The following is a 230,686-nucleotide window of genomic DNA, read 5'->3' as shown; positions in this document are numbered from 1 at the left end:
TCATTACGGGTTGACACGCCATCTGGTTTCCTTAGCCAAAGAGAATAATATCGATTATAAAGTGGATATTTATCCATACTATGGATCAGACGCATCAGCGGCGATCAGTGCGGGTTATGATGTAAAACACGCATTATTCGGTCCGGGAATAGAAGCATCACATTCCTATGAACGGACACATACAGATTCACTGAAAGCCTCGGCTGCATTGCTTTATGCTTATGTAATGTCACCGTTGGTTTCCTGATTAGGAGGATTTTCATGAATAGCAGGGAGTTACTCGAAAATATTCCTTATAAACTGCTTTCAGGCGAACTGCCTGAAAAAATTGAACACATTACGATGGATTCTAGGGACGCTGTGCCTGGATCTCTATTCGTATGTATTGAAGGTTATACTGTCGACGGCCACGATTTTGCCGAACAAGCGACTAAATGCGGAGCTACACTCATTCTTTCCGAAAAACCGGTTGAAGTTGAAGGTTCTGCGGTGCTGATAGTGGAAGACACAGTCCGCGCGCTGGGCCAACTGGCTTCAAAGTTTTATAAGTATCCTTCCAAAGACATCCAGATGATCGGAGTCACGGGAACGAACGGGAAAACGAGCGTTGCCGGCATGCTTCATTCGATGCTGATGAAGTTAGGTGAAAAATCGGCCTTGACCGGAACAATCGGCTTTAATCTTAATGGTGAGATGCATCCTTCCGCCAATACGACCAGTGATGCCTTAACGACACAAAAAATGATCGCGAAAGCAAAAGAGGCTGGCTGTTCACATATGACAATGGAAGTCTCCTCACACGGATTGGTGCTTGGCAGGCTCGCAGGCGTCGAATTTAACACTGCCATTTTCACCAATCTCACGCATGACCACCTTGATTTCCATGGAACAATGGAAGAATATGGACATGCCAAAGGACTGCTGTTCGCTCAACTGGGACAGGATCTGAGTGAAAGAAAACGGGCAGTATTGAATGCGGATGATCCTTGGTCTGAACAATTCAAAAAGATGACTTCCCATCCGATTTTCACTTACGGAGTGGAAAAACAGGCACAATTCCGGGCTGATGAAATCTCAATGGACCAATCCGGCACATCTTTCCGTCTGACGTGCCCTGAAGGAGAATTTCAGGTTTCCATGAAATTGCTCGGCCATTTTAATGTGTCGAATGCGTTGGCAGCCATAACCGCATTATATGCCGAAGGTTTCAGGCTGGATAATATATTGGAAGCACTGGCTGCAATCGATCCAGTCGAAGGCCGGATGCAGAAAGTGTCGATTGATGCTCCAGTAACAGTCTATGTGGATTATGCACATACACCTGATGCGATTGAAAAAGCACTGGCGGCTGTGTCAGGCTTCAAAAAGAATAAAATCATTTTCCTTGTAGGGACTGGCGGCAACCGGGATAAAACGAAAAGGCCGGATATGGCCAAAAAAGCGTCTGTTGCGGATTACGTCGTTTTGACAACAGATGACCCGAGAGATGAAGCATATGACAGTATCCTGAAAGATTTGGAAACTGGAATGGCACATTCGAATTATGCCTGCATAGGCGACCGTGAAGAAGCGGTAAAACATGCGATTCAGCAATCGGAACCCGGAGATATCATAATCCTTGCCGGAAAAGGCCATGAAGATTATCAAATTATCGGGACCACGAAATTTCCGCATAGCGACAAAGAAATTGCGAAACAGGAAGCGTTGATCAAATATAGCTGAAAAGAGGCCCTCAACGGCTTCTTTTTTTATGGTACGAATTATTAATTCTTGTTTTTTCACATTTCCTTCTCTAATATGAAGAGAGTAGATTAAAGGAGCGTAAAACATGTCAGCCCAAATTAAAAATGAAATTGAAAATAGAAGAACATTCGCCATCATTTCCCACCCGGATGCCGGGAAAACCACTTTAACCGAAAAACTTTTGCTGTTCGGCGGTGCCATCCGCGACGCGGGTACAGTCAAAGGGAAGAAAAGCGGTAAGTTTGCCACATCCGACTGGATGGAAATCGAGAAACAGCGGGGGATTTCCGTTACATCATCTGTTATGCAATTTGATTATGACGGCAACCGAGTCAACATTCTTGATACACCTGGACACCAGGATTTCAGTGAAGATACCTACCGTACTTTAATGGCGGTGGACAGCGCCGTTATGATCATTGATGTAGCAAAAGGGATCGAAGCACAGACAGTCAAGTTGTTCAAAGTTTGTAAAATGCGCGGAATACCGATTTTTACATTCATCAACAAAATGGATCGCCAGGGGAAAGAACCGCTGGAACTGATGGAAGAGCTTGAAGAAGTATTGGGAATCCAGTCATATGCGATGAACTGGCCGATCGGCATGGGGAAAGAATTTCTCGGAATTTACGACCGGTTCAACAAGCGTGTCGAGCCTTTCCGTTCGGAAGGCGACAGATTCCTGCCAATCGATGAAGACGGCGAGTTGGCTGTCGATCACGATATGAAAAATTCTTCTTACTACACCCAGGCAATGGAAGATATTCAACTGCTTGATGAAGCAGGAAATGAATTTTCATTCGACCGGGTTAAAAAAGGTGAATTGACTCCTGTCTTCTTCGGAAGTGCTTTAGCAAATTTCGGTGTTCAGACATTTTTGGAGACTTATCTTCAATTTGCACCGTCACCGCAGCCAAGAATGACGCAGGAAGAAGACATTGTAGATCCTGTAGACACACCGTTTTCCGGTTTTGTCTTCAAAATCCAGGCAAACATGAATCCGGCTCACCGGGACCGTATTGCATTTGTCCGTATTGTTTCCGGAAAGTTCGAAAAAGGGATGAATGTTACACTGGCTCGTACAGGAAAATCATTCCGCTTGTCCCAGACAACCCAGTTTTTGGCGGATGACCGTGAAATGGTGGCAGAAGCAGTTGCGGGAGATATTATCGGTTTGCATGATGTCGGAAATTATCAGATCGGTGATACCATCACCAGCGGCAAGAAATTTCAATTTGAAAACCTTCCACAATTCACACCGGAATTATTCGTTAAAGTAACTGCGAAAAACGTAATGAAACAAAAGCATTTCCATAAAGGGATTCTTCAGCTGGTTCAAGAAGGTGCCATCCAATACTACAAAACGCTGCACATGGAAGAAGTGATTCTTGGGGCAGTGGGCCAATTGCAATTTGAAGTTTTTGAACACCGGATGAAAAATGAATACAATGTGGAAGTTCGGATGGAGCCGATCGGTTCCAAGATCGCCCGCTGGATCGAAAACGAAGAAGATGTGAAAGAATCGATGTCCAGCAGCCGGTCGATGTTGGTGAAGGATCGGTTTGATAATTTTGTTTTCCTGTTTGAAAACGAATTTGCGACACGCTGGTTCCAGGACAAAAATCCGGGAATCAGGCTTTACAGCTTGTTATAAAAAATATATTTTCATCACAGGGAGCTGCCAATCTGCTTCCTATGAAGCACCAGAACCTGCCGGAAGGCAGGTTCTTTTATGATTCCAAATAAGTATGTTCTGTTCACAATTTTGATATATCCAAATTCATTCCAAAGGTTTAAGTTTGCGGTGGCCGGCAGTTTTTCTTATGATAAAAGAACGAAGTAACAGAGAGGGTTTGACACAATGAAACTAAGTGATTTTTCGATACGGAGACCGGTTTTGACCACTGTCACCATGCTTTTGGTCATTATTTTGGGGGCAGTGTCCTTTTTACGTATCCCGGTGACTTTAATACCAGAATTGAATCCACCTATAGGTGTAGTGGTGACTACTTATAATGGTGCCAGTCCGACAGAAGTCAATGAAAAAGTGACAAAGCCTCTCGAGGCGAACCTTTCAACTTTGCCGGGTATCGAATCGATCCAGTCGACTTCACAGGAAGGATCGAATTTCATCCTTCTCGAGTTTGACTGGTCCACTGAAATTGATGACGTACAAAGCGATATCCTTCAGCGCATCGACCAAACATTCCTGCCGGATGACGCTGGAACGCCTCAATTCCTGAAATTCGACCCCTCACAGTTTCCGATTTTGCAGCTCTCTTTGCGCGCAACCGAATCGGATGTAGATATAAGAGTTCTAGCAGAGGAACTGGAAACGGAATTGCTGCAGACTGAAGGCGTAGCAAACGTCAATATTTCAGGGACTCTTATAGAAGATATCCTTATTTCGCTCGATCAGGAATTATTGGAAGAAAACGGCTTGCAGCAATCCGATATTGTGCAAGTCATTCAGGGAAGCAACGTTTCCATGCCGGGAGAACCGATCGAGAGTGAAGATGGGCGGAATCTAACTACCCGGGTGATCAGCACCCTGACAAGTGCAGAAGAAATAGCAGACCTGGTTGTAACGGTGGATCCGCTTGATGGTGAGAACCTCACAATCGGCGATGTGGCTGATGTTTCACTGGCCGAACGCGACCGCAACAGTGAAACGCGCGCGAACCAGGAGCCGGCTGTTTTACTTGCGGCATTGCAGGAATCCGGCGCAAACACTGCGGATGTATCAACCGCTTTTCAAGAACGTCTGGATGAACTCCTGGAAGAGGAGCGATTCAGTGCTGTTGAAGCGGATATTCTTTTTGACCAAGGAGATTATGTTAAACTGGCCGTCGGAAATATCGGACAGACCTTAATCTTCGGAGGCATTTTTGCAATGCTGGTCCTGTTTTTCTTCCTGCGTGGAGTGAAAAGTCCGGTCATTATCGGTATTGCAATTCCATATTCTGTCATCGTTACTTTTGTGTTGATGTATTTCGCAGATTTTGCCTTGAATATCATGACACTCGGGGCATTGGCCCTGGGAATAGGGATGCTGGTCGATAATGCGATTGTCGTCATTGAAAATATCGAGCGGCATCTGGCGATGGGCAAACCCTCGAAGAAGGCGGCTTCAGATGGGGCGAAGGAAGTTTCTGGTGCCATTACCGCCTCCACATTAACTACGGTTGCAGTTTTTGTTCCTGTAATTTTCATTTCAGGGCTGATCGGTGAAATATTCTTCGAATTTGCGCTGACGATTTCCTTCAGTTTATTTGCTTCATTAGCAGTCGCACTGACGGTTGTTCCAATGCTTGCTTCAAGAATGCTTACGAAGCCGAAAGGCAATGTCGAAGCCAGGAAAAGAAGATCAAAAGGGCTTAAGAACTTTGAACGCTCAATCCGCTGGGCATTGCGCCACCGCATACTTGTCCTGTTGATTACTTTAGTATTTCTTATAATCGGGGCATTCGGCGTTTCGCAGGTAGGTACCGAATTCTTGCCGGCTACTGATGAAGGTTTTGTCAGCGTCTCAGTCGAGCTTGAAAACGGCTCTTCCCGATCAGCGACTGATGAAGTGGTGACGATGATCGAAGAAGAACTTGAAGCGGAAGAAGATGTGGATGTTTACGTCAGTCTCGTAGGAACCACCCAGCAAGGTCAGGCTCAAGGTTCATCAGAATCCAATGAAGCTGAAATCTATATCAAGCTGGTTCCGCTGGATGAACGTGAGCGGTCTGTATTCGAATTTGTGGATGATGTCCAGCCTCAAATTCTGGATAAAGTGGGAGAACGGGCTGAAGTCGGATTCAATCTGCAGACTGCAGCCGGATCCACCCCCAACACATTATCCTTTACTGTAACGGATACAGATCCTGTCAGACTTGATGAAGCTGTTGAAAGGATCAGTGAATCATTGAGCAGTTTGTCGACGGTTACTGAATTGACGAATGACCGCGATGAAACAATCGATGAAATTCAGATTACAATAGACCGTGAAACTGCAACTGAATATGGCATGGCACCTGCCCAGATCGCTCAGGCTGTGAATAATATCACCCGTGGTGTGCAGGCTACCCAAGTGATTAATGAGCAGGAAGAAGTTCTCGCCGTATTTGTTGAAATCGAGGAAGAAGACCGGGACAGTTACCAAAAACTGCAGGAGTTGAGTCTCCGGACGCCTTCCGGAACATTTGTTGAATTGCAGGAACTTGCTGAAATAGAAATTGCCCAGGGACCGGTCAGCATTCAGCGCGTTGACCAGGCAGGAAGCGTATCTTTCACTTTGCAGCATCAATCTGATGTCACAATGGGTGATATGTCGGATGAAGTGGACGCGGCGCTTGAAGATCTGAATCTGGACGATGGAACCATGATAACGTTTGGCGGAGACCGTGAACTGTTCGATAACGCCATCAATGATATGATAATGGCTGTCCTGTTGGCAGTTGTACTTGTTTATATGGTAATGGCGGCGCAATTTGAATCGTTCAAATATCCTTTTGTTATCATGTTCACTGTACCGCTCATGGTTATTGGTGTGGCAATCGCCTTGTTTGTGACGCAGACACCTATCAGTATAACCGCAGTCATCGGTATACTGGTTCTGGTAGGGATTGTCGTCAATAACGGGATTGTGTTAGTCGATTACATCAATAAACGCAAAGAAAGCGGATTGGAATCCTATGATGCCATCATCACATCCGTGCGTGACCGGATGCGGCCGATTCTCATGACGGCATTGACGACAATATTAGGGCTTGCCCCTCTTGCCGTAGGCATAGGGGAAGGAACAGAAATCAACCAGCCGATGGGAATCGCAGTAATCGGCGGTTTGATCAGTTCGACTTTCCTTACTTTGTATGTGGTGCCGATTGTCTACAGTCTTTTCGATAAAGAAACAAGATCGATGAATAAAAAGTGAGCCAATGGGCTTGCTTTTTATTTTTGTATTTTTTATTGGAATATTTAGTATAATTGGAAATGATGATGCAAACGGCTTTCATTGGATGGAAAAGAGGCTTAATGAAATAAAAGAGAATTAGAAAAGGGGGAATTGACATGACAGAAGCAGTTTTTACAGGATTTCCAGGTTTTATAGCAAGCCAACTCATCCGCACATCCATCAATCAGGATTCGGATTTGGGGGTTACAGCTATTATATTGGCGTCTGAAAGAGAAAAAGCCGAAAAAGAAGCGAAGCGTATTGAAGAAGAGACCGGCTGCAGACCAATCCGCATCATAGATGGGGACATCACTAAAGAAGGGCTCGGACTCAAACCGGAAGATCGGTCCTTCCTGGAACAGAAAAAAATCATTTTTTGGCATCTGGCTGCAATCTACGATTTAGCTGTGCAAAGGGATTTGGCATGGAAAGTGAATGTCGATGGAACAAAAAATGTAAATGAATTTGTGTCCGGACTTTCAGGTCTTGAACGGTATATGTATTTCAGTACGGCTTATGTGGCAGGAAATCGTGAAGGCGTGCTGATGGAAGATGAATTGGTGCGGCCGGAAAAATTCAAGAATTTTTATGAGGAAACTAAATTTGAAGCGGAAGTGCTTGTCGAGGACATGAAAGAAAATTATCCAGTCACGATTATTCGTCCCGGTATTGTGCGCGGCCATTCAAAAACAGGTGAAACCATCAAATTCGACGGCCCTTACTTTTTCTTGAATATGATCGATCGGATCCGTAAAATGCCGATCATCCCTTACGTTGGAAAATCTTCTTCTTATATAAATGTCGTTCCGGTGGATTACATACTTGAAGCTTCTGTATATTTGAGCAGATTGTCAGCTGCCGAAGGTGAAACGGTCCATTTGACGGATCCCGATCCGCATCCTGTCGAAGAAGTTTATCGTTCCATGGTAGTCCACCTGACCGGAAAAACACCGAAAGGGCGCCTGCCAAAAAAAATGGCTGCAGCAGGGCTTAAGAATAAAGGGGTCAGAAAATTGCTTGGAGTCGAAATGGAGACTCTGGATTATATGGATTGGCCAGCTTCTTTTGATACGTCAGGAGCAGAGCGATTGCTGAAAGGCAGCGGCATTCAATGTGCCGATTTTCTGGAAACCATGCCGGAAATGGTCGCTTTTTATGAATTGCATAAAAATGACAAAAGCTTTCAAATTCCAATCCAATAATATTTACATTATATAAAAAGATGATATACTCATAGTACAACTAAATTTACTTTGACAGATGTCAAAGGGGAGTAGCTGTAGGGAAACCTATTTCACAGTCGTCAGTACATGGTTAACAGCCATCGGTTGTGATAGCGATTTTAATTGCTTAGCGAGACCTTTGCCTTTTATTAGGCGAGGGTCTTTTTTGCTGGCAAAAAATAGGAGGAATAGGAAATGGATAGTGCAATATTATTGGAGTATGCCTGGGTCCTGCTGGTCTTGATCGGTCTGGAAGGCTTACTTGCTGCGGATAACGCAGTGGTAATGGCGGTAATGGTAAAACATCTGCCGAAAGCGCAACAAAAGAAAGCTTTATTCTATGGTCTGGCGGGAGCATTCGTTTTCCGTTTCGCCGCATTGTTTATGATCAGCGAAAAGGCGAAGATCATTCGATAGAACCGGAAGCGACAAAAGGCTCAGGTTTCTGGATGACAGTGCTGAAAATCGAATTGGCGGATATTGCGTTTGCCATCGACTCAATGCTGGCTGCTGTAGCACTGGCAGTGACGTTGCCGCATCTAAATCTGTTTGGTCTGGAAGACATCGGCGGCATCAACTCCGGCCAGTTTACAGTAATGCTTGCCGGTGGTTTGATCGGTGTCATCATCATGCGTTTTGCAGCGCATAAATTCGTGCAATTGCTGGAAAAATATCCGCAATTGGAAACAGCTGCGTTTGTTGTTGTCGGCTGGGTAGGTGTGAAATTGCTCGTCATGACTTTGTCTCATGACAAGCTTGGCGTTTTACCGCATGACTTCCCGCATTCCACTCCGTGGACAATCACATTCTGGATTGTACTTGTAGGAATCGTAGTAGTTGGCGCGCTTGTAGGTTTGAAAAAGAATAAAGAAATCGAAAATCATTAATTTCGCTTAAAAGGCATCTTCGACAGAAGGTGTCTTTTTTTCTTTCAAGTGAATAATTTCAGCAAAAATAAATTTTATTGTTTATACCCTCACAAAAAGGGGTACTGCACCGAATTATTATTATAGAAGGAAAAATTATTCATTCTGTTCATTCTTTTCATTTTTTCCAATTCTCGTTACAATCAATATTAATGAGAAGAATGAAAGAGGTGAACCGGATGCTGCTGTCAGTATTGGCTGGATATTTCGGCCGCGGTGAGAAGAACAATGCCGAAGTGTTGGCAGTACAAGCACAGAATGGAGACCCAGAGGCAATGGAAAGCTTGCTGTCGTCCTATTCACCCTTTATGAAAAAAACTGCAGGCCAGGTCTGCAAGCGGTTCATCAATGATCATGATGAAGAATACACGATAGCCCTTTCGGCTTTCCATGAAGCGGTCAATGGTTTTAATCAGGAAAAAAATGCTTCTTTTTTAACTTTTGCCCACATGGTCATCCGAAGAAGGGTTATCGATTACATCCGAAAAGAAGCCGGCAGAAAGGATTTTGCACATGACTTTCACGGTTTATCGGATGCGGATGAATTCAGGAGCGCTATTGATACTTCGGCTTCGATAAAAGATTATACGGAGCAGCAGCAAGCTGCTGCCCGCAAAGAGGAAATCGCTGAATACGAAAAACTGCTTTCCGGATACGGCATGACCTTCCAGGACTTGGTGAAAGCATCTCCTGCTCATGAAGATGCCAGGGTCACTGGAATTCAAATTGCTCAATTGGTTGCTGAAACGGAAGAGTATCAGAATTATCTGCAGCAAAAAAAGAGATTGCCGGTCAAAGAGATAGAAAAACTGGTGGAAGTTTCAAGAAAGACTATTGAGCGCAATCGGAAGTACATAATTGCGGTTGCTTTATTGTTGATGAGTGATTTGCATTATTTGAAGGATTATTTAAAGGAGCGGTTGCGGTGATGAGAATGCAAAAGGGACTGTGTATAGAATTGAATGGTGAGCTATCTGTATTCATCGGACACAGCGGTGAATTTGTGCATGGCAAGCCAGTAGGGAAAGCTGCTGTGGGGGAAGAGAGCTTTTATTATCCTGAACAGGTCTTGGCTGTGCAAAAACGCAGAGCCGTAAAACCGGTATGGGCCCCTATAGCAGCCGCAGCAGCCGTTGCCATATTATTCCTCTCTGTTCTCCTGCCGGAGCAGGAAGCATTTGCCTATGTTCAAGTCCAGGTGAATCCGGGAGTTGAGCTGGGAATCGATGATGGTTATGAAGTGGTATCCATCCGGGGATTGAATTCAGACGGCCAAGAATTAATAGGGGAACTTGATGAGTGGAAGCACCACCCACTTGAAGAAGTTCTTGATGAAGTAATTGTGCTGTCGATGAATTCGACTACTGATGAAATTGTCATTACGACAGTAGCTGACGACCAGGATCAAGTTGCGGATGAAGAAGTTGTGGAATCCGTGCTGGCTATATCAGCAAAAGCGATGGCAAAAAATGTTACCGTAAAATTGAAGGAAGCTTCCAAGACCCAATGGAGAACTTCAGTCGAAAAGAGTGTGCCAGTGGGGCAGTTGATCAATAGCTCACAAAATCTGAAGAATGACAGAGCTGATGGGAAACCAGTTGAAAAGAAAAATGATCAGCCATTGAAAGTGAAGGATAAGCCGGCAACTGCCGATAAGCAACAAGAGAAAGAACTGAAAGCAGCAGAAAAAGCTGAGAAGAAACAAGATAAAAATAAAGCGGAAACCAAGAATCATCCTTCTGAAAAAGAAAAAGATGTACCGCCTGGCCAGGAAAAGCGCAAAGAAACTCCTGCTGTGGAAAAAGGAAATCCTAATCCGCCAGGTCAGGAAAAACGCAACCAAGCACCCGGCCAGATCAAAAAAGATGATAACATCAAAACCGATGAGCCTGCCGTGAAAAAAGAACAAGCTCCCGTCCAGCAAAATAGTAAAGAAAATAAAGGACCGGAGCAAGAAAAAGGTAAATCGCCAAATGGAAATGAAAAATCTTCAAAAGCGAAAAATGCACCGGATAAATCCAAGCCGGCTGTATCAGGGCCTCAAAGTTCAACAGAAAAAAATAATCTGAATCAGCCACTTGAAAAGAGCGGCAAGTCCAATCCCAGCAGCACAAATGGCAAACGCAATACGAGTAAGAACAAGAATGAGTAGGACGGAAACAGCAGAAAGCATTTTTCTGCTGTTTTTTAGGTGGTAACGGGTGAATTTCCGATTTCCCTTTCTTTTTTTTAATACTTTACTTAGAATAGGGAGATAACCGAAGTCGAAAGGATTTCCAGCATATGAATAAATCGTTCCAAAGAATTCGCAATCTAACACCAGCACAGGCAATTGCGGCCTATTATTTTGCAGCCATCGCTATGTCCTTTCTGCTGCTCAGGCTGCCGGGGGTTCATCAGGAGGGCGTCAGCATCCCATTGATCGATACCCTTTTTACAGCTATAAGTGCTGTGAGTGTCACTGGCCTGACAGTTATCAATATCTCTGAAACTTACACGGTCTTCGGCATCGTGTTACTGATGGTGATCCTTCAACTAGGCGGCATCGGCATCATGTCTATCGGTACATTTTTCTGGCTGCTGGTAGGGAAGCGCATCGGCCTGCGTGAGCGGCAATTGATAATGGTCGACCATAACCAGTTAAGCATGGCAGGGGTAGTCAAATTGATCCGAAATATCATTTCGATTCTATTATTGATTGAATTGATTGGGGCAATCATCCTTACTTTATATTTTCTGCAGTATTACGATACCTTCAGCGAAGCGTTGCTGCAGGGTGTCTTCGCCTCGATAACAGCTGTAACAAATGGTGGCTTTGATATTACCGGTGCCTCATTGGTTCCTTATTTCAATGATTATTTTGTCCAAGTCATCAATATGATCCTGATTATACTGGGCGCAATCGGTTTCCCGGTGTTGATCGAACTGAAAGAATTCTTATCGAATAAAGACAAGAGTTTCCGCTTTTCCTTATTCACAAAAATAACAGTGAGCACATTCGGGATTCTGCTTGCAATCGGTACGTTGGGGATACTTGCGCTTGAGTCATTTAAAGCATTCAAAGATATGTCATGGCATGAGACATTATTCGCGGCTATCTTCCATTCCGTGTCTTCAAGGTCAGGCGGACTTGTTACATTTGATATCACCCAATTTGATGAAGCGACAAATGTATTCATGAGTGTTCTCATGTTTATCGGAGCTTCCCCCAGTTCCGCTGGCGGAGGCATCCGGACGACAACCCTGGCGATAGCTATCCTTTTCCTTATCAATTTCGCTCGGGGCAAAAACACGATACAGATATTCAAACGGGAAATCCAGTTGATCGACGTATTCCGTTCATATGCCGTTATTATCCTGGCGATGTTCATGGTCATTGTTTCTACAATGATCCTGTTCATTACGGAACCGGAAGCTTCAGCTATAGAAATCATTTTTGAGATCACAAGTGCATTTGGTACTTGTGGGATGTCCCTGGGAATAACGGATGATTTGTCTTCTTTCGGTAAGTTGACGATCATGGTCCTGATGTTCATCGGGCGTGTCGGACTTATTTCATTCCTGTTTACAATCGGCGGAAAAACCGATCCGACGAAATTCCACTATCCAAAGGAACGTGTGATTATCGGATAATATCTGATTAGACAACAAGGGATGCCATTTTCATGGAAAAAGGCTATAATCTTATTTATAGTGTTTAATAAGTGGAAAAGAGTGGATAGTATGAATGAAGAAATACGAAGATCTTTAAAATTATTTATTGTCATGTCGCGGGCACATAAAGCGATTTCTGAACAAGCCAATCAGTTTTTTCAGGCCAATGGCGTCAATCCGACGGAATTTGCCGTAATGGAATTGCTCTATCATAAAGGAAAACAGCCGCTTCAGAAAATAGGCGGAAAAATTCTTCTGGCTAGTGGCTCCATTACGTATGTAATCGATAAGTTGGAAAAACGCGGCTATATTACACGGGTTAATTGTCCAACTGACCGCCGTGTGACATATGCTGAAATTTCCGAAGAAGGAAAAGAGTTCATGGCGCGCATTTTCCCAGAACATGAAAAAAATCTTCATGAGCTGACGGATGCTCTGTCACCTGAAGAAAAAGACACTGCAATTGAATTGATGAAAAAGTTGGGACTTTCCATTAAGGATTTGTCCTATTGATGGAAATAAAGAGGCTATCCTGAATTTTCAGGATAGCCTCTTTTTTGATTAACATTGCAATGGAGCTGGAGAACCGCTCGCTTATTTGGATGTGATCGTCTTGCCCATGTTTAAAAATTCTTCAGTGACTCCAGCGTCTGTCAGATCGAATATTGTAAGTTTAACAATCAATCCTTCTTTCTCAAAGACTGCACCAGTCACTTTACCGTTATCCGTCGGAATTTCATAAACAGCGGAGTTTGTGAACTTAGAGTCTTCAAAAGCCGGCAGCTCTGTCAATTCAGCATCTTCGTTGGATGCTTTCAATGTTTGTTGGATGGAATCATCCGCAAAAGCAAAATCCGCTTCTTCCGGTTTGAAAGTCTCTACACGCATGAATAATTCATCATTTTCACTGGAATAGACAACATCTTTGTTTGGCTCTTCAGCAGTAAGCTCATATCCCGGAAGCAAGTGAATTTCGTAGGCTTGCGATTCGCTGACTGTAGGTGTACCTTCACTGGTTGCAGGGTTTTCTTCCTGAGCTTCAGTACTTTCTTCAGCTGGTTCTTCTTCAGCTGACTCATCCGTTTCTTCTGCAGTTTCTTCTGTTGTTTCTTCAGCATCTTCTTCTGTTGCGGTTTCCTCTGAAGTTGTTGTTTCATTTTGTTTGGTATTAGTTGTTGCAGTCCCGTTTGTCTCTTCGGTCGATTCGTCCGAACCACAAGCGGCCATTAAACCACTAAGTGCCAATACTGATGCTGCAAAGAATAATTTTTTACTCATATAATTTCACTCCTTTTGTAAAGTAGACGCATGAATCTGGAAATCGTTTCACTATTAATAAAAAAATAAGTAAATATTGCCTTTTGATTGTAACAAAGAATTTAAAGAAATGCTTTGTTAAATTGTTTCCCGATCTTCGTTTCCGCTTTTCTAATTGTCCAGACTCCAGCGCCCAGCCCCTCGAGTCGCTTCAGCCATGCCATTAATGGCAAAGAACGCCATTATCGTCAAGGCTTCCAGCGCTTGTCAGGGCTAAACGGGCTTTTCCGCTTTTCTTTCTAAAAAGGGAAAACAATAAAAATCAACACCATTAACAGAAGGTGAGCTATGATAAGCGCCGGCATGCTTTTTTTCTTTTCATAAAGATAGCCAAGGATTAAACCGACTGCGGTTCCTGCAAATATTCCCGGCCAAAAATCCGCCAGCCATAGGGTCAAGCCGAAAAGGACGGCAGCTATCGGCACAACAGCGTATGCCGGCACATATTGCTTAAGCTGCTGCTGAACAAATCCGCGCCAGAATAGTTCTTCGCCAGGAACAACTATAAACATCAATAAGAGCAGATGCCAAATTGATGCTGGCGTGAATATTGCGAGGAAGTCAGCAGTGGAAGCAACTGAACCGACACCCAGCAGCTGGAGCAGATGGTAACCCGCAAACAGGATCAGATACATTGCTGCTGCTGCTGAAATTCCATAAGCAAATGACTTCCATGTACGCATTTCTTCATGGATTTCACCGAATAAAATAGCAACGGACATTAAAATCAGTAAAGCGAAAGTATACATATACCAAAAAATGGAGATATCGTCGAAGGCCAGGTTGTATAAACCATAAGCGATGGGAAGTATGTACAATAATTTGTGTTTTGTTAAAAAGCGCAGCATAAAATATCCTCCTATAATCTAAAAGACAAGTTTTGCCGTTTTATGGTAAAACTAACACTGTCCGGAAACAGTCCTTGTTGTATAATAAATGGAAGAGCTGTTGCCGAACTCAGGCAAACTCTTTGTCCGCTATGTATTATAACAGACTTGAAGCACAGGAAATAATGATAAAGGAGAATTAAAAAATGACAGATTACAATGAATTATTAGACCGGCTGAAATCCGGTGAAATCGAATCCATTACAGTTGAAAAAGAAGACTTTCTCAATTTCCGCACCGTATTAATTGCCCGTCAGGACTTCAAGTATTTTCGAGGCGAAGCGTTTCATCACGGCAAGACAATTTATAAATACACACAGGAACCGAGTAAATAATAATTTACATAAAACAAAAGGGGTGCGTTGAATGGGGAATTTAAAACGAGTAAAAGAGCATTTGAATGATTTGGTTGTGGGTCGCGAAAAAGAGATCGATTTTATGCTGATTGCTCTGATCCAGCAAGGTCATGTATTGCTCGAAAGTGTACCGGGTTCGGGTAAGACATGGATGGCGAAAGCTTTTGCGGGATCTTTCAGCGGCTTGTTCCGCCGTCTTCAATTTACACCGGATGTGTTGCCTTCAGACGTGACGGGCATCCGTTTCTTCAATCCGAAAAATCAGGAGTTCGAGCTTCGTCCCGGCGCCGTAATGGCCAATATCTTATTGGCTGATGAAATAAACCGGGCAACTCCTCGCACACAGTCAAGTCTGCTGGAATCAATGGAAGAGAAACAAGCGACAATCGACGGGGAAACTTTGCAGCTGCCACAGCCATTCATGGTCATTGCTACACAGAATCCCGTAGAATCCCAGCAAGGCACTTTCCCATTGCCGGCCGCTCAATTGGACCGTTTCCTTTTCCGTCTGGAAATTGGATATCCCGATTACGATGAAGAAATGTCGATCATCCGAAACTTCCGCGACAATGTTTCCCATAAAAAAGAAATAATGAGCATTGCATCGGTGGATGATGTGGCAGCATGGTCTAATGGCGCAAGTGAAGTCAGTGTCCATGAGGATATTGAAAAATACATTTTGAATTTGGTGCGTGCAACCCGTGAACATCCTTCAATCGAACTGGGGCTAAGTTCCAGAGCGGCGCTTGCCCTGGTCCACGCTGCCCAAGGTAAAGCGTATTTGGATGGACGTGATTTCGTAACACCTGATGACGTCAAATACATACTTGAACCAGTTGCTGTCCATCGGCTTCTTTTGACTGTTGAAGGAATGCTTGTCCAGGATCCGGAGACTTTGCTGAAAGAAATTTCCTCATCAGTGGCATCGCCGGTCGAGGCTTATTGAAATGACTTGGATCCGCCATGATTACGGTATAAAAAACACTAAATGGGCTTTCGGCTTCATAATCGTCCTGTTCTTTATGTCTATGGTATTTCTTCAATTTACAGCTGCTGCCATTACGGCATTCATCGGATTTATTGTAGCACTGCAATTGGCTTATTTTTCAAAGCTGGGAGATAAGCTTATTTTCAATAATCCTAAAATCAGAAAAAGAGTATTGAATGGCGGAGACTCGAATTGGGAGTTGTCTTTTGAAAATAAAGGGCTGCCAATTTGGGGAGGGAACCTGAAAATCTGGTTCATCGATACAGTCGTTCCGGCAGGGCAGGAAGCCGGCAGCTATACAGAACTGGTTGAGCTCGATATCCCTTTTACGGCAGGTCATAAAGAATCGGTGGTTTTAAAAGTTCCGGTAACAGGCAAACGTCGGGGCTTGTCCCGCATTAAGAAAATGGAGCTATCGATTCCGCATCCATTCGGACAGGGCAGCCTGATGCTCGAATATGGGGGGATGATCCTGCAGGAACAGCTTGTTTACCCGAAACTCCGCAAATATCAATTTCGATACGCGCCGTCAAAACAGAAACCCGGGCAATTCAATTTGAAGCATTCGCTTTTCGAAGATTTATTCCAGCCGATCGGCACAAGGGATTATGTCCCGACAGACCAATTCAATCAAATCCATTGGAAAGCAAGTGCCCGGATGCAGACCTATCAAACGAAGGTCTATAATCACGTAGCGAATGAAGCGATGCTTTTTGTGTTGAATGTCGCCGACCGCTATGCGGCAATTTCCAATCTGGAAGAAAGAATAGAAGAGTTGGCTTCTTATATCGAAAATTGCTTCAGCGAAGGGGTGCCTTATGCCATTGCGATAAATGTACGGTCCGCAGGCAAGATCCCTTTTCTTTATTTAGCACCGGGGGAAGGCGGCAGGCAAAGGCAGCATGCCCTGGAGCTTCTGTCGGTTATTTCAAAAAACAATTCAACCATGCCATTCGCTTCGATGATTGCACATCTCGACCTTCATACGGAGCTGCCTTATACGACTTATCTTATGACAGACAATGTTGAGAGTATCCGTAAGTATATTCCGAAGTGGAGCAGGAAAACAGAATTGAAAATTCTGCGCACAAGCGAAGGGCGGGTGATTGCATGACTGCCAGGTTTTCATCAGTCACCGCATATATTCAGGACGCTTTCCTCATCTCGTTTGTATTTCTGTTTATCGATGCCGGTGCCAGGTTCCCTTTGGTATTAATCTGGCTGGGATTGGCTATGGCAACAGCCCTGACAGCAGCAGCCGTCAGCTGGCGAAAACCTTACAATCCGACACCTGTGCTGATTGCCGCAGGTTTGGTTATGGCATTAGCGCTGCTTGCCGGTGTGACTGCCGGAACTTTCATTGTCTTAACAATAATTTCCTTGTACCGGCTGCATGCAAGGTTTTCTGAGCTCGAAGATAAAAACAGCGGAGAAAGTTTCTTTTTAATCATGTTTTTGGTGATCTTCACCATCTCACTGGTTTTAAGTATATTTAATCCACTGGGCAGTTCACAGCTTCTGTTGTTTCCGACAGCGGCAGCTGCGATTATATTTTACACCGTGTCGCGATTATTTTACCGCTACCTGAATGCACGGAAGGAAGGCGCGAAACTATGGCAGGCAATTGCCGCTTCGACCGGCATCATCGCAATAGCCAGTTCGGCTGCATTCCTCTTCCATATACTTGCCGATGAAATACGGCATTTGGCTGGTTCCGTTCTGGGTGGAATCCTGACCATTGTCTTATGGCCGTTCGCCGGTGTGCTGAATTGGCTGGTAAATTTTATAAATGGACTTTCCACTGAGGAAGAGATGCTGGATAATCTGAGCAATATGGAAGAACAAGCAGAGCAGCCGGAAGACCTTCCTTATTCGGGAGGGCTGGAATTTGATTATACAATCCTTGCAGGTATTGGCATTGTCCTTGCGGTGATTATTGGAATTCTGCTGATTCGGAAGATCAAACCTGATGTTGCCAATCAAAAAGAGGAATCCGTGGCTGAAATCAGCCGTTTCTCTGAGATTGCCGAAAAATTAGAAGAACCTGAACCAGCCAGAGGGTATAATCTGGTCAATATCCACGAAATCCGAAAAGCCTTCAGGGAATTTGAACAAAAAGCGCTTATTGCCGAAAAGGGACGGTTGGAACATGAAACCGTCAGGGAATGGGCGAATCGTGAAGCATTGCCGTTTACTGAATCCTTTTTTAAAACGTACGATAAAGTACGATACAGCAACGGACTTATAGAAAACAGGGAAGCTTCTCCTTTTGTAGAAGAGCTGGAAAAAATAAATGAAAATTTTTTTAGGGAAAATGTTTAAAGCCATATTTATCTGGGCATACTAATAAAGAACACAGCAACATTCTCATTTCCCCCTTTTGTGGTCGGTCCTTAACTGGATCGGCTTCTTTTTTTTGCCCATTTTCCCCACTCGCTTTTCTATTGTCCAGACTCCAACGGCCAACTCCTCGGTCTTAAGCTGCCCTTCCTGTGCGGCAAAGAGCGCCGCTTCGGAAGTTCATCTTAATCCTGCCGGAGCTGAACGGCCGTTTCCGCTTTTCTACACTATTTAATGAATATACAGAAGATTTTTGCTAAACTGAAGATAGCTTGAAAAAGGAGGATACATATGAAGGTAGGATTTATCGGAACGGGAGTCATGGGAAACAGCCTGGTGAAGCACCTTCTCGATGAAGGGCACGAAGTTTCCGTCTATACACGAACGGCCTCTAAAGCTCAGAATTTAGTGGAAGCTGGGGCTGAATGGCAGGAATCTCCGAAAATGGTGGCAATGGATGCCGAAGTTATTTTTACGATGGTCGGCTACCCTTCAGATGTCGAAGAAATTTATTTCGGGGAAGAAGGCATCATCAACAATGCCAAAGAAGGAACTGTGCTGGTCGATATGACTACATCAAAACCGGAACTTGCCCGTGAAATTTTTAAAGCCGCACTCCAGAAGGGCCTTTCAGCTTTGGATGCACCTGTTTCGGGTGGAGACATCGGTGCGAGAAATGGTTTATTGTCGATTATGGTCGGTGGGGAAGAAAGCAGTTTTAAACAGGTGCAACCTTTGCTGGATCTCTTTGGCGGAAATATTGTTTATCAAGGGCCGGCTGGTTCAGGGCAGCATACAAAAATGTGCAATCAGATTATCATTGCTTCCAATATGATGGGAGTGAGCGAATCGTTGATCTATGCTCTGAAAGCGGGTCTTGATCCGGAAACTGTACTTCTGTCCATTTCTTCAGGTGCAGCGGGCTCCTGGTCTTTATCGAACCTAGCGCCAAAAATGATTTCACGTAATTTCGAACCCGGATTCTATATTAAACACTTCATCAAAGATATGAAAATTGCATTGGAAGAAGCGGATTTGATGGGACTTGATCTTCCTGCCCTCCGCCTGTCGCTCCGCCTCTTCGAGAATCTGGCTGAAAAAGGCTATCAGGATAAAGGGACTCAGGCATTGATTGTCCAATATGAAGATACTAATAATAAAGAGCCGAAGACAATTTAGTCCCGGCTCTCTCCATCAATCGAAATATGATTTTTTAGGTGAATAGAATCTGTTCATTTCCCTCGGCTGATAAGCTTTTCCGGGATTTGCTGCGGCTGTGTCCTTTTTCACCGGCTGGAGGCCGGTCAGCTCACTCAGGATTTCTTTGGCAGAACGCAAGTTCATCCTGCTTGCGGGATTCCGATAAGACTCATCGAGGTGGCCGAGGTGTTCAAGATTCTCAAAGTCTTCTTTTTTCGGCAGCATGTGAAAATAATAGTCTCCACATTTTACGAGGACAGAAGATTGCTGTTGGCTTTTACGGGGGTTTTTACTGAAGTGCAGCCCTATTTTCTGAGCGCGATCCTGGAGAATCATTTTATTTAGCGCCTCTTTTTTCAAGGCATATAAATAGTGATTATCTGAAGCGGTCTTTGCGTGCCTGTTGACTGTGAAAATAGCCTGGGCAATTTCAGAATCCATTCGGGAGTTAGACATAGGCTCATTCCTTTCTAAGAGGATTATATTCTAAAAACATCTTCATTATATCAAAATTTTCTTGCAATGTGTATAACAAGTATCAGGAGTATTGGTTCATTTGAGGAAATAGGCGTAATTTGTCATTTTTACATACAAAATCATATGAGGCCAAAAGGAGGAATTTGAAATGTTTCAAGATCAGACAATTATTATTACTGGTGGTTCAAGCGGTATGGGATACCATATGGCGGAAAGATTTGCTGCTGAGGGAGCAAACGTCGTCATTACAGGACGTGATATGGAAAAATTGAACGATGCCGTTAAAAATATGGCAGACGCTAAAGGCACCGTTGAAGTTTTTCAAATGGATGTCAGGGAGCCGGAACATGCAAAAGCGATGGTTAAATTTGCCCATGAAAAATTCGGCCGTATTGATGGCCTGGTAAATAATGCAGCCGGTAATTTCATTGTCCATGCGGAAAAACTATCTCCGAACGGATGGAAATCAGTTGTGGATATCGTATTGAATGGTACATTTTTCTGTTCCCATGCGGTCGGAAATTATTGGATTGAAAATGAAACAAAAGGAAATATCCTGAATATGCTCGCTACTTATGCGTGGAATGCCGGAGCAGGTGTGGCGCATTCAGCTGCAGCAAAAGCGGGAGTCATGTCGCTGACACGCACGCTTGCTGTAGAGTGGGGGACTCAGTTCGGAATCCGTGTAAATGGCATTGCACCGGGGCCTATTGAACGTACTGGCGGCGCTGATAAACTATGGGAATCAGAAAAAGCGGCGAAACGCACACTTGAATCGATTCCTCTCGGCCGATTGGGCAAACCGGAAGAAATTGCGGAATTGGCTGCTTTCATCATGTCGGATAAAGCTTCCTATATGAATGGGGAGATTGTGACGCTGGATGGCGGACAATGGCTGAATAAATTTCCTTTTTAAGTAAATAATACTCTCTTTTAAATAGTTTCATGTTTGGTGATGTGTTATGATGAAATCGGAGTGATTAGCATCAGTTTATGATGCAAAAGGAGTAGAGCGCATGATTTCATTACCAAGCAAAGACTTTCTTGAAACTCAAATAGAAGATTATATTATTTCATCTGAAAAAGTCGCCCACGTTCAACTGGGCAATAGCGCAGAACATGCATTGCTGGTTCTGACGAAAACGGGTTACTCGGCAATCCCTGTCCTGGATATGAAATACCGTTTCCAGGGGCTGATCAATACTCAGCGTATTACGGAATCCATACTCGGTCTGGACCATATTGAATATGAAAAATTACCGGAAATCAAAGTGCAGGAAATTATGCAGACGGATATTCCATTGATCAAAATAACTGAACGTTTTCAAAAGGCGCTGGACCTGCTGATTGATCAGAATTTCCTTTGTGTGGTTGATGACGACGGATTGTTCATGGGTATTTTGACAAGACGGGTCGTATTGAAACAATTGAAGAAACAGATTTATCAAATCCGAAATAATCAATGAATGGAGGGCCTCGAAGTAAGAGGCCTTTTTTGTTGTTCAATTTGAAATGAGGGCTCAGAGATATGAAGACGACAAATCGTCCACTTGTTTTGATCTCGGTGATGCTGGCGATGTTTGTTGGAGCGGTGGAGGCTACCATCGTTGCTACGGCAATGCCGAGCATTGCGGCTGACTTGGGTGGCTTTGCTAAATACAGCTGGGTGTTTTCCGCCTATCTTCTGATGAATACGGTAACAGTCCTGATTTACGGTAAATTATCGGATATTTTCGGACGTAAACCGATTTTCACTTTCGGCATTCTGTTGTTCCTGTTCGGTTCACTTATGTGCGGTCTTGCCGACTCAATGGATCAATTAATTCTCTACAGGCTGATTCAAGGAATGGGAGCAGGAGCGGTATTGCCGATTGCCACTACCATCGTCGGCGATATCTATTCCGCAGAAGAACGTGCGAAAATACAGGGTTACCTTTCGAGCGTCTGGGGCATTTCCGCGGTTTCAGGGCCTGCTATCGGAGGTATCCTGGTTGCAACTGTAGGTTGGGAGTATGTATTTTGGGTGAACATCCCATTAGGCATCCTGGCGCTTGCAGGTGTACTGATTTTCCTGCAGGAACCTAAAAGAACCGGCAAACCTTCCATCGACTATGCCGGAGCGATTTTATTGACCATCGGTTTAGTGAGTTTATTATATGTCCTGGTTGAAGGCGGTGTCGGTTTTGAGTGGTTTTCCGCTACTGCGGCATTACTCATTTCACTGTCAGCAACGGCGTTCATCTTATTCGTCCTGGTTGAACGGAAAGTGAAAGAACCCATCATGCCGTTTGAAATATGGAGAAATAAAACGATTTTATTTGCTAATCTGGTTTCTCTCACAACGGGCATCATTTTAATCTCTGTTTCAAGTTATTTGCCGACCTATGTGACGGGTGTCATGGAACAGCCCGCCGCCATCGCCGGATTTACCCTGACTGCCATGTCGATCGGCTGGCCGATTGCTTCGACTTTGTCCGGAAGGCTATTGATCAGAATCGGTTATTTCCGGACGTCGCTTGCAGGAGGATTATTTTTGGTGGCCGGTGCTTTGTTGTTTGTCCTTATGCGGCCAGAGGCAGGTCCGTGGTGGGCTGCATTATCGAGCTTTGTCATCGGCATCGGTATGGGGTTGACGAGCACTGCGTTTATCGTCTCGATCCAAAGTGCTGTCACTTACGAAAAGCGGGGAGTTGCGACAGCATCCAATATGTTCATGCGTAATCTCGGAAGTACGATCGGGGTGGCGCTGCTCGGTACTGTACTTAATACATCGCTGCTGAAATATTTTGAGTCCAGTAATAAAAATTATGGTCTGGATTCAATTAATTCATTGCTTACGGTGGACAGCAGGGCGGATATGCCGCTAGAAGAACTGCGTTTCCTGCAAGGGGGATTATCCCTGGCGCTTCAGAATGTCTATGCTTTCATGGCTGTTTTTGCCGTTGTCAGCCTGTTGCTGATCTTCGGTCTGCCGAGGGATAAAGGAGTGAAGAAAAATGTCGAATGAAGAAATGATCATCAAAATACTGGCTGAAGAAGGCAATATGAGAAAAGCGTCGGAACGCCTCTTCCTTTCTCAGCCAGCTTTATCTCAAAGACTGCAATCCATAGAAAAAGAATGGGGCCAGCAATTATTCATCCGTTCGCAGAAAGGGCTGACTCCAACGCCTGCAGGTGAACTAGTCATCAGCTACGCCAATGAAATGCTGCAGCGCAAAGAAGAAGTATTTGAAGTGCTGCATACGCTGACGTCAAAAGTGCATGGCACTTTGAAGATAGCCTGTGCATCCATCATCGGGCAGAATTGGCTGCCGAAAGTCCTGAAGGATTTTGTAACGCTTTATCCACAGGCGAAAATTCAGCTGATCACCGGATGGAGCTCTGAAATTACTCGTGCTTTGTATGAAGGCGAGGCGCATATCGGAATTGTACGCGGACACACTGATTGGAAGGGGAAGAAAATCCACTTATTCCGCGATACTTTGTATTTAGTCGATAAAGAAATCGATTCGCTTGAACAGGTGATGGAAACGGAACGGCCTTTTATCCAGTTTAAAAGCGATTCCAATTATTATGAAGAAATTCAGCAATGGTGGCAGAAACATTTTGCCTCCAATCCGAAAAGGCAGATTACAGTGGACCAAATCGAGACATGCAAGCAGATGGCGGTGAATGGGATCGGCTACGCCATCCTTCCTTCAATAACATTAAACGGAACGGAAGATGTGCACACGGTCGCATTGGCAAGCAACGCGGAAGAGCTCGAATTGACCCGGGATACATGGCTTATCGGCTATGATTCCGCTTTTGAATTGCGTCAGGTTTCAGCTTTTGTTGAAATTGTGCAAAAACATGCCGCTTTATTGGACTAGAGTGATGAATTATCTTGCATTTTCCGTTATAATTACACCATTAACTATAGAAAGAGGTTTTTATCGATGAAACAAATGGATGCCAATGAAATTATTTCGTACATACAGAATGCAAAAAAATCAACACCTGTGAAAGTTTATGTTAAGGGTGAAAACGTCGCTTCGCTGAATTATGGAGAGTCTGCGAAAGTTTTCGGTGAAGGCGGTCATGCGACTGTATTCGGTGAGTGGTCAGATATTGAAAAAGCTTTAGCAGAACACGAAGCTGCAATTGAAGACTACGTTGTAGAAAATGATCGCCGCAACTCGGCAATTCCGATGCTGGACTTGAAAAACATCAACAGCCGCATCGAACCAGGCGCATTTATCCGTGAAAATGTGGAAATCGGCAATAATTGCATCATCATGATGGGTGCAGTCATCAATATCGGATCTGTAATCGGCGATGGCACGATGATCGATATGGGCGTTATCATGGGCGGCCGTGCTACTGTCGGCAAGAATTGCCACATCGGCGCAGGCGCTGTGCTTGCAGGGGTGATCGAACCGGCTTCCGCCACTCCGGTAATTGTGGAAGACAATGTAATGATCGGCGCGAACGCAGTAGTTCTGGAAGGCGTTCGAATCGGACAAGGTGCGGTGGTTGCCGCTGGGGCAATTGTTATCGAAGACGTTCCGGAAAATTCAGTAGTTGGCGGCACGCCGGCCCGGGTATTGAAATTGATGGATGAGAAGACGCGCTCGAAAACGGAAATCAAACAAGAACTACGTCAATTATAAGGATCTGGATATGGATCTTATACAAATCAGAAGAGATTTGCATAAAATACCGGAAATCGGTTTCCGTGAATTTAAAACGCAGCAATACCTGCTCGAACAAATTCGTTCAATGCCACAAGATAGAATGGAAATTACCGAATGGCAAACAGGCATTGCAGTGAAAGTGAACGGACTGGATGCAGACAAGCTCATCGCGTGGCGAACTGATATCGATGGCTTGCCGATAGAAGAAAATACGGGGCTTGACTTCCGTTCCACACATGAAGGCTATATGCATGCCTGTGGCCATGATATCCATATGGCGAATGCAATCGGTTTGCTTAAGCGACTTATCGAAGACCCGATAAAGCAGGATGTGCTTGTGCTTTTCCAGCCAGCGGAGGAAGGGCCGGGCGGTGCTTTGCCTTTCAGGGAATGGCTGAAAAACGAGCGGCCGGATTTGTGGCCGGATGAAATCTACGCGATGCATATCGCACCTGACCTGCCTGTGGGGACGGTTTCAACAAAACCGGGAATGTTATTCGCCAATACATCTGAACTTTTTATAGATTTACATGGGAAAGGCGGCCATGCAGCATTTCCGCATTTGACGGAAGATATGGCAGTGGCGGGCGCATCACTGTTAATGCAGCTCCAGACGATTGTCAGCCGCAACATCAACCCGATGGATTCGGCGGTTTTGACGGTCGGCAAATTCACAGCCGGCACCGTCCAGAATATCATCGCTGAAAATGCCCGATTGGAAGGCACCATCAGAACGTTGAATAATACATCCATGCTGAAAATGAAAGAACGCATAGAAGCCATTTGTAAAGCGGTGGAAACGGGTTATAATTGCCATATTTCAATTGATTACGGAGCTTCTTATCGGGAAGTTGATAATAACGGGCAATTGGCTGAACATTTTCTGGAGTTTGCCTCATCGGCCGATGGCATCACAGCTGTCCGCGCAGATGCCGCGATGACCGGGGAAGATTTTGGCTATTTCACTGAGCAGATACCAGGTTTGATGTTTTGGGCGGGAGTGAATTCGGAATTCGGGCTTCATCATTCAAAAATTAATCCTGATGAAAAAATCCTTGATTTCATGCCTGGTTTCATTCGCCGTTATTTCAGTGAACAGTAGAAAGCGGACAGCATTATGCTGTCCGCTTTTTCTTTTTCCAGACTAAGGAACTATTTTACAGTTGATGCGTACTAATTAATAGAGAGAAAAGGGGGGACGGAATGAAAAAACCAATATCAATTTCATTCATGATTTTATCTGCATGGTTGCTGTTCAGCGCTTATCCGACGCTCGCATCGGCCGAAGCTGATATTACGATTGATGCGGAAGCAGGATTCGAAAATAAAGTTAAATACAACAGGGGCGTCCCGTTGCAGATAACAGCTTCCAATAACGGCACGGCGTTTTCAGGAGACCTTGTCATTGATTATTCCGAAAGCTATAACATTGGAGCAGGATTAACCGTGCCCCTGGATTTAGCGGCGGGGGAAACCAAAACATTCAGCCTGTCGCTGCCGGGTATGATGGACAACAGTTATTCCGGCGGAGTGACAAATCAAACTATCTATGTTTATGAAGGCGGCTGGGAAAAAGGAGACGCAATCGATTTTCAAGGAAGTAAGTCCTTGCGTCCCAATTATTTCATGCCGGAGATCCCATTTGTCGCAACATTGACTGAAAACGCTGACCGGTTGCGCGGTATAGGTGAATATTTACCGGTGAACGGTGCGGATGCCCAAGTATTCCATTTTAACTCGGATGGTGAAAATACTCTGCCTTCTGACCCGCTTGCCTGGGACACCTTGGATTATTTAATCATTGATGAATTTCCGTATAGTGATCTTTCCGCAGAAACGCAGCAAGCCGTTATGGTGTGGCTCGAGCAGGGAGGAGAAATCCTTGTAGGCGCTGACAGCAATTTAACGGCTGCTGCAGGCAACTTAACTGAACTGCTACCAATGCAGCTCAATTCGTCAGAAGAGGCGACCGTTTCAGGATTCGAGAATCCCATTCCGGTTTATCAGGCCGAAGTCGACGAGGATGCCCGTGTGTTGCTTGAGGATGATGGGCAGATCCTGGCAGTTAAAAAAGATGTAGGGGCAGGAGCAATTATTCAAACCGCATTTTCACTGGGTGATGAGCCAGTCGTCTCCCAGGATGGATATGAAGGGGTACTGGTGAATTTAGTTGACGCTGGCCAGAATTCAACTGCAATTCAGCAGGATCAGTCGATCAAAGAAAGAATGTCTTATGAAATCGGAATGGTTAATGAGTTATTTGAAAGTTTCGCTGTATCAAAAACGGCGATGTTCCTGATTATTCTTTTGTATATCATAATCGTTGTTCCAGTACTATATATCTTTCTTATTAAAAAAGACAAAAGGGAATATGCTTGGCTGGCAATCCCGGTGATCGCTGTTCTTGCGTCAATAGGAATTTTTGCAGCAGGCGCCAAAGACAGAATCGCAAATCCGCAAATCCAGCAAACCGGATTTTTTGAAGTGGATGGCGATGGCGGTCTGAATGGATATTACATGAGCACTTTATTATCGAACCGCAGCGGAGATTACCGATTCACCGCACCCGCCAATACGACAATGACTGCTACAACCGGTGACCAATTTTCATCGGCCAACACCCATCAAAATGCGATTTTGGAAAATGGGGCGGCCGACTCCACCTTGACGGTAAGAGATATGCGATATTGGTCGGTGGCATCAGTATTAGGGGAATCCTATATAAGCGGAAGCGGTCAGTTCGATATCCAATTGGCAATGGAAAACGGAAATCTGACTGGCACGATAAAAAATTCATTCCCTTTCTCTGTTAAAGATGCAGCGGTCTGGACAGGCACGAGACTGATCTCATTAGGTGATTTCAATCCTGATGAAGAAAAGCAGATTGCTGAAACCGTCCAGTCAGAATTACTGCAGCCCATTTCACCGATAGCCCAATATCAGATGCCGCAAAACATCTCCGGAAGCGGAGAAGAATTGATCGAAGCGAGGAAACAGAGTGCTTTGGCGATGTCATACGAGCATTTTGGCAAAGACGCTTCTACACCATATTTAATCGCTTATGCTGACACGGCAATTGCCCCCGTGAGCTTGGAAGATCAGGAGGCGAACATATCTGCGGTCCATCTGCTTGCGCAGAGTTTTGAACCGAAAATGAATTTTGATGGCGAAGTTGCAATCAGTTCTGATAATTTCCGAATTGACGTTCAGCCTCAAAACACAATGGGACATGTCGAAAAATATCCGGATAATCCTCATTTTTATGGCTTGGAACCCGGGGAATATCGGGTTTTATACAAGTTGCCGGATGCTTTAGCCGAACAGGATGCTGAATGGTCTCGTTTCGAAACGCAATCAAGTGCGACAGATGTGGAATTTTCGATTTTACGGACAGATACCGGAGAATATGAATCTTTAGCTGCAGGTGCCAATGATTTATCAGAAAACAGCGGTGATTATATTTCAGCTGATGGAAACATAGAAATACGGATCATCAAAAATGAGCTGACCGGTTACTCGGAAATCACTGTACCGAAAATTGAACTGGAAGGAGTGATCGGCCAATGATCGAAATAAAGGGATTGACTAAGAAATATGGCTCCTTCTATGCGCTGAAAGATTTGAATCTGTCAATCGAAGAAGGAACAGTGTTCGGTTTTGTAGGCGCCAATGGCGCAGGGAAATCCACAACTTTTTCAATCTTGGCGACCCTGCTGCAGCCTACTTCCGGAGAAGCTTGGATCAATGGCATCAATATTTCACTCCATCCTCATGAAGTACGGAAGCAAATCGGCTATATGCCGGATTTCTTTGGAGTTTATGATCAGCTTAAGACAGAAGAATACCTGGATTTTTATGGGGCGAGCTATGGCTTGGACGCTGCGCAAAGAGCCGTATTGATTCCGAAATTGCTTGAATTGGTCAATTTATCCAGTAAGCGCAATGATTATGTGGATTTGTTATCGAGGGGGATGAAACAGAGGCTTTGCCTTGCCAGGGCTTTGATTCATGATCCAAAGGTTTTGATACTTGATGAACCGGCATCGGGTTTGGATCCCAGAGCAAGAGTCGAAATGAGGGAGATTCTAAGAGAGTTGAAAGCGATGGGCAAAACGATCCTGATTTCTTCCCACATCCTGCCTGAACTGGCTGAGATGTGCGATACTTTGGGCGTCATCGATTCAGGTGAACTGATTGCTCACGGTTCCGTTCAAAGTATTCAGGAAAAACTGCAAAGTGAAAAAGTCATAAGCGTGAAATTGACAGGAGATTATATTGAAGCGATCCGATTTTTTGAAAATGACCCGTTGGTTTCGCAAATCACCGAAATTCAGGACAGGGGCATTCTGCAGTTCCTGTATAAAGGGACAGAACATGACCAATTGGACTTGCTGCGGAAAGCGATGTCTGCAGGTTTGCCCATACTCGCATTTTCAGAAGAAGAAACAGATCTGGAAGATGTATTCATGGAAATTACGAAGGGAGCTGAAACCCTATGAAGGAGCTCCTGGCCAATCCAGTCCTGGTAAAGGAAATTAAATTACGATTCCGGAATATAAAGAGTTTTACGGGTCTTTTCTTTTATCTACTGATTATGGGGATTTTTGTCTTTGGTTTTATAAACCTGACCAGTTCAATTTCAGGCAGCGGCTTTTTCCGTCCTGAAGAAAGTTTTATGCTGTTCAGCATGCTGAGTTATATCCAGTTGGGGCTGATACTTTTCATTACGCCGGGTCTTACCGCTGGAACAGTCAGCAGCGAACGTGAAAAACAAACTTTGAATATCCTGCTGACGACTGCACAAAGCAGCTTTCAAATCATATTCGGCAAGCTGCTGTCATCGATTGCATTTTTGCTGCTGCTTCTTGTGTCAGGGCTGCCTATCTATAGTATGGTGTTTTTATATGGAGGCGTGGCACCAAGCCAGATAGCAAGCATTTTTCTATTCTACTTTTTGACATTATTGGTCATCGGCGCTTTGGGTGTCATGTATTCAACATTGCTGCGCAGAACGATTGTCTCAATGATTTCGACTTATGGTACGATGATTTTCCTGACAGCGGTAACGGGATTTTTTCTGATTCTATCGGTTTCCCTTTCGTCAGCAACGATGGGGACTGGTGCTTCTCCGCTCAGTTATTTCTGGGCATGCATCAACCCGGGGGTGGTTCTGCTGACTTTGCTGGAACCTGGGTTCAGCGATGAAATTGCTCAAATGACGGGAATTCCGTTGCCTTTATGGGTCAGTTATTCGATTTTCTACACGCTGATTTTTGTAGGGGCGATATGGCTGTCAGTAACTAAATTGCGGGTGAATATGAATAAATACAGATAAGGAGGATGCATTATGGACAGCCAAAAAATCACTTTGTTCATCAAAAAGGCAAACCGACGACTGAAACTGCAATATCTGATAAGAATCCTGCAGATTGCTTTGTGCTTAGGTCTGGCTTCTGCGTTATTGATCATGGTCGTTTCACGGCTGTCCGTTTTTCCTTATTATGAATTTTATGCATATATTGCAGCGGCCCTCACAATGCTTACAGTGGTGCTGGCCACTATATCTAAAATTCCGCGTCGTCAGCAGGCGATCAGTGAATTGGATCAATTCACTCCGCATAACCAATTGCTGACTTTGAGCCAACTGCCTATTGGCAATCATTTGGCCGGAGACTTGGCGAAACGCACCGAAAAGGATATCCATCTAAGTTATCGGTTATTTAAAGAGAAGAAAGATGAATGGTTTTCACCTAAATGGCTTTTGGCCATTTTCAGTCTGTTGATTTTGATAGTGATTTCAGGATTATTCCCTGCTTCTGCACAACTCGAAGCAAAAGATCTTGAGCGCGAGCAGGAGTTGGTGGAAGTAATGATTGAAAAGGTCGAGAAGCAAAAAGAATTGGCTGATTCACCAGAGCTTAAGCAGGACCTTGAATCTCTGGAGAAAAAGTTAAACGAAAGTGAAACACCGGAACAAGCTTTGCGTGAATTAGTGAAAAAACAAAAAGAATTAGCTTTGAAACAGCGGGAGAAAGAGCGCGAAGGCACCAAGCAGGCCACAGAAGAAGCTGAAGAACTTGGAGATGCTTCTCAGCAATTGGCTCAGCAAGCTGGAAATACACAAACAGCTCTAAGCGAAATGGGAAAACCTGTAGCGTTTGATCTTCAGCAATCAATAGCCGCGAACAATCTTTCAGGAGAGCCGGAAGAAAGCTCCGGATCAGATGCGGATGGCGCAAATGGTGAAGCCGGAAGCGAAGATGCTGCATCAGGCGGCGAAACGGACGGGGAACAAGCTGAAGGGGCCGGAGGTGAAAATGCGGGAGATTCAAGCGAAGGAGACACTGCCGGACAACAAGGCGGTGGCAGTGAAGCAGAAGGCGAAGGTTCCAGTCAGGGCAGTGAAGGCAGTGAAAATTCTTCAGGAGATGGTGAAGAAGGATCTGGCGCAGGACAGGGTCAAGGCAGCGGTGCCGGCGAAGGATCGAATCCGGGTGCTGGAGCTGGAACTGGCCAGGGCAGCAGGGAAATGCTGAGCATCCCTTCAAGAATTGGCGGAAGTGGTGAAACAACCGTCGACAATGGGGAACTATCGGAAGGTGAAACAGGTTCCTTCGAAGAAGGAGCTGTGGATGCTGAGCGCGGAACTGTCCGTCCGTATAAGGAAGTGGTGGGATCTTACAGCTATTCCTATTTTTCAAGCGCTAATCGCATGAAACTTCCTCCGGATCTTCAAAATATAATTGAACAATATTTTTCATCGATTGACGGTGAATAATCGAAAGCAGGGATGATGATGACAGTGACAGCGGAACAATTTACGGAAATGAGCTTGAAACTTCAACAGGTCAGAAAAGAAATCGGCCGCTTTATCGTCGGCCAAGAAGAAGCGGTCGAGTTTTCGCTTTACGCGATTCTTTCCGATGGCCACGCATTGCTGGAGGGATTGCCGGGTCTGGGCAAGACGATGCTCATCCGCACAATAGCGGAAGTGCTGGACCTTTCCTTTTCAAGAATCCAGTTCACGCCGGATTTGATGCCATCTGATATTACCGGAACCAGCTTGATAGAAAGAGATGCGGCTGGCAAGCAGCAATTCACTTTCCGTGAAGGGCCGATATTCAGTCAGATGGTGCTTGCTGACGAAATTAACCGAACTACACCGAAAACACAAAGTGCGTTGCTGGAGGCGATGGGGGAAAAAACTGTCACTGTTCTTGGAGACACCAAAAGTATGGCGCGGCCGTTTTTTGTGCTGGCTACCCAGAACCCGATAGAGATGGAAGGCACATATCCGCTTCCGGAAGCACAGATGGACCGTTTCCTATGCAAAATTAAAATTCCGTCGCCGTCACGTGAAGAGCTGGCACAGATTGTGCGGCGAACCACGGGCACGGAACAAATCCTATTGAGGAAACAGATGGATGCCGAAGAGTTGATCGCCGCCCAGCAGCTTGCCAAAGAAGTTCTGATCGCTGATGACATTCTGATGGTTGCTGTGGATATTATTCAGAGTACAGATCCGCTGCAGACTGAAATCGAAGATATTATCCGTTTTGTGCAATATGGCAGCGGTCCCCGAGGGCTCCAAAGTTTAATCAGGACTGCAAAAGCACGCGCGCTGACAGAAGGACGCTACCACGTTTCGATCGGGGATTTGAAATATGTCGCAAAACCGGTTTTGAGGCACAGGCTATTGCTTAATTATGAAGGTGAAGTTGAAGGGGCGGACATTGATCTTTTGATCGAGCAGGTGCTGGACGCTGCAGGGCGAGGACGAAACCGATGAATTTCCTTCAATTGCCTGAGCACTGGGTGTCGCGTCTCGGCCGGCATTCGATTGCCACCAAATCAAAAATAAGAGGACATCATAAAGGTTCAAGCCGATCACGGCGATTCGGTTCATCAATGGATTTTTCCGATTTCAGGGAATACCATCCAGGCGATGACGTCCGCCATATTGACTGGAACGTCTATGCCAGGACAGAAAAGGTCTACATAAAGCGGTTCCTGGATGAACAGGAAATGCGGGTACATATCATGGTTGACGGTTCCAAATCGATGAAAAGCAAATGGCTGTTTGTTAAACAGCTCGCTTTTTCGCTGGGATCCATCGTGCTGTTGAACGATGACAAGCTCACTTTTTCAATTGGCCAGGGAGAGCACCCACCGCTTAGAAGGAAAGGGAAGTCCGCACAAAAATTATTCAATCACTTTATTGCCACCTTGCCTGAAGCGAATGAAAAAAGATTTGCAGAAATCGCGGATTTAAACCAATCGAAAGATTCCACAGTATTATTCATTTTATCGGATGCCCTCGAACCGCTGGAAGAGTGGCAGCGGTTTTTCAGCAGAGCCGCTAAATATTCAAAAGATATCCGTTTTCTTCATCTATCCGATGAACAGGAACGACAGCCTTTATTCCAAGGAGATTTGCGCTTGATCGATGATGAAAGTTCAGATGCTTTCAATGTGTCAATGTCAGCGCAAACGATAAATGATTACAACCGAAAAAGGGTGGAACACCTGGATGGCTTGCAGGCTTTATGCCGCAGATATGGAATTCAGTATATGCCGGTGCATATCGAAGATGGAATCCAGCACGTTTTTTCACACCAATTGCTTAAACAAAAATGGATCAGGTGAGGTGAAGGGGAATGGGAATATCAAACTGGGGAATGGTCTGGACGCTTGTAATGCCCATTGCTCTTATCGTCTACTATCTGTACCGAAAAAAATACAGAGACCAGCAAGTTTCTTCTATATTATATTGGCAGCAAGTGATGAAGGAGATGCAGGCATCGCCTTATCTGAAAAAATTGCAGCATCATGCCCTTTTTTATCTGCAGCTTGCAGCTCTTTTACTGCTTGTATTTGCTCTGCTTAATCCTTATTTCGAGTCGGACAGTCTCGAAGGAGGGGAATTCATCTTCGTCATCGATACATCTGCATCCATGCTGGCAGGTACACCCAGTCAGCTGGAATCACAAAAAGAGCTGATGAAAGAAATGGCTGAAAAGGCGGAAGGCAAACCGGTGACCATCATCAATGCGGGAACCACGCCGGAAATTCTTGCCAGTATGGAACAATCGGCAGTGCGGCTGAATAGGGTCATCAATGCAATAGAGCTCGGTTACGAGTCACCTGAACTGGAGAAAACGCTGTTATTTGCTGAAACACTTGCAAATGATGATTCAGCAGTAATCCATATCTTCACAGACTCTTTAGACAGGACCATCCTTTCCAATAAAACCGGAGCGGCTTATGTTGTTCATGCGAATAATGAAAAACCCTCCAATATCTCGATACTCCAATTCGGAGTGGCCGAAGGCGAAACAACTGACCGTGCCATTGTCCAGTTATTCAATGATAGTGCCGAAACGGTAACAGGCAGACTTGAGTTGGCCGGAGATGAGTTTAAAGAAATTGCAGATATTGAGCTGGCGCCGGGTGAAGAGCAATTAATCCCTTTTGAAAATTTACCGAAAATGGAAATTTGGCAGGCTGCACTGGATGTAAATGATGAATACATATTGGATAACGAAGCATTTGCTTATATCAATAGGCCAACAGGTACCGTTATCATCGATAATAGGCTGCACGGACTCGTCGCGAGAGGACTGGATTCGCTTGGTATTCAAGTAAATACTGCTGCAACAGATCAATTGACCAGTTTCACAGAAAGTCCTCTTGTGACAAATCAAAGCGATCTGGTTGAAGAGCCAGTACCTGTTTTATTGATTGGCAGGGATGATGAATCACCTGTGGAAGCCACGGGATCTGTCGAAACTGTCGATCATCCTTTATTTGCGTATGCGCCAATGGAAGATGTTTTCGTCTCCCAAATCTATCCGGGATTTGATGGCTTCGAAACAGTGGCGACGGTAGGCGGGGAACCGTTCATACAACTGTCGCCTGAAGGGGATATCATCGTTCTCGCGGATATACAAGCGACAGATTGGCCGTTGAGTCCGTCATTCCCTCTATTTCTTTGGAGTGCAGTCGATGAATTGTCTGGCAGTGAAAATTATATCGGCACGTTCTCGCCTAAAGAACAGCGGGCAATTGCCTTGGCTTCTCCATCGGGCGAATGGGAAATTTTTAAAGGGGACGAATATCAGTCTTCATACATCGAAGGGGAAGGCAGTTTTCAGGCACCTGGAGAACCTGGAATTTACCGTGCAGTCAGCGGTGATGAAACCAAAAATTTCATCGTACAATTAAATAATGAAGAAAAAAACCTGGCAGCTGGACAGAACTTTACAGCTGGAACACCGGTGGAATCGGAAAATATAACGCAGCTTTCACTGATTCCCGTGATTCTTTTGTTGATTTTGATGTTGATGCTGGTGGAATGGGAGGTGTACCGCCGTGGAACTTCGTTTGGATGAACCTTTCTGGCTGTTATTGCTCGCTCCTGCAGCGCTTTATTTATTATTGACAGGATGGAAGCATTATCGGAATGCCAATACACTTTTCCGAACATCGTTCATACTCAGATTGCTCAGTGTATTTTTATTGGTAACCGCTTTAGCATCACCGGTTATTCATCAGCCTATCGAAGATGAGCAGATCCTCTTTCTATGGGATCGCTCCTCATCAATGTCACAGGCTGAAAATGGAATAGAAGAACAGCTGAATCGGGCATTGGCTGGTAAAGGTATTGATCAATCTGCCGGCGTATTCACTTTCGCTGAAGATTTTCAATCATTGATGCCTTTATCATCTGATCCAGACGGGCTCCCTGCTGAAATGACGGCCAATAGAGCGGAGCATACCAATATTGCGCAGGCACTGGAACTGGCGGCAAACACCGGAGATATCGATAGGGCTACAAGACTTGTCCTGTTAAGTGATGGCAATGAAACCCGGTCATCCGCACTTGAAAGTATTGATCGCATCAATGGTGAACGGGTGACAGTCGATGTCCTTCCGATAGAACCGCCTGCAGGCAATGAAGCGGCGTTAACGGAATTCACCACACCTGCCCAGGCATTTCTTGGAGAAGAGCTGGATTTCAGCATGATAAGCGAAGCAGACCAACAGAGCGAAGGGGAACTGATCCTGTCCGCCAACGATGTGGAAATAGAACGGATACCAGTGACTTTAGAAGAAGGCAGAAATATCCTGTCACATAAATATGCGGTACAAAGTGAAGGGCTGCTGAAATTCGAAGCGGCAATTGAAATAGGTGGAGACGGATTTCTTCAGAACAATCGATTGACGAGTCTCACAGAAGTGGAAGGGCCGCCGGAAATATTGATTGTCAGCAATGAAGGCACAAGTCCGGTGACGGGTTTATTGGATGCTGAAAATTTGAATTTAGTGGAAACATCACCTGCCGGACTGCCGCAAAACTTGTCTTCGATTCTGGCTTATGACGCGATAATTTTTGACAATGTGTCCGGCACCGAGGTCGGGGAACAGACTATGGCCGTCATCGAGCAGGCAGTCAAAGAGTTCGGCATGGGCTTCATGATGGTCGGAGGCGACCGGAGTTTCGGGCTCGGCGGTTATTTCAAAACACCGATTGAAGAACTTCTGCCGGTTGAAATGGAAGTGAAAGGGAAGCATGAGCTGCCATCACTTGGCTTGGTGATCGTGATGGACCGCTCCGGCAGTATGGCCGGCCAAAAGATGGAATTAGCGAAGGAAGCCGCTGCCCGTTCAGTAGAGTTATTGAGGGAAGATGATGTGGTCGGAGTCATCGCCTTTGATGATAAACCATGGGAAATCGTTCCGACACAAAAACTGGATGACCGCCAGCAGGCGATAGATGACATTCTCACAGTAGCCCCTGGCGGCGGAACGGAAATTTATTCTTCGCTGGCTGAAGCATATGGTCAGTTGGAAGAATTGGATCTTCAGCGAAAGCATATTATTCTGTTGACGGACGGCCAATCAGCTACTCAAAATGATTATTACAGTCTGATTGATGAAGGCTCAGACAATAACATCACCCTTTCGACTGTCGCTGTCGGACAGGATGCGGACAGGGCTTTGCTTGAGTCATTGGCAGACAGCGGCAGTGGACGGTTCTACGATGTTACCGATGCGTCAACGATTCCGGCAATCCTGTCGCGTGAGACCATTATGATGTCTCGCACTTACATTGTGGATGAACCTTTTTATCCTTTGATTTATGACAGCGCATGGAGCCCTTTATTCGCTGAAGGAATTCCACAGATGAACAGCTATATAGCGACTACTGCCAAAGATACGGCCAGAGTTGCAGCGGAAAGTGAACAAGGGGATCCTATTCTGGCGGAATGGAATTATGGTCTTGGAAAAGCGCTGGCATTCACTTCCGGCAGTGGAGCATGGAGCGGCGAATTTCAAAAATGGGGCAATTGGCCGGCATTTTGGAACCGCAGCATATCCAGGATTCTGCCGTCGTTTGACGAAGCCCCATTTGCCATCACCCGTAAAGAGCAAGGAGTATACACCATAGAAGATCCGAGCCAATCCTCGGCTATTCTAAATGTTGCTGTCATCGACGAAACAGGTGAAGAAATTGAAGTTCAGACAGAGCCGGTGGCGCCAGGCGTAATCGATGTCCATATGGAAGAGGAACCAGGGCTCGTATTTTTCAGTGTTTCCAATGAAACCGGAGCGGCTTACCGGAGCGGCCTTACCATTCCTTATGGTGAGGAGTACCGCAGTGAACCGGCGGATGTGGAGCTATTATCCGCAATTGCGGAAAGAAGCGGCGGTCAGGTCCTGGAATCTTTGGATGATGCTTTCAGGGATATTCCTTATAGCAGCTCATCCATGCAATCCATTACACTGCCGCTGATTCTTTTAGCCATGCTGCTGTTTTTCGCGGATATCACAATTCGCCGGTTCGGATTGAGAATGCCGGCGCTGCCTAAAAAAGCGCCAATACAATCAGATTCCAATGCCAATGACGGCATTGAGCAGTTATTGAAAGCCAAGCAACGGAACAGCAAATAAATAATTGGCAGGAATTTATTCGGTGTGGATTGAATAATTTCCTGCAATAGCTCGAGTACTACTGTGAATGACAAATTTATTCATTAGGGTGATAAGACGATGATAGGGATATGTATTGCGACAAATTGGGAATTTGAAGCGACATTGGAATACTTTAACGTAAAAGAAAACGAACGTTTCGGCTATCCTTATGGTGAGTATTTTATGAGGACGATTAATGACGCTGAACTGGTTTTCTATAGCAGCGGGATAAGAAAAGTAAACGGTGTCGGTGGTACACAGTATATGATTTCTGAATTTAAATTAACTAAAGTGATTGTTGCCGGGACATGTGCCGGAATAGATGACCAGTTCAGCAATTTAGATATTTTCGTCCCCAATCGGGCAGTTCAATATGACTGTACAGTAAAAGAGATTGAGCCGCTTATCAAACCATCATTCATAGTCGATATCACTTTAACTGAATACGGTAATGATTTTCATACTGGAACAATTGCCACCGCCGATAAAGCAGTTGTGATGTGGAAGGATTATCTAGAGCTGAAAGAAAACGATATTACCATTGCTGATACAGAAGCGGGCGCCATTGCTTATATCTGCAGGAAAAATAATATTGAGTGCATCATCATCAAAGGGATATCCGATTTTCCGACAGATGAAAGAAACGGAGACAAAGTTGAATCGAACATGGAACAAATCAGTGTTTACCTGGAGAACACACCAAAAGTCATGCGCAAGATTTATGATGGATACCTAAAAAGATTTATCTGATGGAGTTCAAACTGATCTCGTGATGTAAAAGTTGGAAGAACAAAAGAGAATAATAAAAAGCAAAAAGACCGACTGATTGAAAGTCGGTCTTTTTATATGTTTCAGCATGTGAATAACTAAAGCAGTGTAATTGAACGGTTAACCTTTTTGAATTTCACCTTTACCTGCAGGTGCGACTGAGCGTGTTTCCTGAAGCAGCTGCTGCTTTTTGGAAGACCAGCTGGAAGCGATGAAGAAGCAGATCAGCAGGATGGCGGTTCCTACTATATAAGGATAGATCATATTGATATCGAACAGGATACCAGCTAAAGCGGGACCGATCATATTGCCGAGACTCATATAGGCATTGTTCATCCCCGCAGCGTACCCTTGCTGGTCACCGGCCAGTTTGGAGATCAGCGTATTGATCGCCGGACGGAGCAGCGAAGCAGCAGTGAAGAATACAGCTGAAACGAGCAGGATGGTCCAGAATGTATTGACGAATAGGATGCCGATCATGGCAGCTGCCGAAACGAGCAGGTTAACCAGAATTACATTCATTTCACCATAGCGTTTGAACAGGCGGTCAATTACAAATGTCTGGATGATGACGCCGACAAAACCGCCGACTGTAATGAGGATTGAAATTTCTTTTGGTGTAAAGCCGTGTTCCTTATCAACATATAATGCGATAGTCGACTGGAAATTCGATAAACCGAATGCAAAGATGAACATGACAAGCAGCATGACGAAATAAGGCATATAAACTGAACGCTTCATCTGCTGCCATAGGTTCTCCTTTTTATTCTCTGCCTGCTGGATGGTCGGTGCGACATCCGGCAATGCAATATAGGACATGATAGCCGCTAATGTAGCGACAAGTGCTGCAATATAGAATGGGAATTGCAGGCTGACTTCTGCCAGGAAACCACCGAAACCGGGCCCGATCATGAAGCCGAGTGACATGGATGCACCGAGCAGCCCCATCCCTTTGCCACGTTCTTCGTAAGTTGTTATGTCAGCGACAAAGGCCATCATCGGAGGAATCAGGAAAGCCGCTCCCAGACCGCTGAAGAATCTGGCCAGATACAGCACCCACAGTTCGGTGGCCAAACCGAAAACAAGCTGTGACATGCCAAAAACGACAAGGCCAAAAATGATTAATTTTTTTCTTCCATATTTATCGGACAATTGGCCGGAAAGGGGAGAGAATAAGAATTGCGCAAAGGCGAAAGTGGCGATTAATGTCCCTAGCACCTGGCCGGCGACTCCGAACGTATCCAGATAAGCCGGCATGATCGGAATGATCAGACCGATGCCGCTCATGGCGATGAACATATTGAACATGAGGATATATAATGCGAATTTATTTGATTTTACTGCCATAGGGCGTCCTTCTTTCATTTATTACTTCGTGTGGCTAAATGTCGTTTTATTAACTTTGTTACTATACCCCATTTCTATAGAAAATAACAGGGAATGACACCGGCAAAAAGCATTTTTGCCGGTGTCATTTGCGACGAAGCCAGCGCAGCGATGCAGGAGCAAGGGGTTGAGGATAAGTAAGAGTTAAAGAATTTTTATTCGCTTAGATAAAGTTAAAACAATCAGCAGGCAAAAAGCATTTTTGCCGGTGTCATTTGCGACGAAGCTAGCGCAGCGATGCAGGAGCAAGGGGTTGAGGATAAGTAAGAGTTAAAGAATTTTTATTCGCTTAGATAAAGTTAAAACAATCAGCAGGCAAAAAGCATTTTTGCCGGTGTCATTTGCGACGAAGCTAGCGCAGCGATGCAGGAGCAAGGGGTTGAGGATAAGTAAGAGTTAAAGAATTTTTATTCGCTTAGATAAAGTTAAAACAATCAGCAGGCAAAAAGCATTTTTGCCGGTGTCATTTGCGACGAAGCCAGCGCAGCGATGCAGTGCTGATCAAATTCAATAAAAAAATGAGCCGGGCAAAAAATCTTTTACCCGGCTCATTGTCAATCATTTTTCCATATCCATTTTAAACTCTAAAAACAATTCATTATATACACCGAGCATTTCAAGTCCAAGGTTTTCATATACTTCCAGCCGTTCACGCATCTCTTCTGTCGGATAGAAGCGTTCATCCCCTGTAACTTCAGGATCCATCAACTCCAAAGCTGCCTGATTCGGTGTGGAATAGCCGACATAATCTGCGTTTTGCGCAGCGACTTCTGCATCCAGCATGAAGTTGATGAATTCATGTGCACCGTCGACATTGTCGGCGGTTTTCGGGATGATCATGTTATCGAACCACAGATTTGATCCTTCTTCAGGAACCGAATAATCGATGTTTTCATTGATCCACATCATGTCAGCAGCCTGACCAGACCAAGTGAGCGCGACAGCGGCTTCTTCCCGACGCATCATCTCGACTATTTCATCGCCGATGATCGCTTTTACGTTCGGTCCCAAAGTTTTCAGCTTGTCAGTGGCTTCACGTAATTCGTCCATATCGGTCGAGTTCAGTGAATAGCCGAGACTGTTCAAGCCCATACCGATGACTTCACGGGCTGAATCCACCAGGATCACTTCCTGTTCAAGCGTTGGATCCCAAAGGTCGTCCCAGCTCTCGAATGTCTGTCCGTCGAGCAGGGATGGGTTGAAGGCGATGCCAACCGTTCCCCAGAAATAAGGGATGGAATATTCATTGCCTGGATCAAATGGCAGATCTAAGAAATAGGGGTCGATATTTTCGAGATTCGTTATCTTGTTCAAGTCGATCGGGTGGAGCAAATCCGATTCTTTCATCTTCTCGATTGCATATTCAGAAGGCATGGCCACGTCATAAGTGGTGCCGCCTTGTTCGATTTTGGTCATCATCGCTTCATTCGAGTCGAATGTTTCGTAAATGACGGTGATGCCGGTTTCTTCTTCAAATTGGCTTACGAGTTCAGGATCGATATATTCTCCCCAGTTATAGACGTTGATGGTACCGCCGCCTCCGGCGGAAGAAGTGTCTTCAAGCAATGAAACAATGTACATCAAAACACCGGAAATGACGATGATCGCCAGACTTGCGCGTATGAGATCTTTCATGGTCAGTTGCCTCCTCCTGGTGGTCGGATGGTCAGCCGGGTCCGATTATTAAAGAAGTAATAACCGAGGACAAGGCCAAGGGTCACAAGGAAAATCAAAGCGGAAAGCGCATTGATGGTCAGTGTGATGCCAGCCCGGGCCATCGAATAGATTTCAACGGATAATGTGGCAAATCCGTTTCCGGTTACAAAAAATGTGACGGCAAAATCATCCAGTGAATAGGTCAGCGCCAAAAAGAAACCTGCGAATATGCCGGGTTTGATATACGGCAGAATGACGCGTGTCAGAATATCCCGTTTCGAAGCACCGAGATCAGTCGCTGCATCAATCAGTGAATCACTCATTTCCATCAGCTTCGGCAGCACCATGATGACGACTATGGGAATACTGAATGCGATATGGGAAATCAGGACGGATGCAAAACCGAGCTTGATGCCGATCATCGTGAACAGAATCAGGAATGAAGCACCGATGATGACGTCAGGACTGACAATCAGAATAGTATTTAATGATAAAACGGCATTGCGCATTTTGCGGTTGCGGATAAAGACGATGCCGATAGCACCCAAAACGCCGATGGCGGTTGATATCAATGCAGAAAGCAATGCGACAATCACTGTGTTCAGCACGATGACAATAAGGCGTGTATCGTTGAATACGGCAGCGTAATGTTCCAGCGTAAAACCTTCGAAACTCGACATCGTGCCGCCGCTGTTGAATGAATAGAAAATCAGGTAAAAAATTGGCGCATAAAGGATGATAAAGACAATGGATAAATAGATTCGTGCTGTCTTACTTAATTTTTCCATTGAGCGTACCTCCTTTTTCACCAGTGACCATCATGATGATAATCATGAACAGTATCAGGAAAACAGCTATGGTCGAGCCCATGCCCCAGTTTTGGGTTACGAGGAATTGCTGTTCGATCGCTGTTCCGAGTGTAATGACTTTATTGCCTGCGATAAGCCTTGTGATGACAAACAGCGACAGCGCAGGGATGAATACAACCTGGATGCCCGCTTTAACGCCATTGATGGCCAGCGGAAAGATGACGCGCGTAAAAGTCGTCCAGGATGAGGCGCCGAGGTCCCGGGATGCATCGATCAACGCCGGATTGATGCGATCGAGTGAATTGAATATCGGCAGCACCATGAACGGTATGAAAATATAAACAGAGACAAAGATGAAACTGAAATCAGTAAACAGTATCTGCAGCCGTTCAGAGCCGATTGATGCCAATAGATTATTGGCAGGGCCATATAAGCCGAAGATCCCGATGAATGCGTAAGCCTTCAATAGCAGGTTGATCCATGAAGGGATGATGATCAACAGCAGCCATAATTGTTTATGTTTGGTCTTAGTCAGCCAATAAGCCGTCGGATATGCCACCAAAAGGGAAATCAGCGTAATCAGGAAAGCGTACCAGAATGAACTTAAAGTCAGTCGAAGATAGACGGAAGAAAAGAAGTTTTTATAATTATCGAGTGTCAGGTTGCCGGCAATATCGAAAAATGAGAAATACAGGACAAGCGCAATCGGCGCAATGACAAAAAGTACAATCCATAAATAATACGGAATCAGATAGAAAGGATTAGTCCGGTTATTTTTCATAGCCTGCTGCTCCATATGCTTCGAGTCGGGCATCGAAAGCCTCTTCAGATTCATTCAGGCGCATGACATGGATGGCTTCGGGTTCGAAGTCAAGACCGATTTTAGATCCGACTTCCACTTTCTTAGTGGAGTGTACCAGCCATTCATTGCCCACTTCATCAATAGTGGCGATTTCATAATGGACACCACGGAATAGCTGGCTGTCCACTGTCACTGTAATTTTTCCTCTATCAAGGCGGGTGATATGCAAGTCTTCTGGGCGTATGACAATCTCGACTTTCTCATTTTTATTCAAGCCTTTATCGACACATTCGAACTCCTGGTTGGCAAATCGGACACGGTAATCATCGATCATGATGGCATCGACGATATTCGATTCTCCGATGAAATCCGCCACAAAACGATTGATGGGCTCGTCGTAAATATCCATTGGGGTCCCGCTTTGCTGGATTTCTCCGGCATTCATGACAAAAATCTCGTCAGACATCGCAAGCGCTTCTTCCTGGTCATGGGTGACAAACACGAATGTCTTTCCGAGTCGCTGCTGCAATTCGCGGAGTTCGTACTGCATTTCTGTCCGCAGTTTCAAATCCAGGGCAGACAACGGCTCATCAAGAAGGATGACTTCCGGATCATTGACGATGGCGCGTGCAATTGCAACGCGCTGTCGCTGGCCGCCTGACATTTCATCGATATTGCGTTTTTCGTAACCGTGCAAATTAACGAACTCAAGAGCTTCAAGAACGCGCTGTTCGATTTCCGCTTTTTTCAATTTTTTAATGCGGAGCCCGAAAGCCACATTTTCAAAAACATTCAAATGGGGAAAGAGGGCATAATCCTGGAATACTGTATTCACTTGCCGTTCATTGGCGGGGAAGTCATTGACGATTTCACCTTCGATATAAATATCACCTTTAGACGGTTTGATGAATCCGGCGATCAGGCGCAGGATAGTCGTCTTGCCGCATCCTGACGGGCCAAGCAGCGTGTAGAATTTTCCTCGCTGCAGCTCAAAGCTGACATTACTCAGTACATTGCCTGCACCTTCATATGTTTGTGTAACATTTTCAAAGCGGATGATAGAATCTCCGGACATTTAATTACCTCCTGAATTATAGATAAGAGTGTGTAGCACTGATGATCATTTCACATTTGCCTGTTCCGGCATTGACTAATTGATGGTGCTGGGAAGCTTCGTAATAAATGGAATCGCCGGCGACTGCTATATATTCTTCTTCACCCAGCACAAGGCGCACTTTGCCTTCAAGTACATAAATGAAAGTTTCGGCTTGGGAAGGTTCGAATCTTTTATACTGGCCGCTTTCAAACAGTGTAAGATAGATGGGTTCCATTTCCTTCTTATAGGAAGTTGGGATGAGCCAATCCACTTCATAGCCAGCCTCTTCATCCTTATGCACACGGTGGTCTTTCGATGAGTAGATGACCTGCGGCGAATCGGCGTCATCAAAAAACTCTTTTGGCGTCGTCCCTAAAACTTCGAGCAAGGTAAAAAAAGTTTCAATGGAAGGCGAGTTCATATCACGTTCCAGCTGTGAGATGAAACCTTTGCTTAAGTCTGTGCGTTCACCTAATTCTTCCTGGGTCAATCCGTTTTTTAGACGGAGACTTTTAATTTTTGTACCGATCTCCATATGGCTCCTCCCTTAAATGAGGCAGATTGTTAAGTTTATTTTCAGCAAACTTTCGATTTTGAAAGTTTAGTAATAATATACTTACAGTTTACTATTAGCGCTTAGAAAAACGCAATAATTTTTAACGGAAATCAAGTGAAATTTATTTAAAATAATTGGTTCATTTCTATTGCAATGTGGAGGGTGTATTTACTATTATAGAGAAAGTGCAAAAAGATTATTTTATTATAATGTAAGATTTAGTTGTTAAAAGGACGATCAGTAATGCTGCAAACAGCCTGTCCACTAATTTAGGAGTGACCAAAATGAATGACAAAATGAATTTTTTCCTGGACCCGAAACATCGTGCAGTGCAAAAATCATCGATTATGAATTATAAACAAGATCAGCAAGGACTTTACCTTGTAGCCAACAAGAAAGTCATCAACTGGATGGAAGTGCATACATACTGCCACCACTGTTTGTCGCCTTTGACATTCGATGACGAATTCGACGCAAGCTATTGTGCCAGCTGCAATGAATGGCGTGAGGAAGCTTGCAGCGATATCGATTGTGAATACTGTGAGAACCGACCGAAACGACCACTTGACCCCCGCCGATAAGCGGGGTTTTTTTACTTATCCATGGAAAAAATATTATGGTAGACTATAGCTAGAGCAAGGATTTGGAGGATGGATATGAAAAAGGAATTTGTAGTGATAGGGCTGGGAAGATTCGGAGGCAGCATCGTCCGCGAACTGATTGAACAGGATGCGGATGTAATGGCGATCGATAAGGATACCGAGAGAGTGGATGAGTTCGCAAGCATCGCGACGCAGGCAGTTGTGGCCGATACAACTGATGAATCTGTTCTGAAATCACTTGGCATACGCAATTTTGAGCATGTCATTGTTGCGATCGGTGAAAATATTCAAGCCAGTATTTTAACAACGCTTATGCTGAAGGAAATCGGCGTCAAAAAAATAACCGTAAAAGCACAAAACGATTACCACGCGAAAGTGCTGGATAAGATAGGCGCCGATAAAGTGGTGCATCCGGAGCGGGATATGGGTATCCGTATTGCCCATAATATGCTTTCGAATAATGTGCTGGACTATCTGGAACTTTCAGATGAGCATTCGATCATGGAAGTGAAGGCCAATGAAAGATTGGCAGGCTTTACATTGATCGGACTGGATATCCGCGCAAATTACGGCATTAACATCGTGGCCATCAAACGGGGGAAAGATATCATCGTTTCTCCGCAGGCTGACATGGAGATCCAATTGCAGGATATTCTGATCATCATCGGATCGGATGCAGATATCAACCGTTTTGAGAAGAAGATGTTGAATTAGTATGTTCTTATAAATGAGAAAAAGGAGGTCCCATAACGGGACCTCCTTTTTAATGTCTTCTTAGACTTCCATAATAACAGGAAGAATCATCGGACGGCGTTTTGTTTTTTCGTACAGGTATGGTCCAAGAACATCTGAAATATCATTTTTCAGTTCTGGCCAATCCGTATCTTTGCCATGGATTTTCTTTTTCAGATGGCGGTTCAGCATTTGCTGGGCTTCGTAGATCATCGTTCCGGACTCGCGCATATACACGAAACCGCGGGAGATGATATCAGGGCCAGACACCATTTTATTGTTTTTCATATCCACGCTGACTACGACGATGACCAATCCTTCTTCAGAAAGGACACGGCGGTCGCGCAATACGATATTGCCGATGTCGCCAATTCCGCTGCCGTCGATGTAAACATCTCCGGAAGGGATGCGGCCAGCAACCGAAGCTTCGTCAGCGCCCAGCGCCAACACATCACCATTTTCCATGATGAACGTGTTTTCAGGTGGAACGTCGCAATCTATGGCAAGCTGCGCGTGCTGTTTCTGCATACGGTATTCACCATGGATCGGCATGAAGTATTTCGGTTTGATCAAACGGAGCATCAGCTTGTTCTCTTCCTGTGAACCGTGGCCGGATGTATGGATATTGTTCAGGGAACCATGGATGACATCGGCTCCTGCACGGAATAGCAAGTTGATGGTGCGGTTGACGCTGCTCGTATTCCCCGGAATTGGGGAAGAGGAGAAGACGACCGTATCATTCGGCTGAATCTGGATCTGGCGATGTGTACCATTGGCGATGCGTGACAACGCGGCCATTGGTTCACCTTGCGAGCCTGTGCAAAGAATCAAAGCTTCATTGGCGGGCAGGCGATTCAACGTTTGTGTATCGACAAAAGCATCTTCAGGAGCATTGATGTAGCCAAGCTCACGGCCGATTGTCATGGCATTTTCCATGCTTCGACCAAAAACAGCTATTTTACGGCCCTGCGCAACTGCTTCATCCGTTACTTGCTGAAGCCGATAGATATTGGATGCGAAAGTGGCGAAAATAAGACGTCCGTCAACTTTACGCATGATATCTTTGATCGTATCACCGACTTTGCGTTCGGACATGGTGAAGTTAGGGATTTCAGCATTTGTGCTGTCGGACAGCAGGCAAAGAACGCCTTCACTGCCGATTTGAGCCATTTTCAAAAGGTTAGCCGGTTCACCGACAGGAGTGAAATCGAATTTGAAATCTCCTGTATGGACGATATTGCCCGGCGGTGTTTTGACAACGATACCGAATGCATCCGGAATACTGTGAGTTACACTGAAGAAGCTCACGGAAGTTTTGCGGAATTTGATGACATCATCTTCGCCGACTTCGATAAGTTTTGTTTGGCGGAGCAGGCCATGCTCTTCCAATTTCTTGCGCAATAGACCAAGTGCCAGCTTGCCGGCATATACTGGGATATTGATTTTCTTTAATAGATAGGCAACACCGCCGATATGGTCTTCATGGCCGTGGGTGATGAAAAGGCCTTTGATCTTATCGGCATTTTTTACTAAATAAGTGTAATCCGGAATAACGTAATCGATTCCGAGCAAATCGTCTTCCGGGAATTTGATGCCGGCATCAATCAGGATGATTTCATCCTGGAATTGGACACCGTAAGTATTCTTTCCGATTTCGCCCAGTCCGCCGAGCGCGAAAACGGCTGTCTGATCATTTTTTACGAATTTCATGATCAGTCGATACTCTCAACTTCATAGTTTTGGCTGGCCTGTTCGTACTCAAGGTGGCTGCCTTCGAGCAATTGGACAAGCTCGATATTATAATTACGGTCTTTCAGATGAGTTCTCACTTCACGCTCGGATGAAGCTTCAACATAGAGGCTCTTAGTATTTTCGCGAACTGGCACCTCATGGCGGTTCTCTTGGTAATAAACTTTAAAAATCATAGTTTGCTCTCCTTTTTCCACGTTCAAAATAAATTCACTTTCTTTATATTATCATGTCATTGTTCTAAAATAAAGAATAGCCCTTCTTATTTTAGGAAGAAGGGCTATAATGGCTATGCAATTTTCTTTTTGTTCATGATACCGTTAAGCCTTCTGAGAAGTTTTCTTTTCAAACGTTTCAGCATGGCTGCTCACTCCTTATGTAAATAATACTGTATTTTCTGACAAAAGTAAAGAATTGAAATGGCCGGCGATCAACGCCAGGCAATGGATTGGAGACTGACATTATGGGAAAATTATTATTGTTGGATATTGATGGAACTTTGTTGAATTCTAAAAAGGAGCTGCCTGAATCTGCTTTTGAAGCATTGCAGAGCGCTCGGGCAAATGGCCATGATCTGGCAATCGCCACAGGCCGTGCACCATTCATGATCACCGATCTTTTGGAAAAGCTGAACATCCAAACGTTCATCACTTTTAATGGGCAATATATAGTCCACAATGACGAGGTTGTACATACGGAGGCGCTGGATCCCGCTTTGCTTGAAAAAGTGGTCCATTTTGCAGAAGAAAGAGATCACCCGCTTGTTTTCATGAACAGCAAAAAGATGATTTCTTCCATTGATTATCATCCGGATATTGATGAAAGCTTGAAAAGTTTGAAGTTTCCACACCCAGTGACTGAGCGGGATTTTCATCTTGACAATGAAATCTATCAATCGCTGGTATTTTGTACAAAAGAAGAAGAAGCGCAGTATCACGAAAATTTTAAGGATTTTCAATTCGTAAGATGGCATCGGGTCTCATGCGACATTCTGCCGAAGGGCGGATCGAAGGCAAGCGGCATCGAAAAACTGATTGCAGAGACCGGACATTCCATAGAAGATACAATCGCTTTCGGAGACGGCTTGAATGACCTTCAGATGATGAAGACGGCAGGCTTCAGTGTCGCGATGGACAACGGCCATCCTGAAACCAAGAAAGTTGCATCCTATATTACTGAACATGTGGATGACGATGGATTGGCAAAAGCTTTCGTGCATCTTGGCTTAATATAATTTAAATATAAAAAGGCTGACGGATGAATTCCGCCAGCCTTTTTATTCTATTCTTCTATATCACGCGATATTGGCGTGGCATTTTCAATTTCCGCGAATGGATTGTCAGGATTGATATGATCAAAGAACATGACGCCGTTCAAATGATCCAGTTCGTGCTGGAATGCTATGGCAGGCAGTCCTTTAAGGCGCAATTTAAATTCTTTGCCCTCAAGATCGAAAGCTTTGACGGTGATTCTCGCATACCGCGGAACATAGCCAGGTATCGAACGGTCAACCGATAAACAGCCTTCACCTGAAGCAAGATATGCTTTTTCGACGGAATGGCTGACGATTTTCGGATTGATTGCGATGATGCTCAAGTCTTCGCCTGAATCCTCATCAAAATGGATGGCAAAAATCCGTTTCGCCACATTGATCTGCGGCGCGGCGATGCCGACGCCGGGACGAAGATCATATTTTTCGATCATTTCTTCGTTTTGGCTGTTTACAACATATTCCATCAAATCTTCCGCCAGCTTTTTATCTTCAGCAGAAAGGGGAAGCTCAACGTCTTTCGCCCGTTCCCGAAGTGTCGGATGGCCTTCTCGTATGATGTCTTTCATTAAAATCACTCTACTCAATCCTTTCAATCAACTTTCATATGCCTTTCAGTATAACGCAAGGCCGGCAGTACGCGAAAGAAAAATTGCTTATATTGGCAGTTGTATTTTTTTGAGCATCATAATATAGTTAAATCATGTTATAAGGAGGGTTTCGATTGAAAAGATACATATTGGCAACAGGAATTTCAAGTGCGTTGCTTTTAAGCGCGTGTTCAGGTCCTTCGACAGAAGAGCAATTGGACTCGGTGCTGAAAGATACATTTGAAGCAGAGAGCGATTACCGCGATACTCAAAGTGAAATGGAAGAACTTGAAACTGCAGAACAGGAAAAGTTCGAATCCATCATGGCTTTGACGCAAGAGCAGCAAGAAGATGTTAAAGCGAATGCTGAAGAAGCCATTGCCTCAGTAGAGCAGCGCCTTGAACTGCTGGAAACTGAAAAAGCTTCAATGGATTCAGCTGAAGAAGCCTTCCAGGAAATCGATACTGTGATCGAAGAGACAGAAGACGAAGAATTGAAAAACGATTTGACTGCATTGAAAACAAAAATGCATGACCGTTTTGATGCTCATGAAAAATTTACAGCAGCATACGAAGAACTGGCGGCAGAACAAAAAGAACTTTATGAGATGCTTGTAAACGAAGAGACTGAATTACAGGTCCTTCAGGAAAAGACAGTGACAGTGAATGACAAGAACAAAGAAGTTCAAAATGCTGTTACAGAATTCAATGAACAAACTGAACAGTTCAATGAAATGAAAAATAGCCTGATTGAAAAAATGAATGCAGACAGCGAGTAAAGCGGCCATAGGGTCGCTTTTTTCTGTGCTATAAAAGATGCTGAAGATTCGTCTGTTATATAGTACAGGTTGCTCCTTGTCAATGATACAGATTTTCTGTTTACGAATATTCTGCGTATTTTAGATGCTTGCTGTATAAAGGTTCGTCATGATTGACCGTCTAAATCAAGTAACGTATACTGAATAGGAATATGCGCTTGTATTACTAAAAATTGTTAAGAATTTTAATACAGATTAAAAGGAGAGTTGCTTTTATGGCTGCGAAAAAATCACAGCAGTTCGATCCAGTGAAAACACTGAGTGAAATCGAAGAGAAGTTTGAAATGTTCCAGATTTTGAATGAAGAAGGCGAAATCGTAAATGAAGAGGCAAATCCGAATCTCTCGGATGAAGATTTGCAGGAATTGATGAGAAGAATGGTTTATACCCGTATTCTTGATCAGCGCTCAATTTCACTTAACCGCCAGGGGCGCCTTGGATTCTATGCACCGACTGCAGGACAGGAAGCGTCACAGATCGCTTCTCATTTTGCATTGAAAAAAGACGATTTCATCTTGCCTGGATATCGTGATGTCCCTCAATTGATCTGGCACGGATGGCCGCTTGAACAGGCATTCCTTTTCTCCCGCGGACATTTCATGGGCAATCAGATGCCGGAAGGTTTGAATGTGCTTCCGCCTCAAATCATCATCGGAGCTCAATATATTCAAGCAACTGGAGTTGCTCTTGGTATCCAGAAACGCAAAAAAGAAGCGGTTGCAATCACTTATACCGGAGAAGGCGGTTCTTCACAAGGGGATTTCTATGAAGGAATCAACTTTGCCGGATCTTTCCGCGCGCCTGCTATTTTTATTGTTCAAAATAACCAGTATGCAATCTCTACTCCGCGTGAAGTTCAGACTGCCGCTAAAACAGTAGCACAAAAAGCTGTAGCAGCAGGTATTCCTGGAATTTTCGTCGATGGAATGGATCCGCTTGCTGTTTATGCAGTGACTCGCGATGCCCGTGAGCGCGCTATTAAAGGGGATGGACCGACATTGATCGAAACATTCTGCTACCGTTATGGCCCTCATACAATGGCAGGGGATGACCCGACACGCTACCGCACTTCGGATATTGACAGCGAATGGGAAAAGAAAGATCCATTGGTTCGTTTCCGCAAATATCTTGAAGGCAAAGGCTTGTGGAGCGAAGAGAAAGAAAACGAAGTGATGGAGCAGGCAAAAGAAGAAATCAAAGCAGCGATTAAGAAAGCTGATGCAGCTCCGAAACAGAAAGTCACTGACTTGCTCGGTATCATGTATGAAGAAATGCCATTCAATGTTAAAGAGCAGATGGATATTTATAAAGCAAAGGAGTCGAAGTAAGCCATGGCACAGTTAACAATGATCCAAGCGATTACGGAAGCTCTGAAACTAGAGCTGAAAAATGATGAAAATGTTCTTGTTTTTGGTGAAGACGTCGGTAATAACGGCGGTGTATTCCGTGCGACTGAAGGTCTTCAGAAAGAATTTGGGGAAGACCGTGTTTTCGATACACCTTTAGCAGAATCAGGAATAGGTGGATTGGCGATCGGTTTGGCGTTGCAAGGGTATCGTCCTGTACCTGAAATCCAATTTTTCGGATTCGTTTTTGAAGTGATGGACTCAATCAGCGGCCAGATGGCGCGTATGCGCTACCGCAGCGGCGGCAGCCAGCATGCACCAATCACTATCCGTTCACCATTCGGCGGCGGCGTCCATACGCCTGAAATGCACGCTGATTCACTTGAAGGCCTGATGGCAGCGTCGCCAGGCTTGAAAGTGGTAATTCCATCCAATCCATATGATGCAAAAGGTTTGCTGTTATCTGCAATTCGCGATAACGATCCGGTTATTTTCCTTGAGCACATGAAATTGTATCGTTCATTCCGCATGGAAGTGCCTGAAGAAGAATATACGATTCCTTTAGGTAAAGCTGAAGTGAAGCGTGAAGGAAAAGACTTGACCATCATCGCTTATGGCGCAATGGTTCAGGAAAGCATGAAAGCTGCAGAAGAACTTGAAAAAGAAGAGTACTCTGTTGAAGTCATCGATTTGCGTACGGTACAGCCGCTTGATATCGAAACAATCATTGCATCTGTCGAGAAAACGGGCCGTGCAATGGTGGTTCAGGAAGCTCAAAAACAAGCTGGAATTGCTGCAAACGTTGTTGCGGAAATCACAGATCGTGCAATATTAAGCCTGGATGCACCAGTACTGCGTGTAACAGCTCCAGATACTGTATTTGCATTCTCGCAAGCAGAGGAAGTTTGGCTTCCTAATGCGAAGGATATAGTAGAAACAGCGAAAAAAGTGCTTACTTTTTAAATAGATAGAGAAGAAAGGGTGAAACTGATGGCTTATGAATTTCGTTTGCCGGATATCGGAGAAGGTATCCACGAAGGTGAAATCGTAAAATGGTTCGTCAAAGCCGGCGATAAGATCGAAGAAGATGATGTACTGGTAGAAGTCCAAAACGATAAAGCAGTTGTTGAAATTCCATCACCGGTTTCCGGGACAGTTGAAGAAGTACTGGTGGAAGAAGGCACAGTGGCAGTAGTCGGTGACGTGCTTGTCCGAATTGATTCTCCGGATGAAGATGGCGGAGCAGCTGAAACTGATGCTGAAACCGAAAAAGAGGAATCAGCTCCTGAAGCGGAAGAAGAAACTGAAGAGCAAGTTCAGGCTGGTACTGCTGAATCCGGCCAGGATGTCGAGAAGGAACCTGCAAAAGAGCAGAAACCTGAAGGCGACACTGGTGCCGGCAAACAGCCGCAGGCAGATGAATCGGCGGAAACAGATCCGAATGCACGAATTATCGCCATGCCGTCTGTCCGCAAATTTGCGCGTGATAAAGATGTTGATATCAAGAAAGTCAAAGGTTCAGGAAATAATGGCCGCATCATGAAAGAAGATGTGGAAGCATTCCTGAGCGGCGATCAAAAAGCTGATGAGCCTGCAAAAGAAGCAACGGCCGAAAAAGCGGCTGCATCACCTGAAGAATCAGCGCCTAAAGAAGAAACAGCTGCGGCAGCACCTGCAGTGCCTGAAGGCGAATTCCCGGAAACACGCGAGAAAATGTCTGGAATGCGCAAAGCGATTGCGAAAGCGATGGTTCATTCCAAACACACAGCTCCACATGTTGCTTTGATGGATGAAGTGGATGTGACAGAACTTGTTGCACACCGCAAAAAATTCAAGGACATCGCCGCTGAGAAAGAGATTAAATTGACTTACCTTCCATACGTAGTGAAAGCGCTGGTCAGCACATTGCGTGAATTCCCGGCACTTAATACGTCGTTTGATGATGAAACAAGCGAAGTGATCCAGAAGCATTATTATAATATCGGAATTGCGGCTGACACTGAAAAAGGTCTGCTGGTTCCAGTTATTAAAAATGCGGACCGTAAATCGGTATTCGCTATTTCCGATGAAATCAACACCCTTGCAACCAAAGCGCGCGAAGGTAAATTGACTTCAGCGGAAATGAAAGGCGCATCTTGCTCGATCACTAATATCGGTTCTGCAGGCGGGCAGTGGTTCACTCCGGTCATCAACCATCCGGAAGTGGCGATTCTTGGAATCGGCCGCATCGCTGAAAAGCCTGTAGTTAAAAATGGTGAAATTGTAGCCGCTCCTGTGTTAGCATTATCATTGAGCTTCGATCACCGTATGATCGACGGAGCGACAGCGCAGCATGCGTTGAATCACATCAAACGTTTGTTAAGTGAACCAGAATTACTATTAATGGAGGCGTAAAATTATGGTAGTAGGAGATTTTCCAATCGAAACAGATACGCTCGTCATCGGTTCAGGCCCTGGCGGATATGTAGCAGCAATCCGCGCAGCGCAGACTGGCCAAAAAGTTACAATCGTTGAAAAAGAATATATCGGAGGCGTTTGTCTGAACGTCGGATGTATCCCTTCGAAAGCGATGATTTCCGTAGGTCACCGTTTTGAAGAAGCTCAGCATTCCGAAGACATGGGTGTTGTAGCTAAAGAAGTAGAGCTGAACTTTGAAAAAGCCCAGGCTTTCAAAGACGGTGTTGTTAAAAAATTGACTGGCGGCGTCGAGTCTTTATTGAAAGGCAATAAAGTCGAGATTGTCCGTGGTGAAGCTTATTTCGTCGATGAGAACACTGTAAAAGTGATGGATGACAAATCATCGCAAACTTATAAATTCAAGAATGCGATCATTGCTACAGGATCTCGTCCGGTAGAAATCCCATCTTTCAAATTCACAAAACGCGTTATCAATTCAACTGGCGCTTTGGCGCTTCAGGAACTTCCAGGAAAACTTGTCGTGATCGGCGGCGGTTATATCGGAACGGAACTTGGAACTGCTTTTGCGAATATGGGATCTGAAGTGACGATTCTTGAAGGTGCACCAGATATCCTTGCTGGATTTGAAAAACAGATGACAGCCATCGTCAAAAAAGGATTGAAGAAAAAAGGTGTTGAAGTCATCACGAAGGCTTCCGCTAAAGGCGTAGAAGAAACGGACTCAGGAGTCAGCGTTACTTATGAAGCAGGCGGAGAAGAGAAAACCGTTGATGCCGATTACGTATTGGTGACTGTTGGACGCCGTCCGAATACTGATGAAATGGGTCTTGAAGAATTGAACATCAAGATGAGCGAGCGCGGTCTTGTCGAAGTCGACAAACAATGCCGTACAAGCATCCCTAACATCTATGCAATCGGTGACGTGGTAGCTGGACTTCAATTGGCGCATAAAGCGTCTTACGAAGGTAAAGTAGCTGCTGAAGCAATTGCAGGCGAGAAGTCTGAAGTTGATTATATGGCTATCCCGGCTGTCTGCTTTACAGATCCGGAACTTGCGAGCGTCGGTCTGTCTGAAGAACAGGCTAAAGAGGAAGGTTTCGAAGCTTCAGCTGCGAAATTCCCATTCGCTGCTAACGGCCGTGCTTTGTCGCTTAACGCAACTGACGGTTTCGTGAAATTGGTTTCACGTAAATCCGACGGTTTATTGCTTGGCGCTCAAATCGTTGGCGTTGGCGCTTCTGATATGATCGCTGAACTCGGATTGGCAATCGAAGCAGGAATGACTGTGGAAGATATCGCCATGACGATTCACGCTCACCCTACATTGGCTGAAATTTCAATGGAAGCAGCAGAAGTTGCCCTTGGAACGCCGATCCATATTATCAAATAAGAGTTCTTGCTATAATTTGGATACTCCTCAACCACAGTTTTGCTGCGGGATGAGGAGTATTTTTTTTGATTTGTTTTGATAAGAGTTGTAGAAATGTGGTAATATTATGTGCGAAAGGGCTAAGGTGATTCTACAGATGATACAGGCAAAATGGATATTGATGGCAGCAGGATTGGCTCTTTTGACCGCTTGTTCAAGCGGCGAAGATAACTCAGCTGCAACTGATGCAACTAATGAAACTGAAGAAACAACTTCTGAAACGAAGGAAGAATCGGTGGAGGATTCCGCTGATGCAGACGTAGCTGAGGAAGAATTGACTGAAGAAGAGGAAACTGAAGAGAACGCAGATGAAGAAGGGGAGACGGTGCAGGCTGAACCGCTTTATCGTGTAAATCCTGCCAACTCGTCAGTAGAGCCGATTTCGGATGCGAATCCGCAAGCGGTCTTGATTACGATTGATGATGCCCCGGACAAGCAAGGTGTAGCTATGGCTGAAACGTTAAAGGAATTGAATGTACCAGCAATCTTTTTTGTAAATGGCCACTTCATTGATACAGACGAAGAAGAAGAAAACTTGAAGAAAATTCATGATATGGGATTTGCTATTGGCAATCATACATATTCACATCCAAACTTGAAAACAATTCCTGAAGACCAGCAGCGTGAAGAAATAGTTTCGTTGAATGATCGTATTGAAGAGATTATCGGTGAACGTCCAGAATTCTTCCGTGCGCCTCATGGCGTCAACACCGATTTCAGCAGAGCTTTGGTGGAAGAAGAAGGAATGGTGCTGATGAACTGGACATTCGGCTATGACTGGGAGCAGCAGTACATGGAAGCTGGCGCTTTAGCTGATATCATGGTGAACACGGAATACCTGCGTGACGGAGCGAACCTTCTGATGCATGACCGCGCCTGGACTGCTGAAGCATTGCCGGCAATTGTCCAGGGGCTGGAAGAAAAAGGCTATGAATTTATTGATCCAGCTGCAATTGAAGGCGTCGAATAACAAAAACCGGAAGTGCAAATTCTGCACTTCCGGTTTTTTTAATGGACAAGAAAGTATAACTTTTTAAGTATGATGATTTTTAGAAAAAAGTGTTTTCGTGTCCAGACTCCAGCGCCCAGCCCCTCGAGTCGCTTTTCTTTACCTGATTGCGAGCTGTTCTTTAATGACGCGCAACATTTTTAAGGTATCGTCTTCGGGTCCCTGAACCGGCAATCCCGCTTCCACGTTCATGTGGATATATTCGATATTTTCCTGCGTGATGATTTCACCTGGAATGAAGATAGGGATGCCGGGTGGATACACCATGATGAACTCGGCTGAAATGCGTCCGACAGCATCGTCAATCTCTACAACTTCAGTAGTCGCATAAAAAGCGTCCCGCGGAGTCATCGCCAATCTCGGGATATCGGGAAGCAGAACTGTCGGCTCTATAATTGCAGCCTCATGATCAAAAGCTTCGCTCATCCGCTGCAGCGCGTTTACCAGCAAGTTCAATTCTTTTCGCGTATCTCCAATGGTAACCAGGCACAGTATATTGTAAAGGTCGGAAAGCTCAATTTCGATATTGGCGTTCTCCCGCAGCCATTCTTCAGCCTGATGGCCTGTGATGCCGAGATTTTTTACGCTGATCAGTAATTTCGTCGGATCCATGTCATAGGTGGCAGAAGTCTTGAGCAATTCTTTGCCTACACAATTCAAATGCGCGATTTTATTGATCCGTTTACGGGCATCGTTCGCCAGGCGGATGGCCTGATCGATCAGGTCCGCTCCGTGGATGGCCAATTGCCTTCTGGCTGTATCCAGAGACGCCAGGATAGGATAGGAAGTTGAGGTTGTCGTCAGCATCGACAAGGTCGACTGGACACGTTTCGCTGAAACGAGACCTTCCCGGACATTCAGCACAGAACTCTGGGTCATGGAACCACCCAATTTGTGGACGGAAGTGGCAGCCATATCAGCCCCTGCAGCCATTGCCGAAACAGGCAGGCCTTTATGGAAATGGATATGGACACCGTGCGCTTCATCGACCAGCACAGGAATATCCCGGCCATGTGCGATGTCGACAATGCGTTTCAAATCAGCCGCTATCCCAAAGTAGGTAGGGTTGATGACCAGTACGGCTTTGGCATCCGGGTACTCATTCAAAGCTTTTTCTACAGCTTCTGCAGAGATGCCGTGTGAAATCCCGAGTTCGGGATCCACTTCAGGATGAATGAAAATCGGAACAGCGCCTGCAAAAACGATGGCCGACATAATGGATTTATGGACGTTGCGGGGAACGAGAATTTTGTCATTCGGACCGACCACACTCAGGATCATCGTCATGATGGCGCCGCTCGTTCCTTGGACCGAGAAGAAAGTTTGGTCAGCGCCAAAAGCCTGAGCCGCCAATTCCTGTGCTTTTTTAATGGCTCCTTTTGGTGAGTGCAAGTCATCGAGCGGTGCAATATTGATCAAATCTATGGATAGAATATTATCGCCGACAAATTCGCGGAAAGCGGGATCGACGCCCTGGCCCTTTTTATGGCCGGGAATATGGAATTGTATCGGATGCCGATTGCGGTGCTTCAGTAAAGCATCGAATAATGGAGTTTCTAATTGTGACAATGGATTACCACCTCGCTTATAAAAATGAAAACAAAATGAATTATAGCATGTAGATGCAAGCTATTCTATAAAAATAAAAGGATTTTACATATCAATATCGAATACAGGATAAGCAGAAAGAAAGGAGTGGCACTATGCATTTTAAAACTCGCATAACTGAATTGCTGGGAATTCAAATACCCATTATACAAGGCGGCCTCGCTTATCTGGCCTATGCAGAGCTTGCTGCTGCAGTGTCCAATGCTGGGGGACTCGGACAAATTACAGCAATGAGCTTGTCTTCGCCCGATGAACTGAGAGATGAAATCCGCAAAGTGAGATCAATGACTGATAAACCTTTCGGAGTCAATTTCGCAATCGGCGATCACGGCCGCCAGTTTTCGCACATGCTGGAAGTGGCAATTGAAGAAAAAGTTCCCGTCGTTTCCATGACAGGAGGAAACCCGACTCCGATATTCGAACAGCTGGAAGGGACATCTATTCGAAAACTGGTTCTGGTGGCAGCGCGTAAACAGGCCATCAAGGCAGAAAAACTCGGGGCGGATGCTGTAATGGTTGTCGGTCACGAAGGCGGGGGCCATTTGGGCCGCGACGATATCGGCACTATGGTTTTGATTCCTCAGGTGGTTGATGCCGTATCGATTCCTGTCATTGCATCGGGTGGCATCGGTGATGGCCGTGGCTTGATGGCGGCGCTGGCATTAGGCGCCGAAGGAGTGGAAATGGGAACCCGGTTCATTGCGACGAAAGAATGTGTTCATGCGTCTGAAGCTTATAAGGATGCGTTGGTCAACAGTACCGAAAACGATACGGTTATCATTAAACGCAGCATCGGTGCGCCTGCACGAACTCTTAAAAACAGCTGGACCGATAGGATCCTTGAAATCGAACATCAAACCCCTACGTACGATTCGCTGAAGGATTACATCAGCGGTGAAGCGAATAAACGCTTTATATATGACGGACAAGTTGAGCGGGGGTTTGGCTGGGCAGGCCAAGTGACAGGGATGATCCAGGATGTGCCCACTGTACAGGAATTATTTGATAGAATGGTGGAAGAAGCGGCTGGCATCTCCAGGAAATGGGGAAGCTTTGAGTAAGGAGGGAATAAATGATGGACTATTCATATCCTTTTTCAATGGATTGGAATACAGAAGAGATTGTGGATGTGGTTTCATTTTTTGAAGGAATCGAGATGGCTTATGAAAAAGGGATCAGCCGGGACGATATGATGGCCAGATACCGTAAGTTCAAACAAGTGGTACCTGCAATTTCCGAAGAAAAAACTTATTTCAGGGAATTTGAAGAGGAAAGCGGCTATGCCAGTTTTCCTGTCGTCAAAGAATTGAAGGCATCGCCGACCGGTCCAAATATTAAAATGAAGAAATAAATGAAAACCGCAGCGGAAATTTTTCCGCTGCGGTTTTTTGCATCTACTGATTATTATTGCCGAGCATCGTGTTGTAAATCGGAAGCAATTCATCGAACGTCTTTTCAGCAAGCTGATCGAATTGCTCCTTGCTCAAATGATCGGCTTCTTCCCGTTCGAGGTGGCGGCCGATAACAAACTCACCTTTTTTGACATCCCGCAGGCGCTTCAATAATTTCTTAAGTCCTTCCTCGCCCAGTTCGTCGACTGAAGAAGCTTCAGGTTTCATATGGTCGCCGGACAGCACCATGTCTCCAGGGAGATTATGGATCAGCTCTGAATCCAAAAGCCGTTCAGCCATAGCGGCTTTCCCGTTCGCTTCGTAAATTACAGCAAGAATGATGAATACATGGCTCTCCCAAAGTCCGATTTGAAAATGCGGAACCGCCTTATATCCACGTTTATTCGGAGCGAAGGCCACCCAGCTGTCATTTGGCGGATTTACCGTACGGCGCATGTGTTTCGCTACGTGCGGATGGAATTCTTCACCGGTTTTACCCGAGAAATAAGCTGAATACTGTTCACCCAGTTCTTCGAATTTCGGCCGCACTTTTTCGGCCAAAGCCGCCATTCTGGCTTCCAGTCCGGGTGTTTCAAATACTTTGAAATGTTTCTCGTTCCAATAAGACATAAAAATGATTTCCTCCTTACAAGATGCACATGAAATACATATTACAGGACTTCAATAAAAAATTATAGAAAGACGTTTTTGATTTGATGCATTCGGGTAATTGATTGATAACAACCTTAATTTTTCGGAATTATTGGAATCAAAAAGGGGAAGGGGTGCTAAAGATGAAACAGATGATCCAAATAATCCGTAAAGCAGACGTCGAAAAAGAATATATCCACGTATTGAAGCTTGAATTAGATTATGAGCTTGCTTCCCTCTTTGATGCAATGCAGCAAGAAGATAATCGCGAAATAGAGAAAAGCAAAAAACGGCTTCAGGAAATACACGTGGAACTGGAGGCACTTCATGCGCTTTAATAACCTACATTTATAAAGGCACCTGCTGGAGTATGACAGCGGGTGCCTTTTGACGTTATACTAATGGAAACAGAGGAGGCTTTTTTATGGATTTGCACGCTATGGACAGATATATAAAATCGATGATCAAAGAAGCGGGACATAAAATCCGGAACTCTTTCCTGTCGGATATATCCATCGAATCGAAATCCGACGCGAATGACCTGGTTACAAATATCGATAAAGAAATAGAACAGTTTTTCATATCCAATATCAACCGGGATTTTCCTGAACACCGGATTTTTGGGGAGGAAGGTTTCGGGGATGACATTCGCGACCATCATGGAGTCATCTGGTTGCTCGATCCCATTGATGGAACGATGAATTTTGTGCATCAAAAACGCAACTTCGCAATTTCCCTGGGCATCTATGAAGAAGGCGTCGGCAAATTGGGGTACATATATGATGTTGTGAATGACGATCTTTATCACGGGGTGCAGGATGGCGGCGCTTATTATAATGATGAACGCCTGAAAAACCTGAACGACACCAGTATAGAAGAATCCATCCTGGCAATGAATGCTACCTGGGCAGTTCCGAATCGCTATTTCGACCATAACGCAACGTTGAAGCTTATTCAGGACGTGCGCGGCATCCGTTCCTATGGTTCAGCTGCACTGGAATTGGCTTATCTCGCCAGCGGCAGAATAGATGCCTATATTTCCATGAGGCTGTCTCCGTGGGATATAGCAGGTGGAATGGTGATTGCCAGGGAAGTGGGGGCGATTGCCACCAACTTTAAGGGCGAACCTGGCAACCTGTTGAAGCAGGACACATTTCTCGCGGCCAATCCTTCCATCCATTCACGGATACTGGAAAATTATATTCAAGCAAAATAAAAAGGATGCGTAAAAGCATCCTTTTTATTTTTGCCCGCAAACTGGAGTGTTGAAATTGCAGTTGTAAGATGGTATTTTTTTATCAAATAAGATAATTAAACGTTTATTACAGTAGCCCTGCTTCGATCATCGAGCGTTTTTTCTTGAAGCCCATAACCATGACGACACCCAATAAGATTATTGCCAAAAAAATCATTGGAAAGCTGCGGAATGCTACAGCGAGACCGATTCCGACCATGGCCAATAATGCCGCTAATGAGTATAGAACGAAAATCCATTTAATGTTTTTCATTTATTTTCCTCCTGCTGATGGAACCTGAAATAAAATCTTAGGGTTTTTTCCCTATATGTGCTATACTAGCACAGTTATAGACATGAAAAAAGAATATTGGAGTGAAATTATGACTAACTTACGAAATGATTTAAGAAACATTGCGATTATTGCCCACGTTGACCATGGTAAAACGACGCTTGTGGATCAGCTGCTGCAGCAATCAGGTATCTTCCGTTCTAACGAACATGTGGAAGAACGTGCAATGGACTCTAACGATATTGAAAGAGAACGCGGAATCACTATTCTGGCGAAAAATACTGCGATTCAATATAAAGAAGCTAAAATCAACATTTTGGATACACCTGGACACGCCGATTTCGGCGGAGAAGTGGAACGTATCATGAAAATGGTTGATGGAGTCCTTTTAGTTGTCGATGCTTATGAAGGCTGTATGCCACAAACACGCTTTGTATTGAAGAAAGCTTTGGAACAGAACTTGAAGCCTATCGTTGTAGTAAACAAAATTGACCGTGATTTCGCACGCCCTGAAGAAGTGGTTGACGAAGTCATCGAATTGTTCATCGAACTTGAAGCAAATGACGAACAACTGGAATTCCCGGTGGTTTTCGCATCAGGTATGAACGGTACTGCAAGTCTTTCATCAGATCCTGCAGATCAGGAAGAAAACATGCAGGTTATTTATGATGCAATCATGGAACATGTACCAGCGCCAGTCGATAACAGAGATGAGCCACTACAATTCCAGGTCGCTTTACTTGATTACAACGACTATGTCGGCCGTATCGGTATCGGCCGCGTATTCCGCGGAACAATTGAAGTCGGACAATCTGTTGCTTTGATGAAGCTCGACGGTTCAGTCAAGAATTTCAGAGTTACGAAAATCCATGGTTTCATGGGTCTTAAACGGATTGAAATTCAAAAAGCTGAAGCGGGCGACCTGATTGCCATTTCTGGTATGGAAGATATCAACGTCGGGGAAACTGTGTGTCCACAGGACCACCAGGAAGCTTTACCGATTCTGCGTATTGATGAACCTACCCTACAAATGACATTCCTGGTCAACAACAGTCCGTTTGCAGGTAAAGAAGGTAAATTCATTACTTCAAGAAAAATCCAGGAACGTTTGGATGCTCAATTGGAGACTGACGTTTCGTTGCGTGTAGAACCAACAGACTCTCCGGATGCATGGATTGTCTCTGGACGCGGAGAACTGCATTTGTCGATCCTTATCGAGAACATGCGCCGTGAAGGATTCGAACTTCAGGTTTCTAAACCCGAAGTAATTGTACGCATGGTTGATGGCGTACGCTGTGAGCCGGTTGAACGTGTACAAGTTGATGTACCGGAAGAATATACGGGTGCAATCATTGAATCACTTGGTGAACGTAAAGGCGAAATGCTGGATATGATCAACAATGGTAATGGACAAGTCCGTTTGGTATTTAACGTACCTGCTCGCGGGTTGATCGGTTATACAACAGAATTCCTTACGCAGACTCGCGGATACGGAATCATCAACCATACATTCGACAGCTATCAGCCAGTGGCTTCAGGCCGTGTAGGCGGACGCCGTCAGGGTGTATTGGTATCCATGGAGCGCGGTAAAGTTTCGACTTACGGCTTAATGGGAATCGAAGACCGCGGAACTGCATTTGTTGAAGTCGGTGCTGAGATCTACGAAGGCATGATCGTCGGCGAACATAACCGCGACAGCGATTTGACTGTAAACATCGTTAAGATCAAAGCTGCAACTAACATCCGTTCAGCGAATAAAGATCAGACAACGACTATGAAGAAAGCCCGCTTGTTGAGCCTTGAAGAAGCACTTGAGTACTTGAATGATGATGAGTACTGTGAAATCACGCCTCAAACAATCCGTTTGCGCAAGAAGATTCTTGATAAAAACGAACGTGAGCGTATGGCTAAGAAGAAAAAAGTTGCCATCGAAGAATAAAGTATGGAAGGATGTATAATCCGTGGATGAACGATCCTTTGTCTATGACAGTATGTATCCGGTAGCTCGAGTTCTTTATCAGAACCTGCCAATCGAAGTGGCAGGATATGCATTATTTGCAATTATCCTGTTGCTTTCAGCTTTGGTATATAAATTGGGTTTTGCTAAAAAGCTGCCGCTCGGAAAAAACATCGTAATAGGTCTTTTCCTTGCAGCTGGAGGTTTAGGGTTAACATTTCTTGCCTTTTTCCTGCCGGTTGTCGAGGGACTGGTCATTGCCGCGCTGATCCTGATTCTTTATAAAATCCGCTTATGGCGCGAAAAACGCGAAAACGCTGCATCTCATTGAGATGCAGCGTTTTTTCTTTCGAACGTTTTATACAGGATAGGAAGCAGCAGGGAATAGGCGAGGTGGCCGAAAATCCAATACGTGATCGCTTCCCAGTCGGTAAGGCCTGGCACCTTGTCGGTGATCGCCAACGATGATAATACGAAATAGAGTATATATGTCGGTGAGCAAAGGATCAGGCTGAGAACAGTCAATTGACCGAATGTGTAGGGACGGCGTTTCGCGAAGTAGACGTAAACGATGCCGATTACGACGGAAACCGCGGTATGAAATAAAAACTCTGTCATTTCAGACCATTCTATTTCACCGATAACAGGGATGAAATCCACATTCAATAGAAGCAAATACACATTTACGCCTGTTACAGCCTGTATCCATTTAAATAATAGACCCAGGATCAGCCCGCTCCAAAATCCGATCCAGACCCCTTTCAGGAACTTCATCAAAAGTCTTCCTCGATCTTGCGTGAGCTGCGGTAAAAGTGGAAATTACCGGTTGCCAGCCGTTCTTTGGTCCGCTGCTCGATCCGCTGGTGGCAATTATTGCACATATGGGTGTGGATGGGGCGGTTTCTGAGGCGCTTAGCCTCAAGCGTATCATCCACCAGTTCTTCGATGGTGTCACATATTACACATTTAACACGCATTTTGTTTCACTCCTATTCTACGCGGATGGCTGATACATTTGTGATCGGATTGCCAAGATTGCTTCCATCAGGCAACAGTACATGCACAGGGCCGTCCTCGCGGAGCGGCTTGCCTTCATGGCTGAATTTCAGCACCAGTTCTTTTGAAGCTTCGAGTGGGAAGCTGAAGTCGCCATCAGCCGTTTCAAAAACAACGGTTTCCGCAGTCTTATATGGTTCGGCATTTTCGATGAAAGGCTTGAAGAGGATGCCGAAAGTGCCGGTAAGCATCTCTTGCTTCTCTTGCTTTTTATACTTTTTCTCTGAATTCAAAGTAGGGGGCACTGTTGCGCCTTCCATAATTTCACGTGACCAATGTTCACCCATGCCACGTTTATATTCTTCCATTTCATCACGTTCGATGCGATCTTCAGTAAAATACTTTTCAAGGTCCAGTTTACGGTCGTCAAAAATCCACACTGTTGGATCCAGAGTCAGTTTAAATCCCACGTCGCCTTTGAATTGAATAATATATTCCATTAGTAAAACCCTCCATCTAGATAATCTCTCTTCTATCAGTATACCTGTCTTTGTCAAGTTCCTAAAGTGATTGCTTCCGGAGAAGAGGAGGCTTGCAATTTGGCTGTTTAAAAGATACACTTTAAACAGGTCGAATAGAAGAAATTTCAGTAAATGGGGGAGTCCTCATGGAACATACAGAAGAACAAACTTATCAGCATAAAGCGTTGGATCTCCTCAAAGCCGATGCGCTGAAAATAGAGCAATTGATAAAAGTCCAAATGGACAATCTGACTTTGCCGTCCTGCCCATTATATGAAGAAGTCCTTGATACGCAAATGTTCGGTCTGTCGCGTGAAATCGATTTTGCAGTGAAGCTTGGCCTGATTGAAAAGGAAGACGGTAAAAACTTAATGGATACGCTGGAAAAGAAATTATCCATCCTTCATGAAGCGTATACGAATAAATAAAGCAAACTCAAACGATTTTTGTTTGAGTTTTTTTACTAAGAAAAATTATAAATGAGGTTTGAATATATGAAACAGTACATAAAGCGCTATGCCGCTAATTTTGATTACCCCCTTCTTTTCGTTTATCTCGCATTAACCCTCTTTGGCCTGGTCATGATATACAGTGCAAGCATGGCCTGGTCCGTCTACAGATATGGCTGGGAGCCCAATCACTTCTTCAACCAGCAAATAGTGAACTTAGCCTTGGCGTTGCCGGCGTTTGTGCTGGGCGCTATTTTCCCTTATAAGCATTTCAGCAAGAAGTGGATGATGATGTCGATCCTTTTCGTCGTTTTCAGCGGCCTGATACTGGTGCACTTTATCGGATATGCCGGAGGCGGGGCGCAAAGCTGGATCTACATCGGTTTTGCCAGCATCCAGCCTTCTGAAATTGCGAAAGTGGGATTGATCTTCTATCTGTCTGGCGTTTTCTCGAATAAATACAAAAAAGGTACGATCAATCAACTGAACGAATCGATCATCCCTCCGGTGATCGTCTTGGCTTTCGCGTTGTTCCTGGTGTTCAGGGAACCTGACATCGGGTCAATGGGGATCATCGCATTAGTGGGCTTGAGTGTCATGGCAGCCAGCGGGATCCGTTTCAGCATGTTCCTGAAACTTGCCGGGATTGTGGCAGCGGCAGCCGCTATTTTCATCGTTCCTTTCCTTATTTTTGCGCAGGATATGATTCTGACAGAGAAACGGCTTGGACGTCTGGAAGCCTTCCTGAATCCTTTCGTGGATGAATTGGGCTTTGGCATGCAGATTGTAAACGGCTATCTCGCAATCGGTTCTGGCGGGATCAGCGGTTTAGGTCTGGGACAGTCCATACAGAAGCTGGGCTATCTGCCGGAACCGCACACGGATTTCATCATGTCCATTGTAGCTGAAGAACTTGGAGTCCTGGGTGTGGTATTCGTGATCGGAGGACTTGGATTTATTGTGCTGAAGGGCCTGTCGATCGCCATGACCACGAAAGATCCTTTGGCGCGAATGCTGTCAGCGGGTATCGCCAGCATGATCGGCATACAGACTTTCGTCAATCTGGGCGGATTATCCGGGCTGATTCCACTGACAGGTGTTACCCTGCCATTTATAAGTTATGGCGGAACTTCCGTAATTTTGTTATCGTTAGCTATGGGAGTCTTAATGAATGTCTCCATGTTCCACAAATATGAAAAAACAAAAAAATAAAGGGTGTGCTGCATTGTGAAAAAGATCAATAAGATTTTGGTGGCAAACCGCGGAGAAATCGCTATCAGGGTTTTCCGCGCCTGTACAGAACTGAAAATTCCAACAGTTGCAATTTATTCACAAGAAGACAGCGGTTCATATCATCGTTATAAAGCAGACGAATCGTATTTGGTAGGAAAGGGTAAAAAGCCGATTGATGCTTATCTGGATATAGAAGATATCATCCGTATCGCAAATGACACGGATACTGATGCAATCCATCCGGGTTACGGCTTTTTATCCGAGAATGTTCATTTTGCACGCAGATGTGAAGAAGAAGGAATCCTGTTCATCGGACCTACTTCAGCGCACCTGGACATGTTCGGCGATAAAGTGAAAGCGCGTTCACAGGCGATTGCTGCCGGAATTCCTGTAATACCTGGAACTGACGGACCGGTGGAATCACTCCAGGAAGTGGAAGAATTCGCTAAGACAGCCGGTTTTCCTTTGATGATCAAAGCTTCTTTAGGCGGCGGTGGCCGCGGCATGCGGATTGTCCGCAATGAGGAAGAACTGGCATCATCTTATGAAAGAGCGAAATCGGAAGCGAAAGCTGCTTTTGGTTCTGATGAAATGTATGTAGAGAAATTTGTTGAGAAACCGAAGCATATCGAAGTCCAGATTCTGGGTGACCAATATGGCAATATCGTCCACCTCTATGAACGCGATTGCTCGATTCAGCGCCGCCATCAGAAAGTCGTGGAAATAGCGCCTTCAAATTCAATCAGCAATGACCTGCGCAATGAAATCTGTGATGCTGCAGTAAAGCTGATGAAAAATATTGATTACATAAATGCAGGGACAGTCGAATTCCTTGTATCGAATGATGAATTCTACTTTATAGAAGTAAATCCCCGTATCCAGGTAGAGCACACGATAACGGAAATGATTACTGGAATAGACATAGTCCATTCCCAAATCCATATCGCCAGAGGCCATGAACTTCACGGTGATGTGATTTCCATTCCTTCACAGGATGAAATTCCGTTATTCGGTTTTGCGATTCAATCCCGTGTGACTACTGAAGATCCTGTTAATGACTTTATGCCGGATGCCGGTAAACTGATGGTCTATCGTTCCGGTGGCGGATTCGGTGTCCGTCTCGACACAGGCAACGCTTTCCAAGGCGCAGTAATTTCACCGTATTATGATTCACTGCTTGTGAAATTATCCACTTGGGCGCTTACATTCAAGGAAGCGGCAGGCAAAATGGACCGGAATTTACAGGAGTTCCGTATCCGTGGAATAAAGACAAATATTCCTTTTTTGGAAAATGTAGTTAAACACCCTAGTTTCATCAAAGGTGATTTTGATACAAGCTTCATCGATTCTACACCTGAATTATTCCTGTTCCCGGTAAGGCAGGACCGCGGGACCAAACTGTTAAGCTATATCGGCAATGTCACCGTCAACGGTTTCCCGGGAATCGAAAAGAAAAAGAAACCGATTCACGCGGCGCCAAGAAAACCGGAAATCGATCTGAGCACAACATTGCCGCCAGGTACGAAGCAGATTTTCGATGAAAGAGGAGCGGAAGGATTGGCTAAGTGGATCCATGAACAGGAAGATGTCCTCCTGACAGATACGACATTCCGTGATGCGCACCAATCTCTCCTAGCCACGAGACTCCGTTCATATGACATGTTTGCTGTTGCAAAAGAAACGGCGCATTTGCAGAAAGACCTGTTTTCAATGGAGATGTGGGGAGGGGCGACTTTTGATGTTTCTTACCGATTCCTCAAAGAAGATCCTTGGCAGCGTTTGATCAAATTGCGGGAGCAGATGCCGAATGTACTGTTCCAGATGCTATTCCGAGGAGCGAATGCAGTAGGCTATAAAAACTACCCGGATAATGTCATCCGTGATTTCGTGCGTAAATCAGGTGAAGCGGGAATCGATGTATTCCGTATCTTTGACAGTCTCAACTGGATCAAAGGGATGGAAGTGGCTATCGATGAAGTGAGGCAGAGCGGCAAAATTGCTGAAGCGGCAATATGCTACACCGGCGATATCCTGGATCCAAGCCGTGATAAATATACTGTACAGTACTACAAAGATATGGCGAAAGAGCTCGAAGCGTCCGGCGCGCACATTTTAGCCATCAAAGATATGGCGGGCCTTCTCAAGCCAGAAGCTGCTTACCGTTTAGTTTCCGAGTTGAAGGATACGGTATCCATGCCGATCCATCTCCATACACATGACACGAGCGGAAACGGAATTTATATGTATTCGAAAGCCATCCAGGCTGGGGTTGATATTGTCGATACAGCACTTGGTTCCATGGCAGGGCTTACTTCGCAGCCAAGCTCGAATTCATTGTATTACGCAATGAACGGCAGCGGCCGCGAAGTCCGTATGGATATTCAGGCACAAGAAAAACTTTCGCATTACTGGGAAGATGTCCGTAAATACTACAGTGATTTCGAAAGCGGCATGAACAGCCCGCATTCGGAAATCTACGTCCACGAAATGCCAGGCGGCCAATACAGCAACCTGCAGCAGCAGGCCAAAGCTGTCGGTCTGGGGATGCGCTGGGAAAATGTGAAGGAAATGTATTCCCGTGTCAATATGCTGTTCGGTGATGTGGTGAAAGTTACGCCTTCATCGAAAGTAGTGGGAGACATGGCGCTCTTTATGGTGCAGAATGATCTGGATGAAGAAACGGTCATCTCCAGAGGCGAAACGATCGATTTCCCGGAATCGGTCATCGAATTCTTCGAAGGATATATCGGTCAGCCACACGGCGGTTTCCCTGAAGAATTGCAGAAAGTGGTTCTGAAGGAGCGGAAGCCGATCACGGTTCGTCCAGGTGAACTTCTGGAACCTGCGGATTTTGATGACATCGGCAAAAAGCTTTTTGAGAAACTGGATCGTCCTGTAACCAGCCATGAAGTGCTTGCTTATGCTCTCTATCCGAAAGTTTTTGATGAATATTCGTTGACGAATAAAACATTCGGTGATGTTTCCGTACTGGATACGCTGACGTTCTTGTATGGCATGAGGCTCGGAGAAGAAATCGAAGTTGAAATCCAAAAAGGGAAAACGCTGATCGTTAAATTGGTATCTATCGGCGAACCGCAAAAAGACGGTACCCGTTCCATTTATTTTGAATTGAACGGCCAGCCGCGTGAAGTGAGCATCAAAGATATGACGGTAGAAACTGACAGTGCCGCCAAACCGAAAGCGGACCCAACTCAGGAAAGCCATATCGCAGCTACGATGCCTGGCACTGTTTTGAAAGTTGTTGCAGAGAAAGGCGCCAAAGTAAAACGCGGCGACCATCTGCTTGTGACGGAAGCCATGAAAATGGAAACGACGGTGCAGGCACCTTTCGACGGAACAATTACGGAAATCCATGTGAATGCCGCAGATGGTATTTCAACTGGAGACCTGCTGATAGAAATGGAAAGAAATTAAAAAAACGCGGGCGCATTTGCGTCCGCGTTTTTTATGATTTTGTATAACTCCGTGAAACCAGAAGTACCATATAACACAACAGCCCGAATAATAAACTGATGAAGAGGGAATGCAATAATGCAACAGCAAGATTTAACTTTGTCAGCACCACCAGCATGCCTGTCGTCGCCTGCATCATAACGATCGTGAAGGCGATGATCCAGCCCCAGTAAATTGCTCGCTGGTCTTTATAATGCTTGATGGCGTGCCACATGATGACACCTATCCAGATGATGATCAAACCGGCTGCAGCACGGTGTCCCATTTGAACCCATTCATACATATTGGAAGGGAGGGCAAATGAATCGTTGCGGCATAGCGGCCAGTCAGAACAGATCAGACTGGAGTTGGTATGTCTGACAAGCGCCCCTGTATAAATGACGATATAAGAATATAACGTAACACCGATCGTGTGGAATTTCAGTGTTCTGCCGATCTTCAGTTTCTCTGTATCGAATTTACGATCCACTTCAAAAACGAGAAGCGTCAGCAATAACACAGATGCAAAAGAGATAAGGGAGATTCCGAAATGGAGAGCGAGTATAAAATCACCCTGGCCCCATAATACTTGCGCTGCACCGATCAAAGCTTGCAGAACAAGGAAGAAAACGGAAGTGACAGCTAAAAATTTGGTCTCACGCACGTGGCCGAATTTTCGCCAAGCCCAGACAGCCAGAATCAGGATCAGAATACTGACAGCTCCTGTAACCAATCTGTGGGAAAACTCAATCAGCACTTCAGCTGTTATGACCTCAGGGATCAGTTGGCCATTACAGCCAGGCCAGTGCCGTCCGCAGCCCATTCCGCTTTCAGTCTTGGTGACAAGAGCGCCTCCCAGCAGAATAAAAAGCATGCCGATTGAAGCTGCTACTGCGAACCATTTTATATATTTGTTTTGCTGCAAGAATGCCACCTACTTTTTCTATATGAAAATACATTTATCCGTCCATAACCTGCATACTCGATAATAGCGAAACTCTGCTTAAAACACAACGGAAAATCAGCAATACCGGAAACTTTCGATATTTGGACATATTAAGGCGAGCCTTCACAAACTGTTCAAAAACTATTATTTTTCATTATTAAAAATGGAGGTGCAGTGATGTATGATAGGGTGAGTGCAATTTGAGGCTAACTCCCCATATTCATAGCTTTTATCGTTAAATTTCAGTTATATGTAGAAAAACGGCTGGATTTTAGATATAGTTATGGTTAGCGGACTATGCTTACAACTTTGAAAGGAGGAGGTTGAATGTCGAACGGCCGGTCTATGTCTGCGGAAGCACATGATGCGCCGGAAACTACCACCTTTGTCCAGGATTTTTTGGCACTTATAAAAATCGGGATTGTTAATTCGAACCTGATTACAGTATTCACTGGACTGTGGCTGGCGTTTCAGTTTTCTGACAGACATTTTCTACAGCATTTGGACATCCTCGTCTACACCCTGGTCGGATCAGCATTGATCATAGCAGGTTCTGCTGCCATGAATAATTATATTGATACAGATATCGATCCATTGATGGCGAGCAAGAAATCAAGGCCGACGGTAACAGGGAGATTCAAACCATCTGCTGTTCTGGCACTCGCTGTTTCTTTCATTGTTTTAGGCGAAATCTTTTTGTTTTCCGCATCTGTTTCAGCCGGGGTTCTCGGCATAGCAGGAACTCTGGCATACGTGGTCCTGTATTCGATGTGGTCGAAGAGAAGACATGTCGGCAATACTATTGTCGGCAGCATCTCGGGAGCAATCCCGCCGCTTATCGGATGGGCCGCAGTTGAACCAACTTTGGGTGCCGGTGCCTGGGCATTGTTCCTGATTATGTTCATTTGGCAGCCGCCGCATTTTTATGCGCTTGCCATGAAACGGACGGAAGAGTACCGGGCTGCAAATATCCCGATGCTGCCGGTGGTGAAAGGTTTCCACCGGACAAAAAAATCTATGCTGGCATGGGTTTTAATGCTGTTCCCTTTACCATTCCTTTTGCCGGAATTGGGAATTGGCTTCTTCATCTTAGCAACACTTTTGAATCTGGGTTGGCTGTTTCTGGCTATCCGGGGCTTTAAAGTGGAAGATGATCTGAAATGGGCGAAGAGTATGTTCATCTATTCGTTGAACTATATGACGATTCTATTCGTTGCGATGATCATATTTGCTGTATTCGTCTGATTTCCTATACTTAAAAACTTTTAAATGAGAGAGGGGTAAGAAAAGCTATGATGAAAGGACTTACTAATTGGCGTCTTTTCGCATTGTTGACAGCATTGCTCGTCTTTCTGTCGGGCTGTGGGCGTGAAGAGATTTCGACTCTGATCCCTGCTGGCAAGGTTGCGCAGGACCAATTCAATCTTCTGATCTTGTCTACAATCGTAATGACTTTTGTAATTATAGTTGTATCAGTCATCTTCGTATTGGCGATTGTTAAGTTCCGCCGCTCTAAGCTTGGGGATGATATGATCCCGGAACAAGTTGAAGGAAGCGCGAAACTTGAATTTATCTGGACAGCAGTTCCAATCGTACTGCTTTTGATCCTTGCAGTGCCGACAGTATATTCTACTTTTGATTTGGCGGATGTTACTGCTATGGATGCTGAAACTGAAGAAGGCGAAAAAGAGAATCTTACTGTCAACGTTACAGCTAAACTGTATTGGTGGGAATTTGAATATCCTGAACAAGGTGTTGTAACGGCTCAGGAATTGGTTGTTCCAACTGATGAACGCGTTTACTTCAATCTGATCTCTGCTGATATCAAACACTCCTTCTGGATTCCTTCAGTCGGCGGTAAACTCGATGTTAACCCGGAAAACGTCAACAAATTCTATCTTGAATTCGATCAGGAATCTTCTGAACTCGAAGACGGCGTCTTCTATGGTAAGTGTGCTGAGCTTTGCGGGCCATCACACGCATTGATGGACTTTAAAGTTAAATCAGTGGACCGTGAAGAATTCGATCAATGGATCGCGGCAATGCAGGAAGAACCTGAACCTGCAGCTGAAGCACTTGCACAAGAAGGTGAAGAAACATTCGCCAACAGCTGTATCGGCTGCCACGCTGTTTCAGGAACTGCTCCTGCAGGGATGCAAGGACCTAACCTTACAACCTTCGGCGATCGCAACCGTGTAGCTGGATTTTTGGAACATAATGAAGAGAATTTGAAAAACTGGATTGAAAATCCACAGGAATACAAACCAGGAAACTTGATGCCTGACGGCAAAACCAACAACGGCGGAGAACCATTCTCCGAACAGGAACTCGATGCGCTAGCTGCGTACCTGATGAGCCTGTCTGTTGAAGAGTAAAAGCGTCAGAGTGTAAAAAGGGAGGTATACAGTGTGAGTTCTTTAGCTCAAAAAAAGGGATTCGGCGCAGTCATATGGGATTATCTGACAACAGTAGACCATAAGAAAATCGCTATCCTCTATCTAATCTCAGGCGGCTTTTTCTTCCTTGTAGGTGGACTGGAAGCAATGATGATCCGGATCCAGTTGATGAAGGCAGGAAATGATTTCCTAAGTGCTGGATTATACAACGAAATTATAACAATGCACGGTACTACCATGATTTTCTTGGCGGCAATGCCATTGCTGCTGGCGTTCATGAACGCAGTTATGCCTCTTCAAATCGGGGCACGTGATGTAGCTTTCCCATTCTTGAACTCTTTGGGATTTTGGCTGTTCTTCTTCGGGGGAATCTTCCTGAACCTTTCGTGGTTCATGGGCGGCGCACCTGATGCCGGCTGGACAAACTATGCATCACTCGCTTTGGCTTCTGAAGGGCACGGAATTGATTTCTATTCACTTGGACTGACGATTTCAGGTTTCGGTACATTGATTGCAGGGATCAACTTCCTTGTAACGATCATCAATATGCGCGCACCTGGTATGACTTATATGAGGATGCCATTGTTCACATGGACGACTTTCGTCGCTTCAGCATTGATCTTGCTGGCATTCCCGCCACTTACAATCGGATTATTCTTTATGGTATTTGACCGTTTGTTCGGCGCGAATTTCTTCGTAGTCGAAATGGGCGGGAACACGATCATCTGGGAGCATTTATTCTGGATTTTCGGTCACCCTGAAGTTTACATTCTTGTATTGCCGGCATTCGGTATCTTCTCTGAAATCTTCGCGATTTTCTCGAGAAAACGCCTATTCGGTTATACAGCTCTAGTATTTGCAACAATCCTTATCGGTTTCTACGGATTCATGGTATGGGCTCACCACATGTTCACTGTCGGTCTTGGGCCAACTGCCAACGCGGTATTCGCATTAGCGACAATGATCATCGCGGTTCCAACGGGTATTAAAATCTTCAGCTGGCTCCTTACAATTTGGGGAGGAAGCATTTCATTCACCGTACCTATGGTTTATGCAGTTGCTTTCATTCCATCGTTCGTTGCCGGTGGGGTAACGGGTGTCATGCAAGCTATGGCGCCGCTTGATTACCAATTGCACGATTCTTACTTCATCGTCGCTCACTTCCATTACGTTATCGTAGGCGGGGTAGTGTTGGCGATCCTGGCAGGTACGCATTTGTACTGGCCAAAAATGTTCGGAACAATGTTGAGCGAAAAACTTGGAATGATCACATTCTGGTTCTTCTTCATCGGTTTCCACCTGACATTCTTCATCCAGCATTTCCTAGGGTTACTGGGTATGCCGCGCCGCGTTTACACATTCGGCGCTGACCAAGGCTGGGACCTGTTCAATATGATCAGTTCCGTCGGTGCTTTGTTCATGGCAATCGGTGTACTGGTAATGTTGGTTAACGTAGTATTGACTACTGTTAAAAATGTACGTGTCGGCAATGACCCATGGGGCGATGGCCGTACACTTGAATGGGCGATCCCTTCACCACCGCCATTCTATAACTTTGCACAAACTCCATTGGTCCGTGGTTTGGATACTTATTGGATCGAAAAAATGGAAGGCAATAAAGAAGGTATGGTCTATGCAGAGCCGCTTGGCGATGTCCACATGCCTAATGGTTCCATCATTCCATTGATCATGTCATTCGGAATGTTCGTTGCAGCATTCGGTGCACTTTACTTCCTCGATGATTCGAAACCTTGGGCACTTGCTGTATTGATCATCGGTCTTGGAATCACTTTCGGTTCGATGCTTGTCCGTTCATTGAAAGATGATCTGGGCTTCCATATCACGAAAGAAGAATTGATCGAAGATGCTAAGAGAGGAGGCAACACCGATGGACTTAAATAAGAGATATACCGCTCAATCCTGGCCGGATCATCCTGAAACGGCGACATTGGAAGGTAAAAACAAGTTCGTCGGATTCTGGTTGCTTCTGGCTGCTGAAACTGTAACCTTCGCCTCTCTGTTTGCCACTTATCTGGCTTTGAAAGACAGAGGGCCTGAGGGTTCTGAATTTACAGCTGCAGGATTATTCGAACTTCCACTGGTTTTTGCGATGACAATGATCCTATTGACTTCATCGTTGACAAGTGTGTATGCAATGCATCATATGAAAAACCATAATTTCAAAGCCATGCAGGCTTGGCTGGGCATAACTGTTTTGCTTGGACTTACTTTCCTTGGTTTGGAGATCTATGAGTTCAACCACTATGTGCACCTTGGCTTCGGCTATACGACCAGCGCGTTCAGTTCTGCATTCTTTACACTTGTCGGAACTCACGGTGCCCACGTACTATTCGGACTTAGCTGGTTCATCGCTTTGATGATCCGCAACTCAAAACGCGGATTGAATATGTATAACGCACCTAAATTCTACCTTGCAGCATTATACTGGCATTTCATCGACGTAGTATGGGTGTTCATCTTTACTGTAGTCTATCTGATGGGAGTGATCGGTTAATATGGCACACGATACAACTGAAAAAATCAGATCACACGCTGAGCACGAATTTTTAAAGAAGAAGAGATCAGCTGAAATGCGTCACCAGCTAACATCGTTTGCAATCATGATCTTCCTGACATTAATTGCATTCACGATGGTGGCGGCTGGATTCTCGACTTACCTGATCGTACCAATCATTCTTTTATTGGCTGCGGTTCAAGTAGTCCTTCAGCTATATCATTTCATGCACCTAAGCAATAAAGGCCACGGAACAGTAGCATTTTTCATGTTCAGTGGAATGTTTGTCGCCTTCATCACGATTTTGGCACTTGTAACTATCGTTTGGTGGTAAATAGCAATATAAAATCCCCCTTCACATAATTGTGAAAGGGGATTTTTTTTTGTAATTAAACAAATAGTGAAAGATGTTGGAGACAACTGAAATGTGTAGCATAAACTAAATATAGGGGGAGTACGGGAAATGTCATGATTCGTTCATTGATATGCTGGGGGTTCCGCTATATAATGGGGGTACTTGAGGAAAAGGAGGTATGTTAGGCATGCCAATCAGTATTTTCGGATTTCAGGCTTTATGGAGTCCGTATTACTTAGGAGCCCTTGTCTTGATCACTCTCTTCTATTTTTTAATCACAACCAAGTGGAGAGGTAAATTTAAGGACAGTGAACCTTTAAAGCAAAAAGAAGCGCTGCTGTTCGTTTCCGGAATGGCCTTGTTATATATTATTAAAGGGTCGCCTGTCGACCTATTGGGACATATTACATTTACGATGCATATGGTGCAGATGGCATTCCTCTTGTTGTTGGCGCCCCCTCTGATTATTATGGGGATTCCGTCATGGCTGTGGAGATGGTTCATCGATCTTCCTGTCATCAGACCGTTGTTCATGTTCTTCACTAAACCGATGCTTGCGCTGATTCTGTTCGGATTGTTCTTCTCAGTCTATCATTTGCCGCTTGTATTCGATTTCGTAAAACAGGATATGCTGCTTCATGCTGTTGTCAGCAGTCTGTTGTTCGTTTTCGCGATCTTCTACTGGTGGCCGGTAGTCAATAATCTGGAAGGGATGCATAAATTCCACGGTTTGAAAAAACTCGGATTCCTTTTCGGACTGAGTGTCCTGATGACGCCAGCATGTGCACTGATCATTTTTAGCAGTTCACCGTTCTATGCGACTTATACAGATGCGGATGCCTGGCTTCAGGCAATGGCACTTTGTGTGCCGGTCGGAACTTTATCACAATTGAATCTCTCCGGTCCCGAGTTGTTTACGTCCATGAGTTTGATTGAAGATCAGCGTACCGGTGGAATCACGATGAAAGTGCTTCAGGAATTAGTATTTACTGTATTCATTTGGCTGGTATTCTATGAATGGCTGCGCAATGAAAATGACAATGCAGATGAAATTACTGCGAAAGTGTTGCAGGATCGAAAAGAGATGGCTTATCACCGACATAATGGGTAAAGCATAAAAGGGGATTAAAAGAGATGGATTTACCGCTATTGCCAACTATCAGTACATTTTTTATCGTATTAAGCGCTATTTTTGTAGCGATTGGCTGGAATCTAATCCGGCAGCGCAGGATCGAAGCACATAAAAAGGTGATGCTTGCAGCAGGGGCTTCAGCTCTGACTTTCTTCATCATTTATGCGTCACGTACGATCTTCATTGGAAACACTGCATTCGGCGGACCGGAAGAGTATAAAATCTTCTATACGATTTTTCTTGTCTTCCATATCACCCTGGCGACAACAGGCGGGATCATGGGATTGATCACTATTTGGTGGGGCTTGAAGAACCGTTTGGATAAACACCGCAAAATCGGTCCTTATACCAGTGTCATCTGGTTCTTTACAGCAATTACGGGTGTGATGGTTTATCTGCTATTATATGTAATCTATAAAGGCGGACCGACAACTTCAGTGATCAAAGCGATTCTTGGCGGAGAATAAGAAAAGGAGAACCTCAAGGGGTTCTCCTTTTACAGTTTATTGAAAAAAGATAACTATAAGCAATTGATATTGCGCAAAACAGCTTCGCTTTCCTGGGGGCTTGTACTGAGCTAACTCGTGCTCGGTACCCTTCGCCCGAGTGGATCTCAGCATTTCGCGCGAAACGGAGTTGGAAAGCCAGCTCCGTTTCTAATCCCCTGGGAGTCTCGCTGGTTTGCTCCATATCTCAGTATGGCTTTCTATAGAAGTGGTCTAGAAAAGGAGAACCTCCAGGGGTTCTCCTTTTAGTGTGGAATGTTTTATTTGTTATATTTTAAAGTCGATTTTGATGATCCCGGCTTCACGTGCTGATGTGAAAAGGATGACGATCAGTGGGCCGATAAAGAATCCAAGGAAACCGATCAGCTGCAATCCGATGAACATCGCGATTAACGTCGCAAGCGGTGACAAGCCGATATGGGAACCCATGACTTTCGGTTCGACGGTTCTGCGGATGATCAGCAGGACAAGCGCCAGAACAGCCAATTGCGTGCCTTGTACGACGTCGCCAGTGATGAACTCATAGATGAACCAAGGTGTCAGGACGATGATTGAACCAAGGATCGGAATGAAATCGATGACCCAAATTATAAGGGACATGACAATGGCAACTTCAGGAGCAATGAACAGCAATGCCACCAGCGATACAAGGAAGATGATGACGCTGACGAGAAATTGGGCTTTCAGGAAGCCGAAGATGACATTGTTCAACCGGGCAGCCATGAAGCGGACTTTCTCTGCTGTAGTGTCTTTCAATCTGCTGAAAAGAATGCGTTTCAAATCGTCCAGGTCCAACATGAAAAGGAACAAAGCGATAAGGAAAACGATAAAGCTTACCAGGAAAGAAGGGATGCCTGTCAGGAGGTTAGTGACAGTATCATAATTGACGATGGTTAATAGCCAATCCCTGATGCCTTCCAGAAAAAGTGCCAGTTCTGTTTCGAATGAATTGACGACTTCAACTGGCAATTCTTCAGAAGAACGCAGGAAGAAATCCTGCATTTCCTCCCATATGGAGGAGAGGCTATTGATGTATACCGGCATATTTTGGGAAACCATGATCAGTCTGCCGATCAGGTACGTCACTGTCCAATAGAGAAAGGATGAGACGAGCAGCAGAAACACGATGAATGCAGTGATTACAGCTGATTTCCGCTGCCATTTTAAACGCTTCTGTAAAAAGACGACGAATGGCTCAAGAAAAATAGCCGTCAGCAGAGCCAATATTAACGGTATGGCAATTGGAATTATGTATATTGAAATTAATATTAATAACGAAATAATAAGTATTATTGTCAAAATCTTTTTATTCCACCACTTTGCCACGATAAACCTCCCAAAAACATTATATTATGATTATATCAATACCCATTTGTAAAGAAAACTTTTTAAAAAAATCCGCAGTTCAATGTTGAACTGCGGTTTTTTTCCAAGTGTCAACTCTGGCCATTAAATGGACCTGAACACTTTTCTACACTTGGATTTCAAATGCTTTTAATTCGGATTTAATTGTCGCCAGAATATCGGCGCAAGTTTTCAGCAGATGCTCTGGGAAGTGCTCATCTTCACCATATTCAACGCCGAATGGATAATAGTATTTACCGATTACCGGCTTCATAACTTTTACGGTTGCGTCGCCTGCATCAATATCGCCATCTACCGCATAAGCGAATACGCGCAGATAATAGCGGCCTTCACGGACATCGAATTTACGGTCGAACGTAACCCGCTCGTAATCCCATTGTCCTTCTTTAGTCATACCGTGTTTGCCCATAATATGCTGGAGCAAATTGAAGTCTACCAGAATGTCCTCAAGTCCTGTATTTTCAAAATACATAGGATCTCCTCCTCTATCTCAAAACTGACTCAATGCTCCTTTAATAATAGATGAAATTTGCGCTTGTTGCAATGGCTAGATTGTGTCAGTATAGAGGCGGCTGTTATAATTGATGAAAATAGCTTGGGAGGGTGGAAGACGATTGAAGAATTTATTGCGTATCATGATATTTCTGTCAATCATCCTCATTACATTTTTTTACTTTGATTCGTCGATAAATGAGAATGACATTCTGGAAGCTCCTCGAAAAGTGGACCCGCTGCCTGCGCAGGAGATCATAGAAAATCCTTTGGCGGTTGAACGACCTGATGAAGGGATATCCGTTTATATCGGGAAACCTTCGGAGGAGTGGATTGATGATTACGGTCAGCCTTCACGGATTGAACCTTCAGCATTCGGTTATGAATGGTGGATTTATAATCAGTCGTATTCCAATTATAAAATGGTAGGGGTCAAAGACCAGAAAGTCGTGCAGGTCTATACTGCCGGCACAGCAACCGATGCGGCTCCTTACAGCATCGGGCAGAGTATAGAAGATCTGTACCGGTTTACGATCATTGAAGACGAAGTGACGGTGAAATACGGAACGAATATCTATACATTCAGTTTGGGCGCTGAAGACCGCGAAACCAGATTACTGGTCAGTTTCGATGATATCTATGCACAGCTTTATATTGATCAAGAAGATGGAATGCTTGAAGCGGTCAGGTTCATGAACGCCGAAACACTTATCCGACATCAGCCATATGACATGATGTATGTAGGAAATCTGCTGGTTCCGATCAATCCTTCTTCAGCCTTGCAGGCGTCCATCGACAAAGCGAACGCTAAACAGGTAGTCGATCTGACGAATGTATACCGCCTGCATCATCAGCAAAAACCGTTGGCTGTCAACGCAGCGGTAAGTATGCTGGCTGAGCGGCATAGCCGCAATGTGGCCCGCCAGGATTTCTCGTCGGAGGATATTGAAGTGGAAGGCTTGGAAGACAGACTGAAAAATTCCCGTATCATATATGACGAAGCGGCTGAAAATACCGCTTCGCAATATTATGACGCCGCTGAAGCGGTCCATGGCTGGATAAATTCGGAAGACCACCGGGATACTTTATATTCGAGCCGGTTCAATCAAATCGGGGTCGGTGTATTCGGAAAATATTACACGCAGAGCTTCTTGCGACAGGAACCGACCAAAGCTGAAAAACAATAAAACCATTCAAGTTTTTGGAACGATGAAAAAGGAACCGGTGGAGGTGGCGATATGCTTTCCGCCGGTTTCGTATATATTGCCTTCGATGACCATCGTATGACGGCCTTGGCGTATGATATTAGCCTCTGCAGTGATGGTTTCTTCTGTCGCGACAGTCAGGTAATGGATGGCCAGATTCGTTGTCACGGCCCCGTAGCCTTCGGGGCATTTACTGTTGGCCAGAGTGCCCATTGCAGTGTCGAGAAGAACAGCCAGGATTCCGCCGTGGGGAATGTCGATATTATTATGGATGAATGGCGTATTGGGGATGCTGACAGTCCAGCTGTCATTCTGCCGTTCTCTTTCCATGCCGAGCGCAGCGCTTAAATAGGTAGTAAAGCCGCCGGCCTGCTTCTTTTCCAGATTATCGAGAAACTGCGAGAGGATTTGAATATCCTCCTGAGAGCCGTTGTCCACGGTTCTTTTAAATTGCGCCATTAAATCCTTCATGATGACAACCCTTTCTTTATGTATTAAAATATTTGTATGTTTGATATAATTGAACCGTAGAGGAGGTAATACTTGTGATCATGACCTACGAATGGGTTCAAATTGCTGACTCTGCTGAAGAGTTAAGTAGAATGATACTACAATCAGAGCAGGCTGAGCAATATCGACAAGCTTACCGTGCTGTTTACGATAATAAAGAGCTGGCGGCTGAAATAACCGCTTTTGCCCGTTTAAAAGATTTATATGAAGAGGTGCAGCGTTTCGGGAAATATCATCCTGATTATAAGGATGTCATGAAGCGCATCCGGGTCGATAAACGGAAATTGGACCTCAATGAGAAAGTCGCCGAATTGCGGCTGGCTGAAAATGAGTTGCAGGATCTGATTGATCAGGTGAGCTTCATTATCGGCCGTTCCGTTTCGGAGGCGGTCAAAATCCCTTCGAGCAACCCTTTCTTTTCATCAGATTCCTCATGTGGAGGAAGCTGTGGAACGGGCGGCGGATGTTCCTGTTCAGCTTAAGAAAAGCCGGTGGAGAAAAAAGCATTGCTTTTTTCTCCACCGGCTTTTTGTGTGCGCCAATATTATTCGGTTTCTTTCAATGCTTTCACTGCCACATCGGGACGGTCAGTGATGATGCCTTTTGCACCGGCATCAATCAGCGAACGGATGATTTCCGGATCGTCGATTGTCCAGTAGTGGACGGGCACATTCAGGTTTTCTAGAAACGCGATGAAGCGAGGCGACACCAGATTGAATCCGTTTGAACGGATTGGAATCTGGAACATATCCGCACGCGGCTTATAAAGATGGCCGAATTGGCTGTTGAATGCCGCGAAGGCTTTTCTCACTTCATTTTCTCCTGCTCCGATGGCCACCCGGTTTTGGGCATAGAGATTGAACCGGTCGATTTGTTCGTCGAAGAAGCTGGTGACGCCAACACGTTCTTCCACGCCCGCAGATTCGATCAGGCGCCAAAGTTTGGAAGGCAACAGACTGCCTTCGTATGTTTCCGGCGAATCCTTCATATCGATATTGATATACATATCAGGGAATTCATCCAATAATTCGCGCAAGGTGATGATTTTTTCATCTCCGCCACGGTAGGAATTATTGCCTTCAAGATCTTCGAAATGGTAGCCAAGATCAAGTGTGCGAAGTTTTTCAAGTGTCAGATCTGCTACTTTGCCGGCGCCGTCCGTAGTCCGGTCGACGAACTCATCATGAAATACGATCAGTTCCTCATCGCTGGTAAGGCGTATATCGATTTCGAAACCGTCTATACCGTACGACGCAGCTTTTTTAAATGCGGCCATTGAATTCTCAGGCGCAAGTGCGGAACCCCCGCGATGCGCGAGAATCATCGGACGGTCATATTCCAGTGCATTTTTTTTAGGGCGTGGCTGTGCAGTAACCAAAGCTTTTGAACCTGCCCAGGCCGCTGCTCCGACTGCAACCGCAGCTATGCCTATTTTCGTTTTTTTACCCATGGCTATGTAATACCCCCTCGTATAGTGACGCTAAATCCATTATATCCAATAATGAAAAGCAATGTCAGTTAATATGCTGTATCGGCCCAAACTTCCCTGAATGGCGGTTGCGGCTTTTTTCTTTCCTATGGTATTCTAGAAGCTAAGAAAAGAGGGATGGCTATGCATGATCGCCAGGGACTGATTGTCTATGTGCATCATTTGAAACAGGCAAAATCATTGCGCAAGTTTGGACATGTTCATTTCATTTCACGGAAATTGAAATATGTCGTTCTATATATGGATCAGGATGTCATTGAAACTACAAAAGCGAAACTGCTGAAGTTGCCGTATGTCAAGCAAGTGCTTGAATCCCAACGGCCATTCATCAAGACTGAATACGAAAATGCGAAACCCGATAAAGCTAAGGAATACGATTATAAAATCGGCCTTTGATCATTGCATCGGCGGGATATAATGGTTCAGGCGCAAGACGGATATCAGATGGCTGAAGTAAAACTTGCGGTCGGCATAGACGGTGGAATGCTTAACATCCATGAAAATCGGCAACCCGCCAAGTTCTTTGACAGCTTCCTCGAATAATTCAAGCCGTTTCGAGTTTTCAGGAATTCCTTCACGGCAAATGTAAATGGGCATGAAATTACCCTGTTCTGCTGGTTTGAATGCAGCTGCCACTGATAGAACGGTTTTTCCGTCCATGTCTTTTGAGACGAATGCAAAACCGTGCATAAAACGGCTGCGGTTGGTCATCATCAATTCACGGAGTTCGTAAATATCTCCGTAACCTTCTCCAAGCTCGATAAAACGCTGGATCATTTTAACACGTCCTTTCCAGTACCCATTCTACCATCTATAAGGTGGATTGCATCAATAATTTCATCAAAACTGGGAGGCAGAAACATGCGCGTAGTTGCAGGCAAGGCAAAAGGGCTGCCTTTAAAGGCGGTACCGGGAAATTCCACCAGGCCGACGACGGATAAAGTAAAAGAGTCGGTTTTCAATATGATCGGCCCATTCTTCGATGGCGGCAATGCACTTGATCTTTTTGCAGGAAGCGGTGGGCTTGGCATTGAAGCCTTAAGCCGCGGGATAGATAAAACCGTTTTTATTGATAAGGACAGCAAAGCCATCGAAACAGTCCGGGCAAATCTGGAAAAAACCCGTCTTAACGGACAAGCGGAAGTTTACCGCAACGACGCGAAGCGGGCGATCAAAATCCTGAAGAAAAATGATTTCAAGGCCAGGCTGCTGTTCCTGGATCCACCGTACCATATCACGGAGGCGTATGACTTGATGGATTATGCAGCTGAAAATGGGATCCTCACAACGGACACGATAGTAGTCTGCGAGCACGAAAAAGGGGTCCAGCTGGCTGATCGCACCAAATATTTCGAACGGTTTAAAAATGAAAATTACGGCGGTATCGCCATTTCAATTTATCGCTATACAGGGGAAGAGGGAGAAATTATTGAGTAAGGTTGCCGTAGTACCGGGTAGTTTTGATCCAATTACGATGGGGCATTTGGATATCATCAAGAGAGCTTCAAAGATTTTTGATGAAGTGAAAGTGGTTGTCATGAATAATTCTTCAAAAAATCCACTGTTCAATGTGGAAGAGCGCATTGCGCTAATTGCGGAAGTGACCAGTGCGATTCCAAATGCAACAGTGGATTCGTTTGGCGGATTGCTGATTGATTACGCGGTGGAAGTCAAAGCGAATGCGATCATCAGGGGACTGCGGGCAGTATCGGATTTCGAATACGAAATGCAGATCACTTCGATGAACCGTTTCCTGAATGAAGACATAGAAACATTATTTATGGTTTCAAATAATCAATATTCGTTCCTCAGTTCGAGCATCGTTAAAGAAGTGGCGAAATATAACGGCAATATTTCCGGTCTGGTTCCGGAAGCTGTTGAAAAAGCCTTGAAGAAAAAATTCGATTAAGTCACGATTCCGTGGCTTTTTTGTTATTCTTTTTTGAATAGAGAGGGTAATCTCATGAAAAATAAACGTATGATCCTTTATCTGATATTAATGGCGGTGGTTGTCTTTATTTCCTTTTACCGCATGGACAGTTATATAACACGTCCGGGCAGCGCGTACGAACTGTCGCCGCTTGTAGAAGTCCAAAATGGCGATGAGGACGACGAAGGAAGCTTCAGTCTGATGACCGTATCGATGCTGAATGCTACTCCGGCGCTTTATGTGTATGCCATGTTCCAGGACGGCTATAAGGTGCTGCAGCCTGAACAGGTCCGCAGTCCGCACGAAACGGAAGAAGAGTATAATGTACGCCAATTGAAATTGATGTCGGATTCACAGGTCAATGCCTTAAAAGCGGCGTTTGAAACCGCCGATATGCCGTTTGAAGTGGAAACAGCAGGAGTGTTTGTCCTGAATGTTCTGGAAGGCGGAGCGGCGGATGACATTCTGAAGGCCGGCGACCGGGTGCTGTCCATAGACGGCAATGAATTTGATAATCAGCAGGACTTCATCGATTACCTGGCTGAAAAGCAGGTCGGGGATGCTGTGGAACTTGTAATAGAACGAAATGAGCGGGAACTGGTTGAGACGGTTACATTGGAACCTCTTCCGACTGATGATGAGCGGGCCGGCCTCGGAATTTCCTTTGTGGAAGATAAAACGATTACCACAGATCCCGAAGTGTCGATCGATTCCGAAGAAATCGGGGGGCCTTCCGCAGGTTTGATGTTCACTTTGGAAATCATCAACCAGCTGCTGGAAGAAGATATCACCAAAGGCTATGACGTAGCTGGCACTGGTACGATGGAAAGTGAAGGCGAAGTTGGGCGCATCGGTGGAATTGATCAAAAAGTGATGGCGGCTGACCGCGATGATATGGAAATATTCTTTGCGCCGGATGACGAAGTGTCCGCTGACAACGAAAGCAATTATGACGTGGCAGTGGAAACTGCAGAAAAAATCGGCACGGATATGGAAATCGTGCCGGTTAAAACGCTGCAGGATGCGCTCGACTATTTAGAACAGCTTCAACCGAAATAAATCGGCGGTGTTGTAAATTCTTTTTTCAGATGACTGCTTCCAAGGCCAAGCTGATATAGGCTGCTGGCATGAATATCGAGTTTGCCCATGCTGTTGTCCGCCAAGTCGGCGGCGCGGCTGATGACGGGCAGCTTGATATTCTTTTTTTGTGCGTTGAGATACTGGCGGCCGTTTTGCGTCATTCCCAATAAGCGCAAATAGGACGGCTGCCTGAAGGATTTCAGCATCTCCCACGTAAAGCCCGTGAAAATATGCGTCAGCATCCGCTGGATCCGGGTCCGGGTGAATCGTTTCGACTTGATCCTGCCAATAAATCCTTCAAAATCCTGTTCTTTACTGGCGGCTTCATAAATGAGATTCTCAATGCCTTCAGTCACCTCAGCATATCGGCGGAGATTTTCAGGCTTTTCTCTAAGGATAGTAAATCGGAGCATCGGATAAAAAGTTTCCCAGCTGCCGAAACGGCCGTATTCATTTGCGAAGCTTTGAAGTGATTCGATTGAATAAGCAGGCAGGTAAGCGGAAAGCTCTTCAAGCGAGCCGCCTTCAAAAAAGGCTTTCCGGATTCCTGTCGCACTGGCGATGGATAATCCTTCCTGGATTGGATCATGGTAATTTGCGCCGATCCGCTGGATGGTCAACGGCTGTATTGAAGAAGAGATCCGTTCAGCAGCTTCCATGTAATGATAGCCCAGAATATTATTCGGTTTCGTCAGGTCGGCAAAGCCTTCCTGTCCGTCGGTCACAGCCTGATAAGCTTCATTCATCGCTTTCGGATAGCTGATGCCTGACTGGACGGCTTCATGAATCTTTTGCTGATACTCCTGGTTTTTCCGGTTCAGCAATTGACGGGATTTAAGGAAAGGTTCGATGGCACCTTGTTCGCTGCCGAAGCAAAATGCTCCACAGCCGATGGCATCGAGCAAGGTGATGGCACCTCTTGCGAAATCCGATGCTTGTGCAGTCGCATAAACATATGGCAGTTCAATGACCAAATCGACGCCATTCGCAAGTGCCATCTCTGTCCGTTTCCATTTATCGGCGAAGGCTGGTTCGCCGCGCTGCAGAAACTGGCCGCTCATGACTGCGATCAGGATATCGGCTCCTGAACTCTCTCTGGCACTTCTGGCATGATGCAGATGGCCGTTATGGAATGGGTTATATTCAACAATGATGCCTGCAGCTTTCATTCGTCCAACTCCTTTGGTAAACTTAAGTCTAAGTATAACGATGCCTGGAATAGTGTGACAAGATTTTTTCTTGACATCTTTTTCTGCTCATTATATAATCAACTTTGTTGTCTTGAGGTGATTACTTATGAAAATAGCGATTCAACAGCTTCAAAAGCATCGCAAAGACGGGATGAAGATCGACCAGATGGTTAATCTCGAAGAAGTGAAAAAACGCAATAGCGATATTCGTGATATTTCACCCATCCACGTCACAGGACATTGCACAATTGGTTCGCAACAACTCACGTGCCAGCTTCAGCTCAAAGGCATGCTAATCCTGCCTTGCGCACGAACTTGGGAAGATGTCGAATTTCCTGTAGATATTGAATCGGTTGAAATTTTCACCTGGTCGGAACATGGCCTGGGTGATACAGATGATAATGTTCACGCGGTCACAACGGAAACGATAGATTTCCAGCCGGTCCTCGAAGAACTTATCCTTCTTGAAATTCCGATGCAGGTCTTTAAGGAAGACGCCGATCAAGCCGTTATCAAAGGCGGCGAAGAATGGTCATATTCGACAGACGAAGAAGTTCAGGCGGAGAAAGAAGAAGCACAACCAAAACCGGATCCAAGACTTGCTGATTTAGCAAAGTATTTCGATCAGTCAGATGAATAGAATCACTGTAAGGAGGTGTCACCAATGGCTGTACCGTTCAGAAGAACGTCCAAAACCGTTAAAAGAAAACGCCGTACGCATTTCAAATTGTCCGTGCCGGGCATGGTAACTTGCCCAAGCTGTGGCGAATCGAAATTGGCTCACCACGTCTGCAAAGCATGTGGATCATACAAAGGGAAAGAAGTTGTAGCAAGCAAATAAAACAGTATTTGCTGCTAAAAGGCTATTGAGAGGCCATGGCTCTCGATAGCCTTTTTCTCTGTACATAAAATGATATGAATAACTATAAAACAGATATTCCGCAAAACAGCTGCGAAGGTATTAGCCGTGTCTTCAACGGCTAATACCTTTGCGACGAAGTGCGGAGCACTGCAGGAGCACGTAAATTTAATTTGTGGTTGCTCGGGCTGAACCAATTAAAAACGGTGCTCCTGCATCGCTTCGCTAGCTTCGTCGCAAAGCGCTGGCCGAAATACTTTGGCCGCACTTGGCTGCTTGCGCTGAGCTAACTCGTGCTCGTTACACTTCGCCCGAGTGGATCTCAGCACTTCGCTTGGTCGCCTGGGAGTCTTCGCTGCTTTGCTCCATATCTTTAGAGATTTTTCTCAGCGCCGGCGCGCCTATGGACTGAGCGGAGCAATAAGACGAGTGGTCTTCTCGGCTTATTGCGGGAGCTTTGTCCTAAGCGCCGAAGCGGTATATATAGTTTCAAAATAAAGCGTTTATAAATACATACCCACACTCACGAGGTGAATTGGAATGGCCTATAAAATCGAAACAACCGATGGGATTATGACATTTACAATCGACCGGCCTGAAATCCGCAATGCGGTCAACGCGGAAGTGATGGAAGGTTTGGAGGAACTGATTGAACGCGCCTCAACAGAGCTGCCGCGCCTGGTCATCATTACGGCTGCCGGTGAAAAAGCATTCTGCTCTGGAGGCGATCTGTCCGTATTCCATGCTTTGGAGACGGAAGAACAAGCCTATCCCATGCTTAAACGGATGGGAGACGTGCTTTACAAAATTAAAACATTGCCAGTGCCTGTTGCGGCCCTCGTCAACGGAACAGCAGTCGGAGGCGGCTGTGAAATAGCGACCGCCTGTGACTACCGGCTCGTCCGCAGCCATGTGAAAGCCGGCTTCATCCAAGGCACTTTGGCCATCACCAGCGGCTGGGGAGGGGGAACCTACCTGTTTGAAGCGCTTCAGCATGACCATGCTTTGAAGATGCTCAGTGAAGCCCGCCTTTACACGGCGGAAGAACTGCTCGAAAACGGCTGGGCAACCGCCATTATCCGCGAAGATGGAGATATCGAAGAATTCATCTCCTCATTTCGCAATGTCCTTCCAGAAGTGCACCGCGCATATAAGGAAATGGCAGTCAGAAACTGGCTCGCTACAAACCTGAAGGAACGTGTGGAAGCTGAAATTCGGCGATGTGCACAATTATGGGCTAACACAGCCCATCATGAAGCCGTCGCGAGATTCCTTGGAAAATCCAGAAAGTAACGACCAGCAAACCTGTTGCTCATTGAGTGGCAGGTTTTATTTGTTTAATTTTAACAGTGCAAAATCGCTCCATCACCGCTGTAAAAGGATATCAGATGCCCGTATATTCAGAAATTTTTTCAGCCAATAGTTGAAATCGCTTACAAACATCATATATGCTATAGAAGGGAGAAAACATAGGGGGTATTTCAAATATGAAAAAAATCCTGATTGCGAACCGGGGAGAAATTGCACGACGCATTATTCGTACATGCGAACGCCTCGGTATCGAAACGATTGCTATCCATTCTGAGGCAGATGGGGATCTGCCTTATGTTAGTGAAGCAACGGAAGCTGTGCTGATCGGTCCGAATCCGGTTGTGCAGTCATATTTACAAGCAGAAAAAATTATTGAAACGGCTAAAGAACATAATGCGGATGCCATTCATCCAGGTTATGGGTTATTGTCCGAAAACGCCGGATTTGCGCGCAAGGTGCAGGAGGCCGGATTGATCTTCATTGGACCGGACAGCAGCATCATTGACATGATGGGGGATAAAATCGAATCCCGCCGTGCGATGATTAAAGCTGGAGTGCCTGTTGTACCGGGCACGGAAGAAGGCGTGGCTTCACTTGAGGAAGCGATTACAGAAGCCGGTAAAATCGGTTATCCGCTGATGTTGAAAGCCAGCGGAGGCGGAGGCGGTATCGGAATGGTGCGCTGTGAAAGTGAGCAAGCGCTCAGTCAGCAATTCGATTCCGTCAAGAACCGCGCTAAAGCCTATTTTGGCAACGATGTCGTGTATCTGGAGAAATTCATCGCGGATGCCCGCCATATCGAAGTCCAGATATTCGGAGATTCCCATGGCAATATCGTTCATTTATTTGAGCGCAATTGTTCCGTGCAGCGCCGCAACCAGAAAGTGATTGAAGAGTCACCATCACCTCATCTTCCGCAGGATGTGCGTGAACGCTTGTGTGATGCCGCAATCCGCGCGGGTGAAGCGGTAGGTTACAGTAACGCGGGTACGGTGGAATTCATCGTCGATCAATCAAATGAGTTTTATTTCCTTGAAATGAATACCCGTTTGCAGGTGGAGCATCCGGTTACTGAAGAAGTGACAGGGCTTGATCTTGTTGAATGGCAGATTGATGTGGCAAGAGGCGGCAAGCTGCCGGCGCAGGATGAGATAACGACAAAAGGTCATGCAATCGAATACCGGATCTACGCGGAAGATCCAAAAACGTTCTTCCCGTCACCCGGCAAGCTGGAAAGAATCGAATGGGGTGAAGGTGCCCGCATCGAAACCGGCTATGAGCAAGGAAACGCCGTCACTCCGTTTTACGACCCGATGATTTCAAAAGTGATCATTACTGGGACGGACCGGATGGACGCATTATCAAAATCACAGAAATTTTTCAATCATGCTACAATTGATGGGGTAAAAACGAACATTCCGTTATTTAAGGAATTCATCGAATCACAGGAATTCATCTCAGGGGAATACGCGACAGCAGTATTGCCGCAATGGATGGAAAAATCGAAGGAGGAAAAAACAGTATGAAAGAATTGAAAGCGACAATGGCAGGTACCGTATTGAATGTATTAGTAGGAGAAGGCGATGCAGTAACAGCGGGGCAGGCAATCCTGACAATCGAATCCATGAAAATGGAAATTCCGGTTGAAGCTGAATTTGCAGGAAGCGTTGAGAAAGTGAATGTTGAAGTTGGCGGATTCGTCAACGAAGGCGACACTTTGGTGACTTTAGGGGAATAATCGCGATCGACTAGCAAAGGGGGCAGGCATTATGACTAAAACTACTGAAACAACGGGGTATAATGAACGACTTGAAGAAAAGCTGGCAAAAATATTTGCCGGCGGCGCACCGAAATACCATGAAAAAATGAAAGAAAGCAATAAACTTTTCGTGCGTGACCGCTTAAAATTGCTTTTCGATGATGAAAACTACGCTGAGGATGGACGCTTTGCAAATGTGGAAGCTGATGGCCTACCGGCTGATGGCGTCGTAACAGCAATCGGTAAAGTCAATGGCCAGACGGTCTGCGTCATGGCTAACGACTCGACGGTAAAAGCGGGTTCATGGGGTTCCCGCACAGTAGAGAAAATCATCCGCATCCAGGAAACAGCTGAAAAAATGCAGGTTCCGATGCTGTATCTGGTCGACTCTGCTGGTGCCCGCATCACTGACCAATTGGATATGTTCCCAAACCGCAGGGGAGCAGGTAAAATTTTCCATAACCAAGTAAGAATGTCCGGCATGGTGCCGCAGGTCTGCTTATTGTTCGGACCTTCGGCTGCAGGCGGAGCCTACATACCGGCCTTCTGTGACATCGTCATCATGGTCGAAGGAAACGCTTCGATGTATCTCGGTTCTCCACGCATGGCTGAAAAAGTCATCGGAGAAAAAGTGACGCTCGAAGAGATGGGCGGAGCACGCATGCATTGTACAGTCAGCGGAGTTGGCGATGTCCTGGTTTCTTCTGAAGAAGAAGCGATTTCTGAAGCCCGCCGTTATTTGACGAATTTCCCGGCGAATTTCGCCATCAAACCTGAAAAGATCGAAGCGAAAGCGGCAAAAGCGGGACGCACGCTGGAAGCGATTATTCCGGAAAATCAGAATGCGCCATTTGATATGTATGAATTGATCGATCAATTGATTGATGAAGGTTCATTCTTCGATATCAAAAAACTTTTTGCACCGGAATTGATTACAGGCCTTGCCCGCATTGACGGACAGGTTGTCGGTATTCTCGCCAACCAGCCGAAAGTGAAAGGCGGCGTATTATTCGGTGATTCAGCGGATAAAGGAGCAAAATTCATCAACCTGTGTGACGCTTTCTCGATCCCTCTTTTATTCCTTGCCGACGTACCTGGCTTCATGATCGGAACGAAAGTGGAACGTGCGGGAATCATCCGCCACGGCGCGAAATTCATCGCTGCGATGAGTTCAGCTACTGTGCCGAAAATTTCCGTTATCGTCCGCAAGGCATATGGGGCAGGACTTTATGCAATGGCTGGCCCGGCATTCGAGCCGGATGTCTGCATCGCTTTGCCTACAGCTCAAATAGCTGTTATGGGACCAGAAGCTGCGGTCAACGCGGTCTACTCGAATAAAATCGAAGCGATCGAAGATCCGAAAGAACGCTTGAAGTATGTCCAAGAAAAACATCAGGAATACAAAGAAGAAATCGATATCTATCGTTTGGCTTCCGAACTTATCGTCGATGAAATCGTAGCGCCGTCCGATCTTCGCGGTGTGTTATCGCAAAGGCTGTCAATCTATGAAACAAAAGATTTACCGATGCCTTATCGAAAACACGCAATCACTCCTGTATAATGAAATGTAAGAAAGTGAAGTCTGCCTTATAGGCAGGCTTCTTTTTAAAAAGAACAGATCGCGCGAGTGGGAGGGATATCATGAATTTTGCTGTTATTGGGGCAGGAGCAGTGGGGATGCTGACGGCTTCGCTGTTGAAAGAAGCTGGTTGCGGTGTCCAATTGATCACCCGGAGACCGGAGCAGGCAAAACAGATCAACGCAAAAGGGATTGATCTTGATGGGAAAATCCAGTTTATCGATGCCTTTACGGAATGGGACCGCATACCTGCCAATGCTTTCATATTGGTAGCGGTAAAATACGGCCATTTATCTGAAGTCATCAAGAAACTCAAAAGCAATTGCCTGGATAATCCGGTCGTCTTCATGCAAAACGGCATGATGCATCTCGATTCGATTCCAAACTTGCCGCAAAAGAACATAGCTGCCGGCATCGTAGAGCACGGTGCATTAAAAGTGGATGAAACAAGAGTGAAGCACACTGGTAAAGGCCTGTTTAAATTCGCTTTACTCAGTGGGGATGAAAAACGATTCCATCCTTTACTCAATATCAACGGAGTTAAGGCAGAGTGGCATCCTGACGCGGATAAGATGCTTTTTCGCAAAGTGCTGCTGAATACAATGATCAATCCGCTGACTGCGCTCCTTTCTATTAAAAACGGGGAACTCTTGAGCAATCCCCACGCCTATGAACTGCTGAAGAATATCTACACGGAATTGTATGCTGCGTTTCCGGAGATTGAAACGCTCCTGCCTTTCGAACAGGTTACCGCGTTATGCGCTTCGACAGCGGAAAACACTTCATCAATGCTTGCCGACAAACTGGCCGGACGACCATTGGAACTGGATACCATCCTGTTGTATACAATCAGGCGGTCGCCATATACATTGCCTATTTTGCAGACATTCTATCATTTATTGAAGGCGGCTGAAAAAGAGTGATGAACTTGATACATAATATAGGCGCAATTTTCATTTTTGCCCCTTTTCTTGCATTTATATTGCTGATCCTCCTCACCCGTAAAAAGCTGAAACGGCGAGCGATCGGTTTATCAGCTGATGTGACGACATTTTTGCTGTTCATATCAGTCCCCGTTTCAATGAAAGCATTATGGGATGTTAATATATCTTTCGCTGTTTCTGTGACAGCAATCATTATCGCAATTATTTTACTTATAATTGAATGGAAAAAGTCGAAGGAAATTGAAGTGCTGAAGTATGCCAGGAAAACCTGGCGCCTTTATTTTCTTCTGCTGTCGATGAGTTACATTCTTATATGGTTGACAGGTTTGGCATTGACGCTCATCAGTTTCATCTGATGCAGCTGTCGATGTCTTTTTATGTTGCATAAGCTGATTTTTTTAAAAGTGGTGCATGGTCTGATATAGTAGGTGTTATGTAATGGAAAAGGGGATTCGCAAGATGAAATTAGCAGAGCAATTCGTACCACCTTCAAGCAAACTTATGAGTGATTACATAAATGGCGATGAAAACCTGCGCCGTTATTTTTCTTATAACCCGGATATGAGTTCTTTTGGCAGCAGACTGCAAAAACTGCAAAAGCATAACGTGGATCGGCAGCGCTTGAGTGCTGTTATACGGAGTTATATGGAGCCTTATGGAATTTCGGGCAAAGCGGAAGAGCATCTGCAGGATTTTGAGGACGGGGCTTCTGTAGTAGTGACCGGCCAGCAGGCAGGCATTCTGACAGGCCCTCTTTATACCATCCACAAAGCCATTTCGGCTATCGTATTGGCGAAGCAGGCAAAAGAGGAATTGAATACGAAAGTCGTGCCTGTTTTTTGGATAGCGGGAGAAGACCATGATCTGGCAGAAATCAGCCATCTTTACAGGGAGATCAATGGTCGGGTTGAGAAATTGAATTTCCCGCATGTTGAGTATGGGAAGAAAACGGCTTCTACGGCTATTTTAAATAAAGCAAGAATCACAGACTTCCTGAACGAATATTTCAGAAGCCTGCCTGAAACTGCTTATTCCAAAGAGCTGCAGCAAATGATTTTCGGCTTCCTGGAAACGACAGAAACGTACACTGAATTCTTCTCCTCTCTGCTGAATCACTTCTTTAATGAGGAAGGGCTTCTCATGATCGATGCAGCCTATCCGGAAATGAGGAAGTTCGAGTCGGAATTCTTTAAACGCCTGATCGAACTTTCTCCTGCCATTGCAAAAGAAGTCTATACAGCAGAACAAGAACTTGTGGCGCAGGGATACAATCCCCCACTTTCTGCCGAAGAAGATGCGGCGCATCTTTTCATTACTGTCAAAGGGGAGCGTATTCTCCTTAAACGGGAAGGCGAAACGTTTACCGGCAATGACGGAAAAGTTCGCTTCAGCGTAGATGATTTGCTGAATATAGCGGAGCAGTCCCCTGAAATGCTCAGCAACAATGTGGTGACGCGGCCGTTGATGCAGGAAATGGTTTTTCCTGTACTCGCTTTTGTCGGAGGTCCTGGGGAAATCGCTTATTGGAGCTTATTTAAAAAGGCTTTTGAAATTCTTGGGATGGAAATGCCGGTCATCATGCCGCGTCTGGGAATGACATTGGTCAACCGCAAAGTGCAGCTCTTGCTTGAGAAATATGGTTCGAATTTTGAAGACGTGGCTGTCAAACAGAAAACAAAGCAATTAAAAGCTGATCTGCTAGATGCTGTAAGGGAAAAAGAAGCGGAGAAACTGATTGAGGATTTGGAAGCCAAGATCCAGATGGATTATGATTCAATCCAACAAAGGATGACGGAAGTCAGCCGAGGATTGGCTCCACTCGTTGAAAAAAACCTTCAGTTCCATTTGAAGCAACTCGACTTCCTTAAACATAAACTGGAAGATGAAGTGATTCTGCAAAATAGTGTTCAGTTTGGCCATTATGATTTTCTGGAAAATGAATTATTGCCGAATGGCTCATTGCAGGAAAGAATTTATAATCCTGTTTCCTATATGAACGAGTACGGAATGGACCTCGTCAATCAACTTTTGGCGCTTGATTTGAAATATGACAAAAATCACAAGATAATCTATTTTTAATGCTTAAAAGTCTGCCATGGCAGGCTTTTTTTCGTTTCAAGAAGTTTAAATGAGATATTAATCTGTAACATTCATGAAATATTTCAAAAACAAGTGGTGGGAAGTGGGGGATTGTGGTACATTAATTACAATAAGTGGGGTGAAGGGCATGTTCATGGGCGAATATCAACATAGCGTTGATTCAAAGGGACGATTAATCGTACCCGCTAAATTTCGTGAACTCCTTGGTGAGAATTTTGTCATCACCAGAGGCCTGGATCAATGCTTATTCGGTTACACAATGGATGAATGGCAGAAGATTGAAGAGAAACTGAAAGAACTTCCTGTCACGAAAAAAGACGCACGTGCATTTACCCGATTCTTTTTCTCGGGAGCCACAGAAGTGGAACTCGATAAACAGGGGCGCGTCAACATCCCATCAACTTTGGTATCTTACGCAAAATTGGAAAAGGAATGCATCATTCTGGGTGTCTCCAATCGTTTCGAAATTTGGGCAAAAGACTCTTGGGAAGAATATTTCGCAGAATCTGAAGACTCGTTTAACGACATCGCAGAAAACCTGGTGGATTTCGACTTTTAAATCAGAAACGGAGGGAATGGATTGTTCAACCACACCACGGTTTTACTCCATGAGACTGTCGATGGACTGAACATTCGTCCTGACGGCATATATGTGGATTGCACCCTTGGAGGTGCGGGACACAGTGAGTATTTGGTCCAACAGCTTTCTGACGAAGGCCATCTGTTCTGTTTTGACCAGGACGTGACGGCAATCGAACATGCAAAAGAAAAGCTGAAAGATTATGTACATAGAATCACTTTTATACACGCGAATTTCAAGGACATAAAATCAGAACTTGAAGAGCGGGGGATCGAAAAAGTCGATGGCATCCTTTATGACCTCGGTGTTTCATCTCCACAATTGGATACGCCGGAACGCGGATTCAGCTACCACAACGATGCGCCGCTTGATATGCGGATGGATCAAAGTGCCTCACTTACTGCATATGACGTGGTGAATGAATGGGCTTTTGAAGATCTGGTGCGTATTTTCTACCGCTACGGGGAAGAGAAGTTCTCCAAACAAATCGCCCGGAAAATCGAAGCTGCCAGAAACAAGGCGCCGATCGACACCACCGGCCAATTGGTGGAATGCATAAAAGACGGTATTCCGGCATTTGCCAGAAGAACTGGCGGACATCCGGCGAAACGTGTATTTCAGGCAATACGGATTGCCGTGAATGATGAACTTGGCGCAGCTGAAACATCTTTGCAGGATGCCATCACTTTATTGGCGCCGAAAGGCCGTATCAGTGTCATCACATTCCATTCACTGGAAGATCGATTATGCAAGACGATTTTCAAGGAAGCATCCTCACTTCCTGAACTGCCGCCGAATTTTCCGGTAATTCCATCAGGCCAGGAACCTGTACTGAAGCTGATCACCAGAAAACCAATCCTTGCATCAGAAGAGGAATTGGCGCATAACAACCGATCACGCTCAGCAAAATTAAGAATCGCAGAAAAAATCAGAGAATAAGGACGTGTTTTTATGGCGTTGAATGCAAGAAAAGAGACCTATATCCAACAGCCGGCCGTTCCTCACATTCCGAGTCACCAGCCGGTCAGAAAAAAAGGCCTTATCACAAAAGGTGAAAAAGTATTGTATCTGACTTTCCTGGCAGTATTCGTTATGTGCGCATTGCTGGTTCTACAAAATCAAGCCACTATCCAGGCGACCACCCATGAAATTCAAACAATTGAAAATGATATTAGTGAAATTCAGAAACAAAATACGGACTTGACAGTGCAAGTAAGTGAACTTTCTACATATGAGCGCATTTGGGCAAAAGCGAAAGAGCTTGGTCTAAAATTGGATGAGCAAAATGTAAAGGTAGTGCCTGGGCAATGAAGAAGAAGTTTCGATTTCAATGGGGAGCCTTTCTGCTGTTTTTAGTTTTCGCAGGGCTCTTTTTCCTTTTATTGGCAAGAATTGTCACTATTCAGGCGACTGGTCAGGTCGAAGGTCAGGAGTTGGCGGCTAAAGCGGCAGCCAAATATAGCCAGGAAGAAGTGCTTACGGCGGAGCGGGGCAAAATACTCGACCGCAGCGGAGAAATTATTGCAGAAGACACGCTTTCTTATAAACTAGTTGCTGTAGTAGATGAAAAGGCTACTCAAAAGGCGAGTGATCCGCGTCATGTGACAGATATCAATCTGACTGCTGATATCCTGTCGAAATATATAGGGACACCAAGAGAGAAGATTTATGAGACATTGAAACAAGGGCAGGATGCCGGGCGTTACCAGGTTGAATTCGGTTCAGCCGGACGCGAAATCAGCCATACCCAAATGCTCGAGATGAAAGAAGAGGAGCTGCCGGGCGTCCTGTTTATCCAAAATCTTAAACGATTATATCCGAACGGGGTTTTCGCTTCCCATTTAATCGGTTTTGCAATGAAAGAAGAACTGGAAAATGGGGATATGGTGACAAAAGGGAAAATGGGGCTTGAACTGATTTACGATGACATCTTAACCGGTGAAAACGGCAAAGTGGAGTTTGACACTGACAAATGGGGCTTTTTGCTACCAAACAGTGAATCGGCTGTCACGCCGGCAGTTGATGGAGCCGATATCAAGCTGACACTGGATAAGACATTGGAGAACTTTTTGGAAGATGCCATGTCTTCAGTTCAGGAAGAGTATGATCCAAAAAGGATGATCGCTTTGATCGCGAATCCTAAAACGGGTGAAATACTGGCGATGTCACAACGCCCTTCATTCAATCCGAATACACGCGAAGGCCTATCCGAGAACTGGCTTAACGAAAGTATCCAACTGACCATCGAACCGGGTTCACCGATGAAGATGTTCACATTGGCTGCAGCGGTTGAAGAAGGGAAATGGAATCCGAATGCCACTTACCAGTCGGGATCCTACCAATTCGGCAACACGATCATAGGAGATCATAACGGAAGAAAAGGCTGGGGCACCATCAGTTATCTGGAAGGTTTCCAGCGCTCTTCGAACGTATCTATGGCTTATCTGCTCGAACGCATCGGACCTGATACGTTCATGAATTACATCGACGCTTTCGGTTTCGGCAAAAAGACGGGCATCGATCTCCCGGGAGAAGCGGCAGGAAAAATCCTTGATGAACGGGAAATCAATAAACTGACTTTGACATTCGGTCAGGGATCCACTGTTACACCTATCCAAATGATTCAGGCAACTACAGCTTTTGCCAACGATGGCGTAATGATGAAACCATATATTATAGACGAAATAAAAAATCGGGACACTGGCGAAGTTACATTAAAAGGTAAGCCTGAAGAGGCAGGACAGCCGATTTCAGCTGAAACGGCCAAGATTGTCCGTGATGTAATGGCTTCGACTGTAACTGCTGAAGAAGGTTCCGGTAAACGTTTTGCTCTGCAGGATTACACAGTTGCAGGTAAAACCGGTACTGCTCAGATACCAGGCGATGATGGCCGATATATGACCGGAAAAGATAATTATCTTTTCTCGTTTGTGGGCATGGCGCCTGCTGAAGATCCTGAACTGGTCATGTATGTCGGGGTACAACAACCGAATATGGATGTGACTGAACATGGCTCAAAACCTGTTGCAGATATTTTCACTTCAGTGATGGAGAACGGTTTGAAGTATTTAAACATCGAACCGGAAGATATTGAAGAAACGCCTGTTGTCGAAATCGGCGATTATGCCGGTAAAACATCTGATGAAGTTGCGGCGGAATTGGGTTCACGAAACATTAAAGTAGCCACCACTGGAAGTGCTGGAGAAGTCAGTGCCCAGTACCCTGAAAAAGGGGAAATGCTGCTGGCCGGCGGGACGGTCATCCTGCAAACTGAAGGAGAGACTGTTTTACCGGACTTCAAAGGCTGGTCTAAACGGGAATTGCTTGCTTTTCAGGCTCTCAGCGGATTATCATTGGAAATTGTGGGACAGGGTTATGCAGTGAATCAGAGCTTGTCGGCAGGAGTGAAAATTGCCGAAGGTGAACCTGTAGTGGTCCGTCTTCAGACTCCTGAAGATTCCTATAAAGTCCAAATGACTGATGGGCCTGAGGGCATCCCTGAAGAAGAAAATACTGAAGAAATAATTACAGAAGATACATCTGAATAGGAAGATGTTTAAAGGAGAAAACTAATGGACGTTTACTTATTACTCGGATTTGGAATTGCTTTATTGTTAACTGCCGGATTGATGCCTGTTTTCATCCCGTTGCTTCAACGGATGAAATTCGGGCAGAGCATCCGCGAAGAAGGCCCGGAATCGCATATGAAAAAAACAGGGACGCCGACCATGGGGGGACTTGTATTTCTCATAGCCATCATTTTGACGGCATTTGGGGTAGCCTTTTTCACAGATTTATTGACAGTGGAACTGATGATTCTTTTATTGGTGCTGTTCGGTTATGGACTCATCGGGTTTCTCGATGACTTTATCAAAGTTGTGCTGAAGCGCAATCTTGGTTTGACATCTTTGCAAAAGCTTATCGCTCAGATTGTCATAGCTGTTGTTTCATTCCTGTTATTGGGCATGATAGAATTCGATACAGGATTAGTTATTCCATTTACTGACATTTCCATTGAGCTGTCAGGATTGTATGTATTGTTCATCATCTTCTGGCTGGTCGGTTTCTCGAATGCCGTCAACCTGACAGATGGCTTGGATGGTTTGGTGGCTGGAACAGCTTCAATCGCCTTTGCCGCTTTTGGAGTCTTGGCTATCAGACAGGACGAAAACGCGATTGCTCTATTCACCTTCATCACAGCCGGAGCATTAATCGGCTTCCTTATCTTCAATAAATACCCTGCAAAAGTATTTATGGGTGATACAGGATCCCTTGCCCTGGGCGGTGCACTGGCAATGGTATCGATTCTCCTGAAACAGGAATTGCTGCTATTGCTGATCGGTCTTGTGTTTGTAATTGAAACGGCTTCAGTCATACTGCAGGTCGGCAGCTTCAAATTAAGAAAAAAACGCATATTCAAAATGAGTCCGATTCATCACCATTTCGAATTGAGCGGCTGGTCTGAATGGAAAGTCGTTACGGTGTTTTGGCTCGTTGGCTTGATTGCCGCGATTATTGCCGTTGTTTTGGAGGTCATGTAAATGAAAGAGTTAGAACAGGTTCATCAAAAAAAGGTATTGGTTCTCGGACTGGCGAAAAGCGGTTTTACAGCTGCCCGGCTTTTGCATAAACTCGGCGCCTTTGTAACAGTGAATGATGCCAAGCCATTTGAAGAAAATCCCGAAGCGCAAGAGTTATTGAATCTGGGTGTAACAGTCATTTGTGGCCGCCATCCGGAAGATTTACTGGATGAAGGATTCGAACTTCTCGTTAAAAATCCGGGTATTTCATATACCAATCCAATGATTCGCGCTGCGGAAGAAAAAGGGATTCCAGTTTGGACTGAAATAGAGATTGCATATAAGATCAGTGAAGCTCCATTTATCGGGATTACGGGATCGAACGGCAAAACGACTACTACGACACTGCTCTTCCATATGCTGAATCAGGATGAGAAGAAACCTTTGATAGCGGGGAATATCGGGACAGTGGCCAGCGGCGTTGCGGAACATGCGGAAGCGGATAATGTGATTGTCACCGAATTATCTTCTTTCCAATTGAAAGGAACGGAATCGTTCCGTCCGCGCATCGCCATCATCACGAATCTTTATGAAGCGCATCTTGATTACCACGGTACAAAAGAGGATTACGAAGCATCAAAAATGAAATTGACACAAAATCAGACATCCGAAGATTATTTCATTTATAATGCCGATCAGCCTCACTTGGCGGCTTACGCCCAAAAATGCAAAGCTCAGCTCATCCCTTTTACGTTGAAAGGGAAGACGGAAGAAAGCATCAGTGCAGATGACCAATACGTCTATTGGCAAGGGAAAAAGCTGATTGACCGTTCCGAAATTATGCTCGGCGGACAGCATAACCTTGAAAATATTTTAGCGGCAGCTGCAGCTGCACTTCTATGGGGAGGAACGGAAGAAACCATTATCCGTGTACTGTCGTCATTTACAGGAGTCAAGCACCGTTCGCAATTCGTCGTTAACTGGAAAGGCCGGAAATTCTACAACGATTCAAAGGCCACTAATGCGCTGGCAACGAAAAGCGCATTGGAAGCTTTCCCCGGCAATATCGTGTTATTAGCTGGCGGTCTTGAACGCAATCATTCGCTGGAAGAATTAAGGCCATATATGAATAGAGTGAAGGCCCTTGTAACATTCGGTGAAACTTCCGACCGGTTCGGGGAATTCGCAGCCGATTGCGGTGTGCAACGAGTTGAAAAGGTCTCAGACATGCTCAGCGCAGTAGAAAAAGCTGTAAGCCATTCTGAAAACGGCGACACGATTCTTTTATCGCCGGCTTGCGCAAGCTGGGACCAATACGAAAATTTTGAAATCCGTGGAGATGCTTTCATCGAAGCGGTAAGAAAAGTCACGGAAGCATAGAATAGCGAAAGCGGCCGCTCAGCTCCGACAAGCAAGAGATGGACCAAATATAATTTGGGACATCTCTTTGCGACGAAGCTAGCGCAGCGATGCAGGAGCAGTAAGGTTTTTTGCGATTTGGAGAAGCGGCATGTTTTCAGCCGCACAGCCAAAGTGGCTTACGACTCGAGGAGTTGGCCGCTAAGTCTGGACACCGAGAAAAGCGAAAGCGGCCGCTCAGCTCTGAAAGGCATAAGATATCCAGATCATAAAGAAAGGAGCAGCAATTATGGATAAAGTGATTGATATAGAAGAACGCATCCCCACGCTTCGCGAGCGTCGGCGAAAAAGAACCAATCGCAAATTCCTGGCATTGCTGTTCATTTTTCTGATTATATTGATGGTCTTGGTTTACAGCCAGACAAAATACAGTAAAATCCAATCCATTACAGTAAACGGAGAGGACTTGTATGAGGAAACGGAATACATCACAGCGAGCAAGCTGGATGTCGGCGATTCGATGTGGTCTTTCAATACTGAAGAAGTGGCGGGAGATATTTCAGAGCTTGACTGGGTCAAAAATGCCTCGGCAGACAAAAAATGGCTGACGGGTGTAGAGATTACAGTAGAAGAATATCCAGCCATCGGTTATCTGGAAAAAGAAGCAGGCTATCAGAAATTATTGGCCAATGGCTACGCGGTTGAATTGCCTGTGGATAAAGTGGATGGCCCCATCTTCACTAATTTTGAAACCGAAGAAACACGGCTCGAACTTTCATCGCAATTGGAGCAGCTTGATCCTGAAGTTTCGAATATGCTGTCACAGCTTATCTTGACTGAAGGCGAAACAGCATCAGCCAATATCACTTTATACATGACTGACGGCAATGAAATCCGTGCAAAATTGAACAGTCTTGCGGAAAAACTTGATTATTACCCTTCACTGACTGCCCAGCTGGAAGATGGCCAAAAAGGCGTTTTTGATATGGAAGTCGGCATAACATTCCGCTCCTATGATGACGTCTATGGCCCGCCGAAGGAGGTCGTGGAAGATGAAGAAACCGAACAGCCGTAAGCGGGAGAACGTCAGCAAATCCATCATTTTCTCTCTTGTGTTTTTGGTTCTCGGTTTCATCCTCTCCTATTCCTACAGTCTTTCACAGTCCAACGATGGCGGTGATAACTTTGCTGCAAATTCACAATTCGAAAAGGAAGTAAAGTTCCGTGAAGAATTGATCGAACAGCAGGAGCGCAATAAGACGCTGCGGGAAGAAATGCAATCGAAGCAGGATGTATTGCAGGAGTTTGAAAGTGAATTTTCATCCGGCCAGGAAAACTACAGTGAAATTGCTGCGGAAGCAGAAAAACTGCGGCGCTACGTCGGTTTGATGCCGGTCGAAGGAGAAGGGCTGAAAATTATCCTGGAAGACGGAGAATACGGGGCGCAAACTGTAAATCCGAATGATTATATTGTCCATGAGAGCCATGTGTTTCACGTGATCCACGAGATGTATATTTCCGGGGCGGAAGCGGTCGCGGTAAACGGCCAGCGGATTCATTCGAATTCTACGATCGTTTGCACGGGACCGGTCATTGAAGTCGATGGAGTGAAATACCCAGCGCCATTTACGATTGAAGCAATCGGCAATCCCGAAGTGCTCGCAGCTTCCATGGAGCTGCCGGGTGGAGTCCTCGATCAGCTGGTCAACGATAATATCGTCGTCACAATGGACGAGGGCTTGGATATAACAATGCCTGCCCTTTTGTCGGAATCATGATTGAGGGGGGAGTTGCATGAAAAAGAAAGTTATTTCCCGGTTTACGATGATTTTATTCGTCATCGGCCTGATGACCGCCATCCAGTTTAATACCGTCAACGAACCAGATTCAAGGGATACTCGGGATGTTTGGGAAATCAGGCAGGAATTAGCAAGGGAAAAGCAGCTTCACTCTGAGTTATTATCAGAAATCGGTACATTGGATGAAACCTTATCAAAATATGAAAAAGCAGCAAATGACAGTCCTGAACAAGTTTTAAAAGAAACAGTGGAAGTGCTGCGGCAGGATGCCGGTCTGACTGAAATAACTGGTCCGGGCCTCGAAGTACATATCGAACCTTCACAGGAAGCGATAGTTACGGGTCAAAATATAGAACAGATTTCACCGGCTCTGTTGATCCGGTTTGTTAACGAGATCAACAGATTCAAAGGGATCGAGCTGTCAATAGATGGAAAAAGAGTTATCAACACAAGCCCTATCCGTGATATTAACGGACGGACTGCGATCAACGGCAAGCCGATCGGTACACCGCCTTTTAAGATGAAAATTGCGGCAGGTACACTGGACAATGCAGAGAAACTTTCCAATCATCTAAAAGCATCTCCAATACTGGATAATTTTTATATCGACAATTTATCAGTGAATGTAATGGAGCCTCAGGAAGAAATTACAGTAGAAGGCTACGACGGCGAGCTAGAGCTCGAATATTTAGAAGCGGCGGAGGAGGAATAGCGGTGTGGCTTTCAATTTTAGGGCTGATTCTTGGCTTATCACTTGGCCTGTTGACAGATATACGGATACCGCCGGAATACGCCAATTATTTGTCAATCGCAGTTCTTGCCGCTTTGGACACTCTCTTCGGAGGCATTAGAGCTCATCTGCAGCAGGTCTACGATGACAAAGTTTTTGTGTCAGGATTTTTCTTCAATATTTTGCTGGCAGCCGGGCTGGCATTTCTCGGAGTCCATCTTGGAGTCGATCTGTATCTCGCAGCGATTTTCGCTTTCGGGGTCAGGTTATTCCAGAACATTGCAGTTATCCGGCGCATATTACTCAGCAAATGGACAGAAAAAAAGAGTGTCCGGGAATCAGTTTGAATTTTCTGATGAAATGAAAAAATATTGCATCAAATTACTTAGACAAGGTGTATAATTTACAATAGAATAATAATAACTGGAATAAAATAAGGAGGTGCCACGAATTGAGCCAATCAGAATTGTATGTAAGTTTAGATATCGGGTCTTCGTCGGTTAAAGTATTGATCGGAGAAATGGCGAATAAATCGTTGCACGTCATCGGTGTAGGGAACGTAAAATCCAACGGCATTAAAAAAGGTGCTATCGTTGATATAGATGCGACTGTGCAATCCATCAAAAAAGCTGTCGATCAGGCTGAACGGATGATCGGCAAATCTATTCACGAAGTGGTATTGGGCATTCCCGCAAATAAGATGATGCTGCAAAGCGTTAAAGGTGTAGTCGCAGTAAACAGTGAAAACCGTGAAATTACGGATGATGATATGGATCGGGTGCTCGAAGCTGCACAGGTTATGTCTATTCCCCCAGAACGCGAATTGGTGAATATCATTCCTGAGCAATATATCGTGGACCATTTGGATGAAATTAAAGATCCGCGGGGTATGATTGGGATTCGCCTTGAGATGGATGGTACAATGGTGACGACATCCAAGACGATCTTACATAATGTTCTGCGATGCGTGGAAAGAGCCGGGCTTCAAATCCGGGATATTTATCCACAACCGCTCGCAGCAGGATATTATGCACTGACAGAGGATGAGAAAAATCATGGCACCGCCTGCATCGATATTGGCGGGGGATCAACATCCATCGCTATTTTCCAGGATGGCCATCTTGTAGCATCAACAGTCATTCCTGTCGGCGGCGACCATGTGACAAAGGATCTTTCCATTGTTCTGAAAACGCCTACAGACCAAGCTGAAAAGATTAAACTTGAATATGGTCATGCTTTCTACGATAATGCATCTGAAGACGAATTGTTCGAGGTCCCGGTAATCGGATCTGATACGAAAGAGCAATACAGTCAGAAATACATATCTGAAATAATCGGAGTTCGCCTGGAAGAACTTTTCGAATTGATTTTGGATGAATTTTACCGCCTTGGTGTTCAGGACCTTCCAGGAGGCGTCGTTTTAACAGGCGGCATGGCGAAGCTTGAAGGCCTTCCTGAATTGGCACGCAACATTCTGCAGACGCGTGTGCGTTTGTTCACTCCTGAATATATCGGAGTAAGGGAACCGCAATACACGACTTCGGTCGGCTTGATCCAATACGCTTATATGGAAGACGTTTTCTACGGGCGCATTGGAAGCGGCGCTGCACTCGGCAACCAGCAAAAAGTCGAGCAGGAACCGAAGCCTCAGAAGCAGAGACAGCAAAAACAGCCAAAAGAGAACGGCGATGGCGTCGTAACAAAAGCCAAAAAAATGTTTGACAGATTTTTTGAATAAAGAAAAGAAGAGCGGAAGTGCAGTTTCACTTCCCCAAATCCGCTTAATCTTAAAACGTATACTTTCTTGAGCTTAAAAAAACATTGCATCATGCTTACTCACAGAGCAGAGCAATTTTAGGAGGAAAAAGAATGTTGGAATTTGATACAACAGTAGATGCTATGGCAGTAATTAAAGTTATCGGTGTCGGTGGCGGCGGAAATAACGCTGTTAACCGCATGATTGAACACGGAGTAAAAGGTGTCGAATTTATCGCGGTAAACACGGATGCTCAGGCATTGAACCTTTCAAAAGCTGAAGTCCGCCTTCAAATCGGCGGTAAATTGACGCGTGGACTTGGTGCAGGCGCAAATCCGGAAGTCGGTAAAAAAGCGGCTGAAGAAAGCAAGGAACAGATTGAAGAAGCATTGCGCGGAGCCGATATGGTATTCGTAACTGCCGGTATGGGCGGCGGTACAGGTACTGGTGCAGCTCCTGTAATCGCAGGAATCGCTAAAGAACTTGGCGCTTTGACTGTTGGTGTTGTGACACGTCCATTCACATTTGAAGGACGCAAGCGTTCGACTCAGGCAATCGGCGGAATTGGACAGATGAAAGAATCAGTCGATACGCTGATCGTCATCCCGAATGACCGTCTTCTTGAAATCGTCGATAAAAACACACCTATGCTTGAAGCGTTCAGAGAAGCTGACAACGTACTTCGCCAAGGTGTTCAGGGCATCTCGGACCTGATTGCAGTGCCTGGACTTATCAACCTTGACTTTGCGGACGTGAAAACGATCATGTCGAATAAAGGTTCAGCATTGATGGGGATCGGTGTTTCTTCAGGTGAAAACCGTGCGTCTGAAGCTGCTAAAAAAGCGGTATCCAGCCCGTTATTGGAAGTATCAGTCGATGGCGCGAAAGGTGTTCTCATGAATATCACTGGCGGATCGAATCTTAGCCTTTATGAAGTTCAGGAAGCAGCCGATATCGTCGCATCCGCGTCTGACGAAGATGTGAACATGATTTTCGGATCGGTGATCAATGACAATTTGAAAGATGAAATCATTGTTACGGTTATCGCTACAGGATTCAACGAAGAACAGCTTCAGCCAAGAACACCTAGAGGCTCAGGTTTGAATACAAGCCGTGTCCAATCGATCCAGCAGCAGCAAGCTCCACAGCCGACGCTGCGCGAAGCGCGCCGCGAAGATCAACGCCGTGAAGAACAGGCGCCGGTTTATCAGCAGGAGCCTGTACGCCAGGAAAAACCACAGGATGATGCACTTGATATCCCTACTTTCCTGCGCAACAGACAAAAACGACGTTAATCCACACAGCTGCCAAATTGGCAGCTGTTTTTTTCTGCAAAATAGCGTAATTGATAAATAACTGCAGACTTGGTACAATTAACTGAACATCCAGGAAAAGTTGTGAATATATGAAACCTATCAAACCAGTTTATGAAAATATAAAAAAAGAATTGGATTCCATCCGGGAAGGCATCAACCTGATCGCTGTCACAAAACAGGTCGGTATCGAACGCACGAAGGAAGCGATTGAAGCCGGCATCCAGCATTTAGGGGAAAATCGTCCTGAAGGATTTCAAAAGAAATTCGAAGCGATTCAGCATGGAGCGGAATGGCATTTCATCGGCAATCTTCAAAGCCGGAAAGTTAAGGAAATCATCAATGATATCGATTATCTGCATTCATTGGACCGTTTAAGTCTTGCAAAAGAGATCCAAAAACGTGCAGAGCATGTCATCGATTGTTTTGTTCAAGTAAATGTGTCGAAAGAAGACAGCAAAAGCGGAATCCTTCCGGAAGATACGCTTGATTTCATCAAAACATTGGAGCAATATGATAAAATTAATGTAGTAGGCTTAATGACAATGGCCCCGAATGTCGAAGATGAAGAAGTCTTGAGAAAAGTGTTCCGTGACTTGAAGGCCTTGCAGCTGGATGTCGCTGAACGGGAATGGCCGCATGCCCCGTGCACAGAAACTTCAATGGGCATGTCCAATGATTATTTGATAGCAGCGCAGGAAGGGGCGACTTTTGTTCGCATCGGGACTGCATTAATAGGTTCAGAAAGTGAGGCAGAATGATGAGCATTAAAAATTCATTCAAAAATTTCTTTTATTTAGAGGAATATGAAGAAGATCAGCCGCAGCAGCAAAACCAGCAGGCTACCCGTCAAGAGCAGCCAGCCAGCCCTGAAATCCGTAAATCACCAAAAGAGCGCCGCCAAAAAGCTACAGAAGCAAACGTCCCTAATTTGGTCAGCTTGCAGACTGCAGCTTCAAAATCTTCCAAAGTCCATTTGGCGGAACCGCGTGTATACGCTGAAGCCCAGGATATTGCAGAACATTTGAAAAGCAAACGTGCTGTAGTAGTCAACTTACAGCGTATCGAAAAAAGCCAGGGTCTTCGGATCATCGACTTTTTGAGCGGTACTGTCTATGCCCTTGGCGGCGATATCCAGCGCATCGGAACGGATATTTTCCTTTGTGTACCTGACACAGTGGAAGTGGACGGCGCCATTTCCGATTTCTACTACGATGAAGAACAATAAAAGAGGTGCATAAATAACTGATGGCATATATTGAATTGTTTATATTAACTGCTGTAAATATCTACTTCTATCTGATTATTGCCAGCGTCCTGATGAGCTGGATTCCGAGCATCAAAGAATCACGGTTCGGCCAGTTCATTACCAGCCTAACGGATCCATACCTGGACATTTTCAGAAGATTCATCCCGCCGCTTGGCATGATCGACATCTCGCCAATCATCGCCATCTACACATTGCTATTAGCAAGCAGAGGGATTTCAGTATTATTCGGAATGCTTTAACCATAACCTCACATAAAGTGGGGTTTTTTTCTTGATAAAAGATTAATTCGGAAAGGAGCAGCCCTATGGACTCCATATTTCAGCATTTCAGAAAAGAAGAACAGCAATTCATCGAGCAGGTTTCAGGCTGGATGAATGAAGTCGAAGACCGCTATACGCCTAAACTGACGGACTTTTTGGATCCACGTGAACGATTCATCGTTAAATCGGTGCTTGGGTCGAACGAAATCCGTATGGAATCACGCGGTTTGTTTCCGGATGCAGAACGCCAACGGGTTTTATTGTACCCATCTTATTACGAACCGACCGACGAGGATTTCGATATCACCGTCTTCGAATTGAAGTATCCGGTTAAATTCGTCACGCTGCGCCACCCGGATATCTTGGGATCGCTGATGTCAGTCGGACTCGACCGCAGCAAATTCGGCGATATCCGGATCGACGGCGAAAGGATCCAATTCGCTGTGGCGGATGAAGTAAGCCTGTATCTGCAAACCAATTTCGTTTCAGCGGCAAAAGTGAAAGTGCAATTGATCGAAGTGGACGACGTATCCGAAATGATTACAGCAACGGAAGAATGGCATGAAGAATCCCATACTGTCAGCTCGATGCGTCTCGATACAGTGATGAGTTCCGTCTATAATATATCGCGCCAAAAAGCTGCAGCTTTGATTCACGGCGGCAAGGTGAAAGTGAATTGGACGGTGCAGGAACAGCCGTCGTTCGAATTGCATGAGTCGGACATGATTTCGTCGAGAGGATTCGGCCGGATCAAGGTCCTCATGATTGAAGGCAGAACGAAGAAAGACAAAGTTCGGCTCCAGATCGGACGGTTGGAACAACGGAAATAGCCCGCGCATGGAATATTAAAAATTATACTGATATTTCATGCAATGGGCGGTATAATGGAAAGTAACAAACATAATTTAAGGAGAGTGCACTGAATGCCATTGTCCCCGTTGGATATACATAATAAAGAATTCAGCAAGGCGTTTCGCGGATACCAGGAAGATGAAGTGAACGAATTCCTGGATCAGATCATCAAGGATTACGAAATCCTGCTGAAAGAGAAAAAAGACCTTGAAGAGCGTTTGAAACAAACCGACGAACGTGTCGGCCATTTCACGACAATCGAAGGGACGTTGCAGAAATCGATTGTGATCGCCCAGGAAGCAGCGGAAGAAGTACGCCGCAATTCGCAAAAAGAAGCGAAGCTCATCGTCCGCGAAGCGGAAAAGAATGCAGACCGCATCGTCAACGAATCTTTGACGAAAGCGCGTCGCATCGCGATGGAAATCGAAGAGTTGAAGAAACAGTCGAAAGTTTTCCGCAACCGTTTCAAAATGATTGTGGAAGCGCAGCTTGACCTGATCGACACAGACGACTGGGAATCGTTGATGGAGTATGACGTCGATACGACGACACTTGATAAACTGGAAGACAATAACGAAGACTACCGTCCTTGACTAAGAGGGCAACACTCTTTATAATTACGGCATACTAGCAACAGCAATTATATGATCCAATGCGTTGACGGAGACAGTAAGCATAGCTGATTCAGGAAAGCGAGCCGGGGACAGTGGGAGCCCGGTGCTGAAAGCTATGAAGAAAATCACTCCTGAGCAGAACCGGGGAAAACCAGTAGCCGGTTCCGTTTCGCCACGATACGGCGTTCGAGTGGCAGTTTTCTAAAACTGCAACAAGGGTGGTACCGCGAGTCTGGCTTCTCGTCCCTTTCCAGGGATGGGGGGCTTTTTATTATGCTTACAGGAGGAATTTTGATGGATTACAAAGACACATTATTGATGCCGAAAACAGATTTTCCGATGCGCGGCAATTTGCCGAACCGGGAACCTGAATTGCAAGCTAAGTGGGAAGAAATGGAAATTTATAAAAAAGTTCAGGAACGGACGAAAGATCTGCCGTTCTTCGTCCTGCACGATGGACCGCCATACGCCAATGGCGACTTGCATATGGGCCATGCACTGAACAAAGTGCTGAAAGACATGATTGTGCGTTCACGTTCAATGATGGGCTTCAACGCACCGTACGTTCCAGGCTGGGATACACACGGCCTGCCGATCGAACAGGCTTTGACGAATAAAGGCGTAAACCGCAAAGAAATGACATTGGCGGAATTCCGCAAGTTATGTGAAGAATACGCTTATGAGCAGATCGACAGCCAGCGCAGCCAGTTCAAACGCATTGGTGTACGCGGCGATTGGGAAAATCCCTATGTCACATTAAAACCATCCTATGAAGCACGCCAAATCGAAGTGTTTGGTGCGATGGCGAACAAAGGCTATATCTATAAAGGGTTGAAACCCGTTTACTGGTCCCCTTCAAGTGAGTCTTCACTTGCAGAAGCGGAAATCGAATATCACGATAAGAAATCTCCATCCATCTATGTTTCATTCGCGGTGACAGACGGTAAAGGCGTTCTTGCTGAAGGAACGAAATTGATCATCTGGACAACGACGCCATGGACGATTCCTGCAAACCTTGGAATCACGGTCCATGAGAAATTGGATTATGTGGAAGTGGAAGCGAAAGGCTCCCTTTACGTGATTGCACGTGAACTGCTCGATGAAGTCGCTTCTGAACTGGGCTGGGAAGATCCTAAAGTCGTGCGTGAAATGAAAGGTGCGGAGCTTGAAAATATCCTGACGAAGCATCCATTATATGACCGTACATCGCTTGTGATGCTCGGCGACCATGTTACTGTCGATTCAGGGACAGGCTGCGTTCATACAGCACCTGGCCACGGGGAAGATGACTTTTTGGTCGGTAAAAAATACGGCCTTGACGTTCTTTGCCCGGTCGATGAAAAAGGGGTCTTTACAGAAGAAGCTCCAGGATTCGAAGGCCAGTTCTACGATAAAGCCAATAAAGCGATCACTGAAGCATTGGACGCTGCAGGAGCTCTAGAAGCTTTGACGTTCATCACGCACTCGTATCCGCATGACTGGCGCACGAAAAAGCCGGTTATCTACCGTGCAACTGCACAATGGTTCGTATCGATTGATGCATTCCGCGATAATATCCTGAAAGCGATCAATGAAACAACGTTCACGCCGGCATGGGGCGAAACGCGACTGTTCAATATGCTGCGCGACCGCGGTGACTGGAACATTTCACGCCAACGCGTCTGGGGCGTGCCGATTCCGGTATTTTACGCAGAAAATGGCGACCCGATCATCACCGAAGAAACAATCGCGCATATCGCCGATTTGTTCCGTGAACACGGATCGAATGTCTGGTTCGAACGTCCGGCTGCAGAACTGTTGCCGTCAGGATTCGAACATCCGAGCAGCCCGAACGGCATCTTCACGAAAGAACTCGATATCATGGATGTCTGGTTCGACTCAGGATCATCCCATCAGGCAGTGCTTGATGAGCGCGACGATCTTCAATACCCGGCAGATCTTTATCTTGAAGGTTCTGACCAATACCGCGGCTGGTTCAACTCTTCGCTGACAACAAGTGTAGCAATCAACGGAATCGCGCCATATAAAGGCGTATTGAGCCATGGCTTTACACTCGACGGCAATGGCCGCAAAATGAGTAAGTCTCTCGGAAACGTCATCGTTCCTGCAAAAGTGATGAACCAGATGGGTGCCGATATTCTTCGCCTGTGGGTTGCGTCCGTCGATTACACGGCTGATGTCCGCGTATCTGATGAAAACTTCAAACAAGTTTCAGAAGTATATCGCAAAATCCGCAACACGCTGAAATTCCTTCACGGAAATCTTGCTGATTTTAATGAAAAAGAAGATCGCGTCGCTTACGAAGACATGCGTGAAATGGATCAGTATATGGCAATGAAATTGCAGAAAATGATTGAGACAGCCCGTAAAGGTTATGAAAACTACGAGTTTGCGACAATCTACAATGCTTTGAATAATTACTGTGCGAACGATTTGAGTTCATTCTATCTGGATGTTGCAAAAGACGTCGTTTATATCGAAGCAGCCGACCATCCGCATCGCCGCGCAATGCAGACGGTCATGTTCGATTCATTGATGGCCATCCTGAAATTAGCGTCGCCGATCATTCCGCATACAGCTGATGAAATGTGGTCGTATCTTGGATTTGTCGAAGAAGACAGCGTCCAGTTGACGGACTTCCCGAAAGTTGTGGAAAACAGCAGCTTCAAAGATCTTGAAGTGAAATGGGAGAAATTCATGGATGTCCGTGATGATGTACTGAAAGCATTGGAAGAAGCGCGTGCAGCGAAGACAATCGGTAAATCGCTGGAAGCGAAAGTCACAGTTTACGGTTCAGAAGAAACGAAAAATCTTCTGGCGTCTGTCGATGACAATGTAGCGCAGCTGTTGATCGTGTCCAACTACGAGTTTGGCGGATCGCCTGACAATGCGCCGGCTGATGCTCTTGTCTTGAACAACGTGACAGTTGCCGTCCAAAAATCACAAGGTGAAAAATGTGAACGCTGCTGGACAATCTCTGACAAAATCGGTGAAAGCGAAGCCCATCCGACACTATGCCCGAGATGTGCGGATGTTGTGGAGAAGCATTATAGTTAATGTAAAGCGATGAGGCATTGTTCAGATACCGCTTCGACGCTTTGGACAAGACTCCCACACTAAGCCGAGAAAACCACTCGTCTTAGTGCTTCGTCCAGTCCTGAGCCGCGTCAGCGCTGAGAGTAGTCTCTAAAGATATGGAGCAAAACAGCGAAGACTCCCAGGGGAATAGTAAAGGAGTTGGCTTTCCAACTCCTTTACGAGCGAAGTGTTGAGATCCACTCGGGCGACGGGTACCTAGCCCGAGTTAGCTCAGCGCGAGCCCCCAGGAAAGCGCAGCTGTTTTGCGGAATATCGGTTATAAAATTAGCAAATAAATTTTTGAGGTCTGGAGAACCGGAAAGCCGGCTCTCCAGGCCTTCACTTTTTTGTGGCGGATTGTGTTAAAATAGAATGACAGATGATTTGACGGGGGAAACATATGTTTATTTATTATGCAATTGCAGCGGTAATTATAGCAGCAGACCAATTCACAAAATGGCTGGTCCTGCAGAACATGGAAATCGGGGAAAGAATTCCAGTCATTGAGCCTTATCTCGGCTGGCTGTCGCATCGCAACAGAGGTGCTGCCTGGGGGATGCTTGAAGGACAGATGTGGCTGTTTGCCATCATCACCATTGCGGTGATCGCGGGAATCCTCTATTATTTCCATAAGCACGCCAAAGGACAGCCGCTGTTCCAGCTGAGCCTCATGGTGATCCTCGGCGGCGCAATCGGGAATTTCATCGACAGGATGCTTCGCGGCGAAGTCGTCGATTTTGTGGATGTCCTGATTCCGGTCATCAATTACGACTTTCCAATTTTTAATATTGCCGACGCTGCACTGACAATCGGGGTTATCCTGATGATCATATTCGTGATCTATGACGAAAAACAAGAAAAGAAAAAGGTGTCTTAATGGAAGATTTAACTATACAGGTAACAGAAGAAATGGCGGGACAACGAATCGACAAAGCAGTTTCTGCTATGGATGAAGACTGGTCGCGTTCACAGATTGCCAATTGGGTGAAAGACGGGGCAGTCCGGGTCAATGGCCAGATAGTCAAACCGAATTATAAAGTGCGTCTTGAAGACGTCATCATCGCCACACCGCCGATTCTTGAAGAATTGGATGTTGTACCGGAAGATTTGAATTTGGAGATTGTCTATGAAGATGCTGATGTACTGGTCGTCAACAAACCGAAAGGCATGGTCGTCCATCCGGCGCCTGGCCATTCGCATGGTACGCTGGTCAACGGTCTTATGCATCATTGCACCGACTTGTCCGGCATCAACGGCATCGTACGTCCAGGAATCGTCCACCGGATCGATAAAGATACATCCGGTTTGCTGATGGTCGCAAAAAATGACGCGTCGCATACTTCACTGGTCAATCAATTGGTCAGAAAAAGTGTGACCCGTAAATATATTGCGCTTGTACATGGCCATATCCCCCATGACAAAGGAACAATCGAAGCACCGATTGCACGCGATCCGAAAGAGCGCCAGAACATGGCTGTTGTGGATAAAGGCAAGCATGCGGTGACGCATTTCCGCGTTCTTGAGCGTTTCGGTGATTTCACATTGGTCGAATGCCGTCTTGAAACAGGGCGCACGCACCAGATCCGTGTCCATATGAAATATATCGGCTATCCGTTAGTCGGCGATCCGAAATACGGACCGAAGAAAACAATGGATATCGGCGGCCAGGCGCTTCACGCGGAAGTGATCGGTTTTGATCATCCGAAAACGGGAGAATACATGGAATACTCGGCGGAAATGCCTGAGGAATTTGCAGAACTTCTGGAATCTCTTCGCAAGAAGGATTGACAAAACCCGAAGTTGTTCTTTATACTTGAAAAAACCAATCGAATAACAACACCTTTAAAAACAGTCCAGAGAGGCTGAGAAGGTATTTACGCAAGCCGGAAGTCTGTCTTCCGTGCTGGAATTTTCTGCGCATATATCCTCCTGCCCTCTGGCAGGAGGTTTTTTATTTGCCTAAAAGGAGAGAAGAATATGGTGGAAAAAGCGGACATTCTGGACGAGCAGGCAATGGCAAGAGCCATCACACGGATCGCCCATGAAATTATCGAACGCAATAAAGGAATCGATGACATCATCCTAGTCGGCATCAAAACGCGCGGTGCATTCATCGCCAAGCGGCTGGCAGAAAAAGTTGAGAAGATAGAAGGCAAAGCCATCAAGACAGGAGAGCTCGATATCACATTGTACCGGGACGACTTGAGCGTCAAAAATACGAACAATGAACCGCTGGTACAACAGGTGGATATCAGCCACAGCATTGAAGGGCAGAAAGTGGTGCTGGTCGACGACGTGCTTTATACGGGACGGACGGTACGGGCGGCAATGGACGCGGTCATGGATATCGGCCGACCGGCACAGATTCAATTGGCAGTGCTGATTGACCGGGGACACCGGGAGCTGCCGATCCGATCGGATTATGTCGGAAAGAACATCCCGACTTCCAGCAACGAACGCATCGTTGTCGAGATGAAGGAAAGCGACGGCAAAGACCGCGTGGCCATACACGAATAGTAGAGAGAGACGGGGGAGAAAGATTTGAGCGAAGCAGTACTCGATATACAGGATAAACCAAAAACCGGCCAGTGGATTTCACTGAGCCTGCAGCATATGTTCGCCATGTTCGGCGCAACGATTCTTGTCCCGCAGCTGGTCGGACTGAGTCCGGCAATCGCGCTTCTTACAAGCGGCATCGCCACCATCATATTTGTACTGATCACACAGTTTAAAGTGCCAGCATATCTGGGGTCATCTTTCGCCTTTATCGTGCCGATACAGGTTGCAACCGAATCAGGAGGCATCGGCTCAGCGATGATTGGCGCCATGTTCGTTTCTGCTGTGTATGCGCTCGTATCGCTGATCATCTGGAAAACCGGCTATCTCTGGCTGATGAAAATCTTGCCGCCGATCGTAGTCGGACCGGTCATTATCGTAATCGGACTGGCTTTGGCAGGGACTGCAGTAGATATGGCAATGACCATTCCGGCGGCAAACAATACTTCGGAATACAGCTTGCTGCACTTTTCAGCAGCGATCGTCACTTTAATGACTGCCATCATCTGTACGATTTACTTTAAGAACATTATCTCCCTGATGCCGATCCTGATCGGTTTACTGGTAGGGTATGCCTACTCTGCCGCCATCGGCATCATTGATTTCACGAAAATCGGGGAAGCAAGCTGGTTTGCGGTGCCGGACTTTTTGATACCGGGTGTCGATTATTCTTTCCAGGTCACACCGACTTTATTGTTCATCATGGTGCCGATCGCCATCGTTACAATATCGGAACATATCGGCCACCAATTGGTACTTGGCAAAATCGTTGACCGGAATTACATAAAAGATCCGGGGCTTCACCGCTCGATACTGGGCGACGGTCTTGGAACATTTATTTCTTCATTGATCGGCGGTCCGCCGAAAACGACATACGGGGAAAACATCGGCGTCCTTGCCATTACCCGCGTATACAGTGTCTACGTCATCCTAGGTGCAGCGGTATTCGCCATCGTCTTCTCTTTCGCAGGGAAACTGATGGCTGCCATCGAAACGATTCCTACCGCTGTGCTTGGCGGGATTTCAATCCTGCTGTTCGGGATCATCGCTTCATCCGGCTTGCGGATGCTGGTGGACAACAACATCGACTTCGGCAATAAACGCAATCTGGTCATTTCATCGGTCATCCTGGTTATCGGGATCGGCGGTGCGAGACTGGAGTTCAGCGAAACCTTCGTTATCGAAGGAATGGCGCTGGCGGCTATCATCGGAGTGATCCTGAACCTGGTGCTGCCGGGGCTGGAAAAGCAAGAACTTGACGACGGAACTGAATAATCACCTTTTAATGAATGTCCAGAGAGGCATGGAAAGGGTTGAATGATAAGGGCGAAGTATGCCCTTGTTTCCTCACACCTTCCTGCTCTCAGGAAGGTGTTTTTTGATGGAAGGGGACGGGAATATGCCGAATTTATTGACCATGAACACGTTGACGAATGAATCAATACTGAATTTGATCGGGCGCGCGGCCGCTTTTGAAAAAGATGAAGAGCTGAAACTTGGCGGAACAATCGCCAATCTGTTCTTTGAACCGAGCACCCGCACGAAGATGAGTTTTGAAATGGCGGAGCATAAACTGGGGATTGCGGCATTGCCTTTTGAAACGGGATTTTCCAGTGTCCTGAAAGGCGAAACGCTGTACGATACGGTGAAGACGCTGGAAGCGATCGGAGTAGACGCGGTGGTCATCCGCCACAGCGAAGAAGAATATTACCGGCAGCTTGAAGGAATCCGGCTCGCGGTGATCAACGGCGGTGACGGCTCAGGGCAGCATCCGACACAATCACTGCTCGACCTGTACACGATACAGCAGGAATTCGGCGGCTTTGAAAATCTACACGTGACGATTGCAGGCGACATCGCACATAGCCGCGTGGCGAAATCGAACGCCGCAGCGCTCAAGCAATTGGGCGCCAAAGTAAGTTTTGTCTGTCCGCCGGAATGGAGCGGGGGGTATGAAACTTCAGACCGCTTGGATGATTATATAGAAGAAACGGATGTGCTGATGCTGCTTCGCGTCCAGCACGAGCGCCATACGGGCGGACAATCAATGACAAAAGAGCAATATCATCAAAGCTACGGGCTGACGGTCGAACGTGAAAAGAAGATGAAGAGTTCGGCGATCATCATGCATCCTGCCCCCATTAACAGAGGTGTCGAAATTGCCGACAGCCTGGTCGAATGTGAACGTTCCCGGATCTTCAAACAAATGGCAAACGGAGTTTTTATCCGGATGGCCGTTCTGGAATACGCAATGAAAGGGAGAGATTGAGAGATGAATTTATTCATTGAAAATGTAAACATGCTGCAAGACGGAGAATTGGTTCCGGTGAATATCCGGGTCGCTGATGGAAAGATCCAGGAAATCGGAGCAGAGCTTACCGCACAGGGAGAAGAAGTGATTGACGGCAAAGGCCGGATGGTTGCACCAGGATTTGTTGATGTCCACGTTCATTTGCGTGAACCGGGCGGCGAACAGAAAGAGACGATCGAAAGCGGGACAAAATCAGCGGCTAAAGGCGGTTACACCACCATCTGCGCAATGCCGAATACGCGTCCGGTGCCGGACACGAAAGAAAACCTCCAGCACGTCAACGGATTGATCGAAAAGAATGCGCACATCCGGGTTTTGCCGTATGCTTCCATCACGATTCGCGAAGCAGGAAAAGAACGGACGAATTTAAATGAACTGAAAGAAAATGGCGCTTTCGCGTTTACAGATGACGGGGTCGGAATCCAGGAAGCGGGCATGATGTTCGAAGCGATGAAAGATGCCGCAGCCATCGATATGCCAATTGTCGCCCATTGTGAAGACAACAGCCTGATATACGGCGGAGTGATGCATGACGGCAAGCGCAGCCGCGAACTGGGCTTGAAAGGCATTCCGTCCATCGCGGAATCGGTCCACATCGCGCGCGATATCCTGCTGGCGGAAGCGGCGGGCGCACATTACCATGTCTGCCACGTTTCGACAAAAGAATCTGTACGAGTGATACGCGACGCAAAACGCGCAGGCGTTAAAGTGACAGCGGAAGTGACGCCGCACCATCTCCTGCTGAAGGAAGACGATATTCCGGGAGATGACGCCAATTACAAGATGAATCCGCCGCTGCGCGCTAAAGAGGATTACGAAGCGCTGCACGAAGGATTGCTTGACGGCACGCTCGATTTTATTGCCACGGATCATGCGCCGCACACGGCTGATGAAAAAGCGAACGGCATGGGTAAGGCGCCGTTCGGCATCGTCGGATTCGAAACAGCGTTTCCGCTGCTTTACACAAATTTCGTGGAGACCGGCAAATGGACGCTTGAGCAATTGATCGACTGGATGACCCGGAAACCGGCGGAAGTATTTGGCTTACCGTATGGCACGATGAAAATTGATCAGACAGCGGATCTGGTGCTGCTAGACCTCGAAAAAGAGCAGAAAATCGACCCGGAACAATTTTTATCAAAAGGGAAAAACACACCATTTGGCGGCTGGCAGTGCAAGGCTTGGCCGGCAATGACCATATTCGGCGGTAAAATCGTTTGGCAGGAGGAGGCTCATCAATGAAACGTTATTTGATTTTGGAAGATGGCACAGTATTTGAAGGTACAGCATTCGGAAGCGACGATGCATCTGTAGGTGAGATCGTCTTCAACACGAGCATGACGGGATACCAGGAAATTTTATCAGATCCTTCGTACTGCGGACAGATTGTCACGATGACTTACCCGTTGATCGGCAATTACGGCATCAACAGCGATGACTTCGAATCGATCGAACCGGCAGTCAAAGGGATGGTCGTGCGCGAACTGGCGGAATTCCCATCGAATTTCAGAAGCAAATCGACGCTTTGTGAGCTGTTCAAAACCAAAGGCATCCCAGGAATTTCGGGAATCGATACACGCAAACTGACGCGTCTCATCCGCTCAAAAGGTTCCATCAAAGGCATCCTGACAGCAGCCGGAGAAGAAGTGGATGTTGAGGAAGTCGTAAGCAAGCTGAAAGTGACGCCTCTCCAGACGGACCAGGTCGCTCAAGTGTCGACAGTCCGCCCATATCCGAGCCCGGGACGTGGCAAACGCGTCGTATTGATTGATTACGGAATGAAACACGGCATTCTGCGCGAGCTCAATAACCGTGATTGTGATGTCATCGTCGTTCCTTATAATACAAGCTCGCAGGAAATTCTGGCATGGGGACCGGACGGCGTCATGCTGTCGAACGGACCGGGAGACCCGAAAGACGTCGAAGAATGCGTCCAAGTGGTAGGTGAATTGCTCGGCCAAGTGCCCGTCTTCGGAATCTGCCTCGGCCACCAATTGTTTGCGCGGGCGTGCGGAGCGGATACGTTCAAACTGAAATTCGGCCACCGCGGCGGCAACCATCCGGTACGAAACCTGGAAACCGGAAAAATTGAAATCACTTCCCAGAACCATGGCTACGCAGTGGATGAAGGTACATTACAGGGCACACGTTTGAAAGTAACGCACCAGGCTTTAAACGACGGCACGAATGAAGGGCTGTCCCATTTGGATTACCCGGCTTTCACCGTCCAATACCATCCGGAATCCTCACCAGGACCGGAAGATTCCAATTACCTGTTCGACCGTTTTATTGAAATGATGAGTGCAAATCGAAAGGAGCAGCAATATGCCTAAAAGACAAGACATCCAAAGTATCCTCGTAATCGGGTCCGGCCCGATCGTCATCGGACAAGCTGCCGAATTCGACTATGCCGGTACACAGGCGTGTTTGGCCCTTAAAGAAGAAGGTTACCGCGTCATCCTGATCAACTCGAATCCGGCGACCATCATGACAGATACGGAAATCGCCGATAAAGTCTATATTGAACCGATCACCCTGGAATTTGTCAGCCGCATCCTCCGAAAAGAACGTCCGGACGCAGTACTGGCAACACTGGGTGGGCAGACAGGTCTCAATATGGCGATTGAACTGGATGAATCCGGAATCCTCGATGAACTTGGAATTGAAATTCTCGGTACGAAATTGGAAGCGATCCACAAAGCGGAAGACCGGGACCTGTTCCGTACGTTGATGAATGAACTTGGGGAGCCGGTTCCTGACTCCGATATCATCCACAACCTGGATGAAGCGAAACGATTTGTCGAACGCATCGGCTACCCGGTGATCGTCCGCCCTGCATTTACAATGGGTGGCACAGGCGGCGGGATCTGCCATAACGATGAGCAATTGAAGGAAATCGTCTCAAGCGGCTTGAAATACAGCCCGGTGACACAATGTCTTCTTGAAAAATCAATCGCCGGCTTCAAGGAAATCGAGTATGAAGTGATGCGTGACGCCAACGACACAGCCATTGTGGTCTGCAATATGGAAAACATCGACCCGGTCGGCATCCATACAGGAGATTCCATTGTCACAGCACCGAGCCAGACCCTGTCTGACCGCGAATACCAGATGCTGCGCAATGTATCATTGAAAATCATCCGCGCCTTAAAAATCGAAGGGGGCTGCAACGTCCAGCTGGCACTCGACCCGGACAGCTTCAATTACTACATCATCGAAGTGAATCCACGGGTCAGCCGCTCATCAGCCCTCGCTTCAAAAGCGACAGGCTATCCGATCGCCAAACTGGCGGCGAAAATTGCTGTCGGTCTGACGCTCGATGAAATGATGAACCCGGTGACAGGGCGCACATACGCAGCGTTCGAACCGGCACTTGATTACGTCGTTACGAAAATTCCGCGCTGGCCGTTCGATAAGTTCGAAGCGGCAAAACGCAATCTTGGTACACAAATGAAAGCGACCGGCGAAGTTATGGCAATGGGCCGTACTTTTGAAGAGTCGATCCTGAAAGCGGTCCGTTCACTCGAGACCGGTCAATTCCATCTCGACTTGAAAAACGCGGATGCCATGAGCGATGAATGGATCGAAAAACGGATCCGCCGAGCGGGTGATGAGCGCCTGTTCTTTATTGGCGAAGCATTGCGCCGCGGGGTGACGATTGAAACAATTCACGACTGGAGTAAAATCGATCTGTTCTTCCTGACAAAGTTCCAGAACATCGTTCAGTACGAACAGGTGCTGGCAGAACAGCCATATGATTTCGATACGGCGAAAAAGGCGAAACGAATGGGCTTTGCAGACCGCACCATCGCGAAACTGTGGAATACGACAGAACAGCAGGTCTACAACTGGCGCAAGGAGCAGAAATTGATGCCGGTCTATAAAATGGTCGACACATGCGCCGCGGAATTTGAATCGGAAACACCTTATTTCTACGGTACTTTCGAAGACGAAAACGAATCCATCCGCACCGACAAGGAAAGCGTCATCGTGTTGGGATCAGGCCCAATCCGGATTGGGCAAGGAGTGGAATTCGATTACGCAACCGTGCATTCCGTCTGGGCCATCAAAGAAGCGGGCTACGAGGCGATCATCATCAATAACAACCCGGAAACGGTCAGCACGGATTTTTCGATCTCCGATAAACTGTATTTCGAGCCCCTGACAATTGAAGATGTCATGCACATTGTCGATTTGGAACAGCCAAAAGGCGTCGTGGTGCAATTCGGCGGACAAACGGCCATCAACCTGGCTGAAAAGCTGGAACAGAACGGCGTCAAAATTCTCGGGACGACGCTTGAAGACACAGACCGCGCAGAAAACCGCAATAAGTTCGAAGCGGCATTGAATGAAATCGGCATCCCGCAGCCATTGGGCAAAACAGCGGTATCGAAAGAAGAAGCAGTGGTCATCGCTAATAACATCGGTTATCCGGTATTGGTTCGGCCATCCTACGTGCTCGGCGGCCGGGCGATGGAAATCGTCTATAACGAAAAAGACCTGAACCATTATATGGAACATGCTGTGGAAGCGAGCCCGGAGCATCCGGTGCTGGTCGACCGCTATCTGACAGGCATTGAAGTCGAAGTGGATGCTATCTCTGACGGTGAAAACGTATTGATCCCTGGGATCATGGAACACATCGAACGCGCCGGCGTCCATTCGGGTGATTCGATCGCGGTTTATCCGACACAAAACATTTCCCAGGAATTGCTGGATACACTGGTGGATTACACAACGCGACTGGCAAAAGGCTTCAACATTGTCGGCTTGCTGAATATCCAGTATGTCATATCAAAAGGCGATGTGTTCGTCATCGAAGTCAACCCACGCTCAAGCCGGACGGTGCCGTTCACGAGCAAAATCATGTCAATTCCGATGGCCAATATCGCCACCAAAGCGATCCTCGGGCAAAGCATCATCGACCAGGGCTATACGCCAGGACTTGCGCCTCGCGTCAATGGCGTCTTTGTAAAAGTTCCAGTCTTTTCATTTGCGAAGCTGCGCCGGGTCGACATTACTTTAGGGCCTGAAATGAAATCGACAGGGGAAGTCATGGGCAAGGACACGACACTCGAAAAAGCGCTGTATAAAGGATTGGCGGCTGCCGGAATGGAAATCAAAGATCACGGGACGGTCTTGCTGACGGTGGCGGATAAAGATAAAACGGAAGCGGTCGGACTTGCCAAACGCTTCAAATCAATCGGCTATCAGATCATGGCGACCGGCGGAACAGCTGCGGCTTTTGAAGAAGCGGGAGTTGCGGTTGCACCGATTGGCAAAATCGGAGCTGAAGGCAGAACCTTGCTCGATGTTATCCAAAGCGGCGACGCACAGATCGTCATCAACACATTGACCAAAGGCAAACAGCCAGAACGTGACGGATTCCGGATACGCCGGGAATCAGTGGAAAATGGCATTCCTTGCCTGACTTCACTTGATACAGCTGCTGCCATGCTCCGTGTTATCGAATCGATGACATTTTCTGCAGAAGAAATGGGGGCGGGCAGATGATCAAACAAGAACGGATGAAAGTGGTCGACCAGCAATCCATTGCCAAGCATATTTTCGAACTGACGGTTGAAGGCAGCTTGGTCGATGAAATGGCAGAGCCTGGGCAATTTGTCCACGTCCGTGTGGCGGACAGTTTTGAACCATTGCTGCGCCGGCCAATTTCCATCGCTTCCATCGATAAGGAAAGCAAGCGGTTCACAATGATTTACCGAGCAGAAGGACGCGGCACACAAATCCTGGCTGACAAAAGAGCCGGGGACGAAATTGATGTGCTGGGCCCGCTCGGCCACGGCTTCCCAGTGGAACAGGCAGAGAAAAAAGCCTTTCTGATTGGCGGGGGCATCGGTGTGCCTCCCCTCTATGAATTGGCGAAGCAATTGAACAGCCGCGGAATCGAGACGGTCCATATTTTAGGCTTTGAAAGCAAACAGGCGATATTCTATGAAGAAAAATTCAAAGCACTGGGTGACACCCATATAGCGACAGTTGACGGTTCACACGGCACGGAAGGATTTGTTACGCATATCCTGAATGAATTGCCGCATGATTTCGATACGTATTTCAGCTGCGGACCGACCGCCATGCTTGAAGCGGTGCAATGGGCATATCCGCAGAAGAGAGGATTTCTCTCCTATGAACAGCGGATGGGCTGCGGCATCGGCGCTTGTTTTGCCTGTGTCTGCCGGACAACCAAATCAGAAACGGATTATATCAAAGTCTGCTCGGACGGACCTGTATTTCCAGCGGGAGTGGTGATTTCATGATTGATATGACAGTAAAGATCCCTGGACTCGAATTAAAAAATCCGATCATGCCGGCATCCGGCTGCTTCGGTTTCGGTAAAGAATATGCCCAGCTGTATGACCTTTCACAGCTCGGCGCCATCATGATCAAAGCGACAACGGTGGAAACGCGGCTCGGCAATCCGACGCCTCGTGTGGCAGAAACTTCATCCGGCATGCTGAATGCGATCGGGCTTCAAAATCCTGGACTGGAAAGCGTCTCTAATTCCGAACTGCCTTGGCTGGAACAATTCGATGTGCCGATCATCGCCAATGTTGCGGGTACGACAACAGAAGATTACGTGGAAGTGGCGCGTGAAATCTCAAAAGCAACAAATGTACACGCACTTGAAATCAATATTTCCTGTCCGAATGTCAAAAAAGGCGGCATCACATTCGGCACCGATCCCGCAGTCGCGAGAGAATTGACAAGAGCCGTGAAGGAAGTTTCATCTGTTCCGGTCTACATCAAGCTGTCACCGAACGTGACGGACATCGTATCAATTGCCAAAGCGGTCGAAGAAGGCGGAGCAGACGGCATCACGATGATCAACACGCTGCTCGGAATGCGGCTCGACCCGAAAACCGGGCGTCCGGTCATCGCCAATATTACAGGCGGTTTATCAGGTCCTGCCATCAAACCGGTGGCTCTCAGAATGGTCTACGAAGTCAGCAAGCAAACTCAGTTGCCGATTATCGGCATGGGCGGCGTCACAGACGTTGATGACGTCATCGACTTTCTGTCCGCAGGCGCCAGTGCAGTAGCAGTTGGAACAGCCAATTTCGTCAACCCATTCGTATGTCCGGAAATCATAGGCAAATTGCCGGAGCGGCTTCATGAACTGGGATACGATTCAATCCAGGAGCTAATCGGAAGGAGCCACCGTCTATGAGAAATGAAAGACCAATCATCGCTTTGGATTTTCCAGCGAAAGAGCAGGCATTGCAATTTTTGGGACAGTTTGAGGAAAGTCTCTTCGTGAAAGTCGGTATGGAATTGTTCTATCAGGAAGGACCGGAGCTCGTACGTGAAATCAACCGACTCGGCCATGACATCTTCCTGGATTTAAAACTGCACGACATTCCGAATACCGTGGAATCCGCGATGCGGGGAATCGCTAAATTGAATGTTGCCATGGTCAATGTCCATGCGGCAGGAGGCATCGAGATGATGCGAGCTGCCAAACGCGGACTCAAAGGCAGTGATACGCAATTGATCGCTGTGACACAATTGACGTCAACCAGTGAAGAACAGATGCAAAGGGAGCAAATGATCTCTGCGAGTCTGGAAGAATCCGTCGTCCATTATGCAAGATTGGCAGATGAAGCGGGACTTGACGGAGTGGTCTGCTCCGTCCATGAATCGGAAGCGATTGGCGACGCATGTGGTGAAGAATTCTTGCGGGTTACACCGGGTATTCGCCCGGCACAAGCTTCTGTTGATGACCAAAAGAGAGTTGCGACGCCTGCAGAAGCGAGCAGACAGGGCTCGACACATATTGTCGTCGGACGTGCCATCACAAAAGCGGCAAATCCGAAAGACAGTTACAATCAAATTCGAGCGGAATGGAGTGGTCAATGATGAAGAAGGAAACAGCCAAGCATTTATTGGATATCGGCGCAGTTGAATTACGTCCCCAGGATCCATTCACATGGGCATCCGGCATCAAATCACCTATTTACTGTGACAACCGCCTGACGATGTCATATCCGAAAGTGCGCAAGGAAATCGCCAAAGGACTCGCTGCCAAGATCAAGGAATTCTACCCGCAATGCGAAATCGTGGCAGGCACAGCAACGGCCGGTATTCCGCATGCGGCATGGGTCAGTGACCTGCTGGAGCTGCCGATGGTCTACGTAAGGTCCAAGCCGAAAGAACACGGCCAAGGCAATATGGTCGAAGGCAAAGTGGAACCCGGCAAAAAAGTCGTAATAGTAGAAGACCTGATTTCTAAAGGCGGCTCGGTGATCCAAGCTGCACAAGGCTTGCAGCAGGCGGGCTTCGAAGTGCTCGGCATCGTCGCTATTTTTACATACGATCTTCCGCAATCTGTCGAAGCGATTGAAGCGGCAGGTCTCACATTCCACACGCTCACCGACTTCCCGGCACTTGTTGAACAAGCGGCAAGTACAGGAGCAATCGAGCAGGCGGATTTGCCGATGCTACGGGAATGGCATGAAGGATTAAAGGCAGGAACATTGAAGGGCTGACCATGTGGTCGGCTTTTTCTTTTGGGAAGAATTTTTGAGGGTGGAGCGAAGAATTGAAGTTTAAAATAATCAAAACTCCATTTTTGTTCGTAAATGTATGTGAGGGGTTGCCAACGTTCGCAAAGTGAATTGATATGTTTACGAAAGCTCAATTTGCCGTATTTAAGCTGGTTTAAAAGTGTTCAGAAAAGTGTACTTTTGCGAACGCAATACCCCCAAAAATTATTTAATCTTTTTAAAAGTTTTAGCTATACTTAATATGCAAGCTGAAAAAGTTGTATAAATAGCTTCGGAAGAATGCATTTACTTCTTTCTCCAAAACTTATAAAAAATATGGAGGTTACATGAAAAAAATACTTTTCTTTTTTATTTCTCTCGTCCTCAGTATTGTTCTTGCATTTATTCTACTCCTAGCCCTAAGTGGCTATTCAATAAGTTGGGATAGTTCAAAAAACCAAGAGGTGGCTTATATTTATTTGATCCCTGAAGGTTATAAGGGATGTGCTTGGATTCGGTACGGTCACCCCGGAGGAACCCCGTTGGAAATTAACAATAATGAGGTCATATTCAGAATTCCTGAAAACGGAATATTGCGTACCAGTTCAGATTATGAAGAAGTTCCTCCCCTACATAATACAAAAGTTTTTTCTGTAAATGACCAAGGTGAGCGAGTTAAGCAGTTGTTCGATGAATATGATCGGCCCCCTTCTAGTTTCTATTCATACAATAATCAAAATCCTGGAGATGTAATTTATATCAATTTTAATTCAAGCGAAGAAAAATGTGAGTTCCAGGAACATGTCAGTAAATCGTCGCAACTTTCTGTTAGCACTTTAATTTACACTCAAAATTAAAGGGGATTCCAATAAGTCCTATATGTAAATTTAGATATAAAATTTTCAAAAATTGAACTTCAAAAGAATCTAGGTTTACATATCATGAGATTATCGGAAGCTGCATAAATAGAGAGCGAGAAAATAGGCTGGTTAAAGCTTATTTTCTCTTTTTTTTGAGAAAGTATACTTTTATGAAGTTTTAGGCAAAGGTTTATTTCCTGATAAATTCTTTAGATATGAATTCTTAGTAATAAACCATATATGGTAAAGTTATGGAAAAGGGAAGGGTGATCTTAATCAAAACTAGAGTCAATTATCCATTCATATATTTTCTAGTCGAAGAAAATCTTGTTTTAATGTATCGCATCGAAATAGATAAATATGTAACGGCATCGACTCTTATTGATAGTAGCAATACGGAGATGTATGATTTAGCATCTCCAGAGAGTTTTGAGTCGTTTATTCATAATGAAAGAGAACCTGTTGAAGGCAGAAGCATATTTATGAATCATCGTGACTTGGATTTTATGGCGGACGAAATAAACAAGCAAATTCAAAGAAACCGTCAGCTAAACAAAGCTAAAAATCAAATAGATGCTGTTCATCTTGTTACAGGAGAATCTCCAGCGGGCTCCCTGAGATTAGGATTGGACCGACCTAAGACTGTCATTGGTTTTCCAGATGCTTTTTCAATTGGTCCATTGTGGAGAATACCCGAAAAAGAAGGTCTGAATTTCCGTACAGAATGGTTGTTTGATAATATCAACTTTGAGCAGGAAGACACTGAATATGAACGCAAATTTAAAAATGTCTTGCTCCAGATTGAAGACATTGCCCCTCATGTTCCCATCTATATCTGGTATGGGAATAATGCTGAAGAACAAACAGGTCTCCGCCTTTATCTTACTCTATTGAGAGATAAGCCAAATAAGATATATCTGATGAACACCACAGAACTTTACGAAAAATATATTGCCGGTGATGACGAATCAGCCTACTTTCACACAGGACTGTTGGATTCAAAGCAGCTGAAACGATTCTTCCAGAAGGAACAAAATAACAAAACGCTCAGTGAAGAAAAAAGAATTAACTTCCAAGAAGAATGGCGCTCTCTATCCCAGAAAGAGGAAGTGTTGCGTATTTGGAAAAACGGTCAGATTCAGGCCGTTCCGGAAGATTATTTCGATTCACTCATCATCGAGAAACTCGAAAGTCTACATCGAAAACAGGAAAGCCCAGAGTTCATCCTGACTGCAAAAGTAATTGGTGAATTAGTGGCCGAACAGGAAGAGTTTGTGGATTACTTCTATTTGGAGTTCCGACTGCGCCAATTAGTATATAACGGAACATTAGAGATAAAGGGTGTCCCTAAATCCATGCGCCATTATCGGATAAAACTTCGATAAATCCTAGGCGAATAGTTAACATATGATCGCTTATCGGAAGGAATGAGGTGAAAGACATAGCCTCTTTTCCTTCCTTTTATATTTCTTTAAATGGAAGAAGGGAGAATGAAAGAGTAAAAATATAAAGTCCAATAGCCTGGTCCTCTTATTCAAATAAATATGGATTGTCAAAATTACTCAATAGGTGTAATATTACACTTAATATGTAATATCGAATTGAAATAGTTCAAAACAGGGGGGACGAAATGGAACGGAAAGTCACTTTATCAATTTTGTTGATCATTGTCACATTTATTGTGTGTCTTGTTCTGAATTTCCCAGATGCATTAATGGGAAATTCGCCAACCATCAGGAATGCAATTATTACTTTTGTTTTCGTCTCAATTTGGATTTTCGTTTTCTTCATTGTTTTACGGAATAAAAATCAGGCCGTAATGAAATTTTTTCTGCTATTTTGGCTTGTAACGCTGTTCTTTGCTGTATTAACAGCACTTGCTAATGGGGAAATATTAGATGCAACTTGGGCCACAGCATTTATAGCCTTGTTAATAACACCATGGTATGGCATTGAATTGTTGACGGATGATTTTCTGATTACAGCTATTATCATTTCAATAATATCCGTGCTGTTTCTTTTTGCCGCTGGATTATCCCTTGTAAAATCCCGAAGTATATAAGTACCACATTCCATAGTATCTTTACTGAGTTAAAAGTGTTTTTATTAGAAAAAATAGAACTGAGGCGTTGAAATGAATCAAGAAGAATTAATCGACATCGTATCGCAAAAAATTAGACTGATCCGTCTGGAGAAAGAATTGTCACAGGAAGAAATGGCGAAAATTCTGGGCATCTCCAAAAAGACATTAATTCAAATTGAAAAAGGAAGAGTGGCTGCAGGCTGGAATGTCGTGGTCACCTGTGTAGCCTTATTCGAAGAAAGTGAGATTCTCCAGAATGGACTGGGGGAAGATAGTTTGGAAGTCGTGAGATTAGTTACTTTTAACAATATTGAACAGCCAGTTATGAAAACGATGGGTGGCAAGATCTGGTGGAAAGAAGTTGAAAAACGGGGAGAGTTTAAACTCCAACAGAATGTCGTCAGCCAACATTTCCGGATTATTGATGATTCAAATTATCGGTGGTTCAGTTCCTTTGAGATGGAAGAGGTCCTGCTTCATCTAAAGTATTTGGAAAAGAATGTGAAAAAATGAGCCGGTAACGAATAGTTTATATTTCTCAAACGAATAAAAACAGACAAATAACAAAGAGGTGATTGGATGAAAAAGTTTTATGGGTTATTGATCGGCAGCTTTTTGCTGGCAACTATCTTCTGTGTGTTTGGACAAGGGATTGCCTACTTTTTAAGCGAATACTTTATACCGATTTGGCCGGTTTATTACTTGACTGGATTAACGATTTTAAGATTCCTGCTTTATTTACTGACCGCTTTATTAATATTTAGTTCATTCAAGAAACAAGACTCGACTTATAAGTATCTGGAACCTATTGTGGTATTGCTATTCATAACAGCATTCAGTGCTTCTCTTTGGTCGCTTTTCGTGACAGCTATGTGGTGGGGATAAATTTCACTTCTGCAGAGGGTGGATCGAAGAAGTGAGTTTGGAGAAATAGCCAGTTCGTCAAATAGTCGAGAGGAAGGTATTAAAATGAAGTTTAAGTTTTGGATCTTGCTGATAAGCTCGTATTTAATTGCTTTTTCAACAAATTTAATCCCATCATTAAAACACCCAGACTCAAATATAAGTATTTTCAATTTACTGGCTACGTTTTTGTTACTAATTGCTTTTCTTATAGTCATAAAAAAAGTCTGGTCTAGTGGTAAATTACATAAAAGCTTAAAGAGATTTTTATTAGTTGGTTTTATATCAGGTCTAGTTATATATGGCATTAAAATTTTTGAAGACACATTGATGAACTACAATGTTTTGGATATGACAGCATCCATTCAATATCTAATTTATCTGCTGTTCATCACACCATTATTTGGAATGAATTATTTATTTGATATGGGTTATGGTAATTTCTCGTTGTTAATTTCAGTAGTTTATATTTTCATACTTTTCGCAGTCATTACTTTTAAAAAAGCAGATGGGCCAAATGTATAGAGCAGTTTATTGAGTAGAAATCTTACTTGAAGCACTACAAAATGCTTCGCTTCTTTGTAAGTAGATTTTTTGTAATGAAGAAAATATCATTACTCAACTCGTTTATTATGTTCAAAACCTCTACCTAATTCAACTCGATGTAGCTGATTAATTAGGCGACTAGAGTGAGCTCGAGTAATTAAATATTTATTCATCTTCACTTTTTAGAGAAATTGTAGTATTAGGAAAAAGCTCAATAAAATGAAAAGGACAGAAACTCTTTCTCGAGCGATTCTGTCCTTTTTAAGGTGGTGGAATATCAAAAAGACTGTTCATTCAGTTCGTTTCTTCGTTCACCTGGGGTTTTTTGATTCGCGTGAAAGAAGGTGCCGAGCTGGACTCTTCTTTGGATTGATTCGGTACAGGTACTTTTACAGGCACCACTGGTTTCTGTGTGAGATACTCGGCAATTGTCGTGAAGCAGTAGATTAACATCATGAAAATTGCTAGTGGCGGTAGGATCATCCAATACTGATTTGTCACAAAAACTTCTCTCGAAATCGAAATCATTCCTGACAGTTCGTATATTTCAGGAATGAGCCGCGGGGAATCGATTTGCGAAAGGGCTCCTCCGACAAAGATGTTCAAAATTCCTAAATGGACAAACATTTGAAGCACTTGAACAACATGCTGTGTCCACATTAACACCAGCTTTGGCCATAGCTGCGGTTGGATGTGTTTGGTCAGAATCCAACTTAAAGATCCGCCCATCAAAACCGAACTGACGACATAGTCTTTTTTCAGCGTTTCATTCATTTCATTGCCAATGGCACTGGCAGTGATGGGCAAGACGACCGCCGACATGATCAAGACTTGGAAGGCAAGCCGTTCCCATAGCGTGCTGTTCCATTCCCCGCTGCTGATCAGAACCGGCAGCAGCAAGATGTAGACCAGCAATGTCAGCGGCAAAAAATGCATGCCATCTGCGATGGAATTGACGATATTTCGCGCCTTGTTATTGAGAAAGAATACGTAGAGAAGCCCGAATACATAGCCGAGTGCCACGCGAAGCGTCGCGATGAGCAGGCTCAAAATAATCGTGTATTTGATGCCGACCAAAAGCTGTTGGGCAATCGAAAAGCCGTAGGGGTCGGTTCCGAAAACGACTTCAGCTGATGGCGCTAGTGGTGCACTGCTCGCAATGCTGCCATCTTCATCATATGCGTATTGAATTTGTTCCACTTCATCATCGGCAACTACGCCATAAAGAAGACTGGCCGACAGAAAGCTTACTACGAGCAGTAAAGGGATAATGATAGCCATCCGGTTCTTAAACCGGAATGAAAACGGTTTTGCACTCTTCAATTTTTTTGAAAGAATCCGTTTCCAACTTGTCCGGATTTCCTGTTCATCAAATATCCGCAAGTTGAATTTCTCAAAGACAGCGTTCCGTTCGACATCACTCTTTTTCATCAGCAGTTCCATGAAGGTGTAGAAAAGAAAGAATGGAATGAAGACGGTCAGCAGGATGAAGGTAATGCCTTTTGGACTGAAGTCGGATCGTAGGTAATAAAGAATTCCTTCAATGCCGAATAAATATTCGATGATCAACAAAGTGGAAAGTGTCAGCCAGACGATGGATTTCGACTGGTAAAATACACTTCGCAACACATTGGAAGTGCAATGTTTCCAGAGAACTTCAAACTGGCTCAAGCCTTTCGAGCGTGCCAATTCAACATACGATTGCTGCTGCTCTTCTTCATATAGCAGGATAAAGAGTTTAAAAAACAACAGGGTCGGCAAGACGGATAAACAGAGAATCGGGACAAGGTAAATCCGTTCGCCGCCTAGGCTGTAAAAACTGAGAAGCAGCGTGCCTGTTTTCGAGTAGAAAGCGAGCACCACTATCTGAATGAGAAAGACGTAGGAAAAGTCCGGAAACGACTGCAGGATTTTTACAAATTGCAGCGCAGAGCGTTTGATAACGCCGTTAGACTGCAAGGTGAGCAGCGCCAGCACAAAAGCGATGACAAAAGATAAAACCAGAGCCATCAGCAACAACGGCATGGAATACAGATAAGGGCCGCTTAAAAAGCTGGAAAAAGAGAAGGGTACAGTTTCAAACGTACTTAGATTCAAATAGCTGAGTGTCCATTCGTCCGGTGTAAAGAATGCGGTGATTACACTTTTTACAGCTAAGGCGTAAGCGGGGAAATCAAAAAAAGTGTCTCCTCGGAACATGGCTGGGGTGGCACTGATCAACACGATGCCGACAATACCAAATATGAATTTCCCTAAAATGGCTATTATTTTCTTCATTTCATCCTCCCCCTATATTCCTTTTAAAATCGAGATCAACAACATCTTGTTAAGCTAAAAAGTATTCACGGTATGTATAAAAAGTAATGGCGACGACCAACAGTAAATAGAAAAGCGAACCAATGAAAATATAAGATCTTTCAGATGGTTCGGCTTTCTGGTCCATCCGAATGCCTGTTTGCCCTTGAATGGCCATGTCCATTCGCCGGCTCGCCACACCGCCTTTGCTTTTGAAGAAATAAATTATTGCCAAAGCCAGCCCGCCGAAGGGTATCGCGATATCCAGAAAATCCAATTGAAAAGCAAAGGCAGCGGCCAGGTTGCTTAATCCTAAAACGATCAGTGTGCCGAGAACAATCAAAGAATTTTTCATAACTACCTCCGTTTTCTGTCTTGGAAAAATTACGATTTTAAATTTAAACAAGACGGCTCTTAAGTATCCAGCTTCTTTTATTTTACGTGTAATCTAACTTCTGAAGTATTGAGAAAATTTAATCGAAAACTCGAGATGAACGAACAAAATTCCTGTAATTTTACTAAAGACCATCTTCTATCCAGGATGCAGTGATCACAGTTTCCTTTCATGCGCTTTCCCAAAAACGATCAAGGGGACTATATATATTTATCTACAGTTGCAGTACTATTGTTTTAAAAATCCAAAGAACGCAAAAGACACCTTCTTCAGCGGGTAGCTATGATAATAGCTACATAATGTGGAAGGTGTCTTCTGATTTTTCTGCCGTTAACTTAAGGCTTCCGCAGAAACCTCAATATAAATGTCGGCAGCTTGTTTATACTTTTTATGCTCGTAATAAAATTCTCCAAGTAAAGATAATGCTTGAATGTAATCATCTTTATCCCCGAACTTTTTGAAGAACGGAACCACCTCTTCTTTTAACATGAGTTCCCATTTCGGATCAACAGGGCCAAGTTTGTACTTATAATCCAAGATTTGAAATTTATAGTGGTATTCTGCATTGTTCAACTCTTTGACAAGGGTTATTCCCAAATTGCGAAACTTTATCGCTTGTCCGTCTTGCTGGAGTTCACAATATATAAGGGAAAGAAAATAATACGACTTCAAAAGGGAATAGGGGCTGCGGCCCATATCCATACTTTCTATGATTGCTTTCTCCGCTTGTTGAAAATCGTTTTGGTTATAGTAAATGACCCCGATGTTGTGTAGAACCATAGATTTTGAAGAACTTTCTAACTCACTGCTCGTTAATATTTTTTCGAAATCCTCTCTCGCCAGCTGATATTCCTTCATCAATAGGTTGTTAATGGCGAACATCATCTTGCATTTGAGGACTTTTTTATAGTCTAAGTTCTTTTGGTAGATCAGCTCGCATTTTTTAATGTACTGATTGGAATTCAAAAATTTCCTCAACCGGCTGTAGATTATCGCTAAAGAATAATAGACGTCCGCTTCTTGGAGGCCAACCACTTCACCAAGCAAAACGGCTTCTTGAAAGTACGAAGCCGATTGATGCCAATCGTTTGTTTTATAATAATAAATACCTTCGATTTTTCGCATATGATATCTTTGTTTGGAATCCATGTAGGCATAGGAAGCAGAAAGCTGTTCAATTTGTTGGAGTGGTGCATGCCCTTCAGACTTGAGCAAAAGATGGAGTGAGAATAAATCGTAATAAATTCGCAGGAATTGACTTGAGATATAATCTTTTTTCAACTCTATCTGATCTTTTAGAAGCAGAGCCTCCTCGAAGCGTTCCTGGTTTATTAATGCATTCCATTCTAAAAGCTTTTCCAAGATTTTTGGGCTTGTTATATTCTCGATTTCTTTAGGATCCAAATCTAACCTTTTACACAGGTGCAGCAGGATGTCATTACTTGGTTCCAGCTGATTATTCTCTAATTTACTTAAGTAAGGTATAGAGCAAATTCCTTCGGATAAAACTTCTTGTGTCAGATGACTTTTCTTTCTGAAATACTTGATAACCTCGCCAATGGTCATGGAGTTCACCCTTATCTCTGATTTACAGATTTTCTAAATTGTACCATGACGAAAAAAGATTTTATTGTGCGTTCAGTAAATTTATAAAGTGACTCAAGTTATAACGGAGCTATTTTTCTTAGGGGTAAGTCCAACCGTGACAACCACCTTAATTTCAGTTGCCATATCATGAATTATCGGAAGGGAAGCGGCATTATACAAAGCCACTTCCTTTTTTCTTTATGTAAGTGTACTTTTTACGAACGGCTGCATTCCTTAAATGAAAATATAGAGAACCATAATGATTCTGCTTGTAAAGTTGAGTGTTTTCTTTTTTTACATAGTATTCATTTTTCTGTAACTCCTCCTTAATAATCAATCTCTACCATTGCTCTTGTAAGCTAAAAACAGGAGGGAAAAAGATGTCCATAAAAAACTTCAAGAAGAAATTGTTTCCATTCGCAGTTGTATCCGCTATTGCATTTACCAGTGTTGCAGGCGCAGTGCCAAATGCCGAAGCGAATGGCAATGAACAAACTAATGGAAAAGTTAAAAATGTCATTTTCTTGATTGGCGATGGGATGGGAGTCTCTTATACGACTGCATACCGCTCAATGAAAGACGATCCGGCTACAAAACTTATTGAAGAAACAGCCTTTGATCCGCATTTGGTCGGCCAGCAAATGACGCATCCTGAAGATCCGGATCAAAATATTACCGATTCCGCTTCTTCAGCCACAGCGATGGCAGCCGGAATCAAAACATATAATAATGCCATTGCGGTTGATAATGATGAATCAGAAGTGGAGACGGTTCTCGAAGCTGCCAAGGAAAAAGGGAAGGCAACCGGGTTGGTAGCGACTTCTGAAATCACACATGCTACTCCCGCTTCTTTTGGAGCACACGACATCTCCAGAAAAAATATGAATGCAATCGCTGATGACTATTATGATGAGCTCATTAACGGCGAGCATAAAGTCGATGTTTTATTGGGCGGAGGCACGAGTTTATTCGACCGCACAGACCGTGACCTAACTGAAGAGTTCCAGAACGATGGATATGGCTATGTAACGAACAAGCAGGAATTATTGGAAAATGAAGACGCTCAAGTGCTTGGATTATTTGCGCCAGCCGGCATGCCGAAAATGATTGACCGTGAAGACAGCGCACCTTCGCTTGAAGAAATGACCAAGTCTGCAATCGACCGGCTCAAACAGGACAAGGATGGATTTTTCCTGATGGTGGAAGGCAGTCAAGTTGACTGGGCAGGACACGATAATGATATTGTTGGTGCCATGAGTGAAATGGAAGATTTCGAGAAAGCGTATGCCGCAGCAATTGAATTTGCGAAAAAAGACAAGCATACCTTAGTGATTGCAACAGCCGACCATTCAACGGGTGGATTCTCGATCGGGGCTGATGGCATTTACAACTGGTTCGGTGAACCGATTGCTGCTGCGAAACGCACGCCGGATTTCATGGCAAGTAAAATTGCCGAGGGCGCGGAAGTGGAAGAAATTTTGAGCCAGTACATCGACCTTGAATTGACAGACAAAGAAATCAGCGCTGTGAAAGTTGCAGCAGAAACTGAAAACTATGGAAGCATCGACAATGCAATCGAAGAAATTTTCAACAAACGTTCCTATACAGGCTGGACAACAGGAGGCCATACAGGAGAAGACGTACCGGTTTATGCTTACGGCCCATCGAGTGAGAAATTCGCAGGAAACCTGGACAATACAGACCATGCGAAAATCATCTTCGATTTACTTAAAGCGAAAGTCGAAATAAACGATAAATAAATGGATGAATGTAAAATAAATCTTGTGCAAATTTAGCTGAAGAATTTTTGCAGGACAGGAGAGGGCCGATGAATCGCATTTTTAATTTGGGTATACTATCTATTCTTGTATTGGCAGGCTGTTCTGAAGAAACGGAACCGGCAGCACAGGCTGCAGTAAACGAAGAAGCCGCCGCCATCCCTACTTATTTTGACGGCTATGTTCTCAGTCCTCAGGTGACGGACGACCGCTCCTTGCAGAAAGCGGGACAATCCTTCCGTGATCTGCGGGGAGAAATTGAGCTTAAAGCAATAAAAACAGAAATACCGGCATATGAAGTGGGCGGAATCGAATTAACAGTATACGAAGCCAAACTCCTTCATTTCAAACCGGAATACAGTATGATTGATTTCTTCCATTCGTATACGCACGAAACGGAATTCGGCATGGTGAAGTTTTTTGTGGAAATCACGAATACTACCGAAGAGGTGCTAAAATTTGCACCTGTGGCAGTAGTCGAGACGAATGCAGGAGAAACGAATACATGGGAAGAAGATATTTACCTGGAAGAATTGAACGGTGAAATTCAGCCGGGTGAAACGAAAAAAGGGAATATCGGTTTTATTCTTGAAAAGCCGAGCAACGAGCCACTGAAATTTATGACAAGTGACGTGTATAGCGCAAGCGATAAAAAGCTGGCAGATGCCCAGCTGATAGAAATAGAATTCTAAAAAGACAACGCAAAGATGGAGAGGGTGGCCCAGGGATTATCGGGCCGGCCTCTCATTTATTGTGTATCAAAAAAATAGATTTACTTACTTTTTTATACATGCAACAAGAAAAAGATTTGTTGATAATTATTATTTCGAGTTGTGCTATAAAAAGGTCCAAGTTCTTACTTTTAAAAAATCAGGCTTAAATAATATCAGTAATCGATAGATGAATAATTTCGAAGGGAGGCAAGAGGCTAATCGCAGCTTATCTTGTCTCCCTTTCTATCTGCAAAACTGTAGCTTTAGAAACTGCCTGATTTGCATTCCAGTCCAAAAATATTAATTCTCTGTATATGTTTAACCTATTCCAATAACCAATTTAAATGGTAAAATTTATAAAAAGAAGAGTCGGAAAATTCTTGATAAAGATTCGACATTTGATAAAAAGGTGCTGGCCAAATGTATAACTATACTTTACTGGAAAGAACTTTGTTTTTCTCGTCCCGCTTCAATTTCGAGAAGCTGAAAAAAGAAGTGGATGGCAAGACTATTTTGATAACCGGAGCGAGTTCAGGGATCGGAAAGGAGCTCGCATTTCGATTGGCGAACACAACCGCGCATCTGATTCTGGTAGCCCGGAGAGAAGACATCATGATTGCGATGAAGACGGAGATTGAACAAGCTTCTGCAAGGGTGACGGTATTCCCGGCAGATTTGCGAAATGAAGAAGAACTAAAAGGATTGCTGGGATTTTTGCATGGATTGACGGATGGATTGGATGTTGTCGTGAGCAATGCCGGTATTTCCATTAATCGACCTATTGCAGAATCTCTCGAACGTTACCATGATTTCACCCGTACCATGGCTCTTAATTATTTTGCTCCGGTACAGTTATTGCTGTCGCTCATTCCTGTGCTTGCGAAAAAGAACGGACATATCATCAATGTGTCCACGATTAACGCTTTGATGGTTCCTGTCCCTTACTGGGCAGCCTACCAGGCATCGAAAACCGCTTTTGATACGTGGCTGCGCTCGGCAGAGCCGGAATTGAAAATCAAAAACATTTCTGTATCCACAGTGTATCTGCCCCTGGTAAAGACACCCATGATTGAACCGACTGTTGCTTATCAGAAGTCACCGGCTATGTCGGCTGTTCATGTGGCTGAAATTATCGGACATGCATTGTATTCAAAAAGAAAAGTGTATAAACCTTGGTGGTTAATCTTCGGTCAATGGGCATCCGTCATTTTCAGGGCACCGTTATCGTTTCTCATCCCTAAATTGATAATGAAAAAGGAGCGTGAAAGAGGCAATGTTTAATTTGCTGAAGATATTGTCTCAGCTCGATTTTCTTTCACTGTCAAAGCTAGGCCGTCTGGGATTCGCAATTCATCAAAACGGCATCAATCTAATGCTTTTATTTACGTTAACGAAAATAACAGGCAATGAAAAAACTGCTTTAGTGGATAGCCATGAAGTGCTTAGTTATAGAGAACTGCAGAAACGGTGTGAACATCTCGCTTATTTTCTGGCAGATCGATATGGGGTTGGGGAAAAGCAAAAAGTTGCGTTTTATTGTAAAAACCATGCTTCGTTGGTGCAGGGCATTTTTGCTTCTTCGCGTCTGGGAGCGGACTTATACCTGCTGAATAGTTCTATGAGCCAATTGCAATTCAATAAACTTGTGGAAGAGCATCGCTTCGATTTTCTTATTTACGACGATGAATTTAGTGGTTTGATTGAGAAATCTCCTTATCGAAATCCAAAGATCTGCAGTTATCATGAAAAATATGAAGCAATCGCAACTTTGCCAGAGTTATCTCTACATAGAAAACAAAAATTGAAGCCCTCTTCCAGCGGCAAGATCATCTTATTGACGGGTGGGACCACCGGAAAACCGAAGCAAGTGGTTCACCGACCATCCCTCTTTAATTTTCTGGATCCATTTGCAGCATTACTGAACCGGCTGCAGTTACCGAAATACAGCACTGCTTATATTGCGACGCCAATCTACCATGGCTACGGGATCGCTGTATTATTATCATTTCTTGCTTTAGGAAAGAAAGTTGTCATTCAGGAGAGCTTTGATGCGGAAAGAGCCTGTGCCCTCATTCAGCAGCATCAGGCAGAAGTTGTAACGGTAGTTCCGCTCATGATCCATAAGATGTTGAAGCACGATAAAGCATCCCTCGCTTCGCTTGCCTGCATTGCATCAGGAGGTGCGAAACTGAATCCGGCTTTAGTAAATGAAGTGAACCATCAGCTGGGGGGTGTCCTATACAATTTGTACGGGACTTCGGAAGCGGGCTTGAATATCATTGCTGTACCTGAAGATTTCAAACATCACGCCAACACACTTGGCAAACTGATCGCCGGTGGCCAGATGCAGGTAGTAGTGGAGGGAAAAGAAGTCGAACCTGGCAATATCGGTCAATTTTGTATTCGGAATAAGTGGTCGATGAAGAACAATCCAAGCCGTTGGATCCAAACAGGCGACATCGGATACCGAGACGAGAAAGGCTATTATTTCCTGTGTGGACGAACAGACGATTTAATCATTTCAGCCGGTAACAATATCTATCCATTGGAAATTGAAGTGGCGCTGACCAACCACCCGAGTATAGAAGACGTCGCTGTAGTCGGAGTTGAAGATGTCTACAGCGGACAGATCCTAAAAGCGTTCGTGCAGCTATACCGCGATAAATCATTAACGCCAAGTGAACTTTCGAGTTGGTTGAGTACGCACGTAGCAGGATTCCAGATTCCGAGGGAAATCGTTTTTGTGGATCACTTACCTTATACAGCGGTTGGAAAATTGGATAGAAAACGAATTCAAACCATTAAAAGTAACGAAATTTTTAATAGAGGAGGAATTTAAATGAAATACTTGTGTCTGGGTTATTATAATAAGGAAAAAATGGACGCACTTCCTACGGAAGAAGTAGAGGGAATTATGCTGGAATGCCAAACTCATATAAAGAATTTGTATAGTAGCAGTAATGTATTGATGGACGTCGGCATTAGTCAAGAAATGAAAAGATTGAAGCGGCTTAATGGGGAAATACAAACTGAATCCGGGATGCCAAATCAGCTGGAGAAAGTAATTGGCAGTGCCTTTATACTGGAAGCCGAGAACATGGATAAAGCGATTCAAATAGCTTCGCTTCATCCAACTGTACAAGTCAAAAGAGGAGAACAGCTTGGGTGGGAAATTGAGATCTTTGCAATCGATTCCTTCGATTTAAAAGAATAATGATGGAGAGCTTAATGAAATACATGGCCAGTTCTTCTTTAGCTGCTGTATTATCAGTTTTTACATTTTCAATCTATCATCTAATCCACTTTGGCAGTTTTATTAACTTCAGCACTTTTTATATCTTCACTGCGACTGTGCTAATGTTTGCTTATATAGGAGGTTTAATTGGATTTTTATATTTGTACTTACAAAAAAATAAATCGTATTTAACTATTAAAAATTTTTCAGTCTTCTTAGCAATAGGTCTAGTATTAGGGATTGTATTAGAATGGGTAGTGGCAGACGGGCACTATATGGGGTTTTTAATAGCCGCAATTGTTGGTTCACTGACGTTTTTATTTGCAAACGGAATTGACTCTCGAATTATCAGGTTAATAATTATACCTCTCCCTTTTATAGTGGTTTTTGGTTTCCCATTCTTTGATATGTTCTGACTGTAAAAGTACCTATATCAAGTAATTAATACGTTAATTGCAACTTGGATATTAATCTTTAATACCTTATTTTATAAAACTTACTTAATATTTTTTGGAAAACAAGAAAAGACAACTACTTAATATTTCATTTGGAGGCGGACAATGATTAAATTCGGTGAACGCGATTATAAATTGAATTATTGGAAGAGAACAGGAGCTTATGCTGTAATTCAAAATGACAAAAAGCAATTTTTATGTGTAAAGGATTCGGATGATCTTTTATTTTTAGTAGGAGGCGGGGTTGATGAAGGTGAATCTCCTGAAAATGCGTTATTAAGGGAGAGTATCGAGGAAACTGGCCATGAAATCCGGATCGCTGAGGAAATAGGCAAAGCTGAAAGACATTGGATTTCATCAAAATATCCCAATGACTCTCAGCATAATGTCGGAATTTTATACGCTGCTGAACTGCTGGAAAAGGTTGCTGAACCAGTTGAACAAGAAATCATGTGCTGGGTCGATTACAGTGAACTGGAAAAGAATCTATTGCATGAGCATCATTTGTATTTGATAAAGCAGTATTTAGATATCTTATAGTAAAGAATTAAATTATATTAAATTATATTAAATTATATTTGTAAGATCCTTACAGAAGTATGAGTATATTTTGCATCACTGATTATTACTGGATAAAGGAGGGTTCATTTGGGGTCTAATAAAACACCTGAAGATGGAAGAGAGCGCTTAAGGCAGAATGAATTAAAAAATAATCCCGGCGGCTCATTTAGTGATGGGTTTGACAGAAGTTCTGGGAGTGGAAATTTAACGGATTTAGTAGGTGGAATAGGATGGAAGGGTATCGGTATATTAATAATCTTATTATTTTTAGGATATGTCGCATACAGTCTGTTTTTCAACTAGCAGCATAATTCTTCGATGAGGAGGAACTTTTAATGAGGTTTCTTCTTTTTATTTTGCATGAAAATATTTGTTTTCCAAAATCACTTAGAAGTCGAATGATATACGAATGAAGGAGATTGGTGGATCCAAGAAGAATAAAGCAGAATAGGAAAATCATTTCCAGAATTCATCTTGATCTTACATGAATTATAATCATTACATTTTGAAGGAGAAAACCGATGCCTACTTACAATATGCATTTCGAGATCACCACATATAGTGAATCAGATAATGATATGCATTACGCTGAAGACTATTCGTTTTGGAATCCGTTGATAGAGCATTTTTTCAGTGGAATGGATGCTTTCGAAATTCATTGCTGGGAAGATGAGCAAGCTGTGATTGATGAAGTTATTCATGGACTCAAAAGTGTCGTATGCCGAAAGGAAGGCAAGGTTTTAATTGTGAAAGGAGATCTGTCTGATAAAGCGAAAAACTTTCTCCTTACAGATTCATTGAATGATGCTGGACAGTTAAAATGGTTTTCGGTCTTCCTCTACCGCGAGGAAGATATTTTGTTTTCCTCTGAGCATTATGGAACCGAGTTCACGGGGAGCAGATTGAGTGGTGCACAAAAAGCATTTTTCATAAGAACACTTCCTGAGGATATAAGCGTTTTGGAGTGGTAGGCGAATCTGCTGGGTTATAAAAAAGATTTAATAAGTGATACATAAAATAACTTAAACTTAAATCCTCAAACTTGTAACTTCTTTCGTTTAAACCAGCCTACTGGAAGTAAAGGGGGAAGTACAATGAGTAAATTTCCTAGATCAGTTATTTTTGCTGTACTGATTTTAGCCATAGCAATTATCGAGCCCTTTCGGATGGAACCGCCAACCCCAAAAGTAACAGTGAATGGGGAAGAGATTCCGACTACGCAAGGTTCGTATTGCTGGCACGGAATGATATTCGCTCAATGTGCAGATTTTATTCATACGACTCCATTAGATATGGCAGAAGAACATGATCCTGCATCAGTTTCTCCACAACAGAATATCAGAATTGATTTTTTCAGGGAACCGCTTGACGGCACACTGGAAATCAAGCAATGGATTGATGGAGACACTAGTAAAGAAATTGAACTTATAAATGATTCCATTGCAATTCCACAAGAGAAAGGCATCTATGTTTATCACATAACAGCATTGTGGAAAGAAGGAGACGGCAATTACGCTTTTTCGGTAATTGTTGAATGATTTATAAAAATGAAATCATCATCAATCATTGGATTTACACTATTTAAATTTTGATTGATTTAATTTAGCATGATTGAGCTATTAACAGATGGGGGGAAGTTATGAAAAGGATACTATTGGGGACTTCGATTTTTGTTATACTGACAGGTTTTTTCGGTATGAACAATAACTTGGAAATTGCAATGAATGTGACGGGAATAGTAGGCATTGCCGGAATATTGCTCGGAGGCTTTTTAAAAACAGGTTTTATCAGCTCATCAGCACCGGTGCTGGGAAATTTAGCTGTTATTAAATTGGATAATACAGTCAATTTATCGAATACGATCTTATTGCTCGCTTTGCCGAATTTTATCGGAGCCGCAGTATTGTATTTTATGATTTAGTGAAACAGAAAACTGATAATCAGATTTCTGTTTTTTATTTGAGTAAAGTTTTATATAAATGTATAAATCATAAACCTGAAAGGGAATTAATGAACAATAATTGAATGTATTTTATATTGCTCCTATTCCAATATTTACTGTGTTTCCTCATTGCATAAGAGAGTGTTAATGTGTGGTGTTTAAAGTTTATTCGAATGGATGATGGACTAAACCGGAACCGACCTTACGTTACAGAAACTGAAATCATCGATATTTTCATGTATGATGAGGAAAGAAGCAGTCACTCAGCAGAAAGGATGATTCCAATGGCAGTTACGCAACAGCAACTCAACGATTGGCAGCAGAAGTACCCGTTATTATCCGACGTGATGGAATTTCGACCGGTGTTATGGCTGAATCCGAATGAAACGAAGACTTCGGATCTCGGACAACTGGCCGTAACGAAAGAGGATATGCAAGGAGCGGAGGAGCTATGGCAGCGCTTTGCGCCATTTTTGGCGATAGCGTTTCCAGAAACGGCAGAAGCTGGAGGAATCATCGAGTCACCATTGAAAGAAATTTCCGCAACTAAAAATATTCTGGAAACCACATACAACACAAAATTTCCCGGCAGACTGTTCCTCAAATGCGACAATGAGCTGGCAGTCGCAGGGTCGATCAAAGCACGCGGAGGCTTTTATGAAGTGTTGCATCATGCAGAGCAATTGGCGCTGGAGAATGGCATGATCACTGATGGCTATGATTACAGCAAGTTTGCATCCAAAGAGTTCAAGGATTTCTTCAGCCAGTATTCAATCGGCGTAGGTTCAACAGGCAATCTTGGGCTCAGCATCGGCATTATCAGTGCGGAGCTCGGTTTTTCCGTATCGGTTTACATGTCAGCTGATGCAAAAGCGTGGAAGAAGGACTTGCTTCGCTCAAAAGGCGCGATTGTTCACGAATTTGAAGGCGATTTTGGCGAAGCCATTCTGGAAGGACGTCAACAGACCAAAGAGAACCCGATGGCTTATTTTGTCGATGATGAAAATTCGAGGCATCTGTTCCTCGGTTACAGCACTGCAGCTTTCGGGCTGAAAAAACAATTGGATGACTTGGATATTACTGTTGATGCGGAACATCCGCTGGTCGTTTATTTGCCATGCGGTGTTGGCGGTTCGCCGGGCGGCATCACTTTCGGGCTCAAGCAGATCTATGGAGATGCCGTCCATTGCTTCTTTGTGGAACCGACGCATTCACCTTCCGTTTTGATCGGTTTGATGACAGGCCAAAAAGAAAAAGTATGCGTCCAGGATTTCGGCATCGATAATCTGACTGAAGGCGACGGGCTTGCAGTCGGCAGGCCATCGAGTTTCGCATCGTCGATTAGTGAAAAGTTGATCAGCGGCATTTATACGCTTGAGGATGATGAACTTTACCGGTTACTGGCGATTCTGGCTGACGGCGATGATATTTTTGTTGAGCCATCCGCGGCTTCATCTTTGCTGGGTTCTGTGAAATTGAGTCAGAATGAATATCTGTCTTCGCGCGGTGTGGATTCCGACAAGGCTGTGCACATCGCCTGGTCTACCGGCGGTGCCTTGGTGCCTGAGGAAAATATGCAGGCGATGTACGAAAAAGGCAAAAATTTACGCGAATAAAAGATCGTTTTTTAGCAAGAAGGAGCCGGGAGAATGCAGAGATGCGAAAACTGTAAGCAAGCTTTCAAATGGAACCAGCTTTATCAATCGTTATGGCTCGCTTTTCGGCCGGTTAGTTGCCGGAAATGCGGTACAGTGCATAAAGTAGCCAGTGCCTCTCGGCTATTGGCGGTTTTATTGCTGCTGGTGCCCGTGATTTATATTTCGATTTTTATGCAGAATCTGGAGCTGGGAAGAGTCATGTTGCCGATTGTGGCTGTGATTGCCCTGGTTTCAACAGGCCTGCCATTTCTCCTTAAATATGAAAAAGTCGAATCAAGCATTGACACAAATTATGGAAATCGGTAAGATAACAAAAATACATTAAATTCTGGGAAGATAAGAGTAGGTATATGGAGTGTCGAAGCGAGCCGGGGATGGTGGAAGCCTGGCGGCCGAAGTATACCGAACCGCATATCTGAGAAACCGCCTGAACTCGAGTAGGGCAGGTCGGCTGGCGCCGTTACCGCTTTAAGCAGGTCCGATGATCGGGCAATCAGAGTGGTACCGCGGGAACCCCGTCTCTAATTCACATTAGAGACGGGGTTTTTTCTTTTTTACCGGGAAACAGGAGGAGTGGAACGATGGATTATAACAAATTGTTTGCAGAGGAAATCGAGAAAAATCTGGATGGTGGAATGGATTTAGGGAAGATAATGGGTTTAGTTGAAAAACCGAAGTTTGATGGCCAGGGTGATTTGGCGTTTCCCTGTTTTTCATTGGCGAAGATCCAAGGCAAGGCACCGCATATAATTGCAGTGGAGTTGGCGGAGCGGATAAAACATCCTGTGTTCGATGATGTCGTTGCTGCAGGACCATATGTAAACTGTTTCTTGAAAAAATCAGCCGTCAGTAAAGAATTGCTGCAAACGATCGTGGAAGAAAAGGCGGCATATGGCGGGAGCGGGCTCGGTCAAGGCAAAAATATCACCATCGACTTTTCATCCCCCAATATTGCAAAACCTTTTTCGATGGGCCACCTGAGATCGACGGTGATCGGAAATTCATTGGCTAAAATCGTTGAAAAGCTTGGATATAAAGCAGTGGGGATCAATCATCTGGGAGACTGGGGCACGCAGTTCGGAAAATTGATCGTCGCGTATAAGAAATGGGGCGATGAAGCGGCGGTGAAAGAAAATCCGATTCCTGAGCTGTTGGCGCTGTATATCAAATTCCATGAGGAAGCAAAGGAAGATTCGGCTTTGGAAGATGAGGCCAGAAAGTGCTTTTGGCAATTGGAGAACGGCGATTCGGAAGCAGAGGGATTGTGGAAGTGGTTTAAAGATGAATCGCTGAGCGAATTCAATAAAGTATATGAACTTTTGGGAGTGGATTTCGACTCGTTTGCCGGAGAAGCCTTTTATAACGACAAGATGGCTGCGACCATCGACTTGCTGAAGTCGAAGGAACTGCTGACAAAGTCCGAAGGCGCGGAAGTCGTGGATTTGACAGAAGAAGGGCTGCCGCCGTTTCTGATCCGGAAAAGTGACGGCGCGACGCTTTACGGCACTCGTGATCTGACGGCCGCTCTATACAGAAAAGAGAATTACCATTTTGCGAAATCGATGTACGTGGTTGGGCAGGAGCAGACATTGCATTTCCGGCAACTGAAGCTGGTGCTGAAAAAGATGGGCTACAGTTGGGCGGATGAGATGGAACACATCCCGTTCGGTTTCATCTTGAAAGACGGGAAAAAGATGTCGACCCGTAAAGGCAAAGTGGTTTTATTGGATCAAGTGTTAAAAGACGTGATCGAGCTGGCGGAAAAGAATATCGAAGAGAGGAATCCGGCACTGGCGAATAAAACGGAGACGGCACAAATGGTGGGCGTCGGGGCAGTGATTTTCCACGATTTGAAGACGGAGAGGCAGAATAACGTCGAGTTTTCACTGGAAGCCATGCTGCGTTTTGAAGGAGCAACGGGACCTTACGTCCAGTACACCCATGCAAGAGCCTGCTCGATATTACGGAAATCGGGACGGGCCGCGGATAAAATTATGCCTGTTGGATTGGACGACAGCTACAGTTGGGAAGTCATCAAGGATTTGATGGCATTTCCGGAGGCAATATTGAAAAGTTTTGAGCAAAGCGAACCTTCCGTTATTGCGAGATACGCAATCGAACTGGCACAGGATTTCAATAAGTACTATAGCCACGTGAAGTTTTGGAAGATGATGGGCAGCTGGAAGGAAGATTGGCTCTTGTTTTCGCAGTGACCGCGGTGCTGAAGGAAAGTCTCCGTTTACTTGGAATCCAGGCGCCGGATGAAATGTAAAATTTTAAGCATCTTGCAGGACACTTCCGCTTTCCCTCGAATACTATAGGCAATAGCTGAAAATGAAAGGAGAAAACCATGGCGATTCAATCCAATCATGTTTTCATTAATTTGCCCGTAAAAGACCTGGACAGATCCATGCAATTTTTTGGTGATATCGGATTCGAATTCAATGAACAGATGACGGATAAAAAAGCTGCATGCATGATAGTTGGCCGCAATATATATGTGATGCTGCTCGTTGAAGAATTTTTCAAAAGCTTCACAGGAAAAGCGTTATGCGACTCTGCTGCCAGCACGGAGGTGATCGTCTCGATCACCGCAGACAGCCGGGCCGGCGTTGACGAAATCGTTCAAAACGCGCTGGCGGCAGGAGGTTCCGCCTCCAACGATAAAATGGACAACGAATTCATGTACGGCTGGAGTTTCGAAGACATCGACGGACATTTATGGGAAGTCATGTATATGCCCGAGAATGAAGATGATGAGGACGAGGAATTTTATGGTTAAGGGTTGTTGAGTGGGGGAGGATTTTTGGTAAGAGTGGAGAAGGGAAATATTTTACAGAAAAAAAGTTCTCTATTTCAGCCTGATGAAATAGAGGGCTTTTTCTTCGTAATATTAATGCTGGAATCATGGAATCGACGATAAACGCTTGAGAATCGACGATAAACCTGAAAAAATCGACGATAAACTCAAGAAAATCGACGATAAACCTAAAATAATCGACGATAAATCGAAGCGGCTTTAGGATATTTCGATTCAAAAAAGTTAATAGAAAATATTCCTGCTCACTTAGAGATTTTAATCAAATTGAGATAATCTTTCTGATTATCTCAATTCAGAAGCTGAAATCCAGTAGAGCAAATTTCCGCTGGATCAGAATTTTTTAGCCTTTTACCTGAACTGAACCTAATATCTGCCTATCCAATTGATCTTGAAGCATTCCAAAAACTTCTGAAACCTCCATGTGAAGAGGGGAATCCAGTTTTCTTTCTGCAAACCATTTTTCAGCCACTTTAGCTTCAGCCGGATAATCTTCTTTCCAACTATTGGTGACTGCTGAGTCTTTTCCGAAGTGGATCATATATTCAAAATAAATATTTAACACGATCGACAATTGCTCCAGACAATAAATAGTTTGTTCTATTTTTATCGCTTTCAAACTCATATAGGGTGTGGCGTCTTTCAAGTTTGTGCTGCCTGCCCATTTATCTTTCGCAGCAAACTTCAGATTACGGATGCCGCTCATATAAAATGCACCAAAACACAAGGGGCATGGCTCCATCGTGGTGTAGAGTGTATATGCGCTTCTTTTTGTATAAATCCTATTGTCCAGTTGGAGCATAGCATTTATTTCAGCGTGAGCCAGTTCATTATTTGAAATGACGCTATCCTTCAATTTATTGAAAGCTGCACTTTTTCCACGAGCAATAATATTGCCTTCTCCATCTGTAACCAGAGCTCCAATTGGCCGGGAGCCTTCCTGGAATGATTTCCATGCTTCTTCAAAACATTCTTGCCATACTCGCGGTATTTTAGACCAAATCATTAAATAATCTCCTCTTGTACCATTTTTCAGTCTTAAGTTGAATTCGCTTAAGCTCTACATAGTTCCTGCAAAAATGAAACAATGGAATTTTATGTATGGAGTAAATGAAAAGAAAGAAGTGTGGGTTCTTCTAAAAAGAGCTGACACCAATATTTAACAGATTTAAATTTCAGATTAGGAGAGTTGAAAGTAAGGATTTTTTAATTGTGCTTTTATTGCCGAAATGAAAGAATCGCCGATAAACGCTTAAAAATCGCTGATAAACTGAAAAAAATCGCCGATAAACCTCCAAAAATCGCCGATAAACTCATGAAAATCGCCGATAAAATTTAAATGGTTCATGCAAAACCGTCGCATAAATAATATTGGTAATAATAGGAAAATTCCAGCAGCTTTATTTAAAATCCATCCCAATTTTCCACCAAAATAAAAAGACAGCCACGAATTCACGCGACCGCCTCTTTTATTCTATAGATAATCCGCATATCGCTTCTCGAGATAATTTTGCAGCACCGTCATGACTGAACAGATTGCCCAGTAGATCAATGCGACCAGGATCAGCAGTGTCAGCAAATCGTACTCACGGGCGCCGACTGTCCGCGCTTTCTGGAAGATTTCCGGCACGGTGATCATTGCGGCTAAAGAAGATGCCTTGATCAAGTCCAGGTAGACGTTGGATAACGGCGGCACGGCAATCCGCACCGATTGCGGAAGGATGATGCGCCGCATTGTCTGCCAGTAGGTTAGCCCGAGCGCGGTTGAAGATTCCCATTGGCCTTTGTCGACTGAAGCGAGTGATGACCGGAATACTTCCGCGATGTAAGCGGCACTGTTGATGCTGAAGCCGATTAAAGCTGCCTGTACCGCTGTAAATTCAATGCCGATGACCGGCAATGCGAAGTACAAAAGGAATAAAATCACGAGTATCGGTACGCCGCGCATAAAGGAGATGTAAAGTCTCGCCGGATATTGCATGAGCTTGACCGGAGATGTCCGGGCAAGCGACAGGAAAAATCCGATGATCAATCCGCAAAGCATGCTGACGACCGAAATAAGCAGTGTGTACCAGATGCCTTCAAGCACATAGGGGAGGGATTCGATCGCCAAAGCCGGATCGAACAGCAATCCCCATTCAATTTCATTCATCGAACCCCTCCGTTTGAAAGAATCTTTTAATACAGTGCAGAATTCCATAGACAACACTTAGGTGAAAATGCTGCTCCTGTCTCTGCATCGCTACGCTAGCTTCGTCGCAAGAGATAAACTCAAACAAGTTTGAGTTATCTCTCGCTGTCGCTTTTCTTTATTCCTCAATATCCGGCTTAACCGACACGTCAGCTCCGCCGAAGAATTCTTCTGATAGCTCAGTGATGGTGCCGTCTTCAAGCATTTCGTCGAGAACACGGTTGACGTTTTCAGCCAGTTCTTCGTTGTCTTTATTCATGACAAGACCGACTTCAGATGGAGCGTATTTGATGTCCGGGTGGATAGTGATGTTGAGTTCCGGGAATGCTGCGACACCGAAAGTGGATAGGTAGTAATCGTTCAGGATGACGTCTGTACGCCCGATGGAAACGTCGCGCAAATAGACTTCGTTTGATGCGTTATCGTAAGTGACTTCTTCAGCGCCATAGCTGCGGGCGATTTCCATGTAGATGGAAGTGGATGCGCCTGCCGCTTTTTTGCCTTCAAGATCTTCAAGTGAAGAAATTCCTGAAAGGTCGTCTTTGCGGACAACCGCTGTGCCATATGAATATTTTACAGGAGTCGAGAAGATGAACTCTTCCGCGCGGTCTTCTGTGATTTCAATGTCATTGGCTGCAATATCGACTTGGCCAGTCTGTACACTTGTCAGCATTTCATCAAAGCCCATTTCCTTGAACTCGACTTCAAGTTCTAGGCGCTCAGCCACTTCACGCGCAACTTCGACTTCAAAACCAGTCAGTTCATCTGATTCTTCATCGCGGAAAGATGTTGCCAATAAAGTACCGGAAGTGGCAACAGTCAATGTGCCTTCTTCCTGGATTTCATCCCATGCCGTTTTCTCTTCAGTAGTCGTATCTTCATCTCCGCCGCATGCAGCCAGTACCAGCGCTGAAGCTGCCAGTAGCGCAGGGGCAAAGAACATCTTTTTCATTTTCACCATATAAATTACCTCCATATATTATAGTCCTTTAAAAACATAGCATTAAGCGTGTAAGAGGGCAATATAAGAGAGACTGAATTTTAAAACACAGAACATTCCTGCAACTTAATTCAAATAATAATCTTATGTCAACAAAAAGCAGCCGTCTCCCAAAAGCTGACGGCTGCTGCAATATTATTTCTTCAGTTTGATGACGAGTTCTTCATCCGGTGTGACGAAAACCGTTTTTTGTTCAAAATAGATGACGAATCCGGGTTTTGCGCCATTCGGCTTTTTCACTTGCCGGACTTCCGTGTAATCCACTGGAACGGAAGATGATTCCCGTGCCTTGCTGAAATAGGCGGCAATCGTGGCAGCTTCAAGGATGGTTTCTTCATCCGGCTCAGAATCGTGGATGATGACGTGAGAGCCAGGAATATCCTTTGTATGCAGCCAGGTATCGGATTTCGAAGCCACTTTGAACGTGACGTAATCATTCTGCTTATTGTTTTTGCCCACCGAGATTGGGATGCCGGTGCTTGAAACATAAGGTTCTACAGACGGTTTTGTCGGCTTTTTCTTCTTCTTCGACTTCTGTGCCTTCATATAACCTTGCTCGGCCAGCTCTTCGCGGATTTCTTCAATATCGGAAATGCCAGCTTGCTGCACTTGTGACATCAGCGTTTCAAAATAAGCGATGTCGTCTTCGGTTTTATCGATTTGTTCCTGGGTCTTGACCAGAGCAGTTTTGGCTTTCTGGTAACGCGAATAAAACTTCTGGGAGTTTTCGATCGGCGTCTTCCGCGGATCGAGTGGAATCAACACTTTTTCTTCATTATAATAATTGTCCACTTCGATTTCCTTCATGCCTTTTTGGATGCGGTGGAGATTGGCCATGATCAGTTCACCGTTCAATTGAAGAAGGTCACGTTTTTCTGCCTGATCCTGCTCTTTCTTCAATTTCTTCAATTTCAATTTAAGTTTTGAAATTTCGTTCTGCAGCCACCGTTCCAAATCGCCTGCCTGTTGTTTGACGCGGTCGCGCTCTGCTTTCGCGTAGTACATGCGGTCAAGCAAGTCACCAAGATTCGGATAGCTCAAACCCGGCGCTGCCAAATGTTCCAGCGGAGTCGCGGAGAAGTAGCTTTTGCCGTCCTGCTCAACATAATACCCTGCAGGATTTTCCTGGCTGAAATCTGCAAGGAATTTTGCAGCGGCCGATTCCTTGTCGTTTGCCAAAGCCAGTCGGTGATGCAACTCACGGGCGGTCAGCGGAGAAAATCCGGCGTACTCCTGGACCAAATCCTTTTCACCCAAATTGATGAGTGCATCCGAATTGATAAACGGATCCCTTTTGTCCTGGGATGGCGGAAAGATATATGGCTGTCCCGGCAAAATTGTGCGGAATGAGTTGACGCTCGGCGGCAAATGCTTGAGGCTGTCGAGAATCATCATCCGTTCCGAATCCACCAGGATAAAATTCGAATGCCTGCCCATCATTTCGACATGTAGTTCACGCTCGATGTCGTCGCCGATTTCATTTTTCGCTTTGATTTTCAATATGATGAGCCTGTCCATTCCGTGCTGAGAAATTTCTGTAATGACGCCGCCTTCGATATGCTTGCGGAGAAGCATGCAGAACATCGGGGGTTCAGAAGGGTTGGTATTCGCTTCTTTCGTTAAATGGATCCGTGAATACGATGGGTGGATCGAGATCAATAATTTATGGTTGCTTCCTTGTGAGCGGATGTGGAGCAGCAGTTCAAGCTGATTGGGCTGATGAACTTTTGAAATTCTGCCGCTGACCAGCTGTTGAAGTTCACTGGTCATCGCTTTTGTAAATAATCCATCAAATGCCATGAAAAATCCCTCTTTCAAATCGTTTTGTTCCATCTTATCATTTCTGCCGTGTATTATGATATAATAAGACAGTTAGTTACAAAACGAAGAATATAGACCAGATCTAATGGCGGTGGTTAAGGTGGTTAAAGAAATGAGAAAACAACGCGGACTGCTGATCGTGTTATCAGGGCCTTCCGGGGTCGGCAAAGGCACAGTCAGAAAAGAGCTGTTCTCACAGCCGGATACGAATTATGAATACTCCATATCGATGACGACGCGGTCGCCGCGTGAAGGCGAAGTGGATGAAGTCGATTACTTTTTCAAGACACGCAACGAATTCGAGGATTTGATCGAACAGGGTCAACTGCTTGAATATGCTGAGTTTGTCGGAAATTATTACGGCACCCCGCTCGAATACGTCAATAAGATGCGTGACGCGGGCCGTGATGTGTTCCTTGAAATCGAAGTGCAGGGAGCTGCGCAAGTGCGGGATAAAGTGCCGGATGGCCTGTTCATCTTTTTGGCGCCGCCAAGTCTTTCCGAACTTGAGGAGCGGCTGGTCGGCCGTGGAACCGAATCCGATGAAGTCATCGCTTCACGGCTAGGGGCGGCAAGACAGGAACTTGAAATGATGAACCTCTATGATTACGTGGTTGAGAATGACGAAGTGGAAAACGCCTGTGACCGCATCAACGCCATTATAATCGCTGAACATTGCAAGCGTGAACGTGTAGAAAAAAGATACTTTGATATGCTAAAGGAGAATGCATGATGTTATACCCATCCGTTGATAAATTAAAAAGCCGTATCGATTCAAAATACTCTTTGGTGGCGTTGGCTTCCAAGCGGGCACGCCAATTGCACGAAAATGGCGATGAGAAACTTTCAAAATACACATCTGCAAAACCTGTAGGCAAAGCGCTTGAAGAAATTGCAGAAGGTGTTTTGACGCAAGTGCGCCAGGATGAAACAGCTATTTATGAAGACGAAATTTAACCATTAATCACAACCTACGACTCCCAGAGCAAATTTGTTCTTTGGGAGTTTGTTGTTTAGAAAGGGTGTTTGCGTTGTTGGCGAATCGTAGGATTTTATTGTGCGTGAGCGGGGGAATCGCTGTTTATAAAGCGGTTGCGCTTGTCAGTAAATTATCTCAGGCGGGAGCGGACGTGAAAGTCATCATGACGGAATCGGCGCGCCAATTTGTACAGCCGCTGACGTTCCAGGTCATGTCCCGGAACGATGTCTTTTATGATACGTTCGATGAGAAGGATTCATCTGTCATTGCCCATATTGATCTGGCAGATTGGGCAGATCTCGTTATTGTGGCTCCGGCGACTGCCAATGTCATCGGCAAACTGGCAAACGGCATCGGGGATGATATGGTGACGACCACATTGCTAGCGGCAACGGCTCCCATCTGGATTGCACCGGCGATGAATGTCCATATGTATGACCATCCGGCAGTTAAGCGGAATATCCAGCGGCTGCATGACGACGGCATCCGTTTCATCGAACCATCGGAAGGGTTCCTCGCCTGCGGTTATGTCGGGAAAGGGCGTCTCGAGGAACCTGAAAAGATTACAGAACTGGTGAATGGTTTTTTCAGCCGCGAAATGCTGTTGAAGGGTAAAAAAGTGGTGGTGACAGCAGGGCCGACCCGTGAACGCATTGATCCGGTCCGCTTTTTGACGAACTTTTCGAGCGGCAAAATGGGATATGCCATGGCGCAGGCGGCAGCTGAACTTGGAGCTGAAACCATCCTGATCAGCGGTCCGGTGTCTTTGCCGGCACCGTCAGGCGTAAAACGGATCATGGTTGAAAGCGCGGAAGATATGCTGCAGGCGGTAAAAGCGGAATATGCCGATTCGGATTTTGTCATCAAAACAGCTGCAGTCGCCGATTACCGGCCGAAGACCCTGCACGGACAAAAGATGAAAAAACAGGAAGGTGACGCTTCGCTGGAACTCGAGCGGACAGCGGACATCCTCCATTATCTCGGGACGCAAAAAGGCAGGCAGGTCCTCATTGGATTTGCAGCCGAAACGAATGATGTAAGCCATTATGCGAAAAGCAAACTGGATCGGAAAAACGCCGATTACATCATTGCCAACGATGTGACCGAGTCACAGGCAGGATTCGAATCGGATACCAATAAAGTGACGATTTTTGGAAAAGGGGATTTCGAACAATCATTCGAACTTCTTCCGAAACAGGAATTGGCACGCCAATTACTGAAGCTGATTGTTGAAAGGGAAATGCGAAATGATCGCTGAAATTATTGTTGATGTTGCTGCGCATCCGATTGACCGGCCGTTTGACTATTTGATTCCTGAAAAGCTGGAAGCATTGGCAGAGCCGGGCATGCGGGTGAAAGTGCCTTTTGGAAACAGAAAAGTGCTGGGGTTCATCACCAATATTAAAGAAAAGTCCGATTTCGATCCGGGCCGCATGAAGCCCGTCCATGAGTTGATGGATGTCGTTCCGGTGCTGAATACAGAGCTGTTGAAAATGGCGGCTTGGATGAAAGAACAGACGGTTTGTTTTGAAATAGATGCACTGCAGGTCATGGTGCCGGCCGCATTGCGGGCGAAATACGAAAAACGCTTCGTGCTGGCAAGTGGATTGGAAGCGGTCGATTCGCGACTTCATCCTTATTTCGGCAACAAGCCTTTCATCCGCAGCCAGGATGCTGAAGATGTATTCGGCTTGATCAAAAAAGAATTGGATAAAGGGACTATCATTGCAGATACCAATATCCAGCAGCAGACGGCTGTCAAAAAAGTTCGTATGATTCATATCACGGATTCTGTTGAAAAACTTGAATCCATTGATATCCGCGGCAATGCGAAGCAGCAGCTGAAACTGATGGATTTCATGAAAGAGAACCCGGGACTTTCCATTGAATCTTCCGAACTTCAAAAAATAGCCGGCGTTACACTGCCGACCATCTACAGTCTGGCTGAAAAAGGTGCGGCTGATTTATCGAATGTCGAAACATACCGCGATCCGAAGATGCTGACGGAAATCGAGAAAAAAGATAACCTGGTGCTTACGGAAGCCCAGCAGAAGGCTTTTGATGCCATCGATAAATCGTTGAACTCGCCAAGAACGTTTCTTTTGCACGGAATAACCGGCAGCGGCAAGACGGAAATTTATCTGCAGACCATCGATCAGGTGCTGAAGGAAGGGAAAGAAGCGATCATGCTGGTGCCCGAGATTTCATTGACACCGCAAATGACCTTGCGCTTCAAGGAACGTTTCGGCGACATGGTCGCCGTTCTCCACAGCGGCTTGTCTGCTGGTGAAAAATACGACGAATGGCGAAAAATCCAGCGCGGCGAAGTGAAAGTGGCCGTTGGTGCAAGATCAGCGATTTTTGCGCCATTTGAGAATCTGGGCCTGATCATTCTCGATGAAGAGCATGAATCCAGTTATAAACAGGATGACTCGCCGCGCTATCACGCACGCGACCTGGCTATTTGGCGCGGTGAATATCACAGCTGCCCGGTGATTCTAGGCAGCGCGACCCCTTCGCTGGAATCTTATGCACGCGCGCAAAAAGGTGTGTACGAACTGCTGGTGCTGGAAAAACGCGCAAGAAATCAACCGTTGCCGGCAGTCCACATCGTCGATATGCGCGAAGAATTGAGAACCGGCAACCGGTCGATGTTCTCGGTCCAATTGGCGGATGCGATCCGCGACAGGTTGGCGAAAAAGGAACAGACGGTTTTATTCCTGAATAAACGGGGCTATTCTTCGTTCGTTCTCTGCCGCGATTGCGGAACGGTCATGCAATGCCCGAATTGTGATATCTCATTGACCTATCATCGTTCGAGTGAAATGATGAAATGTCATTATTGCGGCTACGATGAACGGGTGCCGCATACTTGTCCGGAATGTGAAAGTGAGCATATCCGGTTTTTTGGTACAGGCACACAGAAAGTGGAAGAAGAGCTGGCGAAACTCGTGCCTGAAGCAAGGGTTTTGCGGATGGATGTAGATACAACCCGCAATAAAGGCGCTCATGAAAAGATCCTCAATTCCTTTGGTGAAGGGAAAGCGGATATTCTGCTGGGCACCCAGATGATTGCCAAAGGCCTGGATTTCCCGAACATCACCCTGGTTGGCGTGCTGTCAGCTGATACGACTTTGCATCTGCCTGATTTCCGGGCAGCCGAAAAAACGTATCAATTACTGACCCAGGTCAGCGGTCGGGCAGGACGTGACGTATTGCCGGGAACCGTTTTTGTCCAGTCCTATACGCCTGAGCATTACGCAATCACCTTAGCGAAAGACCAATTATATGAACCGTTCTATGATCAGGAAATGGCGATGCGCCGGGCAAGCGGATATCCGCCTTATTATTATGTGGTGAATATCCAGTTCACACATGAAGACCTGATGACAGTGGCAGAATATGCCGGTCAGACGGTTGAATATTTACGGGAGCAATTGTCGGACCAAACCGTCATCATCGGCCCTTCTGCCTCGCTGATCGCCCGCGTCAACAATAGATATAGGTATCAATGTTTGATAAAATACAAAAAAGAACCGAAACTGACTGAAGTGATGCAGCAATTGATCAAGATCTATCGTTCCGACTGGCTGAAAAAAGGGGCCACATTGGCAATCGATATGAATCCGACTTCGGTGATGTAAAAGAAAAGAGGAACTGAAAATGGCTATACGACCTATCGTAAAACATCCCAGCGATGTACTTGAAAAATCTTGTGAACCTGTAACGACTTTCGACAAAAATCTGTCCGTTCTGCTGGACGATATGTACGAAACGATGATCGAAGCGGATGGTGTCGGAATTGCGGCTCCCCAAGTGGGGACTGCAGTCCGGGCTGCCATCGTCGATTTCCGTGAAGGTCAGGATCCGATCGAGATGATCAACCCGGAACTCGTATTATACGAAGGTTCCGATACTGATATTGAAGGCTGTTTGAGTTTCCCTGGTGTATTCGGGGAAGTGGAACGGTACGACCATATCAAGATAAAAGCGCAGGAACGGGATGGTTCATGGTATGAACTTGAAGCGGAAGGCTATGAAGCCCGTGCGATCCTTCACGAAATGGATCATTTGGACGGCGTTTTATTCACCAGCAAAATCACGAAATATGTGACACAGGAAGAATTGGATGAAATGATCCGTTTGCAGGAAGAGGAGGAATCCATTTGACCAGAATCGTATTTATGGGGACTCCGGCTTTTTCCGTTCCGATTCTCCGCATGCTGGTTGAAGAAGGCTACGATGTCATTTCTGTTGTGACACAGCCGGATCGCCCTGTTGGACGTAAAAAAGTGCTGACACCTACGCCCGTCAAAGAAGAAGCGCTGCGTCTTGGCTTGCCTGTTTACCAGCCGCAAAAACTGAAAAATCCTGAAGAACTGCAAGCCGTACTGGATCTGGGAGCGGATTTGGTGGTAACGGCTGCGTTCGGACAGATTTTGCCTACTGAAATATTGGAAACCCCGAAACTGGGTGCAATCAATGTACATGCTTCTTTATTGCCTGCATACCGGGGAGGCGCTCCGATCCACCAGGCGATCATCGATGGGCAGAAAAAAACCGGCGTCACCATCATGTATATGGTGGACCGGCTGGATGCGGGAGATATCATTTCACAGACAACCGTGCCGATTGAGAAGCACGACCATACCGGCAGCATGTTCGAAAAACTCAGCGCAGCAGGAACGGAATTATTGAAAGCGACTTTGCCTTCTATTATAGAAGGAACGAACGAGCGCATTCCGCAGGACGAATCGCTCGTCACATTTGCGCGCAATATTTCGCGTGAGCAGGAACGGATCGACTGGAACCGGTCAGCTGAGGAAATCTACAACCAGGTGCGCGGGCTTCATCCGTGGCCGGTTGCTTATACAAGTTTCAAGCAGGACAATATGAAAATCTGGTGGTTGGAAATAGCCGAGGACACTGGAACTGGAAATCCAGGCGAAGTGGTCAGGCTGACAGAGGATGCTGTCCACGTCCAGACCGGCAAGGGAATTCTGGCAATTACTGAATTGCAGCCAGCCGGCAAAAAACGGATGTCGGCCAAGGATTATTTGACCGGACCTAAAATTCAGGCAGGAGATTTATTTGAATGAAAAATAAAAAATTGCACGGCAATGTACGTGATGCTGCATTTTCCATCCTTTGGGCAGTCGAAAATAAGCAGGCCTACAGCAACCTTCTTTTGCATCAGACGATTGAAAGCTACGGGATTTCTGCGAAAAACCGCGGTTTGCTGACGGAAATCACGTACGGCACATTGCAGCATCAGATGACTTTGGATTATTATCTGGAACCGTACTTAAAAGGGAAAATTGAACCATGGGTTAAAACCTTATTGCGGATGTCGTTGTATCAGATCGTTTACCTCGACCGCATCCCTTCCCATGCCGTCGTCCATGAAGCGGTTGAAATCGCCAAACGGCGCGGTCACGGAGGAGTCGCTTCCTTAGTAAATGGTGTTCTCCGGTCCGTGCAGCGTTCCGGTGTCCGGTCATTCAACACGATTGCCGATCCGATCGAGAAAATTTCGATTGAAACGAGCCATCCGGCTTGGATGATCAAACGCTGGGCTGAGCAGTTCGGTCTTGAAAAGACGCGCGAAATGGCATTGGAAAACAATAAAATCCCATCACAGACTGTACGAGTGAATACCGTCCGCGCAACAGTGGAGGAAGCGATTGAAATGCTCGAATCCGAGGGGCTTGAAGCGGTTCCGAGTAAAATCATCCCGGAATGTCTTGTGGTAACTGGCGGACAACCGGCCAGAACAGCCACTTTTGAAAAAGGCTTCATCACGATCCAGGACGAGAGTTCAATGCTGCCGTCTTACGCGCTGCAGCTGGAACCGGGCATGAAAGTGCTGGATATGTGCGCCGCTCCTGGCGGTAAATCGACTCACATCGCTGAAAAGCTGAACAATGAAGGCATCCTCTATTCAATGGACCTCCACCCGCATAAAGTGAAATTGATCAAGGAATCCGCCGATCGCCTGGGCCATACCGTAATTGAAACGGATGTCGGCGACGGCAAGAAGAGTGTCGAGCGATTCGGCAAGGAACAGTTCGATCGCGTCCTTGTGGATGCGCCTTGCAGCGGCCTCGGAGTGATCAAACGGAAACCGGATATTAAATATACGAAAAAAGAAGAGGATTTCAGCAGATTGCAGGAAATCCAGATTGAGTTGCTGGATCAGGCTGCACAATTGCTGAAGCCGGACGGCATATTGGTTTACAGTACGTGTACTGTTGATAATATGGAGAACCGCGGCACTGCTGAAAGGTTTTTGAAGGAACATCCGGATATGGAAAAAATCCAGGTTTCATTGCCTGAAGCGCTCGGCATTAAACATACCGGCTTTGTACAGGTATTTCCTCAGGATTTCGGAAGCGATGGATTTTTCATCGCCGCTTTCCGTAAATCTGCTGTTGTGGAATGATCAGCAAACCGAATTGACTTGGGATGAGGTGTAGAAATTGTTGTTTCAATATGTCATGGAAAGTGATACTGGAAAAAAGCGGGAAGTTAACGAAGATCGTGTAGCGGTCCTCAAACGGCCGGATGGGCTGATGCTGGCTCTGGTGGCAGATGGAATGGGTGGCCATAATGCCGGTGATGTCGCCAGTGAAATGACGGTGGCAGCGTTAAGCGAGCTCTTCATGGATGCTGACAGTGAGGAATTCGTGTCAACTTCGAGCAAGAAAAGATGGCTTGATGAAAAAATCCGCTTCATCAACAGTGAAGTCTTCAATTATGCTGGAGACCATCCTGAATGCAAGGGGATGGGGACGACATTGATCGCCGCCTTGATAGAAGATCGTTTTTGCGTTATTTGCCATATCGGCGACAGCCGTGTGTACACGTTCAACGGCAAAGCTGAGCAGGTCACTCGGGATCATTCCTATGTCAATGTGCTGGTCGATAACGGGGAAATCAGTGAAGAAGAAGCGGAAGACCATCCGAAAAAGAATTGGATCGTACGTGCGCTTGGCACAGAATCAGGAATTGAAGGGGAGATGATCGAGCTGGAACTCAGCGATTCTTCGTATCTCCTGATCTGTTCCGATGGACTGAGCAATAAAGTCTCGAAAGAAGAAATTGCGGATATTGTCGGTACCTCTGCAGTTTTATCGCAAAAAGGGAAAGACCTCGTTGATCTCGCCAATGACAAGGGTGGAGAAGACAATATTTCGTTTGTTCTTCTTGCCTCGAAAGCTGGGGAGGTGTAATTATGTTGATCGGCAGAAATATCAATGGCCGCTATAAGATAAAGGAATTGATCGGCGGAGGCGGCATGTCGAATGTCTACCTTGCCCATGATATGATTTTGGACCGGGACATCGCCATCAAAATGCTGCGCTACGATTTTTCGAATGAAGAAGAACTTCGCAGAAGATTCCAGCGGGAGGCTTTGTCGACCACAAGCCTGGCCCATCCGAATATCGTCAACATTTTTGATGTCGGGGAAGACGGAGCGATCCCGTATCTGGTCATGGAATATGTACCCGGAAAAACTTTAAAAGAATACATAATCGAACATTCACCGATTGCGCCGGAACGCGCAGTGAAGATTATGAAGCAATTGGCGTCCGCTTTGGCACACGCCCATCACAATCAAATTGTCCATCGTGACATCAAACCGCAAAACATTCTTATGGATGAAGAAGGCAATGTGAAAATTTCCGATTTCGGTATTGCGATGGCTTTGAGTGCAACTTCATATACGCAGACCAATTCGGTGCTGGGCACCGTCCATTATCTTTCACCTGAACAGGCGAGGGGCGGCAATGCCACAAAAAAATCGGATATCTATTCCCTGGGAATTGTCATGTATGAATTGCTGACAGGACGATTGCCGTTTTCAGGCGAATCGGCCGTTTCGATTGCATTGAAGCATTTGCAGACCGAAACACCGTCACTTCGTGAAATCGTACCGACGATTCCGCAAAGCCTTGAGAATGTCGTTTTGAAAGCTACCGCAAAAAATGCGCAGCATCGATATCAGTCAGCGGATGAGATGGACGAGGATCTGTCGACTGTTTTATTGCCCGAACGCTTGCATGAACCCAAGTTTGCCGTGCCGATAGATGAAGACGCTACACGCGCGATGCCGGCCATCAAAGATTCGTCGCCGTATGTCAACGCGGAAGAAACGATCACGAACGGCCCTGCCAAAACAAAAGGTTCGGAAGCAAATAAGAAACAAACACCGCCAAAAAAAGAAAAGAAAAAGAAATTGCCATGGGTTATTGGCATATTGCTTTTTCTTGTCATAGCCGGTTTGTCTGTCGCTCTGGCATTTCCGGATCTTTTCGGTCCGAAGCAGGCAGCTGTACCGGATGTTTCGGGTATGGAGCGGGACGAAGCGATTGAAGAACTGGAATCATATGGTTTTGTGATCGGTGAAGAACAGGAACGCTACTCAGATGAAGTCGAAGAAGGGGCAGTGATTCGTACGATTCCGGAAGCCGGTAAAATGCGAAGCGTGGAATCGGAGATCCAATTGTATTTGAGCCTCGGAAAAGAATCTGCTGAAATGGCGGATTATGTCGGCCGTAACATCGACCAGACGATGGAACTTCTCAACGCGCGTGATTTTCTTTCTGTCACGCCTGTAGAAGAGTTTTCTGATGAACCTGCAGGAACGATTCTTGAACAGACTCCCGAAGCAGGAAGCGAAATGATTCCAAGTGAAACGGAAATAGAATTTGTCGTAAGCAAAGGAAAAGATATGCGACAGGTTGACGATTTGTCAGGTTATGATGAAGCGGCGCTCAGTGAATATGCCCGGTCAACCGGCTTCCATATCAATATTACGGGCGATGAACCATCGAGTGAGGCTGCAGCCGGTACGGTGCTTTCTCAGACTCCGGCGTCTGGCAGCGAGCTGGAAGCGGGAGGCGCAATTGATGTTGTGCTGTCATCCGGACCGCCGCCTTTGCCGCAAAAAACCTATATCCATACAGTCCGGATCCCTTACGAACCTGAAACACCAGCGGAAGAAGGCGAAGAGCCGGTAGAGCAGACGGTTCAGATTTATATCCAGGATGAAACACGGACAATGGCTGATCCCGTAGAAGAATTTACAATTACCGAAGACGCTGAACGCCGCATCCAATTGGAGATTTCTGAAGGCAATCGGGCGGTGTACCGAATTGTACGGGACGGCAGAATCATCAATGAAGAAACGATCGAATACAATAATGTGGAGTAAGAAGGAGGGAACGTATGCCGAAAGGTCAAATAAGAAAAGCGCTCAGCGGGTTTTATTATGTATTGGACGAAGACGGTGAGCGTTATATCCAGTGCCGTGGACGCGGTGTATTCCGCAACAGGCAGATCTCGCCATTGGTGGGGGATTTTGTGGACTATAAAGCTGACAACGATTTGGAAGGGACAATTCTCCATGTGTATGACCGCAAGAATGAACTTGTCCGTCCTCCAATAGCAAATATCGACCAGGCAATTCTTGTTTTTTCGGCAAAACAACCGGATTTTCATCCGCTTCTGCTGGACCGGTTTCTAACTGCCATCGAATCCCATGACATTCAACCGGTCATTTGCCTGACCAAGATGGATCTGGTGAATGATGAAGAAAGATCGGCAATCATGGATTATATTGCGGATTATGAAAAAATCGGCTACGAAGTCATTCCGACTTTCATCGATGACCCTGAACTTCAGCAACGGCTCATGCCCGTACTTGAAAACAGGACCAGCGTGCTGGCGGGTCAATCTGGTGTCGGCAAGTCAACGATGCTGAATACGATCCTGCCCTCGCTGGAATTGAAGACCGATGACATTTCGAAAGCATTGAACCGGGGGAAACACACGACCCGGCATGTTGAATTGATCGAAGTCAACAGTGGTCTGCTGGCGGACACGCCCGGATTCAGCTCCTTTGATTTTGATACAATTGAGAAAGAGGAACTGTCGGGCTGCTTCCCTGAAATGGCAGAAAGATCCAACGCCTGTAAATTCAGGGAATGCCTGCATCTCAATGAACCCAAATGCGCTATCAAGAAAGCGGTGGATACCGGAGAAATTCCTGAATACCGCTATAAACATTACTTGAAATTCCTGGAAGAAATCATGACAAGAAAGCCGAGGTATTCCAATGATTAAAATTGCACCGTCCATATTGGCCGCAGACTTTTCGAAGCTGGGCGAAGAAGTGTTGGAAGTTGAAAAAGCTGGAGCGGACTGGATTCACATCGATGTGATGGATGGCCATTTTGTACCGAATATTTCCTTCGGCGCAGCCGTCATGGGCGCAGTGCGGCCGTTGACAAAGCTGCCGTTCGATGTCCATTTGATGATTGAAAACGCAGATCGGTATATAGAAGATTTTGCAAAAGCGGGAGCTGATTACATCACTGTACATGTAGAAGCGAGCCCCCATCTGCACAGAACCATCCAATTGATCCGCTCATTTGGCGTGAAACCTGGAGTTGTTTTAAATCCGCATACACCGGTAGAAGCGATTCTGCCCATTTTGGAAGATATCGATCTAGTGCTGTTCATGACGGTCAATCCTGGTTTTGGAGGACAGAAGTTTATCGCGTCGGTTCTGCCGAAAGTCGAACAGCTGTCTAAGATCATCAAAGAAAAAGGCCTTGAAATCGACATCGAAATTGATGGCGGCATCAATGAGGAAACAATTGTCGATTGTGCCAGAGCAGGAGCTAATGTTTTTGTGGCAGGATCGGCTATATATGGAAAAGAAGATCGTACGAAAGCCTTGCAAAGCATCAAAAAGGCTGGTCAAGAGGCGATCTCGTGAAGGTCATCATCATAGCAGGAGGTCCGGCAAGCGAATTGCCGGACTTTTCAATATGGCCGGAAGATACATTTATCGGAGTGGACGCCGGAACAATTGCGCTGATGGATAAGGGGATTGTGCCGTCATCAGCCGTAGGGGATTTCGACTCTGTATCACCAGAGCAATTCGCGCGGATCAAAAGGGTTTTTCCGGATCTGCAGCCTGCTTCTCCGGACAAAGATGAAACCGATACCGAAATGGCGCTGGCAGAAGCGATGGCCTATGACCCTGAAATTGTGATCGTCACAGGCGTGACAGGCGGCCGTCTGGATCATTATATGAGTGCATTGCATGCCATATACGGCTTCCACCTGAAGTACCCTGGAACTCAATTTTTCCTGATCAATAAACAGAACCGCATCCGTTTCTTGGAAGCGGGCAGCCATGAAATCCTGCGGAACAGCCGTTACCGCTATATTTCCTTCTATCCGTTCGCCGAAGAAATTAAAGGCTTCAGCCTGACAGGTTTTAAATACGAAGTAGCGGACGAAACGATTCCCTTCGGATCCACGCGTTTCATCAGCAACGAACTCGAACATGCAGGAGTTGTCTCTTTTATAGAAGGAAACTGCATCATGATTGAGAGTGCGGATGAATAGAAGTTAATGTACAGGTTGAATTTAAGTATCAGGTTTATATGATGCTTCGGCGCCAGAGAAATCTCTATAGATATGGAGCAAAACAGCGGAGACTCCCAGGCGACCCGGCGAAGTGATGAGATCCACTCGGGCGAAGCGATGCAGGAGCACGGGTTTTCGCGAGCCCCCAGGAACGCGGAGCTGTTTTGCGGAATATAGCGTTTGGAATTACTCCTAACTTATAGAGAATATTTAGTTCAACTTATATAGAAAGAAAAATCCCCACGAAAAAATGCCAGGCTGACATTTGTCAGACCTGGCATTAATCATGAGAACGATTAAACGCGCTCAACTTTTCCTGATTTCAATGCTCTTGCAGAAACCCAAACACGCTTCGGTTTGCCGTCAACAAGGATGCGAACTTTTTGAAGGTTTGCTCCCCATGTACGTTTTGTCGAATTCATTGCGTGTGAACGAGCATTTCCGGCGCGAGCTTTACGTCCGCTTACTGCACATACTTTAGCCATGTAAGTACCTCCTCACAAGTGAAGCTGAAAATTATGATAGAATTTCAGTTCGTTTTTCATTTCACATACTTTAATAATTTACCATAGACATTTGGCGTTTGCAACTAATTTTGACACCCTTTAAAGAAAAAAACCTTTACACCTGAAAACGTCCGCTTTTCTTATATAGGGGTTTGTTGTAGAATGAAAAGAGTGAAATAGGACTCAAGGAGGAATTCTTAATGTCGATTGAAATAAAAAATGACTATGGTCAAATCGATATTTCCAATGATGTGATTGCTCAAATCGCTGGCGGAGCGGCAATCGAATGTTACGGCATTGTCGGAATGGCAACAAAACATCAAATACGCGACGGCCTTACTGATATCCTGAGAAAAGAGAATTTTGCCAAAGGTGTCATTGTGCGCCAGGAAGGCTCTGATCTTAACATCGATATGTACGTGATCATCAGCTATGGCACGAAAATCTCGGAAGTCGCATACCAGGTTCAGTCAAAAGTGAAATACACGATTACCAAAACGCTCGGTATGCCTGTAAAGGCTGTAAATATTTATGTTCAAGGAGTTCGTGTTACGAACCCGTAGGAGGAGGAAGAAGCGGTTATGAAGTCATTAAACGGAGTTAAATTCGCGGAAATGGTGCAGATGGGTTCCCATCATTTGTTCCAGAACGCGGATTATGTAGATGCATTAAACGTTTTTCCGGTGCCTGACGGCGATACGGGAACGAACATGAACTTATCCATGACATCAGGGGCAAAAGAGACGGAAGCGAATGTGCAGGAGCACATCGGCAAAACGGCTTCCGCTTTGTCAAAAGGCCTATTGATGGGAGCGCGCGGAAATTCTGGCGTTATCCTGTCCCAATTGTTCAGAGGCTTCAGCAAATCGATTGCGAACGAAAGTGAGTTATCGGCAAAGCAATTGGCTGAGGCTTTTCAGCATGGGGTTGAAACTGCCTATAAAGCGGTGATGAAACCGGTTGAAGGGACCATCCTGACGGTTGCCAAAGATTCAGCGGCTAAAGGAATGGAACTGGCAAAAGATGAATCGGATATCATCGTCCTTTTTGAAGGCATCGTTACAGAAGCCAAAGCTTCACTTGAACGGACGCCGGACCTGTTGCCGGTTTTGAAAGAAGTGGGCGTGGTCGACAGTGGCGGCCAAGGGCTTGTCTATGTATATGAAGGGTTTTTGGCATCTTTGAAAGGCGAAGAACTGCCTGAGAAGCACGTCAATGATTCCATGAATGATCTTGTCAGTGCAGAGCATCACAAGAACATAGCCGGTTTCATGGATACTGCGGATATTGAATTCGGTTATTGCACAGAATTCATGGTTAAATTCGAAGACGGCAAAAAAGAATTCAATGAAGCAGAATTCCGTACCGATCTTAGTGCTTATGGCGATTCACTTCTTGTCATCGCTGACGATGAAGTCGCGAAAATCCATATCCACTCGGAAGAACCAGGTAAGGTCCTTACATATGGCCAGGATTACGGAAGCCTGATCAGTATGAAAATCGAAAATATGCGCCAGCAGCATATCGATATTGTCGGAGAAGATTTCAAAAAAGAAGGTAAAAAACAAGAAGCTGTTCATCCATATGCAGTTGTGACTGTAGCGATGGGCGAAGGCGTTGCGGAATTATTGCGCAGCATCGGTGCGTCTTATGTCATCGAAGGCGGTCAGACGATGAACCCATCGACAGAAGATATCGTTAACGCAATCCGTTCGGTTTCGGCTGAACGCGTATTGATTTTGCCGAACAATAAAAACATCATCATGGCTGCTGAACAGGCGGCTGAAATTCTGGAAATCGAAGCCGCAGTTGTGCCGACAAAAGACGTTCCCCAAGGAATGGCCGCTTTATTGGCATTCAATCCATCGGCGTCGGTCGAAGAGAACCGCGAAACAATGGCGGGTGCTTCAAAGCATGTGAAATCGGGATCGGTGACATTCGCTGTCCGTGACACATCGATTGACGGCATCACCATTAAAAAAGATGACTTCATGGGCATCTCGGAAGGCAAAATCGTGGTATCCGACAAGAGCCTGCAAAGTGTGACTGAAGAATTGGCCAAGAAACTGATCGACGCTGATTCTGAAATCGTGACGATTCTTTACGGCGAAGACATTACGGAAGCTGACGCTGAAAAGCTGGGTGAATTCATCGAATCGTTGAATGATGAAGTGGAAGTTGAAATCCATAACGGTAAACAGCCGCTGTATCCTTATATTATTTCAGTTGAATAAAAGATCAGCACATACTGGCCGATGGAGAAAAGGTGAAGCCTTTTTCTCCATCGGCTATTTTTATGGAGGAAGTTCCTCCTATGCCTTATCGCTATAAGAACATATGCTTTATTATCTTTGTCTAAAGCTGTTAAATCGTGTAAACTGGAACTATACGCAAATTGAGAGAAAGGGGTTTGAGCCATGAAGTTCAAATCTGTTTTTGATATAATCGGTCCGGTCATGATCGGGCCATCTTCTTCGCATACTGCGGGAGCTGCCCGCATCGGCCGAGTGGCCAGGGATTTGTTCGGGCGCCAGCCGGAATGGGCAAAGATCCATCTCTACGGCTCTTTCGCCGAAACATATAAAGGACACAGCACAGATGTCGCCATCGTAGGCGGCCTTCTGGATTATGATACAGACGATGAACGCATTAAAACTTCTTTTGAAGAAGCGAAAGAAGCGGGCATGGATTTTGAGTTCATCCCGGAAACCGGCCACACTGACCACCCGAATACAGCAAGGATCGTGATCGGGGACAGCCGTTCCGAAATGTCGATGGTCGGCATCTCGATCGGCGGAGGAAAGATTGAAATCACTGAGCTTAATGGCTTTCCGTTACGGCTTTCCGGAAATCACCCGGCAATCCTTGTGGTCCATGATGACCGCTCGGGCTGTATTGCAAACGTTTCCAACTGCCTTTATAAATACGATATCAATATCGGCCATATGGAAGTGTCACGACGCCAAAAAGGCGAAATGGCATTGATGGTCATCGAAGTCGACCAGACCGTGGACCTTTTTATAATGGATGAATTACGGCAGCTGCCGAATATTACGCAAGTGACAAGGATCGCTGACTGAACAGGAGGAACGGAGAATGGATGTTTTATTCCGTAACGTTAAAGAATTGGTTGAACGTGCAGAAAATGAAAATAAATTGATTTCAGAAATCATGATTGAACAGGAAATGCTGATTACACAGCGTTCCCGTGAAGATATCATGGTGCAGATGGAACGCAATCTGACTGTGATGGAAGAAGCGGTCGAAAAAGGGCTGAAAGGCGTACATTCCGTTTCAGGCCTTACAGGCGGAGACGCTGTGCTCCTGCAGGCATACATTGAAAAAGGCAATACGCTGTCAGGCCCGCTGATGCTCGACGCAGTCAGCAAAGCGGTAGCGACGAATGAAGTGAATGCAGCGATGGGCACCATCTGCGCGACACCGACTGCAGGTTCTGCGGGCGTAGTGCCGGGTACCTTATTTGCGGTTAAGAACCAATTGAACCCGACCCGTGAACAGATGATCCGTTATTTATTCACTTCGGGCGCATTCGGATTTGTCGTTGCGAACAACGCTTCGATTTCCGGAGCGGCAGGCGGATGCCAGGCGGAAGTCGGTTCAGCGGCAGCGATGGCGTCAGCGGCGATAGTGGAAATGGCCGGCGGCACAGCACAGCAAAGTTCAGAAGCATTTGCCATCACGATGAAAAATATGCTGGGCCTAGTTTGTGATCCGGTTGCCGGTTTAGTGGAAGTTCCGTGTGTCAAACGGAACGCCATGGGCGCATCCAATGCTGTTGTAGCTGCAGACATGGCTTTGGCCGGCGTAACCAGCCGCATTCCATGCGATGAAGTCATCGGTGCGATGTTTGAAATCGGCCAGTCGATGCCGAGTGCGTTGAAGGAAACCGCGAAAGGCGGACTCGCGGCTACACCTACCGGAAAATGGCTGGAATCGAAAATTTTCGGCGGATCGGTAGTCGGCAGTGGCAAGTAAGGATTCTGTCGCCGTCCTGAAGGGCGTAGGCAAACAGGGAGCTGAAACGTTGAAGGAAATGAACATTGAAACGATCCGTGATCTGATCATGACATTTCCGTACCGCCATGAAGATTTTCAGCTGAAGGATCTGGTGGATACACCGCATAATGAACGAGTAACCGTGGAGGGAAGGGTCGAAAGCGAGCCTTCCGTCCTTTTTTTAGGAAAAAATAAATCGAGGACAACAGTACAGGTGATGGTGGGCCGCCATCTGATCAAAGCCGTGTTTTTCAACCAGCATTACGTCAAAACGAAATTGCATATCGGTGAAATCGTGACATTGACCGGGAAATGGGACCGCGGCCGCCAGATCATCACCGTGTCCAACCACTCGCTTGGACCGCGTACAGACGGCGCCGATTTTGAACCTGTCTACAGCCTGAAAGGTTCAATGCATCAGAAAACTTTCCGGAAATTGATGCGGCAGGCCCTCGATTTGGCAAAAGACGATCTCGAGGAATGCATCCCATCGAAATTTTTGGCGGAATACAAATTGGCGCCTTTTTCAGAAGCGCTCGAATGGGTTCATTTTCCGCCTGACGGTGAATCATTGAAACAGGCCCGCCGCCGTTTTGTATACGAGGAGCTGCTGATGTTCCAATTAAAAATGCAGGCGTTGCGCAAAAAGAACCGGGAAGAGGAAGGCGGATCGTTTATTGATTATGATGTCGATAAAGTCCGTAATTTTGTGCAATCGCTGCCTTATGAATTGACCGAGGCCCAAAAACGGGTCGTCAACGAAATATCGAAGGATATGAAAGAGCCGTTCCGTATGAACCGTCTGCTGCAAGGGGATGTAGGCTCTGGGAAGACTGTCGTGGCAGCTATTTCCTTATATGCCACTGTGACTGCCGGATTGCAGGGGGCGTTGATGGCGCCGACTGAAATACTGGCGGAACAGCACGCCAATACACTGGCGGAATGGTTTGAACCGTTTCCTGTAACAATCGCTTTGCTGACCGGATCAGTCAAAGGCAAGAAACGGCAACTGATACTCGATCAATTGGCAGCGGGTCAAATCGATATCCTGATCGGAACCCACGCGCTCATCCAGCCGGATGTGCAGTTCAGGAAACTGGGGCTCGTCATAACAGATGAGCAGCACCGCTTCGGTGTTGACCAGCGGCGGGTGCTTAAAGATAAAGGCTATAATCCGGACGTCCTGTTTATGACAGCGACGCCTATTCCCCGTACGTTGGCCATTTCGGCTTTTGGTGAGATGGATGTTTCTGTCATCGATGAGATGCCGGTCGGCCGAAAAGAGATTCAGACGTTCTGGATGAAGAAGGATATGTTCGGTAAAATCGTTGGCCGGATGGAAAAGGAACTTGCCGCTGGCAGACAGGCTTATGTCATCTGTCCGCTGATTGAAGAATCGGATAAACTTGATTTCCAGAATGCAGTTGAACTATACAGCCAGTTATCGAGTTATTTCCATGGCAAATATACTGTCGGTCTGATGCATGGACGTCTGCATTCAGATGAAAAGGAAGAAACGATGCGATCGTTCACGGAAGGGGAAATCGCGGTTCTGGTTTCAACCACAGTGGTCGAAGTTGGGGTCAATGTACCGAACGCATCCTTCATGCTGATCTATGACGCCGAACGTTTCGGCTTATCCCAGCTGCATCAATTGCGGGGACGTGTCGGACGGGGCAGCGAGCAATCCTATTGTGTGCTGCTGGCCGATCCGAAAACGGAAATCGGCAAGGAACGAATGACGTCAATGACCGAAACGAACGATGGTTTCGTGCTGGCAGAGAAAGATTTGAAACTCCGGGGGCCGGGAGATTTCTTCGGGCGGAAACAAAGTGGCTTGCCTGAATTCAAAATGGCTGATCTGATCCATGACTACAGAGCATTGGAGACGGCAAGGAAAGATGCTGAAAGCCTTGTGAACAGTGATGAATTTTGGACGAGTGGTGAAACGGCATGTCTGCGCAGGATGCTCGAGGAATCGGGCGCTTTGTCGATGGCACGGCTGGATTAAGGATGCAGGGCTTGTCATTAGCCCTTGCATTCTTTTTTTATAGCCAATATACTGATATTAGTACCAAGTGCTAATAGCGGGCGGTGACAATGTGAAAAGAACAAAAAGAGAACGGCAAACTGCTTTAAAGGAATCGATAAATGATAATCCGTTCGTGACAGATGAGGAATTGTCGGCTGAGTTTAATGTCAGCGTCCAGACGATCCGACTCGACCGGATGGAATTGTCGATACCTGAACTGCGTGAGCGGATCAAGCATGTGGCCGTCAAGACTTTTGAAGATGAAGTGAAATCCCTGCCGATCGATGAAGTGATCGGAGAGATCATTGATATTGAATTGGATGAAAAAGCGATTTCGATTTTTGACGTCAAGCAGGAACATGTTTTTCAGCGCAACCAAATTGCCAGAGGCCATCACCTTTTTGCGCAGGCCAATTCACTGGCTGTAGCGATTATGAATGAAGAGCTGGCATTGACCGTAAAATCCGAATTGCAGTTTCTGCGGCCGGTGAAAGCCGGACAGCGGATCGTGGCAAAAGCGACTGTCATCGACAGGCAGCCTGAAAAGAACCGTGCTTTTGTAAAAGTGGTCTCAACGGTTGACCAAGTGACAGTTTTTATTGGTACATTTGAAATGTATCGAATGACGGAACAAAGTGAAGGTGAAGTTGGATGAAGATAGCAGTTGATGGAATGGGCGGAGATAACGCCCCGAAAGAAATAATCGCAGGGGTCTACAAGGCGCTTGATGAATTTAAGGATCTGGAGATTCAGTTGTTTGGACACCAGGAAAAAATGCAGGAATTCCTGAAAGACCATGATCGCTTAACGGTTTTCCATTGTGAAGAGATGATTGAAGCGGAAGACGATCCGGTTCGTTCTGTCAGAAGAAAGAAAGACGCTTCGATGGTGCGCATGGCACAGGCTGTCAAAGATGGCACAGCGGATGCTTGTGTGTCAGCCGGCAATACGGGTGGATTGATGTCGGCTGGGCTGTTTATCGTCGGACGCATCGATGGTGTCGACCGGCCAGCATTGGCGCCGACATTACCGACCATTGACGGCAAAGGTTTCGTTATGTTGGATATGGGAGCGAATGCTGAAGCGCGTCCGGAGCATCTGGTGCAATACGCCATCATGGGCAGCATCTATGCCGAAAAAGTACGCGGCATCGAGAATCCTACGGTGGGCTTGCTGAATATCGGAACAGAAGAGAAGAAAGGGAACGACTTGACGAAAGCCGCCTTTCCTTTATTGAAGGAAGCACCGATCAATTTCGTCGGCAATGTGGAATCCCGTGATCTACTTAATGGGGTGGCTGATGTTGTTGTAACGGATGGCTTTACCGGAAATATGGTGCTGAAAACGATTGAAGGCACAGCGATGAATGTGTTCGCGATGATCAAAGATGTTTTCATGTCATCAATGAAAACAAAATTGGCTGCTGCACTTGTTAAAGACGATATGCGCGGTTTGAAAGGCATGCTGGATTATAGTGAGTACGGCGGAGCTGGGCTGTTCGGCCTCAAAGCGCCTGTGATTAAAGCACACGGTTCTTCAAACAGCACCGCTTTCTTCAATGCCATTCGCCAAACCCGCACGATGATCGAGTTTGATGTGACCGGAACAATTTACAACACGGTGAAAAAGGAGCAGTCGGAATGACAAAAATAGCATTTATCTACCCGGGACAAGGTTCCCAGACAGTCGGGATGGGCGAAACCTTTTTAAGCGATGAAAGAAGCCGGAACTTTTTTGACGAAGCGGATAAAGCCCTTGGCATGAAATTATCCACTTTGATGCTCGAAGGCCCATCAGAAGAATTGACCCTTACATACAATGCGCAGCCAGCTTTGCTGACGGTCAGCGCGATGATTACGGAACGTTTGGCGCGCGAAGGGATTGTGCCGTCCTATACAGCAGGCCACAGTCTTGGGGAATACAGCGCTTTAGTAGCTTCGGGTGTCATGAAATTTGAGAACGCAGTGGAAATCGTCCACAAACGCGGACTTTTCATGAACGAAGCGGTACCGGCAGGCGAGGGAACGATGGCGGCCATCCTTGGTATGGATGCGAAAGAACTGGAAGAAGTGACGAATCAGGCTACTGATTCAGTTGGCGTTGTCCAATTGGCCAATTTGAACAGTCCGGGTCAAATCGTCATTTCAGGAACAAAAGCTGGAGTTGAAGAAGCTTGCAGGCTGGCTAAGGAAAATGGTGCGAAAAGGGCGATTCCTCTTGATGTCAGCGGCCCGTTCCATTCTGAATTGATGCGTCCCGCGTCACAGGATTTATCGGAAGTTCTGAGCAAGGCATTTCTGATGAATGCCAATGTTCCGGTTGTAGCCAATGTCACGGGGGAAACGGAAACAAACGCTGCGCAAATCCAGGATCTTTTAGTCCGCCAATTGTACTCTCCGGTTTTATGGGAGCAATCGGTTCGTAAAATGATCGAATTGGGTGTTACAGTTTTTGTCGAAATTGGCCCAGGAAAAGTGCTTAGCGGATTGGTTAAGAAAATTGACCGTTCGGTGACTGTATTGCCGGTCAATGACGTTGAATCATGCGAAAAAGTGATAGAGGAGCTGAAAAAATGAGCGACTTAAATGGTAAGACAGCCATCATCACTGGTGCTTCGAGAGGCATCGGGGCTGAAATCGCGAAGCGGTTCGCAGCAGCGGGTGCGAATGTCGTAGTCAATTACAGCGGCAGCCAGCAAAAAGCGGAAGCAGTCGTAGAAGCGATAGAAGAAAATGGCGGAAAAGCCATTGCGGTAAAAGCGAATGTGGCAGATGCAGATACAGTCAAAGCCATGGTCGATGAAACGATCTCTCATTTCGGGACAGTCGATATCCTTGTGAACAACGCAGGAATTACACGTGACAACCTGATGATGCGCATGAAGGACGATGAATGGGACGACGTGATCAATACCAATTTAAAAGGTGTTTTTATTTGCACGAAAGCCGTCACACGCCAGATGATGAAGCAGCGCTCGGGCCGGATCGTCAATATCGCTTCGATTGTCGGAGTCATGGGCAATGCCGGACAGGCGAATTATGTCGCTTCCAAAGCTGGTGTCATCGGTCTTACTAAGACAACAGCGCGGGAATTGGCGAGCCGGGGTATTACCGCAAACGCTGTGGCTCCAGGATTCATTACCACGGAGATGACGGATGGATTGAATGAAGAGATTCAGCAATCCATGATGTCCCAAATACCGCTTGGCCGTTTCGGAAAACCCGAAGAAGTGGCGAAAGCCGCGTTATTCCTGGCTTCTGATGAAGCGTCCTATATGACGGGGCAGACATTGCACCTTGACGGCGGGATGGTCATGTAATTTGTAATTCTGTATACTGCATTGAGGGGAGGTGACGACATTGGCAACAGTATTGGAAAGAGTAACTAAAGTAATCGTGGATCGTCTAGGTGTAGAAGAGAACGAAGTGAAACTTGAAGCTTCATTCACAGGAGACCTTGGTGCGGATTCATTGGATGTAGTTGAATTGGTTATGGAACTTGAAGACGAATTCGACATGGAGATTTCTGATGAAGATGCAGAAGGCATGTCTACAGTAGGAGACGCAGTTTCTTACATTGAGAAAAAACAAGCTTAATTCTTATTAAGATGAAATGACCTTGACGCACAATCGCTTGCAGCTTAAGCGGTTGTGCGTCAATTCTATTTTTGCGTTAAAGCTGGAAAAAAGGTAAAATTGACGGAAGAACAACATAGGAAGGCAGATAAAAATGGCAATGAAAAAAAACCTCAACCAACAAAAGCCGGGAGTGCTGAAGGAAAGTGTAAAAAATGCTTTTGACCAGCTGCAAAAAGAGCTGGATGTCAACTTCCGTAATCCTGCACTGCTTTATCAAGCTTTCACTCATTCATCTTATGTGAATGAGCATCGAAGAAAAAAATTCACGGATAACGAACGGCTCGAGTTTTTAGGCGATGCCGTCCTGGAATTATCGGTGTCCCATTATCTTTACATGAAGTATCCCGATATGAGCGAAGGTGAATTGACGAAACTCCGGGCATCCATTGTCTGTGAACCGTCTCTTGTCCTGTTTGCGAATGAATTGAATTTCGGCAAATATATTTTGCTCGGCAAAGGCGAAGAACTGACTGGCGGCAGAACACGTCCCGCACTTCTTGCTGATGTCTTCGAATCATTCATCGGGGCATTGTATCTGGATCAGGGGCTTGAACCGGTCGTTTCATTCCTGGAAGTGATTCTGTTCCCGAAAGTGGAAATCGGTGCTTTTTCGCATGTGATGGATTATAAGAGCCAACTGCAGGAAATCGTGCAGCAGAAAAATTCAGGGACATTGAGCTATGAGATCATCGATGAAAAAGGACCGGCACACAGCCGCATATTTGTGACACGCGTCACTTTGGCCGATAAAGAATTGGGCGTCGGAAACGGACGATCCAAAAAAGAAGCGGAACAGCAGGCAGCTCAGCTGGCAATCCGTAAATTGCAGGAAGCAATGGAGGACTAGAGAATGTTTTTGAAGAGATTGGAAGTCATGGGATTCAAGTCGTTCGCTGATCGCATCGGCATCGACTTCGTTCCTGGAGTTACAGCAGTTGTGGGACCGAATGGCAGCGGAAAGAGCAACGTCACTGATGCAATCCGCTGGGTCCTCGGCGAACAATCCGCGAAATCATTGCGCGGCGGAAAGATGGAAGATGTCATTTTTGCCGGCAGTGATTCTCGGAAACCACTGAATTTCGCCGAAGTTACTTTGGTCTTGGATAATACGGACGGACGGGTCCCTCTCGATTACAGCGAAGTCAGCGTAACGAGAAGGGTTTTTCGAAGTGGGGAAAGTGCTTATCTGTTGAACAAGCAGAATTGCCGTTTAAAAGATATCACCGATCTGTTCATGGATTCCGGACTCGGCAAAGAAGCTTTCTCGATCATTTCGCAAGGACGGGTGGATGAAATCCTCAACAGCAAAGCTGAAGAACGCCGTTCCATTTTTGAAGAAGCTGCAGGCGTATTGAAATATAAACAGCGCAAGAAAAAAGCTGAATTGAAATTGAATGAAACGGATGAAAACCTCAACAGGGTTTTGGATATTCTCCATGAACTCGATGGCAGGATGGAACCGCTGCAGATTCAGGCTTCCGCGGCCAGGGATTACCTGGATATGAGTGCTGAACTCAAGGATGCGGATATCGCTTTATTGGCGTTCGACGCAAACCGTTTAAAACAGGAACTTGAACAACTTGGCAAAGACGCTGCTGAACAAAGCGCCAAGGAACAGGAATTGGCGGCTGAAATCGGCAGAAAAGAAGAAACTGTCTCCAGTCTGCGAAAGAAGATTGCTGAACTCGACAGCGGAATAGATGCGGAACAAAGCAGTCTGATTGAAGCAAGCTCCGAAACCGAGAAATGGGAAGGCCGCAAACTGCTGATGTCCGAGAAAAAACATAATGCAGACCGGCAGGCGAGCCAGCTGAAAGAAAATCTGGAAGCCGAAATGGCGGAGAATCAATTGCTGGCTGAAAAGCATCAGGAGCAATTGAAGCTGTTGGATGCAAGAAAAGCGGAGCAGCAGAAAATTAAAAATGCCATCAGACAACTGGAAGAACAATTGAGCAGAACGCCAGCGGATATTGAAAATGAAATCGAATCCTTCAAATCTCTCTATATAGAATTGATGAATGAGCAGGCTACTGTCAGAAATGAATTGAAGAATATCGATTTGCAGGAACGGCAATTATCTGAATCCACCAGCAGAATCGCTTTGCAGCAACAAGATTTCAGCACTGAGCTCGAAAAGCTGGAGAAGGAAAAAGAAGAAGCCGCGAAGAAATACGATACAATCAAAGAGCTGTTGGAAGAAAAACGCCGATTGTACCGTGAAACAGAAAACAGCTACCAGCAAATCAAGGGAGCTTTCGACAAAAAGCAGAATATGCTGTTTCAAGCCTATCAATCCCAAAAGCAACTGGAATCAAGAATTGACACACTTCAGGAATTGGAAGCCGATTTCTCAGGGTTTTTCCAAGGAGTGCGGGAAGTGCTTCAAGCACGTGAAAAAGGACAATTGACCGGGATCGTGGGAGCGGTGGCGGAAATCGCGCAAGTAGACCAGAACTATGCGAAAGCGATTGAAACTGCGCTTGGCGCTTCCAGTCAGCATATTGTCGTCCAAAACGAAGACGATGCCCGGAAAGCAATCCAGTTCCTTCGTGAGAAACGCGCTGGACGCTCCACTTTCCTGCCGATGACGGTGATGAAGCCGAGAACCATACCGGAGCACACCTTATCTTCAATTCGCCAGCATCCGGCGTTTATTAAAGTTGCGTTCGAGCTGGTGGACTATGATCCCGCTTACAATATGATCATCGAAAATCTTCTCGGCAATGTAATTATTGCGGAAGATCTGAAAGGCGCTACAGCAATCGCTAAGTTGACAGGCAACCGCTTCAGGGTCGTGACGCTTGAAGGGGATATCGTCAATACCGGCGGTTCGATGACCGGCGGAGCCAATAAAACCCAGGCATCGTTTTTCACGCGTAAAGCGGAACTTGAGCAATTGCTTGTCCAGTCCAAAGAGCTGAAACAGACGATTGCCGTTGCAGAAAAAACAGTGCAGAAAGAACAGTCTGAAGTCCACACGACAGAACGCAGATTGAATGATTTACGGTCGGAAGGTGAAAAATATCGTGACCTGGAATCAGAACGCGCGATGACACTTCGGGAAATCAATGCAGTCTTGAACACCACAAAAGAAAGGTTCAAGGTGTTTCAAGCCGAGCAAAAAAACAAAGGATCCGATTTGGACGCTGTGACGGTGCGCAAAGAAACTGCTTCCAGCCGTCTCGATGAAATCACTTCTGAGCTGGACGGAACTTCGGCCCGTATTGAAGAATTGACGCAGTTCAAGCAGCAGAATGAAAGCGCCCGGGACGCGGTGCTGGTAAAATTCGCCGACCACAAGTCCCAACTCGCTGTCATGAAGGAACGGGTCAACCAATTGACGGACAGTGAAGCTGAGTTGCTTGTCCGAAAAGAGAAGAGCGACCGCAAGCTGAAGGAAATCCAGTCCGAACTTGAGTGGCTGCAATCCGAAGAAGCGGCAAAAGTCTATTCAGATGAAGAGATCATAGCTGAAATTTCAAAATGGTCCAGCAAAAAACAAATGGGCATGCAGAAAATCAGTGAGTTAAAAGAGCTTCGAATCCAAAACCAAAGCCAATTAACTGAACTGGAAGAAGAGCTGAAAGAATACCAGCGCCATCATAAAGGGTTTGTCGAAGCGATCCGTATCTGTGAAGTGAAAGCTACACGATTGGATGTTCAGGTGCAGAATCTGATCGGCCAATTGGAAAATAATTATGAATTGACACTTGAACAGGCGACTCAATTTGAACTGGCGGATGAAGAAGATGTTGTGCGCAAGAAAGTCAAATTGCTTAAACAGTCGATTGAAGAACTGGGTCCGGTCAATATCGGCTCTATCGAGGAATTCGAGCATGTGGCTGAACGCCATAACTTCCTGACGGAGCAGCGAAATGACTTGAACGAGGCAAAAGAAACATTGCGGACAGTCATCCGCGAAATGGATGAAGAGATGACGACCCGTTTTGATGAAACCTTCCATGCCATCCGAAGCCATTTCCAGCGGGTCTTCAAGGAATTGTTCGGCGGCGGTTCAGCTGATCTTGTGCTGACAAATCCACAGGATATGCTGGCGACCGGTGTGGAAATCATCGCACAGCCGCCGGGCAAGAAACTGCAGGCCCTCAGTCTGCTGTCAGGGGGGGAACGGGCGTTGACTGCGATTGCGCTGCTGTTCGCCATCCTGAATATCCGGCCGGTGCCGTTCTGTATCCTGGATGAAGTGGAAGCTGCACTCGATGAATCGAACGTAGTGCGCTATAGCCAATATCTTAAGAAATTCAGTGAAGATACACAGTTCATCGTCATCACACACCGAAAAGGGACGATGGAAGGTGCCGATGTCCTTTACGGCATCACGATGCAGGAATCAGGCATATCAAAACTCGTATCTGTAAAACTGCAGGAACAATTATAAATGGAGGAGTGATCTGGTGAGTTTTTTCAAGAAGCTGAAAGATAAATTTGCCGGCAACGCCGAGCAGGAACAATCAACCGAAAAGTATAAAGAAGGTCTGGAAAAGACGCGTACGGGGTTTACCTCACGCATAAACGACTTAGTGGCGAAATACCGCAAAGTGGATGAAGATTTCTTCGAGGAACTTGAAGAAGTACTTTTGCAGGCGGATGTCGGCTTTGAAACCGTTCTCGAATTGATGGATGAATTGCGCTATGAAGTACAGCGCAAAAATGTGCGGGACACTTCGAACGTACAGTCTGTCATCTCAGAAAAATTGGTTGAGATTTACCAGGCCGGTGAACCTGAATTGAACGAAATCAAGTTCGCCGATGGCTTGACCGTCATTTTAATGGTGGGCGTAAACGGTGTGGGCAAGACAACGACTATCGGTAAACTGGCCCACCGTTTGAAGAATGAAGGTAAATCGGTCATGCTAGCGGCCGGCGACACTTTCCGTGCCGGAGCAATTGAGCAATTGGATGTCTGGGGACAGCGGGTCGGTGTGGATGTGATCAAGCAAGCCGCCGGTTCGGATCCTGCAGCGGTCATGTACGATGCTGTGCGTTCGGCGAAATCACGCGGTGTGGATGTGTTGATCTGCGATACGGCGGGGCGCCTTCAGAACAAAGTCAATTTAATGAATGAACTGGAAAAAGTCCACCGTGTGTTAGGGCGTGAAATTCCGGGTGCTCCGCATGAAGTGCTGCTGGCACTTGATGCCACAACCGGACAGAATGCGATGATCCAGGCACAGACTTTCAAAGAAGTGACGGAAGTTACGGGCATCGTATTGACTAAACTGGACGGCACCGCAAAAGGCGGTATCGTTCTGGCTATCCGCAATAAACTCAACATCCCCGTCAAATTTGTCGGTCTGGGTGAAAAAATGGATGACCTTCAGCCGTTCGATCCACAGAAATATGTTTATGGCCTGTTTGCCGAAGGTTTGGATAAGGAAGAGGAAATGGAAGAGGATGCTGCAGACAAGTAAAATTACTTGACGGTTGATTTCATTTTCAGTAATGTTGTGTGTAGTATGAACGGGGTGAGCAGACATGATGGGTTTGGAAAAAACGACACGGATGAACTATCTATTCGATTTCTATCAGGAATTGCTGACGCCAAAACAGCGCAGTTATATGATGCTGTATTATTTGGATGACCATTCTTTAGGTGAAATTGCCGAAGAATACAATATTACGCGACAGGCGGTTTACGATAATATACGCCGTACTGAAGCGATGCTCGAGGAATACGAAGCGAAGCTCCAGCTGTTCGATAAATTTCAGCGTCGGCAGGAACTGGTTTCGACATTCGAGAAAAACCCCTTCACTGAAGAAAACATCCATAAATTCCTCAGTGAACTGAAAGAATGGGATTAGGAGGCGGAACGAATGGCATTTGAAGGTTTATCCGAACGCCTGCAAGGCACCATGACTAAGATCAAGGGCAAAGGTAAAGTGTCTGAAGCAGATGTTAAAGATATGATGCGTGAAGTCCGTTTCGCTTTGATCGAAGCGGATGTTAACTTAAAAGTAGTAAAAGAATTCGTTAAGAAAGTAAGTGAACGCGCTGCCGGTTCAGATGTAATGGACAGCTTGACACCGGGCCAGCAGGTCGTCAAAATCGTTAAGGATGAATTGACGGAATTGATGGGCGGCGAGCAGAGCAAAATCGAATTTTCAACCAAACAGCCGACAGTCATCATGATGGTGGGTCTGCAAGGTGCAGGTAAAACGACCACTACCGGAAAACTGGCGGGATTGCTGCGCAAGAAGCATAACCGCAAACCGTTATTGGTAGCGGCTGACGTATACCGTCCGGCGGCTGTACAGCAATTGGAAACAGTCGGCAAACAGCTGACCATTCCGGTATTTTCAAAAGGGACAGACATATCACCGGTTGAAATTGCTCGTCAGGCGATCGAACACGCGAAAGCGGAACATTTGGATACAGTCATTATCGATACGGCTGGCCGCTTGCATATAGACGATACGCTGATGCAGGAATTGAAGGATATCCGTGCATTGAAGGAACCGGATGAAATCTTCCTGGTTGTAGATGCCATGACCGGGCAGGATGCAGTGAACGTGGCACAAAGCTTTGATGAAGCAATCGGTATCACGGGAGTCGTCCTGACGAAACTTGACGGCGATACACGCGGCGGGGCGGCATTGTCTATCCGTACTGTAACGCAAAAGCCGATCAAATTCATCGGTATGGGCGAAAAACTGGATGCTTTGGATGTATTCCATCCGGAACGCATGGCATCACGGATCCTCGGAATGGGCGATATGCTGTCGCTGATTGAAAAAGCGCAGACTAATGTTGATGAAGAAAAAGCGAAACAGCTCGAAGAGAAATTCCGTACGTCTTCATTTACGTTCGATGATTTCCTGGAACAGCTGGCACAGGTCAAACAGATGGGGCCATTGGATGAAATCCTGAAGATGCTGCCCGGCGCCAATAAAATCAAAGGGCTGGAAAACGCAAAAGTGGATGAAAGCCAAATGGGCCGTGTAGAAGCCATCATCTATTCGATGACGAAACAGGAGAAAACAACGCCTGAAATCATCAACGCGAACCGGAAAAAACGGATCGCGCGCGGATCGGGGACGTCGATTCAGGACGTCAACCGCTTGTTGAAACAATTCGAAGATATGAAGAAAATGATGAAACAAATGTCCGGCATGAGCTCGAAAAAAGGCAAGAAAAAGATGTCAATGCCAGGCCTGGACTCACTTTTTAAATAATTTTATAAGGTGTTAAGAAAAAATACTTTACAAACTATTTAAAGCTTGCTAATATAATATCTTGTGTGAAACTATTCGGAGGTGCTTTAAGAAATGGCAGTAAAAATTAGATTAAAACGTATGGGAGCTAAAAAATCTCCTTTCTATCGTATTGTTGTAGCTGACTCACGTGCTCCACGTGACGGCCGTCAAATTCAGACAGTAGGTACTTACAACCCGCTGACAGTTCCAGCTGAAGTTAAAATCGACGAAGAATTGGCGTTGAAATGGCTTCACGATGGCGCTAAACCATCTGACACTGTTCGTAACTTGTTTTCTCAAAAAGGCATTATGGAGAAATTCCATAACGACAAATTAAACAAGTAAGGGAGACTTTCTTATGAAGCAGCTGATTGAATCCATTGTGAAACCGCTGGTTGATCATCCGGAAGAAGTTCGTATTGAAATTGACGAAAATAATAGCCGTATTGTCTACAAGCTTTCCGTGCATCAGCAAGATACAGGGAAAGTGATCGGTAAGCAAGGCCGTGTGGCGAAAGCCATCCGCGCTATCGTGTATTCAGCAGCAGGCAATCATCATAAGAAAAAAACTTACCTCGATATTGTGGATTAAGTAAAAGGAAGGAGCCCCGGTTCCTTCCTTTTTTCTTGGGATTGTCGTTATAGCCGATATTCCGCAAAACAACTTCGCTTGCCTGGGGGCTCGCACTGAGCTAACTCGAGCTCGTTTCACTTCACTCGAGTGAATCTTGCACTTCGTCGGCATTCGCCTGCTCCCCATGGCGTCTTCGCTGTTTTGCTCCATATCTCAGATAATCTCTCAATAAAAGCTATTTTCTCAGCGCTGGCGCGCCAATGGACTGAGCGAAGCAATAAGACGAGTGCACTTCTCGGCTTATTGCGGGAGCTTTGTCCTAAGCGCCGGCGCGATTACTTAATAATTTTTATAATATAAATACTGAAATAGAAAGGATGTTTGCGCGTGGAATGGTTTAATGTTGGAAAAATCGTTAATACCCACGGAATCCGCGGAGAAGTGCGTGTTTTATCCCGCACGGATTTTCCGGAGGAACGTTTTGCAGTAGGGACGAAACTGGGCCTTTTTAAGAAAGATGAAAAAAAGCCGATCATGGTCAAAATTGCGAGCCATCGGCAGCATAAGAATTTTGAGCTGCTGACATTTGAAGGCTATCCTAATATCAATATGGTTGAAGAGTTCAAAGATTCGTATCTGCGAATTGCTGAACATGACCTGACGGAATTGGAAGAAGGCGCGTTCTATCACCATGAAATTCTGGGCTGCACAGTCTTCACTGACGAAGGCCGTGAACTGGGCAAAATCACTGAAATCCTGGAAACCGGTGCGAATGACGTATGGGAAATCACACCTCAAGCCGGCAAGAAGCAGTATATCCCTTATATCGAAGATGTCGTCAAGGACATTGATGTCGAAGAGAAAAAAGTGACGATTGAAGTCATGGAAGGTTTGTTGAACGAATGAAAATAAATGTTCTTTCATTATTCCCAGCCATGTTCGAAGGTGTTTTCAACCAGTCGATGCTAAAGAAAGCCCAGGAAAAAAATGCTGTAACATTTGCAGTATCCGATTTCAGGGAATTTGCTGATAATAAACGCCAGGTGGATGATTATCCATTTGGCGGCGGTGCTGGAATGGTGCTGAAGCCGGAACCGGTTTTCAACGCTGTAGAAGCGCTCTCTGGCCAAGGGAAGCCCCGTGTCATCCTTATGTGCCCGCAAGGTGAGCGCTTTACACAGAAAAAAGCGGAAGAGCTTGCGCAGGAAGAGGAACTGATTTTCATCTGTGGCCATTACGAAGGATACGATGAACGGATCCGTGAACATCTGGTGACCGATGAGATTTCAATCGGCGATTTTGTTTTGACTGGCGGGGAACTGGCGGCCATGACTGTCATCGACAGTGTAGTAAGACTGCTGCCCGGCGTGCTCGGCAATGCGGATTCGCCTGTTAAGGATTCTTTTTCGACAGGTTTTCTGGAGCATCCACAGTACACAAGACCCGCTGAATACCGCGGGTGGAAAGTGCCGGATGTTTTGACTTCCGGAAACCACGGGAAAGTCGATAAATGGCGCGAGGAACAGACACTGAAAAGAACTCTCGAACGCCGTCCGGATCTGCTGGAGAAAATCGACCTGACTGATGAACAGAAGAAGATTTTGGATGACTTGAAAAATAGAAAATGATCACAGATTAACTCTTGCAAATGCTGTTGCTTAGTGATAACATGGAGTCTGTACTTTTATGTGAAGTACAGGATTACGGTGTTCCGCTGCAATCGGCTTATGAATGCAAGAGCATCTGTAGAAGGAGAGAAAACCATGCAAAACATTATTACAGAAATCACAAAAGAACAGCTTCGTACGGATCTCCCAGATTTCCGTCCTGGTGATACTGTCCGCGTCCACGTTAAAGTTGTCGAGGGTACACGCGAACGTATTCAGGTATACGAAGGAGTTGTCATCAGCCGTCGCGGAGGCGGGATCAGTGAATCATTCACTGTCCGCAAAATCTCTTACGGTGTTGGTGTTGAACGTACATTCCCTGTACACACACCAAAAATTGCTCAACTTGAAGTTACCCGTCGCGGTAAAGTTCGTCGTGCGAAACTGTACTACTTGCGCAACCTTCGCGGTAAAGCAGCTCGCATCAAAGAAATCAGATAAGATTGCAATGCAGAAAGAGGGCGTCCGCGCCCTCTTTCTTTTTTGCTTAAATGCAAATATCCTTGTACAATTAAAGCACAAAGCATAGGGAGGAACGCGCATGGAAACAGAAGCGAAAAAGAAGAACGAAGTGTGGGAATGGTCGAAAGCTCTATTGATCGCGTTCGGTCTTGCAGCAATTATCCGTATATTCCTTTTTACGCCGATTGTGGTTGATGGGGAGTCGATGATGCCGACGCTAGAACATGGCGACCGCATGATTGTCAATAAAATTGGCTATAATATTGGGAATCCGGAACGGTTTGACATCATCGTTTTTCATGCGCCTGAAGAAAAAGATTATATCAAGCGGATCATCGGCTTGCCGGGGGATCATATCGCTTATGAAAATGACCAATTATATATTAACGGTGAACCAATAGATGAGCCGTATCTGGACGACTACAAAAAAGATGTCAGTGGCACATTAACAGAAGATTTTACGCTTGAAGAAAAGATAAATTCCAGTACTGTACCGGAAGGAACAGTATTTGTAATGGGCGATAATCGCCGGGCAAGCAAGGACAGCCGGATTATCGGAGTAGTTCCAATGGAAGAAGTTGTCGGCAATACTAGTTTTGTATTCTGGCCATTTGAAGAAGCTGGACTTGTTAAGTAAGGAGAGATTTTATGACGATTCAATGGTTTCCGGGGCATATGGCGAAAGCCCGGAGAGAAGTAACTGAAAAACTGAAATTAGTCGATATCATATTTGAACTTGTTGATGCGAGGCTTCCCTTATCATCACGCAACCCGATGATCGATCAGGTGATTCAGCAGAAACCGAGGCTGATCATCTTAAACAAGATGGATATGGCCGATGATGCAGAAACGAAAAAGTGGATCCACTATTTTGAAGAACAGGGCACACGTGCAGTAGCCATCAACTCGCTTGAAGGCAAAGGACTGCAGCTGGTGACGAAAGCGTCGAAGGAGATCCTCGCCGAAAAATGGGACCGCATGATTGCAAAAGGGATCAAACCCCGCGCTATCCGTGCCATGATCGTCGGGATCCCGAACGTAGGCAAATCGACTTTGATCAACCGACTCGCTAAAAAGAGCCTTGCGAAAACCGGGAATATGCCCGGGGTGACAAAAGCGCAGCAATGGATCAAGGTTGGTAAGGAAATTGAATTGCTGGATACTCCAGGTATTCTATGGCCGAAATTCGAGGACCCTGAAACCGGTTTTAAATTGGCGGTAACCGGAGCAATCAAAGATTCTGTCATCCAAATGCAGGAATTGGCCATCTATGCCCTTAAATTTCTGGAACAGCGGTATCCGGAGCGTTTGAAAGAGCGTTATGGAATTGATCATATCGATGAAGAAATTGTCCATACCTTTGACCACATTGCCAAAAAGCGCCGTTTTGTATCGCATGAAGGCGAAGTGGATTATGAAATGACCGCCGAAGCGATTGTACGGGACATCCGCAATCAATACCTTGGACGAGTCACGTTCGATTATAAAGATGAAATGATAGTGGAAGAAGAGGCGTAACAACAATGCAGGCAAATGAAAGAGGCTGATCCGATTCCGGGCAGCCTCTTTTATTTTTAACAAAGTCGGCAGTTGGCGCAACAGGAGGAGCAGCGGGATGCAAACGATTAAAATCATACGCGAGAAACTGGGCGAGACAGAAAAGTGGGAGCCTTGGATCGATGAATTGGAAACGGATGAACGAAAGGCTGTCCAAAAATTATTGGCTTCCTGGAAACGCAAACAGTCACTTCAGGAAAAGTTATTCGAGAACCTTGAACTCAAACAGCAATTCGACCATTCATTCAAAGAAAGTCCTGATTGGACCGTGGCGGGGATTGATGAAGCAGGGAGAGGTCCGCTGGCTGGACCGGTTGTGACGGCAGCCGTCATACTTCCTGACCATTGCCCGACACTTCTCGGGCTCGATGATTCAAAAAAAATCCCGAAAGCGAAAAGGGAATTTTTTGCCGAGGAAATAAAAAAAGTGGCTGTAAGCTATGCTGTACATATACAGCCTCCTGAAGAAATTGACCGATTGAATATCTATCAGGCAACAAAGCAGTCAATGGCTGAAGCCGCGATGTCACTTGAACCTGCGCCGTCGATCATTCTCGCCGATGCCATGCAGCTCGATGTCGGAATCCCTTGTGCATCGATTATCAAAGGGGACGCCAAAAGTCTGTCGATTGCAGCTGCCTCCATTTTGGCCAAAACAGGAAGGGACGCCATAATGGAAGCATATGCGGCTGAATATCCTGGATATGGTTTCGAACAGCACGCCGGATATGGAACTAAATCACATGTGCAGGCAATTAATGAGCTCGGTATAACTCCGATTCACAGGCGCACTTTCGAACCTGTAAAAGGGATTGTGGAGCAGGCGGATGCAATGAAAATGAATGAATGAAGTGATTGAATATTTCAAGTATTCATTAGCTTGGCTGTCTACTGTGGACATTTTGTGGCAACTTTAATACAATGGTAAAGGCAATAAAATTAAGAGACAGATGTTTGATTGGAGGATGACAGATGAATATCCATGAATATCAGGGAAAACAGGTCCTGAAACAATATGGCGTATCAGTTCCAGAAGGCCATGTTGCTTTTTCACCTGAAGAAGCAGTCAAAGCAGCGAAAGAACTTGGTTCGGATGTTGTCGTTGTAAAAGCTCAAATCCACGCAGGTGGACGAGGCAAAGCAGGCGGCGTCAAGCTGGCTAAAAACTTGGATGAAGTGCGCGAGTATGCTAAGGAACTTCTTGGCAAAACGCTTGTGACTCACCAAACAGGTCCCGAAGGTAAAGAAGTTAAACGTCTTTACATCGAAGCGGGCAGCAACATCGAAAAAGAATACTATCTTGGATTGGTTCTTGATCGTGAAACTTCCCTAGTCAACTTGATGGGATCAGAAGAAGGCGGAATGGACATCGAAGAAGTAGCAGCAAACACACCGGAGCGAATCTTCTATGAAGAAATCGATCCTGTTGTCGGTTTGAGTGGTTTCCAGGCTCGCCGTATGGCATTCAACATGAACATCCCGGCTAAGCTTGTAAACAAAGCAGCCAAATTGATGCTGGGCCTTTACCAGGCTTATGTGGAAAAAGATGCAGCAATCGTCGAGATCAACCCATTGGTTGTAACTGGCGACGGACAGGTAGTGGCTTTGGATGCGAAGTTCAACTTCGATGCGAACGCGCTATACCGTCATCAGGACATCATGGAAATGCGCGATTACGATGAAGAAGATGCCAAAGAAATCGAAGCTTCCAAGTATGACTTGAGCTACATTTCATTGGACGGAAACATCGGCTGTATGGTTAACGGTGCCGGCCTTGCTATGGCAACAATGGATACGATCAACTATTACGGCGGCTCACCCGCTAACTTCCTTGACGTTGGGGGCGGTGCCACTGCTGAGAAAGTAACGGAAGCTTTCAAGATCATTCTTTCTGACAAGAATGTAAAAGGGATCTTCGTTAACATTTTCGGCGGTATCATGAAGTGTGACATCATTGCGGAAGGTGTTATTCAAGCTGCTAAAGAAGTCAGCCTTGAAGTGCCATTAGTTGTCCGTCTTGAAGGAACGAACGTAGAACTTGGTAAAAAACTGCTGAACGAATCAGGTCTGAACATCGTAGCTGCTGGCACTATGGCGGATGGCGCGAAACAGATCGTAGAACTTGTAGGCTAAAGAAGGGCAGGGACAAAAATGAGTGTATACATTAATAAAGACACAAAAGTGCTTGTACAGGGAATTACAGGGTCAACTGCCCTTTTCCATACAAAGCAAATGCTTGAATACGGAACGAAAATCGTTGCGGGTGTAACACCAGGCAAAGGCGGTACTGAAGTTGAAGGCGTACCTGTTTTCAACACAGTTGAAGATGCCGTAAAAGCTACAGGTGCTAATGTATCTGTAATTTATGTACCGGCTCCTTTTGCTGCTGACGCAATTCTTGAAGCAGTGGAAGCTGATCTGGACATGGCTATCTGCATCACTGAGCACATTCCTGTATTGGACATGGTAAAAGTGAAGCGTTATATGGAAGGCAAGAAAACACGTCTTGTCGGACCTAACTGCCCGGGTGTCATCACTCCGGACGAATGTAAGATCGGCATCATGCCTGGTTACATTCACAAAAAAGGACATGTCGGTGTTGTATCACGCTCTGGTACGTTGACGTACGAAGCGACTCACCAATTGTCTGAAGAAGGAATCGGCCAATCGACTGCTGTCGGCATCGGCGGAGACCCTGTAAACGGCACAAACTTTATCGATGTATTGAAGGAATTCAATGAAGACGAAGACACTTATGCTGTTGTCATGATCGGTGAAATCGGTGGTACTGCTGAAGAAGAAGCTGCAGAATGGGTTAAAGCTAATATGACTAAACCTGTTGTCGGCTTTATCGGCGGACAGACTGCTCCAGAAGGAAAACGCATGGGCCACGCTGGTGCGATAATTTCCGGAGGTAAAGGAACTGCTGCAGATAAGATTAAAGCAATGAACGCTGCTGGAATCGAAGTTGCAGACACTCCATCAGTTATCGGTGAAACTTTGATCAAAGTGATCAAAGAAAAAGGTCTTTACGACGCTTGTAAAACACATTAATCATTTGAAACGCGGAACCTTAATTGGTTTCGCGTTTTTGATTTTTTGCTTTTCCCAACGAATAAAGATAATATTCCAACAACTGTTTACATGATCTCCCAGTCAGGCTACTATTAAGCTTAAGTCGCACTTCATCTTTGTCAGGCATCCAAAAGAATGGAGGAACTTTATGGATTCATTGTTTGAACAAAGGTTGATGGCGCTGCATTATGTTTACCCCAGACCACTCGATCGCTTAAAAAGGCTGATGCTCGATGATGCGGCATTGGAATATCTGGAAAACAGGCCAGCCTGGGAAATCAGTCAATTGCTCGGCATAAAGCCGGAAGCGGCGGCGAATCTGAAAACCGCTTACAGAAAATCACTAAACACCCCCTATTCTGACGTGTATGAAAAGCATAAGATAATCCCCATATCTTATAACCATCCCAATTACCCGCAAAGTCTCTTTCAATTGATCGATCCACCAGCCATCATTTATGCCAAGGGCAATATAGATTATTTATTGGATGAAGACCGGCTCGGTGTTATCGGCGCCAGAAAAGCTTCAAAATACTCACAAAAAGCGATGGATAAGATCATTCCGGATCTTGTGGCAGCGGGTTTTATAATCGTCAGCGGATTGGCTAAAGGCGCCGATGCGATGGCGCACCGGACTGCTATAGCTTGCGGCGGCAAAACAATTGCTGTTACCGGCAGCGGCTTTATGCATCCGTATCCGAAAGAGAACGGTGAATTGAATATTATAATAGAAGAAACTCAATTGTCGATAACCGAATATCCGCCTTATATACAGCCGAAACGCTGGAATTTCCCGATGCGCAACCGCATCATCAGTGGTTTGGTGAAAGGGGTTTTGGTCACGGAAGCGGAAGTGAAAAGCGGTACGCTCAGTACGATTGAACATGCCGTTGAACATGGCAAGGATATTTTTGCGGTCCCGGGGAATATCGATTCTGCCCTATCGGCTGGTCCGCATAAACTCATTTATGAAGGTGCAAAACCGGTTTGGAACGCACTTCAGGTGCTGGAAGAATACCGGGAAATTCAGGTTTTAAATAAGTCGATAAAATGAAATGCCTTGCATTAACACAAAAACTGTTATACATTTTGCACAGGTATTTCTTATTTATACAATATGTAAAAGTTTAAGAAACCTCTATGAGGAGGAGTTTTATGTCGGATTTTTTAGTGATTGTGGAATCGCCAGCAAAGGCGAAAACAATCGAGCGTTATTTGGGCAAGAAGTATAAAGTCCGCGCGTCTTTAGGGCATTTGCGTGATTTACCCCGCAGCCAGATGGCTGTTGATGTGGAAAATAATTTTGAACCCCGCTATATTACGATACGGGGGAAAGGCCCAATTCTTCAGGATTTAAAAAAAGAAGCGAAAAAAGCGAAGAAAGTCTTTCTCGCGGCTGACCCCGACAGAGAAGGGGAAGCGATTGCCTGGCATTTGGCAAATGCACTCGGCGTAGATCTTGACTCGGATTGCCGTGTTGTTTTCAACGAAATTACAAAAGATGCAATTAAAGAATCGTTTAAGCAACCGCGCAAAATCGATATGGATCTTGTCGATGCACAGCAGGCAAGACGGGTTCTTGACCGTCTCGTCGGTTACAGCATCAGTCCGTTATTGTGGAAAAAAGTGAAAAAAGGATTATCGGCGGGCCGTGTGCAATCAGTGGCGCTTCGCCTGGTCATCGATCGTGAAAATGAAATAAAAGAATTCGAACCGGAAGAGTATTGGTCTATAACAGGTGAGTTCGAAAAAGCGAAAAAGAATTTTGAAGCCCAGTTTTACGGGAATGCAAAAGAAAAAATGAAATTGCAAAATGAAGATGATGTCAAAGCGGTCATGGCGACGATGAAAGGCAAGAATTTCACTGTCAACCGCGTCGTTAAAAAAGAGAGAAAGAGAAATCCATCCCCATCTTTCACAACATCCTCTCTGCAGCAGGAAGCAGCAAGAAAATTAAACTTCCGTGCCAAGAAAACCATGATGCTTGCACAACAGCTTTACGAAGGTATAGCGGTCGGCAAAGAAGGGATTACGGGTCTGATTACGTATATGCGTACGGATTCAACACGGATCTCAGATACAGCCAAGCAGGATACCATCAAATTCATCGAAGAGAAATATGGTTCTGAGTATGTAACAAAAACGGCTGCAGCAAAGCAGTCATCCAAATCACAGGATGCCCACGAAGCGGTGCGGCCGACAAGTGTGATGCGCACTCCGGAATCATTGAAAAGTATCCTGTCCAGGGATTTATATCGTCTCTATAAATTGATATGGGACCGTTTTGTAGCGAGCCAGATGAGTCCGGCTGTACTTGATACGGTAATGGCGGAACTGCAGAACGGAGAAGCCGTATTCCGCGCCAACGGGTCTCAGGTGAAATTCCCTGGTTTCATGAAAGTTTATGTTGAAGGCACAGATGACAAAACTGAAGACAAAGACAATATTCTTCCTGAAATGGAAGAAGGCGATAAAGTCAAAGCTGTCGCCATCGAACCCAAACAGCATTTCACGCAGCCGCCGCCAAGATATACGGAAGCGCGTCTTGTGAGAACGCTCGAAGAATTGGGGATAGGCCGCCCGTCAACTTATGCGCCAACGCTGGACACGATCCAGAAACGCGGCTATGTAACGCTTGACGCCAAACGGTTTATTCCGACTGAGCTTGGGGAAATTGTCCACAGCCTTGTCCTGGAATTTTTCCCGGATATTCTGAATATCGAATTCACTGCTAAAATGGAGCACGATCTCGACAGTGTCGAAGATGGCGATGTGGAATGGAAAAGCATTATAGCGGAATTCTTCAAAGACTTCGAAAAAGACGTTGAAGTCGCTGAAAATGAAATGGAGAAAGTCCAGATCAAAGATGAACCTGCCGGGGAAGACTGTGAACACTGCGGATCGCCGATGGTCTTCAAACTTGGCCGGTACGGCAAATTCATGGCCTGCAGCAATTTCCCTGAATGCCGCAACACGAAAGCGATTGTCAAGCATACAGGTGTCACATGCCCTACATGTAAAAAAGGTGAGATTGTCGAACGGAAGAGTAAGAAAAAACGCATCTTCTATGGTTGCGAACGTTATCCTGAGTGTGAATTTGTCTCATGGGATAAACCGATAGAGCGTCCATGTCCGAAGTGCAGCAGCCTTCTGGTTGAAAAGAAAGTGAAAAAAGGCGTCCAGATCAATTGTGTAAATTGTGATTATCAGGAAGAAGTACAATAATTAACTGAGGTGTTCAACAATGACAAAAACCATCAATGTAATCGGCGCAGGACTCGCCGGCAGTGAAGCTGCATGGCAAATCGCCAAAAGAGGAGTCAATGTCCGTTTATATGAAATGCGGCCGGTCAAGCAAACTCCGGCTCACCACACAGACAAATTCGCTGAACTGGTATGCAGTAACTCATTGCGCGCTAATTCGCTGACCAATGCAGTCGGCGTTATCAAAGAAGAAATGCGGATGATGGACTCGGTCATCATCGAGTCAGCCGATAAAGCTTCTGTCCCTGCTGGCGGAGCACTCGCAGTAGACCGCCATGAATTTGCGGGAGCGGTTACGGATAAAGTCCGCAATCACCCGCTGGTTGAAGTGATCAATGAAGAAGTGACGGAAATTCCGGAAGGCATCACAATCATTGCGACAGGTCCGTTGACATCACCGGCACTTGCTGAAAAGATCCGTAAATTGACTGGGGAAGATTATCTTTATTTCTATGATGCTGCCGCACCGATCGTTGAGAAAGACAGCATCGATATGGATAAAGTCTATTTGAAATCGCGTTATGATAAAGGCGAAGCCGCTTATCTTAACTGCCCGATGACTGAAGAGGAATTCAAGCGGTTCCACACGGCTCTGGTTGAAGCTGAAGTTGTGCCATTGAAGGAATTTGAAAAAGAGATCTACTTTGAAGGATGTATGCCAGTCGAAGTGATGGCTGCCCGAGGAGAAAAAACATTGACTTTCGGTCCGATGAAACCGGTCGGCCTTGAAAATCCGAAAACAGGCGAACGGCCTTATGCAGTTGTGCAGCTTCGTCAGGATGACGCTGCAGGCACGCTTTATAACATTGTCGGATTCCAGACGCACTTGAAATGGGGACCTCAAAAAGAAGTTTTGAAACTCATTCCTGGTCTGGAAAATGTTGAAATTGTCCGTTACGGTGTGATGCACCGCAACACATTCATCAACTCTCCGCGCGTGTTGAAACCGACTTACCAATTGAAAGCCGATCCTAATATTTTCTTTGCCGGCCAGATGACAGGCGTGGAAGGCTATGTCGAATCAGCTGGAAGCGGCTTGCTTGCAGGGGTCAATGCTGCGAAATTGGCTCTGGGTGAGGAACTGGTCATCTTCCCGGCTGATACAGCACTAGGAAGCATGGCTCGTTATATCACTGAAGCTGACTGTGAAAACTTCCAGCCGATGAACATCAACTTCGGTTTGTTCCCGGACCTTGGTGAGCGCATCCGTTCGAAACAGGAACGCGCTGAAAAGCACGCGAACCGTGCTCTCGAATCAATTCGAAATTATATGAATACAGTAACAGTTTAATTGATAAAGGCCTCTGAATTTTGATATAATTTAGAGGCTTTTTATTATTGCGCTGTAATGATTAAATCACATCTGAACAGGCGCGGCAGATTGGAAAGGGCGGGACAGCGAGATGGATAAACAGGAAATGGTCCGGTCTTTCATCAGTTATATACAATTGGAAAAAAATTATTCAGAACTCACCGTGCTTAATTACGAGCATGATTTAGCGGGTTTTTTTCAGGTCATGGAGAGTGAAGGCGTCTACGATCTGAAGCAGGTCGAATATCTGCATGCCCGCAATTACGTGACGAGATTATATAATGAACAAATGTCCAGAACGACCGTGTCCCGGAAAATATCAGCCATCCGATCCTTTTTCAAATACGGCAATCGGGAATTCGGCTTGAACGAAGATGCATTCCGTTCACTGTACCATCCGAAGAAAGAAGAACGGCTGCCACAATTCTTTTACGAAGAAGAGCTGGCTGTTCTGTTTGAATCGGTCAGAGGCGAAGACAAGCTGTCGATCCGCAATACCGCGCTTCTGGAGCTATTATATGCAACCGGCATGCGGGTCAGCGAATGCGTTTCCATCCGGATGAAGGATCTGGACCGAAGCATGCAGATTGTCAAAGTGATGGGGAAAGGCCGAAAAGAGCGCTACATACCTTATGGACAATTTGCGCATGACGCATTGGAACATTATATCGATGAAGTTCGTCCTAAGCTTATGAAAAACACGGACCACGATGGTTTGTTTGTCAATAACCGGGGAGATCTTCTGACGGCGCGGGGGATACGCCATATATTGACCGAATGCATGAAAAAGGCATCGGCTAATTCCAATATCTATCCCCATATGATCCGCCACAGCTTTGCTACCCACCTGTTGAATAATGGCGCGGATCTCCGGACAGTTCAGGAATTGCTTGGGCATTCCCATCTGTCATCCACCCAGGTTTATACACACGTGACAAAAGAGCATTTGCGGAAAACATATTTGAATTCACATCCGCGGGCATAGAGAGGGGAATACTGATGGAACAATTTCATGCCACCACGATATTCGCGGTACGCCACAACGGCGAATGCGCAATGTCAGGTGATGGACAAGTGACTTTCGGCAATGCCGTTGTCATGAAACATACAGCAAGAAAAGTACGTACTTTATATAATGGCCAGGTATTGACGGGCTTTGCCGGTTCAGTGGCTGATGCTTTCACTCTTTTTGAAATGTTCGAAGGCAAACTCACTGAGTACAACGGAAATCTTCAGCGGGCTGCAGTGGAACTGGCCAAGCAATGGCGTGGAGATAAAATGCTGCGCCAGCTGGAAGCGATGCTGATCGTCATGAATAAAGACGAGTTGCTGCTGGTATCCGGAACCGGTGAAGTGATCGAACCGGATGACGGGATACTGGCTATCGGTTCAGGCGGAAATTATGCGCTGGCGGCGGGCCGCGCCTTGAAGAAATATGCCGGCGACAATATGTCTGCCAAAGAGATCGCGCAATCAGCGCTGGAAACCGCAGCGGATATATGTGTTTACACAAATCATCAAATCGTAGTGGAGGAGCTGTCAAAATGAAAACCCAAACAGATCTGACACCCAGACAGATAACGGAACATCTTGACCGTTATATAGTAGGCCAGAAAGATGCCAAGCGGTCGATTGCGATCGCACTTCGCAACCGCTACAGAAGAAGCCGGCTGGATGAGGAGCTGCGTGACGAAGTGATCCCGAAGAATATCCTGATGATCGGGCCGACAGGTGTCGGTAAGACGGAAATTGCCAGACGCATCGCTAAATTGACAGGCGCACCCTTTATCAAAGTGGAAGCGACGAAATTCACCGAAGTGGGTTATGTTGGACGCGATGTGGAATCGATGGTGCGTGACTTGGTGGAAGCTGCAGTCAGAATCGTGAAAGAAGAGAAGTTCGAAGCGGTGAAGGGCAAAGCGGAAGCTGCAGCCAATGAACGGATTGTAAAATTGCTCGTTCCTTCGATGAAGAAAAAGCAGGCAAGCCAAAATCCGCTTGAGATGATGTTCGGCCAAAAATTCGATCAGGATGAAGAAGAGCCGACTGCTGAAGTGGAAGTTCGCGTGAAAAGACGGGAAATCGCTGCAGATTTGAAAGCGGGGAAATTGGAAGACGAGTGGCTGAATGTCGAGGTGCTGGAAAACGCGCCGTCGATGTTTGATGCCCTTCAAGGTTCCGGCATGGAGCAGATGGGCGCGAATATGCAGGATGCCTTATCTTCCCTGATGCCGAAGAAAAAGAAAAAACGCCGCCTTCAAGTGAAAGAGGCCAGACGCATTTTAGCTGCAGAAGAAGCGGCGAAACTGGTTGATGATGAAGAAGTGGCAAGTGAAGCGATTGACCGGGCAGAACAGCACGGCATCATCTTTATTGACGAGATGGACAAGATCGCCAGCAAGAATAACTCGTCTTCAGCGGATGTATCGCGTGAAGGTGTGCAGCGGGATATTCTGCCGATTGTCGAAGGCTCAACCGTTTCCACAAAGTACGGAGCGGTGAAAACGGACTATATGCTGTTTGTTGCAGCGGGGGCATTCCATATGTCCAAGCCTTCTGACCTGATTCCTGAACTGCAGGGCCGGTTCCCGATCCGTGTGGAGCTGCAGAAGCTGGAAGTGGACGATTTCGTCAAAATATTGACGGAACCGAAACATTCTTTGCTGAATCAATATAAAGCGCTTCTCGAAACAGAGGGAGTTGTGGTAAACTTCAATGATGCCTCAATCGTCAGACTAGCGGAAATTGCGTATGAAGTGAATCAGGATACCGATAACATCGGAGCCCGCCGATTGCATACCATTTTAGAGCGGCTGCTCGAAGACCTGTCCTTTGAAGCTTCTGAAATAAGCCCTGCGCAAATAGACATAACACCTCAATATGTGAACGATAAACTTGAAAATGTGGCAAAAAACAAAGATTTGTCACAATTTATCCTGTAAATAAGTCAAATCAGTTCCCTTAAAGAGTAAAAAGCTTTAGAATATTGAATAAATACGGTACGAATTATGTAGGAGGTTCATTATAATGAATTTATTAGGAAAAACGAGACGCATCAACTCTATGCTGCAAGCAGCAGCCGGCAAGCCGGTAAACTTCAAGGACATGGCGGAAACTTTAAGCGAAGTTATCGAATGTAACGCATTCGTTGTCAGCCGCAAAGGTAAAGTCCTAGGCTATGCCATCAACCAGCAGATCGAAAACGAACGGATGAAAGGCATGCTTGAAGAGCGCCAGTTCCCCATCGAATACACACAAAACCTTTCAAACATCAACGAAACATCCGCTAACCTGGATGTAAACAGCGAACACACAATCTTCCCTGTGGAAGAACGTGAATTGTTCAAAAACGGCCTGACTACAATCGTGCCGATCATCGGTGGCGGCGAACGTCTTGGTACATTGTTGCTTGGACGCGTCAACGCTGAATTCCAGGATGATGATTTGATTCTTGGCGAATACGGTGCAACAGTGGTCGGGATGGAAATCCTTCGCGAAAAAGGCGACCGCATCGAAGAAGAAGCACGCAGCAAAGCTGTTGTTCAAATGGCGATCTCATCACTGTCTTACAGTGAGCTTGAAGCAATCGAACACATTTTTGAAGAGCTTGACGGCAACGAAGGTTTGCTTGTCGCTTCAAAAATCGCTGACCGTGTGGGAATCACCCGTTCAGTAATCGTCAACGCACTTCGTAAACTTGAAAGTGCCGGCGTCATCGAATCACGTTCACTTGGGATGAAAGGGACTTACATCAAAGTCCTTAACACAAAATTCCTTGCTGAGCTTGAGCAATTGAAAATGAACTAAAATGAATCAGGAGACACCGGGTATTTATATCCGGTGTCTTTTTTCTTTTGTTATTTCATGCTCTACACCAACCGATATTGCGCAAAACAGCTTCGCGAAAACAGGTGCTCCTGCATCGCTTCGCTAGCTTCGTCGCAAAGACCCGGCCGAACTTCCTTCGGCCAAGTCTTTCCTGGGGGCTTGCGCTGAGCTAACTCGGACTCGTGCCACTTCGCCCGAGTGGATCTCAGCACTTCGCTCGAACCAGAGTTGAAAAGCCAACTCTGGTTCTGATCCCCTGGGAGTCTGCGCTATTTTGCTCCATATCTCAGTCCGCTTTCGATAAATGGTTATCTATTTAAGATAATTATTAATGAAAAAGTGAAGGTTTCATTTCTACACAAATTTAAATGAAGTGGCAGGGAAGGTGAAGTGTAAAGATGTGCTCCTTCATCTCTTCGCTGCTACGTCGCAAACACATGGCCACGCCAGCGTCGGCTAATGTTTTTGCTTGATATCTATAGAGAGCTATCTAGCGCAGGCGCGCCTATGGACTGAGCGGAGCAATAAGACGAGCGTTCTTCTCGGCTTATTGAGGGAGCTTTGTCCTAAGCGCCGAAGCGGTATGTAAAGCGGATTGTTTCTAGACTTTCTTAATTTTTATTTCTAAGAGAAACCTGTTGCGGAATAGAACAGTCCCGTGGTATAATTTCAAATGGTGTTAAATACACACGCATTCGGATTTGTTCCGCTGGTGCCCTTATTGGGTAACGGTTCAAAGAAGAAGAATGCGGAGGGAAAAAATAACCTATCAGGAGGAAACACACATGTCAGTAATTTCTATGAAACAATTGCTTGAAGCTGGTGTACACTTTGGCCACCAGACTCGCCGTTGGAACCCGAAAATGAAAAAATATATTTTCGTTGAACGTAACGGTATCTACATCATCGATCTTCAAAAAACAGTCCGCAAATTGGAAGAGGCTTACAGCTTCATGAAACAAGTGGGCGAAGATGGCGGAAAGGTACTTTTCGTTGGTACGAAAAAACAAGCTCAGGACGCTATCAAAGAAGAAGCAGAACGTTCTGGCAACTACTACATCAACCAGCGTTGGTTGGGTGGAACACTTACTAACTTCGGCACAATCCAAAAACGTGTGAATCGTATGAAACAAATCGAGCGCATGTCTGAAGATGGAACTTTCGAAGTTCTTCCGAAGAAAGAAGTAGTTCAATTGAATAAAGAACACGATCGTCTTGTTAAATTCCTTGGCGGTATCCGTGATATGAACGGTCTTCCGGACGTAATGTTCGTAGTTGACCCGCGCAAAGAACGCATTGCAGTAGCAGAAGCTATGAAATTGAACATTCCGATCGTTGGTATCGTTGATACGAACTGTGATCCAGATGAAATCGATTATGTAATTCCTGCAAACGATGATGCAATCCGCGCAGTAAAACTTTTGACTGGTAAAATGGCTGATGCTTTGCTAGAGTCTAAACCGGAAGAAGAAGAAGAAACTCCAGCTGAAGCTGCAGAGTAATTCACAATGAAGCACAGGTGATAAGCGGCCACAAACCCTCTTATCACCTTTTTTTGAGAAAACGTATATCCTAAGGAGGAATTTAATCATGGCAGTTACAGCTCAAATGGTAAAAGAATTGCGTGAAAAAACTGGTGCAGGTATGATGGACTGCAAAAAAGCACTTGTAGAAACAAACGGTGATATGGAAGCGGCGTTGGATTTCCTGCGTGAAAAAGGCCTTTCAAGCGCTTCTAAAAAAGCGGACCGTATTGCTGCTGAAGGTATTACTTCAATCATGGTTGAAGGAAACGAAGCAGTTATCTACGAAGTAAACGCTGAAACTGATTTCGTTGCTAAAAACGAAGGTTTCCAAACACTTGTTAAAGAGTTGGGCGAACACCTTTTGGCTACTAAACCGGCATCAATCGAAGAAGCAAACTCTTCTACAATGTCTAACGGTTTGACAGTAGCGGACCACGTTTCAAACGCAATCGCGAAGATCGGTGAAAAAATCACTTTGCGCCGCTTTGAAATCCGCACTAAAACAGACGCTGACGCTTTCGGTCCTTACCTTCACATGGGCGGCCGCATTTCTGTATTGGTAATGCTTGAAAACACTACTGATACTGATGCTGCACGCGACATCGCAATGCACATTGCTGCTTTGAACCCTCAATACATTTCACGTGACGAAGTTTCTGCTGAAGAAGTGGAAAAAGAGCGTAAAGTATTGACTGAGCAAGCATTGAACGAAGGCAAGCCTGAAAAAATCGTTGAAAAAATGGTCGAAGGCCGTCTTGGTAAATATTTCGAAGACGTTTGCTTGCTTGACCAGGCTTTCGTTAAAAACTCAGATCAAAAAGTCCGTGATTTCGTGGCTTCAACTGGCGGCAGTGTAAAAGAATTCATCCGCTATGAAGTTGGAGAAGGAATCGAAAAACGCGAAGATAACTTTGCTGATGAAGTTATGAGCCAAGTAAACAAAAAATAATTCATTTTCATAGCATGACCTCAGGGAACACTGAAAGGTGTTCCCTATTTTTCAATAAATAGTTAAAATGGAGGGTACCGATGAGTGTTCAGCAGTATAAACGCATTGTATTAAAACTTAGTGGAGAAGCGATGGCAGGTGGACAAGGTTTCGGATTATCTCCTGAAATCATTAAATCTGTAGCCGCTCAAGTAAAAGACGTCGTAGAACTTGGCGTTGAAGTTGCCGTAGTGGTTGGCGGAGGCAATATCTGGAGAGGGAAAATCGGTTCTGAAATGGGCATGGACCGTGCAACTGCCGATTATATGGGCATGCTGGCAACTGTGATGAATTCACTTGCTTTGCAGGATTCCCTTGAGAAGCAGGATGTGGAAACCCGCGTTCTTTCTTCTATTGAAATGCGCCAGGTCGCTGAGCCTTATATTCGCAGACGGGCAATCCGCCATCTTGAGAAGAAGCGGGTTGTAATTTTCGCAGCAGGGACCAGCAATCCGTATTTCTCTACTGATACAACGGCTGCACTTCGGGCTGCCGAAATTGAGGCGGACGTCATCCTGATGGCGAAAAACAATGTGGATGGTGTGTACTCAGCCGATCCGAAAACTGATGCAACAGCTGTTAAATATGAAGAGTTATCATATTTGGAAGTGATTCAACAAGGCCTGCAAGTAATGGATTCTACTGCTTCCACACTATGTATGGACAATGATATCCCACTCGTAGTATTCTCAATTATGGAAAATGGTAATATAAAACGGGCTGTTCAAGGTGAAAAAATCGGAACAGTTGTGAGGAGAGACATATAATGCCGAAATCTGTGATGAATGAAACCAAAGAAAAAATGACGAACGCTATTCAAGCTTATTCACGCGAACTTTCTTCAATCCGCGCTGGCCGTGCAACTCCGTCTATTTTAGACAGAGTTACAGTCGATTACTACGGAGCACCTACTCCGATTAATCAGGTTGCTGGTGTATCGGTTCCGGAAGCTCGCATGATCATGATCCAGCCATATGACAAGTCTGTGCTGGGTGACATCGAGAAAGCGATCTTAAAATCGGATATCGGCTTGAACCCGTCGAACGATGGTTCGGTCATCCGTTTAGCTGTACCTGCTTTGACTGAAGAGCGCCGTAAAGAGCTCGTCAAAGATGTCAAAAAAGAAGCGGAAGTTGCTAAAGTGAATGTTCGTAATATCCGCCGCGATGCGAACGATGAGTTTAAGAAGCTTCAGAAGAAGAGCGAAATCACAGAAGATGATTTGCGCAGCTATTCCGATGATGTCCAGAAGTTGACGGATTCGAATATCGCGAAAATCGACGATATGGCGAAAGATAAAGAAAAAGAGATTATGGAAGTATAAATCGAACTTCATAAGCTTTCACGCGTCCTGTATAGCAGGGCGCTTTTTCATGCCAAAAAAAATGTGATCGAGAAAGATAAAGCACGATAGCATTTTTTTTGATATGATAAGCAATAGACATGCCGATTTGTAATAGGTGGAGGATTAATTATGATAAATAAATTATTAAAACGAAATACGGAAACTGTGATCGGTGATTTGGATCGCTTGTCGCTGGTCCAAGATGGGATTATCCCTTCACATATAGCCATTATTATGGATGGCAACGGCCGGTGGGCGAAAAAACGTTCACTTCCGCGTGTTGCTGGACATCACGAAGGAATGAAGACTGTACGGAAAATCACCCGTTTGGCCAATAATCTCGGCGTTGACGTATTGACATTATATGCATTTTCCACAGAAAATTGGAAACGGCCAAAAATGGAAGTTGATTTTCTGATGAGGCTTCCGGAAGAGTTTCTTTCGACATTTTTGCCGGAATTAATCGCTGAAAACGTAAAAGTGGAAATGATGGGTGACCATACAAATCTGCCTGCACATACATTGAAAGCAATTTCGAAAGCAAAGGAAGCTACAAAAGATAATACTGGCCTTATTTTGAATTTCGCATTGAACTACGGAAGCCGGTCGGAAATCGTGGACTCGGTAAAAGAACTTGCCGCTCAAGTGGCTGCAGGAACTTTAGACCCCGAAGACATTACAGAGGAACATATCAGTTCCGGGCTTATGACAAAGTCATTGCCGGAACCTGATTTATTGATACGTACCAGCGGAGAAGTTCGTTTAAGCAACTTCATGCTTTGGCAGCTGGCTTATACCGAATTTTGGTTCACTGATACATTGTGGCCGGATTTCAATGAAGATTCTTTAATCGATGCGGTTGAAAATTACCAAAAGAGAAATCGCCGATTCGGAGGATTGAAAGGGGAAGAAGCACAGTGAAACAGCGTCTCATTACCGGAGCAATCGCTTTTGCATTATTCATACCATTTGTTATTTTAGGCGGGACTCCTTTTACTATTTTAGTGTTGATCCTGGGAACCATCGGTTTCCAGGAATTATTGAAGATGAAAGGCCGCACACTCTGGAGTGTACCCGGCCTTATTTCCCTTTTGGCGTTATATGCTTTCATGATGCCAGGTGAGTGGACTCTCCAGGTTTCAGGCTGGACGGGATATACAAAAGTTGAATTCGCTTTTATCGCGGTCATTTTGCTATTAATACATACTGTAATCGTTAAAAACAGCTTTACATTCGATGACGCCGCCTTTGCAATCCTTGGCACCCTATATGTCGGGATGGGATTCCTCTATCTGATTGAAACAAGAGAAGCAGGCCTGGCTGTTCTGATTTACGCATTATTGGTCGTCTGGTTTACGGATTCAGGCGCTTATTTCACTGGGCGGAAATTCGGTAAACGGAAGCTATGGCCAGAAATTTCACCGAATAAAACAATTGAAGGGTTTGTAGGGGGCATCTTGTATGCCGTCGTCGCTGCATTGGTTTTCAATTTCTTCGTGGATTTGAATAAACCAGTCTACATAATTATACTCGTCACAATCGTTGCGTCTGTTTTCGGGCAGATGGGTGACTTGGTCGAGTCTGCACTGAAACGGCATTTCAACGTAAAAGATTCAGGTAAGGTCCTGCCGGGACATGGTGGTATTTTAGACCGCTTTGACAGTATTCTTTTCGTTATGCCATTATTGCATTTTTTACATTTCATCTAAGGAGGACATCCTGAATGGTCAAAAAAATTATTTTACTGGGAGCGACCGGTTCGATCGGCGTCCAGACAACAGATATTATCCGAGAGCATCCTGAAGAATTCAAGCTGGTTGGATTCTCAGCCGGCCGCAATATGGAATTAGCAAGAAAATTCATCAAAGAATTCCATCCCGAAATTGTATGTGTTCAAAATGAACAGGATGCGGTTGTTCTTCGCGGCGAATTTCCCCGAACTGCTTTCGTATCGGGAAATTCGGGCTTGATTGAGACGGCAGTTTTTGATGCGGATGTGCTGGTAAACGCCGTCATCGGAAGTGTGGGGCTCGAGCCGACACTTGAAGCGATAAAGCTGGGCCGCACGATCGCCATTGCCAATAAGGAAACGCTGGTTACAGCCGGCCACCTGGTTATGGAAAACGCCAAGCGTTATGGTGCACCTATTCTTCCGGTAGACAGCGAGCATTCCGCTTTATTCCAATCGCTGAATGGTGAAAAAATTGAGCAGGCAACCAAATTGATTCTGACAGCATCTGGCGGAAGCTTCAGGGATTCTACAAGAGATGAACTTAAAAACGTTACGGTCAAGGAAGCGCTGAACCACCCTAATTGGTCGATGGGAGCGAAAATTACGATCGACTCGGCGACGATGGTGAATAAAGGGCTCGAAGTAATAGAAGCAAACGTACTTTTTAATTTTGATTACGATGACATTGAAGTTCTCCTCCACAGAGAAAGTATCATCCATTCAATGGTGGAATTCCGTGACACCAGTGTAATGGCGCAGCTCGGTACTCCTGATATGCGCGTCCCAATCCAATATGCGCTGACCTATCCGGAACGCCTGGAGCGTCCGAACGCCAAGCGTTTGAATCTGGCTGAGATCGGCAAACTGCATTTTCAGCAGATGGATTATGAACGTTTCCATGCATTGCAATTGGCTTTTGACGCAGGGCGTATCGGTGGAACAATGACCACCGTGCTAAATGCAGCCAATGAGCAGGCAGTAGCCATGTTCTTAAATGAGGAAATCAAGTTTCTGCAAATTGAAGAAATGATCGAACGTGCTATGGATGCGCATAAACCGACATCAACTCCGGATCTGGAAACGATTCTGCATGTCGATTCTGAAACAAGAAAATCAGTCCGAAACATGCTAAAATAACTAAAGATTAAAACCGAAAAGGTTTATAAGGATGGGTTCAAATGGAAACAGTCATATCGTTTATCATAATTTTCGGCGCTTTAGTTTTTTTCCATGAGTTGGGCCATTTCCTGTTTGCGAAGAGAGCCGGCATTTTGGTTCGCGAATTTGCAATCGGCATGGGTCCGAAAATTCTGGGTATCACAAAAGGGGAAACCTTGTATACCGTCCGTTTGCTGCCGATCGGCGGCTACGTCCGCATGGCCGGTGAAGAGATGGACCGCATCATTCTGCAGGCGGGTCACCGTATCGGTGTATTGCTTGATGAGGATGGTCTGGCCAAAAAAATCATTCTGAATCAAAAAACCATGTATCCCGATATCATGTTTCTTGAAGTTGAAGAAGCAGATCTGGAAAAAGAACTTTATATTAAAGGTTATGACGAAGAGGATCGCCTTGTCCGCCTTCAGGTTGCGAGAGACGCGGTAGTCGAAGAGAATGGCGCGGAGACGGTTTTGGCTCCGCATGACCGTCAATTCGATTCAAAAAGCATCGGCCACCGTTTCATGACAATCTTCGCGGGACCGCTGTTCAACTTCATACTTGCTTTCTTCATTTTTACGGCAATCGGTCTTCTGCAAGGAGTTCCGACGAATGAACCTGTCATTTCGGAAGTTACGGATGACAGCCCGGCCGAGGAAGCGGGGATGCAAGCCGGCGATCTGATAACAGAAGTCGAAGGCACTAATATCGCCAGCTGGAATGATCTTGTTGAATCGGTCCAGGATGAAGCAGGAAATGCTTTGGATTTCGTTGTTGAACGCCAAGGAGAAACAGTTGAATTCACCATTACACCGGAACTGGTCGAGCAGGAACAGGGAGATGTCGGTGTTATCGGGGTTCTTTATGAAAGTCCGAGAGAACAGGATTTCTTCGGCTCATTCGTTTACGGCGCTGAAACGACTGTCTTCTGGTTCAAGGAGATTTTCCGTTTGCTGGGTATGCTCGTAACAGGCCAATTTACGATAGATGCCTTATCAGGTCCTGTCGGGATTTACAAAACAACAGAACAAGTCGCGCAATACGGAATCTTCACTTTGATGAGCTGGGCTGGTATGCTGAGCATCAATTTGGGGATTATGAATCTATTGCCGCTTCCTGCTTTAGACGGCGGACGTCTCATGTTCTTCATCCTCGAAGCGCTGAGAGGCAAGCCGGTGGATCGCCAGAAAGAAGGCATGGTCCATTTTGTCGGCATCATGCTGCTTATGCTGCTGATGATCGTTGTCACATGGAATGATATACAGAAGTTTTTCTTCTAATGGGTTAAGACGGAGAATATTGGTTAATTTTTAACTGGTATTCTTCTTTCTCTATATAATAAAAACGCATTTAAAAATTTATCAGTCAGTTGAGGTGTATTTTGGAATGAAACAATCAGCAACTTTTATCCCTACATTACGTGAAACGCCTGCAGATGCAGAAGTCAGATCACATCAATTATTGCTCCGTGCGGGTTTTATCCGTCAAAACACGAGTGGAATCTATTCTTTCCTGCCGCTCGGCAAACGTGTATTGAATAAAGTGGAAGCGATTATCCGTGAAGAAATGGAAGCCGCGAACAGCGTGGAAGTGTTCCTTCCGGCGATGCAACAGGCAGAGCTATGGCAGGAAACAGGCCGCTGGTATTCATATGGCGACGAATTGATGAGGCTGAAAGACCGCAATGGCCGCGAATTTGCTCTCGGCGCAACACATGAAGAGGTCATCACAGACCTTTTGCGCGACGAAATCAAATCGTATAAAAAATTGCCCCTGAACCTTTATCAGATCCAGTCGAAGTTCCGGGATGAGAAACGTCCGCGCTTCGGTTTGCTGCGTGGCCGCGAATTCCTGATGAAAGATGCTTATTCATTCCATGCTACAACTGAAAGCCTTGATGAGACGTATGATGTCATGATGCAGGCTTATACGAATATTTTCACGAGACTGGGCCTTGATTTCCGTATGGTAATCGCTGACTCCGGAGCGATAGGCGGCAAAGACAACCATGAATTCATGGTATTGTCTGAAATCGGGGAAGATACGATCGCTTATTCGGATTCGTCTTCTTATGCAGCAAATATTGAAATGGCTCAAGTGAACGTTGAATATGAGACACCGGTTGAAGCGGCTGAAGCGATGGAAAAAGTGTCAACACCTGATCAGAAAACCATCGCTCAAGTAGCGGAGTTCTTTGGAACAGGCACTGAAAATTGCATCAAGACCCTCGTCTTTAAAGCGGATGACGATTTCGTTGTCGTTTTGTCAAGAGGAGACCACGAAATTAACGACGTTAAAGTGAAACACGCTGCTGATGCAAAAGTGGTGGAAATGGCGACTCCTGAAGAAGTGAAACAATTGATCGGCTGTGAAATCGGTTCGATCGGTCCTGTCTCCTTGCCGGAAGGCATCCGTGTATTTGCTGACAATGCTGTCAAAACAATCGTCAACGGCATCGCTGGCGCCAATGAAGAAGGGCAGCATTTCAAAAATGTGACGCCTGGACAGGATTTTGACGTCGAAAAATATACAGATCTGCGCTTCATCAAAGAAGGAGACCCTTCACCGGATGGCAAAGGCACGATTAAATTTGCTGAAGGTATTGAAGTCGGACATATCTTCAAATTAGGAACACGCTACAGTGAAGACATGAAAGCGACGATTCTGAATAACCAGGGCCGTGCGGTTCCTTATATTATGGGCTGCTATGGCATCGGGGTTTCACGTGTGGTTGCTGCTGTTGCTGAACAATTCAATGACGATGACGGCTTTACGTGGCCGCCTGTTGCCGCACCTTTCGATATACATGTGGTGCCGGTCAATGTCAAAGATGATGTGCAGCGAGAAACAGCTGATGAAATTTATAAATTATTGAAGTCCAACCGCTACGAAGTACTGATTGATGACCGCAATGAACGCGCGGGTGTTAAATTCACAGATGCCGATCTGATCGGCCTGCCTGTTAGACTGACAGTCGGGAAGAAAGCGGCGGAAGGAATTTTGGAAGTGAAAATCCGCAGCACCGGTGAGACGTTTGAGTGGAATAAAGACGAACTGCTTGATCAATTACAGCAATTTTTTCAAAAATAAACCGCAAAATCTGATAGAATGAAAGGAAAGCACAAGCTGTGCTTTCCTTTCTTTTTCTTCTTTTCCTTCGTGGGAATCGGAAAAGAAATTGCAGATAAAAAGATAAATAGACAGCCGGTTATAAATAGCTTGTTGAGAAAGAAAGCTAGGAAACCGATATTCCACAAAACAGCTCCGCTTTCCTGGTGGCTCGCGCTGAGCTTAGTCACCTGGGAGTCTTCGCTGTTTTGCTTCATATCTCTGTTAGCCTTCTCTAAATGGAGTTGCATAATTAATTTATAACAGGTAAAAAGATATTCATAATGCTTCTACATGAAACCAGAATGGAGCGCTAGGCGGTGAAGGGCAAAGATGTGCTCCTGCATCGCTTCGCTGCTTCGTCGCAAAGACTTGCCCTCGCAAGCTTCGGTCAATGTCTTTCCTGCGGGAAAAAGAGCGAGTCCTGAGACCCCGCAGGGAAGGTTTGGCCGAACTTCATTCGGTCGAACCTTTGCGACGAAGCGTGGAACGCTGCAGGAGCATACGGTTTTCGAAGCGCACGAGGAGGCTCAGGCCGCTCCCCGCGGAAAGCTTCCGCCTAGAGCGCAATGATTGAAGAAGTCGACAGTTTCTAGACATCCGGTATAACCGGTTTTATTAATATAAGAGCGAAGGGGATAGTTATGACAAACCAGCAAGATCCTAAGATGCGTTTAAAGCTACTTCTTCAGCATCTCGATTTGACAGATGACGTACATATGCCTTTTTTCGAGGAGGCTGAATTGACACGGATGACGGTCCATAAGAAAGAACGGACCTGGCGCTTTACAGTGAAACTTCAAAAAGTACTGCCGATAAAGCTGTTCCTGTTATTAAAAGAGCGGTTGCATTCCACCTTTTCTCCGATTGCAGCTGTGCAGCTGACAATCATAACGGATGATGCCCAGACAGACACTGAATTGATTTCAGCCTATTGGCGCTACGCTGTTGATGAATTGGCTGATATGGCCCCACCGCTCCGTGAACGTTTGCTGGGACAAGCTCCCCAGTGGAACGGCAATAAAATGATGCTGAATTGTGGTCATGAACATGAAATGATGGCGCTCAAATCCAAATACACGGATAAATTGGCCAATGTATACCAGCAATTCGGCTTCCCCAGAATTGCTATCGACTTTCAATTGACTGAAGACGATCAGCAGGCTGCGCACGAAGCTTTCATGGAAGAACGCCGAGCTGAGGAAGAAGAGATGGCCAAAAAAGCTTTATCTGATATGAAGAAGAGAGAGACGGACCGGAAAGAGAACGGTGCACCAGCAGGTCCATTCCAGATGGGCAGCAATATCAAGCCGGATGAACCGATCGCTGAAATCCAGTCCATCATTGATGAAGAACGGCGGATTACTGTTGAAGGCTACGTGTTTGATGCTGAAGTGCGTGAATTGCGCAGCGGCCGTTCCCTTTTGACGGTGAAAATTACGGATTATACAGATTCACTTCTTGTGAAAATGTTCTCCCGTGACAAAGAAGACGCCGAATTGATGAAGAACATTAAAAAAGGCATGTGGCTGAAAGCCCGTGGTTCCATCCAGATGGATACGTTTGTCCGCGACCTGGTCATGATGGCGCAGGATATGGTGGAAGTGAAGCCGCAATTGCGCCAGGATACAGCTTCCGAGAAACGGGTGGAACTGCATCTCCATACACCGATGAGCCAGATGGATGCAGTGTCATCTGTGGACGCACTTGTGGGACAGGCTGCGAAATGGGGCCATCCCGCCATTGCTATTACAGACCATGCGGGGGTGCAGTCTTTCCCGGACGCATATGCCGCCAGCAAAAAACATGGCATCAAAGCGATATTCGGGTTGGAAGCGAACCTGGTTGATGATGGTGTGCCGATTGCGTTTGAAGAACGGCATGCGCTGCTTGAAGAAGAAACTTTTGTGGTGTTCGACTTGGAGACGACGGGGTTATCCGCGGTATACGATACGATTATCGAGCTTGCAGCTGTAAAGATCAAAGGCGGGCAAATCATCGATAAATTCGAAAGCTTTGCGAATCCGCATCATCCATTATCGGATACGACGATCGATTTGACCGGCATCACTGATGATATGGTGAAAGACGCGCCGGAAGTGGAAGAAGTGATCCGCAATTACCATGAATGGGCAGGGGATCATATAATGGTTGCCCACAACGCCTCGTTCGATATGGGCTTTTTGTATGTCGCCTATAAAAAATACGGCATCGACAAAAAGCATGCCACAATCGACACGCTGGAATTGGCGCGTATGCTCCACCCCGAATTGAAGAATCACCGGTTGAATACACTGGCGAAGAAATTCGGCATTGAACTCACCCAGCATCACCGTGCGATCTACGATACGGAAGCAACATCGTATTTGCTGACACATCTATTGAAGGAAGCTCATCAAAAAGGGATTCTTTATCATGATGAACTCAATAATTATGTAGGAGCCGGTGATGCTTATAAGCGCTCACGGCCGACTCATGTAACTTTATTGGCACAAAACGACGCGGGGTTGAAAAATCTGTTCAAGCTGGTATCCGCTTCCCATATCAATTATTTCTACCGTGTGCCACGGATTCCGCGCTCGCTTCTGCAGAAACACCGTGAAGGGCTTCTTGTCGGCTCCGGCTGCGATAAAGGGGAGGTTTTTGAAGCGGTTATGCAGAAGTCGATGGAAGAAGTGGAACGGACCGCTCAGTTCTATGATTATCTGGAGGTCCATCCGAAAGACATTTATGCACCACTGATCGAACGTGAAATGATCCGTGATGAATGGAATCTGGAAGATATCATCCGAAAACTGGTGAAAGTCAGCAAAAAACTGGGAATCCCTCTGGTTGCAACAGGAAACGTCCATTACCTGGATGAGAATGACGCAATCTACCGTCAGGTGCTGATCGGATCGCAAGGCGGCGCCAATCCGTTGAACCGGACGAAGCTTCCGAAAGTCCATTTCCGCACGACCAATGAAATGCTCGACGCTTTCGACTTTTTGGGAGAAGAGACGGCTAAGCAGATCGTAGTGGAGAATTCCAATAAAATTGCCGACATGATCGACACAGTCAAACCGATCAAAGACGATCTTTACACACCTAAAATTGAAGGGGCAGATGAAGAAGTCAGAGAGCTTAGCTACAATATGGCGCGAAGCATCTATGGCGAACAGCTGCCTGAAATCGTCGAAGCACGCATTGAAAAGGAATTAAAATCAATCATCGGACACGGTTTCGCGGTTATTTACCTGATTTCACATAAACTTGTTAAAAAATCTCTGGATGATGGCTATCTGGTCGGTTCACGTGGATCTGTCGGTTCTTCTTTAGTGGCGACACTTACGGAAATCACAGAAGTGAATCCATTGCCGCCGCATTACATCTGCACTAAATGCCAAAAATCCGAGTTCTTCGACGATGGTTCTGTCGGCTCAGGATTTGACCTTGAAGACAAAAACTGTCCGGATTGCGATATTCCTTATAAAAAAGAAGGACAGGATATTCCATTTGAAACGTTTCTCGGCTTTAAAGGCGATAAAGTACCGGATATTGATTTGAACTTCAGTGGTGAGTATCAAGCGAAAGCCCACAATTACACCAAGGAATTATTCGGGGAAGACAATGTTTTCCGTGCAGGAACAATCGGGACCGTTGCTGAGAAAACAGCTTACGGTTATGTGCGCGGATATGCCAATGACCGGGATATGACCATACGCGGGGCGGAGATTGACCGTCTCGTCCAAGGCTGTACAGGCGTAAAACGAAGCACCGGACAGCATCCGGGTGGAATTATCGTAGTGCCGGATTACATGGATATCTATGATTTCTCTCCCATTCAATTCCCTGCGGATGCCCAGGATTCGGAATGGAAAACGACGCATTTCGACTTCCATTCGATCCATGATAATTTATTGAAGCTGGATATTCTCGGTCACGATGATCCGACCGTTATCCGTATGTTGCAGGATTTATCCGGTATCGATCCGAAAACGATACCGACCGACGATCCTGAAGTGATGAAGATTTTCTCCGGCACTGAATCGCTCGGTGTTACGGAAGAACAGATCGGGTGCAAAACTGCGACCTACGGCATACCTGAATTCGGTACCCGCTTTGTGCGTCAAATGCTTGAAGAAACGAAACCGACGACTTTTTCTGAGCTAGTACAGATATCAGGCCTGTCGCACGGAACGGACGTATGGCTGAGTAACGCACAGGAATTGATCAAAAACGGTACATGCCAATTGTCGGATGTAATCGGCTGCCGTGATGATATCATGGTTTACCTGATATACCAGGGACTCGAATCGTCGATGGCATTCAAGATAATGGAAGCAGTCCGTAAAGGTAAAGGACTGACGCCGGAATTTGAAGCGGCGATGAAAGAAGAAGGTGTTCCGAACTGGTACATCGAATCATGTAAGAAGATCAAATACATGTTCCCGAAAGCCCACGCTGCCGCTTATGTTCTAATGGCAGTCAGAATCGCATATTTCAAAGTGCATTTCCCGATTCTTTATTATGCGGCTTACTTTACAGTCCGCGCGGAAGATTTCGATGTCAATGCGATGGCTAAAGGTTCCCATGCAATCCGTTCAGTGATTGCTGACATCAATGCCAAAGGGCTGGAAGCATCAACAAAAGAGAAGAACTTATTGACGGTCATGGAACTTGCGCTTGAGATGACCGAACGCGGTTACAAGTTCCAGAAAGTGGACCTCTATAAATCTGAGGCCGATGAATTCATCATCGACGGCAATACGCTGATCCCGCCATTCAATGCCATCCCTGGCCTCGGAACGAACGCAGCCAAATCGATTGTTGCTGCACGCCAGCAAGGGACGTTCCTTTCGAAAGAAGACCTTCAGCAGCGTGGACGGGTTTCCAAAACCATCATTGAATACATGGATGATCACGGATGTCTTGAAGGAATGCCTGAAGCCAACCAGCTGTCGCTGTTCTAGTCAGTTGCACTGGTGTGCCAATCATGGTATTATTGTAGTAACATTTACTGATAGCTCTGTCGCAGAAGAGTGGGTTCTCCCGCTCTTTTCTGTTTGTAATGACATAAAATGAAACTTTGAATTGCGGGAGGCATGTATGAGCAAAATTACAGAACAAATAGAAGAAATCACAAAGCCCATTACAGATCAGCTGAATCTTGAACTGGTTGATGTGGAATTTGTCAAAGAAGGCCGCAGCTGGTTTTTGCGCGTCTACGTGGACAATCCGGATGCGCCGATCGATATTGATCAATGCGCGCTGGTCAGCGAACGATTGAGTGAAATTTTGGATGAACTGGATCCGATTGAGCAGAACTATTTCCTTGAAGTATCTTCGCCGGGAGCAGAGCGCCCATTGAAGAAAGAAAAAGATTTTGAGAATGCTATCAGTAAATTCATCTATATCAAAACTTATGAGCCGATTTTGGATGCAAAAGAGTTTGAAGGTTATCTGCAATCGTATACTGATGAAGAAGTCCAAATTGAAGTTAAAATCAAAACCCGCAGAAAAACAATCGTGATACCAAGGCAGAAAATTGCTGTAATCCGTCTCGCAATTGATTTTTCAGCAAAACCTGATCGATGAACCTAGGAGTGAATAAAAAATGAGCAGTGAGTTATTGAATGCTTTAGAGGCATTGGAGAAACAAAAAGGTATTTCGCGTGATGTCTTGATCGAAGCGATAGAAGCGGCATTAGTGACTGCATACAAACGCAATTTCAATCAAGCGCAGAACGTCCGTGTGGATTTGAATCTTAATACGGGAACGATGCTTGTCTATTCCAGGAAAGATGTCGTCGAGGAAGTGGAAGACGATCGTCTGCAGATATCTTTGGAAGACGCTCATGCCATCAATCCTGCATATGAAGTCGGGGATGTCGTGGAAGAAGAAGTGACGCCGCGCAACTTTGGCCGTATCGCTGCTCAGACAGCCAAGCAAGTAGTTACCCAGCGTGTGCGTGAAGCTGAGCGAGGTCTTGTTTTTGAAGAGTTTGTCGATCGCGCAGATGACATCGTCAACGGTATTGTTGAACGCATGGATGCCCGCAACCTGTATGTCGGCCTTGGTAAAGTTGAAGCGGTCCTTCCGCAGACTGAGCAGATGCCGAATGAGTCATATCAGCCGCATGATCGCATCAAGGTCTATATTACCAAGGTTGAGCGGACTACACGCGGACCTCAGGTGTTTGTATCACGAACACATCCGGGTTTATTGCGCAGATTGTTTGAAACTGAAGTGCCTGAAATCTATGACGGCATTGTTGAAATCAAATCGATTGCCCGCGAAGCAGGAGATCGTTCGAAGATCTCTGTAATGGCTCACCGTGAAGATATTGATCCGGTAGGTTCATGTGTCGGTTCAAAAGGGGCACGTGTACAGACTATCGTCAATGAACTCAGCGGCGAAAAAATCGATATCGTTGAATGGTCAGAGGAGCCGGTGATATTTGTAGCCAATGCACTCAGCCCTTCAAAAGTGCTTGATGTCCAGGTAAATGAAGAAGAGAAGTCTACGACAGTTGTCGTGCCTGACTATCAATTATCACTGGCAATCGGCAAACGCGGACAGAATGCACGTCTTGCTGCCAAATTGACTGGATGGAAAATTGACATCAAGAGTGAGACAGATGCCCGTGAGATGGGCATTTATCCTAATCCGGATGCTGACATCGAACTGGTTGAGTCCGGTGATGAAACCGATGATTTCGATTTCTACGACGAAAAAGAATAAGAAAGATAAGGTGATGTCCGTTGGCTCTGCAGAAGAAAATTCCACTCAGGAAGTGTGTAGCAACAGGCGAGATGCATCCTAAAAAAGAAATGATCCGTGTCGTGCGTTCCAAGGAAGGCGAAGTGAGCGTCGATCTGACCGGTAAAAAATCAGGGCGAGGAGCTTATGTTTCCAAATCTGAGGCAGCTGTTGCGGCGGCCAAAAAGAAAAAGGTGCTCGACAACCAATTGGAAGTCAAAGTGCCAGAGGAGATATATGAAGAATTGCTGCGGGTCATTCTAAGAGAGCAGTTGAAGTAAAATGGAAACAAAACAGAAAATCCTGCAAATCCTCGGGCTTGCGACAAGAGCAAGAATGACGATTACAGGAGAAGAACTGACAATCAATGAAGTGCGCAAAGGCAATGCGAAATTGGTGTTGCTGGCGGAAGACGCTTCGGAAAACACAATGAAAAAACTGCAGGATAAATGCAGCTATTATAAAGTCGACCTGCAAATTTTCGGAACCCGTTTCGAAATTGGGCATGCAGTCGGCAAAGAAGAGCGTGTAGTTATGGCGATCACCGATGCAGGTTTCGCCAAAAAACTGAAAAGCTTGTTCGATGAAAATAACCGGGGGTGAGCAGATGACCAAAATTCGAGTACATGAATACGCGAAAAAAGTAGATAAACCAAGTAAAGAGATCATCCAGCAATTATCAAAAATGGATATTTCAGTAACTAATCATATGTCGACACTAGAGGACAACGCTGTTTCAAAATTGGACGGCATTTACAAGAAATCTTCATCCGCTTCAACAGCACCAGCTCCAACTAAACCACAAAACCAAGGACAGAACCGTTCGCAAGGACAAGGTTCGCGTCCGTCTGGCCAAGGCCAATCACGTCCGCAAGGCGGACAAAACGGCTCACGTCCATCTGGGCAGGGACAACGTCCTGGACAGTCACGTCCAGCGGCTGCACCAAGCCAGGGGCAATCGCGTTCGCAAGGCAACGGCCAAAGAAATGCAGCTCCGGCAAAAACAGGGTCTAACTTCACACCTAAAGCTGCAAAACCGACAGCAGGACCAGGACAGCGCAATTCCAACCGTCCGGGTGGCGGCGGTCCAGGCCGCGGTGGCCAGAACCGCAATAGAAAAGGCAAACAGCAGCGTCCAGTGAACCCACTGCCGCCGATGCCTAAAAAAGAGAAAGAATTACCGGCGAAAATCACTTTTACAGAATCATTGACAGTTGGCGAATTGGCGAAAAAATTAGGCCGTGAACCATCTGAAATCATCAAAAAATTATTCATGCTTGGTGTAATGGCTACCATTAACCAGGAGCTTGATAAAGATGCGATTGAATTGATCTGTGCGGAGTATGAAGTGGAAGTGGAAGAAGAAATCCTGGTTGATAAAACTGACCTGGAAGTCTACTTCGAACCGGAAGATGAAACGCTGAACGAAGAACGTCCACCAGTAGTGACAATCATGGGACACGTCGATCATGGTAAAACAACTCTGCTTGATTCGATCCGCCACACGAAAGTGACGGCAGGAGAAGCAGGCGGGATTACACAGCATATCGGCGCTTATCAAGTAGTTGAAGACGGCAAGAAAATCACTTTCCTTGATACGCCTGGTCACGCAGCATTTACGACAATGCGTGCACGCGGAGCGAAAGTGACGGATTTGGCTATTATCGTTGTTGCAGCTGATGATGGTGTAATGCCGCAGACAGTTGAAGCGATCAACCATGCCAAAGCTGCTGAAGTTCCAATCATCATTGCAGTCAACAAAATGGATAAGCCAAGTGCCAACCCTGATCGCGTTATGCAGGAATTGACTGAACACGGTCTTGTTCCGGAAGCATGGGGCGGAGATACGATCTTTGTTCCACTTTCAGCGTTAAAAGGTGAAGGCATCGATACATTGCTTGAAATGATTCTGCTTGTTTCTGAAGTAGGGGAATTGAAAGCCAACCCATCACGCCGCGCTATCGGCACAGTTATTGAAGCTGAGCTTGATAAAGGCCGCGGTTCAGTTGCCACACTTCTGGTACAGGATGGTACGTTAAATGTCGGTGATCCGATTGTAGTCGGCAACACATTTGGACGCGTCCGTGCAATGGTTTCGGATGTTGGCCGCCGCGTAAAAGAAGCGGGTCCATCAATGCCGGTTGAAATTACCGGTTTGAATGATGTGCCACAGGCAGGCGATCGTTTTGTCGTATTCGAAGACGAGAAAACAGCCCGTTCTGTTGGTGAAAGCCGTGCTACTTCAGCCTTGCAGGTTCAACGTTCAGAGAAAACCCGCGTAACACTTGATAATCTTTTTGATCAATTGAAACAAGGTGAGATGAAAGAGTTGAACTTGATCGTCAAAGCTGACGTGCAAGGGGCAGTTGAAGCAATGGCTGCTTCACTTCTGAAAATCGATGTAGAAGGCGTCAACGTCAAAATCATCCATACGGGTGCTGGTGCTATTACGGAATCGGATATTTCCCTTGCTGCGGCATCCAATGCCATTGTTATCGGATTTAACGTCCGTCCGGATGCCAATGCTAAACGCGCAGCAGAAGCTGAAGGCGTGGACATCCGTTTACACCGCATCATCTATAAAGTAATTGAAGAAATTGAATTTGCAATGAAAGGCTTGCTCGATCCTGAATTTGAGGAGAAAGTTATCGGCCAGGCGGAAGTCCGCAGCACATTCAAAGTATCTAAAGTCGGAACAATTGCCGGAAGTTATGTAACTGAAGGTAAAATCACACGTGACAGCGGAGTTCGTGTCATCCGTGAAGGAATTGTTGTTTTCGAAGGTGAAATGGATACATTGAAACGCTTTAAAGACGACGCCAAAGAAGTGGCTAAAGGCTACGAATGCGGTATCACAGTCAAGAATTTCAATGATGTCAAAGAAGGCGACATCATTGAAGCTTATGTTATGGAAGAAATCGAACGGAAATGATCCTTTACATGGAATGCGAATTCTTCATACCGTCGGCGCATTCATTGAAGGAGAAAAGGGCAGTGCTGAAAAGCATGCTGACCCGTTCAAAACAAAAGTTCAATATTTCCGCTGCGGAAATTGACCATCAGAATGTATGGCAGCGCACGCGCCTGGCCTTTGTCACTGTTTCTTCATCAAAAGAAATGGCTGAAAAGGAAATGGCGCAAGTGCTGTATTACCTGGAGAGCAATCCGATGTGGGAATGTCTTGAACATCATCAAGAATATCTGTAAGAACGAGGTGAATAAGCAATGACAATGCGCTCGAATCGTGTAGGCGAACAAATGAAAAAAGAGCTCAGCGATATCATCAGCCGCAAGCTGAAAGATCCGCGAATCGGATTTGTCACGGTAACGGATGTAGAAGTTACCGGAGATCTCCAACAAGCGACAGTTTATATCAGTGTATTGGGTGATGATGCTGCAAAAGAGCAGACATTGCTCGGCTTATCGAAATCCAAAGGATTTATCCGTTCAGAAATCGGCCAGCGTATCCGTTTGCGCAAAACGCCTGAACTATCATTTGAATTCGATACTTCAGTGGCATACGGAAATCGGATCGACAGTCTGCTGCGGGATATCAAAGAACCGAAAGACGAACAATAAAACCAGGCCTGCTGTCTATTTCTTAGATTGCAGGCTTTTTTACATATCAGTAAGGGGTTGAAAGAAATGGCCATTAACGGAATACTTCCTTTGTGGAAAGAAAAAGGCATGACTTCGCATGATTGTGTTTTTAAATTGCGTAAAATATTGAAAACAAAAAAAGTGGGCCATACCGGCACGCTGGATCCTGAAGTGGACGGGGTTTTGCCGATTTGTATAGGGAACACCACAAAAGTGGCGGAATACATCACGAATCAAGGAAAAACCTACGAAGCTGAAGTGGCAATCGGCTTTTCGACTGAAACAGAAGATGCCACTGGTGAAGTGGTGGAACGAAATGGGCAGGAGAAAAAAATTACCCGTCAGGAATTGCTGACGGCATTGGATAGCCTGACTGGTGAGATTACTCAGATTCCGCCAATGTATTCTGCAGTAAAAGTGAATGGCAAAAAACTATATGAATACGCAAGAGCCGGTATAGCGGTCGAGCGGCCGGTCAGAAAAGCGTGGATTGACTCAATTGAGCTGTTGGACAACGCCGCAGAATGGACCGGTACCGATATCCATTTCCGCATCCGCATCCAATGTGGCAAAGGCACATATATCCGGACGCTTGCCGTGCAAATAGGCGAGGCTCTTGGCTACCCCGCCCATATGTCGAAATTGACAAGAACCGAATCAGGCAAATTTAAACAAGCAGATTGCTTAACGCTTGCACAGGTTGATGAGATTGCTCAAAATGGAACTATCGGACGTTTCTTGAAACCGTTGATGTATGGGTTAAGCGCCTTTCCTTCAGTGGAAGTTGACCCGAAAATGGTTTTTGCAATGAAAAATGGGCAAGTTATGGATATGCATCCTTTATTGGAGAAAAATGAATTGCTTGTTTTTACATTGAACGACAACCCTTTTGCACTGTATAAGAAACATCCGGAGAAAAAGGGGAAAATGAAACCGGAAAAAATGTTCGGTCTGCCGACAGAAGACGAGGTGTAAAATGAAAATCTTCCATTTGAATTATCCCAACCATATGAAGCCGGAAGAAGAGTTGGGCCCGCTATCCATGGCACTCGGCTTCTTTGATGGAGTTCATAAAGGGCATCAGAAAGTAATCGGAGAAGCTGTAGAAAAAGCGCAGGAATTAGGTGTGAAATCTGCTGTAATGACTTTCGATCCACATCCTTCACTGGTTTTAGGCGGCCGGAAGGAAGAAGTGTTCTACATAACGCCTATGCAGCAAAAAATGGAAATACTTAATGGTATGGATATCGATGTTTGTTTCATCGTCCGTTTTACGTCTGACTTTGCGCAATTGCAGCCGGAACAATTCATCAGCCATTTTATCGAAGATCTTGGGGTTGTCCATGTGACTGCCGGTTTTGATTTTTCATTCGGCGCAAAAGGCCAGGGATCTATGGATCTGATGCAGAGCTATTCGGATGGACAGTTTGGCGTAAGTGTCATCGGGAAATTGGAAGACGGCCAGGAAAAAATCAGTTCCACCCGCATCCGCAATCATTTGAAATCGGGTGAAATCGAAGAAGTATGCCGTTTATCAGGGCGCCCATTCAAAGTTTCCGGTACGGTTGTGAATGGCGATAAAAGAGGGCGCACCATCGGGTTTCCGACTGCAAATGTGGAACCTGATCTGGGGACGTTCATACCAGGCAGAGGCGTCTACGCTGTCCGTCTTCATGTCCAGGACGAACTATATGACGGGGTCTGCAATGTAGGCTATAAACCGACTTTCAATGATCCGGACCACAAGCAGCTCGTAATTGAAGTGCATATATTTAATTTTGATAAAGATATATACGGCGAACGGGTAACGGTCGATTGGCATAAAAGAATCAGGGACGAAAAGAAGTTTTCCGGCATCGATGAACTGAAAGCGCAAATTGAAAAAGATAAACAGGAAGCCATCACGTTTTTCGCTGGATGATATCAAGCGGGAAGATCGGTTGATTTTCAAATTGCCGTGTGCTATGATTTATGAGTACTGAATGTACTAACCGTTGCTTGGCAATCGAATCACCAACGTTTGCTCGGTAATTGGGGCTATCAGAAATTAGGAGGTGGAAACAGTATGGCAATTACTCAAGAACGTAAAAATGAATTGATCAATGAATACAAAGTGCATGACACAGATACTGGGTCTGCAGAAATTCAAATCGCCATTCTTACAGAAGACATCAACAACTTGAATGAGCACTTACGTACTCACAAAAAAGATCATCACTCACGTCGTGGTCTATTCAAAATGGTTGGACGCCGTCGTAACTTGTTGAAATACCTTCGCGAAAACGACGTAGCTCGTTACCGCGAATTAATCGCAAGACTTGGCCTACGCCGATAATAGCAATCAGTGAAAGCGGGATTCGTCCCGCTTTTTCTTTATGGATAAAATTTTCCGCTTGCATGCACAGCGTATGCTTTTTTGATACACTACTAGTAATGGATACATAAAATTGTCTATATCTTGAAAGAGAGAGGAGCTCGATTATGGAGCAAACTAAAAAGGTTTACAAATTCGATTGGGCAGGCCGCGAATTGCAGGTCGAAGTTGGCCAATTGGCTAAGCAGGCAAACGGAGCAGCATTGATCCGTTATGGCGATACAGCAGTACTGTCTACGTCCACAGCTTCCAAAACGCCGAAGCCTTTGGATTTCTTCCCGTTGACTGTCAACTACGAAGAACGGCTTTATGCTGTCGGTAAAATACCAGGAGGCTTCATCAAACGTGAAGGCCGTCCTTCTGAAAAAGCGACTTTGACGAGCCGTCTTATCGACCGTCCGATCCGTCCTTTATTCCCTGATGGCTTCCGTAATGAAGTGCAGGTAATCTCCATGGTTATGTCCGTTGACCAGGATTGCCCTTCTGAAATGGCTGCAATGTTCGGATCTTCATTGTCGTTAATGATTTCGGATATTCCGTTCGACGGTCCGATTGCCGGCGTTATCGTTGGTTTGATCGACGGTGAATACATTATCAATCCGACAAACGATCAGCTTGAGAAAAGTTCCATCAACCTGACAGTGGCAGGCACGAAAGATGCCATCAATATGGTTGAAGCGGGAGCGAAAGAAGTATCGGAAGAAATCATTCTTGAAGCAATCATGTTCGGACACGAAGAGATCAAGAAATTGATTGCGTTCCAGGAAGAGATTGCAGCTGAAGTCGGGAAAGAAAAATCTGAAATCCAATTATACGAATTGGATGCAGAGCTTTCTTCAACGATCAAAGGCCAAGTGGAAGCAGAGTTGAACACTGCTGTTCAGATCAATGAAAAGCAGGCGCGCAACGAAGCGATCGACGAAATCAAAAAACGCGTTATGGCACAATACGAAGAATCAGCTGATGATGTTAAAAAACAAGCGGGACAAATCCTTGATAAGATGGTCAAAGATGAAGTTCGCCGTTTGATCACGGATGAAAAAATCCGTCCTGACGGGCGCGGTCCATCAGAGATCCGTCCATTGTCATCAGAAGTCGGATTGCTGGCACGCACGCACGGTTCTGGTTTGTTTACACGTGGACAAACACAGGCGATGAGCATTTGTACGCTTGGGGCACTTGGCGACGTACAGATTATCGATGGCCTTGGCATCGAAGACACAAAACGTTTTATGCATCATTACAACTTCCCGTTGTTCTCTGTCGGTGAAACTGGATTCCTTCGTGGACCGGGCCGCCGTGAAATCGGACACGGGGCTCTTGGGGAACGTGCCCTTGAAGCGGTTATTCCGAATGAAAAAGAATTCCCATATACAATCCGTCTTGTAGCAGAAGTTCTGGAATCAAACGGATCAACTTCTCAGGCAAGTATCTGTGCTTCAACTCTTGCAATGATGGACGCTGGTGTTCCTTTGAAAGCGCCTGTAGCAGGTATTGCAATGGGGCTTGTCAAAAAAGGTGAAAATTACACAGTATTGTCCGACATTCAGGGAATGGAAGACCACTTGGGTGACATGGACTTTAAAGTTGCCGGAACTGCTGAAGGCATCACAGCACTTCAAATGGATATCAAAATTGATGGCTTGTCCCGTCAAATCCTGAAAGAGGCTTTGACACAGGCGAAAATTGGGCGTATCCATATTCTTGAATCGATGATTGCGACAATTTCTGAACCGAGAGAGCAATTGTCCAAATTTGCGCCGAAGATCATCATGGTTAAGATCAACCCTGATAAGATCCGCGACGTAATCGGACCGGGCGGTAAAGTGATCAATAAGATCATTGACGAAACAGGCGTCAAAATTGATACAGAACAAGACGGCACCATCTTTATTTCTTCTGTTGATGAAGAAATGAACGCGAAAGCGAAAGCGATGATCGAAAACATCGTACGCGAAGCGAAAGTTGGGGAATATTACGAAGGTAAAGTGAAACGGATCGAGAAATTCGGCGCATTCGTTGAACTGTTCCCAGGCAAAGACGGCTTGCTTCATATTTCTGAAATCCAGGAAGAACGGACGAAGGAAGTTGAAGATGTCCTCAAAATGGATCAAGTTGTAAAAGTGAAAGTCATTGAAATCGACCGTCAAGGCCGAGTCAACCTGTCACGCAAGATTGTCCTGAAAGAAGAAAAAGAACAAGCTGAAAAAGCTAATCAAGAGTAAATGAAAATTGCCGACGAAAGTTGGCAATTTTTTTCTTATTTCTTAAAAGAAAATAGATTTATTTAGTTTTTAAAGAACTATGGAGGAGCGGAGTTTTGTCTAGACTTCACCGCTTAACGGGCGCTTACGCTTTTCTTATTGGAGGGATTTAAAGAGTGGCAGATACTTATACTTGTGAAAACGGTTTACGGATCGTTTCAGAACAGATTCCGCATTTCAGATCTGTAGCAGTCGGAATATTCGTCAAGGTCGGATCGCGTGATGAAAGCCCCGAAGAGAATGGCATGACCCATTTTATCGAGCATATGCTGTTCAAGGGCACACCCACCCGGAGCGCAAAGGATATTGCCAGGGAATTCGACCGTATCGGTGGAGACATCAATGCCTATACTTCAAAAGAGTATACCTGTTATTACGCCAAAGTTATCGATGAACATGCGGATCGCGCAGTCGAAATATTGGCGGACATGTATTTCAATTCCAGCATGGACCCTGTTGAAATCGAACGGGAAAGGCAAGTGGTGCTTGAGGAAATAAGCATGACCGAAGATATGGCGGATGATGATGTACATGAGCAGTTATGGCGGGTAATGTATCCTGGACATTCCATCGGTGCACCGATCCTGGGGACAGAAGAGACTCTGCAGACTTTTGACGCTGAACTGATCCGAGTTTTCATGGACAGATTTTACATCCCATCGAATACTGTCGTGTCAGTGGCGGGGAATATAAAGCCTGAATTAATCGGGAAAATCCAAGAACTTTTTGGCAGCTTCCGTAAAGTCCGGCAGCAAAAAAACTATACAGAACCTGTGTTCATTCCAGGAAAGTCAATTAAATACAAAGATATTGAACAAGGGCATCTTTGCTTAGGCTTTCTGGGGATGTCAATTAACGATCCACATCTTTACGATTTAGCAGTGATGAACAATATTCTGGGAGGCACGATGTCATCCAGGCTGTTTCAGGAAATCAGGGAGGAGCGGGGGCTCGCTTACTCGATTTATTCCTATCACTCAGCTTATTCGGACCACGGCACTCTTGCGATTTACGGCGGTACATCAAATGAGCAGCTGCCGGAACTCCAGGAAAAAATCATGGAATCGATTCGTCATATGCAGTCGGACGGCCTGACACAGCTGGAAGTGGATGATTCCAAAGAGCAGTTCAAAGGCAATCTGCTGCTTGGGATGGAAAGTACCAGCTCACGCATGAGCCGCAACGGCAAGCATGAACTGCTCATGGGCAGGCATATATCCTTTGAGGATGTCCTGAAGAAAATTGAAGGCGTATCGATGGAGAAAGTTCAGTACACATTGGAACTGCTCCAACAGGGACCGGCATTATCAATCATACGTTCAAAAGAAGCATCCTCTTAAAATTGAGGATGCTTTTTCAATGTTTTAATGCGGCAGAGAGCTGAATTATGATACAATAATCCAAATTATCATTGAAGGAGAGAGTCGAGTGAAAACCTATAACGTAGCAATCATGGGGGCAACAGGAGCCGTTGGTCAGCAAATGAAGGATCAATTGGAAAAGCGCGGGTTCCCTGTAAACGAAATCCGTTTCCTGTCATCCAGCCGTTCTGCGGGCAGTAAAATAGATTTTAAAGGCAATACCTATACAGTGGAAGAAGCGGTGCCGGAATCATTTGAAGGGATAGACATCGCCCTCTTCAGCGCAGGCGGCAGCGTATCCGAGAAGTTTGCTCCGGAGGCTGTGAAGCGCGGAGCGATTGTCATCGATAATACGAGTGCGTTCCGGATGGATCCCGAAGTTCCGCTGGTCGTGCCTGAGGTCAACAAAAGCGACTTGTCACTTCATAAAGGGATCATTTCAAATCCGAACTGCTCGACCATCCAGATGGTCTGCGCGCTGCAGCCGTTAAAAGAGCAATTCGGCTTGGCGAAGATTGTCGTTTCTACATATCAGGCAGTATCAGGTGCTGGAATAGATGCAATCAATGAATTGAAACATCAGGCTGACGCAGGGTTCGATCAGGCAGTGAATGCTGACGCTAAAATGCTTCCGGTTAAATCAGCCAAGAAACATTATCCGATTGCATATAATGCAATACCTCAGATTGATGTTTTTGCTGACAATGGCTATACGCTTGAGGAAATGAAAATGATCAATGAAACGAAAAAAATCATGCATGACAACAACCTTTCAGTAGCAGCGACCTGTGTGCGGCTGCCGGTGGTTACAGGCCATTCGGAATCTGTCTATGTAGAGTTAGAGGCAGCTCCGACGCTCCAGGAAGTGAAGGAGGCCATTGCGGCTGCTCCGGGAGTGGAATTGAAGGACGATCCATCACAGCAATTGTATCCGATGCCGCTTATGGCTGCGGGACTTGATGAAGTTTTTGTCGGCCGCATCCGTCCGGATCTGGATAATCCGCATGGCTTCCATTTATGGGTGGTCTCAGACAATTTAGTGAAGGGCGCAGCATTGAACTCAGTTCAAATTGCAGAAGCGCTGATCGAAGAAAAAATAATCTGACCTCAAAAAATGAACCGGCCGCCACGCCGGTTTATTTTTTCTTTGGACTGTTAAGTTCAATTCCCGTATAATGAATTTTATGGATGTGTACGGGCGAATTTTTTTAGGAGGAAATAAATTGAGTAAAATTAAAAATGAAATCATCAGAGTAATACCTTTAGGCGGCGTCGGAGAAATCGGCAAAGCAATGTACGTTATTGAAATCGACGAAGATATTTTTGTGGTCGACAGCGGATTGATGTTCCCGGAAGATGAAATGCTCGGAGTGGATATCGTCATTCCGGATGTAACGTATCTGGAAGAGAACAAGGACCGTGTCAAAGGGATTTTCCTTACACACGGCCATGAAGACGCAATTGGCTCCATCGCCTATTTGCTGAAGAAAGTGCAGGCTCCTGTCTATGGTTCGAAATTGACAATCGGCCTTGCAAAAGAACATGTTAAAGAACAGGGTTCTTTGAAACAAGTGAAATTTTTCGAAGTGACAAACAAGAGCCGTATGAATTTTGACACAACGCATGTGACGTTCTTCCATACGACACACAGCATACCTGATGCGCTTGGCATCGTTTTCCATACTTCCGAAGGTGCCATTGTCCATACAGGCGAATTTAAGTTTGACCAGTCGGCTAAAGGCAGTTACCGTCCGGATATCGCTAAAATGGCTAAATTGGGCGAGGATGGCGTACTTATGCTATTGTCCGATTCCACTGAAGCGGAACGTCCTGGCTACACGACTTCCGAAATAGTTGTTGCCGACCACCTTCAATCAGAATTCCGTAAAGCGGAAGGAAGAATATTGGTGTCGCTTTATTCATCAAACTTCATCCGTATCCAGCAGGTTTTCGATATTGCCCGGGCAACCGGCAAAAAAGTTGCAGTAGTAGGGAAAAGTCTTGAAAGCAGCTATGAAGTTGGTGTTCGCCTCGGATATTTGGACGCCGGTGAAGATACAGTGATCTCCCTGAAAGAACTGGATGACCATCGAGACGAAGAAATTGTCATCATCGTTACAGGCAACCAGGGGGAACCATTGGAAGCTTTGGATAAAATGGTGCGCAAACAGCATAAAGACGTCCGCATCAAAGAGACGGATACGGTGCTGATCACTTTCACCCCATCACCGGGAATGGAAGTTCCAATGTATCAAACGATGAACAAACTGGCTAAAGCCGGCGCGCATGTGCTGACATCCAGTAAAAAAGTCCACGTATCCGGCCACGGCAGCCAGGAAGACTTGAAGATGATGCTGAACATGATGAAGCCGAAGTATTTCATCCCGATCCAGGGAGAATACAAAATGCTGATTGCCCATTCCAAATTGGCTCAGCAGGTCGGTTTGCACAAATCCGAAATCTTTATCGCCGATAAAGGGGATATCGTGGAATATAAAGCAGGCAAAGTCCGCATGAGCGGAAGAGTGACGGCAGGAAATGTATTAATCGACGGCATCGGAATCGGTGATGTCGGGAATATCGTCCTGCGCGACCGTAAATTGCTTTCACAGGATGGCATTTTCATTGTCGTTGTAACCTTGAACCGCAAACAGAAGAAAATTGCTTCCGGTCCGGAAATGATATCCCGCGGATTCGTTTATGTACGCGAATCAGAAGAGCTGATGGATGAATCGGCGAAATTGGTGACAAAAGTTGTTGAAAAATACGTAGCGCGTGATACATTCGAATGGAATAACATCAAACAGGAAATTCGGGACACATTGAATTCCTATCTGTTCCAGCAAACGAAACGCCGTCCAATGATCATCCCGATTATTATGGAATATTAAGATAGAGAAAAAGGAAAAGGATTTCCATACCGAACTATCGGGGGAAATCCTTTTTCGATTACATAGGAAATGGGGGAACGAAATGCCTCGCAGTGAGTTGAAAAAGAAAAAGAAGAAGACTGTAAAACCGAAAGCCAAGAAAAAGAATAATCAACAGATGCCAGCCGTCTATTTTGAAATTTTCGGCATCGTGATGCTGGGCATAGCTGCCTTGATGGCATTCCAGTTAGGGAGAGTGGGACGGTTATTCTATAATACCGCCGAGTATCTGACAGGCTATCTGGCCTTTCTGATACCTCTGGTGCTGGTGGCCTTAGCGGTTTTCATCATGGTAAGGCGGACATGGCCGAAGCCGCAATTCCGCAAGACGATGGGGACCCTCTTTTTGATGACCGGCGTCTTCCTCATTTGCCATCTGATTTGGGCAGCAGGTTCAATTTTGCCGATCACTTCCGCAAATGTGATGGGGGAAACCGTTAATTCGATTCAGGTCAGCGGCACCATCTGGACGGAATATACGGCTGTTGGCGGAGGAATTGTCGGTGCTATGCTGTATGCGATGATGCATGTGCTGTTTGAAACGGCAGGCACCTGGATAATTGCGTTAATTCTGCTGTCCATCGGAATGATTATACTGACAGGAAAAGTGGCAGCACCATTCATCGCTGAAAAAGTTCCGAGTTTCCGCCCTGTTTTACAGTCAATCGGGCAGCGGTTCAGCCGTCCCGCGAATAAAAGCAAGAAAGCTAAACCAAATAATAGAGCAGAAGAAGCGAATGGCACCCAAGAGGAGATCCAGTCCTACGATGAAGATGCCAACACAAATTCTTATGGTTACACAGATGATTCGGTTTATATCGAAACACCTCAGGAACCGATCATTTCCGCATTTACCGAAAATGTGAAACCGAAACAGGCGGAACCTATAAAACAAGTGGAGCCGAAAACCGAGGAATCAGATTCATCCGGGGAAGTGCAATTGCTGACGACGGCGGAAGAGATGGAAAACGAGGAGTACCAGCTTCCGCCAATCGACCTTCTTACGCTGCCGCCGCACAGTGATCAAAGCGGGGAATATTCCGGCATCCAGAAAAATGCAAAAAAACTGGAGAAAACATTCCAGAGTTTTGGTGTGCGGGCGAAAGTGACGCAAGTGCATTTGGGACCTGCTGTCACAAAATATGAAGTCTTGCCTGACACCGGCGTGAAAGTCAGTAAAATTGTCAGCCTGCACGATGATTTGGCACTTGCCCTCGCTGCAAGGGATATTCGGATTGAAGCTCCGATTCCAGGCAAATCCGCCATTGGCATCGAAGTTCCGAACTCCACAGTGGCAGTCGTCAGCCTGCGTGAAGTACTGGAATCAGAAGAAAACAATAAACCGGATTCTAAACTGCTCTTCGGTCTGGGACGTGACGTCACAGGACAAGCGGTCATGACAGAACTGAATAAGATGCCCCATCTGCTTGTAGCAGGTTCGACCGGGAGCGGGAAAT

At 45.5% G+C, this 230,686-nt stretch carries 223 protein-coding genes, 2 pseudogenes and 2 other annotated features (2 of these 227 only partly in view); of the genes and pseudogenes, 190 read left to right on the top strand and 35 right to left on the bottom strand.

From position 1 onward, the window contains the following. From D2910_RS04670 to D2910_RS04625, 10 genes and pseudogenes are all read left to right on the top strand, one after another. Positions 1–247 carry the 3' portion of a M42 family metallopeptidase gene (locus D2910_RS04670; RefSeq protein WP_117312528.1) on the top strand. The gene continues 806 nt to the left of window position 1, outside the view, so the window shows 247 of its 1,053 coding nt (coding positions 807–1,053); the start codon falls outside the window, past its left edge; the stop codon is at positions 245–247. Between the two features lie 14 nt (positions 248–261). Then, positions 262–1,722 (top strand): UDP-N-acetylmuramoyl-L-alanyl-D-glutamate--2,6-diaminopimelate ligase, encoded by a 1,461-nt coding sequence (locus tag D2910_RS04665; RefSeq protein WP_117312527.1) that lies wholly within the window; start codon positions 262–264, stop codon positions 1,720–1,722. 106 nt (positions 1,723–1,828) lie between these two features. After that, positions 1,829–3,397, top strand: a complete 1,569-nt coding sequence (locus tag D2910_RS04660; RefSeq protein ID WP_084244798.1) for a peptide chain release factor 3 — start codon at positions 1,829–1,831, stop codon at positions 3,395–3,397. Positions 3,398–3,604: 207 nt separating this feature from the next. After that, positions 3,605–6,664 carry an efflux RND transporter permease subunit gene (locus D2910_RS04655; RefSeq protein WP_117312526.1) on the top strand — a complete coding sequence of 1,020 codons (3,060 nt, stop codon included), beginning with the start codon at positions 3,605–3,607 and terminating at the stop codon, positions 6,662–6,664. 137 nt (positions 6,665–6,801) lie between these two features. Next, a complete protein-coding gene (locus D2910_RS04650) occupies positions 6,802–7,887 on the top strand; it encodes an SDR family oxidoreductase (RefSeq protein WP_117312525.1) in 1,086 nt (361 codons plus the stop codon). 216 nt (positions 7,888–8,103) lie between these two features. Beyond that, positions 8,104–8,795 (top strand): annotated as a pseudogene (locus D2910_RS04645) (TerC family protein). A gap of 218 nt (positions 8,796–9,013) precedes the next feature. Then, entirely contained in the window at positions 9,014–9,763 is a 750-nt protein-coding gene (gene sigI / locus D2910_RS04640; RefSeq protein ID WP_117312524.1) for an RNA polymerase sigma-I factor, read from the top strand. Continuing rightward, the gene (locus D2910_RS04635; protein ID WP_117312523.1) at positions 9,763–10,986 is read left to right on the top strand and encodes an anti-sigma-I factor RsgI family protein; all 1,224 of its coding nucleotides are present in this window, start codon (positions 9,763–9,765) and stop codon (positions 10,984–10,986) included. Before sigI ends, D2910_RS04635 begins: the two co-directional genes overlap by 1 nt. Positions 10,987–11,117: 131 nt before the next feature. After that, complete coding sequence (locus D2910_RS04630) at positions 11,118–12,467, top strand: TrkH family potassium uptake protein (RefSeq protein ID WP_084244810.1); 1,350 nt, start codon at positions 11,118–11,120, stop codon at positions 12,465–12,467. Positions 12,468–12,557: 90 nt separating this feature from the next. After that, entirely contained in the window at positions 12,558–13,001 is a 444-nt protein-coding gene (locus D2910_RS04625; protein ID WP_084244812.1) for a MarR family winged helix-turn-helix transcriptional regulator, read from the top strand. Between the two features lie 81 nt (positions 13,002–13,082). On the opposite strand, the gene D2910_RS16810 is transcribed toward D2910_RS04625, so the two are convergent. Then, on the bottom strand, positions 13,083–13,766 hold the full coding sequence (locus D2910_RS16810) for a hypothetical protein (RefSeq protein ID WP_084244814.1): 684 nt from the start codon (positions 13,764–13,766) through the stop codon (positions 13,083–13,085). 278 nt (positions 13,767–14,044) lie between these two features. Continuing rightward, entirely contained in the window at positions 14,045–14,653 is a 609-nt protein-coding gene (locus tag D2910_RS04615) for a CPBP family intramembrane glutamic endopeptidase (RefSeq protein WP_084244816.1), read from the bottom strand. A gap of 185 nt (positions 14,654–14,838) precedes the next feature. Here D2910_RS04615 and D2910_RS04610 point away from each other — a divergent pair, with 185 nt between their 5' ends. The 5 genes from D2910_RS04610 (at position 14,839) to D2910_RS04590 (ending at position 19,555) form a co-directional block, all read left to right on the top strand. Then, positions 14,839–15,027: a type 2 periplasmic-binding domain-containing protein gene (locus tag D2910_RS04610; protein ID WP_117312522.1), complete on the top strand. Its 189-nt coding sequence runs from the start codon at positions 14,839–14,841 to the stop codon at positions 15,025–15,027. Positions 15,028–15,058: 31 nt separating this feature from the next. Further along, the gene (locus D2910_RS04605; RefSeq protein WP_101801479.1) at positions 15,059–15,994 is read left to right on the top strand and encodes an AAA family ATPase; all 936 of its coding nucleotides are present in this window, start codon (positions 15,059–15,061) and stop codon (positions 15,992–15,994) included. A gap of 1 nt (position 15,995) precedes the next feature. Further along, entirely contained in the window at positions 15,996–17,150 is a 1,155-nt protein-coding gene (locus D2910_RS04600; protein WP_117312521.1) for a DUF58 domain-containing protein, read from the top strand. Continuing rightward, on the top strand, positions 17,147–18,358 hold the full coding sequence (locus D2910_RS04595; RefSeq protein ID WP_117312520.1) for a hypothetical protein: 1,212 nt from the start codon (positions 17,147–17,149) through the stop codon (positions 18,356–18,358). Before D2910_RS04600 ends, D2910_RS04595 begins: the two co-directional genes overlap by 4 nt. A 309-nt stretch (positions 18,359–18,667) precedes the next feature. Beyond that, entirely contained in the window at positions 18,668–19,555 is an 888-nt protein-coding gene (locus tag D2910_RS04590; protein WP_117312519.1) for an NAD(P)-dependent oxidoreductase, read from the top strand. A 15-nt stretch (positions 19,556–19,570) separates the two neighbouring features. Here D2910_RS04590 and D2910_RS04585 read toward each other — a convergent pair whose 3' ends face one another. Further along, positions 19,571–20,032 carry a YkyB family protein gene (locus tag D2910_RS04585; protein ID WP_084244828.1) on the bottom strand — a complete coding sequence of 154 codons (462 nt, stop codon included), beginning with the start codon at positions 20,030–20,032 and terminating at the stop codon, positions 19,571–19,573. Positions 20,033–20,201: 169 nt separating this feature from the next. Here D2910_RS04585 and fadH point away from each other — a divergent pair, with 169 nt between their 5' ends. The 15 genes from fadH to D2910_RS04510 all read left to right on the top strand — a co-directional run bounded on the left by fadH (position 20,202) and on the right by D2910_RS04510 (position 38,454). After that, positions 20,202–20,969, top strand: coding sequence for a 2,4-dienoyl-CoA reductase (gene fadH, locus D2910_RS04580; RefSeq protein ID WP_101801483.1), 768 nt, complete (start codon positions 20,202–20,204; stop codon positions 20,967–20,969). A gap of 100 nt (positions 20,970–21,069) precedes the next feature. Next, entirely contained in the window at positions 21,070–21,519 is a 450-nt protein-coding gene (cbpB, locus tag D2910_RS04575) for a cyclic-di-AMP-binding protein CbpB (protein WP_084244833.1), read from the top strand. Positions 21,520–21,581: 62 nt separating this feature from the next. Beyond that, positions 21,582–23,060: an MDR family MFS transporter gene (locus D2910_RS04570; protein WP_084244835.1), complete on the top strand. Its 1,479-nt coding sequence runs from the start codon at positions 21,582–21,584 to the stop codon at positions 23,058–23,060. Beyond that, entirely contained in the window at positions 23,050–23,925 is an 876-nt protein-coding gene (locus D2910_RS04565; protein WP_084244837.1) for a LysR family transcriptional regulator, read from the top strand. The genes D2910_RS04570 and D2910_RS04565 overlap by 11 nt, the downstream gene beginning before the upstream one ends. Positions 23,926–23,991: 66 nt before the next feature. Then, a complete protein-coding gene (gene dapD, locus D2910_RS04560) occupies positions 23,992–24,705 on the top strand; it encodes a 2,3,4,5-tetrahydropyridine-2,6-dicarboxylate N-acetyltransferase (RefSeq protein ID WP_084244839.1) in 714 nt (237 codons plus the stop codon). Positions 24,706–24,715: 10 nt separating this feature from the next. Continuing rightward, positions 24,716–25,831, top strand: a complete 1,116-nt coding sequence (locus D2910_RS04555; RefSeq protein ID WP_117312518.1) for an N-acetyldiaminopimelate deacetylase — start codon at positions 24,716–24,718, stop codon at positions 25,829–25,831. Positions 25,832–25,932: 101 nt separating this feature from the next. Further along, positions 25,933–28,296 (top strand): hypothetical protein, encoded by a 2,364-nt coding sequence (locus tag D2910_RS04550; protein WP_117312517.1) that lies wholly within the window; start codon positions 25,933–25,935, stop codon positions 28,294–28,296. Then, positions 28,293–29,228, top strand: coding sequence for an ABC transporter ATP-binding protein (locus D2910_RS04545; RefSeq protein ID WP_084244845.1), 936 nt, complete (start codon positions 28,293–28,295; stop codon positions 29,226–29,228). The genes D2910_RS04550 and D2910_RS04545 overlap by 4 nt, the downstream gene beginning before the upstream one ends. Next, entirely contained in the window at positions 29,225–30,064 is an 840-nt protein-coding gene (locus D2910_RS04540) for an ABC transporter permease (protein ID WP_084244847.1), read from the top strand. Before D2910_RS04545 ends, D2910_RS04540 begins: the two co-directional genes overlap by 4 nt. A 12-nt stretch (positions 30,065–30,076) precedes the next feature. Continuing rightward, on the top strand, positions 30,077–31,507 hold the full coding sequence (locus tag D2910_RS04535) for a hypothetical protein (protein WP_117312516.1): 1,431 nt from the start codon (positions 30,077–30,079) through the stop codon (positions 31,505–31,507). An 18-nt stretch (positions 31,508–31,525) separates the two neighbouring features. Then, a complete protein-coding gene (locus tag D2910_RS04530) occupies positions 31,526–32,518 on the top strand; it encodes an AAA family ATPase (RefSeq protein ID WP_117312515.1) in 993 nt (330 codons plus the stop codon). Further along, positions 32,515–33,375 carry a DUF58 domain-containing protein gene (locus tag D2910_RS04525; protein ID WP_117312514.1) on the top strand — a complete coding sequence of 287 codons (861 nt, stop codon included), beginning with the start codon at positions 32,515–32,517 and terminating at the stop codon, positions 33,373–33,375. The genes D2910_RS04530 and D2910_RS04525 overlap by 4 nt, the downstream gene beginning before the upstream one ends. 11 nt (positions 33,376–33,386) lie before the next feature. After that, a complete protein-coding gene (locus D2910_RS04520) occupies positions 33,387–35,120 on the top strand; it encodes a vWA domain-containing protein (RefSeq protein ID WP_117312513.1) in 1,734 nt (577 codons plus the stop codon). Continuing rightward, positions 35,101–37,683 (top strand): VWA domain-containing protein, encoded by a 2,583-nt coding sequence (locus tag D2910_RS04515; protein ID WP_117312512.1) that lies wholly within the window; start codon positions 35,101–35,103, stop codon positions 37,681–37,683. Before D2910_RS04520 ends, D2910_RS04515 begins: the two co-directional genes overlap by 20 nt. A 99-nt stretch (positions 37,684–37,782) precedes the next feature. Beyond that, positions 37,783–38,454 carry a 5'-methylthioadenosine/S-adenosylhomocysteine nucleosidase family protein gene (locus tag D2910_RS04510; RefSeq protein WP_101801495.1) on the top strand — a complete coding sequence of 224 codons (672 nt, stop codon included), beginning with the start codon at positions 37,783–37,785 and terminating at the stop codon, positions 38,452–38,454. 138 nt (positions 38,455–38,592) lie between these two features. Here D2910_RS04510 and D2910_RS04505 read toward each other — a convergent pair whose 3' ends face one another. From D2910_RS04505 to D2910_RS04480, 6 genes are all read right to left on the bottom strand, one after another. Further along, a complete protein-coding gene (locus D2910_RS04505; RefSeq protein WP_117312511.1) occupies positions 38,593–39,819 on the bottom strand; it encodes an MFS transporter in 1,227 nt (408 codons plus the stop codon). A gap of 597 nt (positions 39,820–40,416) precedes the next feature. Then, positions 40,417–41,493 carry an ABC transporter substrate-binding protein gene (locus D2910_RS04500; protein ID WP_117312510.1) on the bottom strand — a complete coding sequence of 359 codons (1,077 nt, stop codon included), beginning with the start codon at positions 41,491–41,493 and terminating at the stop codon, positions 40,417–40,419. Positions 41,494–41,495: 2 nt separating this feature from the next. Then, positions 41,496–42,302: an ABC transporter permease gene (locus tag D2910_RS04495; RefSeq protein ID WP_084244865.1), complete on the bottom strand. Its 807-nt coding sequence runs from the start codon at positions 42,300–42,302 to the stop codon at positions 41,496–41,498. Continuing rightward, on the bottom strand, positions 42,286–43,104 hold the full coding sequence (locus D2910_RS04490) for an ABC transporter permease (protein WP_084244867.1): 819 nt from the start codon (positions 43,102–43,104) through the stop codon (positions 42,286–42,288). Before D2910_RS04490 ends, D2910_RS04495 begins: the two co-directional genes overlap by 17 nt. Next, on the bottom strand, positions 43,094–44,200 hold the full coding sequence (locus D2910_RS04485) for an ABC transporter ATP-binding protein (protein ID WP_117312509.1): 1,107 nt from the start codon (positions 44,198–44,200) through the stop codon (positions 43,094–43,096). Before D2910_RS04485 ends, D2910_RS04490 begins: the two co-directional genes overlap by 11 nt. Positions 44,201–44,216: 16 nt before the next feature. Next, entirely contained in the window at positions 44,217–44,756 is a 540-nt protein-coding gene (locus tag D2910_RS04480) for a helix-turn-helix domain-containing protein (RefSeq protein ID WP_084244871.1), read from the bottom strand. Positions 44,757–45,061: 305 nt separating this feature from the next. Between D2910_RS04480 and D2910_RS04475 the strand changes: the two genes are divergently transcribed. After that, on the top strand, positions 45,062–45,358 hold the full coding sequence (locus tag D2910_RS04475; protein ID WP_101802009.1) for a hypothetical protein: 297 nt from the start codon (positions 45,062–45,064) through the stop codon (positions 45,356–45,358). A 75-nt stretch (positions 45,359–45,433) separates the two neighbouring features. Further along, positions 45,434–46,093, top strand: a complete 660-nt coding sequence (locus D2910_RS04470; protein ID WP_084244875.1) for a potassium channel family protein — start codon at positions 45,434–45,436, stop codon at positions 46,091–46,093. 60 nt (positions 46,094–46,153) lie between these two features. Here the strand turns inward: D2910_RS04470 and rnjA are convergent, their stop codons facing one another. Both rnjA and D2910_RS04460 read right to left on the bottom strand, forming a co-directional pair. Beyond that, positions 46,154–47,821 (bottom strand): ribonuclease J1, encoded by a 1,668-nt coding sequence (gene rnjA / locus D2910_RS04465; RefSeq protein ID WP_084244877.1) that lies wholly within the window; start codon positions 47,819–47,821, stop codon positions 46,154–46,156. A 2-nt stretch (positions 47,822–47,823) separates the two neighbouring features. After that, positions 47,824–48,036 (bottom strand): DNA-dependent RNA polymerase subunit epsilon, encoded by a 213-nt coding sequence (locus D2910_RS04460; protein WP_084244879.1) that lies wholly within the window; start codon positions 48,034–48,036, stop codon positions 47,824–47,826. 287 nt (positions 48,037–48,323) lie between these two features. On the opposite strand from D2910_RS04460, the gene D2910_RS04455 reads away from it, so the two are divergent. Next, complete coding sequence (locus tag D2910_RS04455) at positions 48,324–49,094, top strand: Cof-type HAD-IIB family hydrolase (RefSeq protein WP_117312508.1); 771 nt, start codon at positions 48,324–48,326, stop codon at positions 49,092–49,094. Between the two features lie 47 nt (positions 49,095–49,141). On the opposite strand, the gene def (D2910_RS04450) is transcribed toward D2910_RS04455, so the two are convergent. Further along, positions 49,142–49,708: a peptide deformylase gene (def, locus tag D2910_RS04450; protein ID WP_084244883.1), complete on the bottom strand. Its 567-nt coding sequence runs from the start codon at positions 49,706–49,708 to the stop codon at positions 49,142–49,144. 146 nt (positions 49,709–49,854) lie between these two features. On the opposite strand from def (D2910_RS04450), the gene D2910_RS04445 reads away from it, so the two are divergent. The 6 genes from D2910_RS04445 (at position 49,855) to D2910_RS04420 (ending at position 56,701) form a co-directional block, all read left to right on the top strand. Beyond that, entirely contained in the window at positions 49,855–50,499 is a 645-nt protein-coding gene (locus D2910_RS04445; RefSeq protein WP_117312507.1) for a YkyA family protein, read from the top strand. A 254-nt stretch (positions 50,500–50,753) separates the two neighbouring features. Beyond that, the gene (gene pdhA / locus D2910_RS04440; RefSeq protein ID WP_117312506.1) at positions 50,754–51,866 is read left to right on the top strand and encodes a pyruvate dehydrogenase (acetyl-transferring) E1 component subunit alpha; all 1,113 of its coding nucleotides are present in this window, start codon (positions 50,754–50,756) and stop codon (positions 51,864–51,866) included. A gap of 3 nt (positions 51,867–51,869) precedes the next feature. Further along, complete coding sequence (locus D2910_RS04435; protein WP_084244889.1) at positions 51,870–52,847, top strand: alpha-ketoacid dehydrogenase subunit beta; 978 nt, start codon at positions 51,870–51,872, stop codon at positions 52,845–52,847. A 27-nt stretch (positions 52,848–52,874) separates the two neighbouring features. Then, the gene (locus D2910_RS04430; RefSeq protein ID WP_117312505.1) at positions 52,875–54,278 is read left to right on the top strand and encodes a dihydrolipoamide acetyltransferase family protein; all 1,404 of its coding nucleotides are present in this window, start codon (positions 52,875–52,877) and stop codon (positions 54,276–54,278) included. A 4-nt stretch (positions 54,279–54,282) separates the two neighbouring features. Then, the gene (gene lpdA, locus D2910_RS04425; RefSeq protein WP_084244893.1) at positions 54,283–55,692 is read left to right on the top strand and encodes a dihydrolipoyl dehydrogenase; all 1,410 of its coding nucleotides are present in this window, start codon (positions 54,283–54,285) and stop codon (positions 55,690–55,692) included. Between the two features lie 136 nt (positions 55,693–55,828). Beyond that, on the top strand, positions 55,829–56,701 hold the full coding sequence (locus tag D2910_RS04420) for a polysaccharide deacetylase family protein (protein WP_117312504.1): 873 nt from the start codon (positions 55,829–55,831) through the stop codon (positions 56,699–56,701). A 138-nt stretch (positions 56,702–56,839) separates the two neighbouring features. Here D2910_RS04420 and D2910_RS04415 read toward each other — a convergent pair whose 3' ends face one another. Beyond that, positions 56,840–58,309 carry an aminotransferase class I/II-fold pyridoxal phosphate-dependent enzyme gene (locus D2910_RS04415; RefSeq protein ID WP_117312503.1) on the bottom strand — a complete coding sequence of 490 codons (1,470 nt, stop codon included), beginning with the start codon at positions 58,307–58,309 and terminating at the stop codon, positions 56,840–56,842. Positions 58,310–58,443: 134 nt separating this feature from the next. On the opposite strand from D2910_RS04415, the gene D2910_RS04410 reads away from it, so the two are divergent. After that, positions 58,444–59,409 (top strand): NAD(P)H-dependent flavin oxidoreductase, encoded by a 966-nt coding sequence (locus D2910_RS04410; RefSeq protein WP_117312502.1) that lies wholly within the window; start codon positions 58,444–58,446, stop codon positions 59,407–59,409. Positions 59,410–59,423: 14 nt separating this feature from the next. Continuing rightward, on the top strand, positions 59,424–59,699 hold the full coding sequence (locus D2910_RS04405) for a UPF0223 family protein (RefSeq protein ID WP_084246782.1): 276 nt from the start codon (positions 59,424–59,426) through the stop codon (positions 59,697–59,699). Between the two features lie 43 nt (positions 59,700–59,742). Here D2910_RS04405 and D2910_RS04400 read toward each other — a convergent pair whose 3' ends face one another. After that, positions 59,743–60,369 (bottom strand): YktB family protein, encoded by a 627-nt coding sequence (locus D2910_RS04400; RefSeq protein ID WP_084244901.1) that lies wholly within the window; start codon positions 60,367–60,369, stop codon positions 59,743–59,745. Positions 60,370–60,533: 164 nt separating this feature from the next. Here D2910_RS04400 and D2910_RS04395 point away from each other — a divergent pair, with 164 nt between their 5' ends. Further along, positions 60,534–60,728, top strand: coding sequence for a hypothetical protein (locus tag D2910_RS04395; protein WP_117312501.1), 195 nt, complete (start codon positions 60,534–60,536; stop codon positions 60,726–60,728). An 86-nt stretch (positions 60,729–60,814) separates the two neighbouring features. Continuing rightward, positions 60,815–61,606, top strand: a complete 792-nt coding sequence (locus D2910_RS04390; protein WP_084244905.1) for an inositol monophosphatase family protein — start codon at positions 60,815–60,817, stop codon at positions 61,604–61,606. 106 nt (positions 61,607–61,712) lie between these two features. Here the strand turns inward: D2910_RS04390 and D2910_RS04385 are convergent, their stop codons facing one another. Next, entirely contained in the window at positions 61,713–61,898 is a 186-nt protein-coding gene (locus tag D2910_RS04385) for a YlaF family protein (protein ID WP_084244907.1), read from the bottom strand. 109 nt (positions 61,899–62,007) lie between these two features. Here D2910_RS04385 and typA point away from each other — a divergent pair, with 109 nt between their 5' ends. Both typA and D2910_RS04375 read left to right on the top strand, forming a co-directional pair. Then, the gene (gene typA, locus D2910_RS04380) at positions 62,008–63,855 is read left to right on the top strand and encodes a translational GTPase TypA (protein ID WP_084244909.1); all 1,848 of its coding nucleotides are present in this window, start codon (positions 62,008–62,010) and stop codon (positions 63,853–63,855) included. A 22-nt stretch (positions 63,856–63,877) separates the two neighbouring features. Further along, the gene (locus D2910_RS04375; protein ID WP_084244911.1) at positions 63,878–64,204 is read left to right on the top strand and encodes a YlaH-like family protein; all 327 of its coding nucleotides are present in this window, start codon (positions 63,878–63,880) and stop codon (positions 64,202–64,204) included. On the opposite strand, the gene D2910_RS04370 is transcribed toward D2910_RS04375, so the two are convergent. From D2910_RS04370 to D2910_RS04360, 3 genes are read right to left on the bottom strand one after another with little or no spacing between them, the layout of a single operon-like run. Beyond that, positions 64,198–64,647: a hypothetical protein gene (locus D2910_RS04370; protein ID WP_101801964.1), complete on the bottom strand. Its 450-nt coding sequence runs from the start codon at positions 64,645–64,647 to the stop codon at positions 64,198–64,200. The genes D2910_RS04375 and D2910_RS04370 overlap by 7 nt on opposite strands. Beyond that, a complete protein-coding gene (locus D2910_RS04365) occupies positions 64,647–64,850 on the bottom strand; it encodes a YlaI family protein (RefSeq protein ID WP_084244915.1) in 204 nt (67 codons plus the stop codon). The genes D2910_RS04370 and D2910_RS04365 overlap by 1 nt, the downstream gene beginning before the upstream one ends. Before the next feature lie 12 nt (positions 64,851–64,862). Continuing rightward, positions 64,863–65,369, bottom strand: coding sequence for a molybdopterin-binding protein (locus D2910_RS04360; protein ID WP_084244917.1), 507 nt, complete (start codon positions 65,367–65,369; stop codon positions 64,863–64,865). A gap of 167 nt (positions 65,370–65,536) precedes the next feature. Between D2910_RS04360 and D2910_RS04355 the strand changes: the two genes are divergently transcribed. The 3 genes from D2910_RS04355 (at position 65,537) to pyc (ending at position 70,507) form a co-directional block, all read left to right on the top strand. Then, positions 65,537–65,818, top strand: a complete 282-nt coding sequence (locus D2910_RS04355; protein WP_084244919.1) for an Fpa/YlaN family protein — start codon at positions 65,537–65,539, stop codon at positions 65,816–65,818. A gap of 66 nt (positions 65,819–65,884) precedes the next feature. Continuing rightward, on the top strand, positions 65,885–67,051 hold the full coding sequence (locus D2910_RS04350) for an FtsW/RodA/SpoVE family cell cycle protein (RefSeq protein ID WP_101801965.1): 1,167 nt from the start codon (positions 65,885–65,887) through the stop codon (positions 67,049–67,051). A 15-nt stretch (positions 67,052–67,066) separates the two neighbouring features. Further along, complete coding sequence (gene pyc, locus D2910_RS04345) at positions 67,067–70,507, top strand: pyruvate carboxylase (RefSeq protein ID WP_117312500.1); 3,441 nt, start codon at positions 67,067–67,069, stop codon at positions 70,505–70,507. 31 nt (positions 70,508–70,538) lie between these two features. Here pyc and D2910_RS04340 read toward each other — a convergent pair whose 3' ends face one another. Continuing rightward, positions 70,539–71,450, bottom strand: coding sequence for a COX15/CtaA family protein (locus D2910_RS04340; protein ID WP_101801967.1), 912 nt, complete (start codon positions 71,448–71,450; stop codon positions 70,539–70,541). A gap of 348 nt (positions 71,451–71,798) precedes the next feature. Between D2910_RS04340 and cyoE the strand changes: the two genes are divergently transcribed. From cyoE to D2910_RS04305, 7 genes are all read left to right on the top strand, one after another. Beyond that, positions 71,799–72,716 (top strand): heme o synthase, encoded by a 918-nt coding sequence (gene cyoE, locus D2910_RS04335; protein WP_117312499.1) that lies wholly within the window; start codon positions 71,799–71,801, stop codon positions 72,714–72,716. Positions 72,717–72,763: 47 nt separating this feature from the next. Further along, entirely contained in the window at positions 72,764–73,846 is a 1,083-nt protein-coding gene (gene coxB / locus D2910_RS04330; RefSeq protein ID WP_117312498.1) for a cytochrome c oxidase subunit II, read from the top strand. A 33-nt stretch (positions 73,847–73,879) separates the two neighbouring features. After that, positions 73,880–75,769 (top strand): cytochrome c oxidase subunit I, encoded by a 1,890-nt coding sequence (locus D2910_RS04325; protein ID WP_117312497.1) that lies wholly within the window; start codon positions 73,880–73,882, stop codon positions 75,767–75,769. Then, complete coding sequence (locus D2910_RS04320; RefSeq protein ID WP_117312496.1) at positions 75,756–76,382, top strand: cytochrome (ubi)quinol oxidase subunit III; 627 nt, start codon at positions 75,756–75,758, stop codon at positions 76,380–76,382. The genes D2910_RS04325 and D2910_RS04320 overlap by 14 nt, the downstream gene beginning before the upstream one ends. Before the next feature lies 1 nt (position 76,383). Further along, positions 76,384–76,716 (top strand): cytochrome c oxidase subunit IVB, encoded by a 333-nt coding sequence (ctaF, locus tag D2910_RS04315; RefSeq protein WP_117312495.1) that lies wholly within the window; start codon positions 76,384–76,386, stop codon positions 76,714–76,716. Between the two features lie 208 nt (positions 76,717–76,924). Continuing rightward, complete coding sequence (gene ctaG / locus D2910_RS04310) at positions 76,925–77,848, top strand: cytochrome c oxidase assembly factor CtaG (protein ID WP_117312494.1); 924 nt, start codon at positions 76,925–76,927, stop codon at positions 77,846–77,848. A gap of 23 nt (positions 77,849–77,871) precedes the next feature. After that, positions 77,872–78,336, top strand: coding sequence for a DUF420 domain-containing protein (locus D2910_RS04305; protein WP_117312493.1), 465 nt, complete (start codon positions 77,872–77,874; stop codon positions 78,334–78,336). Between the two features lie 306 nt (positions 78,337–78,642). Here the strand turns inward: D2910_RS04305 and ytvI are convergent, their stop codons facing one another. Both ytvI and D2910_RS04295 read right to left on the bottom strand, forming a co-directional pair. After that, a complete protein-coding gene (ytvI, locus tag D2910_RS04300; RefSeq protein WP_084244939.1) occupies positions 78,643–79,701 on the bottom strand; it encodes a sporulation integral membrane protein YtvI in 1,059 nt (352 codons plus the stop codon). A gap of 145 nt (positions 79,702–79,846) precedes the next feature. After that, entirely contained in the window at positions 79,847–80,212 is a 366-nt protein-coding gene (locus tag D2910_RS04295) for a YugN family protein (RefSeq protein ID WP_084244941.1), read from the bottom strand. Between the two features lie 142 nt (positions 80,213–80,354). Between D2910_RS04295 and D2910_RS04290 the strand changes: the two genes are divergently transcribed. After that, the gene (locus tag D2910_RS04290) at positions 80,355–81,419 is read left to right on the top strand and encodes a CAP domain-containing protein (RefSeq protein ID WP_084244943.1); all 1,065 of its coding nucleotides are present in this window, start codon (positions 80,355–80,357) and stop codon (positions 81,417–81,419) included. 6 nt (positions 81,420–81,425) lie between these two features. Here the strand turns inward: D2910_RS04290 and D2910_RS04285 are convergent, their stop codons facing one another. Further along, the gene (locus D2910_RS04285; RefSeq protein WP_117312492.1) at positions 81,426–81,908 is read right to left on the bottom strand and encodes a PaaI family thioesterase; all 483 of its coding nucleotides are present in this window, start codon (positions 81,906–81,908) and stop codon (positions 81,426–81,428) included. A gap of 74 nt (positions 81,909–81,982) precedes the next feature. On the opposite strand from D2910_RS04285, the gene D2910_RS04280 reads away from it, so the two are divergent. Beyond that, the gene (locus D2910_RS04280) at positions 81,983–82,429 is read left to right on the top strand and encodes a YlbF/YmcA family competence regulator (RefSeq protein ID WP_084244947.1); all 447 of its coding nucleotides are present in this window, start codon (positions 81,983–81,985) and stop codon (positions 82,427–82,429) included. Positions 82,430–82,491: 62 nt separating this feature from the next. On the opposite strand, the gene D2910_RS04275 is transcribed toward D2910_RS04280, so the two are convergent. Further along, positions 82,492–83,397 carry a glycerophosphodiester phosphodiesterase family protein gene (locus D2910_RS04275; protein WP_117312491.1) on the bottom strand — a complete coding sequence of 302 codons (906 nt, stop codon included), beginning with the start codon at positions 83,395–83,397 and terminating at the stop codon, positions 82,492–82,494. A 162-nt stretch (positions 83,398–83,559) separates the two neighbouring features. Between D2910_RS04275 and D2910_RS04270 the strand changes: the two genes are divergently transcribed. Beyond that, entirely contained in the window at positions 83,560–83,832 is a 273-nt protein-coding gene (locus D2910_RS04270) for a YlbG family protein (protein WP_084244951.1), read from the top strand. Here the strand turns inward: D2910_RS04270 and D2910_RS04265 are convergent, their stop codons facing one another. Further along, positions 83,833–84,213, bottom strand: coding sequence for a DUF7147 family protein (locus D2910_RS04265; protein WP_117312490.1), 381 nt, complete (start codon positions 84,211–84,213; stop codon positions 83,833–83,835). A gap of 84 nt (positions 84,214–84,297) precedes the next feature. Between D2910_RS04265 and rsmD the strand changes: the two genes are divergently transcribed. Genes rsmD through D2910_RS04250 form a run of 3 tightly spaced genes read left to right on the top strand, consistent with a single transcriptional unit; the run spans position 84,298 to position 86,425 of the window. Then, the gene (gene rsmD, locus D2910_RS04260; RefSeq protein WP_117312489.1) at positions 84,298–84,873 is read left to right on the top strand and encodes a 16S rRNA (guanine(966)-N(2))-methyltransferase RsmD; all 576 of its coding nucleotides are present in this window, start codon (positions 84,298–84,300) and stop codon (positions 84,871–84,873) included. Further along, entirely contained in the window at positions 84,866–85,345 is a 480-nt protein-coding gene (coaD, locus tag D2910_RS04255) for a pantetheine-phosphate adenylyltransferase (RefSeq protein ID WP_084244957.1), read from the top strand. The genes rsmD and coaD overlap by 8 nt, the downstream gene beginning before the upstream one ends. Before the next feature lie 54 nt (positions 85,346–85,399). Next, a complete protein-coding gene (locus D2910_RS04250) occupies positions 85,400–86,425 on the top strand; it encodes a SepM family pheromone-processing serine protease (RefSeq protein ID WP_117312488.1) in 1,026 nt (341 codons plus the stop codon). Here the strand turns inward: D2910_RS04250 and D2910_RS04245 are convergent. Continuing rightward, positions 86,413–87,615, bottom strand: coding sequence for a nucleotidyltransferase (locus D2910_RS04245; protein WP_117312487.1), 1,203 nt, complete (start codon positions 87,613–87,615; stop codon positions 86,413–86,415). The genes D2910_RS04250 and D2910_RS04245 overlap by 13 nt on opposite strands. Before the next feature lie 127 nt (positions 87,616–87,742). Between D2910_RS04245 and D2910_RS04240 the strand changes: the two genes are divergently transcribed. From D2910_RS04240 to D2910_RS04020, 45 genes are all read left to right on the top strand, one after another. Then, on the top strand, positions 87,743–88,276 hold the full coding sequence (locus tag D2910_RS04240; protein ID WP_084244963.1) for a YceD family protein: 534 nt from the start codon (positions 87,743–87,745) through the stop codon (positions 88,274–88,276). 24 nt (positions 88,277–88,300) lie between these two features. Continuing rightward, the gene (gene rpmF / locus D2910_RS04235) at positions 88,301–88,477 is read left to right on the top strand and encodes a 50S ribosomal protein L32 (protein ID WP_033541041.1); all 177 of its coding nucleotides are present in this window, start codon (positions 88,301–88,303) and stop codon (positions 88,475–88,477) included. 558 nt (positions 88,478–89,035) lie between these two features. Continuing rightward, a complete protein-coding gene (locus tag D2910_RS04230) occupies positions 89,036–89,788 on the top strand; it encodes an enoyl-CoA hydratase/isomerase family protein (RefSeq protein WP_101801982.1) in 753 nt (250 codons plus the stop codon). A 194-nt stretch (positions 89,789–89,982) separates the two neighbouring features. Continuing rightward, complete coding sequence (locus D2910_RS04225) at positions 89,983–91,332, top strand: acetyl-CoA carboxylase biotin carboxylase subunit (protein WP_117312486.1); 1,350 nt, start codon at positions 89,983–89,985, stop codon at positions 91,330–91,332. Beyond that, on the top strand, positions 91,329–91,544 hold the full coding sequence (locus D2910_RS04220; RefSeq protein WP_084244969.1) for an acyl-CoA carboxylase biotin carboxyl carrier protein subunit: 216 nt from the start codon (positions 91,329–91,331) through the stop codon (positions 91,542–91,544). Before D2910_RS04225 ends, D2910_RS04220 begins: the two co-directional genes overlap by 4 nt. A gap of 31 nt (positions 91,545–91,575) precedes the next feature. After that, the gene (locus D2910_RS04215) at positions 91,576–93,126 is read left to right on the top strand and encodes an acyl-CoA carboxylase subunit beta (protein WP_117312485.1); all 1,551 of its coding nucleotides are present in this window, start codon (positions 91,576–91,578) and stop codon (positions 93,124–93,126) included. 80 nt (positions 93,127–93,206) lie between these two features. Next, entirely contained in the window at positions 93,207–94,067 is an 861-nt protein-coding gene (locus D2910_RS04210; RefSeq protein ID WP_117312484.1) for a 2-dehydropantoate 2-reductase, read from the top strand. Next, positions 94,067–94,444 carry a DUF3397 family protein gene (locus tag D2910_RS04205; RefSeq protein ID WP_117312483.1) on the top strand — a complete coding sequence of 126 codons (378 nt, stop codon included), beginning with the start codon at positions 94,067–94,069 and terminating at the stop codon, positions 94,442–94,444. The genes D2910_RS04210 and D2910_RS04205 overlap by 1 nt, the downstream gene beginning before the upstream one ends. 103 nt (positions 94,445–94,547) lie before the next feature. Further along, a complete protein-coding gene (bshC, locus tag D2910_RS04200) occupies positions 94,548–96,167 on the top strand; it encodes a bacillithiol biosynthesis cysteine-adding enzyme BshC (RefSeq protein WP_117312482.1) in 1,620 nt (539 codons plus the stop codon). 148 nt (positions 96,168–96,315) lie between these two features. Further along, complete coding sequence (gene mraZ / locus D2910_RS04195) at positions 96,316–96,747, top strand: division/cell wall cluster transcriptional repressor MraZ (RefSeq protein WP_084244979.1); 432 nt, start codon at positions 96,316–96,318, stop codon at positions 96,745–96,747. Positions 96,748–96,768: 21 nt separating this feature from the next. Further along, positions 96,769–97,707 (top strand): 16S rRNA (cytosine(1402)-N(4))-methyltransferase RsmH, encoded by a 939-nt coding sequence (rsmH, locus tag D2910_RS04190; RefSeq protein WP_117312481.1) that lies wholly within the window; start codon positions 96,769–96,771, stop codon positions 97,705–97,707. Positions 97,708–97,719: 12 nt separating this feature from the next. Further along, positions 97,720–98,079, top strand: coding sequence for a cell division protein FtsL (gene ftsL / locus D2910_RS04185; RefSeq protein ID WP_084244983.1), 360 nt, complete (start codon positions 97,720–97,722; stop codon positions 98,077–98,079). Beyond that, positions 98,076–100,316 carry a penicillin-binding transpeptidase domain-containing protein gene (locus D2910_RS04180; protein WP_117312480.1) on the top strand — a complete coding sequence of 747 codons (2,241 nt, stop codon included), beginning with the start codon at positions 98,076–98,078 and terminating at the stop codon, positions 100,314–100,316. Before ftsL ends, D2910_RS04180 begins: the two co-directional genes overlap by 4 nt. Before the next feature lie 24 nt (positions 100,317–100,340). Further along, positions 100,341–101,309, top strand: a complete 969-nt coding sequence (mraY, locus tag D2910_RS04175; RefSeq protein WP_084244988.1) for a phospho-N-acetylmuramoyl-pentapeptide-transferase — start codon at positions 100,341–100,343, stop codon at positions 101,307–101,309. After that, the gene (gene murD / locus D2910_RS04170; protein ID WP_117312479.1) at positions 101,310–102,668 is read left to right on the top strand and encodes a UDP-N-acetylmuramoyl-L-alanine--D-glutamate ligase; all 1,359 of its coding nucleotides are present in this window, start codon (positions 101,310–101,312) and stop codon (positions 102,666–102,668) included. Between the two features lie 268 nt (positions 102,669–102,936). Then, complete coding sequence (locus D2910_RS04165) at positions 102,937–103,722, top strand: cell division protein FtsQ/DivIB (protein WP_084244992.1); 786 nt, start codon at positions 102,937–102,939, stop codon at positions 103,720–103,722. Next, a complete protein-coding gene (locus tag D2910_RS04160) occupies positions 103,700–104,425 on the top strand; it encodes a DUF881 domain-containing protein (protein WP_117312478.1) in 726 nt (241 codons plus the stop codon). Before D2910_RS04165 ends, D2910_RS04160 begins: the two co-directional genes overlap by 23 nt. Before the next feature lie 16 nt (positions 104,426–104,441). Next, positions 104,442–105,158: a DUF881 domain-containing protein gene (locus D2910_RS04155; protein WP_101801993.1), complete on the top strand. Its 717-nt coding sequence runs from the start codon at positions 104,442–104,444 to the stop codon at positions 105,156–105,158. A gap of 2 nt (positions 105,159–105,160) precedes the next feature. After that, positions 105,161–105,523, top strand: coding sequence for a small basic family protein (locus D2910_RS04150; RefSeq protein ID WP_084244998.1), 363 nt, complete (start codon positions 105,161–105,163; stop codon positions 105,521–105,523). Between the two features lie 104 nt (positions 105,524–105,627). Next, positions 105,628–106,914, top strand: coding sequence for a cell division protein FtsA (gene ftsA, locus D2910_RS04145; protein WP_084245000.1), 1,287 nt, complete (start codon positions 105,628–105,630; stop codon positions 106,912–106,914). A gap of 131 nt (positions 106,915–107,045) precedes the next feature. After that, positions 107,046–108,227: a cell division protein FtsZ gene (gene ftsZ, locus D2910_RS04140; protein WP_084245002.1), complete on the top strand. Its 1,182-nt coding sequence runs from the start codon at positions 107,046–107,048 to the stop codon at positions 108,225–108,227. A gap of 110 nt (positions 108,228–108,337) precedes the next feature. Then, a complete protein-coding gene (locus D2910_RS04135; RefSeq protein ID WP_117312477.1) occupies positions 108,338–109,006 on the top strand; it encodes a YggS family pyridoxal phosphate-dependent enzyme in 669 nt (222 codons plus the stop codon). Further along, entirely contained in the window at positions 109,006–109,473 is a 468-nt protein-coding gene (locus D2910_RS04130) for a cell division protein SepF (RefSeq protein ID WP_084245006.1), read from the top strand. The genes D2910_RS04135 and D2910_RS04130 overlap by 1 nt, the downstream gene beginning before the upstream one ends. A gap of 20 nt (positions 109,474–109,493) precedes the next feature. Continuing rightward, positions 109,494–109,754, top strand: coding sequence for a YggT family protein (locus D2910_RS04125; protein ID WP_084245008.1), 261 nt, complete (start codon positions 109,494–109,496; stop codon positions 109,752–109,754). A 65-nt stretch (positions 109,755–109,819) separates the two neighbouring features. Continuing rightward, positions 109,820–110,605, top strand: coding sequence for a YlmH family RNA-binding protein (locus D2910_RS04120; protein ID WP_101801996.1), 786 nt, complete (start codon positions 109,820–109,822; stop codon positions 110,603–110,605). Positions 110,606–110,698: 93 nt separating this feature from the next. Beyond that, entirely contained in the window at positions 110,699–111,220 is a 522-nt protein-coding gene (locus tag D2910_RS04115) for a DivIVA domain-containing protein (RefSeq protein WP_084245012.1), read from the top strand. Positions 111,221–111,275: 55 nt separating this feature from the next. Then, positions 111,276–111,492: a binding site (T-box leader), on the top strand. 43 nt (positions 111,493–111,535) lie between these two features. Then, complete coding sequence (ileS, locus tag D2910_RS04110; protein ID WP_117312476.1) at positions 111,536–114,298, top strand: isoleucine--tRNA ligase; 2,763 nt, start codon at positions 111,536–111,538, stop codon at positions 114,296–114,298. A gap of 421 nt (positions 114,299–114,719) precedes the next feature. Next, positions 114,720–115,196 (top strand): signal peptidase II, encoded by a 477-nt coding sequence (gene lspA / locus D2910_RS04105; RefSeq protein ID WP_101801998.1) that lies wholly within the window; start codon positions 114,720–114,722, stop codon positions 115,194–115,196. Then, positions 115,196–116,107 (top strand): RluA family pseudouridine synthase, encoded by a 912-nt coding sequence (locus tag D2910_RS04100; protein WP_101801999.1) that lies wholly within the window; start codon positions 115,196–115,198, stop codon positions 116,105–116,107. Before lspA ends, D2910_RS04100 begins: the two co-directional genes overlap by 1 nt. A 192-nt stretch (positions 116,108–116,299) precedes the next feature. Continuing rightward, the gene (gene pyrR, locus D2910_RS04095; RefSeq protein ID WP_280522408.1) at positions 116,300–116,836 is read left to right on the top strand and encodes a bifunctional pyr operon transcriptional regulator/uracil phosphoribosyltransferase PyrR; all 537 of its coding nucleotides are present in this window, start codon (positions 116,300–116,302) and stop codon (positions 116,834–116,836) included. A gap of 24 nt (positions 116,837–116,860) precedes the next feature. Beyond that, on the top strand, positions 116,861–118,150 hold the full coding sequence (locus D2910_RS04090; RefSeq protein ID WP_084245022.1) for a solute carrier family 23 protein: 1,290 nt from the start codon (positions 116,861–116,863) through the stop codon (positions 118,148–118,150). A gap of 124 nt (positions 118,151–118,274) precedes the next feature. Next, a complete protein-coding gene (locus D2910_RS04085) occupies positions 118,275–119,144 on the top strand; it encodes an aspartate carbamoyltransferase catalytic subunit (protein WP_117312596.1) in 870 nt (289 codons plus the stop codon). Between the two features lie 3 nt (positions 119,145–119,147). Beyond that, positions 119,148–120,428, top strand: a complete 1,281-nt coding sequence (locus D2910_RS04080) for a dihydroorotase (RefSeq protein WP_117312475.1) — start codon at positions 119,148–119,150, stop codon at positions 120,426–120,428. Then, positions 120,425–121,519 carry a carbamoyl phosphate synthase small subunit gene (locus tag D2910_RS04075; protein ID WP_117312474.1) on the top strand — a complete coding sequence of 365 codons (1,095 nt, stop codon included), beginning with the start codon at positions 120,425–120,427 and terminating at the stop codon, positions 121,517–121,519. The genes D2910_RS04080 and D2910_RS04075 overlap by 4 nt, the downstream gene beginning before the upstream one ends. Then, positions 121,512–124,700, top strand: a complete 3,189-nt coding sequence (gene carB, locus D2910_RS04070; RefSeq protein WP_117312473.1) for a carbamoyl-phosphate synthase large subunit — start codon at positions 121,512–121,514, stop codon at positions 124,698–124,700. Before D2910_RS04075 ends, carB begins: the two co-directional genes overlap by 8 nt. Continuing rightward, on the top strand, positions 124,697–125,464 hold the full coding sequence (locus tag D2910_RS04065) for a dihydroorotate dehydrogenase electron transfer subunit (protein ID WP_117312472.1): 768 nt from the start codon (positions 124,697–124,699) through the stop codon (positions 125,462–125,464). Before carB ends, D2910_RS04065 begins: the two co-directional genes overlap by 4 nt. Continuing rightward, positions 125,461–126,375: a dihydroorotate dehydrogenase gene (locus D2910_RS04060; protein WP_117312471.1), complete on the top strand. Its 915-nt coding sequence runs from the start codon at positions 125,461–125,463 to the stop codon at positions 126,373–126,375. Before D2910_RS04065 ends, D2910_RS04060 begins: the two co-directional genes overlap by 4 nt. Beyond that, positions 126,372–127,064, top strand: coding sequence for an orotidine-5'-phosphate decarboxylase (pyrF, locus tag D2910_RS04055; protein WP_117312470.1), 693 nt, complete (start codon positions 126,372–126,374; stop codon positions 127,062–127,064). Before D2910_RS04060 ends, pyrF begins: the two co-directional genes overlap by 4 nt. Then, the gene (gene pyrE / locus D2910_RS04050) at positions 127,064–127,693 is read left to right on the top strand and encodes an orotate phosphoribosyltransferase (protein WP_117312469.1); all 630 of its coding nucleotides are present in this window, start codon (positions 127,064–127,066) and stop codon (positions 127,691–127,693) included. The genes pyrF and pyrE overlap by 1 nt, the downstream gene beginning before the upstream one ends. 344 nt (positions 127,694–128,037) lie before the next feature. After that, positions 128,038–128,547 carry a DUF6843 domain-containing protein gene (locus D2910_RS04045; protein ID WP_117312468.1) on the top strand — a complete coding sequence of 170 codons (510 nt, stop codon included), beginning with the start codon at positions 128,038–128,040 and terminating at the stop codon, positions 128,545–128,547. A gap of 269 nt (positions 128,548–128,816) precedes the next feature. Then, positions 128,817–129,935, top strand: a complete 1,119-nt coding sequence (locus D2910_RS04040) for a DUF1835 domain-containing protein (protein ID WP_165850128.1) — start codon at positions 128,817–128,819, stop codon at positions 129,933–129,935. 245 nt (positions 129,936–130,180) lie between these two features. Continuing rightward, entirely contained in the window at positions 130,181–130,612 is a 432-nt protein-coding gene (locus D2910_RS04035; protein ID WP_117312466.1) for a hypothetical protein, read from the top strand. Between the two features lie 72 nt (positions 130,613–130,684). After that, positions 130,685–131,146, top strand: a complete 462-nt coding sequence (locus D2910_RS04030) for a helix-turn-helix transcriptional regulator (protein WP_117312465.1) — start codon at positions 130,685–130,687, stop codon at positions 131,144–131,146. 66 nt (positions 131,147–131,212) lie between these two features. Continuing rightward, entirely contained in the window at positions 131,213–131,518 is a 306-nt protein-coding gene (locus tag D2910_RS04025) for a hypothetical protein (protein ID WP_117312464.1), read from the top strand. A gap of 84 nt (positions 131,519–131,602) precedes the next feature. Continuing rightward, entirely contained in the window at positions 131,603–132,061 is a 459-nt protein-coding gene (locus D2910_RS04020) for a hypothetical protein (protein WP_117312463.1), read from the top strand. A 315-nt stretch (positions 132,062–132,376) separates the two neighbouring features. Here the strand turns inward: D2910_RS04020 and D2910_RS04015 are convergent, their stop codons facing one another. From D2910_RS04015 to D2910_RS04005, 3 genes are all read right to left on the bottom strand, one after another. Then, positions 132,377–134,359, bottom strand: coding sequence for an ABC transporter permease subunit (locus D2910_RS04015; RefSeq protein WP_117312462.1), 1,983 nt, complete (start codon positions 134,357–134,359; stop codon positions 132,377–132,379). Positions 134,360–134,408: 49 nt separating this feature from the next. Then, entirely contained in the window at positions 134,409–134,732 is a 324-nt protein-coding gene (locus D2910_RS04010; RefSeq protein ID WP_117312461.1) for a hypothetical protein, read from the bottom strand. A gap of 369 nt (positions 134,733–135,101) precedes the next feature. Further along, positions 135,102–136,337 carry a helix-turn-helix domain-containing protein gene (locus D2910_RS04005; RefSeq protein WP_117312460.1) on the bottom strand — a complete coding sequence of 412 codons (1,236 nt, stop codon included), beginning with the start codon at positions 136,335–136,337 and terminating at the stop codon, positions 135,102–135,104. A gap of 401 nt (positions 136,338–136,738) precedes the next feature. Between D2910_RS04005 and D2910_RS04000 the strand changes: the two genes are divergently transcribed. The 15 genes and pseudogenes from D2910_RS04000 (at position 136,739) to D2910_RS03930 (ending at position 149,482) form a co-directional block, all read left to right on the top strand. Beyond that, positions 136,739–138,118: an alkaline phosphatase gene (locus tag D2910_RS04000; RefSeq protein WP_117312459.1), complete on the top strand. Its 1,380-nt coding sequence runs from the start codon at positions 136,739–136,741 to the stop codon at positions 138,116–138,118. Positions 138,119–138,186: 68 nt separating this feature from the next. Next, positions 138,187–138,828, top strand: a complete 642-nt coding sequence (locus D2910_RS03995) for a DUF4352 domain-containing protein (RefSeq protein ID WP_117312458.1) — start codon at positions 138,187–138,189, stop codon at positions 138,826–138,828. A 441-nt stretch (positions 138,829–139,269) separates the two neighbouring features. Continuing rightward, on the top strand, positions 139,270–140,130 hold the full coding sequence (locus D2910_RS03990) for an SDR family NAD(P)-dependent oxidoreductase (protein WP_117312457.1): 861 nt from the start codon (positions 139,270–139,272) through the stop codon (positions 140,128–140,130). Next, positions 140,123–141,688, top strand: coding sequence for an AMP-binding protein (locus D2910_RS03985; protein ID WP_117312456.1), 1,566 nt, complete (start codon positions 140,123–140,125; stop codon positions 141,686–141,688). The genes D2910_RS03990 and D2910_RS03985 overlap by 8 nt, the downstream gene beginning before the upstream one ends. After that, the gene (locus D2910_RS03980) at positions 141,689–142,063 is read left to right on the top strand and encodes a YciI family protein (RefSeq protein ID WP_117312455.1); all 375 of its coding nucleotides are present in this window, start codon (positions 141,689–141,691) and stop codon (positions 142,061–142,063) included. A gap of 14 nt (positions 142,064–142,077) precedes the next feature. Next, on the top strand, positions 142,078–142,500 hold the full coding sequence (locus D2910_RS03975; RefSeq protein WP_133299068.1) for a hypothetical protein: 423 nt from the start codon (positions 142,078–142,080) through the stop codon (positions 142,498–142,500). A 144-nt stretch (positions 142,501–142,644) separates the two neighbouring features. Then, entirely contained in the window at positions 142,645–143,079 is a 435-nt protein-coding gene (locus tag D2910_RS03970) for an NUDIX domain-containing protein (RefSeq protein WP_117312453.1), read from the top strand. Between the two features lie 108 nt (positions 143,080–143,187). Next, entirely contained in the window at positions 143,188–143,403 is a 216-nt protein-coding gene (locus D2910_RS03965; protein ID WP_117312452.1) for a DUF6366 family protein, read from the top strand. Positions 143,404–143,621: 218 nt separating this feature from the next. Further along, positions 143,622–144,071, top strand: coding sequence for a hypothetical protein (locus tag D2910_RS03960; protein WP_117312451.1), 450 nt, complete (start codon positions 143,622–143,624; stop codon positions 144,069–144,071). A 123-nt stretch (positions 144,072–144,194) separates the two neighbouring features. After that, positions 144,195–144,638 carry a hypothetical protein gene (locus D2910_RS03955; protein ID WP_117312450.1) on the top strand — a complete coding sequence of 148 codons (444 nt, stop codon included), beginning with the start codon at positions 144,195–144,197 and terminating at the stop codon, positions 144,636–144,638. Positions 144,639–144,739: 101 nt separating this feature from the next. Beyond that, positions 144,740–145,021, top strand: coding sequence for a hypothetical protein (locus D2910_RS03950; RefSeq protein WP_117312449.1), 282 nt, complete (start codon positions 144,740–144,742; stop codon positions 145,019–145,021). A 305-nt stretch (positions 145,022–145,326) separates the two neighbouring features. Further along, positions 145,327–146,658, top strand: a complete 1,332-nt coding sequence (locus D2910_RS03945; RefSeq protein ID WP_117312595.1) for a D-serine ammonia-lyase — start codon at positions 145,327–145,329, stop codon at positions 146,656–146,658. Between the two features lie 33 nt (positions 146,659–146,691). Further along, on the top strand, positions 146,692–147,006 hold the full coding sequence (locus D2910_RS03940) for a TIGR04104 family putative zinc finger protein (protein WP_117312448.1): 315 nt from the start codon (positions 146,692–146,694) through the stop codon (positions 147,004–147,006). A 15-nt stretch (positions 147,007–147,021) separates the two neighbouring features. Beyond that, positions 147,022–147,226: a binding site (T-box leader), on the top strand. A 55-nt stretch (positions 147,227–147,281) separates the two neighbouring features. Next, positions 147,282–148,972 (top strand): annotated as a pseudogene (gene argS / locus D2910_RS03935) (arginine--tRNA ligase). A gap of 78 nt (positions 148,973–149,050) precedes the next feature. Further along, the gene (locus D2910_RS03930; RefSeq protein WP_117312447.1) at positions 149,051–149,482 is read left to right on the top strand and encodes a VOC family protein; all 432 of its coding nucleotides are present in this window, start codon (positions 149,051–149,053) and stop codon (positions 149,480–149,482) included. A gap of 379 nt (positions 149,483–149,861) precedes the next feature. Here the strand turns inward: D2910_RS03930 and D2910_RS03925 are convergent, their stop codons facing one another. The 5 genes from D2910_RS03925 to D2910_RS03910 all read right to left on the bottom strand — a co-directional run bounded on the left by D2910_RS03925 (position 149,862) and on the right by D2910_RS03910 (position 154,509). Next, positions 149,862–150,524: a nucleoside deaminase gene (locus D2910_RS03925; RefSeq protein ID WP_117312446.1), complete on the bottom strand. Its 663-nt coding sequence runs from the start codon at positions 150,522–150,524 to the stop codon at positions 149,862–149,864. 246 nt (positions 150,525–150,770) lie between these two features. Then, on the bottom strand, positions 150,771–150,974 hold the full coding sequence (locus D2910_RS16755) for a hypothetical protein (protein WP_133299067.1): 204 nt from the start codon (positions 150,972–150,974) through the stop codon (positions 150,771–150,773). 18 nt (positions 150,975–150,992) lie between these two features. After that, positions 150,993–151,670: an amino acid ABC transporter permease gene (locus tag D2910_RS03920; protein ID WP_084245085.1), complete on the bottom strand. Its 678-nt coding sequence runs from the start codon at positions 151,668–151,670 to the stop codon at positions 150,993–150,995. 157 nt (positions 151,671–151,827) lie between these two features. Continuing rightward, positions 151,828–152,661, bottom strand: coding sequence for a transporter substrate-binding domain-containing protein (locus D2910_RS03915; protein ID WP_117312594.1), 834 nt, complete (start codon positions 152,659–152,661; stop codon positions 151,828–151,830). A 183-nt stretch (positions 152,662–152,844) separates the two neighbouring features. Further along, positions 152,845–154,509 carry an Rqc2 family fibronectin-binding protein gene (locus tag D2910_RS03910; RefSeq protein WP_117312445.1) on the bottom strand — a complete coding sequence of 555 codons (1,665 nt, stop codon included), beginning with the start codon at positions 154,507–154,509 and terminating at the stop codon, positions 152,845–152,847. Positions 154,510–154,642: 133 nt separating this feature from the next. On the opposite strand from D2910_RS03910, the gene gmk reads away from it, so the two are divergent. The 12 genes from gmk to D2910_RS03850 all read left to right on the top strand — a co-directional run bounded on the left by gmk (position 154,643) and on the right by D2910_RS03850 (position 166,933). Continuing rightward, a complete protein-coding gene (gene gmk, locus D2910_RS03905) occupies positions 154,643–155,263 on the top strand; it encodes a guanylate kinase (protein WP_084245089.1) in 621 nt (206 codons plus the stop codon). Then, entirely contained in the window at positions 155,263–155,487 is a 225-nt protein-coding gene (rpoZ, locus tag D2910_RS03900) for a DNA-directed RNA polymerase subunit omega (RefSeq protein WP_117312444.1), read from the top strand. Before gmk ends, rpoZ begins: the two co-directional genes overlap by 1 nt. Positions 155,488–155,561: 74 nt before the next feature. Continuing rightward, positions 155,562–156,767 (top strand): bifunctional phosphopantothenoylcysteine decarboxylase/phosphopantothenate--cysteine ligase CoaBC, encoded by a 1,206-nt coding sequence (gene coaBC / locus D2910_RS03895; RefSeq protein ID WP_117312443.1) that lies wholly within the window; start codon positions 155,562–155,564, stop codon positions 156,765–156,767. Then, positions 156,757–159,153, top strand: a complete 2,397-nt coding sequence (gene priA / locus D2910_RS03890) for a primosomal protein N' (protein ID WP_117312442.1) — start codon at positions 156,757–156,759, stop codon at positions 159,151–159,153. Before coaBC ends, priA begins: the two co-directional genes overlap by 11 nt. Before the next feature lie 19 nt (positions 159,154–159,172). Continuing rightward, positions 159,173–159,679 carry a peptide deformylase gene (gene def / locus D2910_RS03885; RefSeq protein ID WP_117312441.1) on the top strand — a complete coding sequence of 169 codons (507 nt, stop codon included), beginning with the start codon at positions 159,173–159,175 and terminating at the stop codon, positions 159,677–159,679. Beyond that, the gene (gene fmt / locus D2910_RS03880) at positions 159,676–160,608 is read left to right on the top strand and encodes a methionyl-tRNA formyltransferase (protein WP_117312440.1); all 933 of its coding nucleotides are present in this window, start codon (positions 159,676–159,678) and stop codon (positions 160,606–160,608) included. The genes def (D2910_RS03885) and fmt overlap by 4 nt, the downstream gene beginning before the upstream one ends. After that, positions 160,605–161,951 (top strand): 16S rRNA (cytosine(967)-C(5))-methyltransferase RsmB, encoded by a 1,347-nt coding sequence (gene rsmB / locus D2910_RS03875; RefSeq protein WP_084245102.1) that lies wholly within the window; start codon positions 160,605–160,607, stop codon positions 161,949–161,951. Before fmt ends, rsmB begins: the two co-directional genes overlap by 4 nt. A gap of 40 nt (positions 161,952–161,991) precedes the next feature. Continuing rightward, the gene (locus D2910_RS03870; RefSeq protein WP_233208635.1) at positions 161,992–162,741 is read left to right on the top strand and encodes a Stp1/IreP family PP2C-type Ser/Thr phosphatase; all 750 of its coding nucleotides are present in this window, start codon (positions 161,992–161,994) and stop codon (positions 162,739–162,741) included. Between the two features lie 2 nt (positions 162,742–162,743). Then, a complete protein-coding gene (pknB, locus tag D2910_RS03865; protein WP_117312439.1) occupies positions 162,744–164,726 on the top strand; it encodes a Stk1 family PASTA domain-containing Ser/Thr kinase in 1,983 nt (660 codons plus the stop codon). Positions 164,727–164,740: 14 nt separating this feature from the next. Further along, positions 164,741–165,637, top strand: coding sequence for a ribosome small subunit-dependent GTPase A (rsgA, locus tag D2910_RS03860; protein WP_084245106.1), 897 nt, complete (start codon positions 164,741–164,743; stop codon positions 165,635–165,637). After that, the gene (rpe, locus tag D2910_RS03855; protein ID WP_084245108.1) at positions 165,630–166,295 is read left to right on the top strand and encodes a ribulose-phosphate 3-epimerase; all 666 of its coding nucleotides are present in this window, start codon (positions 165,630–165,632) and stop codon (positions 166,293–166,295) included. The genes rsgA and rpe overlap by 8 nt, the downstream gene beginning before the upstream one ends. Beyond that, a complete protein-coding gene (locus tag D2910_RS03850) occupies positions 166,292–166,933 on the top strand; it encodes a thiamine diphosphokinase (RefSeq protein WP_117312438.1) in 642 nt (213 codons plus the stop codon). The genes rpe and D2910_RS03850 overlap by 4 nt, the downstream gene beginning before the upstream one ends. A gap of 317 nt (positions 166,934–167,250) precedes the next feature. Here D2910_RS03850 and rpmB read toward each other — a convergent pair whose 3' ends face one another. Further along, positions 167,251–167,439 (bottom strand): 50S ribosomal protein L28, encoded by a 189-nt coding sequence (rpmB, locus tag D2910_RS03845; protein WP_084245112.1) that lies wholly within the window; start codon positions 167,437–167,439, stop codon positions 167,251–167,253. A 221-nt stretch (positions 167,440–167,660) separates the two neighbouring features. On the opposite strand from rpmB, the gene D2910_RS03840 reads away from it, so the two are divergent. From D2910_RS03840 to D2910_RS03640, 41 genes are all read left to right on the top strand, one after another. Continuing rightward, a complete protein-coding gene (locus tag D2910_RS03840) occupies positions 167,661–168,023 on the top strand; it encodes an Asp23/Gls24 family envelope stress response protein (protein ID WP_084245114.1) in 363 nt (120 codons plus the stop codon). An 18-nt stretch (positions 168,024–168,041) separates the two neighbouring features. Further along, positions 168,042–169,694, top strand: a complete 1,653-nt coding sequence (locus D2910_RS03835) for a DAK2 domain-containing protein (protein WP_117312437.1) — start codon at positions 168,042–168,044, stop codon at positions 169,692–169,694. 183 nt (positions 169,695–169,877) lie between these two features. Beyond that, positions 169,878–170,540, top strand: a complete 663-nt coding sequence (gene sdaAB, locus D2910_RS03830) for an L-serine ammonia-lyase, iron-sulfur-dependent subunit beta (RefSeq protein WP_084245118.1) — start codon at positions 169,878–169,880, stop codon at positions 170,538–170,540. Between the two features lie 16 nt (positions 170,541–170,556). Continuing rightward, positions 170,557–171,456: an L-serine ammonia-lyase, iron-sulfur-dependent, subunit alpha gene (gene sdaAA, locus D2910_RS03825; protein WP_084245120.1), complete on the top strand. Its 900-nt coding sequence runs from the start codon at positions 170,557–170,559 to the stop codon at positions 171,454–171,456. Beyond that, positions 171,446–173,488 carry an ATP-dependent DNA helicase RecG gene (gene recG / locus D2910_RS03820; RefSeq protein WP_117312436.1) on the top strand — a complete coding sequence of 681 codons (2,043 nt, stop codon included), beginning with the start codon at positions 171,446–171,448 and terminating at the stop codon, positions 173,486–173,488. The genes sdaAA and recG overlap by 11 nt, the downstream gene beginning before the upstream one ends. Before the next feature lie 91 nt (positions 173,489–173,579). Next, complete coding sequence (gene fapR, locus D2910_RS03815; protein ID WP_084245124.1) at positions 173,580–174,164, top strand: transcription factor FapR; 585 nt, start codon at positions 173,580–173,582, stop codon at positions 174,162–174,164. Then, complete coding sequence (gene plsX, locus D2910_RS03810; protein ID WP_084245126.1) at positions 174,161–175,153, top strand: phosphate acyltransferase PlsX; 993 nt, start codon at positions 174,161–174,163, stop codon at positions 175,151–175,153. The genes fapR and plsX overlap by 4 nt, the downstream gene beginning before the upstream one ends. Next, positions 175,150–176,085, top strand: coding sequence for an ACP S-malonyltransferase (gene fabD, locus D2910_RS03805; protein WP_084245128.1), 936 nt, complete (start codon positions 175,150–175,152; stop codon positions 176,083–176,085). The genes plsX and fabD overlap by 4 nt, the downstream gene beginning before the upstream one ends. Beyond that, a complete protein-coding gene (gene fabG / locus D2910_RS03800) occupies positions 176,082–176,828 on the top strand; it encodes a 3-oxoacyl-[acyl-carrier-protein] reductase (RefSeq protein ID WP_117312435.1) in 747 nt (248 codons plus the stop codon). The genes fabD and fabG overlap by 4 nt, the downstream gene beginning before the upstream one ends. A gap of 40 nt (positions 176,829–176,868) precedes the next feature. Beyond that, positions 176,869–177,105 carry an acyl carrier protein gene (locus D2910_RS03795; RefSeq protein ID WP_033543709.1) on the top strand — a complete coding sequence of 79 codons (237 nt, stop codon included), beginning with the start codon at positions 176,869–176,871 and terminating at the stop codon, positions 177,103–177,105. Positions 177,106–177,238: 133 nt separating this feature from the next. Beyond that, entirely contained in the window at positions 177,239–177,994 is a 756-nt protein-coding gene (gene rnc, locus D2910_RS03790) for a ribonuclease III (RefSeq protein ID WP_084245132.1), read from the top strand. A gap of 3 nt (positions 177,995–177,997) precedes the next feature. After that, on the top strand, positions 177,998–181,546 hold the full coding sequence (gene smc, locus D2910_RS03785) for a chromosome segregation protein SMC (RefSeq protein ID WP_117312434.1): 3,549 nt from the start codon (positions 177,998–178,000) through the stop codon (positions 181,544–181,546). 16 nt (positions 181,547–181,562) lie between these two features. After that, positions 181,563–182,579, top strand: a complete 1,017-nt coding sequence (gene ftsY, locus D2910_RS03780) for a signal recognition particle-docking protein FtsY (RefSeq protein WP_084245136.1) — start codon at positions 181,563–181,565, stop codon at positions 182,577–182,579. Between the two features lie 67 nt (positions 182,580–182,646). Next, positions 182,647–182,970: a putative DNA-binding protein gene (locus D2910_RS03775; RefSeq protein ID WP_084246789.1), complete on the top strand. Its 324-nt coding sequence runs from the start codon at positions 182,647–182,649 to the stop codon at positions 182,968–182,970. A gap of 12 nt (positions 182,971–182,982) precedes the next feature. Next, the gene (gene ffh / locus D2910_RS03770; RefSeq protein WP_101802769.1) at positions 182,983–184,341 is read left to right on the top strand and encodes a signal recognition particle protein; all 1,359 of its coding nucleotides are present in this window, start codon (positions 182,983–182,985) and stop codon (positions 184,339–184,341) included. A gap of 93 nt (positions 184,342–184,434) precedes the next feature. Beyond that, a complete protein-coding gene (gene rpsP, locus D2910_RS03765) occupies positions 184,435–184,707 on the top strand; it encodes a 30S ribosomal protein S16 (protein ID WP_084245140.1) in 273 nt (90 codons plus the stop codon). Between the two features lie 13 nt (positions 184,708–184,720). Further along, positions 184,721–184,954: a KH domain-containing protein gene (locus D2910_RS03760; protein ID WP_084245142.1), complete on the top strand. Its 234-nt coding sequence runs from the start codon at positions 184,721–184,723 to the stop codon at positions 184,952–184,954. Positions 184,955–185,323: 369 nt separating this feature from the next. After that, a complete protein-coding gene (gene rimM / locus D2910_RS03755) occupies positions 185,324–185,842 on the top strand; it encodes a ribosome maturation factor RimM (protein WP_117312433.1) in 519 nt (172 codons plus the stop codon). After that, entirely contained in the window at positions 185,839–186,564 is a 726-nt protein-coding gene (gene trmD, locus D2910_RS03750) for a tRNA (guanosine(37)-N1)-methyltransferase TrmD (RefSeq protein ID WP_101802771.1), read from the top strand. The genes rimM and trmD overlap by 4 nt, the downstream gene beginning before the upstream one ends. Before the next feature lie 135 nt (positions 186,565–186,699). Next, positions 186,700–187,044: a 50S ribosomal protein L19 gene (rplS, locus tag D2910_RS03745; protein WP_084245148.1), complete on the top strand. Its 345-nt coding sequence runs from the start codon at positions 186,700–186,702 to the stop codon at positions 187,042–187,044. A gap of 100 nt (positions 187,045–187,144) precedes the next feature. Then, on the top strand, positions 187,145–187,702 hold the full coding sequence (lepB, locus tag D2910_RS03740) for a signal peptidase I (protein ID WP_117312432.1): 558 nt from the start codon (positions 187,145–187,147) through the stop codon (positions 187,700–187,702). 11 nt (positions 187,703–187,713) lie between these two features. Continuing rightward, positions 187,714–188,583: a ribosome biogenesis GTPase YlqF gene (gene ylqF, locus D2910_RS03735; RefSeq protein ID WP_084245152.1), complete on the top strand. Its 870-nt coding sequence runs from the start codon at positions 187,714–187,716 to the stop codon at positions 188,581–188,583. A 97-nt stretch (positions 188,584–188,680) separates the two neighbouring features. Next, complete coding sequence (locus D2910_RS03730) at positions 188,681–189,472, top strand: ribonuclease HII (protein WP_117312431.1); 792 nt, start codon at positions 188,681–188,683, stop codon at positions 189,470–189,472. 122 nt (positions 189,473–189,594) lie between these two features. Further along, the gene (gene sucC, locus D2910_RS03725) at positions 189,595–190,755 is read left to right on the top strand and encodes an ADP-forming succinate--CoA ligase subunit beta (RefSeq protein ID WP_117312430.1); all 1,161 of its coding nucleotides are present in this window, start codon (positions 189,595–189,597) and stop codon (positions 190,753–190,755) included. An 18-nt stretch (positions 190,756–190,773) separates the two neighbouring features. Beyond that, positions 190,774–191,676, top strand: coding sequence for a succinate--CoA ligase subunit alpha (gene sucD, locus D2910_RS03720; protein WP_084245158.1), 903 nt, complete (start codon positions 190,774–190,776; stop codon positions 191,674–191,676). 169 nt (positions 191,677–191,845) lie between these two features. After that, entirely contained in the window at positions 191,846–192,751 is a 906-nt protein-coding gene (gene dprA / locus D2910_RS03715) for a DNA-processing protein DprA (protein WP_117312429.1), read from the top strand. 101 nt (positions 192,752–192,852) lie between these two features. Beyond that, entirely contained in the window at positions 192,853–194,922 is a 2,070-nt protein-coding gene (gene topA / locus D2910_RS03710; RefSeq protein ID WP_101802834.1) for a type I DNA topoisomerase, read from the top strand. 19 nt (positions 194,923–194,941) lie between these two features. Beyond that, positions 194,942–196,252, top strand: coding sequence for an FADH(2)-oxidizing methylenetetrahydrofolate--tRNA-(uracil(54)-C(5))-methyltransferase TrmFO (gene trmFO, locus D2910_RS03705; RefSeq protein WP_117312428.1), 1,311 nt, complete (start codon positions 194,942–194,944; stop codon positions 196,250–196,252). Between the two features lie 112 nt (positions 196,253–196,364). Continuing rightward, complete coding sequence (gene xerC / locus D2910_RS03700; RefSeq protein WP_117312427.1) at positions 196,365–197,258, top strand: tyrosine recombinase XerC; 894 nt, start codon at positions 196,365–196,367, stop codon at positions 197,256–197,258. Between the two features lie 14 nt (positions 197,259–197,272). Further along, positions 197,273–197,821 (top strand): ATP-dependent protease subunit HslV, encoded by a 549-nt coding sequence (hslV, locus tag D2910_RS03695; protein WP_084245280.1) that lies wholly within the window; start codon positions 197,273–197,275, stop codon positions 197,819–197,821. Beyond that, positions 197,818–199,215, top strand: a complete 1,398-nt coding sequence (gene hslU / locus D2910_RS03690) for an HslU--HslV peptidase ATPase subunit (protein WP_117312426.1) — start codon at positions 197,818–197,820, stop codon at positions 199,213–199,215. The genes hslV and hslU overlap by 4 nt, the downstream gene beginning before the upstream one ends. Positions 199,216–199,300: 85 nt before the next feature. Then, complete coding sequence (gene codY / locus D2910_RS03685; RefSeq protein WP_084245284.1) at positions 199,301–200,080, top strand: GTP-sensing pleiotropic transcriptional regulator CodY; 780 nt, start codon at positions 199,301–199,303, stop codon at positions 200,078–200,080. Positions 200,081–200,886: 806 nt separating this feature from the next. After that, positions 200,887–201,603, top strand: a complete 717-nt coding sequence (rpsB, locus tag D2910_RS03680; protein ID WP_084245286.1) for a 30S ribosomal protein S2 — start codon at positions 200,887–200,889, stop codon at positions 201,601–201,603. An 88-nt stretch (positions 201,604–201,691) separates the two neighbouring features. Beyond that, positions 201,692–202,576: a translation elongation factor Ts gene (gene tsf / locus D2910_RS03675; protein WP_084245288.1), complete on the top strand. Its 885-nt coding sequence runs from the start codon at positions 201,692–201,694 to the stop codon at positions 202,574–202,576. Between the two features lie 80 nt (positions 202,577–202,656). Beyond that, complete coding sequence (pyrH, locus tag D2910_RS03670) at positions 202,657–203,382, top strand: UMP kinase (protein WP_117312425.1); 726 nt, start codon at positions 202,657–202,659, stop codon at positions 203,380–203,382. Further along, positions 203,382–203,939, top strand: a complete 558-nt coding sequence (frr, locus tag D2910_RS03665) for a ribosome recycling factor (protein ID WP_101802839.1) — start codon at positions 203,382–203,384, stop codon at positions 203,937–203,939. Before pyrH ends, frr begins: the two co-directional genes overlap by 1 nt. Before the next feature lie 150 nt (positions 203,940–204,089). After that, positions 204,090–204,881, top strand: coding sequence for an isoprenyl transferase (locus tag D2910_RS03660; protein ID WP_084245294.1), 792 nt, complete (start codon positions 204,090–204,092; stop codon positions 204,879–204,881). Further along, positions 204,878–205,669 carry a phosphatidate cytidylyltransferase gene (locus D2910_RS03655; protein WP_084245296.1) on the top strand — a complete coding sequence of 264 codons (792 nt, stop codon included), beginning with the start codon at positions 204,878–204,880 and terminating at the stop codon, positions 205,667–205,669. The genes D2910_RS03660 and D2910_RS03655 overlap by 4 nt, the downstream gene beginning before the upstream one ends. A 14-nt stretch (positions 205,670–205,683) precedes the next feature. Then, entirely contained in the window at positions 205,684–206,829 is a 1,146-nt protein-coding gene (locus D2910_RS03650; protein WP_084245298.1) for a 1-deoxy-D-xylulose-5-phosphate reductoisomerase, read from the top strand. Between the two features lie 41 nt (positions 206,830–206,870). Beyond that, positions 206,871–208,130 carry an RIP metalloprotease RseP gene (gene rseP / locus D2910_RS03645; RefSeq protein WP_084245300.1) on the top strand — a complete coding sequence of 420 codons (1,260 nt, stop codon included), beginning with the start codon at positions 206,871–206,873 and terminating at the stop codon, positions 208,128–208,130. Positions 208,131–208,236: 106 nt separating this feature from the next. Next, positions 208,237–209,940 carry a proline--tRNA ligase gene (locus tag D2910_RS03640; protein ID WP_117312424.1) on the top strand — a complete coding sequence of 568 codons (1,704 nt, stop codon included), beginning with the start codon at positions 208,237–208,239 and terminating at the stop codon, positions 209,938–209,940. On the opposite strand, the gene D2910_RS03635 is transcribed toward D2910_RS03640, so the two are convergent. After that, the gene (locus D2910_RS03635) at positions 209,931–210,176 is read right to left on the bottom strand and encodes a hypothetical protein (protein WP_117312423.1); all 246 of its coding nucleotides are present in this window, start codon (positions 210,174–210,176) and stop codon (positions 209,931–209,933) included. The two genes, D2910_RS03640 and D2910_RS03635, sit on opposite strands and share 10 nt — an antisense overlap. A gap of 426 nt (positions 210,177–210,602) precedes the next feature. On the opposite strand from D2910_RS03635, the gene D2910_RS03625 reads away from it, so the two are divergent. The 16 genes from D2910_RS03625 to D2910_RS03550 form a co-directional block, all read left to right on the top strand. Then, a complete protein-coding gene (locus tag D2910_RS03625) occupies positions 210,603–214,910 on the top strand; it encodes a PolC-type DNA polymerase III (protein WP_117312421.1) in 4,308 nt (1,435 codons plus the stop codon). A gap of 136 nt (positions 214,911–215,046) precedes the next feature. Next, positions 215,047–215,535, top strand: a complete 489-nt coding sequence (gene rimP / locus D2910_RS03620) for a ribosome maturation factor RimP (protein WP_117312420.1) — start codon at positions 215,047–215,049, stop codon at positions 215,533–215,535. Positions 215,536–215,554: 19 nt separating this feature from the next. After that, positions 215,555–216,682, top strand: coding sequence for a transcription termination factor NusA (nusA, locus tag D2910_RS03615; RefSeq protein ID WP_084245310.1), 1,128 nt, complete (start codon positions 215,555–215,557; stop codon positions 216,680–216,682). Between the two features lie 20 nt (positions 216,683–216,702). Further along, positions 216,703–216,981 carry an RNase P modulator RnpM gene (gene rnpM, locus D2910_RS03610; protein WP_084245312.1) on the top strand — a complete coding sequence of 93 codons (279 nt, stop codon included), beginning with the start codon at positions 216,703–216,705 and terminating at the stop codon, positions 216,979–216,981. Between the two features lies 1 nt (position 216,982). Further along, the gene (locus D2910_RS03605; protein WP_084245314.1) at positions 216,983–217,303 is read left to right on the top strand and encodes a YlxQ family RNA-binding protein; all 321 of its coding nucleotides are present in this window, start codon (positions 216,983–216,985) and stop codon (positions 217,301–217,303) included. A gap of 4 nt (positions 217,304–217,307) precedes the next feature. Continuing rightward, complete coding sequence (infB, locus tag D2910_RS03600; protein ID WP_084245316.1) at positions 217,308–219,632, top strand: translation initiation factor IF-2; 2,325 nt, start codon at positions 217,308–217,310, stop codon at positions 219,630–219,632. Next, positions 219,629–219,907, top strand: coding sequence for a DUF503 domain-containing protein (locus D2910_RS03595; protein WP_084245318.1), 279 nt, complete (start codon positions 219,629–219,631; stop codon positions 219,905–219,907). Before infB ends, D2910_RS03595 begins: the two co-directional genes overlap by 4 nt. A gap of 18 nt (positions 219,908–219,925) precedes the next feature. Further along, positions 219,926–220,279 carry a 30S ribosome-binding factor RbfA gene (rbfA, locus tag D2910_RS03590; RefSeq protein WP_084245320.1) on the top strand — a complete coding sequence of 118 codons (354 nt, stop codon included), beginning with the start codon at positions 219,926–219,928 and terminating at the stop codon, positions 220,277–220,279. Between the two features lie 66 nt (positions 220,280–220,345). Then, complete coding sequence (truB, locus tag D2910_RS03585; protein ID WP_117312419.1) at positions 220,346–221,275, top strand: tRNA pseudouridine(55) synthase TruB; 930 nt, start codon at positions 220,346–220,348, stop codon at positions 221,273–221,275. Position 221,276: 1 nt separating this feature from the next. Then, positions 221,277–222,221 (top strand): bifunctional riboflavin kinase/FAD synthetase, encoded by a 945-nt coding sequence (locus tag D2910_RS03580; RefSeq protein ID WP_117312418.1) that lies wholly within the window; start codon positions 221,277–221,279, stop codon positions 222,219–222,221. Between the two features lie 144 nt (positions 222,222–222,365). Then, on the top strand, positions 222,366–222,635 hold the full coding sequence (gene rpsO / locus D2910_RS03575) for a 30S ribosomal protein S15 (RefSeq protein ID WP_084245326.1): 270 nt from the start codon (positions 222,366–222,368) through the stop codon (positions 222,633–222,635). Positions 222,636–222,781: 146 nt separating this feature from the next. Beyond that, positions 222,782–224,899 carry a polyribonucleotide nucleotidyltransferase gene (pnp, locus tag D2910_RS03570; RefSeq protein WP_117312417.1) on the top strand — a complete coding sequence of 706 codons (2,118 nt, stop codon included), beginning with the start codon at positions 222,782–222,784 and terminating at the stop codon, positions 224,897–224,899. 155 nt (positions 224,900–225,054) lie between these two features. Further along, complete coding sequence (locus D2910_RS03565) at positions 225,055–226,278, top strand: M16 family metallopeptidase (protein ID WP_117312416.1); 1,224 nt, start codon at positions 225,055–225,057, stop codon at positions 226,276–226,278. A gap of 112 nt (positions 226,279–226,390) precedes the next feature. Next, positions 226,391–227,404, top strand: a complete 1,014-nt coding sequence (locus D2910_RS03560; protein WP_240633549.1) for an aspartate-semialdehyde dehydrogenase — start codon at positions 226,391–226,393, stop codon at positions 227,402–227,404. A 118-nt stretch (positions 227,405–227,522) separates the two neighbouring features. Next, positions 227,523–229,190 (top strand): ribonuclease J, encoded by a 1,668-nt coding sequence (locus D2910_RS03555; protein WP_084245334.1) that lies wholly within the window; start codon positions 227,523–227,525, stop codon positions 229,188–229,190. An 82-nt stretch (positions 229,191–229,272) separates the two neighbouring features. Continuing rightward, on the top strand, positions 229,273–230,686 hold the 5' portion of the coding sequence (locus D2910_RS03550) for an FtsK/SpoIIIE family DNA translocase (protein ID WP_117312414.1). It continues 935 nt past the right edge of the window; 1,414 of the gene's 2,349 nt are visible here — the first part of the coding sequence; its start codon is at positions 229,273–229,275; its stop codon lies off the right edge, out of view.

This window comes from Planomicrobium okeanokoites (genome assembly GCF_003428875.1).
Taxonomy (GTDB): domain Bacteria; phylum Bacillota; class Bacilli; order Bacillales_A; family Planococcaceae; genus Planococcus; species Planococcus okeanokoites.
This window is presented reverse-complemented; position numbering and strand designations above follow the sequence as displayed.

Excerpts from the sequence above, each read along its gene's own strand:
- D2910_RS04665 (WP_117312527.1), top strand. The coding sequence starts at position 262 with ATGAATAGCAGGGAGTTACTCGAAAATATTCCTTATAAACTGCTTTCA.
- D2910_RS04660 (WP_084244798.1), top strand. The coding sequence starts at position 1,829 with ATGTCAGCCCAAATTAAAAATGAAATTGAAAATAGAAGAACATTCGCC.
- D2910_RS04655 (WP_117312526.1), top strand. The coding sequence starts at position 3,605 with ATGAAACTAAGTGATTTTTCGATACGGAGACCGGTTTTGACCACTGTC.
- D2910_RS04650 (WP_117312525.1), top strand. The coding sequence starts at position 6,802 with ATGACAGAAGCAGTTTTTACAGGATTTCCAGGTTTTATAGCAAGCCAA.
- sigI (WP_117312524.1), top strand. The coding sequence starts at position 9,014 with ATGCTGCTGTCAGTATTGGCTGGATATTTCGGCCGCGGTGAGAAGAAC.
- D2910_RS04635 (WP_117312523.1), top strand. The coding sequence starts at position 9,763 with ATGAGAATGCAAAAGGGACTGTGTATAGAATTGAATGGTGAGCTATCT.
- D2910_RS04630 (WP_084244810.1), top strand. The coding sequence starts at position 11,118 with ATGAATAAATCGTTCCAAAGAATTCGCAATCTAACACCAGCACAGGCA.
- D2910_RS04625 (WP_084244812.1), top strand. The coding sequence starts at position 12,558 with ATGAATGAAGAAATACGAAGATCTTTAAAATTATTTATTGTCATGTCG.
- D2910_RS16810 (WP_084244814.1), bottom strand. The coding sequence starts at position 13,766 with ATGAGTAAAAAATTATTCTTTGCAGCATCAGTATTGGCACTTAGTGGT.
- D2910_RS04615 (WP_084244816.1), bottom strand. The coding sequence starts at position 14,653 with ATGCTGCGCTTTTTAACAAAACACAAATTATTGTACATACTTCCCATC.
- D2910_RS04610 (WP_117312522.1), top strand. The coding sequence starts at position 14,839 with ATGACAGATTACAATGAATTATTAGACCGGCTGAAATCCGGTGAAATC.
- D2910_RS04605 (WP_101801479.1), top strand. The coding sequence starts at position 15,059 with ATGGGGAATTTAAAACGAGTAAAAGAGCATTTGAATGATTTGGTTGTG.
- D2910_RS04600 (WP_117312521.1), top strand. The coding sequence starts at position 15,996 with ATGACTTGGATCCGCCATGATTACGGTATAAAAAACACTAAATGGGCT.
- D2910_RS04595 (WP_117312520.1), top strand. The coding sequence starts at position 17,147 with ATGACTGCCAGGTTTTCATCAGTCACCGCATATATTCAGGACGCTTTC.
- D2910_RS04590 (WP_117312519.1), top strand. The coding sequence starts at position 18,668 with ATGAAGGTAGGATTTATCGGAACGGGAGTCATGGGAAACAGCCTGGTG.
- D2910_RS04585 (WP_084244828.1), bottom strand. The coding sequence starts at position 20,032 with ATGTCTAACTCCCGAATGGATTCTGAAATTGCCCAGGCTATTTTCACA.
- fadH (WP_101801483.1), top strand. The coding sequence starts at position 20,202 with ATGTTTCAAGATCAGACAATTATTATTACTGGTGGTTCAAGCGGTATG.
- cbpB (WP_084244833.1), top strand. The coding sequence starts at position 21,070 with ATGATTTCATTACCAAGCAAAGACTTTCTTGAAACTCAAATAGAAGAT.
- D2910_RS04570 (WP_084244835.1), top strand. The coding sequence starts at position 21,582 with ATGAAGACGACAAATCGTCCACTTGTTTTGATCTCGGTGATGCTGGCG.
- D2910_RS04565 (WP_084244837.1), top strand. The coding sequence starts at position 23,050 with ATGTCGAATGAAGAAATGATCATCAAAATACTGGCTGAAGAAGGCAAT.
- dapD (WP_084244839.1), top strand. The coding sequence starts at position 23,992 with ATGAAACAAATGGATGCCAATGAAATTATTTCGTACATACAGAATGCA.
- D2910_RS04555 (WP_117312518.1), top strand. The coding sequence starts at position 24,716 with ATGGATCTTATACAAATCAGAAGAGATTTGCATAAAATACCGGAAATC.
- D2910_RS04550 (WP_117312517.1), top strand. The coding sequence starts at position 25,933 with ATGAAAAAACCAATATCAATTTCATTCATGATTTTATCTGCATGGTTG.
- D2910_RS04545 (WP_084244845.1), top strand. The coding sequence starts at position 28,293 with ATGATCGAAATAAAGGGATTGACTAAGAAATATGGCTCCTTCTATGCG.
- D2910_RS04540 (WP_084244847.1), top strand. The coding sequence starts at position 29,225 with ATGAAGGAGCTCCTGGCCAATCCAGTCCTGGTAAAGGAAATTAAATTA.
- D2910_RS04535 (WP_117312516.1), top strand. The coding sequence starts at position 30,077 with ATGGACAGCCAAAAAATCACTTTGTTCATCAAAAAGGCAAACCGACGA.
- D2910_RS04530 (WP_117312515.1), top strand. The coding sequence starts at position 31,526 with ATGACAGTGACAGCGGAACAATTTACGGAAATGAGCTTGAAACTTCAA.
- D2910_RS04525 (WP_117312514.1), top strand. The coding sequence starts at position 32,515 with ATGAATTTCCTTCAATTGCCTGAGCACTGGGTGTCGCGTCTCGGCCGG.
- D2910_RS04520 (WP_117312513.1), top strand. The coding sequence starts at position 33,387 with ATGGGAATATCAAACTGGGGAATGGTCTGGACGCTTGTAATGCCCATT.
- D2910_RS04510 (WP_101801495.1), top strand. The coding sequence starts at position 37,783 with ATGATAGGGATATGTATTGCGACAAATTGGGAATTTGAAGCGACATTG.
- D2910_RS04505 (WP_117312511.1), bottom strand. The coding sequence starts at position 39,819 with ATGGCAGTAAAATCAAATAAATTCGCATTATATATCCTCATGTTCAAT.
- D2910_RS04500 (WP_117312510.1), bottom strand. The coding sequence starts at position 41,493 with ATGAAAGATCTCATACGCGCAAGTCTGGCGATCATCGTCATTTCCGGT.
- D2910_RS04495 (WP_084244865.1), bottom strand. The coding sequence starts at position 42,302 with ATGGAAAAATTAAGTAAGACAGCACGAATCTATTTATCCATTGTCTTT.
- D2910_RS04490 (WP_084244867.1), bottom strand. The coding sequence starts at position 43,104 with ATGAAAAATAACCGGACTAATCCTTTCTATCTGATTCCGTATTATTTA.
- D2910_RS04485 (WP_117312509.1), bottom strand. The coding sequence starts at position 44,200 with ATGTCCGGAGATTCTATCATCCGCTTTGAAAATGTTACACAAACATAT.
- D2910_RS04480 (WP_084244871.1), bottom strand. The coding sequence starts at position 44,756 with ATGGAGATCGGTACAAAAATTAAAAGTCTCCGTCTAAAAAACGGATTG.
- D2910_RS04475 (WP_101802009.1), top strand. The coding sequence starts at position 45,062 with ATGAATGACAAAATGAATTTTTTCCTGGACCCGAAACATCGTGCAGTG.
- D2910_RS04470 (WP_084244875.1), top strand. The coding sequence starts at position 45,434 with ATGAAAAAGGAATTTGTAGTGATAGGGCTGGGAAGATTCGGAGGCAGC.
- rnjA (WP_084244877.1), bottom strand. The coding sequence starts at position 47,821 with ATGAAATTCGTAAAAAATGATCAGACAGCCGTTTTCGCGCTCGGCGGA.
- D2910_RS04460 (WP_084244879.1), bottom strand. The coding sequence starts at position 48,036 with ATGATTTTTAAAGTTTATTACCAAGAGAACCGCCATGAGGTGCCAGTT.
- D2910_RS04455 (WP_117312508.1), top strand. The coding sequence starts at position 48,324 with ATGGGAAAATTATTATTGTTGGATATTGATGGAACTTTGTTGAATTCT.
- pdhA (WP_117312506.1), top strand. The coding sequence starts at position 50,754 with ATGGCTGCGAAAAAATCACAGCAGTTCGATCCAGTGAAAACACTGAGT.
- D2910_RS04435 (WP_084244889.1), top strand. The coding sequence starts at position 51,870 with ATGGCACAGTTAACAATGATCCAAGCGATTACGGAAGCTCTGAAACTA.
- D2910_RS04430 (WP_117312505.1), top strand. The coding sequence starts at position 52,875 with ATGGCTTATGAATTTCGTTTGCCGGATATCGGAGAAGGTATCCACGAA.
- lpdA (WP_084244893.1), top strand. The coding sequence starts at position 54,283 with ATGGTAGTAGGAGATTTTCCAATCGAAACAGATACGCTCGTCATCGGT.
- D2910_RS04420 (WP_117312504.1), top strand. The coding sequence starts at position 55,829 with ATGATACAGGCAAAATGGATATTGATGGCAGCAGGATTGGCTCTTTTG.
- D2910_RS04410 (WP_117312502.1), top strand. The coding sequence starts at position 58,444 with ATGCATTTTAAAACTCGCATAACTGAATTGCTGGGAATTCAAATACCC.
- D2910_RS04405 (WP_084246782.1), top strand. The coding sequence starts at position 59,424 with ATGGACTATTCATATCCTTTTTCAATGGATTGGAATACAGAAGAGATT.
- D2910_RS04400 (WP_084244901.1), bottom strand. The coding sequence starts at position 60,369 with ATGTCTTATTGGAACGAGAAACATTTCAAAGTATTTGAAACACCCGGA.
- D2910_RS04395 (WP_117312501.1), top strand. The coding sequence starts at position 60,534 with ATGAAACAGATGATCCAAATAATCCGTAAAGCAGACGTCGAAAAAGAA.
- D2910_RS04390 (WP_084244905.1), top strand. The coding sequence starts at position 60,815 with ATGGATTTGCACGCTATGGACAGATATATAAAATCGATGATCAAAGAA.
- D2910_RS04385 (WP_084244907.1), bottom strand. The coding sequence starts at position 61,898 with ATGAAAAACATTAAATGGATTTTCGTTCTATACTCATTAGCGGCATTA.
- typA (WP_084244909.1), top strand. The coding sequence starts at position 62,008 with ATGACTAACTTACGAAATGATTTAAGAAACATTGCGATTATTGCCCAC.
- D2910_RS04370 (WP_101801964.1), bottom strand. The coding sequence starts at position 64,647 with ATGAAGTTCCTGAAAGGGGTCTGGATCGGATTTTGGAGCGGGCTGATC.
- D2910_RS04365 (WP_084244915.1), bottom strand. The coding sequence starts at position 64,850 with ATGCGTGTTAAATGTGTAATATGTGACACCATCGAAGAACTGGTGGAT.
- D2910_RS04360 (WP_084244917.1), bottom strand. The coding sequence starts at position 65,369 with ATGGAATATATTATTCAATTCAAAGGCGACGTGGGATTTAAACTGACT.
- D2910_RS04355 (WP_084244919.1), top strand. The coding sequence starts at position 65,537 with ATGGAACATACAGAAGAACAAACTTATCAGCATAAAGCGTTGGATCTC.
- D2910_RS04350 (WP_101801965.1), top strand. The coding sequence starts at position 65,885 with ATGAAACAGTACATAAAGCGCTATGCCGCTAATTTTGATTACCCCCTT.
- cyoE (WP_117312499.1), top strand. The coding sequence starts at position 71,799 with ATGTCGAACGGCCGGTCTATGTCTGCGGAAGCACATGATGCGCCGGAA.
- coxB (WP_117312498.1), top strand. The coding sequence starts at position 72,764 with ATGATGAAAGGACTTACTAATTGGCGTCTTTTCGCATTGTTGACAGCA.
- D2910_RS04320 (WP_117312496.1), top strand. The coding sequence starts at position 75,756 with ATGGACTTAAATAAGAGATATACCGCTCAATCCTGGCCGGATCATCCT.
- ctaF (WP_117312495.1), top strand. The coding sequence starts at position 76,384 with ATGGCACACGATACAACTGAAAAAATCAGATCACACGCTGAGCACGAA.
- ctaG (WP_117312494.1), top strand. The coding sequence starts at position 76,925 with ATGCCAATCAGTATTTTCGGATTTCAGGCTTTATGGAGTCCGTATTAC.
- D2910_RS04305 (WP_117312493.1), top strand. The coding sequence starts at position 77,872 with ATGGATTTACCGCTATTGCCAACTATCAGTACATTTTTTATCGTATTA.
- D2910_RS04295 (WP_084244941.1), bottom strand. The coding sequence starts at position 80,212 with ATGTATTTTGAAAATACAGGACTTGAGGACATTCTGGTAGACTTCAAT.
- D2910_RS04285 (WP_117312492.1), bottom strand. The coding sequence starts at position 81,908 with ATGAAGGATTTAATGGCGCAATTTAAAAGAACCGTGGACAACGGCTCT.
- D2910_RS04275 (WP_117312491.1), bottom strand. The coding sequence starts at position 83,397 with ATGGGTAAAAAAACGAAAATAGGCATAGCTGCGGTTGCAGTCGGAGCA.
- D2910_RS04270 (WP_084244951.1), top strand. The coding sequence starts at position 83,560 with ATGCATGATCGCCAGGGACTGATTGTCTATGTGCATCATTTGAAACAG.
- D2910_RS04265 (WP_117312490.1), bottom strand. The coding sequence starts at position 84,213 with ATGATCCAGCGTTTTATCGAGCTTGGAGAAGGTTACGGAGATATTTAC.
- rsmD (WP_117312489.1), top strand. The coding sequence starts at position 84,298 with ATGCGCGTAGTTGCAGGCAAGGCAAAAGGGCTGCCTTTAAAGGCGGTA.
- D2910_RS04250 (WP_117312488.1), top strand. The coding sequence starts at position 85,400 with ATGAAAAATAAACGTATGATCCTTTATCTGATATTAATGGCGGTGGTT.
- D2910_RS04245 (WP_117312487.1), bottom strand. The coding sequence starts at position 87,615 with ATGAAAGCTGCAGGCATCATTGTTGAATATAACCCATTCCATAACGGC.
- D2910_RS04240 (WP_084244963.1), top strand. The coding sequence starts at position 87,743 with ATGAAAATAGCGATTCAACAGCTTCAAAAGCATCGCAAAGACGGGATG.
- rpmF (WP_033541041.1), top strand. The coding sequence starts at position 88,301 with ATGGCTGTACCGTTCAGAAGAACGTCCAAAACCGTTAAAAGAAAACGC.
- D2910_RS04230 (WP_101801982.1), top strand. The coding sequence starts at position 89,036 with ATGGCCTATAAAATCGAAACAACCGATGGGATTATGACATTTACAATC.
- D2910_RS04225 (WP_117312486.1), top strand. The coding sequence starts at position 89,983 with ATGAAAAAAATCCTGATTGCGAACCGGGGAGAAATTGCACGACGCATT.
- D2910_RS04220 (WP_084244969.1), top strand. The coding sequence starts at position 91,329 with ATGAAAGAATTGAAAGCGACAATGGCAGGTACCGTATTGAATGTATTA.
- D2910_RS04215 (WP_117312485.1), top strand. The coding sequence starts at position 91,576 with ATGACTAAAACTACTGAAACAACGGGGTATAATGAACGACTTGAAGAA.
- D2910_RS04210 (WP_117312484.1), top strand. The coding sequence starts at position 93,207 with ATGAATTTTGCTGTTATTGGGGCAGGAGCAGTGGGGATGCTGACGGCT.
- D2910_RS04205 (WP_117312483.1), top strand. The coding sequence starts at position 94,067 with ATGAACTTGATACATAATATAGGCGCAATTTTCATTTTTGCCCCTTTT.
- bshC (WP_117312482.1), top strand. The coding sequence starts at position 94,548 with ATGAAATTAGCAGAGCAATTCGTACCACCTTCAAGCAAACTTATGAGT.
- mraZ (WP_084244979.1), top strand. The coding sequence starts at position 96,316 with ATGTTCATGGGCGAATATCAACATAGCGTTGATTCAAAGGGACGATTA.
- ftsL (WP_084244983.1), top strand. The coding sequence starts at position 97,720 with ATGGCGTTGAATGCAAGAAAAGAGACCTATATCCAACAGCCGGCCGTT.
- D2910_RS04180 (WP_117312480.1), top strand. The coding sequence starts at position 98,076 with ATGAAGAAGAAGTTTCGATTTCAATGGGGAGCCTTTCTGCTGTTTTTA.
- mraY (WP_084244988.1), top strand. The coding sequence starts at position 100,341 with ATGGACGTTTACTTATTACTCGGATTTGGAATTGCTTTATTGTTAACT.
- murD (WP_117312479.1), top strand. The coding sequence starts at position 101,310 with ATGAAAGAGTTAGAACAGGTTCATCAAAAAAAGGTATTGGTTCTCGGA.
- D2910_RS04165 (WP_084244992.1), top strand. The coding sequence starts at position 102,937 with ATGGATAAAGTGATTGATATAGAAGAACGCATCCCCACGCTTCGCGAG.
- D2910_RS04160 (WP_117312478.1), top strand. The coding sequence starts at position 103,700 with ATGAAGAAACCGAACAGCCGTAAGCGGGAGAACGTCAGCAAATCCATC.
- D2910_RS04155 (WP_101801993.1), top strand. The coding sequence starts at position 104,442 with ATGAAAAAGAAAGTTATTTCCCGGTTTACGATGATTTTATTCGTCATC.
- ftsZ (WP_084245002.1), top strand. The coding sequence starts at position 107,046 with ATGTTGGAATTTGATACAACAGTAGATGCTATGGCAGTAATTAAAGTT.
- D2910_RS04135 (WP_117312477.1), top strand. The coding sequence starts at position 108,338 with ATGAAACCTATCAAACCAGTTTATGAAAATATAAAAAAAGAATTGGAT.
- D2910_RS04130 (WP_084245006.1), top strand. The coding sequence starts at position 109,006 with ATGAGCATTAAAAATTCATTCAAAAATTTCTTTTATTTAGAGGAATAT.
- D2910_RS04125 (WP_084245008.1), top strand. The coding sequence starts at position 109,494 with ATGGCATATATTGAATTGTTTATATTAACTGCTGTAAATATCTACTTC.
- D2910_RS04120 (WP_101801996.1), top strand. The coding sequence starts at position 109,820 with ATGGACTCCATATTTCAGCATTTCAGAAAAGAAGAACAGCAATTCATC.
- D2910_RS04115 (WP_084245012.1), top strand. The coding sequence starts at position 110,699 with ATGCCATTGTCCCCGTTGGATATACATAATAAAGAATTCAGCAAGGCG.
- ileS (WP_117312476.1), top strand. The coding sequence starts at position 111,536 with ATGGATTACAAAGACACATTATTGATGCCGAAAACAGATTTTCCGATG.
- lspA (WP_101801998.1), top strand. The coding sequence starts at position 114,720 with ATGTTTATTTATTATGCAATTGCAGCGGTAATTATAGCAGCAGACCAA.
- D2910_RS04100 (WP_101801999.1), top strand. The coding sequence starts at position 115,196 with ATGGAAGATTTAACTATACAGGTAACAGAAGAAATGGCGGGACAACGA.
- D2910_RS04085 (WP_117312596.1), top strand. The coding sequence starts at position 118,275 with ATGCCGAATTTATTGACCATGAACACGTTGACGAATGAATCAATACTG.
- D2910_RS04080 (WP_117312475.1), top strand. The coding sequence starts at position 119,148 with ATGAATTTATTCATTGAAAATGTAAACATGCTGCAAGACGGAGAATTG.
- D2910_RS04075 (WP_117312474.1), top strand. The coding sequence starts at position 120,425 with ATGAAACGTTATTTGATTTTGGAAGATGGCACAGTATTTGAAGGTACA.
- carB (WP_117312473.1), top strand. The coding sequence starts at position 121,512 with ATGCCTAAAAGACAAGACATCCAAAGTATCCTCGTAATCGGGTCCGGC.
- D2910_RS04065 (WP_117312472.1), top strand. The coding sequence starts at position 124,697 with ATGATCAAACAAGAACGGATGAAAGTGGTCGACCAGCAATCCATTGCC.
- D2910_RS04060 (WP_117312471.1), top strand. The coding sequence starts at position 125,461 with ATGATTGATATGACAGTAAAGATCCCTGGACTCGAATTAAAAAATCCG.
- pyrF (WP_117312470.1), top strand. The coding sequence starts at position 126,372 with ATGAGAAATGAAAGACCAATCATCGCTTTGGATTTTCCAGCGAAAGAG.
- pyrE (WP_117312469.1), top strand. The coding sequence starts at position 127,064 with ATGAAGAAGGAAACAGCCAAGCATTTATTGGATATCGGCGCAGTTGAA.
- D2910_RS04045 (WP_117312468.1), top strand. The coding sequence starts at position 128,038 with ATGAAAAAAATACTTTTCTTTTTTATTTCTCTCGTCCTCAGTATTGTT.
- D2910_RS04035 (WP_117312466.1), top strand. The coding sequence starts at position 130,181 with ATGGAACGGAAAGTCACTTTATCAATTTTGTTGATCATTGTCACATTT.
- D2910_RS04030 (WP_117312465.1), top strand. The coding sequence starts at position 130,685 with ATGAATCAAGAAGAATTAATCGACATCGTATCGCAAAAAATTAGACTG.
- D2910_RS04025 (WP_117312464.1), top strand. The coding sequence starts at position 131,213 with ATGAAAAAGTTTTATGGGTTATTGATCGGCAGCTTTTTGCTGGCAACT.
- D2910_RS04020 (WP_117312463.1), top strand. The coding sequence starts at position 131,603 with ATGAAGTTTAAGTTTTGGATCTTGCTGATAAGCTCGTATTTAATTGCT.
- D2910_RS04015 (WP_117312462.1), bottom strand. The coding sequence starts at position 134,359 with ATGAAGAAAATAATAGCCATTTTAGGGAAATTCATATTTGGTATTGTC.
- D2910_RS04010 (WP_117312461.1), bottom strand. The coding sequence starts at position 134,732 with ATGAAAAATTCTTTGATTGTTCTCGGCACACTGATCGTTTTAGGATTA.
- D2910_RS04005 (WP_117312460.1), bottom strand. The coding sequence starts at position 136,337 with ATGACCATTGGCGAGGTTATCAAGTATTTCAGAAAGAAAAGTCATCTG.
- D2910_RS04000 (WP_117312459.1), top strand. The coding sequence starts at position 136,739 with ATGTCCATAAAAAACTTCAAGAAGAAATTGTTTCCATTCGCAGTTGTA.
- D2910_RS03995 (WP_117312458.1), top strand. The coding sequence starts at position 138,187 with ATGAATCGCATTTTTAATTTGGGTATACTATCTATTCTTGTATTGGCA.
- D2910_RS03990 (WP_117312457.1), top strand. The coding sequence starts at position 139,270 with ATGTATAACTATACTTTACTGGAAAGAACTTTGTTTTTCTCGTCCCGC.
- D2910_RS03985 (WP_117312456.1), top strand. The coding sequence starts at position 140,123 with ATGTTTAATTTGCTGAAGATATTGTCTCAGCTCGATTTTCTTTCACTG.
- D2910_RS03980 (WP_117312455.1), top strand. The coding sequence starts at position 141,689 with ATGAAATACTTGTGTCTGGGTTATTATAATAAGGAAAAAATGGACGCA.
- D2910_RS03975 (WP_133299068.1), top strand. The coding sequence starts at position 142,078 with ATGAAATACATGGCCAGTTCTTCTTTAGCTGCTGTATTATCAGTTTTT.
- D2910_RS03970 (WP_117312453.1), top strand. The coding sequence starts at position 142,645 with ATGATTAAATTCGGTGAACGCGATTATAAATTGAATTATTGGAAGAGA.
- D2910_RS03960 (WP_117312451.1), top strand. The coding sequence starts at position 143,622 with ATGCCTACTTACAATATGCATTTCGAGATCACCACATATAGTGAATCA.
- D2910_RS03955 (WP_117312450.1), top strand. The coding sequence starts at position 144,195 with ATGAGTAAATTTCCTAGATCAGTTATTTTTGCTGTACTGATTTTAGCC.
- D2910_RS03950 (WP_117312449.1), top strand. The coding sequence starts at position 144,740 with ATGAAAAGGATACTATTGGGGACTTCGATTTTTGTTATACTGACAGGT.
- D2910_RS03945 (WP_117312595.1), top strand. The coding sequence starts at position 145,327 with ATGGCAGTTACGCAACAGCAACTCAACGATTGGCAGCAGAAGTACCCG.
- D2910_RS03940 (WP_117312448.1), top strand. The coding sequence starts at position 146,692 with ATGCAGAGATGCGAAAACTGTAAGCAAGCTTTCAAATGGAACCAGCTT.
- D2910_RS03930 (WP_117312447.1), top strand. The coding sequence starts at position 149,051 with ATGGCGATTCAATCCAATCATGTTTTCATTAATTTGCCCGTAAAAGAC.
- D2910_RS03925 (WP_117312446.1), bottom strand. The coding sequence starts at position 150,524 with ATGATTTGGTCTAAAATACCGCGAGTATGGCAAGAATGTTTTGAAGAA.
- D2910_RS03920 (WP_084245085.1), bottom strand. The coding sequence starts at position 151,670 with ATGAATGAAATTGAATGGGGATTGCTGTTCGATCCGGCTTTGGCGATC.
- D2910_RS03915 (WP_117312594.1), bottom strand. The coding sequence starts at position 152,661 with ATGAAAAAGATGTTCTTTGCCCCTGCGCTACTGGCAGCTTCAGCGCTG.
- D2910_RS03910 (WP_117312445.1), bottom strand. The coding sequence starts at position 154,509 with ATGGCATTTGATGGATTATTTACAAAAGCGATGACCAGTGAACTTCAA.
- gmk (WP_084245089.1), top strand. The coding sequence starts at position 154,643 with ATGAGAAAACAACGCGGACTGCTGATCGTGTTATCAGGGCCTTCCGGG.
- rpoZ (WP_117312444.1), top strand. The coding sequence starts at position 155,263 with ATGTTATACCCATCCGTTGATAAATTAAAAAGCCGTATCGATTCAAAA.
- priA (WP_117312442.1), top strand. The coding sequence starts at position 156,757 with ATGATCGCTGAAATTATTGTTGATGTTGCTGCGCATCCGATTGACCGG.
- def (WP_117312441.1), top strand. The coding sequence starts at position 159,173 with ATGGCTATACGACCTATCGTAAAACATCCCAGCGATGTACTTGAAAAA.
- rsmB (WP_084245102.1), top strand. The coding sequence starts at position 160,605 with ATGAAAAATAAAAAATTGCACGGCAATGTACGTGATGCTGCATTTTCC.
- pknB (WP_117312439.1), top strand. The coding sequence starts at position 162,744 with ATGTTGATCGGCAGAAATATCAATGGCCGCTATAAGATAAAGGAATTG.
- rsgA (WP_084245106.1), top strand. The coding sequence starts at position 164,741 with ATGCCGAAAGGTCAAATAAGAAAAGCGCTCAGCGGGTTTTATTATGTA.
- rpe (WP_084245108.1), top strand. The coding sequence starts at position 165,630 with ATGATTAAAATTGCACCGTCCATATTGGCCGCAGACTTTTCGAAGCTG.
- rpmB (WP_084245112.1), bottom strand. The coding sequence starts at position 167,439 with ATGGCTAAAGTATGTGCAGTAAGCGGACGTAAAGCTCGCGCCGGAAAT.
- D2910_RS03840 (WP_084245114.1), top strand. The coding sequence starts at position 167,661 with ATGTCGATTGAAATAAAAAATGACTATGGTCAAATCGATATTTCCAAT.
- D2910_RS03835 (WP_117312437.1), top strand. The coding sequence starts at position 168,042 with ATGAAGTCATTAAACGGAGTTAAATTCGCGGAAATGGTGCAGATGGGT.
- sdaAB (WP_084245118.1), top strand. The coding sequence starts at position 169,878 with ATGAAGTTCAAATCTGTTTTTGATATAATCGGTCCGGTCATGATCGGG.
- sdaAA (WP_084245120.1), top strand. The coding sequence starts at position 170,557 with ATGGATGTTTTATTCCGTAACGTTAAAGAATTGGTTGAACGTGCAGAA.
- plsX (WP_084245126.1), top strand. The coding sequence starts at position 174,161 with ATGAAGATAGCAGTTGATGGAATGGGCGGAGATAACGCCCCGAAAGAA.
- fabD (WP_084245128.1), top strand. The coding sequence starts at position 175,150 with ATGACAAAAATAGCATTTATCTACCCGGGACAAGGTTCCCAGACAGTC.
- fabG (WP_117312435.1), top strand. The coding sequence starts at position 176,082 with ATGAGCGACTTAAATGGTAAGACAGCCATCATCACTGGTGCTTCGAGA.
- rnc (WP_084245132.1), top strand. The coding sequence starts at position 177,239 with ATGGCAATGAAAAAAAACCTCAACCAACAAAAGCCGGGAGTGCTGAAG.
- smc (WP_117312434.1), top strand. The coding sequence starts at position 177,998 with ATGTTTTTGAAGAGATTGGAAGTCATGGGATTCAAGTCGTTCGCTGAT.
- D2910_RS03775 (WP_084246789.1), top strand. The coding sequence starts at position 182,647 with ATGGGTTTGGAAAAAACGACACGGATGAACTATCTATTCGATTTCTAT.
- ffh (WP_101802769.1), top strand. The coding sequence starts at position 182,983 with ATGGCATTTGAAGGTTTATCCGAACGCCTGCAAGGCACCATGACTAAG.
- rpsP (WP_084245140.1), top strand. The coding sequence starts at position 184,435 with ATGGCAGTAAAAATTAGATTAAAACGTATGGGAGCTAAAAAATCTCCT.
- D2910_RS03760 (WP_084245142.1), top strand. The coding sequence starts at position 184,721 with ATGAAGCAGCTGATTGAATCCATTGTGAAACCGCTGGTTGATCATCCG.
- trmD (WP_101802771.1), top strand. The coding sequence starts at position 185,839 with ATGAAAATAAATGTTCTTTCATTATTCCCAGCCATGTTCGAAGGTGTT.
- rplS (WP_084245148.1), top strand. The coding sequence starts at position 186,700 with ATGCAAAACATTATTACAGAAATCACAAAAGAACAGCTTCGTACGGAT.
- lepB (WP_117312432.1), top strand. The coding sequence starts at position 187,145 with ATGGAAACAGAAGCGAAAAAGAAGAACGAAGTGTGGGAATGGTCGAAA.
- ylqF (WP_084245152.1), top strand. The coding sequence starts at position 187,714 with ATGACGATTCAATGGTTTCCGGGGCATATGGCGAAAGCCCGGAGAGAA.
- D2910_RS03730 (WP_117312431.1), top strand. The coding sequence starts at position 188,681 with ATGCAAACGATTAAAATCATACGCGAGAAACTGGGCGAGACAGAAAAG.
- sucC (WP_117312430.1), top strand. The coding sequence starts at position 189,595 with ATGAATATCCATGAATATCAGGGAAAACAGGTCCTGAAACAATATGGC.
- sucD (WP_084245158.1), top strand. The coding sequence starts at position 190,774 with ATGAGTGTATACATTAATAAAGACACAAAAGTGCTTGTACAGGGAATT.
- dprA (WP_117312429.1), top strand. The coding sequence starts at position 191,846 with ATGGATTCATTGTTTGAACAAAGGTTGATGGCGCTGCATTATGTTTAC.
- topA (WP_101802834.1), top strand. The coding sequence starts at position 192,853 with ATGTCGGATTTTTTAGTGATTGTGGAATCGCCAGCAAAGGCGAAAACA.
- trmFO (WP_117312428.1), top strand. The coding sequence starts at position 194,942 with ATGACAAAAACCATCAATGTAATCGGCGCAGGACTCGCCGGCAGTGAA.
- xerC (WP_117312427.1), top strand. The coding sequence starts at position 196,365 with ATGGATAAACAGGAAATGGTCCGGTCTTTCATCAGTTATATACAATTG.
- hslV (WP_084245280.1), top strand. The coding sequence starts at position 197,273 with ATGGAACAATTTCATGCCACCACGATATTCGCGGTACGCCACAACGGC.
- hslU (WP_117312426.1), top strand. The coding sequence starts at position 197,818 with ATGAAAACCCAAACAGATCTGACACCCAGACAGATAACGGAACATCTT.
- codY (WP_084245284.1), top strand. The coding sequence starts at position 199,301 with ATGAATTTATTAGGAAAAACGAGACGCATCAACTCTATGCTGCAAGCA.
- rpsB (WP_084245286.1), top strand. The coding sequence starts at position 200,887 with ATGTCAGTAATTTCTATGAAACAATTGCTTGAAGCTGGTGTACACTTT.
- tsf (WP_084245288.1), top strand. The coding sequence starts at position 201,692 with ATGGCAGTTACAGCTCAAATGGTAAAAGAATTGCGTGAAAAAACTGGT.
- pyrH (WP_117312425.1), top strand. The coding sequence starts at position 202,657 with ATGAGTGTTCAGCAGTATAAACGCATTGTATTAAAACTTAGTGGAGAA.
- frr (WP_101802839.1), top strand. The coding sequence starts at position 203,382 with ATGCCGAAATCTGTGATGAATGAAACCAAAGAAAAAATGACGAACGCT.
- D2910_RS03660 (WP_084245294.1), top strand. The coding sequence starts at position 204,090 with ATGATAAATAAATTATTAAAACGAAATACGGAAACTGTGATCGGTGAT.
- D2910_RS03650 (WP_084245298.1), top strand. The coding sequence starts at position 205,684 with ATGGTCAAAAAAATTATTTTACTGGGAGCGACCGGTTCGATCGGCGTC.
- rseP (WP_084245300.1), top strand. The coding sequence starts at position 206,871 with ATGGAAACAGTCATATCGTTTATCATAATTTTCGGCGCTTTAGTTTTT.
- D2910_RS03640 (WP_117312424.1), top strand. The coding sequence starts at position 208,237 with ATGAAACAATCAGCAACTTTTATCCCTACATTACGTGAAACGCCTGCA.
- D2910_RS03635 (WP_117312423.1), bottom strand. The coding sequence starts at position 210,176 with ATGAAGCAAAACAGCGAAGACTCCCAGGTGACTAAGCTCAGCGCGAGC.
- D2910_RS03625 (WP_117312421.1), top strand. The coding sequence starts at position 210,603 with ATGACAAACCAGCAAGATCCTAAGATGCGTTTAAAGCTACTTCTTCAG.
- rimP (WP_117312420.1), top strand. The coding sequence starts at position 215,047 with ATGAGCAAAATTACAGAACAAATAGAAGAAATCACAAAGCCCATTACA.
- nusA (WP_084245310.1), top strand. The coding sequence starts at position 215,555 with ATGAGCAGTGAGTTATTGAATGCTTTAGAGGCATTGGAGAAACAAAAA.
- D2910_RS03605 (WP_084245314.1), top strand. The coding sequence starts at position 216,983 with ATGGAAACAAAACAGAAAATCCTGCAAATCCTCGGGCTTGCGACAAGA.
- infB (WP_084245316.1), top strand. The coding sequence starts at position 217,308 with ATGACCAAAATTCGAGTACATGAATACGCGAAAAAAGTAGATAAACCA.
- D2910_RS03595 (WP_084245318.1), top strand. The coding sequence starts at position 219,629 with ATGATCCTTTACATGGAATGCGAATTCTTCATACCGTCGGCGCATTCA.
- rbfA (WP_084245320.1), top strand. The coding sequence starts at position 219,926 with ATGACAATGCGCTCGAATCGTGTAGGCGAACAAATGAAAAAAGAGCTC.
- truB (WP_117312419.1), top strand. The coding sequence starts at position 220,346 with ATGGCCATTAACGGAATACTTCCTTTGTGGAAAGAAAAAGGCATGACT.
- D2910_RS03580 (WP_117312418.1), top strand. The coding sequence starts at position 221,277 with ATGAAAATCTTCCATTTGAATTATCCCAACCATATGAAGCCGGAAGAA.
- rpsO (WP_084245326.1), top strand. The coding sequence starts at position 222,366 with ATGGCAATTACTCAAGAACGTAAAAATGAATTGATCAATGAATACAAA.
- pnp (WP_117312417.1), top strand. The coding sequence starts at position 222,782 with ATGGAGCAAACTAAAAAGGTTTACAAATTCGATTGGGCAGGCCGCGAA.
- D2910_RS03560 (WP_240633549.1), top strand. The coding sequence starts at position 226,391 with ATGGGGGCAACAGGAGCCGTTGGTCAGCAAATGAAGGATCAATTGGAA.